The organism is Enterobacter sp. SST3, assembly GCF_000286655.1.
Taxonomy (GTDB): Bacteria; Pseudomonadota; Gammaproteobacteria; order Enterobacterales; family Enterobacteriaceae; genus Enterobacter; species Enterobacter roggenkampii.
Genome location: NZ_ALNS01000005.1, coordinates 1 through 225,583 on the forward strand (window position 1 = coordinate 1; position 225,583 = coordinate 225,583).

The 225,583-nt window shown below is 54.7% G+C and carries 210 protein-coding genes, 2 tRNA genes, 2 pseudogenes and 1 riboswitch; of the genes and pseudogenes, 95 read left to right on the top strand and 119 right to left on the bottom strand.

Annotated elements, in window-relative coordinates; genetic code table 11:
• Positions 1-13 precede the first annotated feature (13 nt).
• Both B498_RS18545 and putP read right to left on the bottom strand, forming a co-directional pair.
• Entirely contained in the window at positions 14-433 is a 420-nt protein-coding gene (locus tag B498_RS18545) for a DUF3574 domain-containing protein (protein WP_008499814.1), read from the bottom strand.
• A gap of 116 nt (positions 434-549) precedes the next feature.
• The gene (gene putP, locus B498_RS18540) at positions 550-2,058 is read right to left on the bottom strand and encodes a sodium/proline symporter PutP (protein ID WP_008499815.1); all 1,509 of its coding nucleotides are present in this window, start codon (positions 2,056-2,058) and stop codon (positions 550-552) included.
• 423 nt (positions 2,059-2,481) lie between these two features.
• Between putP and putA the strand changes: the two genes are divergently transcribed.
• Positions 2,482-6,444, top strand: coding sequence for a trifunctional transcriptional regulator/proline dehydrogenase/L-glutamate gamma-semialdehyde dehydrogenase (gene putA / locus B498_RS18535; protein WP_008499816.1), 3,963 nt, complete (start codon positions 2,482-2,484; stop codon positions 6,442-6,444).
• 101 nt (positions 6,445-6,545) lie between these two features.
• Positions 6,546-6,941 carry a lysozyme inhibitor LprI family protein gene (locus tag B498_RS18530; protein ID WP_008499817.1) on the top strand — a complete coding sequence of 132 codons (396 nt, stop codon included), beginning with the start codon at positions 6,546-6,548 and terminating at the stop codon, positions 6,939-6,941.
• Here the strand turns inward: B498_RS18530 and rutR are convergent.
• Positions 6,938-7,576 (bottom strand): HTH-type transcriptional regulator RutR, encoded by a 639-nt coding sequence (gene rutR / locus B498_RS18525; RefSeq protein WP_008499819.1) that lies wholly within the window; start codon positions 7,574-7,576, stop codon positions 6,938-6,940. The two genes, B498_RS18530 and rutR, sit on opposite strands and share 4 nt — an antisense overlap.
• A gap of 245 nt (positions 7,577-7,821) precedes the next feature.
• Between rutR and rutA the strand changes: the two genes are divergently transcribed.
• From rutA to rutG, 7 genes are read left to right on the top strand one after another with little or no spacing between them, the layout of a single operon-like run.
• A complete protein-coding gene (rutA, locus tag B498_RS18520) occupies positions 7,822-8,913 on the top strand; it encodes a pyrimidine utilization protein A (RefSeq protein WP_008499820.1) in 1,092 nt (363 codons plus the stop codon).
• Entirely contained in the window at positions 8,913-9,602 is a 690-nt protein-coding gene (gene rutB / locus B498_RS18515) for a pyrimidine utilization protein B (RefSeq protein WP_008499821.1), read from the top strand. Before rutA ends, rutB begins: the two co-directional genes overlap by 1 nt.
• A gap of 11 nt (positions 9,603-9,613) precedes the next feature.
• The gene (gene rutC, locus B498_RS18510) at positions 9,614-10,000 is read left to right on the top strand and encodes a pyrimidine utilization protein C (RefSeq protein WP_008499822.1); all 387 of its coding nucleotides are present in this window, start codon (positions 9,614-9,616) and stop codon (positions 9,998-10,000) included.
• A gap of 7 nt (positions 10,001-10,007) precedes the next feature.
• Complete coding sequence (rutD, locus tag B498_RS18505; RefSeq protein WP_008499823.1) at positions 10,008-10,808, top strand: pyrimidine utilization protein D; 801 nt, start codon at positions 10,008-10,010, stop codon at positions 10,806-10,808.
• A 9-nt stretch (positions 10,809-10,817) separates the two neighbouring features.
• Positions 10,818-11,408: a malonic semialdehyde reductase gene (locus B498_RS18500; RefSeq protein WP_008499824.1), complete on the top strand. Its 591-nt coding sequence runs from the start codon at positions 10,818-10,820 to the stop codon at positions 11,406-11,408.
• Positions 11,409-11,417: 9 nt separating this feature from the next.
• A complete protein-coding gene (gene rutF / locus B498_RS18495; RefSeq protein ID WP_008499825.1) occupies positions 11,418-11,912 on the top strand; it encodes an NADH-dependent FMN reductase RutF in 495 nt (164 codons plus the stop codon).
• 21 nt (positions 11,913-11,933) lie between these two features.
• Positions 11,934-13,256: a pyrimidine utilization transport protein G gene (gene rutG, locus B498_RS18490; protein ID WP_008499826.1), complete on the top strand. Its 1,323-nt coding sequence runs from the start codon at positions 11,934-11,936 to the stop codon at positions 13,254-13,256.
• A 73-nt stretch (positions 13,257-13,329) separates the two neighbouring features.
• Here the strand turns inward: rutG and B498_RS18485 are convergent, their stop codons facing one another.
• The 4 genes from B498_RS18485 to B498_RS0121180 all read right to left on the bottom strand — a co-directional run bounded on the left by B498_RS18485 (position 13,330) and on the right by B498_RS0121180 (position 15,395).
• The gene (locus B498_RS18485; protein WP_008499828.1) at positions 13,330-13,851 is read right to left on the bottom strand and encodes a GNAT family N-acetyltransferase; all 522 of its coding nucleotides are present in this window, start codon (positions 13,849-13,851) and stop codon (positions 13,330-13,332) included.
• 6 nt (positions 13,852-13,857) lie between these two features.
• Positions 13,858-14,127: a DUF1778 domain-containing protein gene (locus B498_RS18480; protein WP_008499829.1), complete on the bottom strand. Its 270-nt coding sequence runs from the start codon at positions 14,125-14,127 to the stop codon at positions 13,858-13,860.
• Between the two features lie 61 nt (positions 14,128-14,188).
• Positions 14,189-15,106 (bottom strand): DMT family transporter, encoded by a 918-nt coding sequence (locus tag B498_RS18475; protein WP_008499830.1) that lies wholly within the window; start codon positions 15,104-15,106, stop codon positions 14,189-14,191.
• Positions 15,107-15,224: 118 nt separating this feature from the next.
• Complete coding sequence (locus B498_RS0121180; RefSeq protein WP_013097201.1) at positions 15,225-15,395, bottom strand: general stress protein; 171 nt, start codon at positions 15,393-15,395, stop codon at positions 15,225-15,227.
• 391 nt (positions 15,396-15,786) lie between these two features.
• Here B498_RS0121180 and wrbA point away from each other — a divergent pair, with 391 nt between their 5' ends.
• Together wrbA and B498_RS18465 are read left to right on the top strand one after the other, a co-directional pair.
• Positions 15,787-16,383 carry an NAD(P)H:quinone oxidoreductase gene (wrbA, locus tag B498_RS18470; protein ID WP_008499831.1) on the top strand — a complete coding sequence of 199 codons (597 nt, stop codon included), beginning with the start codon at positions 15,787-15,789 and terminating at the stop codon, positions 16,381-16,383.
• Between the two features lie 20 nt (positions 16,384-16,403).
• Positions 16,404-16,631, top strand: coding sequence for a YccJ family protein (locus B498_RS18465; protein WP_008499832.1), 228 nt, complete (start codon positions 16,404-16,406; stop codon positions 16,629-16,631).
• A gap of 35 nt (positions 16,632-16,666) precedes the next feature.
• Here B498_RS18465 and agp read toward each other — a convergent pair whose 3' ends face one another.
• The gene (gene agp, locus B498_RS18460; protein WP_008499833.1) at positions 16,667-17,908 is read right to left on the bottom strand and encodes a bifunctional glucose-1-phosphatase/inositol phosphatase; all 1,242 of its coding nucleotides are present in this window, start codon (positions 17,906-17,908) and stop codon (positions 16,667-16,669) included.
• A gap of 152 nt (positions 17,909-18,060) precedes the next feature.
• Here agp and B498_RS18455 point away from each other — a divergent pair, with 152 nt between their 5' ends.
• On the top strand, positions 18,061-18,504 hold the full coding sequence (locus B498_RS18455) for a winged helix-turn-helix transcriptional regulator (RefSeq protein ID WP_008499834.1): 444 nt from the start codon (positions 18,061-18,063) through the stop codon (positions 18,502-18,504).
• 125 nt (positions 18,505-18,629) lie between these two features.
• A complete protein-coding gene (locus B498_RS18450; protein WP_008499835.1) occupies positions 18,630-19,424 on the top strand; it encodes an SDR family NAD(P)-dependent oxidoreductase in 795 nt (264 codons plus the stop codon).
• A 1-nt stretch (position 19,425) separates the two neighbouring features.
• Here B498_RS18450 and B498_RS18445 read toward each other — a convergent pair whose 3' ends face one another.
• Complete coding sequence (locus B498_RS18445; protein WP_008499836.1) at positions 19,426-19,785, bottom strand: winged helix-turn-helix transcriptional regulator; 360 nt, start codon at positions 19,783-19,785, stop codon at positions 19,426-19,428.
• 100 nt (positions 19,786-19,885) lie between these two features.
• Here B498_RS18445 and B498_RS18440 point away from each other — a divergent pair, with 100 nt between their 5' ends.
• Entirely contained in the window at positions 19,886-20,635 is a 750-nt protein-coding gene (locus B498_RS18440) for an SDR family oxidoreductase (RefSeq protein ID WP_008499837.1), read from the top strand.
• Position 20,636: 1 nt separating this feature from the next.
• On the opposite strand, the gene B498_RS18435 is transcribed toward B498_RS18440, so the two are convergent.
• Complete coding sequence (locus B498_RS18435) at positions 20,637-21,140, bottom strand: DedA family protein (protein ID WP_008499838.1); 504 nt, start codon at positions 21,138-21,140, stop codon at positions 20,637-20,639.
• Between the two features lie 159 nt (positions 21,141-21,299).
• Positions 21,300-21,469: riboswitch (M-box (ykoK) riboswitch) on the top strand.
• 60 nt (positions 21,470-21,529) lie between these two features.
• Between B498_RS18435 and B498_RS18430 the strand changes: the two genes are divergently transcribed.
• On the top strand, positions 21,530-22,531 hold the full coding sequence (locus tag B498_RS18430) for a magnesium transporter (RefSeq protein ID WP_008499839.1): 1,002 nt from the start codon (positions 21,530-21,532) through the stop codon (positions 22,529-22,531).
• A gap of 85 nt (positions 22,532-22,616) precedes the next feature.
• Here B498_RS18430 and hpxK read toward each other — a convergent pair whose 3' ends face one another.
• From hpxK to hpxU, 7 genes are all read right to left on the bottom strand, one after another.
• Complete coding sequence (gene hpxK, locus B498_RS18425) at positions 22,617-23,846, bottom strand: allantoate amidohydrolase (protein WP_008499841.1); 1,230 nt, start codon at positions 23,844-23,846, stop codon at positions 22,617-22,619.
• Positions 23,843-25,084, bottom strand: coding sequence for a pyridoxal-phosphate-dependent aminotransferase family protein (locus B498_RS18420; RefSeq protein ID WP_008499842.1), 1,242 nt, complete (start codon positions 25,082-25,084; stop codon positions 23,843-23,845). Before B498_RS18420 ends, hpxK begins: the two co-directional genes overlap by 4 nt.
• Before the next feature lie 13 nt (positions 25,085-25,097).
• The gene (locus B498_RS18415) at positions 25,098-25,835 is read right to left on the bottom strand and encodes an amino acid ABC transporter ATP-binding protein (RefSeq protein WP_008499843.1); all 738 of its coding nucleotides are present in this window, start codon (positions 25,833-25,835) and stop codon (positions 25,098-25,100) included.
• A complete protein-coding gene (locus B498_RS18410; protein WP_071530936.1) occupies positions 25,816-26,472 on the bottom strand; it encodes an amino acid ABC transporter permease in 657 nt (218 codons plus the stop codon). The genes B498_RS18415 and B498_RS18410 overlap by 20 nt, the downstream gene beginning before the upstream one ends.
• Entirely contained in the window at positions 26,472-27,137 is a 666-nt protein-coding gene (locus tag B498_RS18405; protein ID WP_008499845.1) for an amino acid ABC transporter permease, read from the bottom strand. The genes B498_RS18410 and B498_RS18405 overlap by 1 nt, the downstream gene beginning before the upstream one ends.
• Positions 27,138-27,141: 4 nt before the next feature.
• Complete coding sequence (locus tag B498_RS18400; protein ID WP_008499846.1) at positions 27,142-27,924, bottom strand: transporter substrate-binding domain-containing protein; 783 nt, start codon at positions 27,922-27,924, stop codon at positions 27,142-27,144.
• A 191-nt stretch (positions 27,925-28,115) separates the two neighbouring features.
• Entirely contained in the window at positions 28,116-28,955 is an 840-nt protein-coding gene (gene hpxU, locus B498_RS18395) for a MurR/RpiR family transcriptional regulator HpxU (protein WP_008499847.1), read from the bottom strand.
• A 142-nt stretch (positions 28,956-29,097) separates the two neighbouring features.
• Here hpxU and hpxW point away from each other — a divergent pair, with 142 nt between their 5' ends.
• The 4 genes from hpxW to hpxZ are packed head-to-tail and all read left to right on the top strand — an operon-like array spanning position 29,098 to position 32,657.
• Positions 29,098-30,681 (top strand): oxamate amidohydrolase, encoded by a 1,584-nt coding sequence (hpxW, locus tag B498_RS18390; protein ID WP_008499848.1) that lies wholly within the window; start codon positions 29,098-29,100, stop codon positions 30,679-30,681.
• Between the two features lie 10 nt (positions 30,682-30,691).
• The gene (hpxX, locus tag B498_RS18385) at positions 30,692-30,880 is read left to right on the top strand and encodes an oxalurate catabolism protein HpxX (protein ID WP_008499849.1); all 189 of its coding nucleotides are present in this window, start codon (positions 30,692-30,694) and stop codon (positions 30,878-30,880) included.
• Positions 30,877-32,274, top strand: a complete 1,398-nt coding sequence (locus B498_RS18380; protein ID WP_008499850.1) for an AtzE family amidohydrolase — start codon at positions 30,877-30,879, stop codon at positions 32,272-32,274. Before hpxX ends, B498_RS18380 begins: the two co-directional genes overlap by 4 nt.
• Positions 32,271-32,657, top strand: a complete 387-nt coding sequence (gene hpxZ, locus B498_RS18375; RefSeq protein WP_008499851.1) for an oxalurate catabolism protein HpxZ — start codon at positions 32,271-32,273, stop codon at positions 32,655-32,657. The genes B498_RS18380 and hpxZ overlap by 4 nt, the downstream gene beginning before the upstream one ends.
• A gap of 115 nt (positions 32,658-32,772) precedes the next feature.
• Here hpxZ and puuE read toward each other — a convergent pair whose 3' ends face one another.
• The 3 genes and pseudogenes from puuE to B498_RS18360 form a co-directional block, all read right to left on the bottom strand.
• On the bottom strand, positions 32,773-33,705 hold the full coding sequence (gene puuE / locus B498_RS18370) for an allantoinase PuuE (RefSeq protein ID WP_008499852.1): 933 nt from the start codon (positions 33,703-33,705) through the stop codon (positions 32,773-32,775).
• A pseudogene (hpxA, locus tag B498_RS18365) lies at positions 33,590-34,461 on the bottom strand (allantoin racemase). Before hpxA ends, puuE begins: the two are co-directional and overlap by 116 nt.
• Positions 34,461-35,177, bottom strand: coding sequence for a GntR family transcriptional regulator (locus B498_RS18360; RefSeq protein ID WP_008499854.1), 717 nt, complete (start codon positions 35,175-35,177; stop codon positions 34,461-34,463). Before B498_RS18360 ends, hpxA begins: the two are co-directional and overlap by 1 nt.
• Before the next feature lie 144 nt (positions 35,178-35,321).
• Between B498_RS18360 and B498_RS18355 the strand changes: the two genes are divergently transcribed.
• Together B498_RS18355 and guaD are read left to right on the top strand one after the other, a co-directional pair.
• Positions 35,322-36,818, top strand: a complete 1,497-nt coding sequence (locus B498_RS18355; protein ID WP_008499855.1) for an NCS1 family nucleobase:cation symporter-1 — start codon at positions 35,322-35,324, stop codon at positions 36,816-36,818.
• Between the two features lie 102 nt (positions 36,819-36,920).
• Positions 36,921-38,237 carry a guanine deaminase gene (guaD, locus tag B498_RS18350; protein ID WP_008499856.1) on the top strand — a complete coding sequence of 439 codons (1,317 nt, stop codon included), beginning with the start codon at positions 36,921-36,923 and terminating at the stop codon, positions 38,235-38,237.
• On the opposite strand, the gene uraH is transcribed toward guaD, so the two are convergent.
• Both uraH and uraD read right to left on the bottom strand, forming a co-directional pair.
• Positions 38,217-38,540 (bottom strand): hydroxyisourate hydrolase, encoded by a 324-nt coding sequence (gene uraH, locus B498_RS18345; protein ID WP_008499857.1) that lies wholly within the window; start codon positions 38,538-38,540, stop codon positions 38,217-38,219. The two genes, guaD and uraH, sit on opposite strands and share 21 nt — an antisense overlap.
• Positions 38,537-39,037: a 2-oxo-4-hydroxy-4-carboxy-5-ureidoimidazoline decarboxylase gene (uraD, locus tag B498_RS18340; RefSeq protein ID WP_008499859.1), complete on the bottom strand. Its 501-nt coding sequence runs from the start codon at positions 39,035-39,037 to the stop codon at positions 38,537-38,539. Before uraD ends, uraH begins: the two co-directional genes overlap by 4 nt.
• Before the next feature lie 239 nt (positions 39,038-39,276).
• Between uraD and hpxO the strand changes: the two genes are divergently transcribed.
• Genes hpxO through B498_RS18325 form a run of 3 tightly spaced genes read left to right on the top strand, consistent with a single transcriptional unit; the run spans position 39,277 to position 42,430 of the window.
• Positions 39,277-40,431, top strand: a complete 1,155-nt coding sequence (hpxO, locus tag B498_RS18335) for an FAD-dependent urate hydroxylase HpxO (protein ID WP_008499860.1) — start codon at positions 39,277-39,279, stop codon at positions 40,429-40,431.
• A 17-nt stretch (positions 40,432-40,448) separates the two neighbouring features.
• Entirely contained in the window at positions 40,449-41,483 is a 1,035-nt protein-coding gene (gene hpxD / locus B498_RS18330; protein ID WP_008499861.1) for a molybdenum cofactor-independent xanthine hydroxylase subunit HpxD, read from the top strand.
• A gap of 11 nt (positions 41,484-41,494) precedes the next feature.
• Positions 41,495-42,430: a PDR/VanB family oxidoreductase gene (locus B498_RS18325; RefSeq protein ID WP_008499862.1), complete on the top strand. Its 936-nt coding sequence runs from the start codon at positions 41,495-41,497 to the stop codon at positions 42,428-42,430.
• A 44-nt stretch (positions 42,431-42,474) separates the two neighbouring features.
• On the opposite strand, the gene B498_RS18320 is transcribed toward B498_RS18325, so the two are convergent.
• A tRNA-Ser gene (locus B498_RS18320) sits at positions 42,475-42,562 on the bottom strand.
• A 279-nt stretch (positions 42,563-42,841) separates the two neighbouring features.
• Here B498_RS18320 and B498_RS18315 point away from each other — a divergent pair.
• From B498_RS18315 to B498_RS18295, 5 genes are all read left to right on the top strand, one after another.
• Positions 42,842-43,978: a D-alanyl-lipoteichoic acid biosynthesis protein DltD gene (locus tag B498_RS18315; RefSeq protein ID WP_031274971.1), complete on the top strand. Its 1,137-nt coding sequence runs from the start codon at positions 42,842-42,844 to the stop codon at positions 43,976-43,978.
• Between the two features lie 128 nt (positions 43,979-44,106).
• Positions 44,107-45,225: an MBOAT family O-acyltransferase gene (locus B498_RS18310; protein ID WP_008499865.1), complete on the top strand. Its 1,119-nt coding sequence runs from the start codon at positions 44,107-44,109 to the stop codon at positions 45,223-45,225.
• Positions 45,222-46,655 (top strand): AMP-binding protein, encoded by a 1,434-nt coding sequence (locus B498_RS18305; protein WP_008499866.1) that lies wholly within the window; start codon positions 45,222-45,224, stop codon positions 46,653-46,655. The genes B498_RS18310 and B498_RS18305 overlap by 4 nt, the downstream gene beginning before the upstream one ends.
• A 17-nt stretch (positions 46,656-46,672) precedes the next feature.
• Positions 46,673-46,891, top strand: a complete 219-nt coding sequence (locus tag B498_RS18300) for an acyl carrier protein (protein WP_008499867.1) — start codon at positions 46,673-46,675, stop codon at positions 46,889-46,891.
• 155 nt (positions 46,892-47,046) lie between these two features.
• Entirely contained in the window at positions 47,047-47,883 is an 837-nt protein-coding gene (locus B498_RS18295; protein ID WP_008499868.1) for an alpha/beta fold hydrolase, read from the top strand.
• A 101-nt stretch (positions 47,884-47,984) separates the two neighbouring features.
• On the opposite strand, the gene B498_RS18290 is transcribed toward B498_RS18295, so the two are convergent.
• On the bottom strand, positions 47,985-48,242 hold the full coding sequence (locus B498_RS18290) for a YjhX family toxin (RefSeq protein ID WP_008499869.1): 258 nt from the start codon (positions 48,240-48,242) through the stop codon (positions 47,985-47,987).
• 469 nt (positions 48,243-48,711) lie between these two features.
• Between B498_RS18290 and B498_RS18285 the strand changes: the two genes are divergently transcribed.
• The 3 genes from B498_RS18285 to B498_RS18275 all read left to right on the top strand — a co-directional run bounded on the left by B498_RS18285 (position 48,712) and on the right by B498_RS18275 (position 55,067).
• Complete coding sequence (locus B498_RS18285) at positions 48,712-49,944, top strand: tyrosine-type recombinase/integrase (protein WP_008499870.1); 1,233 nt, start codon at positions 48,712-48,714, stop codon at positions 49,942-49,944.
• Positions 49,945-50,090: 146 nt separating this feature from the next.
• Complete coding sequence (locus B498_RS18280; protein ID WP_008499871.1) at positions 50,091-52,097, top strand: site-specific DNA-methyltransferase; 2,007 nt, start codon at positions 50,091-50,093, stop codon at positions 52,095-52,097.
• 9 nt (positions 52,098-52,106) lie between these two features.
• Positions 52,107-55,067, top strand: a complete 2,961-nt coding sequence (locus B498_RS18275; protein ID WP_008499872.1) for a type III restriction-modification system endonuclease — start codon at positions 52,107-52,109, stop codon at positions 55,065-55,067.
• Between the two features lie 225 nt (positions 55,068-55,292).
• Here the strand turns inward: B498_RS18275 and pilV are convergent, their stop codons facing one another.
• Complete coding sequence (gene pilV, locus B498_RS22020; RefSeq protein WP_008499873.1) at positions 55,293-56,663, bottom strand: shufflon system plasmid conjugative transfer pilus tip adhesin PilV; 1,371 nt, start codon at positions 56,661-56,663, stop codon at positions 55,293-55,295.
• Positions 56,664-56,846: 183 nt separating this feature from the next.
• On the opposite strand from pilV, the gene B498_RS18265 reads away from it, so the two are divergent.
• Entirely contained in the window at positions 56,847-57,245 is a 399-nt protein-coding gene (locus B498_RS18265; protein ID WP_008499874.1) for an H-NS family nucleoid-associated regulatory protein, read from the top strand.
• Between the two features lie 127 nt (positions 57,246-57,372).
• Here the strand turns inward: B498_RS18265 and B498_RS18260 are convergent, their stop codons facing one another.
• Both B498_RS18260 and B498_RS18255 read right to left on the bottom strand, forming a co-directional pair.
• Positions 57,373-57,726: a conjugal transfer protein TraD gene (locus tag B498_RS18260; protein ID WP_008499875.1), complete on the bottom strand. Its 354-nt coding sequence runs from the start codon at positions 57,724-57,726 to the stop codon at positions 57,373-57,375.
• Entirely contained in the window at positions 57,726-57,974 is a 249-nt protein-coding gene (locus tag B498_RS18255; protein ID WP_008499876.1) for a hypothetical protein, read from the bottom strand. Before B498_RS18255 ends, B498_RS18260 begins: the two co-directional genes overlap by 1 nt.
• A 348-nt stretch (positions 57,975-58,322) precedes the next feature.
• Here B498_RS18255 and B498_RS22025 point away from each other — a divergent pair, with 348 nt between their 5' ends.
• The gene (locus tag B498_RS22025; RefSeq protein ID WP_008499879.1) at positions 58,323-59,444 is read left to right on the top strand and encodes a protein NO VEIN domain-containing protein; all 1,122 of its coding nucleotides are present in this window, start codon (positions 58,323-58,325) and stop codon (positions 59,442-59,444) included.
• Positions 59,445-60,075: 631 nt separating this feature from the next.
• Entirely contained in the window at positions 60,076-61,476 is a 1,401-nt protein-coding gene (mobQ, locus tag B498_RS18250; protein ID WP_008499881.1) for a MobQ family relaxase, read from the top strand.
• A 77-nt stretch (positions 61,477-61,553) separates the two neighbouring features.
• Here the strand turns inward: mobQ and B498_RS18245 are convergent, their stop codons facing one another.
• The 8 genes from B498_RS18245 to B498_RS18220 all read right to left on the bottom strand — a co-directional run bounded on the left by B498_RS18245 (position 61,554) and on the right by B498_RS18220 (position 66,821).
• Complete coding sequence (locus B498_RS18245) at positions 61,554-62,204, bottom strand: hypothetical protein (protein WP_008499882.1); 651 nt, start codon at positions 62,202-62,204, stop codon at positions 61,554-61,556.
• Positions 62,205-62,422: 218 nt separating this feature from the next.
• Complete coding sequence (locus B498_RS18240) at positions 62,423-63,523, bottom strand: reverse transcriptase family protein (protein WP_008499883.1); 1,101 nt, start codon at positions 63,521-63,523, stop codon at positions 62,423-62,425.
• Complete coding sequence (locus tag B498_RS22030; protein ID WP_008499884.1) at positions 63,516-63,797, bottom strand: helix-turn-helix domain-containing protein; 282 nt, start codon at positions 63,795-63,797, stop codon at positions 63,516-63,518. The genes B498_RS18240 and B498_RS22030 overlap by 8 nt, the downstream gene beginning before the upstream one ends.
• A 90-nt stretch (positions 63,798-63,887) precedes the next feature.
• On the bottom strand, positions 63,888-64,103 hold the full coding sequence (locus B498_RS18235; protein WP_008499885.1) for a hypothetical protein: 216 nt from the start codon (positions 64,101-64,103) through the stop codon (positions 63,888-63,890).
• Positions 64,104-64,563: 460 nt separating this feature from the next.
• On the bottom strand, positions 64,564-64,839 hold the full coding sequence (locus B498_RS0121185) for a membrane protein (protein ID WP_032622721.1): 276 nt from the start codon (positions 64,837-64,839) through the stop codon (positions 64,564-64,566).
• Between the two features lie 10 nt (positions 64,840-64,849).
• On the bottom strand, positions 64,850-65,401 hold the full coding sequence (locus B498_RS18230; protein ID WP_008499886.1) for a lipoprotein: 552 nt from the start codon (positions 65,399-65,401) through the stop codon (positions 64,850-64,852).
• A gap of 15 nt (positions 65,402-65,416) precedes the next feature.
• On the bottom strand, positions 65,417-65,983 hold the full coding sequence (locus tag B498_RS18225; RefSeq protein WP_008499887.1) for a hypothetical protein: 567 nt from the start codon (positions 65,981-65,983) through the stop codon (positions 65,417-65,419).
• A 505-nt stretch (positions 65,984-66,488) separates the two neighbouring features.
• Positions 66,489-66,821, bottom strand: a complete 333-nt coding sequence (locus B498_RS18220; protein WP_008499888.1) for a hypothetical protein — start codon at positions 66,819-66,821, stop codon at positions 66,489-66,491.
• A gap of 881 nt (positions 66,822-67,702) precedes the next feature.
• On the opposite strand from B498_RS18220, the gene B498_RS18215 reads away from it, so the two are divergent.
• The 5 genes from B498_RS18215 (at position 67,703) to B498_RS22040 (ending at position 71,382) form a co-directional block, all read left to right on the top strand.
• Positions 67,703-68,452: a hypothetical protein gene (locus B498_RS18215; RefSeq protein WP_008499890.1), complete on the top strand. Its 750-nt coding sequence runs from the start codon at positions 67,703-67,705 to the stop codon at positions 68,450-68,452.
• Positions 68,453-68,785: 333 nt separating this feature from the next.
• Positions 68,786-69,259 (top strand): nickel transporter, encoded by a 474-nt coding sequence (locus tag B498_RS18210; protein ID WP_229293871.1) that lies wholly within the window; start codon positions 68,786-68,788, stop codon positions 69,257-69,259.
• Position 69,260: 1 nt separating this feature from the next.
• Complete coding sequence (locus B498_RS18205; RefSeq protein WP_008499892.1) at positions 69,261-69,875, top strand: hypothetical protein; 615 nt, start codon at positions 69,261-69,263, stop codon at positions 69,873-69,875.
• 2 nt (positions 69,876-69,877) lie between these two features.
• Positions 69,878-70,687 (top strand): hypothetical protein, encoded by an 810-nt coding sequence (locus B498_RS18200; RefSeq protein WP_008499893.1) that lies wholly within the window; start codon positions 69,878-69,880, stop codon positions 70,685-70,687.
• 215 nt (positions 70,688-70,902) lie between these two features.
• Positions 70,903-71,382 carry a DUF4756 family protein gene (locus B498_RS22040; RefSeq protein WP_008499894.1) on the top strand — a complete coding sequence of 160 codons (480 nt, stop codon included), beginning with the start codon at positions 70,903-70,905 and terminating at the stop codon, positions 71,380-71,382.
• 78 nt (positions 71,383-71,460) lie between these two features.
• Here the strand turns inward: B498_RS22040 and B498_RS23060 are convergent, their stop codons facing one another.
• The 11 genes from B498_RS23060 to B498_RS18150 form a co-directional block, all read right to left on the bottom strand.
• The gene (locus B498_RS23060) at positions 71,461-71,781 is read right to left on the bottom strand and encodes a hypothetical protein (RefSeq protein ID WP_133063761.1); all 321 of its coding nucleotides are present in this window, start codon (positions 71,779-71,781) and stop codon (positions 71,461-71,463) included.
• 57 nt (positions 71,782-71,838) lie between these two features.
• A complete protein-coding gene (locus B498_RS18190; RefSeq protein WP_008499896.1) occupies positions 71,839-72,588 on the bottom strand; it encodes an EcsC family protein in 750 nt (249 codons plus the stop codon).
• 95 nt (positions 72,589-72,683) lie between these two features.
• Entirely contained in the window at positions 72,684-72,929 is a 246-nt protein-coding gene (locus tag B498_RS18185) for a DNA-binding protein (protein WP_008499897.1), read from the bottom strand.
• 62 nt (positions 72,930-72,991) lie between these two features.
• Positions 72,992-73,357, bottom strand: a complete 366-nt coding sequence (locus B498_RS18180; RefSeq protein WP_008499898.1) for a hypothetical protein — start codon at positions 73,355-73,357, stop codon at positions 72,992-72,994.
• Between the two features lie 54 nt (positions 73,358-73,411).
• A complete protein-coding gene (locus B498_RS18175) occupies positions 73,412-73,648 on the bottom strand; it encodes a hypothetical protein (protein ID WP_008499899.1) in 237 nt (78 codons plus the stop codon).
• 51 nt (positions 73,649-73,699) lie between these two features.
• On the bottom strand, positions 73,700-73,996 hold the full coding sequence (locus B498_RS18170) for a hypothetical protein (RefSeq protein ID WP_008499900.1): 297 nt from the start codon (positions 73,994-73,996) through the stop codon (positions 73,700-73,702).
• 85 nt (positions 73,997-74,081) lie between these two features.
• Positions 74,082-74,399, bottom strand: a complete 318-nt coding sequence (locus B498_RS18165) for a hypothetical protein (RefSeq protein WP_008499901.1) — start codon at positions 74,397-74,399, stop codon at positions 74,082-74,084.
• Positions 74,400-74,418: 19 nt separating this feature from the next.
• The gene (locus B498_RS22045; RefSeq protein ID WP_008499902.1) at positions 74,419-74,631 is read right to left on the bottom strand and encodes a helix-turn-helix transcriptional regulator; all 213 of its coding nucleotides are present in this window, start codon (positions 74,629-74,631) and stop codon (positions 74,419-74,421) included.
• 168 nt (positions 74,632-74,799) lie between these two features.
• Positions 74,800-75,642, bottom strand: a complete 843-nt coding sequence (locus tag B498_RS18160) for a DUF6387 family protein (protein WP_008499903.1) — start codon at positions 75,640-75,642, stop codon at positions 74,800-74,802.
• 329 nt (positions 75,643-75,971) lie between these two features.
• A tRNA-Ser gene (locus tag B498_RS18155) sits at positions 75,972-76,059 on the bottom strand.
• A gap of 130 nt (positions 76,060-76,189) precedes the next feature.
• Positions 76,190-77,818 (bottom strand): ABC transporter substrate-binding protein, encoded by a 1,629-nt coding sequence (locus B498_RS18150; protein ID WP_008499904.1) that lies wholly within the window; start codon positions 77,816-77,818, stop codon positions 76,190-76,192.
• A gap of 270 nt (positions 77,819-78,088) precedes the next feature.
• Here B498_RS18150 and yccA point away from each other — a divergent pair, with 270 nt between their 5' ends.
• Positions 78,089-78,748, top strand: a complete 660-nt coding sequence (gene yccA / locus B498_RS18145; protein WP_008499905.1) for an FtsH protease modulator YccA — start codon at positions 78,089-78,091, stop codon at positions 78,746-78,748.
• A 56-nt stretch (positions 78,749-78,804) separates the two neighbouring features.
• Here yccA and B498_RS18140 read toward each other — a convergent pair whose 3' ends face one another.
• A complete protein-coding gene (locus tag B498_RS18140; protein ID WP_008499906.1) occupies positions 78,805-79,281 on the bottom strand; it encodes a hypothetical protein in 477 nt (158 codons plus the stop codon).
• Complete coding sequence (locus tag B498_RS18135; protein WP_008499907.1) at positions 79,278-80,030, bottom strand: winged helix-turn-helix domain-containing protein; 753 nt, start codon at positions 80,028-80,030, stop codon at positions 79,278-79,280. Before B498_RS18135 ends, B498_RS18140 begins: the two co-directional genes overlap by 4 nt.
• Positions 80,031-80,338: 308 nt before the next feature.
• Between B498_RS18135 and B498_RS18130 the strand changes: the two genes are divergently transcribed.
• The 6 genes from B498_RS18130 (at position 80,339) to tusE (ending at position 86,573) form a co-directional block, all read left to right on the top strand.
• Positions 80,339-81,082 (top strand): fimbrial protein, encoded by a 744-nt coding sequence (locus B498_RS18130; protein ID WP_008499908.1) that lies wholly within the window; start codon positions 80,339-80,341, stop codon positions 81,080-81,082.
• 75 nt (positions 81,083-81,157) lie between these two features.
• A complete protein-coding gene (locus tag B498_RS18125) occupies positions 81,158-81,664 on the top strand; it encodes a CS1 type fimbrial major subunit (RefSeq protein ID WP_008499909.1) in 507 nt (168 codons plus the stop codon).
• A gap of 72 nt (positions 81,665-81,736) precedes the next feature.
• Positions 81,737-84,454: a TcfC E-set like domain-containing protein gene (locus tag B498_RS18120; protein ID WP_008499910.1), complete on the top strand. Its 2,718-nt coding sequence runs from the start codon at positions 81,737-81,739 to the stop codon at positions 84,452-84,454.
• Position 84,455: 1 nt separating this feature from the next.
• Positions 84,456-85,613, top strand: a complete 1,158-nt coding sequence (locus tag B498_RS18115) for a CfaE/CblD family pilus tip adhesin (RefSeq protein WP_008499911.1) — start codon at positions 84,456-84,458, stop codon at positions 85,611-85,613.
• Positions 85,614-85,623: 10 nt separating this feature from the next.
• Positions 85,624-86,175 carry a LuxR C-terminal-related transcriptional regulator gene (locus B498_RS18110; protein ID WP_008499912.1) on the top strand — a complete coding sequence of 184 codons (552 nt, stop codon included), beginning with the start codon at positions 85,624-85,626 and terminating at the stop codon, positions 86,173-86,175.
• Positions 86,176-86,243: 68 nt separating this feature from the next.
• Positions 86,244-86,573, top strand: a complete 330-nt coding sequence (tusE, locus tag B498_RS18105; protein WP_008499913.1) for a sulfurtransferase TusE — start codon at positions 86,244-86,246, stop codon at positions 86,571-86,573.
• On the opposite strand, the gene yccX is transcribed toward tusE, so the two are convergent.
• Genes yccX through B498_RS18090 form a run of 3 tightly spaced genes read right to left on the bottom strand, consistent with a single transcriptional unit; the run spans position 86,570 to position 88,219 of the window.
• A complete protein-coding gene (gene yccX / locus B498_RS18100; RefSeq protein WP_008499914.1) occupies positions 86,570-86,851 on the bottom strand; it encodes an acylphosphatase in 282 nt (93 codons plus the stop codon). The genes tusE and yccX overlap by 4 nt on opposite strands.
• 11 nt (positions 86,852-86,862) lie before the next feature.
• Positions 86,863-87,651 carry an AraC family transcriptional regulator gene (locus B498_RS18095; protein ID WP_008499915.1) on the bottom strand — a complete coding sequence of 263 codons (789 nt, stop codon included), beginning with the start codon at positions 87,649-87,651 and terminating at the stop codon, positions 86,863-86,865.
• 10 nt (positions 87,652-87,661) lie between these two features.
• The gene (locus B498_RS18090) at positions 87,662-88,219 is read right to left on the bottom strand and encodes a kinase inhibitor (RefSeq protein WP_008499916.1); all 558 of its coding nucleotides are present in this window, start codon (positions 88,217-88,219) and stop codon (positions 87,662-87,664) included.
• Positions 88,220-88,392: 173 nt separating this feature from the next.
• Between B498_RS18090 and rlmI the strand changes: the two genes are divergently transcribed.
• Positions 88,393-89,583, top strand: a complete 1,191-nt coding sequence (gene rlmI / locus B498_RS18085; protein WP_008499917.1) for a 23S rRNA (cytosine(1962)-C(5))-methyltransferase RlmI — start codon at positions 88,393-88,395, stop codon at positions 89,581-89,583.
• A 60-nt stretch (positions 89,584-89,643) separates the two neighbouring features.
• Positions 89,644-89,961 carry a heat shock protein HspQ gene (gene hspQ / locus B498_RS18080; protein ID WP_008499919.1) on the top strand — a complete coding sequence of 106 codons (318 nt, stop codon included), beginning with the start codon at positions 89,644-89,646 and terminating at the stop codon, positions 89,959-89,961.
• 37 nt (positions 89,962-89,998) lie between these two features.
• Here hspQ and B498_RS18075 read toward each other — a convergent pair whose 3' ends face one another.
• Positions 89,999-90,412, bottom strand: a complete 414-nt coding sequence (locus B498_RS18075; protein ID WP_008499920.1) for a CoA-binding protein — start codon at positions 90,410-90,412, stop codon at positions 89,999-90,001.
• A gap of 173 nt (positions 90,413-90,585) precedes the next feature.
• Here B498_RS18075 and csgI point away from each other — a divergent pair, with 173 nt between their 5' ends.
• Together csgI and mgsA are read left to right on the top strand one after the other, a co-directional pair.
• A complete protein-coding gene (gene csgI / locus B498_RS18070; protein ID WP_008499921.1) occupies positions 90,586-91,248 on the top strand; it encodes a curli synthesis inhibitor in 663 nt (220 codons plus the stop codon).
• An 80-nt stretch (positions 91,249-91,328) separates the two neighbouring features.
• Entirely contained in the window at positions 91,329-91,787 is a 459-nt protein-coding gene (gene mgsA / locus B498_RS18065; RefSeq protein ID WP_008499922.1) for a methylglyoxal synthase, read from the top strand.
• A gap of 59 nt (positions 91,788-91,846) precedes the next feature.
• Here the strand turns inward: mgsA and helD are convergent, their stop codons facing one another.
• Positions 91,847-93,901: a DNA helicase IV gene (gene helD, locus B498_RS18060; RefSeq protein ID WP_008499923.1), complete on the bottom strand. Its 2,055-nt coding sequence runs from the start codon at positions 93,899-93,901 to the stop codon at positions 91,847-91,849.
• Between the two features lie 123 nt (positions 93,902-94,024).
• Here helD and B498_RS18055 point away from each other — a divergent pair, with 123 nt between their 5' ends.
• Both B498_RS18055 and yccS read left to right on the top strand, forming a co-directional pair.
• Positions 94,025-94,471, top strand: coding sequence for a YccF domain-containing protein (locus tag B498_RS18055; RefSeq protein WP_008499924.1), 447 nt, complete (start codon positions 94,025-94,027; stop codon positions 94,469-94,471).
• A gap of 19 nt (positions 94,472-94,490) precedes the next feature.
• Positions 94,491-96,653, top strand: a complete 2,163-nt coding sequence (yccS, locus tag B498_RS18050) for a YccS family putative transporter (protein ID WP_008499925.1) — start codon at positions 94,491-94,493, stop codon at positions 96,651-96,653.
• Here the strand turns inward: yccS and B498_RS18045 are convergent.
• Positions 96,610-97,236, bottom strand: a complete 627-nt coding sequence (locus B498_RS18045) for a TfoX/Sxy family DNA transformation protein (RefSeq protein WP_008499926.1) — start codon at positions 97,234-97,236, stop codon at positions 96,610-96,612. The genes yccS and B498_RS18045 overlap by 44 nt on opposite strands.
• Positions 97,237-97,453: 217 nt before the next feature.
• Between B498_RS18045 and sulA the strand changes: the two genes are divergently transcribed.
• Complete coding sequence (gene sulA, locus B498_RS18040) at positions 97,454-97,963, top strand: SOS-induced cell division inhibitor SulA (RefSeq protein WP_023618859.1); 510 nt, start codon at positions 97,454-97,456, stop codon at positions 97,961-97,963.
• Between the two features lie 354 nt (positions 97,964-98,317).
• Positions 98,318-99,373, top strand: a complete 1,056-nt coding sequence (gene ompA / locus B498_RS18035) for a porin OmpA (protein ID WP_008499928.1) — start codon at positions 98,318-98,320, stop codon at positions 99,371-99,373.
• Positions 99,374-99,439: 66 nt separating this feature from the next.
• On the opposite strand, the gene matP is transcribed toward ompA, so the two are convergent.
• On the bottom strand, positions 99,440-99,892 hold the full coding sequence (matP, locus tag B498_RS18030; RefSeq protein ID WP_008499929.1) for a macrodomain Ter protein MatP: 453 nt from the start codon (positions 99,890-99,892) through the stop codon (positions 99,440-99,442).
• A gap of 186 nt (positions 99,893-100,078) precedes the next feature.
• Here matP and B498_RS18025 point away from each other — a divergent pair, with 186 nt between their 5' ends.
• Entirely contained in the window at positions 100,079-101,839 is a 1,761-nt protein-coding gene (locus B498_RS18025; RefSeq protein ID WP_008499930.1) for an AAA family ATPase, read from the top strand.
• 68 nt (positions 101,840-101,907) lie between these two features.
• Positions 101,908-102,426, top strand: a complete 519-nt coding sequence (gene fabA / locus B498_RS18020) for a 3-hydroxyacyl-[acyl-carrier-protein] dehydratase FabA (protein WP_008499931.1) — start codon at positions 101,908-101,910, stop codon at positions 102,424-102,426.
• 70 nt (positions 102,427-102,496) lie between these two features.
• Here the strand turns inward: fabA and rmf are convergent, their stop codons facing one another.
• From rmf to rlmKL, 6 genes are all read right to left on the bottom strand, one after another.
• Positions 102,497-102,664 (bottom strand): ribosome modulation factor, encoded by a 168-nt coding sequence (rmf, locus tag B498_RS0121195; RefSeq protein WP_013097261.1) that lies wholly within the window; start codon positions 102,662-102,664, stop codon positions 102,497-102,499.
• Positions 102,665-102,919: 255 nt separating this feature from the next.
• The gene (gene pqiC, locus B498_RS18015) at positions 102,920-103,486 is read right to left on the bottom strand and encodes a membrane integrity-associated transporter subunit PqiC (RefSeq protein WP_008499932.1); all 567 of its coding nucleotides are present in this window, start codon (positions 103,484-103,486) and stop codon (positions 102,920-102,922) included.
• Positions 103,483-105,123 (bottom strand): intermembrane transport protein PqiB, encoded by a 1,641-nt coding sequence (gene pqiB, locus B498_RS18010; protein ID WP_008499933.1) that lies wholly within the window; start codon positions 105,121-105,123, stop codon positions 103,483-103,485. Before pqiB ends, pqiC begins: the two co-directional genes overlap by 4 nt.
• Positions 105,124-105,127: 4 nt before the next feature.
• Positions 105,128-106,381 carry a membrane integrity-associated transporter subunit PqiA gene (pqiA, locus tag B498_RS18005; RefSeq protein ID WP_008499934.1) on the bottom strand — a complete coding sequence of 418 codons (1,254 nt, stop codon included), beginning with the start codon at positions 106,379-106,381 and terminating at the stop codon, positions 105,128-105,130.
• A 13-nt stretch (positions 106,382-106,394) separates the two neighbouring features.
• Entirely contained in the window at positions 106,395-108,302 is a 1,908-nt protein-coding gene (locus B498_RS18000; protein ID WP_008499935.1) for an ABC transporter ATP-binding protein, read from the bottom strand.
• 12 nt (positions 108,303-108,314) lie between these two features.
• A complete protein-coding gene (rlmKL, locus tag B498_RS17995; RefSeq protein ID WP_008499936.1) occupies positions 108,315-110,423 on the bottom strand; it encodes a bifunctional 23S rRNA (guanine(2069)-N(7))-methyltransferase RlmK/23S rRNA (guanine(2445)-N(2))-methyltransferase RlmL in 2,109 nt (702 codons plus the stop codon).
• A gap of 98 nt (positions 110,424-110,521) precedes the next feature.
• Between rlmKL and B498_RS17990 the strand changes: the two genes are divergently transcribed.
• Positions 110,522-111,631 (top strand): YcbX family protein, encoded by a 1,110-nt coding sequence (locus tag B498_RS17990; RefSeq protein ID WP_008499937.1) that lies wholly within the window; start codon positions 110,522-110,524, stop codon positions 111,629-111,631.
• Here B498_RS17990 and zapC read toward each other — a convergent pair.
• Both zapC and pyrD read right to left on the bottom strand, forming a co-directional pair.
• On the bottom strand, positions 111,628-112,170 hold the full coding sequence (gene zapC, locus B498_RS17985; RefSeq protein WP_008499938.1) for a cell division protein ZapC: 543 nt from the start codon (positions 112,168-112,170) through the stop codon (positions 111,628-111,630). The two genes, B498_RS17990 and zapC, sit on opposite strands and share 4 nt — an antisense overlap.
• 166 nt (positions 112,171-112,336) lie before the next feature.
• Positions 112,337-113,347: a quinone-dependent dihydroorotate dehydrogenase gene (gene pyrD / locus B498_RS17980; protein ID WP_008499939.1), complete on the bottom strand. Its 1,011-nt coding sequence runs from the start codon at positions 113,345-113,347 to the stop codon at positions 112,337-112,339.
• A gap of 248 nt (positions 113,348-113,595) precedes the next feature.
• Between pyrD and ssuE the strand changes: the two genes are divergently transcribed.
• The 5 genes from ssuE to ssuB are packed head-to-tail and all read left to right on the top strand — an operon-like array spanning position 113,596 to position 117,836.
• The gene (gene ssuE / locus B498_RS17975) at positions 113,596-114,171 is read left to right on the top strand and encodes an NADPH-dependent FMN reductase (protein WP_008499940.1); all 576 of its coding nucleotides are present in this window, start codon (positions 113,596-113,598) and stop codon (positions 114,169-114,171) included.
• On the top strand, positions 114,164-115,126 hold the full coding sequence (locus B498_RS17970; RefSeq protein ID WP_008499941.1) for a sulfonate ABC transporter substrate-binding protein: 963 nt from the start codon (positions 114,164-114,166) through the stop codon (positions 115,124-115,126). Before ssuE ends, B498_RS17970 begins: the two co-directional genes overlap by 8 nt.
• Positions 115,123-116,268 (top strand): FMNH2-dependent alkanesulfonate monooxygenase, encoded by a 1,146-nt coding sequence (gene ssuD / locus B498_RS17965; protein WP_008499942.1) that lies wholly within the window; start codon positions 115,123-115,125, stop codon positions 116,266-116,268. The genes B498_RS17970 and ssuD overlap by 4 nt, the downstream gene beginning before the upstream one ends.
• Before the next feature lie 9 nt (positions 116,269-116,277).
• Entirely contained in the window at positions 116,278-117,069 is a 792-nt protein-coding gene (gene ssuC, locus B498_RS17960) for an aliphatic sulfonate ABC transporter permease SsuC (protein WP_008499943.1), read from the top strand.
• Positions 117,066-117,836, top strand: coding sequence for an aliphatic sulfonates ABC transporter ATP-binding protein (gene ssuB / locus B498_RS17955; RefSeq protein WP_008499944.1), 771 nt, complete (start codon positions 117,066-117,068; stop codon positions 117,834-117,836). The genes ssuC and ssuB overlap by 4 nt, the downstream gene beginning before the upstream one ends.
• A gap of 50 nt (positions 117,837-117,886) precedes the next feature.
• Here the strand turns inward: ssuB and pepN are convergent, their stop codons facing one another.
• A complete protein-coding gene (pepN, locus tag B498_RS17950; RefSeq protein WP_008499945.1) occupies positions 117,887-120,499 on the bottom strand; it encodes an aminopeptidase N in 2,613 nt (870 codons plus the stop codon).
• Positions 120,500-120,753: 254 nt separating this feature from the next.
• Between pepN and pncB the strand changes: the two genes are divergently transcribed.
• The 4 genes from pncB to aspC all read left to right on the top strand — a co-directional run bounded on the left by pncB (position 120,754) and on the right by aspC (position 126,563).
• Positions 120,754-121,956, top strand: a complete 1,203-nt coding sequence (gene pncB / locus B498_RS17945; RefSeq protein ID WP_008499946.1) for a nicotinate phosphoribosyltransferase — start codon at positions 120,754-120,756, stop codon at positions 121,954-121,956.
• 166 nt (positions 121,957-122,122) lie between these two features.
• Complete coding sequence (asnS, locus tag B498_RS17940) at positions 122,123-123,523, top strand: asparagine--tRNA ligase (RefSeq protein ID WP_008499947.1); 1,401 nt, start codon at positions 122,123-122,125, stop codon at positions 123,521-123,523.
• Positions 123,524-124,129: 606 nt separating this feature from the next.
• Positions 124,130-125,188: a porin OmpF gene (gene ompF / locus B498_RS17935; protein WP_008499948.1), complete on the top strand. Its 1,059-nt coding sequence runs from the start codon at positions 124,130-124,132 to the stop codon at positions 125,186-125,188.
• 184 nt (positions 125,189-125,372) lie between these two features.
• On the top strand, positions 125,373-126,563 hold the full coding sequence (aspC, locus tag B498_RS17930; RefSeq protein ID WP_008499949.1) for an aspartate transaminase: 1,191 nt from the start codon (positions 125,373-125,375) through the stop codon (positions 126,561-126,563).
• 48 nt (positions 126,564-126,611) lie between these two features.
• Here aspC and B498_RS17925 read toward each other — a convergent pair whose 3' ends face one another.
• The 7 genes from B498_RS17925 to cmoM form a co-directional block, all read right to left on the bottom strand.
• On the bottom strand, positions 126,612-127,259 hold the full coding sequence (locus B498_RS17925; RefSeq protein ID WP_008499950.1) for an MBL fold metallo-hydrolase: 648 nt from the start codon (positions 127,257-127,259) through the stop codon (positions 126,612-126,614).
• A gap of 20 nt (positions 127,260-127,279) precedes the next feature.
• Positions 127,280-127,831, bottom strand: a complete 552-nt coding sequence (locus B498_RS17920; protein ID WP_008499951.1) for a YcbK family protein — start codon at positions 127,829-127,831, stop codon at positions 127,280-127,282.
• Between the two features lie 174 nt (positions 127,832-128,005).
• A complete protein-coding gene (gene ldtD / locus B498_RS17915) occupies positions 128,006-129,829 on the bottom strand; it encodes a L,D-transpeptidase (RefSeq protein WP_008499952.1) in 1,824 nt (607 codons plus the stop codon).
• Between the two features lie 177 nt (positions 129,830-130,006).
• Positions 130,007-134,458, bottom strand: coding sequence for a chromosome partition protein MukB (mukB, locus tag B498_RS17910; RefSeq protein ID WP_008499953.1), 4,452 nt, complete (start codon positions 134,456-134,458; stop codon positions 130,007-130,009).
• Positions 134,458-135,162 carry a chromosome partition protein MukE gene (mukE, locus tag B498_RS17905; protein WP_008499954.1) on the bottom strand — a complete coding sequence of 235 codons (705 nt, stop codon included), beginning with the start codon at positions 135,160-135,162 and terminating at the stop codon, positions 134,458-134,460. Before mukE ends, mukB begins: the two co-directional genes overlap by 1 nt.
• A complete protein-coding gene (gene mukF, locus B498_RS17900; RefSeq protein ID WP_008499955.1) occupies positions 135,143-136,465 on the bottom strand; it encodes a chromosome partition protein MukF in 1,323 nt (440 codons plus the stop codon). Before mukF ends, mukE begins: the two co-directional genes overlap by 20 nt.
• A 3-nt stretch (positions 136,466-136,468) precedes the next feature.
• Positions 136,469-137,248, bottom strand: coding sequence for a tRNA uridine 5-oxyacetic acid(34) methyltransferase CmoM (gene cmoM, locus B498_RS17895; protein ID WP_008499956.1), 780 nt, complete (start codon positions 137,246-137,248; stop codon positions 136,469-136,471).
• 124 nt (positions 137,249-137,372) lie between these two features.
• Between cmoM and elyC the strand changes: the two genes are divergently transcribed.
• Positions 137,373-138,152, top strand: a complete 780-nt coding sequence (elyC, locus tag B498_RS17890) for an envelope biogenesis factor ElyC (protein WP_008499957.1) — start codon at positions 137,373-137,375, stop codon at positions 138,150-138,152.
• Here elyC and B498_RS17885 read toward each other — a convergent pair.
• The 13 genes and pseudogenes from B498_RS17885 to B498_RS0121200 all read right to left on the bottom strand — a co-directional run bounded on the left by B498_RS17885 (position 138,129) and on the right by B498_RS0121200 (position 153,052).
• The gene (locus tag B498_RS17885; protein WP_008499958.1) at positions 138,129-139,022 is read right to left on the bottom strand and encodes a YcbJ family phosphotransferase; all 894 of its coding nucleotides are present in this window, start codon (positions 139,020-139,022) and stop codon (positions 138,129-138,131) included. The genes elyC and B498_RS17885 overlap by 24 nt on opposite strands.
• A 142-nt stretch (positions 139,023-139,164) precedes the next feature.
• A complete protein-coding gene (gene kdsB / locus B498_RS17880) occupies positions 139,165-139,911 on the bottom strand; it encodes a 3-deoxy-manno-octulosonate cytidylyltransferase (RefSeq protein ID WP_008499959.1) in 747 nt (248 codons plus the stop codon).
• Complete coding sequence (gene ycaR / locus B498_RS17875; protein WP_008499960.1) at positions 139,908-140,090, bottom strand: protein YcaR; 183 nt, start codon at positions 140,088-140,090, stop codon at positions 139,908-139,910. The genes kdsB and ycaR overlap by 4 nt, the downstream gene beginning before the upstream one ends.
• Before the next feature lie 45 nt (positions 140,091-140,135).
• Positions 140,136-141,365: a winged helix-turn-helix domain-containing protein gene (locus B498_RS17870; RefSeq protein ID WP_008499961.1), complete on the bottom strand. Its 1,230-nt coding sequence runs from the start codon at positions 141,363-141,365 to the stop codon at positions 140,136-140,138.
• A gap of 44 nt (positions 141,366-141,409) precedes the next feature.
• Complete coding sequence (lpxK, locus tag B498_RS17865; protein ID WP_008499962.1) at positions 141,410-142,387, bottom strand: tetraacyldisaccharide 4'-kinase; 978 nt, start codon at positions 142,385-142,387, stop codon at positions 141,410-141,412.
• Positions 142,384-144,132 carry a lipid A ABC transporter ATP-binding protein/permease MsbA gene (msbA, locus tag B498_RS17860; protein ID WP_008499963.1) on the bottom strand — a complete coding sequence of 583 codons (1,749 nt, stop codon included), beginning with the start codon at positions 144,130-144,132 and terminating at the stop codon, positions 142,384-142,386. The genes lpxK and msbA overlap by 4 nt, the downstream gene beginning before the upstream one ends.
• 35 nt (positions 144,133-144,167) lie before the next feature.
• Complete coding sequence (locus B498_RS17855) at positions 144,168-146,432, bottom strand: ComEC family protein (RefSeq protein ID WP_008499964.1); 2,265 nt, start codon at positions 146,430-146,432, stop codon at positions 144,168-144,170.
• Positions 146,433-146,645: 213 nt separating this feature from the next.
• Positions 146,646-146,933 carry an integration host factor subunit beta gene (ihfB, locus tag B498_RS17850; RefSeq protein WP_008499965.1) on the bottom strand — a complete coding sequence of 96 codons (288 nt, stop codon included), beginning with the start codon at positions 146,931-146,933 and terminating at the stop codon, positions 146,646-146,648.
• Between the two features lie 170 nt (positions 146,934-147,103).
• The gene (rpsA, locus tag B498_RS17845) at positions 147,104-148,777 is read right to left on the bottom strand and encodes a 30S ribosomal protein S1 (protein ID WP_008499966.1); all 1,674 of its coding nucleotides are present in this window, start codon (positions 148,775-148,777) and stop codon (positions 147,104-147,106) included.
• 111 nt (positions 148,778-148,888) lie between these two features.
• Positions 148,889-149,572 (bottom strand): (d)CMP kinase, encoded by a 684-nt coding sequence (gene cmk / locus B498_RS17840; RefSeq protein WP_008499967.1) that lies wholly within the window; start codon positions 149,570-149,572, stop codon positions 148,889-148,891.
• Between the two features lie 184 nt (positions 149,573-149,756).
• Positions 149,757-151,040 (bottom strand): 3-phosphoshikimate 1-carboxyvinyltransferase, encoded by a 1,284-nt coding sequence (gene aroA / locus B498_RS17835; protein ID WP_008499969.1) that lies wholly within the window; start codon positions 151,038-151,040, stop codon positions 149,757-149,759.
• 69 nt (positions 151,041-151,109) lie between these two features.
• Positions 151,110-152,198: a 3-phosphoserine/phosphohydroxythreonine transaminase gene (gene serC, locus B498_RS17830; RefSeq protein WP_021240877.1), complete on the bottom strand. Its 1,089-nt coding sequence runs from the start codon at positions 152,196-152,198 to the stop codon at positions 151,110-151,112.
• A 162-nt stretch (positions 152,199-152,360) separates the two neighbouring features.
• Positions 152,361-153,052: pseudogene (locus B498_RS0121200) on the bottom strand (DUF421 domain-containing protein).
• Between the two features lie 127 nt (positions 153,053-153,179).
• Between B498_RS0121200 and ycaO the strand changes: the two are divergent.
• The 4 genes from ycaO (at position 153,180) to pflA (ending at position 159,482) form a co-directional block, all read left to right on the top strand.
• Positions 153,180-154,940, top strand: coding sequence for a 30S ribosomal protein S12 methylthiotransferase accessory factor YcaO (ycaO, locus tag B498_RS17825; protein ID WP_008499973.1), 1,761 nt, complete (start codon positions 153,180-153,182; stop codon positions 154,938-154,940).
• 406 nt (positions 154,941-155,346) lie between these two features.
• The gene (gene focA / locus B498_RS17820; protein ID WP_008499974.1) at positions 155,347-156,204 is read left to right on the top strand and encodes a formate transporter FocA; all 858 of its coding nucleotides are present in this window, start codon (positions 155,347-155,349) and stop codon (positions 156,202-156,204) included.
• Between the two features lie 51 nt (positions 156,205-156,255).
• Entirely contained in the window at positions 156,256-158,538 is a 2,283-nt protein-coding gene (gene pflB / locus B498_RS17815; protein ID WP_008499975.1) for a formate C-acetyltransferase, read from the top strand.
• 203 nt (positions 158,539-158,741) lie between these two features.
• Positions 158,742-159,482, top strand: coding sequence for a pyruvate formate lyase 1-activating protein (pflA, locus tag B498_RS17810; RefSeq protein WP_008499976.1), 741 nt, complete (start codon positions 158,742-158,744; stop codon positions 159,480-159,482).
• Positions 159,483-159,517: 35 nt separating this feature from the next.
• Here the strand turns inward: pflA and B498_RS17805 are convergent, their stop codons facing one another.
• The 10 genes from B498_RS17805 to lrp all read right to left on the bottom strand — a co-directional run bounded on the left by B498_RS17805 (position 159,518) and on the right by lrp (position 173,536).
• Positions 159,518-160,048, bottom strand: coding sequence for an anti-virulence regulator CigR family protein (locus B498_RS17805; RefSeq protein WP_008499977.1), 531 nt, complete (start codon positions 160,046-160,048; stop codon positions 159,518-159,520).
• Positions 160,049-160,171: 123 nt separating this feature from the next.
• Positions 160,172-161,320 carry an MFS transporter gene (locus B498_RS17800; RefSeq protein ID WP_008499979.1) on the bottom strand — a complete coding sequence of 383 codons (1,149 nt, stop codon included), beginning with the start codon at positions 161,318-161,320 and terminating at the stop codon, positions 160,172-160,174.
• Between the two features lie 275 nt (positions 161,321-161,595).
• The gene (locus B498_RS17795; protein WP_008499980.1) at positions 161,596-162,459 is read right to left on the bottom strand and encodes a dimethyl sulfoxide reductase anchor subunit family protein; all 864 of its coding nucleotides are present in this window, start codon (positions 162,457-162,459) and stop codon (positions 161,596-161,598) included.
• Between the two features lies 1 nt (position 162,460).
• A complete protein-coding gene (locus B498_RS17790) occupies positions 162,461-163,078 on the bottom strand; it encodes a DMSO/selenate family reductase complex B subunit (RefSeq protein ID WP_008499981.1) in 618 nt (205 codons plus the stop codon).
• Between the two features lie 10 nt (positions 163,079-163,088).
• Positions 163,089-165,533 (bottom strand): dimethylsulfoxide reductase subunit A, encoded by a 2,445-nt coding sequence (gene dmsA / locus B498_RS17785; protein ID WP_008499982.1) that lies wholly within the window; start codon positions 165,531-165,533, stop codon positions 163,089-163,091.
• A 211-nt stretch (positions 165,534-165,744) separates the two neighbouring features.
• Complete coding sequence (serS, locus tag B498_RS17780; protein ID WP_008499983.1) at positions 165,745-167,037, bottom strand: serine--tRNA ligase; 1,293 nt, start codon at positions 167,035-167,037, stop codon at positions 165,745-165,747.
• Between the two features lie 92 nt (positions 167,038-167,129).
• Complete coding sequence (gene rarA, locus B498_RS17775; protein ID WP_008499984.1) at positions 167,130-168,473, bottom strand: replication-associated recombination protein RarA; 1,344 nt, start codon at positions 168,471-168,473, stop codon at positions 167,130-167,132.
• 9 nt (positions 168,474-168,482) lie between these two features.
• Entirely contained in the window at positions 168,483-169,097 is a 615-nt protein-coding gene (lolA, locus tag B498_RS17770) for an outer membrane lipoprotein chaperone LolA (protein WP_008499985.1), read from the bottom strand.
• A gap of 128 nt (positions 169,098-169,225) precedes the next feature.
• Entirely contained in the window at positions 169,226-172,906 is a 3,681-nt protein-coding gene (locus tag B498_RS17765; RefSeq protein WP_008499986.1) for a DNA translocase FtsK 4TM domain-containing protein, read from the bottom strand.
• A gap of 135 nt (positions 172,907-173,041) precedes the next feature.
• Positions 173,042-173,536 carry a leucine-responsive transcriptional regulator Lrp gene (gene lrp, locus B498_RS17760; RefSeq protein ID WP_000228469.1) on the bottom strand — a complete coding sequence of 165 codons (495 nt, stop codon included), beginning with the start codon at positions 173,534-173,536 and terminating at the stop codon, positions 173,042-173,044.
• Positions 173,537-174,080: 544 nt separating this feature from the next.
• On the opposite strand from lrp, the gene trxB reads away from it, so the two are divergent.
• The 5 genes from trxB to infA all read left to right on the top strand — a co-directional run bounded on the left by trxB (position 174,081) and on the right by infA (position 179,904).
• Entirely contained in the window at positions 174,081-175,049 is a 969-nt protein-coding gene (gene trxB / locus B498_RS17755) for a thioredoxin-disulfide reductase (RefSeq protein WP_021240886.1), read from the top strand.
• A 114-nt stretch (positions 175,050-175,163) separates the two neighbouring features.
• Positions 175,164-176,930, top strand: a complete 1,767-nt coding sequence (gene cydD / locus B498_RS17750; RefSeq protein WP_008499989.1) for a heme ABC transporter permease/ATP-binding protein CydD — start codon at positions 175,164-175,166, stop codon at positions 176,928-176,930.
• The gene (gene cydC / locus B498_RS17745; protein WP_008499990.1) at positions 176,930-178,651 is read left to right on the top strand and encodes a heme ABC transporter ATP-binding protein/permease CydC; all 1,722 of its coding nucleotides are present in this window, start codon (positions 176,930-176,932) and stop codon (positions 178,649-178,651) included. The genes cydD and cydC overlap by 1 nt, the downstream gene beginning before the upstream one ends.
• 45 nt (positions 178,652-178,696) lie before the next feature.
• Positions 178,697-179,401 (top strand): leucyl/phenylalanyl-tRNA--protein transferase, encoded by a 705-nt coding sequence (aat, locus tag B498_RS17740; RefSeq protein ID WP_008499991.1) that lies wholly within the window; start codon positions 178,697-178,699, stop codon positions 179,399-179,401.
• Between the two features lie 284 nt (positions 179,402-179,685).
• Positions 179,686-179,904: a translation initiation factor IF-1 gene (gene infA / locus B498_RS17735; RefSeq protein ID WP_002211347.1), complete on the top strand. Its 219-nt coding sequence runs from the start codon at positions 179,686-179,688 to the stop codon at positions 179,902-179,904.
• Between the two features lie 206 nt (positions 179,905-180,110).
• Here infA and clpA read toward each other — a convergent pair whose 3' ends face one another.
• Positions 180,111-182,390 carry an ATP-dependent Clp protease ATP-binding subunit ClpA gene (gene clpA, locus B498_RS17730; protein WP_008499992.1) on the bottom strand — a complete coding sequence of 760 codons (2,280 nt, stop codon included), beginning with the start codon at positions 182,388-182,390 and terminating at the stop codon, positions 180,111-180,113.
• Between the two features lie 27 nt (positions 182,391-182,417).
• Entirely contained in the window at positions 182,418-182,738 is a 321-nt protein-coding gene (clpS, locus tag B498_RS17725) for an ATP-dependent Clp protease adapter ClpS (RefSeq protein WP_006174393.1), read from the bottom strand.
• Between the two features lie 267 nt (positions 182,739-183,005).
• Here clpS and cspD point away from each other — a divergent pair, with 267 nt between their 5' ends.
• Positions 183,006-183,227: a cold shock-like protein CspD gene (cspD, locus tag B498_RS17720; RefSeq protein ID WP_008499993.1), complete on the top strand. Its 222-nt coding sequence runs from the start codon at positions 183,006-183,008 to the stop codon at positions 183,225-183,227.
• Positions 183,228-183,297: 70 nt separating this feature from the next.
• Here cspD and macB read toward each other — a convergent pair whose 3' ends face one another.
• Both macB and macA read right to left on the bottom strand, forming a co-directional pair.
• Positions 183,298-185,238: a macrolide ABC transporter ATP-binding protein/permease MacB gene (gene macB / locus B498_RS17715; protein WP_008499994.1), complete on the bottom strand. Its 1,941-nt coding sequence runs from the start codon at positions 185,236-185,238 to the stop codon at positions 183,298-183,300.
• The gene (gene macA, locus B498_RS17710; RefSeq protein WP_008499995.1) at positions 185,235-186,350 is read right to left on the bottom strand and encodes a macrolide transporter subunit MacA; all 1,116 of its coding nucleotides are present in this window, start codon (positions 186,348-186,350) and stop codon (positions 185,235-185,237) included. The genes macB and macA overlap by 4 nt, the downstream gene beginning before the upstream one ends.
• A 159-nt stretch (positions 186,351-186,509) precedes the next feature.
• On the opposite strand from macA, the gene B498_RS17705 reads away from it, so the two are divergent.
• Positions 186,510-187,466, top strand: a complete 957-nt coding sequence (locus B498_RS17705) for a VirK/YbjX family protein (protein WP_008499996.1) — start codon at positions 186,510-186,512, stop codon at positions 187,464-187,466.
• Here the strand turns inward: B498_RS17705 and B498_RS17700 are convergent.
• A complete protein-coding gene (locus tag B498_RS17700; protein WP_008499997.1) occupies positions 187,463-189,121 on the bottom strand; it encodes an ATP-dependent endonuclease in 1,659 nt (552 codons plus the stop codon). The genes B498_RS17705 and B498_RS17700 overlap by 4 nt on opposite strands.
• A gap of 290 nt (positions 189,122-189,411) precedes the next feature.
• On the opposite strand from B498_RS17700, the gene aqpZ reads away from it, so the two are divergent.
• The 4 genes from aqpZ to hcr all read left to right on the top strand — a co-directional run bounded on the left by aqpZ (position 189,412) and on the right by hcr (position 193,953).
• A complete protein-coding gene (gene aqpZ / locus B498_RS17695) occupies positions 189,412-190,107 on the top strand; it encodes an aquaporin Z (RefSeq protein ID WP_008499998.1) in 696 nt (231 codons plus the stop codon).
• 170 nt (positions 190,108-190,277) lie between these two features.
• Positions 190,278-191,177, top strand: a complete 900-nt coding sequence (locus B498_RS17690) for a lysine exporter LysO family protein (protein ID WP_008499999.1) — start codon at positions 190,278-190,280, stop codon at positions 191,175-191,177.
• A gap of 144 nt (positions 191,178-191,321) precedes the next feature.
• Positions 191,322-192,974, top strand: coding sequence for a hydroxylamine reductase (gene hcp / locus B498_RS17685; protein ID WP_008500000.1), 1,653 nt, complete (start codon positions 191,322-191,324; stop codon positions 192,972-192,974).
• Positions 192,975-192,984: 10 nt separating this feature from the next.
• The gene (gene hcr, locus B498_RS17680) at positions 192,985-193,953 is read left to right on the top strand and encodes an NADH oxidoreductase (protein WP_008500001.1); all 969 of its coding nucleotides are present in this window, start codon (positions 192,985-192,987) and stop codon (positions 193,951-193,953) included.
• A gap of 90 nt (positions 193,954-194,043) precedes the next feature.
• Here hcr and B498_RS17675 read toward each other — a convergent pair whose 3' ends face one another.
• Complete coding sequence (locus B498_RS17675; RefSeq protein WP_008500002.1) at positions 194,044-194,478, bottom strand: DoxX family protein; 435 nt, start codon at positions 194,476-194,478, stop codon at positions 194,044-194,046.
• Positions 194,479-194,629: 151 nt separating this feature from the next.
• On the opposite strand from B498_RS17675, the gene poxB reads away from it, so the two are divergent.
• From poxB to B498_RS17655, 4 genes are all read left to right on the top strand, one after another.
• On the top strand, positions 194,630-196,348 hold the full coding sequence (gene poxB, locus B498_RS17670) for a ubiquinone-dependent pyruvate dehydrogenase (RefSeq protein ID WP_008500003.1): 1,719 nt from the start codon (positions 194,630-194,632) through the stop codon (positions 196,346-196,348).
• 38 nt (positions 196,349-196,386) lie between these two features.
• Positions 196,387-197,388, top strand: coding sequence for a low-specificity L-threonine aldolase (ltaE, locus tag B498_RS17665; protein ID WP_008500004.1), 1,002 nt, complete (start codon positions 196,387-196,389; stop codon positions 197,386-197,388).
• A gap of 10 nt (positions 197,389-197,398) precedes the next feature.
• On the top strand, positions 197,399-198,835 hold the full coding sequence (locus B498_RS17660; RefSeq protein ID WP_008500005.1) for an SDR family oxidoreductase: 1,437 nt from the start codon (positions 197,399-197,401) through the stop codon (positions 198,833-198,835).
• A 92-nt stretch (positions 198,836-198,927) separates the two neighbouring features.
• Positions 198,928-199,941, top strand: coding sequence for an NAD-dependent epimerase/dehydratase family protein (locus B498_RS17655; RefSeq protein ID WP_008500006.1), 1,014 nt, complete (start codon positions 198,928-198,930; stop codon positions 199,939-199,941).
• 160 nt (positions 199,942-200,101) lie between these two features.
• Here B498_RS17655 and B498_RS17650 read toward each other — a convergent pair whose 3' ends face one another.
• From B498_RS17650 to B498_RS23245, 16 genes are all read right to left on the bottom strand, one after another.
• Entirely contained in the window at positions 200,102-201,913 is a 1,812-nt protein-coding gene (locus B498_RS17650; protein WP_008500007.1) for a chitinase, read from the bottom strand.
• 150 nt (positions 201,914-202,063) lie between these two features.
• Positions 202,064-202,498, bottom strand: coding sequence for a type III secretion system invasion protein IagB (gene iagB / locus B498_RS17645; RefSeq protein WP_008500008.1), 435 nt, complete (start codon positions 202,496-202,498; stop codon positions 202,064-202,066).
• A gap of 136 nt (positions 202,499-202,634) precedes the next feature.
• On the bottom strand, positions 202,635-205,367 hold the full coding sequence (locus B498_RS17640) for a glycosyl hydrolase family 18 protein (protein WP_008500009.1): 2,733 nt from the start codon (positions 205,365-205,367) through the stop codon (positions 202,635-202,637).
• Positions 205,368-205,624: 257 nt separating this feature from the next.
• Positions 205,625-206,422: a prepilin peptidase gene (locus B498_RS17635; RefSeq protein WP_008500010.1), complete on the bottom strand. Its 798-nt coding sequence runs from the start codon at positions 206,420-206,422 to the stop codon at positions 205,625-205,627.
• Positions 206,419-206,904: a type II secretion system protein GspM gene (gene gspM / locus B498_RS17630; protein WP_008500012.1), complete on the bottom strand. Its 486-nt coding sequence runs from the start codon at positions 206,902-206,904 to the stop codon at positions 206,419-206,421. The genes B498_RS17635 and gspM overlap by 4 nt, the downstream gene beginning before the upstream one ends.
• The gene (gene gspL / locus B498_RS17625) at positions 206,901-208,043 is read right to left on the bottom strand and encodes a type II secretion system protein GspL (RefSeq protein ID WP_008500013.1); all 1,143 of its coding nucleotides are present in this window, start codon (positions 208,041-208,043) and stop codon (positions 206,901-206,903) included. The genes gspM and gspL overlap by 4 nt, the downstream gene beginning before the upstream one ends.
• Positions 208,044-208,058: 15 nt before the next feature.
• A complete protein-coding gene (gene gspK / locus B498_RS17620) occupies positions 208,059-209,069 on the bottom strand; it encodes a type II secretion system minor pseudopilin GspK (protein WP_008500014.1) in 1,011 nt (336 codons plus the stop codon).
• The gene (gspJ, locus tag B498_RS17615; protein WP_008500015.1) at positions 209,066-209,695 is read right to left on the bottom strand and encodes a type II secretion system minor pseudopilin GspJ; all 630 of its coding nucleotides are present in this window, start codon (positions 209,693-209,695) and stop codon (positions 209,066-209,068) included. The genes gspK and gspJ overlap by 4 nt, the downstream gene beginning before the upstream one ends.
• A complete protein-coding gene (gene gspI, locus B498_RS17610; RefSeq protein ID WP_008500016.1) occupies positions 209,647-210,075 on the bottom strand; it encodes a type II secretion system minor pseudopilin GspI in 429 nt (142 codons plus the stop codon). Before gspI ends, gspJ begins: the two co-directional genes overlap by 49 nt.
• Positions 210,068-210,553, bottom strand: coding sequence for a type II secretion system minor pseudopilin GspH (gene gspH, locus B498_RS17605; protein ID WP_008500017.1), 486 nt, complete (start codon positions 210,551-210,553; stop codon positions 210,068-210,070). Before gspH ends, gspI begins: the two co-directional genes overlap by 8 nt.
• Positions 210,553-211,002, bottom strand: a complete 450-nt coding sequence (gene gspG, locus B498_RS17600) for a type II secretion system major pseudopilin GspG (protein ID WP_008500018.1) — start codon at positions 211,000-211,002, stop codon at positions 210,553-210,555. Before gspG ends, gspH begins: the two co-directional genes overlap by 1 nt.
• Positions 211,003-211,005: 3 nt before the next feature.
• Complete coding sequence (gene gspF / locus B498_RS17595) at positions 211,006-212,214, bottom strand: type II secretion system inner membrane protein GspF (RefSeq protein ID WP_008500019.1); 1,209 nt, start codon at positions 212,212-212,214, stop codon at positions 211,006-211,008.
• A complete protein-coding gene (gene gspE / locus B498_RS17590; protein WP_008500020.1) occupies positions 212,214-213,692 on the bottom strand; it encodes a type II secretion system ATPase GspE in 1,479 nt (492 codons plus the stop codon). The genes gspF and gspE overlap by 1 nt, the downstream gene beginning before the upstream one ends.
• Positions 213,693-213,706: 14 nt before the next feature.
• Positions 213,707-215,629 (bottom strand): type II secretion system secretin GspD, encoded by a 1,923-nt coding sequence (gene gspD / locus B498_RS17585; RefSeq protein WP_008500021.1) that lies wholly within the window; start codon positions 215,627-215,629, stop codon positions 213,707-213,709.
• Positions 215,630-215,642: 13 nt separating this feature from the next.
• Entirely contained in the window at positions 215,643-216,374 is a 732-nt protein-coding gene (gspC, locus tag B498_RS17580) for a type II secretion system protein GspC (RefSeq protein ID WP_008500023.1), read from the bottom strand.
• Positions 216,325-216,690 (bottom strand): hypothetical protein, encoded by a 366-nt coding sequence (locus B498_RS23245; RefSeq protein ID WP_192812201.1) that lies wholly within the window; start codon positions 216,688-216,690, stop codon positions 216,325-216,327. Before B498_RS23245 ends, gspC begins: the two co-directional genes overlap by 50 nt.
• Between B498_RS23245 and B498_RS17575 the strand changes: the two genes are divergently transcribed.
• Entirely contained in the window at positions 216,676-218,241 is a 1,566-nt protein-coding gene (locus B498_RS17575; RefSeq protein WP_008500024.1) for an ExeA family protein, read from the top strand. The genes B498_RS23245 and B498_RS17575 overlap by 15 nt on opposite strands.
• A complete protein-coding gene (locus B498_RS17570) occupies positions 218,241-218,873 on the top strand; it encodes a hypothetical protein (RefSeq protein ID WP_008500025.1) in 633 nt (210 codons plus the stop codon). Before B498_RS17575 ends, B498_RS17570 begins: the two co-directional genes overlap by 1 nt.
• On the opposite strand, the gene B498_RS17565 is transcribed toward B498_RS17570, so the two are convergent.
• From B498_RS17565 to B498_RS17555, 3 genes are all read right to left on the bottom strand, one after another.
• Positions 218,874-219,497, bottom strand: a complete 624-nt coding sequence (locus B498_RS17565; RefSeq protein WP_008500026.1) for a helix-turn-helix domain-containing protein — start codon at positions 219,495-219,497, stop codon at positions 218,874-218,876.
• A gap of 275 nt (positions 219,498-219,772) precedes the next feature.
• Complete coding sequence (locus B498_RS17560) at positions 219,773-220,603, bottom strand: N-acetylmuramoyl-L-alanine amidase (RefSeq protein ID WP_008500027.1); 831 nt, start codon at positions 220,601-220,603, stop codon at positions 219,773-219,775.
• Positions 220,600-220,923: a heavy metal-binding domain-containing protein gene (locus B498_RS17555; RefSeq protein ID WP_008500028.1), complete on the bottom strand. Its 324-nt coding sequence runs from the start codon at positions 220,921-220,923 to the stop codon at positions 220,600-220,602. The genes B498_RS17560 and B498_RS17555 overlap by 4 nt, the downstream gene beginning before the upstream one ends.
• A gap of 97 nt (positions 220,924-221,020) precedes the next feature.
• Here B498_RS17555 and B498_RS17550 point away from each other — a divergent pair, with 97 nt between their 5' ends.
• The 6 genes from B498_RS17550 to artJ all read left to right on the top strand — a co-directional run bounded on the left by B498_RS17550 (position 221,021) and on the right by artJ (position 225,542).
• A complete protein-coding gene (locus B498_RS17550) occupies positions 221,021-221,539 on the top strand; it encodes a lipoprotein (protein WP_008500029.1) in 519 nt (172 codons plus the stop codon).
• 226 nt (positions 221,540-221,765) lie between these two features.
• Positions 221,766-222,494: an arginine ABC transporter ATP-binding protein ArtP gene (gene artP, locus B498_RS17545; RefSeq protein ID WP_008500030.1), complete on the top strand. Its 729-nt coding sequence runs from the start codon at positions 221,766-221,768 to the stop codon at positions 222,492-222,494.
• Positions 222,495-222,513: 19 nt separating this feature from the next.
• Positions 222,514-223,245 (top strand): arginine ABC transporter substrate-binding protein ArtI, encoded by a 732-nt coding sequence (gene artI / locus B498_RS17540; RefSeq protein ID WP_008500032.1) that lies wholly within the window; start codon positions 222,514-222,516, stop codon positions 223,243-223,245.
• 6 nt (positions 223,246-223,251) lie between these two features.
• Entirely contained in the window at positions 223,252-223,968 is a 717-nt protein-coding gene (gene artQ, locus B498_RS17535; RefSeq protein ID WP_008500033.1) for an arginine ABC transporter permease ArtQ, read from the top strand.
• On the top strand, positions 223,968-224,636 hold the full coding sequence (gene artM / locus B498_RS17530) for an arginine ABC transporter permease ArtM (protein ID WP_008500034.1): 669 nt from the start codon (positions 223,968-223,970) through the stop codon (positions 224,634-224,636). The genes artQ and artM overlap by 1 nt, the downstream gene beginning before the upstream one ends.
• Before the next feature lie 174 nt (positions 224,637-224,810).
• Positions 224,811-225,542: an arginine ABC transporter substrate-binding protein ArtJ gene (artJ, locus tag B498_RS17525; protein ID WP_008500035.1), complete on the top strand. Its 732-nt coding sequence runs from the start codon at positions 224,811-224,813 to the stop codon at positions 225,540-225,542.
• Positions 225,543-225,583: the final 41 nt, after the last annotated feature.

The window sequence follows — 225,583 nt, forward strand, 5'->3', positions numbered from 1 at the left end:
CCCGCCGTTTTCATTAAAACTGCACGCACACCGGCTGATCGACACGCATCACCGACTCCTGCGCGAAGCGAGACTTATAAATCCCGCGTAACGCTTCGATGTTCTTCTCGCTCTGCGCATCTTTACCGTGGATCAGCATCAGCGCCTTGCTCGGCTCGCGCGCCACTTTTCCGTCGTTCCCCAGCCACTGCCCGCGGGCATCAAACACCGTTAAGCCATCGCGAAAGCGCGGCGTCACGTCCTGGTCAACAAACTGCTGCCACTCGTTGGGGGTAATCTGCGCCCCGGCAGGACGGTTCAAGCCGAAATAGAGCGTGGTTTGCTGCATCTGGCTATCCGCTTTGCAGGTCTCCACCGCCGCGTGTTGCGATGGCGCGCTGCAGCCCGCCAGCATCAATAATGCCGCCGCCATTAACCCTGTTTTGATTGTCATGCTTCGCTATCCTCATTGTTATAAGCACAGGGATATCACAGGAAAAGACGGATTTTGGCAAGAAAAAAGCCGGGTGCGCTTGCGCTTACCCGGCCTACGGTTTTCCGTGGGAAAAATTATTCCGGCTGCAGCTTAGACGGCGGCGCGGAGTGGTAATGCGCGTCGGCTTCCGCAAAGCGTTTCTGCATGGAGGCAGACGGTGCTTTACCCAGCAGGCTGAAGACCACGATACCGATGCTGCCGAAGATGAAGCCAGGAATGATTTCGTACAGGCCCAGCCAGGCGAACTGTTTCCAGACGATAACGGTCACCGCACCGATAATCATCCCCGCCAGCGCGCCGTTACGGGTCATACGGGACCACATGACGGAGAACAGGACGACCGGACCAAACGCCGCACCGAAGCCCGCCCACGCGTAGCTCACGAGACCCAGCACGCGGTTTTCCGGGTTGGCCGCCAGCGCAATCGCCACCAGCGCCACCAGCAGCACCATAAAGCGCCCTACCCACACCAGCTCTTTCTGGCTCGCGTTTTTACGCAGGAAGGCCTTATAGAGATCTTCAGTGATTGCACTGGAGCAGACCAGCAGCTGACAGCTCAGGGTGGACATCACCGCCGCCAGGATCGCAGAGAGCAGAATACCGGCAATCCACGGGTTAAACAGAATCTGCGCCAGTTCGATGAACACGCGCTCGGCGTTCTGGTTCACCGCGCCCGCCTGCGCCGGGTTGTTATTAAAGTAGGCGATACCGAAGAAACCGACCGCACACGCGCCCGCCAGACACAAAATCATCCACGTCATGCTGATGCGACGCGCATGAACGATGGTGTGATGAGAATCCGCCGCCATAAAGCGCGCCAGAATGTGCGGCTGACCGAAGTAGCCCAGACCCCAGCCCATCAGGGAGACGATGGCGACAAAGTTCAGCCCTTTCAGCATGTCGACGTTTTCAATGCTCTTCTGCTTGATCACTTCCAGCGATTCGCCAAAGCCGCCAACGGTGAAAATCACAATCACCGGGGTCAGGATCAGGGCAAAGATCATCAGGCTCGCCTGCACGGTGTCGGTCCAGCTTACCGCCAGGAACCCGCCCACGAAGGTATAGAGGATGGTCGCCGCCGCACCGGCCCACAGGGCGGTTTCGTAGCTCATGCCGAAGGTGCTTTCGAACAGGCGCGCGCCCGCCACGATGCCGGAGGCACAGTAGATGGTAAAGAACAGGAGGATAACCACGGCAGAGATAATGCGCAGAATGCGGCTGTTATCTTCAAAGCGTCCGGTGAAGTAGTCCGGCAGCGTCAGGGCATTGTTGTTAGCCTCGGTATGCACGCGCAGACGGCCCGCCACCAGCTTCCAGTTGATCCACGCGCCCACGGTCAGACCGATGGCGATCCAGCTTTCCGAGATGCCGGAGATAAAAATCGCACCCGGCAGACCCATCAGCAGCCATCCGCTCATGTCCGATGCGCCCGCGGAGAGTGCGGTCACCATCGGGCCTAAACTGCGTCCGCCCAGAATGTAGTCGTCAAAGTTTTTCGTGGAACGCCACGCCAAAAACCCTATCAGGATCATGCCAAAAATATAAACGAGAAATGTCACCAGCATCGGTGTGCTAATTGCCATTCAAATTCTCCAAAAGTGTCGAGCGACAACCATCCGGGTTGCCTTGTTATATGATCACCGGAACGAGGTGACGGTATCTTGTGTTTCGGTTGGGCGCGCTATCCTGCCGTATGCGCCCTCCGCTGACAAACGATTTAACACTGCATTTACATCAATTTCATCCCCGGTTTGATACGAGTTTCCTATAGGTTGCACTCGCTCACGCTTTTACGGGTTGCACCTTTGAAAAGTGTTAACTCCCGCATAAAACCAGGCTTTCCGCGACAAAGCCAGCACGTTTTTCCAGCTAACCATTCGTTAACAATCCATTCATTTTCTGGGTTGCAAACCAAGTCACATTTAACATGGTTGCACAAAGTTGCAACATGGTGGATATTTCACGCTAACGACCAAACACGATGAAAGCACAACAGGAGCTTTGGCATGGGTATGACCACCATGGGGGTTAAGCTGGATGACGCGACCCGCGAACGGATTAAGACCGCAGCAACCCGCATTGATCGCACGCCGCACTGGTTAATTAAGCAGGCGATTTTTAACTATCTCGAAAGACTCGAGAGCGACGAGGGCCTGCCGGAGCTGCCTGCCCTGCTCGCCGGTGCCGCCAATGAAAGCGAGGACGCGCCAGCCGCTGGCGATGAAAGCCATCAGCCGTTCCTCGAATTCGCCGAGCAGATCCTGCCGCAGTCCGTCAGCCGTGCCGCCATCACCGGTGCGTACCGTCGCGCCGAAACCGACGCCGTACCGATGCTGCTGGAGCAGGCCCGTCTGCCGGAAGCTATTGCCGCACAGGCGCACAGCCTGGCGTACCAGCTGGCTGACAAACTGCGTAACCAGAAAACCGCCACCGGCCGCGCCGGGATGGTTCAGGGTCTGCTGCAGGAGTTTTCCCTCTCCTCACAGGAAGGCGTGGCGCTGATGTGCCTGGCGGAAGCGCTGCTGCGTATTCCGGATAAAGCCACCCGCGATGCGCTGATCCGCGACAAGATCAGCAACGGCAACTGGCATTCGCACATTGGCCGCAGCCCGTCGCTGTTCGTCAACGCCGCGACCTGGGGCCTGCTGTTCACCGGCAAACTGGTCTCGACCCATAACGAAGCCAACCTGTCCCGCTCCCTGAACCGCATCATCGGCAAGAGCGGCGAGCCGCTGATCCGCAAGGGCGTGGACATGGCGATGCGCCTGATGGGCGAGCAGTTCGTCACCGGGGAAACCATTGCCGAAGCGCTGGCGAACGCCCGCAAGCTGGAAGATAAAGGTTTCCGCTACTCCTACGACATGCTGGGCGAAGCGGCGCTGACCGCCGCCGACGCGCAGGCCTACATGGTTTCTTACCAGCAGGCGATCCACGCCATCGGTAAAGCGTCCAACGGTCGCGGTATTTATGAAGGCCCGGGCATCTCCATTAAGCTCTCCGCCCTGCACCCGCGCTACAGCCGCGCGCAGTACGATCGGGTAATGGAAGAGCTCTACCCGCGCCTGAAGTCCCTGACCCTGCTGGCGCGCCAGTATGATATCGGCATCAACATCGACGCCGAAGAGGCCGACCGTCTGGAGATCTCCCTCGATCTGCTGGAAAAACTGTGCTTCGAACCGGAGCTGGCGGGCTGGAACGGCATTGGCTTCGTGATCCAGGCCTACCAGAAGCGCTGCCCGTTCGTCATTGATTACCTGATTGACCTGGCCAGCCGCAGCCGCCGTCGCCTGATGATCCGCCTGGTGAAAGGGGCCTACTGGGACAGCGAAATCAAACGCGCCCAGATGGAAGGGCTGGAAGGCTATCCGGTCTACACCCGCAAGGTCTATACCGACGTCTCTTACCTCGCCTGCGCGAAAAAGCTGCTCGGCGTGCCGAACCTGATTTATCCGCAGTTCGCCACCCACAACGCCCACACCCTGGCGGCCATTTACAGCCTGGCCGGGCAGAACTACTACCCGGGCCAGTACGAATTCCAGTGCCTGCACGGCATGGGTGAACCGCTGTACGAGCAGGTGACCGGTAAAGTGGCGGACGGCAAGCTTAACCGCCCGTGCCGCATTTACGCCCCGGTGGGCACCCACGAAACCCTGCTGGCATATCTGGTGCGTCGCCTGCTGGAAAACGGCGCGAACACCTCCTTCGTTAACCGCATCGCCGACACCACGCTGCCGCTCGACGAGCTGGTCGCCGATCCGGTGCAGGCCGTTGAGAAGATGGCGGCGCAGGAAGGCCAGATTGGCCTGCCGCATCCGAAGATTGCCCTGCCGCGCGAGCTGTACGGCCAGGGTCGCGTCAACTCGGCGGGGCTGGATCTCGCCAACGAACACCGTCTGGCGTCCCTCTCCTCTGCCCTGCTCAACAGCGCGCTGCAGAAGTGGCAGGCGAAACCGATGCTGGAGCAGCCCGTTGCTGACGGCGACATGCAGCCGGTCATCAACCCGGCGGAGCCAAAAGATATCGTCGGCTACGTGCGTGAAGCCACTGAAGCGGAGGTGGATCAGGCGCTGGACAGCGCGGTGAATAACGCCCCTATCTGGTTCGCCACCCCGCCGCAGGAGCGTGCCGCCATTCTGGAACGCGCGGCGGTGCTGATGGAAGACCAGATGCAGTCGCTCATCGGCATTCTGGTGCGCGAAGCGGGTAAAACCTTCAGCAACGCCATCGCCGAAGTGCGCGAGGCGGTCGACTTCCTGCACTACTACGCCGGTCAGGTGCGCGATGATTTCGACAACGAAACCCACCGTCCGCTCGGCCCGGTCGTCTGTATCAGCCCGTGGAACTTCCCGCTGGCGATCTTCACCGGCCAGATTGCCGCTGCCCTGGCCGCAGGCAACAGCGTGCTGGCAAAACCGGCGGAGCAGACCCCGCTGATTGCCGCACAGGGCATCAACATTCTTCTGGAGGCAGGCGTACCGGCGGGCGTGGTCCAGCTGCTGCCGGGCCGCGGTGAAACCGTGGGCGCCAAACTGACCTCCGATAACCGCGTGCGCGGCGTGATGTTTACCGGTTCGACCGAAGTGGCCTCGCTGCTGCAGCGCAATATTGCCACCCGTCTGGATGCGCAGGGTCGTCCTACGCCGCTCATCGCGGAAACCGGCGGCATGAACGCCATGATCGTCGACTCCTCTGCCCTCACCGAGCAGGTGGTGGTTGACGTTCTGGCCTCTGCCTTCGACAGCGCCGGTCAGCGCTGCTCCGCCCTGCGCGTGCTGTGCCTGCAGGATGACGTGGCGGACCACACGCTGAAGATGCTGCGCGGCGCGATGGCCGAATGCCGCATGGGCAACCCGGGCCGTCTCACCACCGACATCGGGCCGGTGATCGACGCGGAAGCCAAAGCCAATATTGAAAACCACATTCAGGCCATGCGCGCGAAAGGCCGTCCGGTGTTCCAGGCGGTGCGAGACAACAGCGAAGACGCCCGCGAGTGGCGTTCCGGCACCTTTGTGCCGCCTACGCTTATCGAGCTGGCAAGCTTCGACGAGCTGAAAAAAGAGGTCTTCGGTCCGGTGCTGCACGTGGTGCGCTACAACCGCAACAACCTCAACGAGCTGATTGAGCAGATCAACGCCTCCGGCTATGGCCTGACGCTCGGCGTGCATACCCGTATCGACGAGACCATCGCGCAGGTGACCGGCAGCGCCAAAGTGGGCAACCTGTACGTTAACCGCAACATGGTTGGCGCGGTCGTGGGCGTGCAGCCGTTCGGCGGTGAAGGCCTCTCCGGCACCGGTCCGAAAGCGGGCGGTCCGCTCTACCTGTACCGTCTGCTGGCGAACCGTCCTGAGAACGCGCTGGGCGTTACCCTGGCGCGTCAGGATGCGGAGTATCCGGTGGATGCGCAGCTGAAAACCGTGCTGACCCAGCCGCTGGACGCGCTGATTAAGTGGGCTGATAATCGTCCAGAGCTGCGTGCGATTGCGCAGCAGTACGGCGAGCTGGCACAGGCCGGTACGCAGCGTCTGCTGCCGGGGCCGACCGGCGAGCGCAATACCTGGACGCTGATGCCGCGCGAGCGCGTTCTGTGCGTGGCGGATAACGAGCAGGACGCGCTGGTACAGCTGGCCGCTGCGATGGCCACCGGGTGTGAAGTGCTGTGGCCGGACGATGCGCTGCATCGCGACCTGGCCAAACAGCTGCCGAAAGCGGTCTCGGCCCGTATTCACTTCGCGAAAGCCGATGCGCTCCTGACGCAGCCGTTCGATGCCGTCATTTACCACGGTGATTCTGACCAGCTGCGCGAGCTGTGCGAGCAGGTTGCGGCCCGCAGCGGGGCAATTGTTTCGGTGCAGGGCTTCGCGCGCGGGGAAACCAACCTGCTGCTGGAGCGTCTGTACGTGGAGCGCTCGCTCAGCGTCAACACCGCGGCAGCGGGCGGTAACGCCAGCCTGATGACCATCGGTTAATCGTGTAAACTTTCCCCGGTGGCGCTACGCTTACCGGGGCTACAAAACAACCGTAGGCCGGATAAGCGCAGCGCATCCGGCTTTTTTACACGGAGGAGATGATGAAAAGAGTATTTCTCGCAGGCGCAGCGCTGCTGCTGAGCGCCAGCGCGCTGGCCGACGAGTGCGACAAAGCGACCACCCAGGTTGAACTGAATACCTGTAGCGCGCAGCAGTACCAGGCTGCCGACAAAAAGCTCAACCAGACCTATCAGGCCGCCGTCAAACGTGCGGAAGCCCCTCAGCGCGAGCTGCTGAAAAAGGCGCAGCAGGCCTGGATTGCCCTGCGCGACGCGGACTGTGCGTTTATCGGTTCGGGGACGGAAGGCGGCAGCGTTCAGCCGATGATCGTGAATCAGTGCCTGGCGGAGAAAACCGTGGAGCGCGAGGCGTTTCTGGCCTCGCTGATGCAGTGTGAAGAGGGCGACTTAAGCTGCCCTCTCCCACCGGGGAACTAGCGCAAGCGGATCCCTTCGATAATCATCCGCTGCACGTTCTCCAGGGTGCTGTGGAAAAACGCTTCGTCCTGGAGCGTTTTTCCGGTCACCGCCTCGACCTGGGCCGCAAAGTCAGCGTAATGCTGGGTGGAGGCCCAAATCATAAAGATCAGATGATGCGGATCGACCGGGGCCAGTTTTCCGCTGGCCACCCATCCGGCGATAATGGCCGACTTATCGTCCACCAGCTGCTTTAAATCTCCGGTCAGCTCCGCCTGCAATAGCGGCGCGCCCTGCAGCATCTCGAGGCAGAACAGCCTTGATGCCTGCGGGTAATCGCGCGACACCTCCAGCTTCAGGCGTATGTACTCTTTGATCGCCACCAGCGGGGCCAGCTCCTCGCGGAACGCTTTCAGCGGCGCCAGCCAGATATCGAGGATCTGCTGCATCACCGCGACATAGAGCGCCTCTTTCGACGGGTAATAGTAGAGCAGATTGGTTTTGGATACCCCGGACTGCTCCGCCACCTGCTCCAGGCGCGTGCCGTGAATGCCAAACTGCGAAAAGGTCTCCAGCGCCGCGCTGAGGATCGCCTGCTTCTTGGCGCTCACCGCCTGCGAACGTTTACCTGGTGTTTTCACTGCGCCTTGTGTCATTCCCGCTCTCCTTATTCTGCGTTGCCCTCAGCATAGCAAAACCCCCGTCTCGCCACGACATCCTGCACCCCGATCGCGCATGAATGCCTGTTTTCTGTGCAATGTTTTTGACCAGTTAGTCCACATTTAATCGCATCAAACCCCCAACCTATGATTAACACATTAATAACACTGCCATTTTTAAAACTGGCACTGCCTTTGCAAAAACACCGTTACACCTGCGACGTAATGAAGAGAGGTTCGTGATGAAAATTGGCGTATTTGTACCCATCGGCAACAACGGCTGGCTTATCTCGACCACTGCACCGCAATACATGCCGACCTTTGAGCTGAATAAAGCCATCGTGCAGAAAGCGGAGCACTACCATTTCGACTTTGCGCTTTCGATGATCAAACTGCGCGGCTTCGGCGGCAAAACCGAATTCTGGGATCACAACCTGGAGTCCTTCACCCTGATGGCCGGGCTGGCCGCGGTCACCTCGCGGATCCAGATCTACGCCACCGCTGCCACCCTCACCCTGCCCCCGGCGATCGTGGCGCGCATGGCCTCCACCATCGACTCCATCTCCGGCGGACGCTTTGGCGTCAACCTGGTCACCGGCTGGCAAAAACCGGAGTACGAGCAGATGGGTCTCTGGCCGGGCGACGATTACTTCTCTCGCCGCTACGACTACCTGACCGAGTACGTGCAGGTCCTCCGCGACCTGTGGGGTACCGGTAAAAGCGATTTCAAGGGCGACTTCTTCACCATGAACGACTGTCGCGTCAGCCCGCAGCCCTCGGTGCCGATGAAGGTGATTTGCGCCGGGCAGAGCGACGCCGGGATGGAATTCTCTGCGAAATACGCCGACTTCAACTTCTGCTTCGGTAAAGGGGTTAACACGCCTGCCGCCTTCGCCCCGACCGCCGCGCGCATGAAAGAAGCCGCCGACAAAACCGGGCGCGACGTGGGCTCCTACGTGCTGTTTATGGTGATTGCCGACGAAACCGACGACGCCGCGCGCGCGAAATGGGAGCGCTATAAGGAGGGCGCCGACGAGGAGGCCCTGAGCTGGCTCACCGAGCAGAGCCAGAAGGACACCCGCTCCGGGGCGGATACCAACGTTCGCCAGATGGCCGACCCGACCTCCGCGGTCAATATCAACATGGGCACGCTGGTCGGCTCGTACGCCAGCGTCGCCAGGATGCTGGACGAAGTGGCAGCCGTGCCCGGTGCGGAAGGCGTTCTGCTGACCTTCGACGATTTCCTCACCGGCGTGGAGACCTTCGGCGAACGCATCCAGCCGCTGATGCAGTGCCGCGCCCACATCCCTGCCGTCACGAAGGAGGTAGCGTAATGACAACCCTTAACGCACGCCCGGAAGCCATCACCTTTGCGCCGCAGCAGAGCGCGCTGATCGTGGTGGACATGCAAAACGCCTACGCCAGCCAGGGCGGTTATCTGGATCTGGCGGGGTTCGACGTCTCCACCACCCAGCCGGTGATCGCGAATATCAAAACCGCCGTCGCCGCCGCGCGCGCCGCGGGCATGCTTATCATCTGGTTCCAGAACGGCTGGGATGACCAGTACGTTGAGGCCGGCGGTCCCGGTTCACCGAACTTCCACAAGTCGAACGCCCTGAAAACCATGCGTAAACGGCCCGAACTGCAGGGCAAGCTGCTGGCGAAGGGTGGCTGGGATTATCAGCTGGTGGATGAGCTGGTCCCGCAGGCGGACGATATCGTCCTGCCGAAACCGCGCTACAGCGGCTTTTTCAACACGCCGCTCGACAGCCTGCTGCGCAGCCGGGGCATTCGCCATCTGGTGTTCACCGGGATCGCCACCAACGTCTGCGTGGAGTCGACCCTGCGCGACGGCTTTTTCCTCGAATATTTCGGCGTGGTGCTGGAAGACGCGACCCATCAGGCCGGGCCGGAATTCGCCCAGAAGGCGGCCCTGTTCAATATCGAAACCTTTTTTGGCTGGGTCAGTAACGTTGCGGAGTTCTGCGACGCCCTGACTCCTCCGCTCGCCCGTATCGCCTGAGGAGACACACGATGCCGAAATCCGTAATCATCCCGCCGGGCACCAGCACGCCCATCGCCCCGTTTGTCCCCGGCACCCTTGCCGACGGCGTGGTGTATGTCTCCGGCACGCTGCCGTTTGATAAAGACAACAACGTGGTGTTTATCAACGACCCAAAGGCGCAAACCCGCCACGTGCTGGAGACGATCAAAACCGTGATCGAAACGGCGGGTGGCACGATGGAAGACGTGACCTTCAACAGCATCTTTATTACCGACTGGAAAAACTACGCCGCGATTAACGAAATCTACGCCGAGTTCTTCCCCGGCGATAAGCCGGCCCGGTTCTGCATTCAGTGCGGGCTGGTGAAGCCGGACGCGCTGGTTGAGATCGCCACCGTTGCGCACATCGCGAAGTGAGGCAGGCATGAAACTCTCCGTCTCACCGCCCCCGTATGAGGGTGCGCCCGTGGTGGTCCTTATTGCCGGTCTCGGCGGCAGCGGCAGCTACTGGCTGCCCCAGCTGGCCGCGCTGGAGCCGGAGTATCAGGTGGTATGCTATGACCAGCGCGGAACGGGCAATAACCCCGACGCCCTGCCGGAAGGATACAGCCTGGCACAAATGGCGGACGAACTGGCCCAGGCGCTGGCTGAGGCCGGGATTGCCCGCTACAGCGTCGTCGGCCATGCGCTGGGGGCACTGGTCGGCCTGCAGCTGGCCCTCGACCGCCCCGACGCCCTCACCGCGCTGGTGTGCGTCAACGGCTGGTTGACCCTCAGCGCGCATACCCGCCGCTGCTTTCAGATCCGCGAGCGCCTGCTGCATTACGGCGGCCCGCAGGCGTGGGTTGAGGCGCAGCCGCTGTTTCTCTACCCGGCAGACTGGATGGCCGCTCGCGCCCCCCGTCTGGAGGCCGAAGAAGCGCTGGCGCTGGCCCACTTTCAGGGAAAAGCCAACCTGCTGCACCGGCTCAGCGCCCTGAAAAAGGCCGACTTCAGCCGCCACGCCGCGCGCATCCGCTGCCCGGTCCAGATCATCTGTTCCGCCGACGACATGCTGGTGCCCTCTGTCTGCTCGTCTGAGCTGCAGGCGGCCATCCCGCACAGCCACAGCGCGTTGATGCGCCAGGGTGGCCATGCCTGCAACGTCACCGAGCCGGACACCTTCAACACCCTGCTGCTGAACGGGCTTGCCAGCCTGCTGCACAGTCATGAACACGCTTTATAAGGAGCCTTAATGAGCGAAGCCATTACCCCCGCCGCGCTGGAAACCCTGTTCACCGGCGCCCGCACCCATAACGGCTGGCAGGATATTGCCGTCAGCGACGAGACGCTGCGCGAAATCTACGACCTGATGAAATGGGGGCCAACCTCGGCCAACTGCTCCCCGGCACGGATTGTGTTTGTGCGAAGCGCGGAAGGAAAAGAGAAGCTCCGCCCGGCGCTCTCCAGCGGCAATCTGGAGAAAACGCTCACCGCCCCGGTCACGGCGATTGTGGCCTGGGACAGTGAATTCTACGAGCGCCTGCCTGAACTGTTCCCGCACGGCGATGCCAGAAGCTGGTTTACCGCAAGCCCCGCGCTGGCGGAAGAAACCGCCTTTCGTAACAGCTCGCTGCAGGCCGCGTACATGATTTTCGCCTGTCGCGCGCTGGGGCTGGACACCGGCCCGATGTCGGGCTTTGACCGACAAAAGGTCGACGAGGCCTTTTTCACCGGCACGACGCTTAAAAGCAATCTTCTGATCAACATTGGCTACGGCGACCCGGGCAAACTTTACGGGCGCCTGCCGCGCCTGACCTTCGACGATGCCTGCGGGCTGGCGTAAGGAGCGATCATGACGACACCGGATAAGCAAACCTTTCGCGACGCCATGGCCTGCGTTGGCGCGGCGGTGAACATCATCACCACCGACGGCCCGGCGGGGCTGGCAGGCTTCACCGCCAGCGCGGTGTGCAGCGTTACGGATTCACCCCCCACCTTGCTGGTGTGCCTGAACCGCGGCGCGTCCGTCTGGCCGACGTTCAGCGAAAACCGCACCCTTTGCGTGAATACCCTCAGCGCCGGACAGGAGCCGCTCTCAAACCTGTTTGGCGGCAAAACGCCAATGGAAGAACGCTTCGCCGCCGCCCGCTGGCAGGCGGGCGACACCGGATGTCCGCGTCTGGAGGATGCGCTGGCCTCGTTTGACTGCCGCATCAGCCAGGTGGTGAGCGTTGGCACCCATGACATTTTGTTCTGCGACATCGTTTCGATTATTCGCCACCCGGCGCCGCAAGGGCTGGTGTGGTTTGACCGCGGCTACCACGCGCTAATGCGACCCGCCTGTTAAGGCGCTCTAAGGAGACAGACCATGTTCGGATTTCCCCACTGGCAGTTGAAATCGACCTCCACAGAAGCTGGCGTGGTCGCGCCGGATGAACGCCTCCCGCTCGGGCAGACGATGGTGATGGGCGTCCAGCACGCGGTCGCCATGTTTGGCGCCACGGTGCTAATGCCGATGCTGATGGGACTCGATCCCAACCTCTCGATTCTGATGTCGGGTATCGGCACCCTGCTGTTCTTTTTTGTCACCGGCGGGCGCGTGCCCAGCTATCTCGGCTCCAGCGCCGCCTTTGTCGGGGTGGTCATCGCCACCACCGGGTTTAACGGCCAGGGAATCAACCCCAACCTGAGCGTGGCCCTCGGCGGCATCATCGCCTGCGGTCTGGTGTATACCCTGATTGGTCTGGTGGTGATGAAGATCGGCACGCGCTGGATCGAACGCATGATGCCCCCCGTCGTCACCGGCGCGGTAGTAATGGCGATCGGTCTGAACCTTGCGCCGATTGCGGTGAAAAGCGTCTCCGGCTCGCCCTTTGAAAGCTGGATGGCCGTCGTGACCGTGCTGTGCATCGGTCTGGTGGCGGTATTTACGCGGGGCATGATCCAGCGGCTGCTGATCCTGGTCGGGTTGATTGTCGCCTGTCTGGTATATGCCCTGCTGGCGAACGTTTTTGGTCTCGGCAAGCCGGTTGATTTTACGCTGCTGCATCAGGCCGCCTGGTTCGGCCTGCCGCAGATCACCTCCCCCACCTTTAACACCCAGGCGATGATGCTTATCGCCCCCGTCGCCGTTATCCTGGTGGCGGAAAACCTGGGCCACCTGAAGGCGGTCGCGGGAATGACCGGACGCAGCATGGACCCGTACATGGGCCGCGCCTTCGTCGGCGACGGGCTGGCGACCATGCTCTCCGGTTCCGTGGGCGGCAGCGGCGTTACCACCTATGCCGAGAATATCGGCGTGATGGCGGTGACCAAAGTCTATTCGACGCTGGTCTTCGTGGCGGCGGCGGTGATGGCGATGCTGCTCGGCTTCTCGCCGAAATTCGGCGCGCTGATCCATACCATTCCGTCACCGGTCATCGGCGGGGCATCAATCGTGGTGTTTGGGCTGATCGCCGTGGCCGGGGCGCGCATCTGGGTGCAGCATCGGGTCGATCTCAGCCAGAACGGCAACCTGATTATGGTGGCCGTTACGCTGGTGCTGGGCGCGGGCGATTTTGCCCTGACGCTGGGCGGGTTTACGATCGGCGGGATTGGCACGGCGACCTTCGGCGCGATCCTGCTTAACGCCCTGCTGAGCCGCCGGATGGCCGCTGCGCCGCAGGGCGAGGTGGTGCGTCAGGAGTCGTGAAATCTGAATGTCGGGTGACGGCGATGCCTTACCCGACCTTTATGTTCGCTAAGAACACCTTTATGTCAGGCAATCACGCCTGCTCAAACAGTCGTTCGATAGATTTTGTAGGAAAGAAAAGAGAATGGCTGTTTTCAACCGTCAGCGGAATAAAGCCCTGCTTCAGATAAAAGTGTTTTGCCTGGTCGTTGAGTGCATCAACAAATATTCCGTGTACGCCCACCGCCTGCGATGCCAGATAGACAACCCGCATGGCATGCGTGACGAGCGTCGTTCCCCACTCCAGCCCCTGTAAGTCTTTATGTATCGCCAGGCGCCCCAGCGTTACGCTCGGTACGTTGCTATAAGGGATTCGACGCTGCTGAGTCTTAGAAGGCAGCATCGCTTTTTCAAAGCAACTACCAGACAACGTGTAATAGCCCAGGACCCGCGGACCATCGCGATCTTTAAGCAAATAGCCTCGCAAAATACGCCCATTGTGCTGACGCACCAGATGTTCTGTGAGGAAGACATTTAGCGAGGGTTCACCACAATCGAAGTCCCTGAAATTATAGTCTTTTCCCTCTGAAAACATTTCGATCGTGAGATTGTCCACGACGCTTCACTCCATGTTTCGAAGACGTTTTGCCGCTCGCTTCAGGCGTTCATTTGGCTCTGGTGGATTGTCGATGGCATCCATCACCGCATTCCAGGATGCTTCGTTTAATACGAGACGGCGGTGCTGCTCGATGACTTCCGCTGCCCGCTCTGACGCACTGTTCACCATAAACTGGGTGATCGTTTGATTCGTCATCGCTGCCGCTTCTTCAATCATTGTTTTGTCTTCGTCCGTTAAGCGAAGATCGATACGCTGTTTTTTCAGTGCTGGCATGGTTTACTTCACCGTGTACGGTATTTATCCGTACACATCGTAGATAAACCCGTCTGTTTTTTCAATCTAAACCTTCTTCAGCAGTCATGTCGCTCACCGGGTTCCGACGCTTTCTGAGCTTCAACTCGCTCACCAGCACCCCGGCGACAATAAACGCCGCGCCCACAAGGGCCAGCAGCGGCAGACGTTCCCCGGCGAGTCGCCCGAAAATGCCCGCCCAGACCGGCTCGCCGGTGTAGATGACCGTTGCCCGCGTTGGCGATACGCTGCGCTGCGCCCAGTTCATGGTGACCTGGATAATGGCGCTGAAGATACCGAGCCCCAGCGCCACCACGACCAGGCCGGTAGACATCGGCGGCACAGACTCCCCTGCCGGCACCATCGTCGCAAAGGCCACCAGCGAGGCCGTGGCGAGCTGCACCACCGTCACCCGCTTAACGTCGACCTTGCCCGCCCAGGCGCTGATCAGAATAATCTCCGCCGCAATGGCAATCGCCCCAATCAGGGTGATGATTTCACCCTGTCCCAGCGCCAGAAGATTGTTTTCCGGCCCGGCCAGTAAGATCAGGCCGATAAACGCCAGCACGATGCCAATACAGGACATCAGACCCGGCAGCCGCCCCAGGCACAGCCATTGCAGTAGCGGCACCAGCGGCACATACATGGCAGTGATAAACGCGGATTTGCTGCTGGAGATGGTCTGCAATCCCCACGTCTGCAGGCTGTAGCCCATGGCTATCGCTATCCCAATCGCCACGCCCGCCTTAAGCTCTTTCAGCGTCAGACCCCGCAGCGTTTTAAGGGATATTAGCCCCACGGCTAACGCCGCCGTCGCAAAGCGAAGGCCGACAAAGAAGAACGGATCGCTGAGGGTCACCGCGTACTGAATGGCCAGAAACGTCCCGCCCCAAAACATGGTGATGAGAATGAGGATGGCTTCCTGTGGTTTTACGGAGAATTTAAAGCGTGAGACAGACATGCGGCACCAGCAAATGAGAACAATTCTGTAGTGTGCGTTGCCTTTGGTTACAGTTCAATGTTGCAGAAATAAAAAAACCGCCGGGGGAAACCCGGCGGCAGGGAGTCAACCCGGCGAATTACTTATTACCGCCATGGCTGTTTTTCCCCCCTTTCTTGCCAGCCTCAGATGCGCGCTGAGGGTCATTTTTAAAATTACCCCCGCTATGCTGGCCACCTTTACGGCCTGCTTCTGATGCTCTTTCACGGTCTTCTGCGAAATTACCTGAACCACCACGATGGTTTGCCATCTCTAACCTCCAGAGTGTGAAACATTAGACATCATATTGCATTCAGTAAAAGAGGATTCTTTCACCTCGCGGCTCAAGGACAACGCCTTTATCTGTGCCGCGTGAAACTAAGCTTAGTGGAATGAGGTTATCCGGCAAGCCGAAGGTAATATCCTGCAACATGATCTCAGTCTTTCGGGTGAGATGACGCGGCGGTAATTCATAAGCCTTTCTTATCATTTTAAAAATCCGCACCGGGAAAGTTGTATCATTTTGCTACAAAGCCATTTTTCTCCTCATGTTGTTATAAATCAAATAAATGGCGTTCATTTTTGCAGTCTGGCTGTGATGACATATCTTTAAAAGAGCGCAGCGATCCGCTGTCAGAGAAACCAACGAGGAGTGAAGCAAAATGGCAAAAGTTCTGGTGCTCTATTATTCCATGTATGGACACATTGAAACCATGGCTCACGCGGTAGCAGAAGGTGCAAACAGGGTTGACGGCGTTGAGGTTGTGGTGAAACGCGTACCGGAAACCATGCAGGCGGAAGCCTTCGCGAAAGCCGGGGGAAAAACACAAAACGCCCCGGTCGCCACCCCGCAGGAGCTGGCGGATTATGATGCCATTATCTTCGGCACCCCAACCCGCTTCGGCAATATGTCAGGCCAGATGCGCACCTTCCTCGATCAAACCGGCGGACTTTGGGCATCCGGGGCGCTCTACGGCAAACTCGCCAGCGTATTTAGCTCTACCGGCACCGGCGGCGGTCAGGAGCAGACGATTACCTCAACCTGGACTACCCTTGCTCATCACGGGATGGTGATTGTGCCAATTGGCTACGGCGCGCAGGAGCTGTTTGATATTTCCCAGGTGCGCGGCGGTACGCCGTACGGTGCAACCACCATTGCCGGTGGGGATGGTTCACGCCAGCCAAGCAATGAAGAACTGTCTATCGCCCGCTATCAGGGTGAATACGTCGCGGGTCTGGCCAAAAAACTCAACGGCTAACACCCAACAGGAGGACAAGCATGCCAACTCAAGAATCCAAAGCTCACCACGTGGGCGAATGGGCAAGTTTACGCAACACCTCTCCGGAGATTGCCGAAGCTATCTTTGAAGTCGCGAAATACGATGAAAAGCTGGCCGAGCAGATTTGGGAAGAAGGCAACGATGAAGTGCTGGTGCGCGCCTTCGAAAAAACGGACAAAGACTCGCTCTTCTGGGGTGAGCAAACCATCGAACGTAAAAACGTTTAAGTGTTTCCCCCCGCCATTACGCGGGGGGTTCTCCTTTACTTCGCCGCGTTATTCATCACCGCATTGAATTTATCAACAGGACAGAAGCCGTTCGCATCCACCGGGCAGCCCTTCAGCTCCAGCGTCACGCGCTGCGCCGGAGACTGCAGCGACAGCACGCTGGCGTTGCGCAGCTGCTCTGAGCTCTGATAGACATACTCAATTTTCATCAGCTCCTGGTTGGCATTTTTGTCATGCCAGCGCTGGAAGACAATCTTGCCGCCAATCGGGGTGCGCTCCTGCTGGTCGTGCAGCTGGTACGGTTTGAAATCGAGGGCGGTGAGCAGGGAAGCAATGTTCGAATCATGCCCCACCAGCAGGGTGATCTTAGGCGCTTTCGCCTGCTCGGTGACCAGCGTTTTATCGATATACTTCACCAGCGGTTTCGCCACGTTTTGCGCCACCTCGGTAGAGGTAAACAGCGAGTCCTGATAGCCGTTTTTCAGCTTCGACAGCACGCGCCACTGCTGGTCGGTTTTGATTTCGCCCCAGGCCACCTGGTCGGCCGGGAAGCCTTCGTAATACTGCAGCGTGAACGCGTCCACCAGCGAGTTGCCCACCTTCAGCGGCCCGGATACGCCAGGCTCTTTTTCATAGTCGGCGCTGAAGGTATCTTTCGCGTCCGCCAGCGAGCAGACCTTTTTCTCTTTGCAGGACGGCGAGTCGGCGTAGTTGGTCATCTGCTCCAGCAGCTTGTAGCTTTCACCAAGCTGCATTTTCTGCCGCTCGGACTCCATCGCCTTGAGCGCTTTTTCGCGGAATTCCGGCGAGTTATCGGTAATCACCGGATTGAATGTCGGGTCCATGGTGCCCATTTTTTCCTGATGGTGCACGGGCACATCGCAGCCCGGGAACGCGCCGGTAATGAAGAACTGCGCGGTGGCGACGGTGCGCTGCAGGCTGTTGGCGTAAGCATAAACGCTATCCGCCGGTGGACATTCTCCCGTCTTCACCATCCCCTGCTGCGCCAGCCACTCGCGCATGTAGTGCCCCATATACACCTCCAGCACGCCACCTTTGGTGGTGAGCTGGCCGCCCGGCACTTCCCACTCCGGCCACTGCTTCGGCGTGGACTGCTCCAGCACGCTGCCGTTATTGGCTAGCGGCGCGCGCAGGTTGTGACGGCTCATGATTAAAACTTGCTCCAGCTGATACCCTTCCGGCGTCTCTTGCGCCTGTACGCCAAACGTTGCTGAAATGGAACCGGCGACTGCCAGCGCGAGTAGTGCTTTTCTCATCCCTAATTCCTCACTCGTTTTAAAATGTCGCGTTCAGTGTGACAGGTTCGTCACAATTTTCCGGGAAGCATTTCTCAAACTGATGATTAACGCGCTTACGGAGTGTGCCAATTAGTTTTATAATAAAACCACACCCCACCGGAGAATTCGCTGTGAAACGTACCCGCCTTGAAGAGAGCACCTGCCCCGTCGCCCGTTCGCTGGATATCATCGGCGACTGGTGGTCGCTGCTGATCGTTCGCGACGCGCTTCGCGGAATTAAACGCTTCGGCGAGTTTCAGAAAAGCCTCGGTATCGCGAAAAACATGCTGACCACGCGGCTCAAGCTGCTGGTGGACGAAGGCATCCTCCGGCTTCAGCCCGCCTCCGACGGCAGCGCCTGGCAGGAATACGTCCTGACCGACAAGGGACGCGCCCTGCAAACCGTGCTGGTTGCCTTGTCCCAGTGGGGCAATGAATTTTTGTTCGCGGAAAACGAATGCGGCACCGTTCTCGTCGATAGCGAACAGCGCAAACCGCTGCGAAAACTGATGCTTATCGCCGACGACGGGCGCGAACTGACGCCTGAAGAGATCGTGGCCAAACTCCCCTCCTGAGCCCACCCGCCAGGCAAAAGCAAAAAAATCTCGCCAATGTGGTTGCATTATAAAACCAAATGGCAGAGAGTTAATTCAGTTTCATATTGAAACCAAATAACCCACTTTGCCTGAGGTAATGCATTATGACTACGCAAATCACCACCGCCCTGATCACGGGTGCCTCTTCCGGGATCGGTGCCGTCTATGCCGATCGCCTTGCCGCGCGCGGTGCCAACCTGGTCCTGGTCGCCCGCCGCGAGGATCGCCTGAAAACCCTCGCCGCCGACCTGCGCGCGCGCTACGGCGTGGCCGTCGATATTCTGGTGGCCGATCTCACCGATGAATCCGGGATCCGCGCGGTGGAAGACGAACTGCGCAGCAATACCGCCATTGATACGCTGGTTAACAACGCGGGCACCGCGCAGATGGCGCCGTTCCTCGCGGGCGAGGTGGCGCAGCATCAGGCCATCAATACCCTCAACACCACGGCGCTGATGCGGCTGACCTACGCCATTCTCCCGCGACTGGCGCGGAACAATCGCGGCACGCTGATCAATATCGCCTCGGTGTTATCGCTCCATGTCCGTGCGGGCAGCGCGCTCTACAGCGCCACCAAGGCCTGGGTACTGAGCTTTACCCGCGGACTGCAGGAAGAATTTGCCGACAGCAACGTGCGCATTCAGGCCGTGCTGCCCGCCGCGACCGCGACGGAGATCTGGAGCCATTCTGGCATCACGGTGGACGATCTGCCGGAAGGATCGGTGATGACCACCGACGATATGGTGGATGCGTCGCTGGCGGGTCTGGATCAGGGCGAACCGATCACCATCCCGCCGATGCATGACGTCAGCCTGTGGGACCGCTACGAAGCGGCGCGCCTCGAGCTGTTTAACAGCGCGCGCACCGGCATCCCGGCTCCGCGCTACGTAAAGCAGTAGCCTAACGCTCCAGCTGGTCGCCGTACTCGCTCATCCAGGCGGCCAGCGGCGAGAGCGCATCCTGCAGGGTTAACCCCAGCCCGGTAATCTGATACTCCACGCGCGGCGGGATCTCCGGGTAGACCGTCCGCGTCACCAGCCCGCGCTGTTCAAACAGGCGCAGCTGCTTCGTCAGCTCTTTCTGGGTGATGGGTGCAGCCGCCCGCAGCAAATCGCCAAAGCGGACAGGCGTGTTAATCACAATAAGACGATAAAGGATCGGGATTGCCCATTTGCCGGATATCAGGTTGACAAACTGCGTCATCGGGCAGGTATAGGCCTCAGATTTTTTTTCACAGCACTCACCCAGCATTTCTGCCATAGCACACCTCTTGCCTCATTAGTATCCATTTGGTACCTGGTTTCCTTTCGATACTAACGTTTCTATAGTGCTTTCTCCAGTGACATTTCAGGAGAAGAACATGGGTCGTTTAACCGATAAGTATACGTTGATTACCGGCGGCACCAGCGGCATCGGTCTTGCCACCGCGCAGGCGTTTATCGCCGAAGGCGCCCGCGTCGCCGTGACCGGACGCAACCCGGACACCCTCGCCGAAGCTGAGCGCATTCTGGGCGATAAGGCCTGGGTGATCCCGACCGATGCAGGCGATATCACCTCGCAAAAAGCGCTGGCGGAAACCCTCGCCGCCCGCTGGCCGCGCCTGGACGCGGTGTTTCTCAACGCCGGCGACGTGACGCACGCGCCGCTGGAAGCCTGGCAGGAAGAGGCCTGGGACCGTCTGATGAACATCAACCTGAAGGGGCCGTTCTTTTTAATCCAGGCGCTGCTGCCGATGCTGAATAACCCGTCCTCGATAATCCTCTGCGGCTCCGTGAGCGCGCGCATCGGCCTGCCCACCAGCAGCGTGTATGCCGCGAGCAAGGCCGCCCTGCTGTCGCTGGCGCGCACGCTGTCGGCGGAGCTGCTGCCGCGCGGGATCCGCGTCAACGGCCTGAGCCCCGGTCCGGTGGAGACCCCGGCGTTTACGAAAACGGGCTTAAGCGACGAGGCGCTTAACGCGATGATGGCGGAAATCATCAAGCTGGTGCCGCTCGGCAGAATGGGCTCGACGACGGAGCTGGCAAAAGCCGCGCTCTATCTGGCCTCCGACGAGTCGAGCTACACGGTGGGAACGGAGCTGCTGGTGGACGGCGGCATGGGAAGTCTGTAATTCAAAAGGCGCTGATGCCGGTGACCGCGCCGACATACAGCGCCGCCCACGCGCAGGCGGAAAGCAGGCTGACGGCGTAGACTTTGACGGCGTTCAGCCTGAGCATACCCGCCGCCAGCGGCACGACATAGCGCAACACCGCCAGAAAGCGCGACGTAAACAAGGCGATGACGCCGTTCTTTTGTAGCTGATGCTGGACCCGTAAAAATGTAGCGGCATGCTTTGACGTGAAGCGCGTGACCAGCCGGGTGTGCCCCATCAGCTGGCCGATATGGTAATTCAGCATCGAACCTGCCGTCGCCCCCATCACCACGGCCAGCCACGCAAGGGCAGGATGCATGCTCCCCTGGCTGACGCCGATGCCCGCCAGCAGCATCACCGACGCGGACGGCAGCACGGAGGAGATCAGCACCGTGGACTTGCTCAGCGCCATCACGAATAACAGCGCGAACAGATGTGCCGGATACAGCGCAAAATGATTCAGCAGATTATCAAGCCACGCCATTTTCCTCTCCCCCGTTAATTATTTAATTCTCCATTTAAAATGAATAACCTTAAATAAACCCTCAACATTTTATTAATAAGATTTATCTAAACCGTTCTTAAACATTATTTAATTTTCTGAGCGCTAAATTTAAACAGGCGTATTATCCCTCTCGTTTTACAACGATCTCGTTATGGCGAGGCTCCTGTACAAATACACGTTATCGCTCTGGTAGGTTCGAGAGAACCGGCACAGGGTAAAACAGGCACTGTCGAATCAAGGCTTTGTCAGTATAACTTCCCTTGCGGGATACGGTGTACAGTGCTGAACCCAGGACGTGGGGATCTCCTCTTCGACATGCCCTGTCTTGCTCGCCCCTGAGAGATGTTATTATTCAAAGGGAATTCACTATGTCTTACGCTATTCACAACCAAAACCTGGCATTCAATGACAGCGCGGTCGCGCAATATATGAATACCGATTTTATCGTCCTCAATATTGCATTATGCGTGGCGCTGGCGCGCGAGCAATTCTTCAAAAAATTAAAAGACGATGATATTCCGTCGCATATTTTTATTGAAGACAATGGCCGCCTTGCGGGGATGGTTGCCGTGCGCAAGCTGCTACAGACCACAGATACCGTACAGCCAATTAAAAGCCTGATGATTTCGCAGTTTTTGCAGGTCAAACCGGAAGATGAACGAGCCGATGTTGCAGGACTGCTGGCGCACGGCGACGCAGATGTCGTGCCCGTGGTGACCCACGGCAAACTCGTCGGCTGCCTGACCGAGCGCGAAATTGCCCATCTGCTGGAAGATGACGTCACCGAAGATGCCCAGCTTCAGGGGGCGACGCTGCCGCTGGAGAAGCCCTATCTGGAAACCAGCGCCTTCAGCCTGTGGAAGAAACGCTCCGTCTGGCTGCTGCTGCTGTTTGTCGCCGAAGCCTACACCAGCTCGGTCATTCAGCATTTTGAAGAGGCGCTGGAGTCCGCCATCGCGCTGGCGTTCTTTATTCCGCTGCTGATCGGCACGGGCGGCAACAGCGGGACGCAGATCACCTCCACGCTGGTGCGCGCCATGGCGCTGGGTGAAGTTCATCTGCGCGACGTGGGCCGCGTGCTGCGCAAAGAGATGACCACCTCGCTGATGATTGCCGTGACGCTCGGCATTGCCGGGTGCATTCGCGCCTGGATGATGGGGATCGGGCTGGAGATTACGCTCATCGTCAGCCTGACGCTGGTGTGCATTACGCTCTGGAGCGCGATTGTCTCGTCCGTCATTCCAATGGTGCTCAAGCGCTGCGGCATTGACCCGGCGGTCGTCTCCGCGCCGTTTATCGCGACGCTGATCGACGGTACCGGGCTGATTATCTACTTTAAGATCGCGCAATATACGCTGGGGCTGGAGTGATGTGATTCCTTGCCGGGTGGCGCTGCCGCTTACCCGGCCTACCCATCCCGTAGGCCCGTGCAAGCGCAGCGCCGCCGGGCAACAATCAGATCGCGCCAAGCGCTCTCACCGCCTGCCCAAATGCCTCAATCGCCAGGGCAACATCCTCAGCCATCACCGATTCCGCCGGGTGATGGCTTATCCCGCCCTTACAGCGCACAAACAGCATCCCCACCGGCCAGCGTTCCGCCAGGGCGATGGTGTCATGCCCGGCGCCGCTGGGCAGAGATAACGAGCGCCCCTGCACCGATTCAACCGCGTCGCCCAGCAGGCGCTGCAAACGCGCATCGCACGGCGTGGCGGCGATCCGGTAAAACTCCTCGGCGCTGAAGCTCAGCCCGCGACGGGCGGCGATCGCCTGCGCCTGCGCCAGCAGTTCAGCGAGCAGCGCGTCCAGCGGGGCATCCTGCGGGCCGCGAATATCCAGCGAGAGCGCAACCTCGCCGGGGATGACGTTCACCGCGCCGGGCAGGCAGCGCAGTTCCCCGACCGTTGCCACCCGGTTGCCGCCCTGCTGCCGGGTGGTGTTTTCAATCAGCACCATCCACTCGGCGGCGGCGGCCAGAGCATCCTTACGATGGTTCATCGGCACGGTACCGGCGTGCCCGGCCTCGCCGATGAAGCGGCAGTTGAGGCGGCGCGCGCCGTTGATGGCTTCCACCACGCCCAGCGCCAGCCCTTCCTGCTCCAGACACGGTCCCTGTTCGATATGAAGTTCCAGACAGGCGCTGAAATCCTCCTGATGGCGTGCCGCGAGCGCCACGCGGGCGGGATCGAGCCCCGCCTGCACCATCGCCTGCGCCACGCTGATGCCCTGGGCATCGCACGTCTCCAGCCAGCCCTGCGGCCAGGTTCCCGTCAGACCACGGCTGCCCAGCAGGGTGATACCAAAACGGGTCCCCTCTTCGTCGCCAAAGCCGACAATCTCGATGGCCTGCGCCAGATGCCGCCCCTGCTGGTGCAGGCTGTCCACCACTTCGATGGCGGTGAGCACCCCGAGCATGCCGTCGTAGCGCCCGGCGTTGCGTACGGTGTCCAGATGCGAGCCGAGCAGCACCGCCTGCGCCCCCTCCTGCGCGCCCTCGTAGCGCCCACAGATATTGCCCACGCTGTCCTGCCAGACGGTCATGCCCGCCTGGCGCATCCACTCCCCAACCAGCTGGTTGGCCTGCAGATGCTGCGTGGAGAGATAGACCCGCGTCAGGCCGTCCGGGGTTTCGCTGATGGCGGCCAGCGCGTCGGCGCGCGCCATCACCCGCTCTGCCGCCGGGCTCATTGCGGCGTCTCGCGACGATAGTGGTCCCACGCGGCCTGCATGGCGGCCCCCTGGGTGGTGGTGAATTTGAGGAAGTTGAGCACCGACTCCAGCGCGCTCAGGGTGGTCATCACGCAGTCCTTGCGCGCGTTGTAGCCCATGGTGCCAATGCGCCACACCCTGCCGTGCAGCGGGCCAAACGAGGTGCCGATTTCAATCCCGAAATCCTCCAGCATCAGCTTACGCACCTGGTCGCCGTTGATCCCCTGCGGGATGACCACGCCCAGCACGTTGTTCATCTTGTGCTTCAGGTCGCCGAAGGTCTCCAGCCCCATCGCCTGAATGCCCTTCAGCAGCGCATCGCCGTGCAGCCTGTGGCGGGCGATGCCGTTATCCAGCCCCTCCTGCAGGATCAGCCGCGCGCATTCGCGAGCGCCAAACAGCGCGGTGGTCGCTTCGGTGTGGTGGTTCAGCCGCTCCGGCCCCCAGTAGTCCATCACCATGCCGAGATCGAAGTAGTTGGAGTAGATCATCTCCTCGTCGCCGTCGCGGTGGGCGTCGGTGCGAATGCCCTCCTCCACGCACTTGCGGCGACGGATTGCCTCTTCCATCCGCGCGCTCAGGGTGATCGGCGACGTGCCCGACGGGCCGCCGAGGCACTTCTGCATCCCGGCCGAGACGGCGTCCAGCCCCCAGGCGTCGGTCTCCAGCGCGTTACCGCCGAGCGACGCGGTGGCATCGGTGTAAAACAGCACGCCGTAGCGGCGGCAGATCGCGCCAAGCTCGGCGAGCGGCTGCAGCATGGTGGTGGAGGTGTCGCCCTGCACGGTCAGCAGCAGGCGCGGACGAATACGCTTAATCGCATCCTCCACCTGGTCCGGGGTAAACACCTCGCCCCACGGCACCTCGATGGTGTGCACCTCCGCGCGGCAGCGGCGGGCAATTTCGCACAGCAGGTGTCCAAAGCGGCCAAAGACCGGCACCAGCACCTTATCTCCCGGGCGAATGGCGGAGACCAGAATGGCTTCAATCCCCGCGCGGGAGGTGCCGTCCACCAGCATCGTCCAGCGGTTTTCGGTGCGGAACACGCCGCGATAGAGCGCCATCACCTCGTTCATGTAGTGGGTCATGGCCGGATCGTACTGGCCGATCAGCTGGCTCGACATGGCGCGCAGCACGCGCGGGTCGGCGTTGATCGGCCCCGGCCCCATCAGCAGGCGCTGGGGCGGGTTGATTTGCGGAAAGCGTGCGATATCCATTATTCAGTCCTTATCAGTTGAGGCCGCGCACGGAGGAGATGAACTGCTTCAGTTCCGTGGTCTGCGGGTTGGCGAACAGCGTTTTGCTGTCGCCCTGCTCCCAGACTTTCCCCTGGTGCATAAACACCACGCGGTCGCCCACTTCGCGGGCAAAATTCATTTCATGGGTAACCAGTATGAGCGTCATCCCCTCGGCTGCCAGCTGCTCCAGCACCTTGAGCACTTCGCCCACCAGCTCCGGGTCGAGGGCGGAGGTGATCTCGTCGCAGAGTAACACTTTCGGCGACATCGCCAGCGCGCGGGCAATCGCCACGCGCTGCTGCTGGCCGCCGGAGAGGCTCGACGGGTAGTAATCCAGACGATCGCCAAGCCCCACTTTCTCCAGCATGCGCTGGGCCAATTCGCGGCATTCGGCGGCGCTTTTCTTCAGCACCCGACGCGGGGCGAGCATCACGTTCTCCAGCGCCGTCATGTGCGGGAACAGGTTAAAGCTCTGGAACACCATCCCCACCGAGCGGCTGATTTCGCGCGCCTGGGAATCCCGGTCGGTAATGGTCATGCCGCCCAGCTTGATGCTGCCGTCCTGATAGCCTTCCAGGCCGTTGATGCAGCGCAGGAGCGTGCTTTTGCCCGATCCGCTGCGCCCGATGATGGAGATCACCTGGCCCATGTCGATATCCAGATCGACGCCCTTGAGCACGTGGTTATCGCCGTAGTACTTCTGCACCTGATTAATGGTGATGAGAGGCATTGAATTTCGTCTCCAGATAGCGGCTGTAGCGCGACAGCGGATAACACAGAATAAAGTAGCCCAGCGCCACCAGCGCAAAGACCTTAAACGGCTGATAGGTCACGTTGGTCAGCATGGTCCCGGCCTTGGTCAGCTCGACAAAGCCGATAATCGATGCCAGCGCGGTCCCCTTGATCACCTGCACGGCAAAGCCGACCGTCGGCGCAATGCCGATGCGCAGCGCCTGCGGAGCGACCACGCGAAACAGGGTCTGGCCAAAGGTCAGCCCCAGACAGCGCGACGCTTCCCACTGCCCCTTCGGCAGCGCGCGAATGCTGCCGTACCAGATATCGAGCAGAAACGCGCTGGTGTAAAACGTCAGCGCCAGCGACGCGGCGGTCCACGGCGAAACGTCGATGCCGAACAGCGCCACGCCGAAGAAGGCCAGGAACAGCTGCATCAGCAGCGGCGTGCCCTGAAACAGCTCAATATAGCCGCGGATGATGCGCTTCACCGTGCGCCCGCCGGTGAGGCGCAGCAGCAGGAGCGGCAGCGTCACCGCCGCCCCGCCGACAAACGCCACCAGCGACAGCAGCACCGTCCAGCGTCCGGCCAGCAGCAGGTTGCGAATAATGTCCCAGTCGGTAAAGGTGGTCATCATGCCTGCACCCCCAGCCATTTGCGTCCCGCCGCCATCATCAGCTGGCGCAGGGTAATCGACAGCGCCAGGTAAATCCCGGTGGTCACCAGATAAACCTCGAAGCTTAAAAACGTTCTGGACTGGATCAGGTTGGCGGCGAAGGTCAGCTCTTCATAGGAGACCTGCGACACCACCGACGAGCCGAGCATCACGATGATGCACTGGCTCACCAGCGCCGGGTAAATGCGCTGCAGCGCGGGCGGCAGCACCACGCGGATAAAGGTCTGCAGGCGGGTCAGCCCCAGCACGCGCCCGGCCTCCCACTGCCCTTTCGGCGTGACCTGAATGCCCGCGCGGATAATTTCGGTGCTGTACGCACCCAGGTTCACCACCATTGCCAATAGCGCCGCTTCCCCCGCCGTCATCTTCAGGCCCAGATTCGGCAGGCCGAAGACGATGAAAAACAGCTGCACCACAAACGGCGTGTTGCGGATGATTTCCACGTACGCACCCCAGATCCGGCTGTACCAGGTGGTGCGTCCGCTGCGGATCGCCGCCCCGACAATCCCGATTGCCAGCCCGCCGACGGTCGCCATCACCGTCAGCTGAACGGTGACCCACAGCCCCGCCAGCAGCGCCGGCCAGTGCGGCCAGAGCGCGGAGAAATCAAGTTGCTCCGTCATCGGCTCAGGCGCCAAGGTTTGCCGGCAGCGGGGCCTTCAGCCACTGCTCGGACAGGCCATTCAGCGTGCCGTCCTTGATGCCCTGCTCAATCAGCGCATCCACTTTTGCCTTCAGGGCCGGTTCGTTTTTCTTCAGGCCGATAAAGCACGGCGAATCTTTCAGCATAAAGCTCGGCACCGGTGCTTTCGCCGCATTCTGACGCGAAATGGCCGCCACCACGAGATTGCCGGTCGCCACGTACTGGACCTGGCCGGACAGATATGCCGACAGCGTGGTGTTGTTGTCTTCGTAGCGCTTCACGTCCGCGTCTTTCGGCGCCAGGCCGGTCAGCACCATGTCCTCCACCGCCCCGCGCGTCACGCCGATGGTTTTTCCGCTCAGCGCGGCGGCGTCCTTCAGTTCAGCCCCTTTCGGGCCAAACACGCCGAGGAAGAACGGCGCGTAGGCGCGGCTGAAGTCGATTACCTTCTCGCGCTCCGGGTTTTTACCGAGGCTTGAAATGACCAGATCCACCTTATCGGTTTGCAGGTACGGCACGCGGTTGGCGCTGGTCACCGGCACCAGCTGCAGCTTGAGCTTCATCTGTTTGGCCAGATAGCGCGCCATGTCGATGTCATAGCCCTGCGGCTGCAGATCGGTCCCCACCGAGCCAAACGGCGGGAAGTCCTGCGGAACGGCAATGCGGATAGTGCCGCGCTTCTCGATATCCTGAAGCTGGTCAGCCTTTGCCGGCAGCTGTGTGAAGAGGCATGCGGCCCCGGCCAGTGCAATTAACAGTTTTTTCATGGTGCTTCCCCGTAACGTTAACATGAAACAAAAGATTCTTTGAAGGTGATTTTGCAACTAATGTGCCAGATAAGGCGAAGCGAGGAATATTCTTTCAAAGCCTGATAAAACGCGGACGGGTCGAAAAAACCTGCGTTTTCCCGACCCGCCATATGCACCATTTTAATGCAAAGCACCAGCCTGATGCCCCATTATCGCTGTTCGAGTTCGTCCAGCTGCTGGTAGAGGGAGGCGATCTCGTGAATGCGCGGACGGCCTTTATCGAGGATCTCATGCAGGAAGGCGTTCGCCAGCAGGTTGATCAGGCTGTTAACCGACGAATAGCTGTCATAGGCGGAGACGCTGTCCAGCGGGGTGCAGAGCTGCCAGCTCGCCAGCGGAAACAGGCTGTGGGCCTGCGGCTCGCACATCAGCAGCACCGGAATACCGATGCTCTGAAGCTGCTGCAGCAGCGGGCGGATGATGCGCGGGCGACGGCGAAAGGCCATCATCACCACCAGATCGTCCGGCGTTAAGTCCACCAGCTCCTCGCTCAGGCTCTGCCCCGGCTGCGGCAGGACCAGCACCTGACCGCGCGCCTGCAGCAGCTGCTGGCGCAGGTGCAGCGCCGCCGGATAGGCGTTACGCATGCCGATAATGACGATGCGCCGCGCCTTGACCATGCAGGCCATGGCGTCGGCAAACTGCTGCGCGTCGAGGGCATTGACCCACTGGGTCAGGTTCGCCATCTCCTGCTTATAGTGGCGCGCCAGCAGCGTGTTGCCCTGCACCGCGTCGCGATTGTCGGTGAGCGGCATTCCGCTCTGACGCAGGGTGCGCAGCTCGTCGCGCATGTCCTTATATTTCTCATAGCCCAGCCGCTTAAACAGACGGCTCACCGTGGCTTTCGACACCCCGCTCAGCTGCGCCAGCTCGGCGCTGTTGTAGCTAATGAGGTCGTCAAAATGATCGAAAATAAAATCCGCCACCCGCTGCTCCTGCGGCGACAGCGACGGGTATTGTGCTTTCAGACGTTCATCTAACTGTTCCATAGCGCCTCTGTAACTTTTGTTTCATTACATTGTACCTTTTTTGTATGTATTCATTATACGTGCCAGTTTACTGAAACTTTTCTTTCAGAACTGGAACAGCTTTTGCAGCACCTTGTGACTTTCAGGGTTACGAGGACGCTTCATGCAAAGTAATGTCTCCACGCACGGCATGGCCGTTGCGCCCCACCATCTTGCCAGCCAGAGCGCGCTGGCGGTGCTGCGCGAAGGCGGCAGCGCGATAGAGGCGATGGTCGCGGCAGCGGCCACCATCGCCGTGGTTTACCCGCATATGAACGGGCTGGGCGGCGATGGCTTCTGGCTTATCGTGCCGCCGGAAGGCGACCCCATCGCCATTGACGCCAGCGGCGCGGCGGGCTCGCGCGCCACGCTGGCCGCCTACGATGGGCTCACGCAGATCCCCCATCGCGGACCGCAGGCGGCGCTGACCGTCGCCGGCACGGTAAGCGGCTGGGACGAGGCGCTGAAGGTCTCGCGCGAAATGACCGGCAAAACGCTGCCGCTGGCCCGCCTGCTGGCCGACGCCATTGACTATGCGCAGAACGGCACCCCGGTCACGGCCTCTCAGGCCCACGCCACGGCCAGCAAGTTCGACGAGCTGAAGGCCATCCCCGGCTTCGCGGAAACCTGGCTGGTCGACGGTAAGCCGCCGCAGGTCGGGAGCCGGTTTTACCAGCCCGCCATGGCCACGACCCTGACGCGCATGGCGGAAGAGGGTCTCGACAGCTTTTATCGCGGCCCGCTGGCGGAAGTCCTGGCGCACGGCATGGAGACGCTGGGTCTCCCCGTAACGCTGGCCGATCTCAACGCCCACGCGGCCCGGCGCACCACGCCGCTGAAGCTGGAGCATCAGCAGGGAGAGATCTTTAACCACGCCCCGCCAACGCAGGGGCTGGTCTCGCTGGCGATACTCGGCATCACCGACCGCCTGAACATGGCGGAAGCCGACGATGCCGATACCCTGCACCGCATCGTGGAAGCCACCAAGCTGGCCTTTGGCCTGCGCGATGCCCACATCACCGACCCGCGCGCGCTGAAAACCGATGTTCAGAAACTGCTGGATCCCGCCGCCCTGCAGGCGCTTGCCGACAGGGTTGACGACGGCCGCGCCGCGCCGTGGGGCACCGGAAAAGGCCCCGGCGATACGGTGTGGATGGGGGTGATGGACAGCAGCGGGCTTGCCGTCTCGTTTATCCAAAGCCTTTATCACGAGTTCGGCAGCGGCGTTGTCCTGCCCGATACCGGCATCGTCTGGCAGAACCGGGGCGCATCGTTCAGCCTCGATCCCGCCCATCTTCTGGCCCTCGCGCCGGGCAAACAGCCGTTCCACACCCTGAACCCGGCGGCGGCGCGTCTGAAGGACGGGCGCGTGATGGTTTACGGATCGATGGGCGGCGACGGCCAGCCGCAAACCCAGGCCGCGCTCTTTACCCGCTACGTTGTCCAGGGCGTCCCTCTGCAGGAGAGCATCACCCGCCCACGCTGGCTGCTGGGGCGCACCTGGGGGCAAACCTCAGACACCTTAAAGCTTGAAGGGCGTTTTTCATCCGAGACGGTCGCGCGCCTGCGGGCACTCGGTCACGAGGTGGAGCTATTCCCTGACTTTAGTGAAGCCATGGGCCACGCGGGCGCCATTGTTCGCCACCCCAACGGGCTGTTTGAAGGGGCATTTGACCCGCGCAGCAACGGCGCGGCCGCCGGATTCTGAGGAGAAAATAATGACGACACACCAACCCGACTGGCAGGCGTACCTGGCGCAGATGGAAACCGTACTCGGCGTGACGCTGGATGACGCCCGCCGGGCCGAACTGCAGCTGCAGTTTAGCCGCATAGCCAGCATGGCCGCCCCGCTGATGGCGCTGCCGCTCGACGACCGTCTGGAGATCGCAGGAGTGTATAAAGCATGACGCTACACGAGATGAGTATCAGCGCGATCCAGCAGGCGCTGAGCGCAGGCGAGCTGAGCGCTCGCGAGATTGCCCGCCAGACGCTGGAGGCGATTGCGCGCGTGAATCCGCAGATCGGCGCCTGGACCGCCGTGACGGAAGCACGCATGCTCGCCGAGGCCGACAATATCGATACCCTGCGACGGGAAAAGCGCCCCCTGCCGCCGCTGGCGGGCGTGCCCTACGCGGTAAAAAACCTGTTCGACGTTGCCGGTCACACCACCCTCGCCGGGGCCGAGCTGTTCAGCCAGCGCCCCGCTGCCGCCGCCGACAGCTTCGCCGTGCGCCAGCTGCGCAGCGCGGGCGGGCTGCTGACCGGGATGGTCAATATGGACGCCTACGCCTACGGCTTTACCACCGAGAACAGCCACTACGGCGCGACGCGTAACCCGCACGATCTGACGCGCATTGCGGGCGGGTCGTCCGGCGGTTCAGCCGCCGCGGTGGCCGCCGGGCTGGTGCACTTTTCGCTCGGCACCGACACCAACGGCTCGATTCGCGTTCCGGCCTCACTGTGCGGCATCTACGGCCTGAAGCCCACCTTTGGCCGCCTGTCGCGATCCGGCAGCCATCCGTTTGTCGCGAGCCTGGATCATATCGGGCCCTTTGCGCGCCGCGTATGCGACCTGGCGTCCGTGTACGACGCGCTGCAGGGCCGGGACACCAGCGACGGTTTTCAGGCAGAGAGCTCGCGGGAACAGACGCGCCCCCTGCTTGACCGCGGGCTTGACGGCCTGCGCTGCGCGGTGCTCGGCGGCTACTTCACCACCTGGTGCGACGCGGACGCCAGAGACGCCGTGGCGCGGGTGGCGAAGGCGCTCGACGTGCAGGATGAGCTTCAGTTTCCTGACGCCGAGCTGGCGCGTTCCGCGGCGTTTATCATCAGCGCCTCCGAAGGGGGAAATCAGTACCTGCCTGCGCTTCGCCGGGAGCCCGAGCGTTTTGAGCCGCACTCCTGCGAACGCCTGCTGGCCGGGGCGATGATCCCTTCCGCCTGGTACATTCAGGCCCAGCGGTTTCGCGCGCAGGCACGGCAGGCGTTTCACGCGCTGTTTGCACGGGCCGACGTGCTGATTGCCCCGGCAACGCCGCGCAGCGCCACGCGGATCGGCGAGCAAACCATGGAGATTAACGGTCAGCCGCTTCCCATCCGCGCCAGCATGGGGATGCTGACCCAGCCGATTTCGTTTTTAGGCCTGCCCGTGACCACCGTTCCGCTGCGCACCGCGCAGGGCGCGCCCATTGGCCTGCAGCTGATTGCCGCGCCGTTTAACGAGCAGGCCTGCCTGCGCGTCGCGCGGGTTCTGGAAGAGAGCGGCATCACCGATGCCCGCCCGGCGGAGATAGCAGCATGATGAATCACGATGACATTAACCTCCCGTGGGTGGTTGCCGAGGTGACGGCCGCGTTTTACCGCTATGAGGACGCGCTGGTGAGCAACAACGTTGCGGTGCTGGACGAGCTGTTCTGGCACGACAAAAACACGGTGCGGCTGGGGGCAGGTGAAAATCTCTACGGGATCGATGAAATCCGCGCCTTTCGTGCGGCGCGCCCCGCCGCCGGGCTGCAGCGGACGCTGCGGCACACCGTCATCACCACCTTCGGGGAGGATTATGCCGTATGCAGCACCGAATTTACCCGCGAGAGCACGGAACGCATTGGCCGCCAGCAGCAGACGTGGGTGCGGTTTGCCTACGGGTGGCGCATTGTGGCGGCGCAGGTGAGTTTGATGGTGTAACGCTGAAAAACCTGCCCGGTGGCGCTGCGCTTACCGGGCCTACGATGTTCCGTATGCCCTGTGGGCCCTGTAGGCCGGGTAAGGCGCAGCCGCCACCCGGCAAAACATCGCACACTTACTTCTGAAACGGATGCACCTCCCGCCAGTGGTCGGCAATCTGCTGGCGGGTACAGACCCACACCCGCTCGTGCTGCTCAACGTAATCCAGGAACCGCTGCAGCGCGCGAAAACGCCCCGGTCGCCCGAGCAGGCGGCAGTGCATGCCGATGGACATCATCTTCGGCGCGCTTTCCCCCTCTTCGTACAGCACGTCAAAACTGTCCTTCAGATACGTATAAAACTGCTCGGCGGTATTAAACCCCTGAGCGGTGGCGAAGCGCATGTCGTTTGCATCCAGCGTGTAGGGCACAATCAGGTGCGGTTTGCGGGTGCCGTCGCTGCAGGCCACTTCCGTCCAGAAGGGCAAATCGTCGCCGTAGTAGTCGCTGTCGTAGTCAAAACCGCCATGCTCCACCACCAGCTGGCGCGTGTTGGGGCTGTCGCGCCCGGTGTACCAGCCCGCTGGCGGCTTGCCGAACAGGTCGGTCAGAACGTGCACCGCCTTGTGCAGGTGTTCGCGCTCCTGGCTGATGTCCATATTCTGATAGTGGATCCAGCGCCAGCCGTGGCTGACCACGTCGTAATCCGCGGCTTTGATCGCCTCAACAATCTCCGGGTGACGCGCCAGCGCCATCGCCACGCCGAAGACCGTCAGCGGCAGGCCGCGTTTCTGAAATTCATTGTGGATCCGCCAGAACCCGGCGCGGCTGCCGTATTCGTAGAGGGAGTCCATCGACATGTGTTTGTCCGGGTAGCTGGCCGCGCCGATGATGTCCGACAGGAACTGCTCGGACCCGGCATCGCCGTGCAGAACGTGGTTTTCCGCCCCCTCTTCATAATTGAGCACAAACTGCACGGCGATGCGCGCCTGATTCGGCCACCGCGCGTGCGGCGGGTTGCCCGCGTAGCCGCGCAGATCCCGCGGATAATCCTGTTTGAAAAGCCCCATTGCCACCCCCAAAAATTAAAATGGATTCAATGCCTGAAATTGTCCGCTTAACGCTTTGTTCTCCGGGAACGCCAGATCGCCGTGCTTGCTGGTCGACAGCCCCAGCGCCACCAGCGATTCCACCATCTTTACCGCCGCGCTGACGCCGTCGATCACCGGCACGCGCAGTTCGCGGGTCAGCTCCTGCGCCAGGGTCGCCATGCCGCCGCAGCCCAGCACGATGGCACCGCAGCCATCCTCTTGCAGCGCCTGTATACAGCGCGCGCGCACCTTCTCCTGCGCCAGACCGCTGCCGTCTTCCAGCGCCAGCACCGGGAGATCGATAGCATGCAGCGCCGCGCAATGGTCCTGAAAGCCATACTGGTGCAGCAGATGACGGGCAATGATCAGCGTGCGCGGCAGCGTGGTAACCACCGAAAAGCGCGTCGCCACCAGCGTCGCCATATGCATGGCGGCTTCCGCAATGCCGACTACCGGCCCCTGCGCCAGCTCGCGCGCCGCCAGCAGGCCCGGATCGCCAAAGCAGGCGATGACGTGACAGTGCACGCCCTGCTCTCTTCCGAGCTTGACCTGTTCAAGAACGCCCACGGCGGCGATGGCCTCATCGAAGTGGCCTTCTATAGACGGCACGCCCGCGCTCGGACAGACCGCGAGGATCTCCGTCCCCGGCGCCGCCACCGCGCGGGCCGCCGCGCCGATGGTTTCCGTCATGGCGAGGCTGGTGTTGGGGTTGATCACTTGTATACAGACAGACATTACGACTCCTTGTGGCCGGCAAACAGCCGGGCAAAATCAGGCAGGCACTCGCCCGCCCGCTCGAAGCAGAGGCTGGCGACGATATGTTCAAAATGGTGCATGAGGGCATCGCTTAGTGGCTCAAGCGCCTTCTGGCGCAGCAGATCCACCAGCTGTTCGTGATCGTTGCAGCGGCAGCCCTGACGCCACGGCGCGCCCCAGGTGGCAATCACCAGCGAAGAACGCTGGCTCAGGCCGGTCACCAACTCCGTGAGCACCTGGTTGCCGGAGATAGCCTGCAGCTGAATGTGGAAATTGGCGGAGTGGCGAATTGCCGCCGGACCGTCATAGGCCTCGTGCGCGTGCTGCTCCTGGCGAATAATGGCCTCCAGCGCGGCAAGGTGCGGCGGCTGACAGTGCGCCAGCACGTCCGGCAGGTTGGCGACCTCCAGCAGCGCGCGGGTGCGGAAGATGTGCCGCGCCTCTTCCACCGTCGGGCTGGCGACGTGTGCACCACGCTTGGGCGTCAGGGTGACCATTTGCACAGCGGCGAGTCGTTGAAGCACCTTGCGGATGCCCGTGCGGCTCACGCCAAAGACCTCTGCCAGCGCCTCTTCCGGCAATTTGCTCCCCGGCAGCAGCTGGTGTTCGACAATCGCGGTCATCAGCGCCTGGAAGATGGTTTCGTCTTTGTCATGCAGGTCTGGCGCGGTCTGCAGGGCGTTAATGTTGTTCATTCACCACTCCGAATTTTACTTTCCGTTATCGAATCGTATACATAAAAATAAAATATTGCATACAAGATTTATTATTTTGGCCTGGATCCTGCAACACCGTTTGCACTCCCACTCAACGGGTTTTCATTCACAGGAGCAGGTTTCATGCCAAACAGTCAAAACGCACAGCAGGGTACGGCCGCTGATTCCGGTGCGGTTTACAGCCCACGTCTTTGCAATGAGGATCTGGCACCGACGCGTGACCAGAACTGGAGCTGGTACAACATCTTTTCGTTCTGGATGTCGGACGTTCACAGCATGGGGGGTTATGTGGTCGCCGCGAGCTTCTTTACGCTCGGGCTGGCAAGCTGGCAGGTGCTGCTCTGCCTGCTGGTGGGGATTTGCATCGTGCAGCTGTGCGCCAACCTGGTGGCCAAACCGAGCCAGATGGCGGGCGTGCCCTATGCGGTGATCAGTCGACAGGCGTTCGGCGTGTTCGGGGCCAATATCCCGGCGGTGATCCGCGGGCTGATTGCCTTCGCGTGGTACGGGATTCAGACCTATCTCGCCGCCAACGCCCTGATGCTGGTGGCGCTGAAGTTCTGGCCATCGCTCTCTTCACTCACTACCGGCGCATTCCTGGGCCTGTCGCATCTGGGTTGGATCTGCTTTGCCATTATGTGGGTCCTGCAGGCGATGGTCTTCTGGCACGGCATGAGCGCCATCAAGCGCTTTATTGATATCGCCGGTCCGGCGGTCTATGTGGTAATGCTGGCCCTTGCCGGCTGGATTGTATACAAGACCGGTTTTGACGGGATCTCCTTTACCCTCGCCAGCAAATCCCTGAGCGCGGGCGAGCAGACCTGGCAGATGATCACCGCGACCGCGCTGGTGGTCTCCTACTTCTCCGGCCCGCTGCTCAACTTTGGCGATTTCTCCCGCTACGGCAAAAGCATGGGTGAGATCCGCCGCGGCAACCGCTGGGGGCTGCCGTTTAACTTCCTGCTGTTCTCCATCGTCACCGTGGTGATTGTCTCCGGCACCCAGTCGCTGTTTGGCCGCATGATCACCGATCCGATCGAAACCGTCAGCCGCGTGGGTAACGATCTGGCCGTGGCGATAGGCCTGCTGACGATGATCACTGCCACCATCGGGATCAACATCGTCGCGAACTTCGTCTCCCCGGCGTTTGATTTCTCTAACTGCTCGCCGCAGAAAATCAGCTTCCGCACCGGGGGCATGATCGCCGCCGTCGGTTCGATCCTGCTCACCCCGTGGAACCTGTTCAACTCGCCGGAGCTTATCCACTACACCCTGGACGTGCTCGGGGCGTTTATCGGCCCGCTGTTCGGCATTCTGATTGCCGATTTCTACCTGATTAAGCGCGGCAAGGTGTCGGTTGACGATCTGTTCGACGACACGCCAAAGGGCAAATACTGGTACCGCAACGGCTTTAACCCGAAAGCCATTGGCGCGCTGATCCCGTCCGTTGCCGTGGGCCTGGTCATCAGCTTTATCCCGGCCCTGCATGAGGTGGCAAACTTCAGCTGGTTTATCGGCGTCTTCCTCGGCGGCGTCACCTACCGCTGGCTGGCGCGGGAAGAGCGCGAGACGGCTGGCGCGACGTCGTTTGGCTCCCGCGTGGCGACGCAAAAAGAGTAATCCCTTCCCTCTGGCCGCAGCGTATCTGCGGCCCGTTCATTCTGGCACCGTTCTTGCTGAGCTTTCCCACCCCGCTACGCACACACGAAGGCAGGAACCATGATGGAATACCAGACTGCGATACGCGGTGCATTTTTTGATATTGCCCGGGTCTGCGACAGCGCAGACGCCATTGCCCGGCACGCGCGCTACCTTGAGGACGGCCTGCTGTTTATCCGGAACGGAAAAATTCTGGCACAGATGCCGTGGCAGGAGGGCGAGCAGTATCTTGACCCCCACAAGGGCTACACCGACCTGCGCGGCAGGCTGCTGCTGCCCGGTTTTGTCGACACCCACGTCCATTACCCGCAAACGGAGATGATCGGCGCCTTTGGCGAACAGCTGCTGGAGTGGCTGACCACCTACACCTTCCCGGTGGAGAGCCAGTTTGCCGATGAGGCCTACGCGAAAGAGATCGCCGAATTTTTCATACAGCAGCTGGTGAGCAACGGCACCACCACCGCGCTGGTGTTTTGCACGCTGCATCCGCAATCGGTCGAAGCGCTGTTTACCGAGGCCCTGCGCCTGAACATGCGCCTTATCGCCGGAAAGGTGATGATGGACAGGCACGCGCCGGACTACCTGAGCGAAGACGCAAAGCAGAGCTACCGGCAGACGCGGGCGCTGATCCAGCGCTGGCATCACCGTGGGCGGTTGGGATACGCCATTACGCCGCGCTTTGCGCCGACCTCATCACCCGAGCTGCTTGCGGCGGTCAGCCTGCTCAGAGAGGAGTTCCCGGACACCTGGCTGCAGACCCACCTGAGCGAAAACCCCAACGAAGTGGCCTGGGTAAGCGACCTCTGGCCGGAGCATGAGCGCTATCTGGACGTGTATCACCACTACGGCCTGACCGGCGAGCGCAGCGTGTTTGCCCACGCGATCCATTTGCACCACAGCGAGTGGCAGTGCCTGCATGACACCGGATCGGCGGTGGCGTTTTGTCCCACTTCGAACCTGTTTCTCGGTAGCGGGCTGTTTCGCCTGCCCGCCTGCTGGCAGCACAGGGTGCGGATGGGCATCGGCACCGACGTCGGCGCGGGCACCACCTTCAGCATGCTGCGCACGCTGGGCGAAGCCTACAAGGTCGGCCAGCTTCAAAGCTACCGCCTGCGTGCCAGCGAGGCCTTTTACCACGCCACGCTGGGCGGCGCGCACGCCCTCCGGCTGGATGACAAGATTGGCAACTTCGCGGCAGGCAAAGAGGCGGATTTTGTGGTTATCGACCCCAACGTCACGCCGCTGCAGCGCCTGCGCAATCGGCGCTGTCAGGATATCTACGAGCAGCTTTTCGTGCTGATGACCCTGGGCGACGAGCGCAACATCAGCGAGACCTGGGTCAACGGCGAGCGGGTATGGTCAGCTGCCCCGGTAGGTTGACCACCCGCCGGGGGCAATCACAAACGGCAGATGGAAGTGTTCGTCTGCCGTTTCTCCCGTGACAAACTCAATGTGCGCGCAGGGATAGATCGTCTTCCGGCCGGTATCGCTAAACCACGCCCCGATCTCCGCCACCAGCCGATAGCGGCCCGCGGGCAGAGAGGGAACGAACGCGGCGATGCGCCCCTGGGCGTTGGTCACGCCCGTGGCCAGCGTCTTCCCGTCCTGTTGCAGATGAACCGTCACGCCCTCAGCGGGCTTGCCCGTCGAAATATCGAGAATATGGGTGCTGAGTGTGCTCATTCGTGGATGACTCCTTCCAGGCGCAGCAGCGTAATTTCCCGCAGCTGTTCCAGCGCGGCACGGATTTCCTGCGCGTCGCTGTTCTCCAGCCGCGCGTGCAGGGCCTGTAATATCTCCTCGCCGCTGCGGCCCTTCGCGCGGATCAGAAAGACGCGTCCAAAGCGGGCTTCGTAGCGGGCGTTGCCTTCACGCAGCGCCCGGGCAAGAGCAGCATCGCGGTCATTCACCGCCCCCTGCTCCTGGCGCGACAGCGCCGCCTCCGCCGCTGAACCCGCTGGTTTTTCCCCGATGCGCGGATGGGCGCTCAGGGCTTGCGCCAGCGCCGCTTCGTTCCAGTTTTGCATCAGCGATTTCGCCGTACTGAACAATTCGTCCCGGCTGGCGTAAGGCCGCCCGTGAACCAGCGCATCGGCCCAGCGGGGAAGCGCCACGCAGGGGTGAATCAGCGCTAACGCCTGTTCATGGGGAAGATGATTGAAGTCGTGCAGTGCGATCATAGTGTCTCCTTTATTGTCCTTCTCCAGGCTATTGCACAAACCACGCCACCCTGAGCACAGGCGTGAAACAGTCGATTCCACAAGGTCGACCAGGAAATTTTTGATTCATAAAAAGGCACGCTCACCGCGTTTACGCACCTTAGCAGTGCAAACGTCTCCCTTACAACGCCGTTTTCGCCATGCTGCAGCCTGGTACGCAAATTGCTGACTGTCTTTACACCCTGCAAAAGGAGAGAAGCATGAAAGCAATCGTTATTGGCGCGGGTATTGGCGGCCTGAGCGCCGCCGTCGCGCTGAAGAAAGCGGGCATCGACTGTACCGTGTTTGAAGCCGTAAAGGAGATCAGGCCCGTCGGGGCGGCCATCTCCATCTGGCCTAACGGCGTGAAATGCATGCAGCACCTCGGCATGGGCGACATCATCGAGACCTGGGGCGGGCCGATGCGTTTTATGGCCTACAAGGATTACCGGCGCGGCGATACCCTGACCCGCTTTAGCCTTGCCCCGCTGGTTGAGCGTACCGGCGGGCGCCCCTGCCCCGTCTCGCGCGCTGAGCTTCAGCGCGAAATGCTGGACTTCTGGGGTCGCGACAAGGTGCAGTTCGGCAAGCGCGTCGAAGGCGTCCATGAAGACGACGCGGGCGTGAGCGTGACCTTCACCGATGGCACCACCGCCGCCGGGGATTTCCTGATTGCCGCCGACGGCAGCCACTCGGCGGTTCGCCCGTACGTGCTGGGATACACGCCGGAGCGCCGCTACGCGGGCTATGTGAACTGGAACGGGCTGGTGAAGATTGACGAAGAGATCGCCCCGGCGCACCAGTGGACCACCTTCGTTGGCGAAGGCAAACGCGTGTCGCTGATGCCCGTCTCCGGCGGACGCTTCTATTTCTTTTTTGACGTGCCGCTGCCCGCAGGCCTGGCGGAGGATCGCACCACCCTGCGCGCCGATCTCACGGGCTACTTCCGCGGCTGGGCGCCGCCGGTGCAGAAGCTAATCGCCGCGCTGGATCCTGAAACGACCAACCGGATTGAAATCCACGACATTGAGCCGTTCGACAGCCTGGTGCGCGGCAACGTCGCGCTGCTGGGCGATGCCGGGCACAGCACCACGCCGGATATCGGCCAGGGCGGCTGCGCGGCGATGGAAGACGCCGTGGTGCTGGGGGAATGCCTGCGTGAAAACCGCAACATCACGCTGGCGCTGCGGCAGTACGAGGCGCTGCGCTGCGACCGCGTACGCGACCTGGTGCTGAAGGCGCGCAAGCGCTGCGACGTCACCCACGGCAAAGATATGGCGTTGACGCAGGCCTGGTATCAGGAGCTCAAAGAGGAGACCGGAGAGCGCATCATCAACGGTCTGTGCGAGACTATTCAGGGCGGCCCGTTAGGCTGAACGCAAGAGGGACAACGATGAAAAGAGAACCGACCCCACCCGCCCACTGTACGTTTGAGCCAGAGGACTGGCTGCGTCTGGCGAAATGCTGGCATCCGGTCGCGCGCGCCTGCGACGTCGGTCCGGCGCCGGTCAAAGCGACGCTGCTGGATGAACAGCTGGTGATTTACCGCATTAACGATCAGGTCGTGGTCGCCCGTGACGTGTGCCCGCACCGCGGCGTGCCGCTGACGCTCGGCTTTCACGACGAGCACGGGATTATCTGCCCCTATCATGGCTTACGCTTTGGCGAGGACGGGCGCTGCAACCGTATTCCCTCCAGCCCCGACCAGCCCGTTCCGGCGAAGCTGAACCTGATTAACTACGCGGTCAAAGAGCGGTTCGGGCTGATCTGGGCCTGCCTGGCCTATGATCCGGAAAACCCCGCGCCGCTGCCCACCATGCCGCACTGGGATGACGACGGATTTCAGCAGATTAACTGCCCGGCGTTTGAGGTGAACGGCTTTGCCGGACGTCAGGTGGAAGGTTTTCTGGACGTGGCGCACTTTGCCTGGATCCACACCGATACCTTTGCGGACCCGAATAATCCGCTGGTGCCCCACTATCAGCCACAGGAGACGCCGTTCGGCTTCGTGGCGGATTACTGGAGCGCCGTGAGCAACTATCCCGCCAGTTCGGACGTGCAGGCTCCGGAAGGGTTCCAGTGGCTGCGCCATTTTGAAATGCACCTGCCGTTCACCGCCACCCTGACGATTCATTTTCCGGGTGAATCGAGACTGGTGATCATGAACGCCGCGTCGCCGGTGTCATCGCGCGTGACCCGCATGTTCGCCCCTATTGCCCGCAACTTTGACCTGCATATTCCGGTGGAAGATGTGCATGCCTTTAACCTGCGGATTTTTGAAGAGGATCGCCTGATGGTGGAAACCCAGCGCCCGGAAAGCCTGCCGCTGGACCTGACGCTGGAAGCGCATATCCCCGCCGATAAAAGCTCGATTGCCTACCGTCGGGGGCTGAAGAAAATGGGCTTTGGCGAGTTTTTCCTGGTATGACGGAGGCCAATATGCTGAGCGTAATTGTTGACGGGCTGTGGCGCGAGGGCGACAAAAGCCTCGCCGTCAGGCTGGTGGCTGATAACGGCGAAGCGCTGCCGCCGTGGCAGCCCGGGGCGCACGTTGATGTCCACCTGCCCTGCGGCGTGGTGCGCCCGTATTCCCTGACCGGAGCATGTGGGGACGAGAGCTACCTGATCTGCGTGGGACGGGAAACCGCCTCGCGCGGCGGGTCGCGCTACGTTCACGAGACGCTGCGTCCCGGGCAGAAGCTGATGATATCGGCCCCGCGCAACCTGTTTCCGCTGCAGCAGGCAGAGCGGGTTTTGCTGCTGGCGGCGGGAATTGGCATTACGCCGCTGTATGCGATGGCCCTGCAGCTGAAGGCGACCGGAACGCCGTTCACGCTGCACTACTACGTCAGGAACCGGGAAAGCGCGGCGTTTACGCGCGAACTCTCCCGGCTCGGTGAGTGCCTCATTCATACCACCAGCCCGCGCACAGCGCTGGCGGCACATCTCCCCGCGGCCGAATCGGGCCTTCACGCCTGGGTCTGTGGTCCAGCGGGTTTTATGGAAAAAGTGCGTGAGGTGGCGGCGGCAAAGGGATGGGATGACGCCCATCTTCACAGCGAGGCGTTTCAGCCCGTTGCGCCCGCCGCAGGCGGTGAAACCGGGGAGATCTTCACGGTCAAACTGGCCTCAACCGGGGAGCGCTGGCCGGTGCCTGCGGATAAAACCATCGCCCAGGTGCTGCAGGAAAATGGCGTGGCGGTCCCGCTTTCCTGTGAGATGGGGATCTGCGGCGCCTGCCTGACGCCGGTGATTGACGGCGTGGTGGATCACCGGGATAGCGTGCAGTCGGAGGCGGAAAAAGGCGCGATGGACCAGCAGGTGGCGCTGTGCTGTTCGCGAAGCTATTCCGGGGAGCTGGTGATTGGGCTGTAAAACGAAAAAACCCTGCGATATTGCTATCGCAGGGTTTTCAAATTTGGCGGAAGCGTAGAGATTCGAACTCTAGAACCCTTTCGGGTCGCCGGTTTTCAAGACCGGTGCCTTCAACCGCTCGGCCACGCTTCCAAAGTGAGGCGCACTATAAACATCTATTAGCGCCTTGTAAAGCAGGAATTTTTCGATTTTTCCCCACGGGCGTTTGACTGCGCAGAAAGTCACCCAAACGCTGACATCCCCCTCACTCTCCGCGACCTTGTACATACCGTAACACAGCAACGCTCATCTTTTTAAATCGCTCTGGTATAGAATGCCACAAAAATAGACGGCCATTTGTTGTGTAATTGTTATTAATCTGAATTTCCGCAGATTTAAGACATTACTGCCATGCAGTGTTACTGGTTGATGATGAAAATCAAAAATACGCTTTGCTTACATTTTCTGATGGCGTTTCTGGCCATTTTGTTTCTTTGTCTTCACCCGCTGGTGGCGAGCTTCGATCCGCCGCTTACCTTCCAGCCGCTGATTAAATCAATGGCGGGCACGCCTAAAGAACAGGCGGAAAAAATTGCCACTATTTCTCATGCCTTAGAAGGGAATGCGATATTCTTCATTGGTGCGTCTGAGGTGGCGACGTCAGAAGATGAACATTACGCTGTCTATAATTACTTTAATAAGCAATTGCACAAACCCGTCGTGGCGTATGGCGATGCGTTTGTCGATGACGAAACGCAGTTTTTACTGTTCTCACGTTTTAAAAATAGCCTTAACGCAAACAGTAAAGTTGTTTTGCTGCTGGCACCTGACAGCTTTTACTCAAAAGGCCTGCCTCCCGCTATCTATGCCGATAATTTCCCGGGTTCTGTTTTTAATCCTTTGATGAAGGATCCGCAGGCACGCCCAATATTGGTTAATTATTTAAAACATATTGAGAGTAAAGAAATAAGCCATTTAACCTTTGGCCAAATGCGTGTCTTTGGCTGGCACCCCGATCTGATATGGGACGAGGTGAGTTTCCAGTTTGCCAACGTCTGCACCCTGATAAAAAACGACTGGCTGGCGCTGCTTCACGTCACGCCCCGGACGGAACAGCCGTGGCCGCCACAGCCGACCACCCACATTGCCCCTGACTGGGATAAAGAGCTGGCGAATGCCCGCGAGTTAAATAAAAAACGCCAGCAGAGCGCGGCCACCCTGTGGATGGACAAAACGATTTACGAGGAGGACGGTACGCGGCAGCAGTGGGATGACACGCCTGTCGTGCCTGCGCAAATCGCCGCCTTCAGTAAAACCGTCCAGCTGCTTAAAGAACACCACGTGCAGGTGATTGCTATCGTCGACCCGGTTAACCCCTGGGCGCTTTACAACACCGATACCTTCCGCCCGGTGGATAAGCAAATTAAAACCATTCTGGAAAAGAACCAGATCCCGTATTTAGATATGTACGCCATGCCTTATCAGAATGGCTGGAACTGGGATCGTTTGCACCCTTCCGAACTGGCCTGGGTTCCTATGATTCGCTTTATTGCACAGAGCTTTAAATAATGAAAATCGCAATCCGTCTTTTTTTCCTTTATCTCCTGCTGGCGATCACCATCGTCGCGTGGACCTCTGTCGATGACAGTATGAGTATGCAGCTGCATTTTGAATATCAAAAGTTCTGAGGCCGAATAATGTATAGCTCAGGAATGTTTTTTGTCTGTTTGTTTTCATCCGCCCTAGCGTTTGCGCTGGTCAATCGCCTATTACGCCATCGCCTGACGTATTTATCGGCATTATCCGTCATGGCCGCATTAGGCTGGGGCTATATTTTTCAGGGTGATTACCGTGTTCCCGCGGTCGTTTTTATCAGTTTTTATCTAGTCGCCGCGTTAAAAGAAAAAGGATGGTTAAAAACCTGGCAGGCGATTGTGTTAACGCTGCTTCCTTTATTTTTGGTGAAATTGCACCTTAATCATCATCTCGGCATGATCGGCCTCTCTTTTATGACATTCCGCGCGGTGGACGTGCTGCTCTATCGCAGTAAAAAAGAAGGGCAGAATTTCGTGCACTATTTCTGCTATCTGTTTATGCCCTTTATTATTCTGGCAGGCCCAATGTACCGCTGGCGGACATGGATGAACGACGTCAGCAAGCCCGTCTTTGCCCTTAACCGCGAACAGTTTTTAGTGGCGCTGGAGCAAATCATTACCGGCATTATCCAGAAGTTCCTGTTTGCCATGCTGGTTGATTCACTTGTCGTGCAGCCCTGGAGCCATAAGCCGTTTACGCTGACCGTGGGCGTGGTGATGTCGATAGCCTACAGCGCCTACCTCTATTTTGATTTTGCGGGCTACAGCAATATGGCCATCGGTGCGGGCCGCCTGTTTGGGTTGAACATTCCGGCAAACTTCAATATGCCGCTTCTGGCAAAGAACCCGCAGGACTTCTGGCGCCGCTTCCACATTAGCCTGTCTGAATGGCTGCGCGATGTGGTCTTTATGCCCGTTTATATGAACCTGATGAAGTTTAACTTTTTCCGTCAGAACAAAACGCTGGCGCAAAATATCGGTATTTTCTGCACCCTGTTTTGCATGGGGGCATGGAATGGCCTGGAACGCCATTACGTCATCAGCGGCGCGCTGTTTGGCGCCATTTCTGTCGCTCACAACATGCTGCTGTGGTCAGCCAAACGCAGCCCGGCGTTGCACCGCGGGTTGCAGTATCCGGCTGTTGCGTTTTTAGGGCGCATTCTGACGCTGGGAAGCGCCGCGGGCGCCCTTTACATCTTTAGTGGAATGTCACCTCTATGAAAAATCTCTCCGATCTTCAGGAACTGCAGGATTTCTTGCGTGCAGCATTATGCGATCCCGCCTCCCCGCAGCAGATGGCCATCAGCGGCAGCGACGAAGCCTTAAGCTGGCTGCAGCTTTCCGCTGCCGTGACGGACTGGGCGCAGCGCTATCAGCGTAGCCAGCCTGTTGCCGGTACGCCGGTCGTCTTGTACGGACACCAGCAGGCCGAGTTCGCCGTGGCGATTTATAGCTGCCTGCTGCACAACATTCCGTACATTCCGGTGGACTGCATTTACCCGCAGGAGCGCCTGCGGGAGATCTGCCACCTGGCCAGCGCCCCTTACTATTACGACGTCGCGACCCGGCAGTTCATCGCCACGGGTGAACCGGGCAAGGTGCTGGAGGAGCAGGATCTGGCCTACATCATGTTTACCTCCGGCAGCACCGGCAAGCCTAAAGGGGTGCAGATTGGGCGTGAAAGCGTGTGGCACTTCATGAAATGGGTCAGCCAGGACTTTTCGCTGCCGGAAAAACCGGTCCTGATGAACCACGCGGTGTTCAGCTTTGACCTCTCCCTGATCCCTTTACTGGCGAATCTGGCGATGGGTGGACACATCGTGCTGAACGCCAAAGACGATATTCAGAAAGCGAACTGGCTGGAGCGACTGAAAAGCAACGCCGTCTCCGCCTGGGTTTCCACCCCCTCTTTTGCTTACCAGCAGCTGCTTTCCCCGCAGTTCAACAGCGAGTATTTACCTGAACTCAACGTCTTTATCTTCATTGGTGAAGTGTTGAATAAAGCGCTGGTTAAACAGCTTCGCCGCCGCTTCCCGCAGGCCAAAATCATCAACTCCTATGGCCCAACGGAAGCGACCATCGCGACCACCGTGGTCGAGATCACGGATGCGATCATGAACAGCGACAGCGCCGTGCTGCCGGTGGGGGTCATGATGCCTGAGAGCAAAATGGAAATTTCCGCCGAGGGCGAGCTGATTATCTGGGGTAAAAACGTCATGCGCGGCTACCTCGGCCTGCCGCAGGAGAACGCAGAAAAATTACTTCATCGGGAAAACGAGGCGTTTCGCGGCTACCGGACCGGCGATCTGGGCTATGAAGCGGGGCTTATCTACTGCCAGGGACGCAACGACAGCCAGGTCAAACTGAATGGCTACCGTATTGAAATCAACGAAATTGAAAACCGCCTGCTGGCGATGTCCGGGATTAACGAAGCGGTGGTAATGCCACTGATGAAACCCTGCGGCAGCGTGCTGCGCATTGCCGCGTTCTGCGTGACGGAGCTGGCGCCGGATACCATCAAAACCTCGCTCTCGAAGGTAGTCCCCCACTACATGGTGCCGTCACAAATTATCGTAAAAGACGCTTTGCCGCTGAATCCTAACGGCAAAATTGACCGCAAGCTGCTGGACGCTTACGCCCGCACAAATTAATGACTCCAGGAAAAATTATGGAACAAGAAATTCTCGCCCTGTTCGAAAAAGTGTTATCCCGTAAGGTGGGCTTTCACGATGAGCTGATTGAATCCGACATTCTCGACTCCATCCTGGCGGTCGATATGGTGCTGGAAGTGCAGGACGTTTACGGCTGCATGATCCCGCCGACAGACGTGGCGACGGTGCTGAAAACCCCGGCGGACCTGGCCCGCTATATTGAAGAAAACCGCTAAACGCCCCTGCTGTTAATCCTGCCCTGAAGGCTCTGGCGCATCGCGCCAGAGCCCAGACGCAAAATGAATATCCTTCACCGGAATTAAACCAACCGCTTTTGTGATTTCTCCTACACTTTAGGGGTCGTGTTGTTCTTAACAGAGGAGTCTGCGGTATGGCATTCGTAACCACGAAAGACGGCGTCAACATTTACTACAAAGACTGGGGTCCGAAAGAGGCTCAGCCCATTGTCTTCCACCACGGCTGGCCGTTGAGTGCCGATGACTGGGATAACCAGATGCTCTTCTTCCTGGCAGAAGGCTATCGCGTTATCGCTATCGATCGCCGCGGACATGGACGATCGGACCAGGTGAGTGAAGGCCACGATATGGATCATTATGCGGCCGATGCGTCAGCCGTGGTTGAAAGCCTTGATCTGCACAATGCCGTGCACGTCGGTCACTCCACCGGCGGCGGACAGGTCGCCCGCTATGTTGCGCGGTATGGACAACCACAGGGGCGCGTCGCCAAAGCGGTGCTCGTCAGCGCCGTCCCGCCTCTGATGGTCAAAACGGAGACGAATCCCGGCGGAACGCCGATCGAGGTTTTCGACGGCTTCCGCAAAGCGCTGGCGACTAACCGCGCCCAGTTTTATCTCGACGTTGCCAGCGGTCCTTTCTACGGTTTTAATCGCGATGGTGCCGACGTTTCGCAGGGTACGATCCAGAACTGGTGGCGTCAGGGTATGATCGGAAGCGCCAAAGCCCACTATGAGGGGATTAAGGCGTTTTCAGAGACCGACCAGACGGAAGATTTGAAAACCATCACCGTTCCCGTTCTGGTGCTGCAGGGCGATGACGATCAGGTTGTGCCGTATAAAAATGCCGCCCTTCTCCAGGACAAGCTGCTGGCGAACAGCGTGCTGAAAATTTATCCGGGCTTCCCGCACGGGATGCATACCACCCATGCGGATACTATCAACGCGGACATACTGGCCTTTATTCGCTCATAACGCCGCTTTTATTGCCGGGTGGCGCTGCGCTTACCCGGCCTACGCCACGATATCCCGCTCAATGCATGAACGCCACCCGAGGGTGGCGTTGTTTATTCCGCTTAGCGATTATCCAGCTGGGCGCGAACGTTGTTCAGCCCGGTGGTGTTGATGCGGTAAGGCTGCCCGTTCACGGATCGGATCAGCTTTTTGGCGCGGAGTTTTTTGAAGACGTTCAGCGTGCAGTCGCTCAGCACCAGCCCTTCACGGGTGTAGCACTCAACGGACGTGACGCGGCCAGAACTGTCGCGGACGTGCACAATACGTCCACCTTTGGCGAGAACGTGTAAGGTACGTTGTTCCTGACGGGATAAATTCATACTGGAAAACCTGTGTAATCATCATGCGTAAAAACGAGCCCACACCCGCAGGTGCGTGCGTAAGGTTTAAGCGCAGCGATAACCAGTCCGTCCTGAAAAGGGCGGGAAGCTGATTATCTGATGACAACATTCTCCAGCATCAAAGCCTCGGTAAGCGATGAAAAGGTATTTACGGGGTGAATGATAACGCCGGGGTTTTACAGGGAAATAACCGGGTCTTAAAAATGTGAGCCGGATCGGCTAATCCAAAAGAAAAACCCCAGGTTCACAAGTAACCTGGGGTTTATATCTGGCGGAAGCGCAGTCCGCCAAATTAATGTCCGAAAATGTCAGAAATCGTCCGTTTTTACCATTAATAAACAATATGTTGTCAAAATCGATTGTTCGAGGACGTCTTGCACCATCCGAAAAAATCTGACATTTTATGCAGTACCTTATGCATGGCGGGTTGTATGACAGGATTTAACATATGCCAAAGAAAGCCAAAGAACTCACCGGACTGGCTGTTGCCAAGCTAAAAACTGAAGGCTCTTATGCGGTTGGAGGGGTTGACGGTTTATATCTCCGGGTCCGGGGTCAGTCCCGTTCGTGGATACTTTGTATTGCAATGGGAGTCAGAGTAAACGGATTGGGCAGAACAGTCCCCAGACGTTTAAATATGGGACTTGGTGCCTACCCTGAAGTCTCCTTAGCCGACGCCCGTGATAAGGCTCGTGAGCTGCGTAAACAAGTCCGTAATGGTGTTAATCCACTTGAAGAAAAACACGCCGCCAGAGCAGAACAAGAAAAACTGGCTCATAAGAAAAAATCTTTTGCCGAATGCGCTGAAGACGTTATCGAAATTAAGGCCAAGGAACTTAAAAACCAGAAACACATTGCACAATGGCGTTCAACACTTGAAGCCTATGCTTACCCTGTTGTAGGTGAAAAGCCCATCAGCGCAATTACGAAAGTTGATGTACTGGCAATACTTGAACCAATCTGGCTAACAAAAAACGAAACCGCCAGTCGTCTCCGTGGTCGTATTGAGGCCATTATTGATTACGCCAAGGCGAAAGAATATTTTGAAGGCGATAACCCTGCTTCATGGAAAGGTATGCTTAAGCCCCTGCTGCCAATGCCAAGTAAGGTTCAGCAACAAAAACATCATGCAGCACTTCCCTATAGTGAGATCAAACCTTTTATCACCGAACTGCAGAAGCGAGCAGGCATTTCAGCACGAGCACTTGAGTTTTCAATCCTGACCGTTGCCCGTTCTGGTGAAGTCCGGGGTGCTGAATGGTCAGAAATTGATCTTAAGAACAAAACGTGGACCATTCCCGCCAGCAGAATGAAAGCCAGTAAAGAACATCGTGTGCCGCTGTCTGATGCTGCAGTAGCGTTGTTAAAGGCTTTACCCCGCTTTAAGGACAATAACCTTGTATTCCCTGCCCCACGCGGTGGACAGTTATCAGATATGTCATTGCTGGCAGTCTTAAAGCGTATGAACCATACAGGCTTAACCCAACACGGCTTCCGCTCCACTTTTCGTGACTGGGCTGGTGAAACAACCGATCATCAACGTGAAGTTATTGAACATGCGTTAGCTCACCAGTTGGCAGATAAAGCAGAGGCTGCTTATCAGCGGGGAACTTTGTGGCCTAAGCGGGTGGCGTTGATGGATGAGTGGGCGGGGTATTGTTCAAGCACAAATGCTAACTAATTGATTAACCTCACATTGAAAGTATGCAACTTATTGTTTTTTATATGAATAAAAACCATCTATGGTTGATGACCACTCATTCATCCCGTAGAATATTGGTCAAATTTGAATGAAAGCTCACTGCGAGCAGATGCCGGAAAACTTTTATGATCAAAATAACTTCTGATATGGCAGAACTACAATCAATGAATATCACTGAAGATAATATCAGCAAGCTTAAATCATTGTTTCCTGAAGCATTTAATGAAGGAAACATTGATTTTGATGTTTTAAAGCAGCTTTTGGGTGAAAATGTAGACGAAAAAGAAGAGCGCTATGGCCTGAACTGGCATGGTAAACGTCAGGCTCGCCAGCTTGCTCTCACCCCTTCTCGCGGCACCTTACGCCCATGTAAAGATGAAAGTGTTGATTGGGATAATACCAAAAATCTTATGATTGAGGGCGATAACCTTGAAGTGTTAAAACTCCTTCAAAAAAGCTATGCTGGAAAAGTAAAGCTTATTTATATCGACCCACCGTATAACACCGGAAAAGACTTTGTTTATCCTGATAACTTCCAAGATAATATGAGAAATTATCTCGAACTTACTGGACAAACAGAAGACGGGGCACGTCTAAGCACAAATACAGAAACCAGTGGGCGTTATCATACTGACTGGTTAAATATGATTTACCCCAGATTAAAACTTGCTAAAAATTTACTTAGGAATGATGGGGTAATTATAATAAGCATTGATGACTCAGAACTAAGCAATATCAAAATCACTCTTGATGAAATATTTGGAGGAGAGAATTACCTAGCTACATTAGTTTGGGATAGAAATAGAAAAAACGACGCAAAATATTTTTCCGTCGGACATGAATACATGTTGGTTTATGCCCGGAATGAGTCTTATTTAACGGACAGCGAAATTATCTTTAGGGGCGCAAAAGAAGGTGTTGACTATCTCCAAGATTTATTTAATAAATCAAAATTAAAACATGGTGACAATTGGGATCTAATTAAGGAAGATGTTTTTGATTACTATAAATCAATTTCTAAAGATGACCCGAGAGCACCACTTAAAAGGTTTACTAAAATAGATGAAAAAGGTCCATATAGAGATGATGGTAATATTAACTGGCCCGGTGGAAATGGTCCAACGTATGAGATAGTTCATCCTACAACCGGAAAACCATGTAAATTACCAACCAGTGGTTGGAGATACCCAACAGAAGCTCGCTTTTGGGAAGAGTACGAAAAAGGTAAGATTGTATTTGGAGATGATGAAAAAACAGTCCCGAGAATTCGGACCAATCTGTTTGAAAATAGTAATCAAGTAATGACTTCTGTTCATTATAGTTATGCTCAAACTGCTGCCAATGAATTTTCGACATTATTTGATGGTGAAAGAGTTTTCTCTCACCCTAAACCTGTAAATGACATTAAATCTTTAATTGCTTATTTAAGTAATACAGATGATTTAATTGTTGATTTTTTTGCTGGCTCAGGCACATCTGGGCATTCAGTTTTTTTGCAAAATGCAAAAGATCATGTTAATCGCCGATTTATTTTAGTTCAACTACCGGAACCTTTTAATCATAAAAATAAAGAACAAGAAATAGCTTATAATTTTTGTGAGCGTATGGGCACACCCAAAAATATTGCTGAAATCACAAAAGAGCGCCTACGCCGTGCAGGTAAAAAGGTTAGTGAAGATAATCCAGACTGGAATGGTGACATTGGGTTCCGTGTATTTAAACTTGACACATCCAATATTCGGCCTTGGGAAGCAACAGCGGAAAGCCTTTCACTACAACTTGATGCCTATATAAGCCCAATTATTGAAGGCCGTAGTGAAGAAGACCTACTTGCTGAATTAATACTTAAGCGTGGCATTGATCTGAGTGTTAACGTTGAAACCCAGCAGTTTGATGGATTAACCGTTTCTTGTGTTGACGGTGGCAAATTGTTTACCTGCTTTGCTAAGCAAATCCCTGCATCTTCAGTCGAAGAACTGACCAAGGGGATCATCGACTGGCATAAGAGTTTAAAGGCTGGCAAGGATACTGTCTGCTATTTCCTTGATGATGCATTTGAAAATAACGTTGCTAAAACAAATCTTTGCGCCATTCTGGAACAGCAGGGCCTGACTAACCTGCATAGCCTTTAAGGGATTGAGATGAAACTACATTTTGAATCTGACCTTAAATATCAACACAATGCTATAACATCAGTCTGCGATCTGTTTGAAGGTCAGGAAAAATGGGAAAGCGAAATGACTGTGCTGGCCCCGGCACAGGGTGCACTCTCATTTGAAGGTGCAACAGGTTCAATGCCTGTGAACCCCAAAATTCCTGAAAATGATGTTCTGCTGAAAAACCTGAACAATGTTCAGTTAAGAAACCAGCTACCCCCCTCACCAACTCTCGACAGTCATGATTTTACTGTCGAGATGGAAACAGGGACAGGTAAAACGTATGTTTACCTCCGCACTATGCTGGAGCTGAACAAGCGCTATGGCATGAGTAAATTCATTATTGTGGTTCCTTCCGTTGCTATTAAGGAAGGCGTCTATAAAACGCTACAGATCACTGAAGAACATTTCAAAAGCCTGTATGCGGGTATTCCATACGAATACTACCTGTATGATTCTGCGAAACCTGCCGATGTCCGTAATTTTGCGACCAGTTCTGTTATGCAGATCATGGTGATGACTGTTGGTGCAATTAACAAAAAAGAAGTTAACAAACTTTATCAGTCCAGTGAAAAAACGACCGTTGACGATCTGGATAAACCTATCGATCTTATCCGGGCTACACGTCCGATAATCATCGTCGATGAGCCTCAAAGTGTTGATGGTGGATTAAACGGTGCGGGTAAAACCGCCCTTGACTCCATGCATCCAATGTTTACCTTGCGCTATTCAGCAACACATGTGCATAAACATCATATGGTTTATCGCCTCGACGCTATTGATGCCTACAATCAAAAGCTGGTCAAACAGATCGAAGTTGCCGGGCTTGAAGTCCAGAATGCGAGTAACAGCCCTTATGTTAAGCTGCTAAGCATCAACAGTAAGAAAAACGCCATCAATGCTACTGTTCTTGTTGATGTCGCTGATAAAAAAGGCGTGGTGAACCGGACAGAAATTACAGTTTATGATGGCACAACGCTCGACGATGAAACGGGACGGGATATTTACCAAGGTTACCGAATCAGTGAGATCCGTACGGGTAAAGAGGGTTATCTTACACTCGAAACACCATCAAACACCTACTATATGAACGTTGGTGATGTTGTTGGTGATATTGACCCTATGCTCATCCAGCGTCATATGATTAGACGTACAATCCGTGAACATCTGGATAAAGAACTGCGTCTCAACAATCAGCAAATCAAGGTCCTTACTCTGTTTTTCATTGATAAGGTTGATTTCTACCGCCAGTTCAATGAAGAAGGACAGCGTGAACCGGGTGAATATGCTCGTATTTTTGAAGAAGAATACCTCAAAGCTATTAAAAGCCCTGCATATAAAGATTTGATCCCTTCTCACCCAGAACATGCGAAAGACGTTCATGATGGTTATTTCTCCATCGATAAAAAAGGTGCATGGGCTGAAACAAGCGAAAGCAATAATGCAGGTCGTGAAAATGCTGAGCGTGGTTATAATCTCATCATGAAAAATAAAGAGAAGCTCTTGAGTTTCTCCAATCCGGTTAGATTTATTTTTTCACACTCCGCATTAAAAGAAGGCTGGGATAATCCCAATGTATTCCAGATCTGTAGCCTGCGTGAAATGGGTAGTGAACGTGAACGCCGTCAGACATTAGGCCGTGGTCTTCGCCTGTGCGTTAACCAAGAAGGTGAGCGTGTTCGTGATGATAATATTAACATTCTGACTGTTATTGCCAGCGAAAAATATGAATCCTACGCTGAACGATTACAGACTGAAATTGAGAATGAAACAGGTATCCGTTTCGGTATCATCGAAAAAGAAGCGTTTGCACATTTGATTTTTTCAGTTACGGCAAAGCCAGTAGGTATCACTGGTTCACATGAAATCTGGTCAAGTCTGCAGACAGAAGGACATCTGGAAACATCAGGAAAAATAACCAAGTTCCTGAAAGAAGCCCTTTTCGAAGGTTCTTTTGCTATAACCGACAAGTTCGCATCACTGCAGGAACAAATTGAAGCGATCCTTCGTAAATCAGCAGGACGCCTGAATATTAATAATGCTGATGATCGTGAAATAATAAAATACCGTAAGGAAGTCATAAACAGCCCTGAGTTTGAGGCCTTATGGCAACGAATCTGTCAAAAAACACTTTACCGTCTGGCCTTTGATGAAGATGTACTGCTTACATCCTGTACGAAATCACTTTCTGAGATGCCGCCTGTAGCAAAAGCGATGGTTAGTTTTAGCAAGGCTACAATCAAACAAAGTCAATCTGGCCTTGATGTCAAAGCTCAGTCGAATGGGACAACAAGCGCTGTTATTGATGTTGCTGAACAACCGCTGCCTGATATTCTTGGTGTGCTGCAGGAAAAAACAGGACTGACAAGACGCAGTTTAAGTGCCATCCTGAAAGAAAGTGGAAGACTCGCTGATTTTGCTAAAAATCCGCAGCAATTTATCAGTGAAGCCATAGGCCGCATCAACTACTGCAAACGCCTGTCGATTGTTGATGGTATTAAATACTATCCACTGAAAGGTGAAGTATATGCACAAAGCCTGTTTATAGATAAAGAACTTACAGGATATGCTCGAAATCTATTTGAAACCTCATCTAAATCAGTTTACGAATATGTTCCTAAAGATTCTGATGTTGAAAATCGTTTCGCTCAGGAACTCGAAGAACAGGATGAAGTTAAGCTTTATGTGAAGCTTCCCGGCTGGTTTAAAATCCCAACACCGTTAGGAACTTATAATCCCGACTGGGCCTTAGTTATTGAGGACAATGGCGAAGAACATATTTACTTTGTCGTCGAAACAAAAAGTAAGCATATCGGACTTAGCAATGAAGAGGATGCAAAAATAGCTTGTGGCACTGCTCATTTTGATGCACTTGAAGAGCTAAAAGTTAATCCAGCAAGATATATGCGAGCCACAAATTTAAATGAAGTTATGAGCAATAGCTAGAATATAACAAAGGGTCGAAAGGCCCTTTGCGTTCCCTCTAAGGGAACACTCCACTGGAGTGAATACAGAACCTCATACTTAGGAAAAATGGCTCCCATTCAAAATATGTTTTATTTATTTTTTACAAGATGTAATTTATTCCCCCTGCCTTATAGTAAACAATAAATCAATATAGCATTGGTTTTTGAATGATAAATAAAACAAACAGATATGAATATATAAAAATTACCAATCTAAGCACAGCGCCATTTCACTACCATTTTTGACTGTTATTCTCCACAAATCAGTCGCGTATTGCTCAACCCCTCTCCAAGTATCGTCTTGATCATTTTCATTTCCATAAATAGATACACAGACATCATGCTGACCAATATAGGAATAATTGTATGAGTTATTATAGTTTGAATAATAATAAAACGATTTTCTCGGTTTACCGCCAGATGAGGCCCACACACCATTAACACATGATAAGATTTGTCCTGCTGCCGTTCTACCTTGTAAGCCATTAGGGGAACAACTAGCCCCGGCATTAGCTACTCCATTTAGTTGGGCAAATTCACCAACTGTGAGTCTTCCATCTGCTTGAACAGAACCACCTCTGATTTGTCCACCTGTATACACATTTTTGTTACTGTATGCTCTGATCCATGAGCTGTCACTCATATACCAGCCACCACCCCATTTTTGGCTGTACCAGCCTGTATCACCCAATGTTCTGAACCAGTTCTGAGTGTAAGTTTCCCCACGGGAAGTGATTGTTGCACCTGATACCGTATTGTTTGAGTTTATTGTGCCATTTACCTGAGTATTTCCTGAAACATTCAGATTTGCACCAACATTAGTATCACCTGTTGAATGTAATATGCCAGAAGTCGTAGTTCCTGTTGCGGTGATATCTTTCGCATTATTAATGTCATTCCCACCCATATTCAGATCACCTGTCATAGGGAGTGTCCCATCACGACGCAAGTAAACAGAATACATCGCTGAATCATATCCAACACGATAGGCCATAAGACCTGCACTGTTGATATTACTGTAATCTGTTGATGTTTCTTTCCACGCCCCCTGCAGCCCTGATGCCACAGTTGCTGATTGTGTCATTCCGCTATCAATACCGGCTTCCTGCATAGCCTTCCCTAATAAGTCGTAGCGATATTTACCACCCTCACTCCAAGGTAAAGTCGTTGTAATAAGTCCATTGATAACATAGTTAGGTGTGGTTCCTGTACGTTTTAGCAGTATCTTATAAGATGATTTTTGGGCATTTACCCCGGTATATGATACTGGCAATAATCCTTCATTAATAAGTGTCTGGTAAGTGATTTCACAACCAGAACTATCACACGTTCTTGGACCCGGATCACTTGACTGGCTGCTGCTCGCCGTCAGCGTAGAAAGCTTGTCATAGCGGATATTGATATAACCATTGACCGCCTCCCCCATCTGTTTCATTTGTTGTCCAACAGCCTTAGCAATCACCGTGTCTTGCTCATTCTTCATATCCTGAAAGCGCATAAACGCCATCATACTACCCACACCCAGCACCAAAACAAGTTCCAGCAAAGAGAACCCTTTTTTATTTTGTTTTTTCATTTTCATCGTCCTTTTTTATTTCACGTACGTATCAATTAACAAAAATAAAAAAGAGGTCAAGGTTGGTTAAGATGTAATCCATAAAAAACCGTTAACAATAAAAATTAGGAGGCGTAATTTTATCCATTATCGTCCTTTGTATGTTATCCTGCTTATGATCTTAAACATTCAGGATAAAAGATAATGACTGACGCTATTAAAACACTTAATAACATTCGTACCCTTCGCGCACAGGCACGAGAAACAGGTCTGGCTACTCTGGAAGAGATGCTGGAAAAATTAACTGCTATTGTTGAAGACCGACGCCAAGAAGAATCAATTGCACTGCAACAAAATGCTGAACGTCAGGCCAAAATTGAAGCGCTGCGTGCACAACTGCTTGGAGATGGTATTGACCCATCAGAACTGCTGGCTAGTCCTAAATCTTCCCGTCCGGCTGCTGTTCGTGCTCCTCGTCCTGCTAAATACAAATACATTGATGAAAATGGCGATGAAAAGACGTGGACAGGTCAGGGTCGTACACCAAAAGCGATTGCTGCTGCACTGGAAGGTGGTAAAGCTCTTGAAGACTTTGCCATCTGAGTGTGGTTGTGATTTATTGCCACGGATGGCAGTAAAAATTGGCTACCGCGCCCTCTGGGGCTTGCTCAACAGCTCCCCAGCCTAAAACAAGTTTTAAGCTGAAGAGCTGTTCGGACGTGAAATGATTTTATGGCCTGAATTTTTTGAGGACTCTTTCAATATAGATTTGTCCATTTACTTTATACCGTTCGATATCGTGTGTATGTAAGGATGGAACTTCTAACAGTATACCAAAGAGTAATTGTTTATCTACCTCACTTATATCACAGTCTAAAACCTTGGCAACCTCTGCACCGAGAATTATTTTTTGTCGGGTATTTTCTTTTTTGTTATCTCTCTTTTCTTTTGCTTTAAGATAATTGAGCTTATTTTGTGCTCCCGCAATTTTTTGCTCAAGTGTTTTCTTTATTTCTACTCTGCTTTTATCACCCTGAAAAGCTTTACCTGTTAGATAGGTATTTTGTATTTCATCATCACTCATTATTTACTCCATTGATTTCTATGATTATAAGGAACATTATTTCTGAACTCATCATCTGAAAGTGCTCGTTTGATTGATTTAATACGGGAACGGAATTCTTTCTTTTCCTGTTTCTTTTTAAATTCAACTCTTATTTCTGTGATAATCTTTTCTGCTTCACTATACGCTTTTTCCAAATCGGTATAGATTCCATTATCAAGTAATCGTTTTGCTTCAAGATCGATGGCTTCATCGTTATTTTTATACATAAAACCTCCCTCTATTGATTTCCTGATTATGTACTAACATAATTTACAGATAAATCAATAAGTAAGGTGTTATATTTTATCTGACAACCCAAATACTTATAAAACCAATGTTAATAGTCCATAATGCAGCATTGACACAGATCAGTATTATTTCTGACTCACACAACTCACCGATATTCATATTCACCTCTTTTATTTCACGTCCTTATCTTCTTATATATTAAATTATTTATTTTGGCAAATCATGCTTGAGTTAATGTAACATTGGGAGTTACAATGACCAATACCTTATTGAATCTGTTAATACTGATAAATTTTCAAAACAATGTATAATATGTGAGGTTATCAATGACAAAATTCGTTGCCATTAAGATTCATTATGATCATAGAAAATCACTTGCACCATACTTAAAATACTCGAAAGCACCAACACCTGAAGAATATATGGAGTATCTGGATTTATTCCATGAAGAAGGTATCGGAGGAGCCGGTTTTCACGAGTGTTTAAACTTTTCAGTCCGTAGTAATGCACCGACAAAAATATATTTACCACCAACTTGCATACCCAGTGATAAATATTTAGATGAAGAGATTGTATTTTTTTCTTTTACTTATAAATATGATAAAGAAATGCCATCAAGCATAATTGGTGTTCATGCCGCAGCACGACTCGTCTCTAATGGAAAAGACTCAATTGCTCGTAATGATATAGAAAAAATTGAAGGTGCTGAACAGTTCCATTATCATGCTGAAGCTCCAAGTGAGTTTACCACATTAATTACCCCTACCATAAAATACGATTTCAAGGATGGCATTTATACTCCTGAATACTCATCTTGGGGTTATGGATTACGCTACATAACTGAAGAGCATGCAGCCAATATCATAGAAGCAGCTCTTTTAGGTGCGAAAAATCGATTATCAGTGTCAACTGTTTCAGAATCAATTATCTTAGAGCGCGAAATATCTGTTCTGGACGCTATACAAAGAAGATATTCCCTTCCTTCATCAAAAATTAACTCTCAACAAAAAAAACATGCTAATTCAAACTCTGGATGGAATAATATCCCTCCAGATAAAGAAGTTGGCTTTTTAGGAGAGAAATTCATATATGAACAGGAAGTTTCTTATGCCATTAAAAATGGCATTCCGGTAAGTGAAGTTGAATGGGTATCACAATCCGATCCGCAATCACCATATGATATAAAATCAGTTCGTATAACACCGAATGGTAAACAAGAATATTTCATTGAGGTAAAATCAAGTCGGAGTATGAATGAAAGCAACATTTACATTTCTTCACGACAAGTTAAATTCTTTCAAGAAAATGAATCCAATTCATTGCTAAAGTTTGTTACTTTTATTTCCAATACTCAAGTAGATACAGTACAGGAGTACAGTTTGAAACAACTCATGAATGAGTTTGAATTAAGCCCTATAAAATTCAAGTTAAAAAAATTGAAACAATAATAAACCCAGACTGATAAGTAAGCATATTAATGCGCTGGAGAGAAAATAAAATATACAAACAGCGCATACATAACAACCCTCCACTTAATACCCCATCCTCTCCGCGTTACTTATTTTTGTTTGTTAGTGGTTTTCATTTCACCTTCCGATTTTTTACTCTAATTTCATATCGTAACCTGTGAATTGTGCAACAGGGAGAACTATCAATAAACCAATCTATTCCATGTGGTTTAGTCTTTTCCCGCCTTACGGCGGGATAAATTAACACTCTTTTTGTCCTTCGGACACAATCTAAACCCCATCTCGGTAATATTGCGGAATACTTCGCCCTTTCATCCAGATAGCGCCGCTTAATTCGGCGGTTAGTTTTACAATCATTCATATATTTAGTATTAATTGATAAAGGAAAGCCTTATACATTGCCGTTATTTTTGAGCCATTTATGGCGATAAAAAATAAAGCAATGCCCACTTACGCATTATCGCTTCGCTCTAATGCCGTGGGGTCTACCGACGGTTGCCTGCCGCAGGCTAAAACCGTTTCCTTCGGAAACAAAATCAAGGTCAACGTCAACCCCAGCGTTTTCCTTACGTAAAACGAAAAGCAGCATTTGGCATTGAGGAATATTTGGATGGCGATATACAGTTTTAAAATGGAGAACATCAGCAGAGGCGAAGGTCAGTCTTCGGTTAACTCTGCTGCATATCGTCACCGTAAAGTTTTCTTCGATAACAGAACGGGTGAAGTGTGTGGCCGCAAAACAGCACATAAAAAGGACCTTGCCTTTGCGCAGATTTTTGCTCCTGACAACACGCCACCTGACCTGATTGTTGACAGTGAAACACTCTGGAATGCTGTTGAAGCCTCAGAGAAGAGAAAAGATGCCCGTCTTGCCAAAGAGTTTAAAATCGCCCTCCCTGCCGAGCTAACACCAGAACAGAACATTGAACTCACAGCAGCTTTTGTTCTTGAGCACTTTACCAAGCAAGGCATCATCGCAGATGTTGTTATCCACGATATTAATGGTCATAACCCGCATATCCATATCATGGGAACAACCCGTGAGATTCTTTCTACCGGCTTTGGTAAAAAGGTCCGTGAGTGGGATAAGCCTGAAACCCTTGATAGCTGGCGTAAAGGCTGGCAGAACATCTGTAATGGGTTCCTTGAGCTGTATGGTCATGATGAACGCGTTGATCACCGTTCTATCAGGGTTCAGTATGAAGAAGCTCTTGAACAGGCTACGGCTGCTGCTACAAACGAAGAAAAAGCTATCTGGCTTGCTAAAGCTATTGAAACGAATCGTGATCCAATACTTCATATCCCTCGTGATCGCTGGGGTACTGTAGCCGCTCAGGAACAACGTGCTGCAGAGAAAGCCATACGTGATGAGCAGAAAAAAGAAGCTGATGAAGCCTACTTTGCCTTTAAGGATTTACCATTAGACATTGTGGTTGATGTTGCCAGCTTTACAGTGCATGCACTGGCTGAACCTGAAGAAATTGTTATCCCGGATAATACCGGGAGAGCTTCATCTTCAGACTCGAAAAAACCTGTTCTGGTTGCCCCAGCACTTCATACACGCACTACACTGAAAAACCCATCCTCTTCAACAACAAGAGCGATTAAACGCGCTCCTTTTAAAGCTAAGAGGAAGAATGTTGAACCTCGTCAGGACGGGATTTTCAAACGTTTCACACTGTTGGTAGTTGGATATATAAAAGAGAAATACATCTGGGCCAGAAAGAAACCGACCCCTGTTTCAGTGGATGCCGAACATGATAAACGTATCGCTGAAAACTATGTCTTCGATGAGGTTCAGGGCATCTATGTGCCACGCGCTGAGTATGAAAGGCGTGCCAGATTTAACAAGGATGACTATAAACCAACACCTGATGAGGTCAGGCGTTTTCCAAGTCGTCCTAAACTCGATCAGACAGAACATAATATTAGTCTAGATCTAATTACTCCCATACAGTCTGAAAGCAAAAGAAAATATATACCGCGTTTAAAACCGCCAAATCATAGATAACAAGAAAAAAGAGATAATAATTACATCCAATATCTCCTTTTTTCATGGCATGTGTTATTAAAATAATAAATTGCTAATCAACCATTTTTAAATTGTGAAACAGCCATAATAAAATCATCTTCCCATCGCTGCGTTCTGATTGTTCTAGGATGCGGCGCTCTAAGCGTATACTTCGGAAGATCTGGATGATGTAATCTTGAAAAATGTTTCTTTGGCATTCTATCAATATTATTGAAAACCAGATCTTGGTATAAATCTTTCAGTCTTTTATCATACTTGTGATTTGTAAAAAATATACATACATCGGGCTTAAGAATACTAATCTCTTCCTTAACGAGATAGTCTAGCGAAGCAATATCCTGTGCAAGTTCTGTCCGATCTGGTGAGCCGCAATCAACATCAAATCTATTAAGATTTGACCACGCAATAGCATATGGCTCAATACTTAGTGCTCTTTCCACTTTCCTAATTACATTCCAAAAAGCACTGCTGTAGTATGATTCTCCAAAATTGAATTTTTGATAAGTAGCTTGCTGATCTACTATAGAGGGAGATTTATTCCAGCCGAACGTCTCTTGCCCAATAACCATCAACTTTATTTTCTGAGATGAATACTTACTGATCTTTAAAAGAAGTGGTCCATGTAGATTTTTATCTGAATGTTTTTTACTATATTCATTAAGAACATCATTATTTTTGATATATAGTTGATTAAGTCTGTTATTCATTTTTATTCACCATAAAAACCTCGGTTAATGAAACATTATACCACTGGCATTGAACATGATAAACATGTAGATAAAAACCACATCTTTTATTAAGCGAACTGGATCTATAGTTCGCCCGTAAATGACGAAAAATGAGCAATATTTGTAATTCATCACGATTGAGACCATACTGTTATCGTGTTAATAAATAATCTAATTTACCATAACTTATCGATCAGTTAGCTATTTAGCTTACATTTGCAGGTTTTATATTCAACATCCAAAATGGCAGATACACTTTTAGATGAATTACCTAATGGTTTTAACTTTGAATATAATGTTCTTAATTTCCTGATATCCTTAACTTTTCTCATCTCCCTGATTGATTTTATTGCATCCTTTTTATCAACAGCAGCAACTAGCAGATTAGCTTGTTTTATATACTCTGCATGATTTTTATCGCCTTGCTGCTTTAATGTATTTATTAATCCTCTAATTTTAAAATACAATGCAAGAATATCCATAATGTTTTCTTTTTCAATTACTTTTTTCTTCAAATTGAAAAGATACATTCTTATACTATCTTTTCTTTTTTGTGTTGGCCTAAGCTCTTTGATTACTTTTACACCATGTACGATTTTGGAATGACTATCCCTTAAAATTTTTGATTTCTGTCTATTTAATCTAACCCCACTTTTGAGCGCCATTGACAAAATCATTGTCTTTATTTTTGAAATATCTTCATTATTAACTTCTGATTCGAAGCTAATAGTTATATCATCGACATATCTCGTGTAGTTTCCACCTAATTTTCCGACTTCAGCACTTATAAGAGTCTCTTCTTCTAAAAATATCAAGTTGGCGATGTCAGTACTTAACTTAGTTCCTTGAACAAGTGAACCTTCAAGTGTTGATAGCTTGGCTATTAATGATGAAATTTCAGGAGAGAAGTTCATGTAATATTGAAATGCTTTAGCTATTAGTTCTTCTTTTATAGAAGGAAAGAAATCCTTCATATCTTCTTGAATGATAATTGACTTATTACAATGGGATATACAATCATCTAAATAGCTGACTCCTTTCCTGCCTCCGGTAATATACTCCGGGAGTGATATCTTCGAAAAAACACGCTGTTTAATAATCTCATGTATTCTTAATAACTCACCAACTACTTTATACGTCGTTCTTTTTTTTCCTTTCCTTATTACTGGTACCGTTTTGAAATAACTCTTTTTGTTTTTTAAAACATAAGCGAGCCTCTCTTCGTTTGTTTCTAGCATTTTGAATAGAGACTCTATATTAGCAAGTGGCCTATTTGAATAACTCCAATTTTTATGCATTAACTAATGTATCCATTATAGTTTTTTTGAGCATATTATTGATATCAGAAAACTCATCATTTGCCTCTTCACTTTCAGAAAGAAGGATAATGATATTTAGTGGAATGTGTAGCGCTAATGATATTTTTTCTAACGCTGTAATAGTAGGATCTCTTTGATTGTTTTCTATACGAGATAAATAAGATTTAGTTAAATCCGTTCTATCGGATAGTTCTTGTAGTGTGAGTTTACGTGCTTCACGGCATAGTTTAATGGTTGAACCAATATCTAACATAATGTACCTCAGATAATGGGATTGACATGGCTGGCTGCTCGTTCAAAAAATGAAGATGGATACATAACAAATCTCCTTAGTAGGTAGAAATCAATGAATATCAGAATCACCGTGTAGAAACTTAACTACAGCCAAGATCCTAGCAACATAGGGAAGATAATCTAAGGCAGACCAGCCTTTTGAATTTTCCCTGATTCTCTCTTCAAGGGCTTGTATTGCATCATCCAGTTCTTTCAAAGAGCTATTGTCTACAGTGTGTTTGCTCTTCTCACGCACTCGGCGCAAAGTGTCTAAAACATCTTTCATAAAAACCTCTCATTTTAACAACACGATGCAACTTGCATCCCCGCCAAAATGTCCTGTGGATCGTGTTGCACACCGTAGACAAAGCCAGCCAACACCCATCCAACACAACTGATTGGATACCCCGCCATTTCAGCATTAAACAATGCCGTATCGTAGATATACGATTGCTACATACATTTCGCATAAAGTTACGATCACAATGAAGAGGGACATGGGCCACGTCTCGTATTGGAGAAATGGTTGACTGAAAATTTCACTCAGTCCTTTACCGATCCTAGAGGTTTTTTAAAGAGCAAAGACAAACGAGTTCGTTCGTCCATGATTTGATAATAGCCAAGTGTTGCCTGACAGGCAACATATCACATATATCATTTTGGAATATAAAATTATTTATTATGCAATAAAAAACCACATCTACATCCGCAGACATGGTTTTTTTGCACTTACAGTAAGGGGGGTTTTACATCCTCCTCCTGAACACAACATTATCAGAGAAGATCGCCTTGCCAGCGACAAACCCAACAGCTGCAATTATCGGTAGGCTGATAGCAGCCCCTGCCATGCCTGTAGACATACCAATCAGTACAGACAAGCCGAAGGACAATAAGATAGCAATAGCAGCATACCAGCTGGGGTAAGCTCCATATAAAACAGTCGCCATGCAGCCAGTACAAACATGCACACCGCGCTGGCTCTCTTTCAGGCAAAACGGACACTGGATTGTATTGTTTTCCATAATAGCCCCCTTAAATCGCTTTCCAGCCATTGCTGGTTTTAACAAGATTAATCATGCCATCTTCAAGTTCATTCATGCCCTTGACGCTGGAGAACGCTTTTTTGTCCACCCATGAAGGAACATCCGCCAACTTCCATATATAAGACACGCGAACAACTTTCTGATTTCCGTTTCCCGGTTCGGTCCATTCCTTTATCTCAGCAACAGCCCGATGACCTACACAAGCACCTTTCTCACGGTCCCAAAACTCAACTTCTTGGCCCTTGTCTGTTACTTCCAGAACATCAACACTGCTAAAGCCATTTGCCTGTTGTGAAACAGTGAGCAGCCCTTGTTCAACAAGTCCCTTAAGGATTTCATCACTAGCACTGTATCCGGCAGAACGGTAGCCACGGTTAACCTTAATCGGAAAACCTTTATTGAATACAATGTCGTTGTCCTGCAGGGAGTAGCACAGCTTTGATTGTGATAGTTTCGCGTTGATCGCTTTCTTAAAATCGCCTTTTTCACCGCATCCCGATACAAGAACAGCAAGACCCGCCACGAGTAAAATTTTACGCATAGTGTTATCCCAGAATTAATGATTGATTGTGCCGTATCTCAGAACAACAAGACGAACTGGCATATCGGCGTTGTTGACGGTAGCGAACCCACGGACTTCGAAATTATTTATCGTTCCGGTAACGCTGACTTTCTGGCCTTTCTTGTAAGTAAGAACGGCATCATCAATACCAGAGTAGTAATCCAGCCAGACCATCCCGCCGCAGTAGCTGGTATCAGAGGTTTTAAATAAGAGGTAATAGTTAGGGGCTGACTTAGGCATTCCCGTCATCATGTCGCTGGCACTTCTCCCCTTCGTAACTTCCAGAACAGTGGCATTGGTGATAGCGATCCTTTTGCCAGTCCATTTCTTTTCTGCTGCCATTGCATTTTCTTCATAGTCTTTGCAAACAGCACCAAGGCCAGATACAGAGGATACCGGGCCAAGGCTTTGAGTGGTGGCGGTTGCCCCCAGTGCTTTGTTTACTGATGACAACGAAGAATTGATTGCTCCATTAACTGTATTCACGCCATCGTTGAGTTGCTGGCATCCTGTTAGTGCGGCAGCAGACAGCACCAGTGGCATCACTATCCGTAATTTCATATCTATCCCCAATGTGTGGAAACTTTATGTCAAAGACAGCCCTACCCATAGGTTGGTCTCTCTGGGCTGAAAAAAAGCATTAATCAATTGATAGGATTCAATTTATTTTTCTGTTCGTCATATCGTTTGTATCGATCGAATTCAAATCATATGATAGATTAAAACTATCATAAATACACAATTGATCGATATAAGCAATTAAAATACCGATCAATTGATGCCCATTCGATAGCTGGAACCTATCAAATGTAATATATTGATCTTTAATATCGATCAATAAGTGGTGTAATGTGCACGAAGAGCCATGTCAGTAGCTGTTTGCACATGGATGGAGATAGAAAGGTATAGGTCGGAACAGGTAATACCCTGTCGACCATTACGCAGACAGGGATTGTTAGATCTCAGGTAACGTAGCCATCTTCAGATATGGTGTTGCAAAAATCTGTATGCAACGCATGTTTTAATATGCTGTTTCATATGGAATGGTTGCTACCATTCAGATTTTTCAATCATCTTCCAAAGCACTCACACCGCTTGCCGGGAAATTGGTTTTCATATTATTCGATATCTTCGGAACTAAGGACTCTATTGTTTCTTCGCTAACTTGGCTCAGTTCAGAAATCAATCTTCTGTATGTATCAATCATTCGTTCCTGATCACACTCATGTGCTGATTCTGATAAGAAGAAATAGTCATAATCTTTGACATGGATATTATCACCATTTTGCAAAGTGAGTTTTATTCCTTGTTCATTTTCTTCAACATCTTTAACAATACAAGTCATAAATGGTATTTTTTTATTTGTATGAAAGAGCGTAATAATCTTAATGTTGTTCATTCTTTATTTTCCTTCTTTTTTATTATTTAATACCATATCGAATCGGTAAAAATCAAACTTAACTCATTTAATAAACGTTTTACCTGTTTTTTCTTATTCTTTTGAAAAGATATTTCTCTTATGAGCTAAAGCTCATGTGCTGACGCACGGCTACGCCCTAACGCTGTAAAATATATTTAACGATTTAACAATGGTCTTTTCTATGTTTTAGGGGAAAGCCAAAAGGATCAACATCTATTCTTTTATTCATGATTAAATATTTTTGATCCTATATTTCATAACAGTATTAGCACTAAAACATATAGCATTTGCTCTTAAACGCATAGGAAATCTATATTCATAGAAGCAGCACTTAGTGATTGTTCAAGACAATCACATTGCTGAAACAGGGTTCATCCCTGTTAATGATGGATTTATCCATAAAGAATTGCGGCGTAGCCGCCATTAAATTAAAAGTAAAACAATTATAGTATTCATAAAACATCAGCAGCGCTGCGTGATTGTTTCATACAATCACTTCGCTGAAAATACACCCCAAGAAAACCATATGTTTTTACGTAAAACGCTCTGCACATAAGATAAAAGGAAAACTAGACTCTCTTAACTTCTTACTAATTATTTAATTATAAGCACTATCCCAGCCCAATAAAATCGGGGCTTCACACCTTTTTTTCCTATGTTTAAACATAGCAGATACCTATGTTTAAACATAGAAATCTCCTATGTTTAAACATAGCGGAATCTATGTTTAAACATAGTTTTTTTAACATATAGCAACATCATAATAATAAAAGTTCTATTTTATTTATAGTTTAACTATTGACTTTCATTTTTCTGCATAGTATTAAATAGGCATAATAAAAACTATAAGAGAGAATAATATGAATACTAATGACACTGAACTACTTCGCTTATTTGAAACATTAACCACAGAGCAAAAGATTGATATCGCAAGACACTTGCTACAAAACAAAGATATAAAATCAACCACCGTTATTGCAACAGAAGAAGATAAAGCGATCTCATTTGCACAGCCTTATGTTTTTGCTTTTACTTCAAACTTTCGTGTTTTTTCTGATCTGGATATATCTAAGAATGAATTCCGCGTGTTGACTTATATCTTAGAATATATGGAGTTTGGAAACCTAATCAACCTCTCACAGTCATCACTCTGTAAAGCGTTGAGTATCGCATCCGGTAATATGTCAAACATATTCAAAAAGCTAAAACAAAAAGGTATTCTCGTTGAACATCATGGACACCTGTATATCAACTCTAATATTTTTGCCAAGGGTATGAGTCATCAACTTGATGAAAAACGTAAAGAGCATTTGAGTAATGCAAAAAGCCTCAATGCTGATATTGAACAATATCCAGAGTATTATGCAGATCTTTCACAGAAAGAAAGACGAAACTTATCTTTGGAAACTGAAAATAAAGAGATCTATACAGATGCCTTTGTTTTTAGCAAGAAGAAGAAAAATAATGCTGTTCCTAATGCTAAAAACAGTGTCCAGATCGATAAGCCACGAAAGGTATATAAAAGAACAAAAGAAAATGAAGCGGCAAGAGTAGCTTTAGCTAACGTTGATATGTGCTTATACCGTGCTGAAAAACTATCCGTTGATTAACAGAATGTTAAATGTGTGATGCCTGTTCTAAGACTGACTAGTACATAGGACAGCTCACTTACTAATTTGAGTTAAGTAAACACAATGTTTTTAGTACAACTAAATTAACAACATACAAGTTGTAAAAAAATCGAGACGAACAAGTTGTGTCAAGGTAACAATACCCCGCTTTCGAACGTATAATCCAACCAAATCCTGATAACCTAACATCCGAGAAGAGAGAAAGCCAATATTTTCTTTGATTTTTTTTCACATATGCCTGTATAAATAGTACAACACTTCTATAATATGATAATGTGAGAAATCATGATAGTAATACAAACAGGAACAACTATGAGAGAAATGAACGGCGTTGCTCAGTTGATATCATCTGCTGTACAAGCATCAGGTGTGGATGACACCATTTCCAAACAACTGACAGAAACATTACAAAAAGAGCTTAATGACTACATTAGTCTCGAGAGTCTTAAAAATAAGCTCGAAGTATTATATAGCTTTGAGAAAAATTATCTTGAACTTATTAAGTCTTACAAAGAAGAAATAAAGTTTGCAAGCACGTTGCAAGAAGATTTGCGTAAAGAACGTTCAAAATTCTTTTCTGAGACTTTAAAAGAGGTTTCACAGACTCTCAGCGAGTCTCAAGTTGACGGTTCAGTTGCATCAAAATGGTTAAAAGAACTTGTCGAAAGCTACACTAAAAGTTTAGACCTTAGCAGTAGTTTAATTGAAGAAAACACCCTTGATACTATAGGGAAAATTCGTTCAGAAGCTAAACTACATAAACCAGCCTTATCTTCTGGAGATTAAAATGTCAAAAAGTGTTCAAATAAGGCTGTTAATTAATACCTTATGCTTAATTAAGCAGCATAAAATTTTAACAGATCAGTTATATGATAGCGCTTTTAAATCCTTATTGAGCACTTTTTATTTAGTTATAAATCAAAAATTGGCCGTAAGTACGATTAATCAACAATCAATGAAAAAACCGCTGACAGAGTTTTTAGTGGCCTTACGGGAAGCAAGGAAAGACCTTGTTTTGCGCAGTATCAACGAAAGCCCACAACTATATTCGTGTTTCTTCCAATATGAGCAAAATGAAAACCTATTAACTCTATCTTTTGAAAGGGAATATTCAATTTTCATAAATGACAACTTAGAAAAAATATCTAAGCATGTTATTGATATTGACAATGCGAATATACAGAAAATGTTGAAATATATAGTTGAAGAACTTGTAAGTTTCAGACAATCTAAAAAAACATCTAGCCTAGATGTTTTCTATCTTAATGATAAAATAGATCAAATTGGAAAATTATTCTCAGTCTTTGAGAAAGATAAAGATAGAGTTGAAGAAATAAATTACATACGAAGAAAAGAGCAAGTTCTTTTTGAAAGAAAATTCAAAGAATTATCGGGAGAATAATAATGGGTTGGTTAGGTAATCTTGGCAATGCTCTGATTAGTTGTGTCAGTAAACCAATTGAAGTTTTGTGTGACTGGGCTTCTGAACCACTTAAAGAAAGAGCATATGAGAGACATGAATCAAGTCAAAACTCCGATCACCAACGTAATATGGATACATTAACAGCTCAATCTAGAGCTGAGCATGAATTCAAAACTCAAGAACTTGAGCTTGAACACAAACTAAGAACTGAAGAAAAGGTGCTTGAAATTGATCTTGAAGTCCGCCGGGTTCGTGAAATTGAAATGGCTGTCGCAGAAATTCAAGAATGGAAAAAAGAGAAAGAATTTGAGCGTATGGAGCGAACCACTGCAGCAATCGCTCTTTATCTTGAACAACTCACTAAATTGAATGTCGAGACTATTAATGCTATCGGTCATATGCAACTCGAACTCAAAGAACGCGCTCAACAGCTAGTTTACGAAAAAACCATTCAGTATAAAGAGCTTCAGGATAAAGCAATCGAAGAAGCAATGACCGACTTACTTAGAATTGAAGATAAATTCGGTAATAATGAACGAGCTAAAGATATTCTTATTAAAGCAGTAGATACCAAGATGGGAAATATTATTACAACATCGACTCGTTTTTTAGAGGAACTGAACAGAGATATTGTTAATCTTAATGAAAGCATTGACAGACTTACAAATCAAGGTCAGAAATTTATCGAAAATCACTTAGAACGTTTTCATATTTCCAATGTAAGTTCACCATTGATACTCAAAGGTGAACACGAAGAAAAAATAGTATTACAACATAAAGACATTAATTAATAACTTCATAGCCTCTTTTATTATGGGGCTATGAGTTTTAGCAGTATCTTCTTAACCGTGTTATTTTGTCGTTAGAGTATACTTACATATCCTTATGTGATGTCGTTTTCTTTTTTACATTAAATAAAAAAACAAACATCACTTCATGATAGTTTTACACCTTCTCTATATACCTTAACATATAAATATATCCACTATGTATTAACGAAGTACATATGAGAAAAGTAAAATTAGACAACAGTGATTTATTAGCATATTTTAATACGATTGAAGAACTCAAAAATCATCCATCAATGGAGGAATATAGAACTGGATACCGTAAGCTACGTGATGATGATGCATTTTCATATGAAATAAACAAATATAGGTCTGCACATACCACACTGCGCAGACTGGATAAGAAAAGACAATCTCTTTTGAATAGCTTTATTGGTGAGCTTAATCCTATAAGTTACTCAGCAGCTAACACCGCTGCTAAATCATCAGGAAATTTTGATTTAATTAATGAACGAATACTTTATAGAAAAGCCATTGAAGAAAAAAGTGATGCCGAAATCATTGCTCTGGTGATAAAACAACGTACAGAGGCCGCACTTGCGTTCCAGCGCTCTGTTGAGCTGAGTCTTGAACAGCTTTCTTCTATCTCATTAGATTTTGAGTCCTCAAATAAAAGTAGAAGAAAAATGTCTTTTTAAATGCATTAGTTCAGGATTAATCTGGCATTTACCAAGTATGAACTTAATATATGCCAGATGAATAACAGTGTAATTTATCTACGCTTGCCTTTTGGATTTTATTTGAGAGAACGTTATCAACGTTTGGCAAAATGCAACTACATCACCCATTGTTCTCAGTGAATGTAATGCAGGTCCCCAATCCGCAGGCTCTCCCTCATAGTGGTGCACTTGTAGCCATCCGCCATCTTGTGCCGACGGATGTGTTGAATGTCTAATTTGAAATGCGATACCGTGCTTTTCTCTAGCAAAGTAAACATCAAAAACTGCATCTTGAGGATTACCAGATACCTGATACTCATATTCCGCACCTACAGCTCTTATTAATTTTTTTGCTAAATCTCGGTCTAAAGATTTCATTTCACGACCTATTTAAAATAGTTAAAAACCAGAACTAAAATTATCATCATACAAACATCATTCAGGTATTTTTTCTTCAATGAAAATATTACGGGATATATTCCCAATAGTATTGGTGGATACACTATCAAATGTAGCACCAACGACACCACCAACTAGTGGTATTGCTTTACCAAGATTAATAGCACCTTTTTGCCCAAACTTAGTTATAAGCCTAAATCCTACCGCTTTATTTATAGCTTTTATTGTTTCACCAGAAATATTTTTTATTAAGGTATTTGTCATTTTTGTACTAATTGTTATACCTATATTTTTCACTATATCCTTCGCAGCATTTCCGGTTAAACAGGTATATACAAGTGTCTTAACACGGTCATCTTTTAAATCATATCCTCCCATATGTGCAATTGCTGCGATCATACGAACTTGTATAAATATGACGCTTGAAATGTTAGCTGGAATGGCAACCGGGAGCGTTATTATCCCACCAAGGCCGGTGATAAAGCCTGATGTTCCCGCTTTTGTATTCTGCCATCGTATTAACGCATTAACCTTATCAACAAGTTCTCCCTCATCATTCAAATATGGTGCAGCAAGCTCTTGCGCCGAATCCAAACCTACAACACCATTACAGGCTTTATCATAGGCCCAGTCCAGTACCTGCATAACTTTTGATTCAGTGATTTCACCATCCTCACTTTTGGCGGTGTCTTTCTTTGCAAGAACTTTCTTACCGATGCTGCCTAATGCCCCAAAAGCGGCCGTTGCACCTGAAAATTTACCTGATTTTTTATCGTCAGAATCCATAATGACCTCAGAAAAGATAATAATCAGGATAAATATCGGCAATCACAGATAAAACTTTAGCATTAAAAATAAAACACACACGATCTTGTAAAGTGTCATTGACCTATAAGATCCTCCGGTGATACACGATCACGCCCCATTTTCTCAAGCAACTGTTGTAATCTCTTGGCTCTCAATTTCTGAGCCTTTTTCTCACCAATCTCCTGATAGTATTCTTCCCGGCGCTCCGCGACAACTTGGCGGAACTTCTTCAAAAGCTGTTCCAGCGTTTTCATATCTGTCATCGCAGCTTCAGCTTGGATTTTTTTATACATATACATAACATGGAATTCATCAATCATATTGGTTATCTCCGTTTCATTACAGGATTATTTCCCTCTGCACGAGGGAATATTGCCATTTTTCAAAACTGATTAACAGTCATTTTTAACTTCCAGTAAATACGCTGATCAGCATCATCCGGTTTTATGTTTTTCAGTACAAGTTCAATGATATGCTCTTTATGCCAGTATAAAATCGTTTCCTTTAACTCATCCATATTGATCTCAGATACATCTTTGCCTCTTCCACTTTTAACATAGTCTTCAACTTCACAGGCAATCAAAACATCATAAAGTATCTCTGATAACATTTCCCCTGTTAAAATATTCATTGCTGTTTCAAGCTGTTTTTCAGAGATGCTATAAATCGTTTCGCAATATCCCTGTAATACATTTGTGATAAGATTTACCGCTATTTTATTACTTTCATTTAAAATAATCTCTTTCATACTGATTCCTTTTATTAAGTTAAATATTTGATAAATATCTAGAAGGTATTAATACTATTTATTAGATACTATTTTGATGATTACAGAACCATATTCCAGATCCATCTCATCATACAGTGTCTCATTTACATAACGATTTAAATCATCTAACAAGGTCTTATCATTCATGATTTCTTCGACCGAGCTACCTCTTAATGCGATAAAAATATCCAAGCTTTCTCGGATAAGACTCATCACTTCAGGTGTTTTTTCACATAACATACTTACGATTACTGTCATATCATTCTTCATCTGTTTATCCTTATTGTTTATAGTTGGCCCCTTCCGGGGCAAGATTAGTTCTTACTTTCTAAAGTTTTCTGAATACCCTACCAGCAGGGCTGCCACTTGTTCAAAGTTGACCTGATTAATATCACCGCAGTTTCCTTCTTGCGTGGTAAATCTCTCAAAGTTATTCTGAATATGGTCAATCACATAAATAATAAATGGACTCATAAAATCAGGATCATCCAAATAATCATTGACATCTCCATCGCCATTAACTTCCATAAACATATTCCAGCTTGCGGAAAACGATCTACAAGCTAGATCATAAAACAGCTCTGTTGATTTATTTTCAATAACAGTTTCTTTAGACATACTTATATCCTCATAATTAAATGCTTATTTTATTCATTTCGTTTTATATTAGCCCCTTGCGGGGCCCAATAGATGACGCCAGCGATTATGTATGTAAAATATAGTGACTCATCACATGATGTATCTGCCTCAGGTTGACAAGCACTTCATCAAAATATACGTTTTTAATCGATGCTTTATATTTATGTTTTTTCAAGAACTCATTAAAATCTTTCTTACCATTCTCTATTATTGATTTTAAAACACCTTCCATATAACCATCGTCTTCAAGGTTATGATAGAACCTTTCCCCCATATACTCATGCATACATCGCAAATAGTAGTCATAGTCTTCGCCACTTTTCAGAACAAAGTATTTTGTATCATCATTACTAACATTTATTTCTATTTTTTTCACTTTCATTTTCGCTTCCTCTTTAATGTTATTTATTATTTCTGCGTGAATCGAAAATAGTATTTTCAATCCATGCATCAATCTCACTTTCCACAAAGGCTACAGATCTTGCCCCTATGATTACCTTATCCGGGAATCGTCCTTCCTTGATAAGCTCATACATTGTGGTTCGACTAAATCCGACTCTTCTCAGAACTTCAGGAACACGGATTAATCTTTTACCTGCGATTTCATTTCTCATTTGTTTTTCCTCTGTTGTTTCAACGAGGACAATAATAGCGAATTCGCTTATGGCGTTTTAGGGATGTTGGCAAAAGAGTTTTTCGAAAAAAATGGGGGGATGTGAACAGGAAAAAACTGGTTGAGGATGGATGTGATCACGTTCGCTCAGGGCGAACGTAACCCTTTTTTACTTGTCTTCTTTCTTCTTCTCGTCTTTGACGTGATCTACAATCTTCGTGTCTTTTAAGACATTGTTTTCCATCATGTAATCTTCAAACGATTTCAGATAATTCTCATCTGTCAGCAACGCCATAGCCAGCGGATAGTCAGTCACCTTAAGCATTCCCTCATCCCTATCCTTCTCGCTGTTCTCATGCAGCAGCGATGACATCAGTGAAAGTGAGATTTTGGTATCATCATTATCTGCCCCCCAAAAAATGAGATCCATCATCGGGATGAGTCGGTAGTCGATGATTTTTCGCAACGTGCTTTTGCCAAAGCGATACTTCCTAACAGACGGATCGTTCATTTTTAGCTGTTTCTTCCATTGCGGAATGAGCACTTTCAGGTGTTCGATGATGTCTTCGGTTGAAGCCTCTTGCAGGAAGATATCGACGGTAATTGAAGCCAGACTTTTGATACCGGATTCCTTCAGATACTCCGACATGTATTCAGACTGGCTTATTTTGGATGTTTCAGGATGGGTTCCAATCAGCGTTAAACTTTTCGCATATAATTGTGCGTTGCTCCGGGTAACGGGGACCACTGCATAGGTTCTGGAAAGCCCATGTCCCTGCGTGGATGTGTCGCCGCTAAACAAAATTTCGCCTCTGAGGATCTTATTTCGGTAATCATCCAATAAAAGTCTGCTCAGAGGTGGTAACGTGTCCCGACGCATCAGCATATTGTAGGCCAAGATACGCCGCTCAACCTCAACATAGAATTGCTGTAGGGTGAGTTCCTTTATCGCTTCATATCGTTCAACATCAAACCATTCTTCCAATACTTTCCTGAGTTCGCTTCGTTTCATTACTGTGCTATCCGTTTTTACCATTTTTAGTTGTTTTAACTGACAGAACAATAGGTTGTCCAGTATTCACGTAATGCAGCTAAGCATCTCATGCAGGTAGGTTCTTAAGATTGGTGAGTATTACAAAATGGACTGCAGGTTTTCTGTTATCAGATTACTGCTTTTAAAGGATTTAGTTAGACTGGAAGGGCTTAAGACTGGATAAATTCTTGATGAAAAACACGGATTTTAGATACAAAAAAAGCCCGTTCTACACGGGCTTTTAATGCATTACTTTATGCATGACAGAATCAAAAACATTCTGTAATTTATTGATTTTGCCATAAAAATGGCGGAAGCGCAGAGATTCGAACTCTGGAACCCTTTCGGGTCGCCGGTTTTCAAGACCGGTGCCTTCAACCGCTCGGCCACACTTCCTGAGTGAGGCGAACTATAAACACCTCACCGCGTGCTGTAAAGAGTGCCAGCAATCGTTCGCTGTAAAAATAGTCAAAACGTGTTTAATCGGTTGAACTGACAACACATCGACGATTTTATCAGCACAGGCCTAGTGTTTTTTGATGTACATGTCTTTCGTGTAATAGTACCCCAGCTTATCCGGCGTAAATCCGCCCACCCACGGTTTCACCAGGTGCGTACGGACGTAGTGATACACCGGAATGGCCGGCACATCGCGTCCCAGCAGATCTTCCGCCTGCTGGTAGAACTTACCTCGCTCTTCCGTTGTTTTGGCTTTTGCGGCATTCACCAGCGCCTGGTCGTATTCCGGATTGCTGTACTGGCTGGTGTTTTCGCTGTCGCCGGTGCGGAAGTTGTTCAGGAACGTCGCCGCGTCGTCGTAGTCGGCAATCCAGGCGTAACGCACCGCGTCAAAGTTGTGGGTGTGCATGGTATCCAGCATGGTTTTCCACTCCTGATTTTGCAGCTTCGCGTCCACGCCGAGGTTTTTCTTCCACATAGAGCTGGCGGCAATCGCGATGCGCTGGTGCGATTCAGAAGTGTTATAGAGCAGGTTGAAGCTCAGGGGATGGCTTTCGTTATATCCGGCCTCGTTCAGCAGTTTTTTCGCCTCGGCGATGCGCTTGTCCAGCGGCCAGCTGGCGTAATCCGGGTTCTGGAGCTTTACGCCGCCGATGTCCGGCTGGCTGATGAGCCACGCCGGGCGCTGCCCCTGCCCTAATACTTTTCCGGCAATGATGTCTTTATCGAGCGCCATGTTCAGCGCCTTGCGCACGCGGGCGTCGTTGAACGGCGGCCGGGTGGTATTGAATTCGTAGTAATAGGTCGCCAGCTGCGGAGAAACATCCAGCTGGCTGCCCAGGGTTTTCTTGAGCTGGGCAAACTGGTTGATCGGCACCGTGTAGACAATATCAATTTCGCCCGCTTTATAGCGGTTCACATCCGAGGCCTCGGACGTGATGGGCAGGTAGGTCACCTTGTTAATCACGGTGTGCGCGTTATCCCAGTAGCGCGGGTTGCGCTCCGCCACAATGCGTTCGTTGACCACCCACTGCGACAGCTTATACGCCCCGCTGCTGACGAAGTGCTCAGGCTTGGTCCACTTTTCGCCGAAACGGCCAATCAGCACTTTATCCACCGGCACAAGCGACGGGTGCGCCAGCATGGCGAGGAACGCCGCGTTTGGCTGGGTGAGCGTCACTTCCAGCGTGGTGTCGTTAATGGCTTTCACGCCCAGCGTGTCGGGGGATTTTTTCCCCTGAGCGATATCGGCCGCGTTGGCGATATGCATGTTGCCCGGATAGCTCGCGTATGGTGACGCCGTTTTCGGGTCAATCAGGCGCTGCCAGCTCCAGACCACATCCTCTGCGGTAATCGCCGTGCCGTCGCTCCAGGTGATGCCCGGACGCAGATGGAACGTCCAGACGGTGTTGTCCTTGTTCTCCCATTTTTCCGCCAGCCGGGGCTGGACGTCACCCGACGGGGAAACGCTCACCAGACCTTCGAATAAATCACTGATAATATTGAATTCGACGTCGCTTTCGACTTTATGCGGGTCGAGCGAAGCCGGTTCACTGCCATTATTCCTGACCAGTTCCTGTTTATCGGCCAGCGCGGTTCCTGCCGGCACGTTAGCCGCCCAGGTCGCCGTGCTGGCGCACAGGATCCCGGCGGTAAGTAAAGAGAGCGTAAAGCGCGTGCGTGTTTGTGGTTTCATGTCCTTCGCCTTATTGTCTGTTTTTGTGACGATCCGGAAATAACTCTTAGCGGCCTTATGGTAATAACGCAATAATTTTCAGTAACCTATAAGAGGTTGATCTGATTAATCGCGTCAAACCGCTGTTCATACTGGTGAAACGTATTTATGCAGAAGAAAAAACCAGGTCCCGCGCTAACCTGCTGAGTAAAGATGGGTAAAGCCACTTTGAGAGTGACGCGCCGTTTCCTATTCTTTCCGTTAATTACATCTGTCATAAGAGAGTGACTCATGGATCGTATAATTACTTCCTCACGCGACCGCACATCGCTACTCAGCACCCACAAGGTGCTGCGCAATACCTATTTCATGCTCAGCCTGACGCTGGCGTTTTCGGCGATCACCGCCACCGCCAGCACCATGCTGATGCTGCCGTCTCCGGGGCTGATCCTGACCCTGGTGGGTATGTATGGTTTGATGTTCCTGACCTACAAAACCGCTGACAAACCGGTCGGTATTCTGTCCGCGTTTGCCTTCACCGGCTTCCTGGGCTACATCCTGGGGCCAATCCTGAACGCGTATCTGTCCGCCGGAATGGGTGACGTGATTGGTATGGCGCTGGGCGGCACCGCGCTGGTGTTCTTCTGCTGCTCGGCCTACGTGCTGACCACGCGTAAGGACATGTCCTTCCTCGGCGGCATGCTGATGGCGGGTGTTGTGGTGGTGCTGGTGGGTATGGTGGCCAACATCTTCCTGCAGCTGCCTGCCCTGCACCTGGCGATCAGCGCCGTATTTATTCTGATCTCTTCCGGCGCGATCCTGTTTGAAACCAGCAACATCATTCGCGGCGGTGAAACGAACTATATTCGCGCCACCGTGAGCCTGTATGTGTCGCTGTACAACATCTTCGTCAGCCTGCTGAGCATCCTGGGCTTCGCCAGCCGCGATTAAGCTGACCTGCTGAAACAAAAAGGAGAATGCCCCCGGCATTCTCCTTTTTTTATGCCTTAATCACCCCGGCAAATATAGGTGGGGTAACGCCGGTCCTGAATCAGCCATACGGAAGGCGAGAGTTCAGAGATCGTGAGATAGTAGCGTGCGGTCGGGCTGGCAAAGCTTCCCCACTGGGCATCAGGGGTGTTGTCATTGTGTCGACGCCAGGTCTTGGTGTAGCTCAGGACAATTACCTTATCATCGTCCCGTCGCTCCCACGTAAAATCCACGTCCCTGTCAACGATCAGGCTCTTACCTTCAGCCTTTGCAGCGCCTTTGTAGGTGGTCAGGCCGGTGCCGTTACGATGAAAATAGAACTGGGCAACGGCATTGACCTTCACTTCATTTGCCTTTCCTTGATTGCGCGTAAAATTAAACTCGGTGCTGCAGGCCAGCGCATCGCGCTTATAGGCTCCGCCGGTGTAGATAAAGAGCGCAAACGCCCCGCCAACGACTGCGCCACCCAGTCCGAACAGAAGTCTGTTTTTCATTCTTCCGCCCCGCTTTTATAGCGAATAGTTTTACACAGGCTGGCTTCACTCACCGGGCAGGCGCCGATGAAAACCTCATCGGCGGCGGCAAGCGAAAAGCGGGCGCTGAAATAATAAATGTTGTACTCCTCGCGCTCGCACGCGACGTTATTTTTCTTCAGCAGCTCGGCCAATTTTGATAACACCAGCGGTCGGCCATGATCGTTGATCACCCAGAGCCGACAGCCAGCTATTTTTTCCTTAACGGGTTTGAGTGTTGCGGGTACGGTTATCTCAAGCTGTCGGCTAAAAAACAGGCTAAACCCCACGACTGACGTCGTTAATACCGCTAAAACCAGCCACCACTTTTTGGATAAACGCTTATATCCTGACGGCTGCTCAACGGACGGCTGAGATACTTCGGGCGTAACGCTCTCTGCGGGCTTAAAAATAACGTCGGCGTCAAAGCGGAATCCAAACCGGGGCACGGTCACGATATAGTCGTGGCTGTCGCCCAGGGCGTGGAAGCTTTTGCGTAATTCACTTACCGCCTTATTGAGGTTATTTCCCGACGGCGTAAAGCCGAACTCCTCCCACACGCGAGTGATCAACTCTTCCCGGCTCAGGTCGCGCCCTTTATGACGAATAAACTCCTGTAAAAGACGAACGGCCGGAGCCGAAAGCGTTAATACAGACTCGGGTTGCCCAACAATACTTATTGCATGTGCTTCAGGATCGAATAACAACGAATTATTGCATATAAAAAACATCTTTTATTCTCGGCTGTTACCGCATGCTTTTTAATCCCTGATACAACGACAAGAAAATCGCCTCCTGAACTGATTGTTTTTTCATCAGAAGGAGTTTTCTCCCCATCCTGGGTCGCGGTATTTTCGCTTAACTATACAACCTTAAAGCCAGGAAAGCAGGATAAAAAACTGTATATAACGAGTTAATTAATACAAATTTTCACAAACCGCTGTTCTGGTTAAAGTTTCCCTGCCCTGAAGCAATACGTTAGCAGAGGGTGTCCCGTTGTGAATGCGCCGGGAATGAACTCAACGCAGGCGGACAGAAAGTGAAACAGAAAAATAGTGTGAATAAGACAACTGCCTTTTATATCGCCGCGCTGTCATTGCCATTTTTCTCAGAAATGGCACTGGCCAATATGAGCGTGTATCCCATGGAACTTAACGTGGATAAGTCCGGTGCGGCGCAAATTAAGGTGGCGTCAAAAACGGATGATATTCAGTTCATTCGGGTGAGGCAAAAGAAAATTCTTAATCCCGGCACGCCCCTGGAAAAAGAGATTGATGTGGCCTCGTGGAAAGAAGGTGGCGTGGTTGTCACACCGGAAAAATTCGCCCTTGCGGCAGGCGCAATGCGCGTGGTTCGCCTGGTATCGCTTGCACCACCGGAAAAAGAGACGACCTGGCGCGTCTATTTTGAAGGCGTAAAGCAGCCTGACAGCATTATTCCGGCCAAGGCAGAAAGCCCTGCGGCGACGGCAAGACTGGGCGTCAATGTGATCTGGGGCGCCCTGATCCATCTCGCACCGGAAAAAAGCGTGGTTTCACTGACGATTGACCCTCTCAGAGGAACGTTAAAAAACAACGGCACGTTGCGCGTGCCGCTCAGGGAGATCGGTGTTTGTGATGCGGATTCATCGTGTAGATGGATTAAAGAAGACGCGACGATTTATCCGGACACCGAACGTAAATTAAAAACGCTCACGAAGGTACAAGGCCAGAAATATAAATTCCGCTACTTCAACTGGCTGAATAAAAGCGCTGAAGAAGCTGATTTACCCGTCGTGCAATAACACGACGTCACCGTAAAAACCCCACAGGGTTTGATTAAAGAGCCAGGGTGCTCATTTGTAAATATGGAGATATCAATGCGTAAGTACTTTAAACCTCTGATGATTGTTGCCGCGATGACCACGTCCGTTAGCGCGCTGGCGATTCAAAAAGATATTACCGTCAACGCCAGCGTTGATTCACAGCTGGATATGACTCAGGCCGATAACACGCCGCTGCCGGCAAGCATCGATATGCAGTACCTGCCTGGCCGCGGTCTGGAAAGCTACCGTCTGAATACCAAGGTGTGGTCTAACTCCGCCACCAGCAACGTGAAAGTCCGTCTGGTGAGCGCCGCGAAGCTGGCGAATGCCGACGGTGCTGAAACCATCCCTATGACGGTGAAGCTGGGCGATAAAACCCTCTCTAGCGCAGATGTTGAATACACCGGTACCGAACTGTTCCCGGGGAGCATTGAAAACGGTTCTGCGGTACTGCCGCTGACCATTTCCCAGACCACCAAAGGCATTCTGAAAACCGGTCAGTACAGCGGCGTTGTTAGCCTGATGCTGACGCAGGCGACGACCACGGAAGGCGGTGCGTAACACCACAGCACCTAAGGAATAACGTCAGAGGGTGCCCACCCTCTGACGTCAGGATGATGTCGAGGCTCGTTCATGGCGTTTCACAGAAATACTCTCCTCTTTGTTGCTTTGTTACCCGCTTCCATCCAACTCGCCTGCGCCGGGCTGGCCGTCCCACCAGGTTTTGAAGATCTGGCAAAGACGCAGCGCGTGTGGACAGAGGTGAACCTCTACGGCGAATCGCTGGGCCTTTTTGAAACGGATATCACGCTTGAAACGGTGAGCTTTGTCGCATCTGAGAACGTGGTAGCGGCCATCAAACGCCGGTTTAATGACGCCCCATCCCTCGTTGCCACCGTCTCTGCCGCACTGGCCGTTCCGCTTGCCCGTAACGGCAACCTGGCCTGCAGCAGCAACGGCTCCGCAGCGGGCTGCGATTACATCGATACCGATCGCGCGGCCATTATTTATGACGAGAATAACGCCCGCATTAACCTGTTCCTGGACAAGAAATTTCTGCCTAAGCAGACGGCAGAGAATGCATGGTATCAGCCCACGCACGGCACCGAAAATGCGCTGATCCATCAGCAGAACATTAACTTCGTTGCCGACAGGGATTATCAGTCGGCCACCGTGCAGGGCAACGGCGCGCTGGCGCTCACCCAGGACGGCTATGTGAATCTCGACTGGACCTGGCTGGGGCAGCGTTCACGGCACCAGCAGCAGCAGGAGGTCACCGTCAACAACGCCTGGTTCCGCCAGGATATCCTGCGTCAGTACTACGTCCAGGCAGGCGAGATGGATACCCGCGATCTGTTCAGTAACGCTGGCGGAAATATCACCCTCAGCCAGCTGCCGCTGGGCAAAATTCGCGGCCTGCGCACGGGTTCAACACGGGCGTGGATAAACCCGGTTCAGCAGTCGAAGGGAACCCCTGTTACCGTACTGCTTTCCCATGACGCGCGTATCGACGCCCGCCGGGGCAATCAGCTGCTGGCGAGCTTCTATCTGAATGCCGGGGCGCAAACCCTGGACACGCGTTCGTTCCCGGACGGGAGCTACACCGTGACGCTCTCCATCTATGAAAATAACCGGCTGACGCGCACCGAGCAGGTGCCGTTTACCCGAACCGGCATTACGCCATTCGACCGCGTCGAGTGGTTCCTGCAGGCGGGCGAAACCGATAATAGCGATCAGAACGAAGAACGCCGCGCGGTTGCGCAGGCGGGCGTACGCCTGCCCGTCACCCCGACGCTGGCGCTGACCAGCGGCGCAACGTTCAAGAAAAACCAGCGTTTCCTGGAAAATGCGATCGACTGGAGCCGGGGCTTCAACGCGGGCCCGATCGATGGCGTGCTGAGTACCCGGTTTAGCTACCTCTACGGCAGCGAAGGCCAGCGCGGCAATATTCAGCAAATCAGCTACAACGACGGTTTTTCTTTGAGCGTCTATCGCAACGCGTTATCCGCTGAAAACTGCAACACCCAAAGCGCGGGATTTGACGCCGTGAACGGCTGTTATCGCACCCTCTCGGTGATGTTCTCCGTCCCGGTCGGCGCCTGGTATGCGAGCCTGGGGTATTCGGATAACCGCAACGAAGGCCGGTACGTTTCACGCCGGGAGCTGCCGGACAGTGACGATCGCCACGATGCGGGTTTGCCGTGGGAATCGGTCTATATGACCCGCTCGCGCACGCGGGCCTGGCAGGCTGGCCTGAGCAATGCCTTCAGCACCCATGGCCTGAATATTAACAGCAGCATTAACCTGTTCATGCGTAACGATGACGCCCGGGAAGGCAGGGATAAAGGCGGCTACCTGAGCGTGAGCCTGTCCATGGCGCATAACCGCCAGGGCGATGCGTCAAGCTACACCTCTCTGGGCGCGACATGGCAGCACCAGCAACGTGAAAAAAACCAGATGAGCTACAACGTGGCGCATAACTGGTATGCCGATGCCCGCGGCGAAAATGAGTACGGCCTCAGCGCGTCGGGCATTAACAGCGACTCGCTGAATACCTCAGCCTATACGCGCCAGGGCGGACGATATGGCAACGGGAGTCTGACCGTCAGCGACGCCTGGGATCGTCAGGATCGTCGCCATACGCTGAGCAGCAGCGGCAACTACAGCTCGACGTTTGCGCTGTCCCGCTCTGGCCTGTGGCTGGGCCGCTGGAGCGACGGTCGCCCTGCTTCCGCCGTCGCGGTGAACGTGACCACGCCGGAAGATGCTCAGGATCCGCGCGTCGCCGTGTCGCTGGATAACGGCGGCAGTGCCGATATTCCAGGCAATAGCCGCGCCCTCTTCGCGGTGCCGGGCTATCAGCAGACAACGTTGACGGTTAACGAATCGCTGGATGTCTCACGAGGAGCCAGCAGTGAAATCACGCAAGGATCGGGCAGCAGAACGCTGTTTATGGTGCCTGGCAAACTGCTGCGCCGGGACGTGCAAACCACCGCAAGCTACACCTGGCTCGGCCAGTTAACCGACGAGCGTCATTCGCCGTTTATCGGCGGCGTGCCGCTGAACGTGAACGGCTGGAGCGACCTTGGCAACGGCGGGTTTAGCGCCCAAAGCGACGCCCTGCTGCATAACCTCTACCTGGTGCGTCAGCAGCAGTTTTATCAGTGCGCGCTGAACGTGAAGAGTATGCGCGACGTGGTGCGTTATGTCGGGTCGATCCCCTGTAAGGAGTTAACCTTCTCCGCCCTGCCGGATGCCGTCCAGCAGCAGGCACAGCTGATGCTGGCAGGACGGTCGGTCCCTGCTGGACCGACTGCCATGAACACCGATAGCCTCACTAAAGGGAAATGATGTGATTAAGTGCCTCTTTATTTTTCTGTTCTTAAGCCTGTGGGCCAGCCAGACGCTGGCAGGCTCTCCCGCGGGACGAAATACCAGCGTAGGGATCAGCTTCGATCGCACCGCGCCGCCCGCCCGTTTTGACATCTGGTTTCATGAATCGGGCGGCTTTGACGCCGCCGATCCGCAAAAGTGGGGGCGCAATACCCTGACCTGTCAGTCCCGTACCGATACCACGAACGGCGCCTGCATGAACTCACCGGTCTGGTTCTCGGCGAACCCGGCCGCGCCTTATGCCATCAATTTAGCGTTTACCCATTCCCTTACCGGCAAGACGGTGAATATCAAGGTGTATGGCGATCACTACATGTTTATCAACAATAAAGTGTTCACCTTTGCCAGCTTTGTCACGGGAGGGACGACGGAAATTGCTAGCTGGAACAGAGAGCCCTACTTCGATTTCTATATCGTGAAAAGCGAACTGGATAAGCTCGCCCTGCCGGGGATCTGGACCGCCACGCTGAAGCAGAACCTGCGCCAGTGGGGAAGCGCCGACTGCGGCGGCAACTTCAATGACGTGAATGTCGGCTGTCCTGGCTATCTCACCATCGCCAAATGGCAGGCAAATATTCGCATTGAGGTGGTCGACCCGGGAAACCAGCAGATTTACCTGCCAGCCTTTCCGCACTCCACGCCCATCGTTAACCTCAACCTGACCAACTTCCCGGGGCGCCCCGGGGGCAGCGAGATCAAGGGGGAAAACACGCTGGATATGTGCCTGTACGACGGCAAAAACAGCACCAGCACCCGCGCCTATCTTCGTTTTGAAGATGACGGGCTTCCCTCTGCGGGACGTGCCGAAGGCGCGTTTTCTATCCGGCGGCGCGGTGGAAGCCAGACGGATGCGCGGGACCGTCTCGACTATCAGGTCTCCGTTACCCATCCCGTCACAGGCGCAACCGAAACCGTCGCGAACGGTAAAACCGTAGTCTGGCAAGGCACTAACGATCCGCAGTATCTGCGTCAGGTCGTGCTGCCCGGCGGACGCGAGAGCGTACTGTGCATTCCTGCGCCAATTATCCTGAAAACCCCCGCGTTCGCCGCCAGCAGCAAAAACGCGGGCGACTATACCGGCACGCTGCGCGTCATCTATACGCCCAGCACGTTATAACGAGGTCACCGTGAGTTACGCCATTCTCGACAATAATCGATTTTACGCCGAAGGACTGCGCTATGCGCTGCTGCGTCGGGGCGTTCAGTTAGAGGTCCAGAGCGATACCGTACAATGGCAGCCAACGCTGCTTACCCGCCGCGTGATTGTCGTCCGCTGCCGTTTTTCCGTGGCGGCGACGCATCAGGCGCTGATCAATATTTTGCTCAGGCTGGAAGCCGCCCGCTGGAAAGGCAGTCTTTATCTGGTCTGCAACGAAAAGGGGTGGGCGCTGGCGACGCATTTACGCAAGCGTTTCAGTACGCTAACGCTTTATATCATCGACGACCGGATCGCCGTTGCCGATGCGGCGTATTTGCTGGCAAAAGAGCCGCGTCGCGTTCGAAGCCTGGACTGCTGCCTGACCGTACCTGAATTCAACGTGCTCGATCTGATGCTGACCGGGTTGCCGGTCCGCCACATTGCCATCGTGACGCACATGTCGGAGAAACAGGTTTCAACCCATAAATGCAACGCGCTGAAGAAGCTCAATGCCAACAATCTGCTTCAGCTGCTCCTGTAGGTCACGGTTTATCCTGAGCCCGCTTTTTTGCTACACTGTTGCCGATTTTTCACCTACGACAGAAGATTATGTTCATTTTTGCAGGCCAGGAAATTGAGACCGATAGCGAAGGCTATCTGAAAGATACAACGCTCTGGAGCGAACCGCTGGCGGAGAAAATTGCGGAAAACGAAGGCATTACCCTCTCCCCCGAACACTGGGAGGTGGTGCGTTTTGTCCGCGAGTTTTACCTTGAATTCAACACCTCTCCGGCCATCCGCATGCTGGTCAAGGCGATGGCCAATAAGTTCGGTGAAGAGAAAGGCAACAGCCGCTATCTCTATCGTCTGTTCCCGAAAGGTCCGGCAAAACAGGCCACCAAAATTGCCGGCCTGCCTAAGCCGGTGAAGTGTATTTAATACCGAATACCGAAGTTGACGTATTCGCGCCCCGGTTGATGGGGTTCCGTTAAGACCTTATCAACCCGCGCGCTGCGCGGCCCACCCGCTTTCAGCCACGCCACCAGCTTGTCAACCTGCTCTGCTTCGCCACAGGCGACCACCTCAACGCTGCCGTCATCCATGTTGCGCGCGTATCCCGTTAGCCCAAGCTCAATCGCTTCGCGCTGGGTACTGTAGCGGAAACCCACGCCCTGAACGACGCCGTGAACCCAGGCAATAGTGCAGACTTTAGACATTCTTCTTCTCCTTAACGTAGCGTTTTCGGCAAACAACCGTAGTGCTGCCGGAAACGGGCGGTGAAACGAGAGCTGGACAGATACCCACATTGTAATGCGATTTCGCCGATCGGTAATCGGGTTGACTGTAACTGTGACAAAGCCACGGCCATCCTCACCTCCTCGACAATCTGGCGAAAACTCTGTGACTCCTCGCGTAACCGTCTGCGCAGCGTCGGCACGCTCAGGGCCAGACGGCTGGCGACGTCCTGCGCGGTCCAGGCTCTGGCGGGCGACAGCATAATGAACTGTCGCACCTGCTCGGTCAGGTTATTGCTTCGCTCGATAAGCAGCGGACCTGCCACGCCGTCATGCAGCAATGCCAGCAACAGACCGAAGGCCTGATGTTTTTGCAGCGCCTCCGGTAAATCCTGACGCACGGCGTGCAGCAGGTTATCCCACATAAACGCCAGCCCCTCGCTCAGCGGAGCGCAGAGCGAATGCAGCGTCGTGCGCGGCCAGGATTTCAGGTAATGCGCTTTAAACTCGGCAACGATTTCCGGCGATAACATCAGCAAGTCCGAGTGAAACAGGCCGTTTGCAGGCTGATTGATGATCTCCATTGCCGTATTGGCAGGGATAATGATGAGTTCATCCCGGGTGGCCACCAGGCGGTTATCGTCCTGCACAATCACCTTACTGCCGTGAGTGATATGGCAAATCGCCGGGAAAAAGAGCTTAACCTGGTGCAGGCGATGCATTTTGCTGGCACTCACTTCACCCGCCGTGAGATGTTTATGTCGAAAATGGAACTCCTGCACCGGTTCATCCTTATCTGCTGTAGGTTGCGGTTAACTGAGCCTTTGCCAGAACGTGACTATTGAGCATAAAGCCGACCAGCGCGCCGCTCGCATTGTTGTCGATGGGCAGGGTATTCACGTCCAGCGCCCAGACGGTCATCTGATAGCGGTGAGGCTTATCGCCTGCGGGCGGACATGCGCCGCCGAATCCAGAATAACCGAAATCATTACGCCCCTGCACAGCGCCAGCAGGTAATTTTTCGCCATTTGGGTTACCGGCATCAGCGGGCAGCGTCATTGTCTTCGCGGGAATGTTGGCTACTGTCCAGTGCCACCAGCCGCTGCCGGTAGGCGCATCCGGGTCATAGACCGTAATGGCAAAACTTTGCGTACCGGCGGGCGGGCTTTTCCACGCCAGCTGTGGGGACTGGTTACCGCCGTGGCAGCCGAATCCCTCGAATACCTGCTGTGGCGCTAACCGCCGGTCGCCGGAAATATCCCGGCTGGTCATGCTGAAAGGCGTTGCGGCTAAAACCTGAAAACTCATTGCCGTCAGAGCGGCTATTGTGATGACACTGCTCTTTTTCATGGGTATTTCCTTTGCTGAACTGGAATCCCACTGTATATCCCGCCGCAGTGCCGTAATGTGCTTAAGCGATTTGATTTTGTGCCGAAACGCTCAACGGCATCCGCAGATGATTGCGCCTTGCTGAATGTGCTACTCTACGCGCCATTTCCCTGAAATCGACAGAACAGCAAACTATGAGTGTACGTTTAGTGTTAGCCAAAGGGCGCGAGAAATCCTTACTGCGCCGTCATCCCTGGGTCTTTTCCGGCGCGGTTGCCCGTATGGAAGGCAAAGCCAGCCTCGGTGAAACCATTGATATCGTGGACCACCAGGGGAAATGGTTAGCGCGAGGCGCCTACTCGCCAGCCTCCCAGATCCGCGCGCGCGTCTGGACATTCGATAAAGACGAAACCATCGACATCGACTTCTTCGTCCGCCGTCTGCAGCAGGCGCAGCAGTGGCGCGACTGGCTGGCTAAACGCGACGGGCTGGACAGCTACCGCCTGATTGCCGGTGAGTCTGACGGCCTGCCGGGCGTGACCATCGATCGCTTCGGTAACTTCCTGGTGCTGCAGCTCCTGAGCGCCGGGGCGGAATACCAGCGCGCTGCGCTGATTAGCGCCCTGCAAACGCTGTTCCCGCAGTGCGCCATTTACGACCGCAGCGATGTGGCGGTGCGCAAAAAAGAAGGCATGGAGCTGACTCAGGGGCCGGTCACGGGTGAACTGCCGCCTGCCCTGCTGCCAATTGAAGAGCACGGCATGAAGCTGCTGGTGGATATTCAGGGCGGGCACAAAACGGGTTACTACCTTGACCAGCGCGACAGCCGTCTCGCGACGCGTCAGTACGTTGCCGACAAACGCGTGCTCAACTGCTTCTCCTACACCGGTGGGTTTGCCGTTTCGGCGCTGATGGGCGGCTGTGCCCAGGTGGTCAGCGTGGATACCTCGCAGGAAGCGCTGGACGTGGCAAAACAGAACGTCGAGCTGAACAAACTGGACTTGAGCAAAGCCGAATTTATACGCGACGACGTCTTCAAGCTGCTGCGTAAATACCGCGACCAGGGCGAGAAGTTCGACGTCATCGTGATGGATCCACCAAAGTTTGTGGAGAACAAAAGCCAGCTGATGGGCGCCTGCCGCGGATATAAAGATATCAACATGCTGGCTATCCAGTTGCTGAACCCGGGCGGGATTCTGCTCACCTTCTCCTGCTCCGGCCTGATGACCACAGATTTATTTCAGAAAATCATCGCTGATGCCGCAATAGATGCTGGCCGTGATGTACAATTTATAGAGCAGTTCCGTCAGGCAGCCGATCACCCCGTGATTGCTACCTACCCGGAAGGACTGTATCTGAAAGGGTTTGCCTGTCGCGTCATGTAACTTGAAAAGAGAAATATTGCCCGCACATAACGTGTAAGTCGTATTTCCCGGGAGGTGACTATGATTGCCAGCAAATTCGGTATCGGCCAGCAGGTCCGCCACACTTTGCTCGGGTATTTGGGTGTGGTCGTGGATATCGACCCGGAGTATTCCCTTGATGAGCCGTCAGCAGACGAGCTGGCGGTGAACGCAGAGCTTCGCGCTGCACCCTGGTACCATGTGGTGATGGAAGGTGACGACGGGCAACCCGTCCACACCTACCTTGCCGAAGCGCAGCTAAGCAGCGAGCTGCAGGAAGAGCATCCGGAGCAACCCACTATGGATGAACTTGCTCAGACTATCCGCAAACAGTTACAGGCTCCGCGCCTGCGGAACTAAGCGTGTAAAAAAAGCCCGATGAACGGGCTTTTTTTTATTACTTCGCCAGCCCCAGACGGGGGATGTCGATCGCCGGACAGCGATCCATGACGACGTTCAGCCCCGCATCCCGCGCCAGCACGGCAGCCTGCTCGTTAATCACGCCCAGCTGCATCCACAGCGTTTTCGCCCCGACGGCGATAGCGTCCTGCGCCACTTCCCACGCCGCCTCGGAATTACGGAAGACATCGACCATATCAATTTTTTCCGGCACGTCAGCGAGCGTGGCATAACCCTGCTGGCCCAGTAAGGTTTTCCCCGCCACTTTTGGCGAGACCGGGATGACGTGATAGCCCTGATCGAGAAGGTATTTCATGACCCGATAGCTGGGACGATCGGGTTTATCGCTCGCGCCCACCAGCGCAATGGTACGCGTGGATGTCAGAATCTCGGCAATATCGTTCTCTTTCATGGTTTTTCTCCTGGCTTTTTTAAAAGTGTACGCCAAACCGCACATCTCAACCATCCATCCCATACCGATGCATGAGGGCAAAACGGCCAAATATGTCTATATGTTAGTAAACGTGATTATCGAAAAATTTAGATACATTAATGCGGCGACAGGATTTCTGACGGGAGCCTTCTATGAAAACCGGTATTGCCACTGCTCTGATTGCGTTAGTGATGCCGGTCTGCGTTTTTGCTACCACGCTCCGGCTCTCTACCGATATTGATCTTCTGGTACTGGACGGAAAAAAGGTCTCCAGTTCGTTATTGCGCGGTGCGGACAGTATCGAGCTGGATAACGGACCGCATCAGCTGGTATTCCGCGTAGAAAAATCGATCGGTCTGGCCAATCACGAGCAACGGATGTACATCTCCCCGCCGCTGATCGTCAGCTTTAATACCCGACAAATCAGTCAGGTGAATATTACCCTGCCACGCCTTGAAACGGAGAAGGAATCAGCGGCCTTCGACGCGTCTCCCCGCATTGAACTGCTGGACGGGGATGCGATGCCGATTCCGGCGAAGCTGGATATTCTGGCGCTGACGACTTCACCGAAAGGTCCGGACTACGAGGCCGCGACGCAGACCTATAACAAAGCCGGTAAACGCGCGTCGCTTCCTCAGTTTGCCACCATGATGGCCGACGACAGTACGCTGCTTTCCGGCGTCTCTGAACTGGACGTCATTCCACCCCAGTCCCAGGCCCTGACGGAACAGCGCCTTAAATTTTGGTTCCAGCAGGCCGATGCCGACACGCGGGCCCGGTTTTTACAATGGGCAAAACAACAGCCTTCATCATAAGCCACATTTTTTACGCCTTTCTCTTGCAGCGTCAGACGGTTCCCGTCATCGTGTAGGCAGTTAACCTGATGGATATGATTATGGAACTGACAACACGCACGCTCCCGGAACGCAAACATATTGCTCTGGTAGCGCACGATCACTGTAAACAAATGCTGCTTAACTGGGTTCGCCGCCATCAGTCTTTGCTGGAAAAGCACGCCCTGTCGGCGACCGGCACCACCGGTAACCTGATCCAGCGCGAAACGGGTCTGGAGGTAAACGCCATGCTGAGCGGCCCGATGGGCGGCGATCAGCAGGTCGGCGCACAGATTTCCGAAGGGAAGATTGATGTGCTGATCTTCTTCTGGGACCCGCTAAACGCGGTTCCGCACGACCCGGACGTCAAGGCCCTGCTGCGCCTGGCGACGGTGTGGAATATTCCGGTGGCGACAAACCTCTCGACGGCGGATTTCATCATCGAATCGCCGCAGTTTAACTCGCCGGTAGATATCCTTATTCCGGACTATCAGCGTTATCTTTCAGAGAGACTGAAGTAGCTTTTTTTGCCGGGTGGCGGCTACGCCCTACCCGGCCTACCCATCCATGCCCGGCGGCGTTACGGCTTCCGCGCCACCGGCACATCAATACTCTTCAAAATATCGACAAACACGGATGGCTCTTCTTTATTGAACAGCAGCCACACGCGATGGCGCGCGCGGGTCATCGCCACATACAGCAAACGCCGCTCTTCGGCATCCGGAAAGTCTTCCGGCACCGGCAGCAGGGCCTGCTCCATGACCGACTCGCGGGCCGGGGCCGGGAAACCGTCGCTCCCCTCTTTCAGCCCCATGACAATCACATAGTCGGCCTGCTGCCCTTTGCTGGCGTGAATCGTCATAAATTCAAGCTGCAGCTTCGGCCAGCGGGTGGCCGCCTTTTCCAGCGCCTCGGGTTTGAGGTGATGGTATCGCGCCAGCACCAGGATACGTTCATCAGGCTTCGCGTAGCCGCTGAGCTTGTCCAGCAGCGGTTCCAGCTGGTCTTCCGCCAGCAGGGTCACGGCTTTTTTATCCCCTGCCCGCAGGCTATTGAGCGGCTTTGCCAGCTGATGCGGGTTCTGCTGGATAAAGCGGTTGGCGATTTCACCAATCCGTGAATTGAAGCGGTAGGTGGTGTCCAGATCGCTGCGATCGCCTTCGCCAAAATAGTCGTGGAATGCGGTCGTCAGCGAAAGCTGCGCCCCGCTGAAGCGATAGATGGCCTGCCAGTCGTCACCCACCGCAAACAGCGAAGTATGCTTATTTTGCGCCCGTAGCGCCGAAAGCAGGGCTGCGCGCTGCGGAGAGATGTCCTGAAACTCATCCACCAGAATATGTTTCCACGGGCTGACAAAGCGCCCCTTCTCAAGAATGATGATGGCCTGGTGGATTAGGCCGGAAAAATCGACGGCATTTTCCGCTTTCAGCGCGGTTTTCCAGGCCTTCAGCAGCGGCGCCATCAGCTTGACCCGCTTCGAAAACAGATCGCGGATCGCCTCCGGCGCGCTTTCAATCATCTCTGCCTGCGTTCCGCCGTGCATTCGCATCAGGCTGACCCAGCGGTCAAGCCGTGAACCCAGCCGACGCGCCAGTTTGTCATCCTGCCAGAAGCTGCCCTCCGGCACGTCCCAGTTGAGCTCCTCCTCGAGCCACTGGCGCCACCCTTTCGCCTGCGCCTTTTTCTCACTGCACTGCTGGCGCCACGTTTTGATAAACAGCGCCTGGCGCGCCTGCGCGTCGTTTTCCAGCTTACTGATAGCAGGCACTTTTTTACTGCCCTGCTGAATAATATGCAGGGCAAGGGCATGGAAGGTTCTGGCCGTGATATCCCGGGTATGCAGACGTTCCTGGATCCGTTCGTCCATCTCCTGGGCCGCCTTGCGGCCAAAGGCCAGAAGCAGAATTTGATCGGCGACCGCTTCCCCGGTCGTCAACAGCCAGCCGGCACGCGCAACCAGCACCGACGTTTTACCGCTACCGGCCCCCGCCAGCACCAGCAGCGACTGCTCGCCGTTGACCACCGCGCGCGCCTGAGCCGGATTAAGCGGAGAAGACTCCACCGTACTGAAAAAGTCGGCGTATTGGGTGAGCATGGCGTCCGTCCAGGCCTGATTATGGGCGAGTCGGCTTTTATCCTTATCATTCAGCCAGGCCTGGCACTGGCGCCAGGCGTCGCGACAATTGTCAAACTCCTCAAGACGCGCCACGGATAACGGCAGCGCCGAGAGTGCCTGCCGGATCTTTTGCTGCAACCCGGCGGTCTGCTGACGGGTGAGCCACGAATGCTGCGCGTTGCTTTGCGCGATATCGTCCAACACCTTTTGAAGCACTCCGGCGGCAATCACGCTCATATCCTGACTCCACTGCTGCCAGAGCGCGTTCAGGTGATGATGGAAACGCTGGGTTTCTGCCCACTCGGTGCCGTGAAGACGCACGACTTTATCGTCAGGCAGTACGAACTCGAGTTCGCCCCACACCAGCCCGCGTTTGCAGTGGATAGCCAGAAGCTGATTAAACGGAATAAGGTATTCGTGGCGTTCTCCAGAGACTTTTACCCCGGCATTGAGGAGAACCACCCGGTCGTAAGGGTGTTGCGCCAGACGTTTGCCTAACGACGTTGCTTTCAGTTCCATGTTCCGCCAAATCCACGAAGAGATAATTTACCTGACAGTGTAACTGCCAGTTTTAAGGTGCTCCAGCCTAAAAAAACGTTACAATCATTGGGCGTTAATTTTATCGAAAGGAAGTGAGGGTTTATGCGTACCGTTCTGAATGTGTTGAATTTTGTGCTGGGCGGTTTTGCCACCACCCTTTCCTGGCTTTTTGCCACGCTGGTGAGCATCGTCCTGATTTTTACGCTCCCCCTGACCCGCTCCTGCTGGGAAATCACAAAACTCTCCTTCGTCCCCTACGGGAATGAAGCCATCCACGTTGACGAGCTGAATCCGGAGAGCAAAAACGCCCTGATGAATACGGGGGGTACCCTGCTTAACATTCTGTGGCTGATTTTCTTCGGCTGGTGGCTCTGCATCATGCATATTTTTGCGGGTATTGCGCAGTGCATCACGATTATTGGTATTCCGGTGGGGATCGCGAACTTTAAGATCGCCGCTATCGCTCTTTGGCCCGTCGGGCGCAGGGTTGTTCCGGTCGAAGTGGCCCAGGCGGCGCGTGAAGCCAATGCGCGTCGTCGTTTTCAGTAACTAAGGACTGGCCGCGTTTATGCTAAGCCCACTGCTTCGCCGTTATACCTGGAACAGCACCTGGCTTTATAACGTCAGGATATTTATCGCACTCTGCGGCACGGTTGCCCTGCCCTGGGGGCTGAATGACGTCAAGCTCACCATCCCGCTCACGCTGGGCGTCGTGGCCGGGGCGCTGGCGGACCTGGACGATCGTCTGGCCGGGCGTTTACGCAACCTGGTCATCACGCTCGTCTGCTTTTTTATTGCGTCAGCGTCCGTTGAGTTACTTTTCCCCTGGCCCTGGCTATTTGCCCTGGGTCTGACGCTCTCAACCAGCGGGTTTATTTTGCTGGGCGGCCTTGGGCAGCGCTACGCCACTATCGCGTTTGGCGCCCTGCTGATTGCCATCTATACCATGCTGGGCGCATCCCTCTACGACCAGTGGTACCAGCAGCCGGTTCTGCTGCTGCTCGGCGCCATCTGGTATAACCTGCTGACCTTAACCGGTCATCTGATTTTCCCTGTTCGCCCTCTGCAGGACAACCTTGCCCGCAGCTTTGAGCAGCTAGCCCACTATCTGGAACTGAAATCCCGGCTGTTCGACCCGGATATCGAGGAAGAAAGCCAGGCGCTGCTCTACGATCTGGCGCTGGCAAATGGTCAACTGGTCGCCACCCTTAACCAGACAAAAGCCTCTCTGCTGACCCGTCTGCGCGGCGATCGCGGTCAGCGCGGAACGCGAAGAACCTTACACTACTATTTTGCCGCCCAGGACATTCATGAACGCGCCAGCTCCTCGCACGTCCAGTATGCCGCCCTGCGAGAGAAGTTCCGCTACAGCGACGTGATGTTCCGCTTCCAGCGCCTGCTCTCCATGCAGTCCCAGGCGTGCCAGCAGCTCTCGCGCTCCATTCTGCTGCGCACGCCCTATCAGCATGATCCACGTTTTGAACGCGTATTTAGCCATCTTGATGCGGCACTCGACCGCGTTCAGGCCAGCGGAACGTCGCCGGAACACATCAAAGCGCTGGGCTTTCTGCTCAACAACCTGCGGGCAATTGATGCTCAGCTGGCGACCATCGAGTCGGAGCAGGCGATGGCGCTTCCGGGCAGTGAGGTCGACAATCAGCTTGCTGATGACAGCGTGCACAGTTTTAGCGATATGTGGCTACGCCTGAGCCGCAACTTTACCCCGGAGTCGGCTCTCTTCCGCCACGCGGTGAGAATGTCGCTGGTGCTGTGCGTGGGTTATGCCTTTATCCAGATAACCGGGCTGCATCATGGCTACTGGATCCTGCTGACCAGCCTGTTCGTCTGCCAGCCGAACTATAACGCCACCCGACACCGTCTTGCGCTGCGCATTATCGGCACGCTGGTCGGCGTCGCAATCGGCCTGCCGGTGCTTTATTTCGTGCCTTCCGTCGAAGGGCAGCTGATTCTGATCGTGATCACCGGCGTGCTGTTTTTCGCGTTTCGCAACGTGCAGTACGCCCATGCCACCATGTTCATCACGCTGCTGGTGCTGCTCTGCTTTAATCTGCTGGGTGAAGGGTTTGAAGTCGCCCTGCCCCGCGTGATTGATACGCTGATTGGCTGCGCGATTGCCTGGGCCGCGGTCAGCTTTATCTGGCCGGACTGGCGTTTTCGCAATTTGCCGCGCGTGGTAGACAGGGCGATGAATGCCAACTGTCGTTACCTTGACGCAATTCTGGAGCAGTACCACCAGGGCCGCGATAACCGTCTGGCTTACCGGATAGCACGTCGCGACGCGCACAACAGTGATGCTGAACTGGCCTCCGTTGTCTCTAACATGTCAACGGAGCCGCGCGCCACGGCTGAGATTCGTGAGACAGCGTTCCGCCTGCTCTGCCTTAACCATACCTTCACCAGCTATATTTCGACGCTGGGGGCCCACCGCGAGAAGCTCACTAACCCGGCGGTTCTCAACCTCCTCGATGACGCCGTCTGCTATGTCGATGATGCGCTTCATCACCGCCCGGCCGATGAACCGCGCGTTCGACAGGCTCTGGATGAACTGGCTCAACGCATTGCGCATCTTGACCCGGGAAATGACAGCAAAGCGCCGCTGGTTCTTCAGCAGATAGGCCTGCTGATCGCTCTGCTGCCTGAAATTTGCCGGCTGCAACAGCACATCGCTACCTGGAGGAACGACTCTCCTGCGGCTCAGGCAGCGCATTAAACCACTCCGTCAGCTCCCGGCGGATACCTGCCGGGAGTGCCGCCTCATGCAGCCCTTCGATAGCTCCTTCCAACGCAAAGAGCACTTTTATACTGAGTGCTTTATTCTTTGCCCGCATCTTCAGCCAGCTCGCTCTGGCACCCAGCGCCCGCAGCGTTTCTTCATTGGTGATACCGGCTTCAAAGAGCAAAACTTCAAGCTGAAAGGTCAGGTTCGGCAGATCCTTAAGACGGGTTCGTTGATGACGCTGGTAGCGCTCTTTCCTTGCCGCACTGAGTGCAAACGAGGAGAGCTGAAGCAACCGCTCCCTGTCCTGCCATAATCCGTCATCCACACGATAATAGTTGAGCAGCACCGGGCGGCCTCGCTTCATCAACGTCAAGAAGGAGGAAGCATTTTTTACACAGTATTTTGCACTCTCTTCACACGCGCGAAGGTAAAGTTCGCCATCGGACACCATGGCAAAGACCGCATCATCGACCGCCAGGGTGTAACCGCCAAACAGCGCGCGATGATGAATCTCGCCCAACGGAGAGAGGTATTCCTGGGATTTATAAATCCGTTCATAAGATATCTTTTTCATGATATTTCCCTTCAAAATCATAGGCTAACAACGAAATTTCTTACTAGCGGATCCGTTAGCAGGAAAATAGGCAACTTATCGTCGTTGAGCAAGATGATTTTTCGAGGGGCATCAAGATTGAATGAATTTTGCGAGTCGCTTTCCGAAAATGAGGTTGATCTTTGGGCATACAGGAGTTACTGTATATCCATACAGTAACCACAGGGCTGGAATGAATATGCACACTTCAGGCTATGCAAATCGCGCAACCTCTCTCTCTTCTGCCGCAGGCAATGTCGCGCAGAATTCCGTCGAGCGTGTTTCCACAGGGCTTATCAGTGAAGTGGTTTATCGTGAAGACCAGCCCTTGTTAACGCAACTTCTTTTACTGCCATTATTACAACAGCTCGGTCAGCAATCACGCTGGCAGCTTTGGCTCACGCCTCAGCAAAAGCTGAGTCGCGAGTGGGTTCAATCCGCAGGCCTTCCGCTGACCAAGGTCATGCAGATTAATCAACTTTCGCCTTGCGATACCGTTGAGTCGATGATCCGCGCGTTACGCACAGGAAATTACAGCGTGGTGATTGGCTGGTTACCGGAAGAATTGACGGAAGAGGAACATTTCCGACTGACTGAAGCCGCTGAAGAAGGGAATGCGATCGGGTTCATTATGCGTCCGGTTCGATCGGATTCTTACCGCAGAGGACAACTTTCAGGGCTAAAAATTCACTCAAATTTGTATCATTGAGTGAAATTAAGATTTTTCCTGGAATTTTTTTTGACCGCAAGATGGGATTTTAGTTCCCGGCCTTAAAATTGCGGCAAGGCTTGTCTGGTGCGGTTCTCCTTAATTTTATTGCACAAAATTCGTTCAAAAAATGTTAAATAATCGGTATACGGAACTTTTTTTTTCATATGCCTGACGGACTTCACACTTGTAAGTTTTCAGCTACGTTGTAGACTTTACATCGCCAGGGGTGCTCGGCCTAAGCCGAAGATATCGGTAGTTTTATATTTGACCACGCCCCCCGGTGAAGGATTTAACCGTGATTCTCTCTTGAGACTTTCATGGCGAATTTTGGATGATAACGAGGCGCAAAAAATGAAAAAGACAGCTATCGCGATTGCAGTGGCACTGGCTGGCTTCGCTACCGTAGCGCAGGCCGCTCCGAAAGATAATACCTGGTATGCAGGTGGTAAACTGGGCTGGTCTCAGTTCCACGACACCGGCTGGTACAACAGCAGCCTGAACAATGATGGCCCAACTCACGAGAGCCAGCTTGGTGCAGGTGCGTTCGGTGGCTATCAGGTTAACCCGTATGTTGGTTTTGAAATGGGTTACGACTGGTTAGGTCGTATGCCATACAAAGGCGACACCGTAAACGGCGCTTTCAAAGCACAGGGCGTTCAGCTGACCGCTAAACTGGGTTACCCAGTAACTGACGATCTGGACGTGTACACCCGTCTGGGCGGCATGGTATGGCGCGCTGACTCCAGCAACAGCATCGCTGGCGACGACCATGACACCGGTGTTTCCCCAGTATTCGCTGGTGGCGTTGAGTGGGCTATGACCCGTGACATCGCTACCCGTCTGGAATACCAGTGGGTTAACAACATCGGCGACGGCAACACCGTTGGTGTTCGTCCAGACAACGGCATGCTGAGCGTAGGTGTTTCCTACCGTTTCGGCCAGCAGGAAGAAGCAGCTCCAGTTGTTGCTCCAGCGCCGGCTCCAGCTCCAGAAGTACAGACCAAGCACTTCACTCTGAAGTCTGACGTTCTGTTCAACTTCAACAAAGCGACTCTGAAACCAGAAGGCCAGCAGGCACTGGATCAGCTGTACACCCAGCTGAGCAACCTGGATCCTAAAGACGGTTCTGTAGTGGTTCTGGGCTTCACCGACCGCATCGGTTCTGACGCTTACAACCAGAAACTGTCTGAGAAACGTGCTCAGTCTGTTGTTGATTACCTGATCTCTAAAGGTATCCCAGCTAACAAGATCTCCCCACGTGGTATGGGCGAATCTAACCCAGTTACTGGCAACACCTGTGACAACGTGAAAGCTCGCGCTGCACTGATCGACTGCCTGGCTCCAGATCGTCGCGTAGAGATCGAAGTTAAAGGCATCAAAGACGTTGTAACTCAGCCAGCGGCATAAGTTATCGTCTTATAAAAAAACCCCGCAATGCGGGGTTTTTTATTGTCTGAAGAAAAGTAAAAAAAACTACTTTTTACCCAACAGCGCCTGAAGGTCATTCTTCAGTGTCGACATCTGGTTGGCGTACTTCTCTTTATGTTCTGCATCCTCAATCAACTGCACGATGGTTTCCGACAGCGTTTTACCCCGTCGTTGTGCCAGCCCGGCCAGGCGCTGCCAGACAACAAATTCCAGATCGATTGATTTTTTGCGAGTGTGCTGGTGCTCAGCATTAAAATGCCGTTTGCGTCGCGCGCGGATAGTTTGCTTCATCCGGTTTAACAACGCAGGATTAATGTGTTTCTCAATCCAGCCGTTGACCTGTACCGGTTCGTTTTCGAGGGTCAGCAAAATATCCACGGCTTCTTGCGCAGCGCTGGCTTCGATGTAGCAGGTGATCAGCTCCCCTTCACGGTGCTTTTTGACCAGGTACTTCCATTTCCAGCCGCTTTCGAGATTTTCCAGTTGTTGATATTTCATTGCGATCTCAGTGTTACCACGTAACTCTGTTCAGAATATCAGTTTTTTAGCAATCTGCTGAAAAGAAATCATATCCTGTGAGTGAATGCAGCTAATCACCCTGTCGAAATCCCCAATCCTGCTTGGGTACAGCCCCCCGCTTACGGTATACTCCACGCTTTTACATCTGACTAAAAAACATCAACTTTGACCATTACGAAACTTGCATGGCGTGACCTTGTTCCGGATACCGAAAGTTATCAGGAACTGTTTGCACAGCCAGATCTCGCAAAAGAACACGAATTCATCCTTAGCGATACGCAGCCCCGTTTGCATTATGCGCTGGAGCAGGTATTAAGCCCCTGGGCAACTGCGCCTTTCATGCTGCTCAAAGCCCCGGAAGAAGCGGAATACCTGACGTTGTTCGGGGATGCCGTGCGTCAGCTAAAGCCGGAAGCGAACGCCGTTTTTGGCGGCCAGTATCGTATCGCTGGACATGATGTTACTTTCGAACCGGCGGCGCAGGCCGACGGCCTTTTTGCCGCTAAGGGCGAGGTGATTACCGCGAACTGGGTCGAGGCTGAACAACTCTTTGGTTGTCTGCGCCAGTTTAACGGCGAGCTTTCGCTGCAGCCTGGGCTGGTACATCGCGCAAATGGCGGTGTCCTGATCATCTCGCTGCGTACCCTGCTCTCGCAGCCGCTGCTGTGGATGCGTCTGAAAACCATCGTGCATCAGCAGCGTTTCGACTGGGTCGGCTACGATGAGTCTCGTCCTCTGCCTGTCTCGGTTCCGTCTATGCCGCTGTCATTAACCGTCGTGCTGACGGGCGACCGTGAATCGCTGGCAGACTTCCAGGAAATGGAGCCTGAACTGGCTGAGCAGGCGGTATATAGCGAATACGAAGACAATATCCAGATTGCCGATGCCGACGATATGGCGCAGTGGTGTCAGTGGGTGATGGCCGTTGCCGAACGTTTTGCGCTGCCAACGCCTGCGGCTGACGCGTGGCCAGGCCTGATCCGCGAAGCGGTGCGCTATACCGGTGACCAGGAAACGCTGCCACTCTGCCCGCTCTGGATCGGCAAGCAGCTGCGTGAAGTGGGTGTGATTAGCGGTAACGGTGCGTTCACCGGAGAACAACTCACCCAGATGCTGGCTCAACGAGAGTGGCGGGAAGGCTATCTTGCTGACCGCATGCAGGATGAAATTCTGCTGGAACAAATTCTGGTGGAAACCGAAGGCGAACGCGTCGGGCAGATTAACGCCCTGTCGGTGATTGAATTTCCTGGCCATCCGCGCGCGTTCGGGGAGCCGTCCCGTATCAGCTGCGTTGTGCATATTGGCGATGGCGAGTTTACCGACATCGAACGCAAAGCCGAGCTGGGCGGAAACATTCACGCCAAAGGCATGATGATCATGCAGGCATTTTTGATGTCTGAACTGCAGCTTGAGCAACAGATCCCCTTCTCCGCCTCGCTGACGTTTGAGCAGTCCTACAGCGAAGTGGATGGCGATAGCGCCTCTATGGCTGAACTGTGCGCCTTAATCAGCGCCCTGGCGGAAGTGCCCATCAATCAGAACATCGCGATCACCGGTTCGGTGGATCAATTCGGTCGTGCGCAGCCTGTGGGTGGCCTCAACGAAAAAATTGAAGGCTTCTTCTCTATCTGTCAGCAGCGCGGTTTAAACGGCAAGCAGGGTGTGATTATTCCGGCTCCCAACGCACGCCATTTAAGCCTCAGCCAGGAAATTCTGGATGCGGTTGAACAAGAGCAGTTCGCTATCTGGGCCATCGAAGGGATTGAGGATGCACTACCCTTACTGACAAACCTGGTATGGTATGGCGAAGGGCAAACCACCCTGATGCAGACTATCCAGGAGCGCATTGCTCAGGCAACACAGCAGGATGCTCGTCACCGTTATCCATGGCCGTTACGCTGGCTGGGCTGGTTTAGTTCGAACTGATCGGACTTGTTCAGCGTACACGTGTTAGCTATCCTGCGTCCTTCACTAAAATAAGGCTTACTGAGAACATGGTAGATAAACGCGAATCCTATACAAAAGAAGATCTTCTTGCCTCTGGTCGCGGTGAACTGTTTGGCGCGAAAGGCCCACAGTTACCGGCCCCGAACATGCTGATGATGGACCGTGTCGTGAAAATGACCGAAACCGGCGGCAACTTCGATAAGGGTTACGTAGAAGCAGAACTCGATATCAACCCGGACCTGTGGTTCTTCGGCTGCCACTTTATTGGCGATCCGGTAATGCCTGGCTGTCTGGGTCTGGATGCCATGTGGCAGCTGGTTGGCTTCTATCTGGGCTGGCTGGGTGGTGAAGGTAAAGGCCGCGCGCTGGGCGTGGGCGAAGTAAAATTCACCGGCCAGGTTCTGCCTACGGCGAAGAAAGTGACCTATCGTATTCACTTCAAGCGCATCGTTAACCGCCGCCTGATTATGGGTCTGGCAGATGGCGAAGTGCTGGTAGACGGTCGTCTGATCTATAGCGCAAGCGACCTGAAGGTTGGCCTGTTCCAGGACACGTCCGCGTTCTGATCGTGCTTTCGCACCTCCAGAAAGGCGAAACCTCCGCATTGCGGAGGTTTCTTTTTTGAAAGAGACGTTATCAGGCTATGAGTGCCCTGTCGCCGATGGCTTCTCGCCAGCCTCCAAGCCATTGTGACCTTTGATTTATCGTCTGATAAGGACACATTTCTTTAGAACGTCCAGCGATGCCGGCCTGATAACCACGTTGATGAGCCCGTTCCAGGCGATCTCGTTTCTGTCTCTTCATGCCTCGTTTCCCTCATTCTTTTGTCTGGTGGAAAGAAAACAGTGTCTGCACTATCTGCACAGGCACAGATAACGAATACCCCGAATTAGTCGCATCGTCAATGTTCAAAATTCATACGGGTGTCATATTTGTGAGCTAGCTGGAAGTTCATTTGTACAAAAATTGTGACGTGGCACAAGTAACAACCTGAGTTGAAAACGAAAAAAAACCGCAATCAGCGACAGACCGATTGCGGTTTCTGATGATGAATTTTACTTATGGCAGCCGGGAAATCTCTCTCGCGATACTGGCCGACTCCTGCGCCCATCCCTGAGCTAGGACTTTCACCATTTCGTCATAGCCATCTTTCTGCTGCTTCAGCTCCAGATGGAAAGGACGCTTAATCAGCTGCCCCTGATGGTTCAGCAACCACTCCCCGCTGATGACCACCGCACCGTCATAACGGCCGTGGAAGCCCGTTACGGTGACGTTCAGCGTATCCTGATCGTTACCCAGCGGCTGCGATGCGACTACCCACCCCGGAAGCTGGCTGCCCAGATTGGCCACCAGCGTGTTGCGCAGCTGCTGATCCAGCGGGCTGGCCCACAGGTTGTTGGTTGCAATCACGTATTTCACGTCGCTGGTCTGATAGACCACGCCGTTTCCTGCCAGATAATCCGGCACGGCGACCTGCTCAACCCACAGCTGGCGGTTTCCCTGACTGGCCGTGCTTTGCCCACCGCTGTGGGTTGCCACAGGCAGCTGATAATAGCTTTTATTATCTCCCCCTGAACTGCACGCCGTTAACAGCAGAGCGCCAACCATCAATAGCCATTTTTTCATTCTTTTGCCCTCTTCGGCTCAGGATCCTTTTTATCTTTCGCTTCGAACACCAGCGCATTGCTCTTCTCGTTGAGCGTTTTCAGCACCGGCTGCAGTTCACGCAGGACCTGATCAAGACGCTGCATATCTGCCACCATCTTGTTATAGGCCGCTGATCCCGGCTGGAAGCCCTGCATACTGCGGTTCAGCTCACGCAGCGTTTTCTGCATGTCCTGCGGCAGCTGCTGCATGCTCTGGCTCGCCGTGATCTTGTTGATGTTATCCAGCGTGGTTTGCAGACGGCGCATCGTTGCCTGGCTTTCGCTCAGCGAGTTTGTTGCCGCTTCAATCATCGGATTCAGTGGCAGATTGTTGATCTTATCCAGCGTCTCCATCAGACGCTGCTGGATCTGCGCCAGACCGCTGCTCACCGTTGGGATGATCTTGTAGCCACCGAATTCACGGATACCGGTAATCGGCGGTGCTTTCGGGTAGAAGTCCATATCCACATACAGCGCACCGGTTACCAGGTTGCCGGTTTTCAGCGACCCGCGCAGACCGCGTTCCATCAGCTGGGTGATATGAGTCGCGATATCCTGATTTTCACCAATCTGATTAAGCAGACGCTCCGGTTCAATGCGGATCAGTACCGGAATGCGGTAATCATCATCCAGCACCTGCTGAAGGCCCGGAACGAAGAACGGCACTTGCCCAACCGTACCGAGACGAATGCCGCGGAACTCAACAGGCGCCCCCGGCTGCAGGCCGCGAACGGAGTCTTTAAAGAACATCAGGAAGTCAACGTGATCGGTATAGAGCGCATCCTGAATGCTTTTTTGATCGTCAAAGAGACGGAAAGCGGTGTTCTCTGCGACCGGCTGCCCTAAATCCAGGCCCTCCGGCACGTCAAAGCTCACGCCGCCACCAAACAGCGTGGTCAGCGAACCCATTTCAACGCGCATGCCTGCCGAAGTCAGATCTACCGCGATCCCGCTGTCTTTCCAGAAGCGGACGTTGCTGGTGACCAGGCGATCGTTTGGCGCATTAATGAAGAGCTGATAGCTGATCGCGCGTTTCTGTGGATCAAACGTGCTTTTCTCAACCGACCCGACGCGGTAGCCGCGGAACAGAACCGGGTCGCCCGCCGTGAGCTGACCCGCTTTTTTGCTGTCGAGGATCACGCGGATGCCCTTGGCATCAGGCGGTGCAAGCGGCGGTGAATCCAGAAGCTGGTACTGGGCCGGCTGGTTACCCTTAGCGCCCGGCTGCAGCTCAATGTAGGCACCCGAGAGCAGCGTCCCCAGGCCGCTGATCCCTTCACGCCCCACCTGCGGCTTAACGACCCAGAAAACGGAATCGCCGTGCAGCAGTTTTTCCATGCCGGCATTCAGGCGCGCCTTAATCTCCACATGGGTTAAATCGTCGGTCAGGGTTGCGCTTTCCACCACGCCCACATCCACGCTACGGCTTTTGATGGTCGTTTTACCGCCCTCAATCCCCTCGGCATTGGTGGTTATCAGCGTCACTTCCGGCCCCTGATGGCTGTAATGATAAAACAGGATCCAGGCACCGATCAGCGCAGTCACGATGGGAAAAATCCACACCGGAGACCAGTTTTTGACCTTCTGCACTTTCGCCTCTCCACTCTTATTTTCCATGCTCTTACTCTTCCTCATGGCTTGATTCAGGCTCACGATCCCACGATAAACGAGGGTCGAAGGTCATGGCCGCAAACATGGTCATGATCACGACCAGTGCAAACATTAAAGCCCCCATCGCAGGATAAATACTCATCAAACCGCCCATCCGCACCAGCGCAGAGAGAACGGCGATGACAAACACGTCAATCATTGACCAGCGTCCGACAAACTCGACCACTTCATAAATCAGGTGCATGCGTTCGCTGTCGCGTTTCCCATGACCTTTCGCATCCCAACAGAGCCAGGCGATGGCGATCATTTTTAAGGTGGGCACCATAATACTGGCGATAAAGATGACGCCAGCGACCGGATAGGAACCTTCGCCCCAGAGCAGTATCACCCCGGCCAGGATCGTCGAGGGCATTTTGTCGCCGAGCAAATCGGTGATCATGATTGGCAGAATATTGGCTGGCAGATACAGCATGACGGACGTGACCAGCAGCGCCATCGTCCACTGCAGGCTATTTTTACGGCGCACGTGCCCTTTCGTTTCGCAGCGCGGACAAACGTCGAGATCGGCGGGCAGCACGGCGGTACAGCACGGGCACGAGCGAAGCCCCTGGCGAATGCCGGGCACGCCGACCTTCACCGTCTGCGCAAGCGTCGGTGCCGGGGCGATATCATCCCACGCCCAGCGTCTGTCCACGCACTGGAAAGCGCGCAGCTGCAGGACGCAGTACAGACACCAGGGAATAAAGCTGCTGCCAATCCCCACGTCGCCGTACGCCATCAGCTTCACGAAACTGACCAGGATCCCCGCCAGAAAGATCTCCGCCATCCCCCAGCTTTTGAGCTGAAACAGAATACGCGCAAGTCGGATTTTCAGCGGTGCCGGCATCCTGACGCGGTTCACCAGCAAAAGGATGACGACCAGGCAAAAAGCCGGGACTATCTGGACAAACAGGAGAAAGAAGGTCCCCAGGCTGGCGTAATCTTCCGAGAACATCACGCCCGGGATTTCAAGCAGATCCACCTGACTGGTGATCCCCCCCACCTTCATATAGATGAAGGGGAAGAGATTAGAGAGCAGCAGCATGAATAGTGCTGCCAGCGCGTAAGCAGTGGGACGCTGCCGCGGCGCGTCCCACTCGGTTGTCAACGTCGCGCCACAGCGTGGACACAGGGCTTTATGTCCGTGACCAAGCTCTGGCAACGCCACGAGCATATCGCATTGCGAGCATAAAATATGCCTGTCGGCATGGTGCTGGTCACACATATGTTATCCCTGTTTATGCGCCGTTTTTCAGAGACTCAAGGTACTCCCAGCGCTCAAAGGCGTCTTCCAGGGCTTTTTCAGCCGCGGACATTTCAGCCAATACTTTCTGAGTATAGTCATGCGATTGGGTAAAGAATGACGCATCAGCAACCTGTTTTTGCAGATCCTCAAGCGCAGCCTCCAGCTCTTCAAGACGCTGCGGTAGCCCCTCCAGTTCGCGCTGCAGGTTATAGCTTAGTTTAGCCGAGGTTTTCTTGACAGTTTCTGCTTTTGTTACAGCAGGTTCAGAACTTATTTTGGACTTTGACTGCTTCGTCGCCAGCGACTGTGCCTGCTGCCCTTTTGCATCGTGATAACCGCCGACATATTGACCAATTCGCCCTTCACCTTCGAAGATCCAGCACTCGGTCACGGTGTTGTCAACGAACTGACGATCGTGGCTGACCAGCATCACGGTACCCTGATAACCGTCAATCAGCTCTTCCAGCAGTTCCAGCGTTTCGACATCCAGATCGTTGGTCGGTTCATCGAGGATCAGCAGGTTGCTTGGCTTCAGGAACAGGCGCGCCAGCAGAAGACGGTTGCGCTCACCGCCTGACAGCGCGCGCACCGGCGTCATGGCACGCTTCGGATGGAACAGAAAGTCCTGCAGGTAGCCCAGCACGTGGCGCGGCTTGCCGTTCACCATCACTTCCTGCTTGCCTTCGGCGAGGTTGTCCATCACCGTACGGTCCGGATCCAGCTCCGCGCGGTGCTGGTCGAAGTAGGCGACCTCCAGCTTGGTCCCGCAGTGAATGCGGCCGCTATCGGCCTGCAGCTGGCCGAGCATCAGTTTCAGCAGCGTGGTTTTACCGCAGCCGTTCGGGCCGATGAGCGCAATTTTGTCGCCGCGCTGAACCTGTGCCGAGAAGTCTTTCACCAGCACTTTACCGTCAACCTGATAGTTAACGTTTTCCATTTCAAAGACAATCTTGCCGGAACGGGACGCCTCTTCCACCTGCATTTTGGCGCTGCCCATCACTTCACGGCGTTCGCTGCGCTCGCGACGCATCGCCTTCAGGGCGCGCACGCGGCCTTCGTTACGGGTACGGCGGGCTTTGATGCCCTGGCGGATCCAGACTTCTTCCTGCGCCAGCTTGCGGTCAAACTCCGCATTCTGCAGCTCTTCCACGCGCAGGTTTTCTTCTTTTTCCAGCAGATACGTATCGTAATCGCCGGGATAGGTCACCAGCTTGCCGCGGTCGAGATCGACAATGCGCGTCGCCATATTGCGAATAAACGAACGGTCGTGCGAGATAAAGATGATGGTGCCGCTGAAGGTTTTCAGGAAGCCTTCCAGCCAGTCGATCGCCTCAATATCCAGGTGGTTCGTCGGTTCGTCCAGCAGCAGCACCTTCGGCCCGCTGACCAGCGCACGACCCAGGGCCGCTTTACGCAGCCAGCCGCCGGAGAGCGCCGACAGCTCCATGTCGGGTTCCAGCCCGAGCTGCGCCAGCACTTCATTAATGCGGTTTTCAAGCTGCCACAGACCGTGGTGATCGAGCATCTCCTGCACTTTTGCCAGCTCGTTGAGGTTTTTGTCGCTCGGATCGGTCATCACCAGATGCGAAATCTCGTGATAGCGCTTCAGGTATTCAGCCTGCTCGGAGATCCCTTCCGCCACGAAATCGTACACGCTGCCGGTCACGTGACGCGGTGGATCCTGCTGCAGGCGGGAGACAATCAGATCCTGCTCGTAAACAATGCGCCCGTCATCCAGGCCCTGTTCGCGGTTAAGGATTTTCATCAGCGTGGATTTACCCGCGCCGTTACGGCCCACCAGACAGACGCGCTCGTTATCTTCGATGTGCAGCTCTGCATTGTCGAGAAGCGGTGAGTCGCTGAAAGAGAGCCACGCGCCGTGCATACTAATTAAAGACATTTATTTTTCCTTTCAGACCGCGGTAATCAACCAGCAGTTATGGATTTGACGGTTACGGGCAAAGTCCTGAGACAGCGTTTTTTGGCTGATTTCTTGTGCTTTCAGTCCCAGGGCTGCTAAGCCGTCATGATCCATACGGAAGCCGCGTTTGTTGTTCGAGAACATAATGGTGCCGCCTTTACGCAGCAGGCGCTTCAGGTCGGTCATCAGGCGCAGGTGATCGCGTTGAACGTCAAAGCTATCTTCCATGCGCTTGGAGTTGGAGAAGGTCGGCGGATCGATAAAGATCAGGTCAAACTGCTCGTCGGTGTCGCGCAGCCAGCCCAGCACGTCAGCCTGCATCAGACGATGCTGACGCCCGGTTAAGCCGTTAAGACGCAGGTTTCGCTCCGCCCACTCCAGATAGGTGCGGGACATATCCACCGTGGTGGTGCTGCGCGCGCCGCCCAGACCCGCATGCACGCTGGCGCTGCCGGTATAGGAGAAGAGATTCAGGAAGTCCTTGCCCTTGCTCATCTGACCCAGCATGCGGCGGGCGATACGGTGGTCGAGGAACAGGCCGGTATCCAGATAGTCGGTCAGGTTGACCCACAGACGGGCGTTATATTCGCCCACTTCGATAAAGTCGCCCTTCTCGCCCATCTTCTGGTACTGATTTTTCCCTTTCTGACGCTCGCGGGTTTTCAGCACCAGCTTGTTTGGCGCAATACCCAGCACGGCGATGGTGGCGGCAATAACGTCCAGCATGCGCTGACGCGCTTTTTGCGCATCAATGGTTTTCGGCGGCGCATATTCCTGAATCACCACCCAATCCGCGTAGCGGTCAACCGCCACGTTGTACTCCGGCAGGTCGGCATCATACAGGCGGTAGCATTCAATGCCCTCCTGCTTCGCCCACTTCTCAAATTTCTTCAGGTTCTTGCGCAGACGGTTAGCGTAATCTTCCGCCACGCCGGACGGCTTGCTGTCGGCCGCCTTCTCCGCCAGATGGTAGTTTTTCTGCACGCAGTCCAGCGGGCCGTTTTTCGCCTTAAACTGGCGGTCGGCACGCAGCTGCAGGCAGCTCAGCAGTTCCGGCGAGGCGCTGAACAGAGACAGGTTCCAGCCGCCGAAGTGGTCCTTCATGTTGCGGCCCAGCAGGCTGTGCAGGGCAATCAGCGCCGGTTCGCTGTCGAGACGTTCGCCGTATGGCGGGTTGCTGATCACCGTACCGTACGGGCCTTTTGGCAGCGGGTTGGTCAGGTTTGCCACGTCTTTCACTTCGAAGGTGACCAGCTCGCCAATACCGGCACGGCGGGCGTTGCTGCGCGCGCGCTCAATGACGCGAGGGTCGCTATCGGAGCCGTAGAAGTGGGAGGTGTACTCCGCCAGGCCTTTACGCGCGCGGGTCTGCGCATCGTCTTTGACCTCTTTCCAGAGTGCTTCATCGTGCTGCGCCCAGCCTTTGAAGCCCCAGTGACCGCGATGCAGCCCCGGGGCGCGGTCGGTGGCCAGCATGGCCGCTTCAATCAGCAGGGTACCGGAACCGCACATCGGGTCGAGCAGCGGCGTGCCCGGCTGCCAGCCGGAGCGCATTACGATGGCGGCAGCCAGCGTTTCTTTGATCGGCGCCATACCGGTGCGATCGCGGTAGCCGCGCAGGTGCAGGCCCGCACCGCTCAGATCGAGAGAGATACTCGCCGTGTCGCCGTTCAGCCAGACGTTAATACGCAGATCCGGATTTTCACGATCGACGTTCGGACGTTCCTTATTTTTACGCGTAAAGCAGTCCACAATGGCGTCTTTTACGCGCAGGGCACCGTACTGGCTGTTGCGGATCTCGTCGTTCACGCCGTTGAAATGCACCGCAAAGGTGGCATTCGGGGTGAAGATCTCTGTCCAGTCGATCATCTGTACGCCGGTGTAGAGGTCAAGGTCGCTATAAACCTTGCACTCCTTCATCGGCAGCATGATGCGCGACGCCAGGCGGCTCCACATCAGGCTCTGGTAAATAAGCCGCGTGTCGCCCTCAAAATGGACACCACCCTGAACCACCTGACACTCTTGTGCGCCCAGGCTTTCCAGTTCAGTTTTTAACAGCTCTTCCAGCCCACGGGCCGTACTGGCAAACAGAGAATTCATATCGTCACTTTTACTCTTAGAAAATTGTCGCGCATTATAGCTAATATGGCGTGTATGTCATAAAGTTGAAGGCTTATTTTCATTCGAGGGAGTGTGCAGTGGCGACGTTATCCAGGCTTTTTATTCATCCGGTGAAATCCATGCGCGGCATCGGCGTCTCTCACGCGCTGGCCGACATGAGCGGATTCGCCTTCGATCGAATTTTTATGGTCACCGAGCCTGACGGTACGTTTATTACCGCACGCCAGTTCCCTCAGATGGTTCGCTTTACCCCTTCCCCGCTTCACGACGGTTTGCATCTTACCGCGCCGGACGGTTCCAGCGCGGTGATTCGCTTTGCTGATTTTGCGCCCGTCGATGCGCCAACGGAAGTGTGGGGAAACCATTTTACCGCGCGCATCGCCCCGGATGAGATTAACCGCTGGCTGAGCGGCTTCTTCTCCCGCGACGTGCAGCTGCGCTGGGTTGGGCCTGAACTGACGCGTCGCGTAAAGCGCCACGACGCCGTTCCCCTCTCCTTCGCCGATGGCTTCCCGTTCCTGCTGACGAACGAAGCCTCGCTGCGTGATTTACAAGGCCGCTGCAAAGCCAGCGTGCAGATGGAACAGTTTCGACCGAATTTGGTCGTCACCGGCGCGGATGCCTGGGATGAAGATACCTGGAAAGTGATCCGCATCGGCAGCGTCATTTTTGACGTTGTGAAGCCGTGCAGCCGCTGCATTTTCACGACGGTGAGCCCGGAGAAAGGCCAGAAGCATCCTTCCGGCGAACCGTTGAAAACCCTGCAATCATTCCGCACCGCGCAGGATAATGGCGATGTCGATTTCGGCCAGAACCTGATCCCACGCTCCAGCGGCGCGATCCGCGTCGGCGATGAGGTCGAAATTCTTGCTCGTGGGCCAGCGAGAGTGTACGGCTCGGGTCAGGAGGAGGAGTTTGTCGACGTTGAGACGAACGTCGCCTCTGCGGTAGATATTCACTGGCAGGGCAACGTCATCCGGGGTAACAACCAGCAGGTACTGCTTGAGCAGCTGGAACAAGCGGGGATCCGCATACCCTATTCCTGCCGCGCGGGCATTTGCGGATGCTGTCGTATCAGACTGGTGGATGGCGAAGTGAGTGCGTTGAAAAAGTCGGCAATTGGAAATGACGGCACAATTCTGTGCTGTAGCTGCGTCCCGAAAACGTCCGTACAGCTGGAAGCTTAAACCGCCTGCTCGAGGCTGAAGGCATCCACGCGAAGCTGGGGCTTCAGCCTGTCGTTCATGACCTTAATGGCATCCCCGAGCTGCATCGTCCGCCCGGCAATCGTCACGCCAGGCTGGGCCAGCAGGCAGAGCGCGGCATTTTCGCCTGGCTCTACCACCAGCAGGCTCACCTCTTCTGCGGTATCGCTCAGGTTGACGCTGGCCGCATCTCCCGTTGCCGGGGTCCAGTTCATGCCGTGCGGCAGGAAATGCCAGCTCTTTGGCATTTGCGGCTTCAGGAAACGGATAGCCACCAGCGCATTTAATACCAGCTCGGCGCGCTGCTCTTTCGAGAGCATCAGATCGCGACATTTTTCCTCTAAGGAGAAATAAAGCGCAGCGTCATCAACGCAAAAGCCTGACGGGGAAAAAGCGTCCGGGGTTAACATTCGGCGGGCAAAACGAGAGCGAAACAACATGCCATTGGCTAAGTCGAGCATCATTCGGTCATGCTCGTCGCAAAAATACCAGCGCCAGTTATCGTCAGGTTTAATTCGCATGTTTCTCTCCCGTCCCCGAAACGTCCTGTACTAAAAATGTCCTGTTTTCCGCTTCGTTTATAACACCATTAATAAAAGACTATAATGTCTAAATAAGCAACAGTGACGGAATATAAAACAACCAGGGCTGGAAATAAAGCCCCGGTTGTCTGATTACGAGAAAAGATTAGATATGCGTAACGATTTCTTTAATCAGCGGCGGTCCTTTAAAAATAAAGCCGGAATAGATTTGCACCAGTGACGCACCCGCCGCCATCTTCTCACGCGCAGCAATCACGGAGTCAATGCCGCCGACGCCAATAATCGGCAGGCGGCCATTTAATTCCGCAGACAGGGCACGAATAATTTCGGTGCTTTTTAATTGCACCGGACGGCCACTTAACCCACCCGCTTCGTCACAGTTTTTCATTCCCTGCACGAGGGAACGATCGAGCGTGGTATTGGTCGCAATTACACCATCAATATTATGGCGAACCAAACTGTCGGCAACCTGGATCAATTCTTCGGCAGAAAGATCCGGGGCGATCTTAACCGCGACCGGAACATATTTGTGGTGGATCGCCTGGAGTTCATTTTGCTTATTTTTAATGGCACTCAGAAGATCGTCCAGCGCTTCACCATATTGTAAGGATCGCAGGCCCGGGGTATTGGGTGAGGAAATATTCACCGCAATATAACCGGCATAGGCGTAGACTTTTTCCATACAAATCAGATAGTCATCTTTACCCTGCTCGACCGGCGTGTCTTTATTTTTGCCGATATTGATGCCCAGTATTCCGTCAAAGTGGGCTTTTTTTACGTTCTCGACCAGGTGATCAACACCGTGGTTGTTGAAGCCCATGCGGTTGATCAGCCCTTCGGCTTCCACCAGTCGGAACAGGCGCGGTTTGTCATTTCCCGGCTGCGGGCGCGGGGTGACGGTACCGATTTCAATGGAGCCAAAGCCCATCGCGCCCAGGGCATCAATGCACTCGCCATTTTTGTCCAGACCGGCCGCCAGACCCAGCGGATTTTTAAAAGTCAGCCCCATGCACTGCACAGGTTTTACCGGCACATGCTGGCGCACCAGCGCGGCCAGAGGCGTGCCGGTAATACGACGTAATTGCTGGAATGTAAATTCATGAGCGCGCTCAGGGTCGAGCTGGAAAAGGGCTTTACGAACGAAGGGGTAGTACATGAACTCTCCTGGATTCCCGGTGTGCAAACCGGGAGGGGATTATGGGCGATCCCGGCGAGAAAGGGAATTGACCTGCGGCAAAAAACCCGCGTAAAACGCAATCGTTTACCTCCCCGTCTATTTCTTATGCACTTTTTCGCATTTTAATTGCAGATAAATCATTTAGTGGAATAAACGCGCGGTGTCACACTCCTTAAAATTGTTATGAATGTTAGATAAAAGCAAACAATTAGTTATAAGGAGGAAGTATGCGCGTCATTACCCTGGCCGGAAGTCCACGATTCCCGTCGCGCTCCAGCGCCCTGCTGGAATATGCCCGTGAAAAACTGAATGCTCTGGATGTGGAAGTGTGCCACTGGAACCTGCATAACTTCGAACCTGAAGATTTGCTCTACGCCCGTTTCGACAGCCCCGCGCTGAAAACCCTCATTGAGCAACTTAACGGCGCGGACGGCCTGATCGTAGCAACGCCCATCTATAAGGCCTCCTTTTCCGGGGCCCTGAAAACCCTGCTCGATCTGCTTCCGGAACGCGCGCTGGACGGCAAGGTGGTGCTGCCGCTGGCAACGGGCGGTACGGTTGCCCATTTACTGGCCGTGGATTATGCCCTGAAGCCGGTGCTGAACGCGTTGAAAGCGCAGGAGATCCTCCACGGCGTTTTCGCCGATGACTCACAGGTCATCGACTATCAACACAAACCCCACTTTACGCCTAACCTGCAAACCCGCCTCGATAATGCTCTGGAAACGTTCTGGCATGCCCTGCATCGCCGGGATATCCAGGCCCCGGCGTTTGGTCAGCCTCAAGGAGTCGCACATGTTTAAAACGTTAACCCGCATCGGACTGGCCGGTTTGATGGCGCTTACCTCGCTGGCCCATGCCGCAGAAACGGCTCCGGAAAGTTTACGTATCGGGTATCAGAAAGGCAGCGTCAGCATGGTGCTGGCAAAAAGCCACCAGCTTCTGGAAAAACGCTTCCCGGACACCAAATTCTCCTGGGTGGAGTTCCCGGCCGGCCCGCAGATGCTGGAGGCCCTGAACGTGGGCAGTATCGATCTCGGCAGCACGGGCGATATCCCACCTATATTCGCCCAGGCCGCGGGAGCGGACCTCCTCTACGTTGGCGTTGAGCCGCCAAAGCCTAAGGCCGAAGTCATTCTGGTGCCTGAAAAAAGCGACATTAAAAGCGTCGCCGATCTTAAAGGCCATAAGGTCGCTTTCCAGAAAGGTTCCAGCTCACACAACCTTTTGCTACGCGCTCTGCAAGAGGCCGGGCTTAAGTTCACCGACATTCAGCCCGTCTACCTGACTCCCGCTGACGCGCGCGCCGCGTTCCAGCAGAAGAACGTTGATGCCTGGGCCATCTGGGACCCGTACTACTCCGCCGCATTGCTGCAGGGTGGCGTTCGCGTGCTGAAAGACGGTACCACGCTGAAGCAGACCGGCTCGTTCTATCTGGCCGCGCGCCCTTATGCGGAAAAGAACGGCGCATTTATTCAGGGCGTGCTGGATACCTTTACCCAGGCCGATGCCCTGACTCAGAGCCAGCGTCAGGAGAGCATTGCCCTGCTGGCGAAAACCATGGGCTTACCTGAGCCGGTGATCGCGAGCTATCTCAACCACCGTCCGCCGACCACCATTACGCCGGTGGACGCACACGTCGCCGCACTTCAGCAACAAACGGCTGACCTCTTCTATCAAAACCGCCTGGTTCCAAAACAGGTCACTATTCGCGAACGCATCTGGCAACCCGCAGGCAAAGAAGGAGCTAAATCATGAGTCTGAATCTTTTCTGGTTTTTACCCACCCACGGTGATGGACACTATCTTGGTACAGAAGAGGGTTCACGCCCGGTTGACCATGGCTACCTGCAGCAGATTGCACAGGCGGCGGACCGAATCGGTTTCACCGGGGTGCTGATCCCAACCGGAAGATCATGTGAAGATGCCTGGCTGGTCGCCGCGTCGATGATCCCGGTCACCCAGCGTCTGAAGTTCCTTGTCGCGTTACGCCCGAGCGTCGTCTCCCCTACCGTGGCGGCACGTCAGGCGGCCACGCTGGACAGGCTGTCCAACGGCCGCGCCCTGTTTAACCTGGTGACGGGCAGCGATCCACAGGAGCTGGCGGGCGACGGCGTGTTCCTCGACCATACCGAACGCTATGAGGCCTCCGCCGAGTTCACCCGCGTCTGGCGACGCCTGCTGGAAGGGGAAACCGTCACCTTTGAAGGCAAGCATATTCACGTTCGCGACGCGAAGCTCTACTTCCCGCCGGTGCAGCAGCCGCGCCCGCCGCTCTATTTTGGCGGGTCGTCGGATGTAGCCCAGGATCTGGCGGCGGAGCAGGTCGACCTCTATCTGACCTGGGGCGAACCGCCTGAGCTGGTGAAAGAAAAAATTGCTCAGGTCCGCGCCAAAGCAGCCGCCCATGGCCGCAAGGTGCGCTTCGGTATCCGCCTGCACGTGATTGTGCGCGAAACCAATGAAGAAGCCTGGCAGGCCGCTGACCGCCTGATTTCCCATCTGGACGACGAGACCATCGCAAAGGCGCAGGCCGCGTTTGCCAAAACCGACTCCGTCGGGCAGCACCGGATGGCGTCCCTGCACAACGGCAAGCGCGAGAATCTGGAGATCAGCCCGAACCTGTGGGCGGGCGTCGGCCTGGTGCGCGGCGGTGCGGGTACGGCGCTGGTCGGCGACGGCCCGACCGTGGCCGCGCGCATCAATGAATACGCCGAACTGGGCATCGACAGCTTTATTCTCTCCGGTTATCCGCACCTGGAAGAGGCGTACAAGGTCGGCGAGCTGTTGTTCCCGCATCTTGATGTCGCCATTCCGGAGGTTCCGCAGCCGCAGCAGCTCCAGCTGCAGGGCGAAGCCGTGGCAAACGAATTTATTCCACGCAAAGCCGCACAGAGCTAAGGAGTGACCATGTCTGCCACCTCACAAAAATGGCTGCTGCGCGCCGCGCCGTGGTTTTTACCCGTCGGCATTGTGGCGCTCTGGCAGCTCGCATCGTCCACCGGCTGGCTGTCGAGCCGCATTCTGCCCTCTCCGGAGGGCGTTGTAGAAGCGTTCTGGTCGCTGAGCGTCAGCGGAGAGCTGTGGCAGCATCTGGCGATCAGCTCCTGGCGCGCCGCGATCGGGTTTTCCATCGGCGGCAGTATCGGGCTGGTTCTGGGTCTGGTGAGCGGCCTTTCACGCTGGGGCGAGCGGCTGCTGGATACCTCCATCCAGATGCTGCGCAACGTGCCGCATCTGGCGCTGATCCCGCTGGTCATTCTGTGGTTTGGGATTGATGAGAGCGCCAAGATCTTCCTCGTGGCGCTGGGCACGCTGTTCCCGATTTACATCAACACCTGGCACGGCATCCGCAATATCGATCGCGGTCTGGTGGAGATGGCGCGCAGCTACGGCTTATCGGGTTTTTCCCTCTTTGTTCACGTGATTCTGCCGGGCGCCCTGCCCTCCATTATGGTCGGGGTGCGTTTCGCGCTCGGCCTGATGTGGCTGACGCTGATTGTGGCGGAAACCATCTCAGCCAACTCCGGGATTGGTTATCTGGCGATGAACGCCCGCGAATTCCTGCAAACGGACGTGGTGGTAGTAGCCATTATCCTTTATGCCCTGCTCGGCAAACTCGCTGACGTCAGCGCACAGTGGCTGGAGCGCAGCTGGCTGCGCTGGAATCCGGCCTATACCCTTCAGGAGGCGAAAGCATGAATACTGCACGACTGAATCAGGGGACCCCGTTACTGCTGAACGGTGTCACCAAACGTTACGGCGATAACACCATTCTTAACGGGCTGGATCTGCATATTCCCGCCGGACAGTTTGTGGCCGTAGTCGGGCGCAGCGGCGGCGGCAAGAGTACGCTGCTACGGCTGCTGGCCGGACTGGAAGCCCCCAACGGCGGCGACATTCTGGCAGGAACGACGCCGCTTTCGAATATTCAGGACGATACCCGCATGATGTTCCAGGATGCACGCCTGCTGCCGTGGAAATCGGTTATCGACAATGTCGGGCTCGGTCTTAAGGGTAACTGGCGGGATGAAGCCCGCCAGGCGCTGGCCGCCGTTGGGCTGGAAAATCGCGCCGATGAATGGCCTGCCGCACTCTCGGGTGGACAGAAGCAGCGCGTTGCGCTGGCGCGGGCGTTGATTCACCGTCCGGGCCTGCTCTTGCTCGATGAACCACTGGGCGCGCTCGACGCCCTGACGCGAATCGAAATGCAGGATTTGATTGGTTCCCTCTGGCAGACGCACGGCTTTACGGTACTGCTGGTGACGCATGACGTGAGCGAAGCCGTCGCAATGGCCGACCGGGTGCTGTTAATAGAGGAAGGAAAAATCGGTCTGGATCTGACGGTGGATCTTCCCCGGCCTCGTCGCGTGGGCTCGGCAAGACTGGCGGAGCTGGAGGCAGAAGTGCTGGATCGGGTGATGAAACGCGGAGGTACGGAGTTACAGCGAGCTAAGGCTAATGCCTGATGCCCTCACCCCCGGCCCTCTCCCACAGGGAGAGGGAGGGTAAACTTTTATTACGCTAACGCTTTAGCAATCTTCTCGTACAGATCGCCAGACAGGTTTTCCAGCCCTTTCAGCTGCTCGAGCGCGGCACGCATCTTCGCCTGACGCTTCTCATCGTAGCGTTTCAGACGGATTAGCGGCTCTATCAGACGCGACGCCACCTGCGGGTTACGGCTGTTCAGCTCGGTCAGCATTTCCACCATGAACTGATAACCGCTGCCGTCTTCGGCGTGGAATGCGGCCGGGTTACTGCTGGCAAACGCGCCAATCAGCGAGCGTACGCGGTTTGGGTTGCTCAGGGTAAAGGAACGATGCTTCAGCAGGCTGCGCACCTTGCTGAGCGCATCGGCCGCCGGGCTGGTCGCCTGCAGGATGAACCACTTATCCATTACCAGACCATCCTGATGCCACTTGTCGTCATACTCCTGCATCAGCGCATCGCGGCACGGCAGTTCGGCGGCAACGCTTGCGCCCAGCGCGGCCAGCGCGTCGGTCATGTTATCCGCCTCGTGATACTGCTTGCTCACCAGGGTGTTCGCCAGCTCGGTTTCACCAAACGCCAGATAGCGCAGGCAGGTGTTACGCAGAGAACGTTTACCAATGTCCGCGTGCTCAACGCGATAAGCGTCAAGCTTGTTGGCGTTATAAATGGCGAGGAACTCGTCCGCCAGCTCAGCAGCCAGCGTACGGGTCAGCGCTTCACGCACCGCCACGATCGCGATCGGATCGATAATCTCGAACAACTCCGCGATTTCCGTTGCTGACGGCAGGGTCAGAATTTCAGCGGCCAGCGCCGGGTCAATCTTCTCATCCAGCAGGATCGCGCGGAACGCGTCAGCCACGTGAACAGGCAGCGACAGCGGCTGACCCTGCTGGTGACGGTTTACGTTGATCTTGATGTAGGTCGCCAGCAGGCTTTGCGCCGCATCCCAGCGGGAGAAGTCGTTGCGGGCGTGACGCATCAGGAACGTCAGCTGCTGATCGCTCCACTTGTACTCCAGCTTCACCGGCGCGGAGAATTCACACAGCAGCGCAGGCACCGGCTGGAAATAGACGTTATCGAAGATAAAGGTCTGCTCGGCCTGGGTCACGTTCAGCACGTGGTGTACCGGGTGACCGCCCTTCTGCAATGGGATCACTTTGCCTTCGTTATCGTACAGCTCAATGCTGAACGGAATATGCAGCGGGTATTTCTCTTCCTGCTCTGCCGTCGGCGGCGTGCGCTGGCTGATGGTCAGGGTGTACTGCTCGGTTTCTGGATTGTAATCGTCTTTGACGGTAACAATCGGCGTACCGGCCTGGCTGTACCAGCGGCGGAAGTGGGAAAGATCGACATTAGAAGCATCTTCCATTGCCTGCACAAAATCGTCGCAGGTGGCCGCGCTGCCGTCATGACGCTCGAAGTAGAGCTGCATCCCTTTCTGGAAGTTCTCTTCACCCAGCAGAGTGTGGATCATGCGGATAATTTCAGCGCCTTTCTCATACACCGTCAGGGTGTAGAAGTTGTTCATTTCGATGACTTTATCCGGACGGATCGGGTGCGCCATTGGGCTGGCATCTTCCGCAAACTGCAGGCCGCGCATGGTACGCACGTTATTGATGCGGTTCACCGCGCGTGACCCCAGATCGGAGCTGAACTCCTGGTCACGGAAGACGGTCAGGCCCTCTTTCAGGCTCAGCTGGAACCAGTCGCGGCATGTGACGCGGTTACCGGTCCAGTTGTGGAAATATTCGTGGCCGATGACGCGTTCGATATCGAGATAATCTTTATCGGTGGCGGTATCGGTGCGCGCCAGCACGTATTTGGAGTTAAAGACGTTCAGGCCTTTGTTCTCCATTGCGCCCATGTTGAAGAAATCAACGGCAACGATCATATAGATGTCGAGGTCATATTCGAGGCCAAAGCGCTCTTCGTCCCACTTCATGGAGTTGATGAGCGAGGTCATCGCCCACGGCGCGCGGTCCAGGTTACCACGGTCAACAAACAGCTCCAGCGCCACTTCGCGGCCTGAGCGCGTTTTGAAGGTGTCGCGCAGCACGTCGAAGTCCCCCGCCACCAGCGCAAACAGGTAGCACGGTTTCGGGAACGGATCCTGCCACTGAACCCAGTGACGGCCATTCTCCAGCTCGCCTTCGCCTACGCGGTTGCCGTTGGAGAGCAGGAAGGGATACAGGGTTTTATCGGCGATGATTTTGGTGGTGAAGCGCGCGAGGACGTCCGGGCGGTCGAGATACCAGGTAATGTGGCGGAACCCTTCCGCTTCACACTGGGTACACAGCGCCACGCCTGACTGGTAAAGCCCTTCCAGCGCGGTGTTGGCGGCCGGGCTGATTTCATTCACGATGCGCAGCGTAAACTGTTCCGGCAGGTTGTCGATGACCAGCTGGTTGTTTTCTTCTTTATAGTCTGACCAGGCTTCATCATTAATATGCAGGGAGACCAGCGTCAGGTCTTCGCCATCCAGACGCAGCGGCACAGCAGTTGCGCTGTGGCGCGTCACCTGACTCACCGCCGTGACAACGGTTTTAGTGGCATCCAGGTCAAAAGTCAGATCGATTTCGCTAATCAGATAATCCGGCGCACGGTAGTCGTGGCGGTATTTGGCTTGTGGCTGTTGTGTCATAGAAAACCTTATGCATCGTTTGTCGAGTAACGTTTCAATATATTCCTGTTGCGCAAAACGCGCTATGCAGAATGTTCATCTTTTCAGGGTCAATATCTTTTTTTGCTACATTTGTATAACACGGGGCACAAAATGCCCTCGACCATAAAACGCGCTTATGTTGTGATCGGGGTTCAATAAATCACTAAACAAGGTATACTCCGGAGTTGTTTATTGTACTAAACGCTCCTGTGAGAGGATGCTACTGCGCACCTATGACTCAATTCGCTTCTCCAGTTCTGCATACGTTGCTGGATACCGACGCGTATAAACTGCACATGCAGCAAGCCGTTTTCCACCATTACTATGACGTTCATGTCGCGGCGGAATTCCGCTGCCGTGGCGACGACTTGCTCGGTATCTACGCAGACGCCATTCGTGAACAGGTCAATGCTATGCAGCATCTGACGCTGCAGGACGAGGAATATCAGTGGCTTTCTGGCCTGCCTTTCTTCAAAGCCGACTACCTGAACTGGCTGCGTGACTTCCGCTATAAGCCGGAGCAGGTCACCGTGGTTAACGATAACGGCAAGCTGGATATTCGCCTTGCAGGTCCGTGGCGGGAAGTGATCATGTGGGAAGTGCCGCTTCTGGCGGTCATCAGTGAACTGGCTCACCGCTACCGTTCCCCGGAAACGGGCGTAGCGCAGGCGGTGGCCTCGCTGGAAAAGAAACTCGCTGACTTCTCCACGCTGACCGCAGGGCTGGACATGTCCCGCTTCCGCCTGATGGACTTTGGCACCCGCCGCCGTTTTTCGCGTGACGTACAGGAGGCCATCGTTAAACGTCTGCAGCAGGAGCCGTGGTTCGTGGGCACCAGTAACTACGATCTGGCCCGTCGCCTCAATCTGACGCCAATGGGTACCCAGGCGCACGAGTGGTTCCAGGCGCATCAGCAAATTAGCCCTGACCTCGCCAACAGCCAGCGCGCAGCGCTGGCCGCATGGCTTGCGGAGTACCCGAGTCAACTCGGAATTGCCCTCACGGACTGTATTACGATGGATGCCTTCCTGCGCGACTTTGGACCTGAATTTGCGGAGCGTTATCAGGGGTTGCGCCACGATTCCGGAGATCCGGTTGAGTGGGGTGAGAAGGCGATTGCCCATTACGAGAAACTGGGCATTGACCCGATGAGCAAGGTGCTGGTCTTCTCCGATAATCTCGATCTGGCGAAAGCCGTCGAACTCTATCGCCATTTCAACGCCAGAGTGAACCTGAGCTTCGGGATCGGTACCCGGTTAACCTGCGACATTCCTCAGGTAAAACCTCTGAATATCGTGATAAAGCTGGTGGAATGTAACGGCAAACCGGTGGCGAAACTCTCCGACAGCCCGGGCAAAACCATCTGCCATGACAAGGCGTTTGTCCGCGCGTTGCGCAAAGCCTTCGATCTTCCCCAGATCAAAAAAGCCAGTTAAGCGCTTAAGGGAGCCTTCATGGCTCCCCTCTTCTTATTTATTTCTCAATTCTTCCCTTTTGACCGCGAAATTTACTTGTCTGATAGCGGATGGCAGGTAACATAGATATCCCCCCATAAGGGTGGACAAGTGTTTATTTTTTCCGACTATTAACAGAGAGAATATTATGAGCGTTGTGCCTGTAGCCGACGTACTCCAGGGCCGTGTCGCCGTTGACCAGGAAGTCACCGTGCGCGGATGGGTGCGTACCCGCCGAGATTCTAAAGCTGGCATCTCCTTCCTTGCCGTCTATGACGGTTCCTGCTTTGATCCTGTACAGGCCGTCATTAATAATTCTCTGCCCAATTACAATGATGACGTTCTGCACCTGACGACGGGCTGTTCCGTTATTGTCACCGGCGTGGTCGTGGCATCCCCGGGCCAGGGTCAGAGTTTCGAAATTCAGGCTTCTGCCATTGAAGTCACCGGCTGGGTTGAAGATCCGGATACCTATCCGATGGCGGCTAAACGTCACAGCATTGAGTATCTGCGTGAAGTGGCGCACCTTCGTCCACGTACCAACCTGATTGGTGCGGTTGCTCGCGTACGTCATACGCTGGCGCAGGCGCTGCATCGTTTCTTCGATGAGCAGGGTTATTTCTGGGTGTCTACCCCGCTGATCACCGCGTCCGATACGGAAGGCGCCGGTGAGATGTTCCGCGTCTCAACGCTGGATCTCGAAAACCTGCCGCGCACCCCGGAAGGTAAAGTGGACTATGACAAAGACTTCTTTGGTAAAGAGGCCTTCCTGACCGTATCCGGTCAGCTCAACGGCGAAACGTACGCCTGCGCGCTGTCTAAAATCTACACCTTTGGCCCTACCTTCCGTGCCGAAAACTCCAACACCAGCCGTCACCTGGCGGAATTCTGGATGCTGGAGCCTGAAGTGGCGTTCGCCAACCTGGACGATGTCGCGGGTCTGGCGGAAGCGATGCTGAAGTATGTCTTCAAAGCGGTGCTGGAAGAGCGTCCGGACGACATGAAATTCTTCGCCGAGCGCGTAGACAGCGACGCGGTAGCCCGTCTGGAGCGCTTCGTCTCTGCCGATTTTGCGCAGGTGGACTACACCGACGCGGTGGCGATCCTCGAGAAATGCGGTGAGAAGTTCGAGAACCCGGTTTACTGGGGCGTAGACCTGGCGTCTGAGCACGAGCGCTATCTGGCCGAGAAGCATTTCAAAGCGCCGGTTGTCGTTAAAAACTACCCGAAAGACATTAAGGCCTTCTATATGCGCCTTAACGAAGACGGTAAAACCGTGGCAGCGATGGACGTCCTGGCGCCGGGCATCGGTGAAATCATCGGTGGCTCTCAGCGTGAAGAGCGTCTGGACGTGCTGGACGCGCGTATGGAAGAGATGGGTCTTAACCCTGCGGACTACAGCTGGTACCGCGATCTGCGTCGTTACGGTACCGTACCGCACGCTGGTTTTGGTCTGGGCTTCGAGCGTCTGATCGCCTACGTGACCTGTGTGCAGAACGTTCGTGACGTGATTCCGTTCCCACGTACGCCACGTAACGCCAGCTTCTAATCGCCAAAAGACTAAAATGGCCAGCCTGTGCTGGCCATTATTTTATTCTGCATTGTCAGTTTTCGTCGGCGTAAAGTCAGCATCTTCAAACCTTCACCCCGTCACAACCACTACCTGTTACGTTTTGTTTCCGCAAAATATCCAGCCACAAAAAATAAACCACATTCTTATTGCGCTTATTACATCCTCAAGCAATAGCACAAATTTCAACCAGTTTTACAGCCATCCAGAAGGCTTTTCGGCGTCATAAGAAAAAACGAGTCGTTTATCGTCTGTTTATATGAATTGCCTTTATCCAAATTAATCATAAGGAATTCATATATATAGGATAGATACTGTCGCTTAATTCACCAGGGCGTTCTGAAGTTTGAGGTGGTTCACAAAGTTCCCAAAAATACACATTTAGTTACATATATTTTCTTTTGGTAACTCAATCTTGAGAATTGTAGCACTTTCAGGCTAGCGAAACGCTTCGGCGAATGGAAAGATGCCTGTCAGATACATAAAGACACCAAACTCTCATCAATAGTTCCGGAAATATTTATTGACAGAATTTATTGACGGCAGTGGCGAGTGTCATAAAAAAACCAATGAGGGTAATAAATAATGATGAAGCGCAATATTCTGGCAGTGGTAATCCCTGCCCTGCTGGTAGCCGGTGCAGCCAACGCTGCAGAAATCTATAACAAAGACTCTAATAAACTGGATCTTTACGGGAAAGCGGTTGGTCTGCATTACTTCTCTGACTATGCTGGCAACGATGGCGACCAGACTTACGCTCGTCTGGGCTTCAAAGGCGAAACGAAAATCAACGACCAGCTGACCGGTTATGGCCAGTGGGAATACAACTTCCAGGGTAACAACTCCGAAGGCGCCGATGCTCAGAGCGGTAATAAAACCCGTCTGGCGTTCGCAGGTCTGAAATTCGGTGATGCAGGCTCCTTCGACTACGGTCGTAACTATGGCCTGGTGTACGATGCAATCGGCATCACCGATATGCTGCCAGAATGGGGTGGCGACACCGGCAAGAGCGATAACTTCTTCTCCAGCCGTAATGGTGGTCTGGCGACTTACCGTAACAGCGGCTTCTTCGGCCTGGTTGACGGTCTGAACTTTGGCGTTCAGTACCTGGGCAAAAATGACCGTGATGATGCAGTACGTTCTAACGGTGACGGTTGGGCAACCTCAGTTAGCTATGATTTCGAAGGCTTTGGCGTTGTGGGTGCATACGGCGCAGCTGACCGTACCAACAGCCAGCAAAAACTGGACTGGGGTAAAGGCGATAAAGCTGAGCAGTGGGCAACTGGCCTGAAGTATGACGCAAACAACATCTACCTGGCAGCACTGTACGGCGAAATGCACAACGCCGCGCGTTTGAGCAGCAAAGGTTTCGCTAACAAATCTCAGGACTTCTCTGTTGTCGCTCAGTATCAGTTCGACTTCGGTCTGCGTCCATCCATCGCTTACTACAAATCTAAAGCGAAAGACGTAGAAGGCATTGGTGATGAAGATTTCATCAACTACATCGAAGTTGGCGCGACTTACTACTTCAACAAAAACATGTCCACCTATGTTGACTACCAGATCAACCAGCTGAAAGATGACAACAAACTGGGCATCAACAACGATGACACTGTAGCACTGGGTCTCGTCTACCAGTTCTAATCAGTACACCTCTTTGTTATATGCTTAATGAACAGGGCTTCGGCCCTGTTTTTTTATGCCTGACAGAAAATAATGGCGACTTTTGAAAAGCCGCACGCTTTTCGTCGCAAACGGTTGGCATTTTGTAAATCTACCGTTAACCTGATAGCGGATTTCACTTCTGTAATCACAATGGAACTTCGTCATGTTTGAGAACATTACCGCCGCTCCTGCCGACCCGATTCTGGGCCTGGCCGATCTGTTTCGTGCCGACGACCGCCCTGGCAAAATCAACCTGGGTATTGGTGTATATAAAGATGAAACCGGCAAAACTCCGGTACTGACCAGCGTTAAGAAAGCTGAGCAGTATCTGCTGGAAAACGAAACCACCAAAAACTACCTCGGTATTGATGGTATCCCTGAATTTGGTCGCTGCACCCAGGAGCTGCTGTTCGGTAAAGGCAGTGCAATTGTGAGTGACAAACGTGCCCGTACGGCACAGACCCCGGGCGGTACCGGCGCGCTGCGCGTGGCGGCGGATTTCCTTGCGAAAAACACCTCTGTGAAGCGTGTCTGGGTAAGCAATCCAAGCTGGCCGAACCACAAGAGCGTGTTTAATTCTGCGGGTCTGGAAGTGCGTGAATACGCCTACTACGACGCAGCAAACCACTCTCTGGACTTTGACGGCCTGCTGGCAAGCCTGAGCGAAGCGCAGGCGGGTGACGTGGTGCTGTTCCACGGCTGCTGTCACAACCCAACCGGTATCGATCCAACGCTTGAGCAGTGGGAACATCTGGCGAAGCTGTCCGTAGAAAAAGGCTGGCTGCCGCTGTTTGACTTTGCCTACCAGGGCTTCGCCCGTGGTCTGGAAGAAGATGCCGAAGGCCTGCGCGCGTTCGCCGCGGTGCATCAGGAGCTGATCGTTGCAAGCTCCTACTCCAAGAACTTTGGTCTGTACAATGAGCGTGTAGGTGCCTGTACGCTGGTTGCGGCTAACGATGAGACCGTCGATCGCGCGTTCAGCCAGATGAAATCCGTTATCCGCGCTAACTACTCTAACCCGCCGGCACACGGTGCATCTGTCGTTGCGACTATCCTGAGCAACGATGCGCTGCGCGCCATCTGGGAACAAGAGCTGAACGATATGCGTCAGCGTATTCAGCGCATGCGCCTGCTGTTTGTGAACACCCTGGCGGAGAAAGGCGCGGATCGCGACTTCAGCTTTATCATCAAACAGAACGGCATGTTCTCGTTCAGCGGCCTGACCAAAGAGCAGGTTCTGCGTCTGCGTGAAGAGTTCGGCGTGTACGCCGTGGCGTCTGGCCGCGTGAACGTTGCAGGCATGACGCCTGACAACATGGCGCCGCTGTGCGAAGCGATTGTCGCCGTACTGTAATTTGCGCCCACAAAAAAGCCTGCGTTATGCAGGCTTTTTTTATGCGGGTTACCAGACAGGCATTTCATCCTGAAGGAACGGATTATGGAGCCGTTCATAGCCCAGCGTCGACATCGGACCGTGCCCAGGGATAAACGTCACATCATCACCCAGCGGCAATAACTTCTGTTTAATCGACTGAATCAGCTGCCCGTGATCGCCGCGCGGAAAATCGCTGCGTCCTACGCCACCTTTGAAAATCACATCGCCGGAGATCAGCAGACGGGACTGGTCATCAAAGAAGACGATATGGCCTGGCGTATGCCCAGGACAATGCAACACCTGTAAAGTCACATTCCCTATGCTAACGCGCTCTCCTTCGTTCAGCCAGCGATCGGGCGTCAGGGGCTGACACTCATCCAGGCCAAACATGCGGCTTTGGGCGGGTAACCCCTGTAGCCAGAACTCATCTTCTTTTTCCGGACCGACAATCGGCACGCCGTAGTGTTCAGCCAGTTCAGCCGCTGCGCCCACATGGTCGAGGTGACCATGCGTCAGTAAAATCTGCATAAGCGTCACGCCGCTGTCGGCGACTTCCTGCTTGATCTTCTCAGCGTCACCACCGGGATCGACAAGCGCGGCCAGTTTAGTCTGTTCGCACCAGATGAGTGAACAATTCTGGGAGAACGCGGTAACCGGAATAATACGATAGTTCATACTGCTCCTGTGTTTCGTTATTACCAGTGCCGAACCGGACCGGTATCAATATGCACAAAGTTGCTGCTGGGGTAATATCCTACACCACCTGCGCGCATAGATAACGCAGCTTTGCGAATATTGGCTAACGAAACGCCCTCAATATGGAAATCCATTGCCTGTCCCTTCGTGTGATAGCTTTTTTTCGCTACCCCGCGACTGTGGGCGCGCAGTTCATTATTGGTATCAACAGAGCGATAACCAGAAATAAGCTGCACCGGCTTGCTGGTGCCCAGCAGGCCCTGAAGGCGGTAAAGCTGATCAAACAGTCCTGGGTCGATGGCTTTAATTTTATTCGCGCGGAAATCACGGAAAAAATGGTTAAGTCTTGCTAATTCATCCTGAATATAGCCTCTGCCATCGAAGAATTCCGCTTTTAACGACTCACCGGTATGAAGATTGTTGAGCGTTAAAACTCGCGGACGAGGTGTCGAGAGGGTGGCAAATGCTGGCGTCGGCAAGATGGCCGCTGCGCCAAGCGCAACACCACCTAACGCCAGCAGTTTGCGGCGATTAGCGTCAAATTTGTCCATGATAATCAGGTCTACAGGTAAAAGAAATCGTAATATGCTTAGCGCACGAAGGGCACCTTAACTGGCAAAACCGGGTACGTCAAGGCGCCCAACCCCAGTGAATACGCGGCTTGCAGCGATATTGCCCCTTATTCACCCTAACTTACGACAATCATTTTTCCCGAACTGCTTCATTTACCTGATTAATTGTTCCGCTTTTGGCAAAATTTGTGCGCCGGATCGCGCGGTGAGATCATAATTGTAAATATCTGTACGGTACTGAGTCCGCCCGTCTTCGCCCACAAACGCCGTCAGATAGTAGAGATTGACCGGAATATTGTGGCGAATATTAACGTAACGCGTATCCCCTTGTTTCAGGGCATCCGAAATGCGCGTATCGTTCCACCCTGCATCCTGCAGCAGCATATTGGCCAGCTCCGAGGCTTTGTTCACACGCACGCAGCCAGAACTCAGCGCGCGCGTATCTTTCTGGAACAGGTTGTGGTTCGGCGTATCGTGCAGATAGATAGCGTCAGAACTCGGCATATTGAATTTGTAACGCCCTAAAGAGTTATGCGCCCCCGGTGCCTGCTGGAAACGGAACGGCAGGTTTGACGCCGTGATTGTCGACCAGTCGACCATATAAGGATCGATAGCCTCTTTACTGTTCCATCCACGCATCACCGTATAGCCATGACGTTCCAGATAACCCGGATCGTTCCAGACCTTCGGCAGAATGTCTTTACGCGCCAGCGTCGGTGGCACGTTCCACGGCGGGTTAACGACTACGTTATTGAGCGCGCTGCTCATCATCGGTGTTTTGCGGTCCGGACGCCCGACAATCACGCGCGACGCCAGTTTTTCGCTACCGTCCTGGTAATAGACCAGGGAATACGCCGGAATGTTAACCATAATGCCGGTAGAGAGGGTTCCCGGCAGCAGGCGCAAACGCTGGATATTGAGCGCCAGCACCCCTGCCCGCTGCGCAGGCGATACGTTCAGCCAGTCTCGCGTCGTCTGGCCAATGACGCCATCGGCTCCCAGCCCCTGAGCGGCCTGGAATTGCTTCACTGCCGCAACCAGCTCGCGATCGTATGCTGCGGGTTTATTGCTGACGGCAATCGCTTTTTTCTCTTTCACGGGCGCTGACGGGCTGACCGCCGCATTTTGCGGATCGTCGCCTGGCAGGGCGATATGTGGCCCGCCTTCAAGAAGACCCGAGCGCGTCAGGATCTCGCGCAGAGCAGGCACATCGCTGCTCCACTGCCCCGGACGCAGCGTCGCGGTGCCGCGCATCTGCGGCCATGGGCGCGAGTCGCCCACCAGCGCGAGGAGAGACTGGTGAAGCGTGGCGTATTGTGGATGCGCCGGTGCGAGGCTGGCAATAAAGCGCGGCAGTTCGCCATTATCGAGGGCTAACTGCCACTGGTTAATCACCGACAGCGCTGGCGTCACGAGCTTGTACGGCTTATCGCTGTACAGCCAGCGGTTGCCATTGACCGGAATACCCGCCACGAACTGCAGGTAACCCATCATGGCATCGGAAAGCACCACATCTCGCGCCTGCCCTGTTACGGCAGGATCGGTTAACAGCTCAACCCACTTTGTAAACTGCGGCTGAAACCCTGCAATTGCGACCTCCGCCAGCTGTTGCTGAAAGGCACGCACGGCATCGCGGTTTTCCCACATCGGTTTCATATCGCGGGCGGCATAAAGCAGCGTGAGCTGATTGAGATAGACAGGCGTGTAGCCTGACGGCAGCCCCGACTGCAGCTGCTGGCTGAGCGATTCGGCGTCGATGCCTTCCGGCAGCGGCTTAATACCGGCCATGATCGCTGTCGCCGGAGATTGCTCCAGCGGCTGGGACAACGACGTAGGCTGCGTGCCTGTCGTTGCCGAGCTGTCAGTCGGCACAATTTCAGGCTCGTCGGCCTGGGCGGTTAACAGTGGAGCAAATATCACTGCCAGACATAAACTTAGCGCCGACAGCTGACGACCACATTCTTTCTTAAGCAACATCCCTTGCCCCCTGTTTTCACGACATGCCCATCACGTTGGGGCTTTCTTTCATTATAGGTAGACGGCTAAGCTGTTGCCTTACCTTATGTAAAGAAGTTTAAAGATAACGCAGCCCTAAGCACAAGTTAAGTTTAAAAAAAAAGCGGCGCCAGAGCGCCGCTTCGGGTCAGAAGACACTTAGGAAGCGTCCGCCGTAGTTTCCGGCAGTGACTCCGGCGGCTGCGGCGCAAAGCCGCGCAGCCCGACAACGTGAACGTGCTCGCTGTTCTGGAACACTTTACGCACCAGCTTGTAGGTTGTCCCTTTTTCAGGGCTAATGTTCTCCGGTGCGGCAATGATGAGCTGCATATCGAGACGTTCGCAAAGCTCAAACAGCGTGGCAATGGAGCGCGCATCAAGACGCGCCGCCTCATCCAGGAACAGCAGTCGGCATGGGGAGATGTCTTTGCCGCGCAGACGACGTGCCTCATCTTCCCAGCTCTGCACCACCATCACCAGAATCGACATCCCGGTACCGATGGCTTCACCGGTAGAGAGCGCCCCGGACTCCGCACGCAGCCAGCCGTCTGAACCACGGTTAACCTCAACTTCCATTTCCAGGTAGTTACGGTAATCCAGCAGCTCTTCACCGATGGTTTGCGGCGTACGCTGGCCCATATCAATCTGCGGATTCAGGCGCTGATACAGCTTCGCCAGCGCTTCGGAGAAGGTCAGACGGTTGCTGTTGAACAGATCCTGGTGCTGCTCGTGCTGCTCAGACAGCACTTCCAGCAGCGTCGCGTGGGCTTCACGCACGTTGACGTTGAGGCGCACGCTGTTCACCTGGCCAAACGACACGCTCTGCAGACCCTGGTTCAGCTGGCGAATGCGGTTCTGCTCGCGCTGAATAGTTTTGCGGATGATATTCGCCACGCTGCGGGAGCTGATCGCCAGCTTCTGCTCGCGAGAGGTCAGCTCTTCCGTCAGACGCCCCAGCTCGATTTCCATCTGCTCGATAGCCTCGACCGGATCGTCAGTACGAATGATGTCCTGACGAATACGCTCGCGCAGGTGCTGGTAAACCGCCACGAAGAACTGGATTTTACGTTCAGGGCGTTTCGGATCTTCTGACATACGCAGGACATCGCGCAGGTGTTCGTTATCCGCCACCGCCAGACGCAGCGCACCCAGCGCCTTATCCGACATGGAACGCAGCTCATCGGCAGAGAGATACGCCAGCTCGCGACGGTGCAGACGACGCTCAACGTTATTGTCTTTCACCATGCGCATTACCGCGCACCAGCCTGCCTTGGCGGTCACGACCTGCTCGCGCATTTCATGGTAGTCGCGCTCCAGCTTGCGCAGGCGACGGGTCAGGTTATCCATCTCCGCTTCACAGAAGGTCAGCGCTTTTTCCAGCTGATTGCGACGCGCGCGGTTATTGCTGAGCTGAGCATGCAGCTCGTCACGACGAATGCGCGCGCGCTCTTCCGCCCCGCTGTCGGCACGGACGCCGATATCCTGAAGCTCTTTCTGCAGGTCGTTTAACAGCTCTTTCTTGGTGTCGAAGGAGCTTTTCAGCGAGGCCAGCACCTGGTTGTACTGGTTCAGCTGAGCGGAGTGGCTGCGCATTGCTTCGCGGGCGCGGGTACGCTCCGCTTCCGCCTGCTCAAGGCGCTGACGCAGCTTTTCATTCAGATCGCTGTTACCGCTCAGCATTTCCGCCGAATCGGAGTAGCCGAAATGGGCGCGACGCTGCACCACTTCCGTCAGGGCAAACGCCTGCTGACGCGCTTCGCGCTGCACCTGCTGTGACCAGGCATAATCTTCTTTTAACTGCTCGAACTGTTCCGGGTCGCTCTGCAGGACAGAGACAACCGGCTCCAGCTTCGCCAGTTGATTGCCGTGCTGCTGCACGAAGCGCGCGGCTTCCTGCGCTTCATCCAGACGCTCCTGGATCTCATCCACGCGGTCGGCCAGCGTGTCGTCTGCCAGCAGATTCAGGCGCGGCAGAATACGGTTAAGGGCCGCAACGCCCTCTTTCGCCTGCTCGAACTGGACGCGACTCTGCTGGTTGTCGCTTTCATGACTGGCAATCGCCCGTTCCAGTTCGCCACGGCGGGTATTGAGTTTGCGAATTTCCGCTTCCGGGTCGGCTTCGAAGGCCACGGCCAGATGGCTGCCGATAAAGCGGCTAAACGCCTGATGCAGACGCTGGGTTTTCTGCACGTCAAACGACAGCGTCGCAAAGCGTTCAGACAGCGTTTCACGCTCGGCGTGCAGGCTTTCGATGCGGCTTTCGCGCGCGGCGCGGCCAAACAGCGGCAGTTCCGGGAAGCGGGAGTAGCGCCACTGACGGTCGGCGATTTTGACCACCACCGCTTTTTCCAGCTCGTCGACGCTGAATACGCTGTCATCGAACGACTGCGGATCCCCTTCGATCAGGTAGAGATCTTCCGGGCAATCTTCCAGACCGGCAAGCTGCTCCGAAATCAGCGACAGATCCGGCACCACGATCGCGTTACGCGACGGGCCATACAGTGCCGAGAAGTAAGGCGCATCGTCCAGGCCGACATCGTCGTAAATCTCAGACAGCAGCACGCCGCCAAAACGCTCTGCCAGGGCATTGAGGCGCGGGTCTTCCGCACCGCCCGGCTGGCTTAAGCGCTCAATTTCTTCGTCGACGTCACGCTTGCGCGCGCCCACTTCATCACGCTCAACAATCGCCTCGCGCTCGCGCTCCAGCAGCTGCTGCAGGTATTCAGTGACTTCCTGGCTGGATTCGAACTGCTCGCCGCACTGCTCACTGAGCTGGTTAAGGCTGCTCTGGGCCGCCAGCCAGACCGGGGCACGCTGCAGAAGCGCTTGCGAACGGGACTGAAGCTGTTCCAGCTCCTGACGCAGGGTCATACGCTGTTCGCTGGCGCTGGAGACCGTGTCTGAAAGCGCAGCGATACGCGCCTCGAGTTCCTGATGCAGGGCCTCAAGCTCGTCAAAATCGTAATGTTTGCCCTGACGCTTGCAGAATTCGGCCAGCAGACGCTCGGCCTCCTGCTGCTCGCGCAGGCGCTGTTCCAGCTCGTTCAGACGCATACGCAGCGGCTGAACCTGCTCGGCCAGATGGCGCTGGTTCACGCCGTCACGCAGCAGCTCGCGGGCAACGTCCCAGGCTTCGTTACGCGCCAGCGGGCCGTTAATCGCCACAACCAGCTGATAGGCCTGCTCAAACTGGCTGTGCGCCGTTTGGGCGACGCTCATTTTCTGTTCGAGGGACAGCAGTTTCTCAGTGGCTTCCTGCTCTTTAGCCTGGAAGGTATCCAGCCACTCGTCGGCGCTTTCCGGCGTCAGGTCAGGCAGATGGCACAGCTCTTTCGCGCGCTGTAAGGCCTGCAGTGCCTGGGTGTACTGGATCGCACGCGTCTGCTGCACGTCCAGCGCCTGCTGGTAATCGGCAAGCTGGCTTTTCAGCTCATCCACTTCCAGCTCGGCCGCTTCGGCGCGGGCTTCGTTCTCTTCCTGCATCTCGGCGGCTTCGGCCACCACTTCATTTTGCTCTTCAAGACGAATTTGCAGCTCGTCGAGGTCCGCTTCATAGCGCTCGATTTTTTCCTGCTGACGCAGCGCAGTTTGCACCAGGTTCAGGTGATCGCTGGCGGCCTGGTAATCGGCTTCCAGGTCACCTTCAGCACCGTTGTGCTCACCGAGCTCGCGCGCCATTTCGACGTGCTTGTACTGCTCGGCCACCAGCTGTTTGCGGGAGGTAAACAGCTCGCGGCGGTATTCTAATGCCTGATCGAGGTGGACGCGGCGCTCGTTGGCGTGGCGCATGTAGTCCGCCGCCACGTAGTTAGTGGCTTCGCTGATCAGGTGTTTAAACAGATCGCGGTCAGACTGGGTCACGCGAATCGCTTCCAGCGTCATGCGGTTTTCACGCAGCGCCGCCTCCATGTCCTGGAAGGCCTTACGCACCCCACTGTTTTCCGGCAGCAGATAGTCGCGCAGGGAGCGGGTAATGGCGCTGGAGATACCGCCGTACAGGGACGCTTCGATCAGGCGGTAGTATTTGCTACGGTCTGATGCGGTACGCAGACGACGCGCCACCACGCCGAGATCGAACATCAGCGAGTGGTAGTCTGTAATCGAGTTGAACTGTTTGAACTGCACGCCTTCGATCGCTTCGAGCTTATCTTTCAGCTCCTGCAGCGTCAGCACGCGCGCCTGGCGCTCGTTCAGGATTTCCGTCAGCAGCGCCGTCGGCTGTACAGACGTTGGCAGCCCCTGGATGGCGAACGGTTTAATGTCGACTTTACGGTCGCGACCGGCAACCTGCTGCAGGCGCACGCCCACCACCACGCGCTGATGGCGGGAGTTAATGACGTCCAGAACCGAATAACAGACGCCGGCCTTCAGCTTCCCGTGCAGACCTTTATCACGGGAACCGCTTGTGGCCCCCGCTTCGGTGGTGTTACGGAAGTGAAGCAGCGTCAGGTCAGGGATCAGCGCCGTGACAAAGGCCGCCATGGTGGTGGATTTACCCGCCCCGTTACCGCCGGAGAGCGTCGTGACCAGCTCATCCAGATCGAACGTTCGGGCAAAGAAGCCGTTCCAGTTAATCAGCGTCAGTGAGCGAAATTTACCGCGTTCAATCATTACTCTTCCTCCCCGCTATCCGGCAGATTCTCTTCATGCTCATCATTGAGCTGCAAATGGTTTTCCACCGGCATCGCTTCACCGTCGCGGATCATGCGAAGCTGCGCTTCACGCGCGTCATCGCCTGCACGCACGTCGGCGCCGAAGCGGAAGACAGATTCCGTAATGCGGAATTTGCTGCTGTCGTGCCCCATAAACCAGACCATCCCCAGACGACGCAGACGGTTCAGGGAAGAGCGGACTTTTTCCTGTAGTTTCTGACGGTCGAGATCCGACCCCGTGGAGCGGTTGTTCACCAGCTTGAGCAGCTTGCTCTCATCTGCCAGCGTCAACAGCTCGTCGTAAAGTTCCTGCTGGGTGAAGATCCCTTCATTCGCCAGACGTTCCGGGCTGAGGTAGAGGTAGCAGAGAATTTTGCCGACCATCATATCCAGCTCGGAGAGCACGGAACGCGGAATCAGCGTCGTGGAGCGCGGGCGCAGGTAGAAAAACCCTTCCGGCGCGCGGATAAGCTCCACGTTGTAGCGGGCGTAAAACTCTTCCAGGTACTCCTGGAAGTCCATCAAAAAGGCGTGATTATCCAGCTCGTCTAAGCCAATGTGACGACCGGCACGCAGCTGGCTGTCCAGCGCCGGAAATAACGGATTCGCCAGCGCCTGTGCCAGCTTAACCGGCATCACTTGTTCAATATTTGTCAATGACATGCGCCTGTACCTTGGCTCCGTAATCGTTAATTGGCTGCCACTTCGGCGGCAGTCCGGTGAAATCGGCTTGCGCGATACCCAGGCGAACCGCCTGGTCTACCACAATGCGGGCAACGTCGAAGTGGCGCGCGCGAGGATATTGCGCCAGATAGTCGCGCACCACGAGCCCCAGATCCAGCGGAGCTTGTCTGGTTTTGTAGACCGCGAGCTGTTCTTCGATCATCGCCGCAAGCTGCTCGCGAATTTCGTTAAATTCTTCGTATTCCAGATCCGGCGGCAGCTCACCGGTTACCTCTTCATCACGCAATGCCATCTCTTCGTCGCGCATATCCAGCAGACGATCGGCATTGGCGTAGGTCAGCGCCCATGGCGCATCGAAATAGGTCTGCACCGACTGGCGCAGACGCTGGGCAAAGACGCGGTTTTTATCCATATCGATCGCGGTACGAATAAATTTATGCACGTGTCGGTCGTAGCCAATCCACAGGTCGATCGACTGCTGGCCCCAGCTGATGATGCGGTCCAGTTTGCTCTGCAGGTCGAACACTAAACGATCGATAAAGTGCAGATCGTCGTGTGCCAGCGTCGCGTCCTGGATGCGCAGCAGGTTCGCCTGCAGCTTATCCCCTGCGGCTTCCAGCGTATCCTGCAGCTCACGCAGCGTACCGGAGGTTTCTGACAGCAGAAGTTCACAGCTGGAGATGGCTGCACGCCAGTCTTTATTCAGCAGCTGTGCGATATCGTCTTTCACCTGCTGCTGCTGTTCGTCCATCAGGCGCTGGGTCAGATCGATACTGTCGAAGATTTCCGCCACCGAATATTTCAGCGGTGCATAGACGTTTCGGTGCCAGTGGAATTCGTCACCGTCTTCATCTGCCGCATCGGCGGCGCGCTTAAGCTCACCGGCCACGATCGACAGCTGCATGGACAGACGCAGCGTGGAAAATTCGCGCTGGCGAATGTAGTAATCGGTGATGCCGATGCCCAGTGGCGTCAGGCGATAGATGGCGTTTCCTTCCGCCTGCTCGCTGGTAAAGCGGTTCAGCAGACGTTGACGCACCATATCGTTAATTGCGTTGTTGGCACGCACGCTAATGGTTTCGCTGGTTTGCTCAAACGCATCACTGACGTGGCGGAACGCATCCACCAGTTCACCCTCGCTCATTTCCCCATCCAGCCGCTCGCCGTTCAGCGTGGCGACCGCCAGCAGGAAAGAGAGTCTGTCTACCGGCAGCGAGATGGAGAAATCGTTTTTCCTGGCCCAGGCAACCAGTTCGGGGACTGTCTGGGAAAATTCACTCATAGGTTATCCTTGCATCTGCGGCTTGTGCGCGGTGACGTGAATATAGCGGCCAAGGCTGACAAAAGGCTCCTGGCGGCAATACCGCGTTTCCAATTCTGTTAAGGTGTCAAAACAGTCACGCTGTTTGTGTTTTTCACGCAGATAATCATGAAACACCCTGACGCCCGTCTTCCCGACAATCTGCCAGCCAATCGCTTCCAGCCAGCCATAGACCTGCTGTGGATCGCGCGGATAGTCCGGGGAAAGCGTGCGTTTTTTCTTTTTGGGCATCCCGACCTGAACATAGTCGAAGTTTCCCGCAACCATGTTGTGCATCAGGAAGCCGTTAGCATTGTAGAACATCAACGACAGCGTGCCGCCCGGGCGCAACATCGACCACAGGGTTTGTAACACGCTTAGCGGATCGGCAACCCACTCCAGCACCGCATGAAACAATATCAGATCAACCTGGGTTTCCAAATGCTGTGCGATGTCCTGAGCGGCGCATTGTATAAAATGCATGTTGTCGCTCACACCTTTCTCTTCTGCCGCACGCGTCGCGCGGGCGACCATTTCAGCAGAAAGATCGCAAAGCGTGACGTGATGACCGCGTTCCGCCATTTTTATGGCCGTCTGCCCTTCACCGCCTCCGGCATCCAGCACGCGCAACGTTTGACCACCAAAGGTAGCCAGAATGGTGTCCAGATCCTGCCAGAGGATCGTCTGACGGAGCTGCCCTTTCGTGGTGCCATAAATGTTGCGCGAAAACTTTTCCGCGATGTCATCAAAATTGCGATCCCGCATTGGGAGAGTTCCACTCGCTAACTGCAAAACCGCTATTTTGTCACACCCACGCGGAGAATGAACCTCTCTGGTGTAATATCACCGTCAATCACCTGCTATATGGTCAAAAAAGGAACCAAAAAGGATGCTTTTTACCCTTAAGAAATACATTGGAGGGATGATGCTTCCCCTTCCGCTGCTGCTCATCATCATCGCGCTGGGGCTGGCGCTGGTGTGGTTCAGTCGCTTTCAGAAGAGTGGCAAAACGCTGATCACGTTCGGCTGGTTGGTCCTGCTGCTGCTGAGCCTGCAGCCGGTGGCTGATGGTCTGTTACGCCCCATCGAAAACAGGTACCCGACATGGCAGGGAAATCAGAAAGTGGCGTACATCGTGGTGCTGGGCGGCGGATATACCTGGGATCCTGACTGGGCCCCCAGCTCAAACCTGATCAACAACAGCCTGCCGCGGCTAAACGAAGGCATTCGCCTCTGGCTGGCGAATCCGGGATCAAAAATGATCTTCACCGGCGCGGCGGCCAAAACGAACCCGGTGAGTACGGCGGAAGCGGGCGCCCGGGTCGCGGAATCACTCGGCGTACCGCGCTCCTCCATTATCACTCTGGACAGCCCGAAAGATACCGAGGAAGAGGCCGCCGCAGTCAAGCAGGCGATTGGTGAAGCCCCGTTCTTACTGGTGACCTCCGCCTCGCACCTGCCACGCGCGATGATTTTCTTTGAAAAACAGGGCCTGCACCCGCTTCCCGCACCGGCGAACCAGATGGCCATCGACGCGCCGCTTAATCCGTGGGAGCGGGTAATCCCCTCCCCGATGTGGCTGATGCATAGCGATCGCGTTGGTTATGAGACGCTCGGACGCCTCTGGCAGTGGCTGAAAGGTTCCTCAGGCGAGCCAGGGCAAGAGTGATTTGGTCGCCAGATCGAAGTTTGCGCGATTAAAGCGTCCGGTGTTAACCAGCTGCGCAACTTCGTCCCAGAGCAGGTAGAGCCAGCGCCGCCAGAGAAACGCTTCCGCAACGGGGGCGCGTTGAAGGTAATGCCACAGTAAACCTTCCGCCGCCCCGCTGTCGCTGAGCCTGAACAGCTCATATTCGCGCGGAGCCCAGAGCATGATCCCCGGCCCCACCATCGCCAGAAGCTGATCGCTGCGGGGGTCTTTCAGCATACTGCGCAGGGTGAAGTTACCGTGGATCAGCACGCAGTTATCGTTAAAACCTTCGAACAGTGCCGGTAAACACTCCCGGGTGCGAAAGAGAATACGTTTGTCCTGCATGGTTAAACCGGTATTGTTGAACTGGTTAAGCGTTCCCCACAGCACTTCAACCCGCTGGCGATACCACAGCGGCCAGAGATTTTCCTGAGTGCTGTCGACCGGCCCGACAAGTCCGCGGCTATCCTGACGGTGCCACGCCAGCAGCGCCTCGACAATCTGGTCTTTTAGCTGTTCCCAGCGTTCCGGCGTTCGCGCGGGCGCTTCAACGGGTACACCACGTAAACGTTCAATCAGCAGTACGTCCGGGCCGGGGTGTTCCTCATGGGTCATCACGCCGTACACCGTCGGCATACGCACGGTTCCCTCCCGCGCCAGCATCGACATTTTCCATGCAAGCTGCCTGGCAACGCCGGGTGACGTGAAACTCCGTGCCATCAGCGGCATTGGATTACCCTCACTGTCGTACAACGACCAGAGCGCGGTATCGGCTTTTTCACTCACGCATTCGACCCGGCTTAACTTTTCACCCAGCAGATGGCTAAGTTCGGCACGCAGCTGTTCCATATGAGATTACCCCCATTAAGACTACTGCTTTTATAATGAGCGTCCTTAATGAAGATGTCACCCGGAAGAGATCAATCAGGAAAAAGAAAGTGAAAAATAAACCGGAGAGTGCATCTCTCCCAACGGAGAGATGCCGGTAAGATTAACGCAATTCAGCGCGAACGCGCTCAAGATCTTCAGGGGTGTCTACGCCCGTGCCGGGGACTTCCTCAGCAACGGCAACGTGAATTTTCTCGCCGTACCAGAGCACGCGGAGCTGCTCCAGCATTTCGATATGCTCCAGCGGACTCGGGGCCCAGGCCACATAACGGCGAATAAAGCCGGCGCGATAGCCGTAGATCCCAATATGACGCAGGAAGGTATCACCGATGGTCTCTTTAGAAAGCGCAAAGCGATCGCGATCCCACGGGATCGTGGCACGGGAGAAATAGAGCGCATAGCCTTCCGCATCCATGACGACCTTCACCGCATTCGGGTTGAAAGCTTCTTCTGCATGATGAATGGGTACCGCCAGCGTGGCCATTCCGACCTGACGCTGCGCCAGGTTTTCGGCCACCTGACGGATAATGACAGCGGGGATCATCGGCTCGTCACCCTGCACGTTTACGATAACCGTATCATCACTGAAACCGCATTTCTCAACCACTTCCGCCAGACGCTCGGTGCCGGACTGGTGATCTGCGCGGGTCATGCATACCTCACCGCCTGCCGCCTCAACCGCACGAGCGACATCCGGATGATCGGTGGCAACAATCACGCGGTCAGCACCGGATTCACGCGCACGTTCAAGGACATGCACGATCATCGGCTTGCCATTGATATCCACCAGCGGTTTACCCGGCAGACGGGTTGAAGCGTAACGCGCAGGAATAATGACAACAAAACTCATGGTTTGCTCTCTTCTGCCACCAGGGAACGGGCTTCGTTTTCCAGCAATACCGGAATATCGTCACGCAGCGGGAAAGCCAGGCTGTCCAGCTTGCAAATGAGCTCTTGTTTGTCCTGGCTGTAGTAGAGTTTGCCGTTGCATACCGGGCAGGCAATAATTTCAAGTAAACGGTGATCCATAGTTCCTCCGTATGGGTAATCGCTAAAGCTTAACACATTCCTTTTTCAGGGCGTGCCTGTTTCCCAGCCACTTCGACAGGATGTAAACAATCCGTCAGGTACCTGGCCCAGCGTCACGTCGTCGGCCCCCTGCCAGCGCGCGAATTCGCTAATGGCGGACGTTAACCCTTTTTCCAGGCTCGCCGTCACCCTCACGCCCTCTTGCAAATAAAGCGCAATGATTTCAAGCGTGCCGGTCTTGCGGTGCATTTTGGCATCCATGCGCCCGACCAGCTGCCCCTTATGCAGGAGCGGTAAAACAAAGTAGCCATACTGGCGCTTTGGGGCCGGGGTATAACATTCCAGCCGGTAGCTGAAATCAAAGAGTTGCTCGGCGCATTTTCTGTCCCAGACGACCGGGTCGAAAGGCGACAATACTGCGCTGTGGGTCGCCTGCAGTTTCCCCTCCAGGGCCTGAGGCAATAGCGGGAGGAGATCCGCATGTAGCCACATTTCGCCCAGCGTTTCCACGGTAACGGGAATGACGCGCTGTTCGCGTTGCCACATGTCCAGCAGCGGTTTCAGCGCGGGCTGGCGCAGGCGATAATAATCTGCCAGCCATTGCGAGCGAAAAATCCCCAGGCTGCGGGCGCTGTTTTCTAACATAATGGCCTCGGCCGCCTCCTGAGTAAGCAGGTCGCGCTCGTCGTCCCAGTGGGGCATCACGCGATGCGTGAGGTCGTAGACGCGTTGAAAATTACGCCGCTCAATCACCATGACTTTGCCTGAGGTAAACAGGCCTTCGAGATGACGCTTGTGCGGCTTCCACTCCCACCAGCCGCTTGTACCTTTGCGCGGGTGTTCAAAATCGGCGGAGCGTACAGGACCGTTTTCCTGAATATGCGCGATGAGCTGCTCTATTTCAGCCGCATGTTCCTGCATCCACGCCTGCCGGTATTTCCAGCCCATCTTTTCCGGCGCAAGCATACGGTGACGCACAAGGGCAAAATCGCTGCGGGGAAGGAAGCAGGCTTCGTGCGCCCAGTACTCCATCAACTCCCCCTTGCTGAGCGCCTCATCCAGCCACTGAGAAGGATAGCTCCCCAGGCGGCTGAACAGCACCAGGTAAGGGCTACGTGCCACAATATTAATGGTGTCGATCTGGAGTAGCGACATGCGCTGTACGGTAGAGAGAATATCGGCAGGCTGCGCGCGGCGGCGGGGCTTTTTGAGCAGCCCCTGCGCGGCAAGGTGGAGATTACGTGCGGCTGAGAGCGAGAGTTGCGGTAAAGACATGCGTTTTCCTGTCAGTCAAAGCGCCACCAGAACCGCGTAAGCCTTTAGTGCACCAACGCAATCAGTTCCTTGAGCAAATGTTCCGGCTGCTCACCGCTGAGTTCGGCGTCAACCGGCAGATACCACCAGTTATCTTTCGCAAAGGCGCGGCATTTCACCGCATCTTTTTCGGTCATGATCAGCGACTGCCCGGGTACGGTCAGGGCAGCGACCTGCCCTTCCACCAGCGCCTGGTGGTCGGCCAGCGGAACGCGTTTTTCCAGCCGGGCACCACACTGTTCCAGCGTCGCGAAGAAGCGCGGCGGATGACCAATGCCCGCCATCGCTACCAGTGAAGGCAACTCTGAAACCGACCGGCGTTCACCCGTCACCAGGTTGATTGCCAGACCCGGCTGCAGGTGCATCGGGATTTCACCCGTTTTCGCCTCACCACCGTTCACGATCACCGCATCCACGGACGTCAGACGCGAAGCGCGTTCGCGCATGGGTCCGGCAGGTAACCACCAGCCGTTCCCAAAACGGCGAACCCCGTCGATGACCACAATCTCTTTATCTCGCGCCAGGGCATAATGCTGCAGACCATCGTCAGTGATAATGATCTGTACCGCATGTTCGGCAAGCAGGGCCCGGACGGCATCGCTGCGCACCGGGGAGACCGCAACAGGGGCGCCAGTACGCTGGAAAATCAATACCGGTTCATCACCCGCTTCAGCCGTCGTGGTTTCCGCTGTCAGCAACAGCGGGTAATGCGCCGCTTTACCACCATATCCCCGCGATACCACGCCCGGGCGTATACCGCGCTTTTGCAACTGCTCCACCAGCCAGATCACCACCGGCGTTTTGCCGTTGCCGCCCGCCGTAAGATTACCGACAACCACAACGGGCACCGGCGCGCGCCAGGCCCGCTTCACCCCAAGACGATAAAGCAGACGGATAATGCCGCTCACCAGGCCGTAGAGCCAGGAGAGCGGCAAAAGCAGCAGCCACAGCGGGGATTCACCGGACCAGATGCGTGCAATCATTCGCCGAACTGCATCTTATGAAGCTGAGCGTAAACGCCGCGGTGTTCCAGCAGATCAGCATGGCTTCCGCGTTCAACAATGACCCCATCCTCAACCACGACGATTTCATCAGCCTGCTCGATAGTCGACAGACGGTGTGCAATCACCAGCGAGGTGCGGTTCTTTTGCAGCTCATCCAGCGCCGACTGAATCGCGCGTTCAGATTCCGTATCCAGCGCAGAGGTCGCTTCGTCCAGGATTAGGATCGGGCTGTCGCGCAGCAGCGCTCGGGCAATGGCGATACGCTGACGCTGCCCACCGGAGAGCAGTACACCGTTCTCGCCGATGATGGTATCCAGACCGTTATCCATCTTGTTGATAAAGTCCATGGCGTAGGCCATACGTGCGGCGTTCTCAATCTGCTCGCGGCTGTACTCTTCAGTGCGTGCATAAGCAATATTGTTTGCCACGGTATCGTTGAACAGGTGCACGTTCTGGGAGACCAGCGCCACCTGGTTACGGAGCGACTGCAGGGTATACTCCCGCAGATCGTGACCGTCTAACAGAATTTCACCTTCGTCAATGTCGTAGAAACGGGTGATCAGGCTGGCAATGGTCGATTTACCCGAGCCGGAACGGCCTACCAGCGCAACGGTTTTCCCCGCCGGAATGGTCAGGTTGATATTGCGCAGAGCCGGTGTTTCGCGGCCAGGATAGGTAAAGGTCACATTGCGGAACTCAACGTCGCCGTTCGCGCGCTCAATGACGCGTTTGCCTTCATCTTTTTCCTGTTCGGAATCCAGAATGCTGAAAAGGGTCTGACAGGCCGCCATCCCACGCTGGAACTGGGCGTTGACGTTTGTCAGTGATTTCAGCGGACGCATCAGGGCGATCATTGAGGAGAAGACCACGGTGATGGTACCCGCCGTCAGCGTCTCCATGACGCTCGGGAAGCTTGCCGCATACAGAACGAACGCCAGCGCCAGTGAGGCAATCAGCTGAATAATCGGGTCGGAGATAGAAGAGGCCGAGACCATTTTCATCCCCTGCAGACGCATTTTGTTGCTCACTTTATCAAAGCGTTTGGTTTCAACGTCCTGACCACCAAAAATCAGCACTTCTTTATGCCCTTTCAGCATCTGCTCTGCGCTGGTAGTCACCTGCCCCATCGTATTCTGCATATTCTTGCTGATATTACGGAAGCGTTTTGAGACGACGCGGATAGCAATAGAAACCACAGGTGCCAGAACGATAAGGATGAGCGACAGCTGCCAGCTGTAGTAGAACATCATCACGAACAGGCCGATAATCGACGCGCCCTCGCGCACAACCGTAATCAGCGCGCTGGAAGAGGAAGAGGCAACCTGCTCGGAGTCGTAGGTGATCCGCGACAGCAGCGTCCCGGTTGACTGCTTGTCAAAGAACGCAACCGGCATGCCCATCATGTGACTGAACAGCCGACGGCGCATGGTCATCACCACTTTCCCGGATACCCAGGAAATGCAGTAGCTGGAGATATAGCTGGTGATACCGCGTAAGATCATCAGTCCGATAACCACCAGAGGCATCCATAGCAGCACTGAGCGATCCGTTTTACCAAAACCGTCGTCCAGTAACGGTTTGAGAAGCGATAGCATAAAGGTATCGCTGGCTGCGTTGAGGATTAACGCTACACCCGCCACGATCAAGCCTGCTTTAAAAGGGGCAATCATCGGCCAGAGTCGGCGGAACGTTTGCCACGTGGAGAGATCTTTGTCGTTATGCATTCAAAAAACCAGCATTGTTGAAATAGCCGCATATTCTACCCGTTATCGACGGGCGCGCCAAACCACTGATGATACCAACGTGGTAAAATTTGCTCTCGCAAGCGCCGGATTTGCCAGTGATGTTGCGAGAATGTCACCGATATTTGTCCTGAATGAGGGGTATCGTGCCAGATATACCCCTCTTTTCGATAACGTCGAACGACTTTTGCCGACGGGAAATGCCATGCGTTATAGCGGGCCGCAGAATCCAGGGCGATTTGTCCTTCCACCCGCTGTACCAGCGGCAATGAAGACGAGGTATTGCTGCCATGATGGGGGACCTGTATGAGCGTGGCGCTCAGATGACGCCAGTAATGGCTAAGCATAGCCTGTTCCGCCTGCACTTCAATGTCCCCTGTTAGCAGAACGCTTTGCTCCCCATCGTCCACCTTTACCACACAGGAATGGTTATTCCCCTGGGCCGGGTAATTTTCAGGAGGCCAATGGACGGTGAAGGTTAATCCCTGCCATTCCCATTTTTGCCCACGAAAACAAGGGCGGTGCCCCGTCCTGCGTAACGGACTTCTTACCCATATATCCGGCCATGCTTTTTGCAACGACGCGAGGCCTCCTGCATGGTCGAGGTGTTCATGACTGAGAATCACTCCTTCTGGCCGTAGGTGATGCCAGCGAAGCCAGGGAATAATTAACCGCTGCGCGCTGTCTCCGCCCGGCCAGGCGAGCCCGGTATCAAAGAGAATGGCTTTTCCCTGCCTTTCAATCACCATGGACAGCCCCTGCCCCACGTCCAGCATATGCAGCGTCCAGCTCTCGCTTTTTTCCGCTCGCCAGAGGGGAAATGTCAGTAAGACGCTGCCTGCAAAACAAATGGCAGGAACGGTTTTCCAGGCACGAAAACGCCAGGCAATAATACTCAACCACAGCAGTAATGCCATGATTTGCCAGCGTTGATCAACATTCTGCCAGCCATCTGGCAGGCGCATCAGTAGCCAGAAGAGTCCCGCAAGCGACTTATCGGCGGCAAACCAGATGGCACTTTCTACCGCAGCCAGCGGTAGCAAATGGAGCAGCATACCGAGCAGGATCAGCGGGACGGAGACAAACGTTACCAGGGGAACGGCAAAGAGATTCGCGACCAGGGAGGAGAAGCTGAAGCCATGGAAAATCAGAACCTGTAACGGCATGAGCAGCAGCAACATCCCGACCTGCAGATAAATCAGGTTCAGTAGCGGTCGCATCCGTCGTGTCCAATTCCAGTCGGTAAGAGGCAGCCACTGAAACCAGAAAATCAGCGCGGCGACGGCAAAGGCTGACAGAACCAAACTCTGCGAAAGTACGGCCAGGGGATCGTTAATCAGTATCGCCGCGATGCAGCAACTCCAAACCTGCCAGGGAGACCATTGACGGCCAGTAATCCGCAACAGAGCAAGCACCGCAAGGGCGATGATCGTCCTCAGCGCAGGCGGTTGCAGACCGGTAAGCCAGGCGTAGAAAGCAGCAAAGAACAACCCGGCAAGGAGAGGCATTTTCCAGTGGACGCGGTGGCTGGGTAATAAAAACTGGAGTCCACGTGCAAGTAACCAGACGAGAGAGGCTGCCAGCGCGATATGCAGACCCGAAATCGCCATCAGATGCAACGTGCCGGTTTCCCGCATCAGGTCTTTTATTTCACGGGGTACTTCCAGGCGTTCTCCCATCCCAAGCCCCAGGATAACCGCTCCCCATCGGTAAGCTGAAAGTCGGTTTTGCAGCGACATCAGATATTGCGCTCGCAGGCTGCAGCGCCCGTCGACGATCTCCGCACGGGTGAAGCGCCCGCTCAGCGTTTGATGTCGGGCAAAAGCGCTGCGCTGAGAATCATAACCGCCGTCGTTGAGTTCGCCGTGTGCAGGCCTGAGCCTGAGCGTCACGCTCCAGCGCTGCCCTGCACACGCCTTTTGCGGCAGATAATTGCCATACAGCGTTACGCCGGTAGAGGCCCACCAGCGCTTGCCATTGACGCTTAGAATGCTTCCCTGATGTTGAGTGGCGCCGTCGGTCGCGGTGAGCTCTATCTCAGCCTGCACGGCCCCCGTTGTTAAATGCTGCATCGGCCAGACGCTCTCCTGCGCGGCCAAAATGCCCCAGGCACAAAATAACAGCGTCATACCCGCATACCTCAGTCGACTGTTTTGCCATACCGCTAGCACTATCCCGCCAGCCAACATTGCCCACACGGTGTAGGGGGAAGGCAGTTCAGGTAACCAGAGTAACGGAACTATCGCCAGAATGGCGCAGATGCTAAGCGCGGGAATTCCCATTGCTACCTCCCTGTTTCAGGGTGGCAGTATGCAAGCAAGCTGAGCGGTCGTCAGGTGTGAAGAATACGATTTACGGCAAGCGCAGCAAGGTATTTAACGGGTTGCAGAAAACGAAACGGAAAATGCGGGGCACCTTCAGAAAGAAAGCGACGGGTACAAAAAAAGCACCCGCAGGTGCTTTCTTTCGAACCCAGTTTAACCGGCTGGCTAAACTCAGTTGCCGTAAATATTGGCGCGATCGCGCAGTTCTTTACCCGGCTTAAAGTGTGGAACGTACTTACCTTCCAGCTCGACTTTATCGCCAGTTTTCGGGTTACGCCCGGTACGTGGAGCACGATAGTGCAGAGAAAAACTACCGAAACCGCGGATTTCAATGCGCTCGCCCTGGGCAAGAGTGGAGGCCATATGCTCCAGCATCTCTTTTACGGCATCTTCCACTGCCTTGGCAGGGATATGCGGTTGCTGACTGGCAAGTCTTTCAATCAATTCTGACTTGGTCATGATTCCTCCGGTTCCTTTCAAACCAATTAGCTGAACAGCTCATTAAACAAGGGCGGCCGTAGCCGCCCTTTGTTATTGATTACAGGACGAATCCTGTAATCTGTCAAGTTTGCTCCTCATCCTTCGCGCTGTAAATGCGTTACAGCGCAAATGATGCTGAGAACCTGATATTACTCGCCTTTAGCTGCTTTGAAAGCTTCAGCCATTGCGTTGTTAGAGAAGTTTGCATCTTCCTGTTTGTTAACAGTTGCGATTGCATCTTTCTCATCAGCTTCGTCTTTAGCACGAACAGACAGGCTGATTGCACGGTTCTTACGGTCAACACCGGTGAACTTAGCTTCAACGTCGTCGCCTACGTTCAGAACCAGAGTGGCATCTTCAACGCGGTCACGGGAAGCTTCAGAAGCGCGCAGGTAACCTTCAACGCCGTCAGCCAGTTCTACGGTTGCGCCTTTCGCGTCAACTGCAGTGACTTTACCGTTTACGATTGCGCCTTTCTTGTTCAGTGCAACCCAGTTGTTGAACGGATCTTCTGCGAGCTGTTTAACGCCCAGGGAGATACGCTCACGCTCTGCGTCAACCTGCAGAACAACTGCAGCGATTTCGTCGCCTTTTTTGTATTCACGAACTGCTTCTTCGCCTGCAACGTTCCAGGAGATGTCAGACAGGTGAACCAGGCCATCGATGCCGCCGTCCAGGCCGATGAAGATACCGAAGTCAGTGATAGACTTGATTTTACCTTCAACACGGTCGCCCTTGTTGTGGGTTTCCGCGAACTGCTGCCATGGGTTGTTTTTGCACTGCTTCAGGCCCAAGGAGATACGACGACGTTCTTCGTCGATATCCAGAACCATCACTTCCACTACATCACCAACGTTAACAACTTTGGATGGGTGGATGTTTTTGTTGGTCCAGTCCATTTCGGAAACGTGCACCAGACCTTCAACGCCTTCTTCGATTTCAACGAAGCAGCCGTAGTCAGTCAGGTTGGTTACGCGACCAGTCAGTTTAGTCCCTTCTGGGTAACGCTTAGCGATAGCTACCCATGGATCTTCGCCCAGCTGTTTCAGGCCGAGGGATACACGAGTACGCTCGCGGTCGAACTTCAGCACTTTAACAGTGATTTCGTCGCCCACGTTCACGATTTCGCTTGGGTGCTTAACGCGTTTCCACGCCATGTCGGTGATGTGCAGCAGGCCATCAACGCCGCCCAGGTCAACGAATGCGCCGTAGTCAGTGAGGTTCTTAACGATACCTTTGACTTCCATGCCTTCCTGCAGGTTTTCCAGCAGCTGATCGCGTTCTGCGCTGTTTTCGGATTCGATAACGGCACGACGGGAAACAACAACGTTGTTACGCTTCTGGTCCAGCTTGATTACTTTGAACTCAAGCTCTTTGCCTTCCAGGTGCAGGGTGTCACGAACTGGACGAACGTCTACCAGAGAACCTGGCAGGAACGCACGAATACCATTCAGCTCAACAGTGAAGCCACCTTTAACTTTGCCGTTGATAACACCGACCACAGTTTCAGCTTCTTCGTAAGCTTTTTCCAGCGTGATCCATGCTTCGTGACGTTTCGCTTTCTCACGAGAAAGCAGGGTTTCACCGAAGCCGTCTTCTACTGCGTCCAGAGCAACGTCAACTTCGTCGCCAACCTGGATTTCCAGCTCGCCCTGGGCGTTTTTGAACTGCTCTGCCGGAATGGCGGACTCAGATTTCAGACCGGCGTCAACCAGTACTACGTCTTTGTCGATAGCAACAACAACACCGCGAACGATGGAACCCGGGCGGGTTTCGATTTCTTTTAAGGATTCTTCAAACAGTTGAGCAAAAGATTCAGTCATGTTTAATCTTCAGGTTAATATTAACGTCCACCTGGCTCCATGCCGGATGGGGTTGTTTCACATACCCGCCGTCAATCCATTGCAGCGGGGGTACTGCTAAATCGGTCGCGATTACGCGAGTGCCAGTTTTTGGCGCGCATATTGTAGCGCTTTTTCAATCACTTGCTCAATAGTTAAACTGGTTGAATCCAGAACTAATGCATCTTCTGCTGGAACAAGTGGGGCGACGGCGCGGTTACGATCGCGGTCATCGCGCTCTTTTATCTCGGATAAAAGGCGATCAAAGTTAACACTAAACCCCTTTTCCTGCAACTGAAGCATGCGGCGTTGAGCGCGTTCTTCCGAAGAGGCGTCAAGGAAAATTTTCACAGGTGCATCAGGGAATACCACGGTTCCCATATCGCGTCCGTCCGCGATCAAACCCGGTGCTTCACGGAACGCGCGCTGACGACGTAACAGCGCCTCACGAACGCGCGGGAAGGCCGCTACCTGAGAGGCCGCATTCGCCACTTCCTGAGTACGGATTTCCCCGCTCACGTCTTCCCCTTCAAGGATGACTTCCAGGTTGCCATTGGTCGACACGAAACGCACATCAAGATGCGCAGCCAGCGGAACCAGCGCTTCTTCTGACGCCACGTCCACATGATGATGCAGCGCAGCCAGGGCCAGCACGCGATAGATTGCTCCCGAATCTAAAAGATGCCATTGCAATGCTTCCGCCATCGCTTTGCACAGAGTCCCTTTCCCTGCGCCACTCGGCCCGTCAATGGTGATTACCGGGGCAATTGCCGTCATCTTTTTCTCCTTAAATAAGGCATACCGTTTACATGAACGCCGCGCATTATACGCGTCAACGTGCGCAACTGTTACCTTTGCGTGCAAATTACGGATTGATTGAAGCAGAGTGTAGAAGAAATGAACGGAAGTGTTCGTCAGGAAGCGTAAGGAAATGCCGCATCAGGTGATGCGGCAAGCGTCATCAGGCCAGCGTGCTAATGCGTGCCAGCTGTTCAAAGTAGTCCGGGAACGTTTTCGCCGTACATTTCGGATCGAGAATGGTCACAGGCGTGTCGGACAGTGCCACCAGCGAGAAGCACATCGCCATACGGTGATCGTTGTAGGTGCCGATCTCGGCAACCTGCAGTTTTGCAGGAGGCGTGACGCGAATGTAGTCTTCGCCCTCTTCCACCTCTGCGCCGACCTTACGCAGCTCAGTCGCCATCGCAAACAGACGGTCAGTCTCTTTTACGCGCCAGTTGTAGATGTTACGCAGCGTGGTGGTGCCTTTTGCAAACAGCGCCGCCGTGGCAATGGTCATCGCCGCATCCGGAATATGGTTCATGTCCATGTCGATGGCCTTCAGCTCGCCGTGAGTACAGGAAATGAAGTCATCACCCCAGGTCACAACCGCGCCCATTTTTTCCAGCACGTCCGCAAAACGAATGTCACCCTGCACGCTGTTGCGACCAATACCGGTCACCTTCACGGTACCGCCTTTGATCGCGCCTGCAGCCAGGAAGTAAGATGCCGACGAGGCGTCGCCTTCAACAAGATAGCTGCCCGGAGACTGGTACTGCTGCGCCCCACGCACGACAAAACGCTGATAAGACTGGTTTTCCACCTCAACGCCGAAGGTTTTCATCAGGTGCAGCGTGATATCAATATACGGTTTGGAGACCAGCTCACCTTTAATCGTGATAACCGTATCCTGCGGCGCCAGCGGCGCGGTCATCAGCAGTGCGGTGAGGAACTGGCTGGAGACGCTGCCGTCAACCTCGACGTGACCGCCGGTAAAGCCCCCGCGCAGACGCAGTGGCGGATAATTTTCCTGCTCCAGATACTCGATCTGCGCGCCGCCCTGACGCAGGGCATCCACCAGATGGCCAATCGGACGCTCTTTCATGCGCGGCTCGCCGGTCAGCACAATGTTGTTGCGCCCAAGACACAGGGCCGCCGCCAGCGGACGCATCGCGGTACCCGCGTTGCCCAGAAACAGCTCAAGCTCTTCACCCGTCTGCAGCGCGCCGCCGTTGCCGGTCACTTCGCAGCGGGTACGATCGTCAGAGAGTGTGTAATGAACGCCCAACGCTTTCAGCGCATTGAGCATATGGCGCACGTCATCGCTGTCCAGCAGGTTTGTAAGGACGGTGGTGCCGTTTGCCAGTGCTGCCAGCAGCAGAGCGCGGTTCGAGACACTTTTTGAACCAGGCAGATTAATGGTGCCATCTACCCGCGCGATAGGTTGTAACGTCAGGGATTCCATGAAAACTTAACTCTCAACTCAACATAATAAAAACCCCGCAGCAGGGCTACGGGGGTGAAAACAGCGCGATTAACCGTGGCGACGTTCGAAGTCGATCATGAAATCGGTCAGCGCTTTAACGCCTTCCAGCGGCATCGCGTTATAGATGGAGGCACGCATGCCGCCCACGACACGGTGACCTTTCAGCGCGTGCAGGCCGGCCGCGAAGGATTCTTCCAGGAACACTTTATCCAGGTTGCTATCCGCCAGCTGGAACGGCACGTTCATGCGGGAACGGTTAGCTTTCGCCACGTCGTTGCGGTAGAAATCGCTCTTGTCGATGACGCCATACAGCAGTTCGGCTTTCTGCTGATTCACTTTGTCCATCTGCGCCACGCCGCCGTTTTGCTTCAGCCATTTGAAGACCAGGCCGGAGAGGTACCAGGCAAACGTCGGTGGGGTGTTGAACATAGAATCGTTGTCGTTCAGCACGGTGTAATCAAGAATGGACGGGCACGATGTATGCGCTTTACCCAGCAGGTCTTCACGCACGATAACAATCGTCAGGCCCGCAGGGCCGATATTTTTCTGCGCGCCCGCGTAGATCACGCCATAACGGCTGACGTCAATTGGTGCAGAAAGAATGGTGGAGGAGAAGTCAGCGGCAACCACGACGTCTTTACCGAAGTTCGGCGTCTCGTCGATGGCAATCCCGTCAATGGTTTCGTTCGGGCAATAGTGCAAATACGCTGCGTTATCAGAAAGCTGCCATTCGCTCATTGGCTTCACGGCGCGCAGGCCGTCAACGGTCACTTTGGCGTCAATCACATTCGGCGTGCAGTATTTGTGCGCTTCTTTCACCGCACTGGCCGCCCAGTAGCCTGCGTCAACGTAGTCTGCCGTCGTTTTATCGCCCAGGATGTTTAGCGGTACGCCTGCAAACTGGCCGCGCCCGCCGCCGTGACAGAACAATACTTTGTAGTTCGAGGGAATATTCAGCAGATCGCGAAAATCCTTTTCTGCCTCTTCCGCCACCTGAATAAACTCTTTACCCCGGTGGCTGATTTCCATCACCGACGTTCCCAGACCGTTCCAGTCACAAAGTTCCTGTTGAGCCTGTTTAAGCACGTCTGCCGGTAACATTGCCGGACCTGAACTGAAATTAAAGACTTGAGCCATTTCCCCTCACCACGCTAAAAGCCATAAGTTATAACTGTGGATATCGGTTTTATCATTCAGTGACACGCGCCGCAATGTCTAAAACTTATGACCCGTGAAATGTGCCCCACGTCACACAAAACAATCTGCCGCCTCGCCAGGACAAAACCGACAAAATGGCTGTCAGGTGATGCGTTTAGCCCGGCTAACCTTCGTCCATTCCGGATTTGCACAGCGGGGGCATAATTGACGATCCCCTGGCTGCATCGCGACGACATGGCTACATCTCACGCAGGCATACTCGCCTGACTCAGGTACGGTTCTGAAACGCTCGACCAGCATATCCGGCAGGATGCACAGTCCCGGCCTCACCTCATCGTCAGAATAGTAATAGACGCTGATCTGCCCGTTGGTCTCCATGATCGCCAGACGCACCTGCCCGAGCTGTTCCACGCTGTTGAGGCGTAGCTCCATAAAAAACTCAAACTCGGTCATATTGGCGCTTTGCACATTTTCCCAGGCCAGCTGACCGTCCTCGACGATAACGACCGGCTTCCCTTCAAGCAGATCTTCCAGCTTTTCACTTTTGACATCAGCCACATGACAAGGCGGTAAAGCAGCGCCAGTGTGACAAAAACGATAAATACCGGCACCATCGGCACATCATCATAGAAGGCGACATCCCCCGCCGCGGAACCCAGCGTCAGGATGATCAATACTTCAAAAAGCGACATCTGCCGCACGCCGCGACGACCGGTGATTTTAAGAAACAGGAAGACCAGAACGAAGGTATACAGACTACGCAGCGCCACTTCGCCTAAAAATTCAGGGGGGACTTTATCAAACGCCATCCGCTGGAGATCGAATGCTTTCATTTTTCTATGCCTTAACAGTGAGTTACTGACAATAAGCATAGCCCAGTCTTTTATTTTCGCCGGAGATAGCACCCGTCACGCAAAACCCGTATCATTGCGCGCTTTACGTACGATAAAAGTGAACGCCATGACTCAAACGTTTATCCCCGGCAAAGACGCCGCTCTGGAAGATTCCATCGCTCGCTTCCAGCAGAAACTGACCGACCTGGGTTTTAACATCGAAGAAGCCTCCTGGCTCAATCCGGTGCCGCATGTCTGGTCTGTGCATATTCGCGATAAAGACTGTGCCCTGTGCTTTACCAACGGTAAAGGCGCGACAAAAAAAGCGGCACTGGCCTCCGCGCTGGGTGAGTATTTTGAGCGTCTGTCCACCAACTATTTCTTTGCTGACTTCTGGCTGGGCGAAACCATCGCCAACGGCCCGTTCGTTCACTATCCGAACGAAAAATGGTTCCCGCTGACCGAAGACGATGAACTGCCGGAAGGAATTCTCGACGCGCGCCTGCGTGCCTTCTACGATCCGGAAAACGAACTGACCGCCAGCATGCTGATCGATCTGCAGTCCGGTAACGACGATCGCGGTATTTGCGCCCTGCCGTTTACCCGTCAGTCTGACGAGCAGACCGTCTATATCCCGATGAACATCGTCGGCAACCTGTATGTGTCTAACGGCATGTCCGCCGGTAACACCCGCAATGAAGCGCGCGTGCAGGGGCTGTCTGAAGTCTTCGAGCGTCATATCAAAAACCGCATTATTGCCGAATCCATCAGCCTGCCTGAAATTCCGGCAGAGGTGCTGGCGCGCTACCCGGGCGTGGTGGAATCCATCGCCAAGCTGGAAGCAGAAGGTTTCCCAATCTTTGCGTATGACGGCTCGCTGGGCGGCAAGTATCCAGTGATCTGCGTCGTGCTGTTTAACCCGACCAACGGCACCTGCTTCGCCTCCTTCGGCGCGCACCCGGACTTCGGCGTGGCGCTGGAGCGTACCGTTACCGAGCTGCTCCAGGGCCGTAGCCTGAAAGATCTCGACGTGTTTACGCCGCCAACGTTTGACGATGAAGAAGTGGCCGAGCATACCAACCTCGAAACTCACTTCATTGATTCCAGCGGCTTAATTTCCTGGGATATGTTCAAGAAGGACGCGGACTATCCGTTCGTGGACTGGAGCTTTGCCGGTACCACGGAAGAAGAGTTCGCGACGCTGATGGCGATCTTTAACGCGGAAGACCAGGAAGTGTACATTGCCGACTACGAGCATCTTGGCGTTTACGCGTGCCGCATCATCGTGCCTGGCATGTCTGATATCTATCCGGCGGAAGATCTGTGGCTGGCGAACAACAGCATGGGCGCGCATCTGCGTGAAACGCTGCTGGCTCTGCCGGGCAGCGAATGGGAGAAAGAGGATTATCTGAACCTGATCGCCCAGCTGGACGAAGAAGGCCATGATGATTTCACCCGCGTACGCGAACTCCTGGGCCTGGCGACCGGTAAAGACAACGGCTGGTACACCCTGCGCATCGGTGAGTTGAAAGCGATGCTGGCCCTGGCGGGCGGCGATCTGGATCAGGCCCTGGCCTGGACCGAGTGGACCATGGAGTTCAACCAGTCGGTCTTCTCTGCCGAGCGCACCAACTATTACCGCTGCCTGCAAACCCTGCTGCTGCTTGCACAGGAAGAGGATCGCGAACCGCTGCAATATCTGAATGCTTTCGTGCGTATGTACGGCGCTGAGGCCGTTGAAGCAGCCAGCGCAGCACTGAGCGGCGAAGCGCCGTTCTATGGCCTGCAGGCCGTTGATAGCGATCTGAAAGCCTTCCCGGCGCATCAGTCGCTGCTGAAGGCCTATGAAAAGCTGCAGAAAGCAAAAGCCGCTTACTGGTCAAAATAAGCGCATATAACATTACCAGCAGTAGGCGTATTCAATCGTCTGGGCTATATTACGGGGCAATTTCATTGCCCCTTTTTTTATTTCCTTCGGCAATGATTGTTGATTGTAATAATAAAGTTAAACACGGGTAAATATAATAATATTGATCTGGGCTTTACTGTTACTTTTTATGGTTAATACTCCATATTAATTAACTGATAAAGAGGTGGCCGAACGAAAAAATTCAACTCTTTTCATAACTTTTAAAATTTATTTTTATACGGATAATCAAATACTTACTCCGCATTTACTGTAAATCCATACACATTGCGGGCCTATAAGCCAGGCGAGATATGATCTATATCAATTTCTCTTCTATAATGCTTTGTTAGTATCTCGTCGCCGACTTAATAAAGAGAGAGTTAGTGTGAAAGCTGACAACCCTTTTGATCTTTTACTCCCTGCTGCGATGGCCAAAGTTGCCGAAGAAGCAGGTGTCTATAAAGCAACGAAACACCCGATGAAGACGTTCTATCTGGCGATCACGGCTGGTGTGTTCATCTCTATCGCTTTCGTCTTCTACATCACCGCCACTACCGGTACTGCCGGAATGCCTTTCGGCATGGCCAAACTGATTGGCGGCATTTGTTTCTCACTGGGTCTGATTCTTTGCGTTATTTGCGGCGCCGACCTCTTCACCTCAACGGTGCTGATTGTCGTGGCAAAGGCGAGCGGAAGAATTACCTGGGGTCAGCTGGCACGTAACTGGCTTAATGTTTACGTGGGTAACCTGGTTGGCTGTCTGCTCTTTGTTTTGTTGATGTGGCTTTCTGGCGAGTACATGACCGCCAACGGTGGCTGGGGCCTTAACGTCCTGCAAACTGCCGACCACAAAATGCACCACACATTTATCGAAGCCGTTGCTCTCGGCATCCTCGCGAACCTGATGGTCTGCCTGGCTGTATGGATGAGCTACTCAGGTCGTAGCCTGATGGACAAAGCCTTAATTATGGTTCTGCCGGTTGCGATGTTCGTTGCCAGCGGCTTTGAGCACAGTATCGCGAATATGTTCATGATCCCAATGGGCATTGTTATCCGCGACTTTGCGAGCCCGGAGTTCTGGACCGCAGTTGGTTCATCCCCGGAAAGTTTCTCTCACCTGACTATTATGAATTTCATTACTGATAACCTGATCCCTGTCACTATCGGGAACATTATCGGTGGGGGTCTGTTAGTTGGGTTGACATACTGGGTCATTTACCTGCGTGGCGACGATCATCATTGATGGTTTTCTCAGGCAGTAAATAAAAAATCCACTTAAGAAGGTAGGTGTTACATGTCCGAGCTTAATGAAAAGTTAGCCACAGCCTGGGAAGGTTTTGCGAAAGGTGACTGGCAGAATGAAGTAAACGTACGTGACTTCATTCAGAAAAACTATACCCCGTATGAAGGTGACGAATCCTTCCTGGCTGGCGCAACTGACGCGACCACCAAGCTGTGGGACAGCGTAATGGAAGGCGTTAAACTGGAAAACCGCACTCACGCGCCAGTTGATTTTGACACCTCCGTTGCTTCCACCATCACTTCTCACGATGCTGGCTATATCAACAAAGCCCTTGAGAAAATCGTTGGTCTGCAGACTGAAGCACCACTGAAACGCGCAATCATCCCGTTCGGTGGTATTAAAATGGTTGAAGGTTCCTGCAAAGCGTATAACCGCGAGCTGGACCCAATGCTGAAAAAAATCTTCACCGAATACCGCAAAACCCACAACCAGGGCGTATTCGATGTTTACACCAAAGACATTCTGAACTGCCGTAAATCTGGCGTTCTGACTGGTCTGCCAGATGCGTATGGCCGTGGCCGTATCATCGGTGACTACCGTCGCGTTGCGCTGTACGGTATCGACTTCCTGATGAAAGACAAGTACGCGCAGTTTGTTTCCCTGCAGTCCGATCTGGAAAACGGCGTAAACCTGGAAGCGACTATCCGTCTGCGTGAAGAGATCGCTGAACAGCACCGCGCGCTGGGTCAGATCAAAGAGATGGCTGCTAAATACGGCTGCGATATCTCTGGTCCTGCTACCAACGCTCAGGAAGCTATCCAGTGGACCTACTTCGGCTACCTGGCCGCAGTTAAATCTCAGAACGGCGCAGCAATGTCCTTCGGTCGTGTATCCACCTTCCTGGATGCCTATATCGAACGTGACCTGAAAGCAGGCAAAATAACCGAGCAAGACGCTCAGGAAATGATTGACCACCTGGTCATGAAACTGCGTATGGTTCGCTTCCTGCGTACCCCTGAATACGATGAGCTGTTCTCCGGTGACCCAATCTGGGCAACTGAATCCATCGGCGGTATGGGCGTTGACGGCCGTACTCTGGTGACCAAAAACAGCTTCCGCTTCCTGAACACCCTGTACACCATGGGTCCTTCTCCGGAGCCGAACATCACCGTTCTGTGGTCTGAAAAACTGCCTCTGAACTTCAAGAAATTCGCCGCTAAAGTGTCCATCGACACCTCTTCTCTGCAGTACGAGAACGATGACCTGATGCGTCCGGACTTCAACAACGACGATTACGCTATCGCTTGCTGCGTAAGCCCAATGGTTGTTGGTAAGCAAATGCAGTTCTTCGGTGCGCGTGCAAACCTGGCGAAAACCATGCTGTACGCAATCAACGGCGGCGTTGATGAAAAACTGAAAATGCAGGTTGGTCCTAAGTCTGAGCCGATCAAAGGCGATGTGCTGAACTATGACGAAGTCATGGAGCGCATGGATCACTTCATGGACTGGCTGGCGAAACAGTACGTCACTGCGCTGAACGTTATCCACTACATGCACGACAAGTACAGCTACGAAGCTTCTCTGATGGCGCTGCACGACCGTGACGTTATCCGCACCATGGCGTGTGGTATCGCAGGTCTGTCCGTTGCTGCTGACTCCCTGTCTGCAATCAAATATGCGAAAGTTAAACCAATTCGTGACGAAGACGGTCTGGCTATCGACTTCGAAATCGAAGGCGAATATCCGCAGTTTGGTAACAACGATTCTCGCGTTGATGACATGGCGGTTGACCTGGTAGAACGTTTCATGAAGAAAATTCAGAAACTGACTACCTACCGTAACGCTATCCCGACTCAGTCTGTTCTGACCATCACCTCTAACGTTGTGTATGGTAAGAAAACCGGTAACACCCCAGACGGTCGTCGTGCTGGCGCGCCATTCGGCCCAGGTGCAAACCCAATGCACGGTCGTGACCAGAAAGGTGCGGTTGCCTCTCTGACTTCTGTCGCTAAACTGCCGTTTGCTTACGCGAAAGATGGTATCTCTTACACCTTCTCTATCGTGCCAAATGCGCTGGGTAAAGACGACGAAGTGCGTAAAACTAACCTCGCGGGTCTGATGGATGGTTACTTCCACCACGAAGCGTCCATCGAAGGTGGTCAGCACCTGAACGTGAACGTCATGAACCGTGAAATGCTGCTCGACGCGATGGAACATCCTGAGAAATATCCTCAGCTGACCATCCGCGTATCTGGCTACGCAGTACGTTTTAACTCCCTGACGAAAGAACAGCAGCAGGACGTTATCACCCGTACTTTCACTCAGTCCATGTAAGTGGAATTGACTGAAATCACGCGTTAACAAGCGTACAATAAAGGCTCCACGTCAGTGGGGCCTTTTTAGCACCCTCTCCACCTCAGTCTCTTTTGTCCGCTATCTATACTGAATGGATAACAGCCAAAACAGACTTAACACAGCCGGCTTTGAGCTGTGCATACACAGGCCCCGGACGGGCCGATGATGGAGATATCACCGCAATGTCAACTATTGGTCGTATTCACTCCTTTGAATCCTGTGGCACCGTCGATGGCCCGGGTATCCGCTTTATCACCTTTTTCCAGGGCTGCCTGATGCGCTGCCTGTACTGCCATAACCGCGACACCTGGGACACGCACGGCGGTAAAGAAGTCACCGTCGACGATCTGATGAAAGAGGTGGTGACCTATCGCCACTTTATGAACGCCTCCGGCGGCGGTGTGACCGCGTCCGGCGGTGAAGCCATTCTTCAGGCTGAGTTTGTCCGCGACTGGTTCCGCGCCTGCCATAAAGAAGGCATTCATACCTGCCTCGACACCAACGGCTTTGTACGTCGCTACGATCCGGTGATTGATGAACTGCTCGAAGTGACCGATCTGGTGATGCTCGATCTCAAACAGATGAATGATGAGATCCACCAGAATCTGGTGGGCGTCTCCAACCACCGCACGCTGGAGTTTGCCAAATACATTGCCGACAAGGGCATCAAAACCTGGATCCGCTACGTGGTTGTTCCTGGCTGGTCAGATGACGACGACTCCGCGCACCGCCTGGGAGAATTTACCCGCGACATGGGCAACGTCGAGAAAATCGAGCTTCTGCCCTATCACGAGCTGGGTAAACATAAATGGGTGGCCATGGGTGAAGAGTACAAGCTTGATGGCGTGAAGCCGCCGAAAAAAGAGACGATGGAACGCGTCAAAGGTATTCTTGAACAGTACGGTCACAAAGTGATGTATTAAAGAAAAGGCCCGGTGAGAACCGGGCCTTTTTTATTCTATTTAAAGACGCCGTTAATAACGGAAGTCACAATCGCAGTACTCAACGCAATTAAGACCAGGTCGTCACCCACTACGCGCCATTCGTAGCCGGGATAGGAAGGAAGCTGGTCCAGCATTGAGGCCGGAACGGCCTTCTTCGCAATACCCGGAGGCAGTGGTTTACCGCGCGCCAGGTTTTTTGCGATCCCCGGGGGCAGAGACTTATAGCCCGTTAAGCCGTAATTCACGGCCAGATGACGGACATGATCGAAGCTCACGCGAGCATCAACGTCATTACCGACATCTTTGCTGTTTTTGAAGTTCTTATCCGATCTTCCAGGGTTATCCTGTCCGCTATTTTGCTTATTACCATGGTTACCGGAGTTACCAGAATTCCCGTTACCATGATTGCCGCCATTACCTTGTCCGCCACCGTTTCCGTGACCACCGCCGTTCCCGTTGCCAGGATTAGCCATGACCGGAGCCGTTGCAAACGTTAAAGACAACACTACGGCAAGTGCGGTAGTGGAAAAACGACGTATAGACATGATTGTTGCCTTTTAGTGGTAGAACTCATTTGAATTATCGCCAGGCGGGAAAAACAAACAATACGTAAAAGTCTTATATGTGACAGGGACAAAAAAGCCTGTCGATGACAGGCTTTTATTTAATCAGGCGTGTGCCACAGGCGTTGGATGTTCGCCCGCTTTACGCAGAAGCATTAAGAGATAAATAAACGACACGCTGGCGATCATGATAAACAGTAAATTGTCGGAATAATTTTGCATCAGCATCGCGGTAAACGTCGGCCCTAATAAGCTGCCGATGGTATAGCTCAGTAACAGCGCCTGGTTCATTGCCACGAGCTGGTGATGCTCAACTTTCTCACAGGCCCACGCCATCGCGACCGGATAAAGCGTGAAACCTGCCGCTCCAAGAATAAACAGCGCGGGTGCCATCGCGGCATTGCTGAGCATGGCGAGGCATCCCATGATCACCACGAAGACCTGAACGCGCAGCACCAGCAGACGGCCAAAGCGATCAGCCAGACGGCCAATTGGCCATTGTCCAACAATACCCGCACTCACCATCACCGCCATCCAGAAGCCAATTCCGGAGTCGCTGACGCCCTGATGGTTCAGATAAAGCGGCATCAGGCCATAGAGCGAGCCCAGTACAATCCCCGAGATAATGCAGCCGTTAACGCCCAGACGCGCCTGACGCAGTCTCAGCATGGGCCAGACGTGGGTTGCTTCCTGGTGTTCACTATTCTGGTTCACAATGCGGGTAAAGAGCAGCGGCAGGATTGCGGCCAGCACCATGCCCGTTACCCACGGCAGAACGCTCATCAGGTCGGTTGGCAGCTTGCTCACCATCAGTTGTCCCAGCACAGTGCCGACATAGTAAACCATCATGTAGGCAGCCAGCAGGCGTCCGCGGTTGCGGGAGGTACCGCTGCACATCAGCGCACTTTCAACGACCACCCAAATCATCGCGCAGCCTACACCGGCGATAAAGCGCCATGCCATCCAGCTCCAGAAGCCGACCATCAGGCCCAGCCCCGCACATCCGGCGGCGAAAATCAGCGAGGCCAGATAATAGCTGCGGTTAAAGCCAAAGCGCTTAATCAGGCTCCCGGTCACCAGCGTTCCAAGAAGGTTGCCGGTAAAAAAGGACGAGCTGACCATACCCACCTGCCAGGTCGGTAAGTTTTCATGGGCGAGCCACAGCGGGACGAGCGTATTTAACACTGCGATCGCCAGGGTCAACAAAAGCAGGCCACAGAGCAACAGCAGCACTGGCCGGGTATAGGTGGTCATGGATTAAAAACCGTGAGGAAGTTCAGATTTCGTGCGCATCATGCCACTGGCAAAAACAAAGTCAATCCACTGATTTAGCCGCCTCGCACAATATGTTCCCTGTCGATTTAAAAAACTTATCCTGCTAATGCCACGCCTGCTATAGATATTAATTATGTCTCTGTTTTCATTTATTAATGGGCAAAATTAAAACAAAACGACAGACGAAAAATTTCATGATCGAAAAAAGAAAAAGCCGGGCACTCTGGCCCGGCTTGATATAACCCAATACACCGTTAACTGGCGACAGCCATACCAACGGTCATATGCAACCCGTAGAACACGCCGCGACCAATCAGTTCACCCGCCAGTACCAGCACAAAAGCCAGTGACAGCAGCGGCAGCGCCGGCTGATATCCTTTGAGCTGAGGGGCAATCCAGAATACCAGCGCGGCGACCAGCAGAACGATACGCCAGGCCATCAGCGCACCGTAGTCCGGCACCAGGGCAGAGGCCTGCTGAATAGAGCTGTGAATGGTTGCCAGTTCAGAACCCTGCATCAGGGCGACTATCGCACTCACTACCAGCGCCAGCAGCGAAACAGCGGGCAGCAGACGCATTGCCCATCCGTCGACACCCGCCACGCGCAGCAGCAGGTAGCCCAGCAGCGGCCCGCCGATAAACATCGTCAGGAAGAAGCTCATTGGCGTCCAGACGCTGTACCAGGTGGGGACGGTATCGATGGTGTTATAGACACGTATCATCATCCACACGAACACCACGCCCAGCACCATGGTCACAATCAGCCACAGGCTGCGCAGACCCGCAGGCAACTTCTTCATAGCGGCCAGCAGCCAGCCCAGCCCACCGACGGCAAAGAAAATTGCGCCACTGGCGATCTCGTTACTGAGGGATGAGGCACCCACGCGGTTCAGGGAGTTAAACGCGCGCATCGGCGAACCCAGGTGCAGCGTAGAGGCGATAAAGCCGATCCCCATCAGCACCCACAGGCCAAACATACTCAACACCAGGCGCTGCTGCTGTTCAGCATTGAGACGAACTTTCAACAACGCCAGCGCGAGCACAATGAAGCCGCCCGCTACGCACTGACCAAAGACCGTGAAGATCATCAGCGGCCATTCATGCCATCCACTTCCCATCTCACACCTCCTTCGGATTTGCCAGGTAGCCGGTGGTGTCACCTGTAGGACGGCTGTTGGCGTTAGGTTTAATCACAATACTCGGCTTCGTGAAGTGCGCAGACGGCAGCGGTGCCACGGCGGCGAGCTGACCGTGTTTCTGACGCAGCTCTTCAATCGGGCCGAAGTCCAGCGCGCGCAGCGGACAGGACTCGACGCAAATCGGCTTTTTGCCATCCGCTACGCGGGTGTGGCAGCCGTCGCATTTGGTCATGTGGCCTTTAGCGGCGTTGTACTGCGGCGCGCCGTACGGACAGGCCATATGACAGTAGCGACAGCCAATGCAGACATCTTCATCCACCACCACAAAACCGTCTTCGCGCTTGTGCATCGCCCCGCTCGGGCAGACTTTTGAACAGGCGGGATCTTCACAGTGGTTACAGGCAATTGACAGGTAATACGCAAAGACGTTCTGATGCCAGACGCCGTTATCTTCCTGCCAGTCGCCCCCGGCGTATTCGTAGATGCGACGGAAGCTCACGTCCGGCGTCAGGTCTTTGTAATCTTTGCAGGCCAGCTCGCAGGTTTTGCACCCGGTACAACGGCTGGAATCAATAAAAAATCCATACTGAGTTGTCATCGGTTACTCCTTAAACCTTTTCAACCTGGACAAGGTTAGTGTGGGATGGGTTACCCTTCGCCAGCGGCGACGGACGCTGTGTGGTCAGTACGTTAATACTGCCTGCCTGGTCGATGCGGTTGGCATCCGGGCTGTACCAGGCCCCTTCCCCTAACGCCACCACGCCGGGCATCATGCGTGGGGTGACTTTGGCTTCAATATGCACCTCGCCGCGACCGTTGAAGATGCGCACGCGATCGCCATTGCTGATGCCGCGCGCTTTCGCGTCCATCGGGTTGATCCACATCTCCTGGCGGCAGGCGGCTTTCAGCACGTCGACGTTACCGTAGGTGGAGTGAACACGCGCTTTATAGTGGAAGCCGGTCAGCTGCAGCGGGAATTTCGCCGTCAGCGGATCGTTATAGTTTTCAAAGCCCGGCGTGTAGATCGGCAGCGGATCGATAACATCCCCTTCCGGCAGCTCCCAGGTGGAGGCGATGTTTGCCAGCGCTTCGGAATAGATTTCGATTTTGCCCGACGGCGTGGTCAGCGGGTTCGCCTGCGGATCTTCACGGAACGCTTTGTACGCCACGTGGTGTCCTTCCGGATCGCGCTGTTTGTACATCCCCTGCTTGCGGAAGGTATCAAAGTCAGGGAGGTCAGGAATCGCCTTACGGGAGAGTTCATGCAGATGGCGCATCCACCCTTCCTGAGTACGCCCCTCGGTGAACTGCTGCTCAACGCCTAGACGTTTCGCCAGCTCAGAGGTCATCTCATAAATGGTTTTGCACTCGAAGCGCGGTTTAATCGCCTGGTCGGTAAAGATCACGTAGGACATGTTGCCGCAGGAGGCGTCCAGCGCGAAATCCATCTGCTCAGAGGCGGTGCAGTCCGGCAGCAGGATATCGGCATATTTTGCCGAGGAGGTCATGTGGCAGTCGATCACCACAATCATCTCGCACTTCTTGTCGTCCTGCAGGATTTCATGGGTGCGGTTGATTTCAGAGTGCTGGTTGATGAGACAGTTACCGGCATAGTTCCAGATCATCTTGATCGGCACGTCCAGCTTGTCCTTACCGCGCACGCCGTCGCGCAGGGCGGTCATTTCCGGGCCACGTTCAATCGCATCGGTCCACATAAACATGGAGATGCTGGTCTGAACCGGGTTATCCAGCGTTGGCATACGTTCAAACGGCACTTCATATGAGCCTTCACGCGCGCCGGTGTTACCGCCGTGAATACCGACGTTGCCGGTCAGAATGGAGAGCATGGAAATGGCACGGGTCGCAATTTCACCGTTCGCATGACGCTGCGGGCCCCAGCCCTGGCTAATGTAGGCTGGTTTGGCAGAGCCAATCTCACGCGCCAGCTGAACGATACGCTCTGCCGGGATGCCGGTGATGGTGGACGCCCACTCCGGCGTTTTTGCCACGCCGTCGCTACCCTGACCGAGAATGTAAGCTTTGTAATGTCCGTTTGCCGGTGCGCTGGCTGGCAGGGTTTTCTCGTCATAGCCGACGCAGTATTTATCCAGGAAAGGCTGATCGACGAGGTTCTCGGTGATCATCACCCACGCCAGCGCTGAGACCAGGGCCGCATCGGTACCCGGACGTATTGGAATCCACTCGTCTTCACGTCCGGCACCGGTGTCGGTATAGCGCGGATCGATGATGATCATGCGGGCATTGGATTTGGCGCGAGCCTGTTCGAGGTAGTAGGTTACTCCACCACCGCTCATGCGGGTTTCACCCGGGTTGTTACCGAACAGCACGACCAGCTTACTGTTTTCGATATCTGACGGGCTGTTGCCGTCCGCCCAGCCGCCGTAGGTGTAGTTCAGGCCAGCCGCGATCTGCGCAGAAGAGTAGTCACCATAGTGATTGAGATAACCGCCGCAGCAGTTCATCAGGCGCGCCACCAGCGTTTTTCCCGGTGGCCAGGAGCGGGTCAGCGTGCCGCCGAGCGTCCCTGTACCGTAGTTCAGGTAGATGGATTCGTTGCCGTACTCTTTAATAAGGCGCTGCATATTGGTGGCGATGATGTCGTAGGCCTCATCCCAGCTAATCCGCTCGAACTTCCCTTCCCCACGCTTACCGACACGCTTCATCGGATATTTCAGGCGGTCCGGATTATAGACGCGGCGACGCATGGAGCGACCACGCAAACACGCACGCACCTGATGTAACCCTTCGTAGTTATCGTCCCCGGTATTGTCGGTTTCGACATATTTAATTTCGCCATCCACCACATGCATACGCAGCGGACAACGGCTACCGCAGTTAACGGTACAGGCACTCCACACCTCTTTTTCCGGCGAAGTGGCCGGAGACAGAGCATCTGCCGCCGACGCCAGTCGGGTAAAAGGGAGCGTGAAGGCACTACTGGCTACCGCCAGGCCGCCTATTGCCGTGGTTTTCATCAACCCACGGCGAGTGACCTCGGCAGCCATTAATGCTTCAGGCGCGTTGATTTTCATAGAGACTCACTTTGGTTGCTCACAAAAAAAAGAGAGGCGGCGCAAACCGCTATGTAGTTTTATATATAACGAATATTATCGTTATCAGCTTTTTATGCTGGCTTTCATTCGAAGGAGTATTACTACTTTAGAGGGAGAGGTTATTGCGTCGTATCAAACCAAAGGCATAAAAAAAGCGCCCTGAGGCGCTTTTTTGTTTTAAGACAAATTATTAGCCGATGTACTGCTGGCCTTTCATGTATGGACGCAGCACTTCAGGGATCTCGATACGACCGTCTGCCTGCTGATAGTTTTCCAGCACGGCAACCAGGGTACGGCCCACAGCCAGGCCAGAACCGTTCAGGGTATGCACCAGACGGGTTTTCTTATCAGATTTGCTGCGGCAACGTGCCTGCATGCGGCGCGCCTGGAAATCCCAGACGTTAGAGCAGGAGGAGATCTCACGGTAGGTGTTCTGCGCAGGTACCCACACTTCCAGATCGAAGGTTTTGCAGGCACCAAAGCCCATATCACCGGTGCACAGCGCCATACGACGGTATGGCAGACCCAGCAGCTCCAGCACTTTTTCAGCGTGGCCGGTCATCTCTTCCAGCGCGTCCATGGATTCTTCAGGACGGACGATCTGCACCATCTCAACTTTGTCGAACTGGTGCATACGGATCAGACCGCGCGTGTCGCGACCGTAAGATCCTGCTTCAGAACGGAAGCACGGAGAGTGCGCCGTCAGTTTGATTGGCAGGTCGTCTTCGTCAATGATCTCATCACGCACGAGGTTAGTCAGCGGCACTTCCGCGGTTGGGATCAGCGCGTAGTTGCTGCTGTCTGCTTCCTCGTCCAGCGGACGGGTATGGAACAGGTCGCCGGCAAATTTCGGCAGCTGGCCCGTACCGTACAGCGTATCGTGGTTGACCAGATACGGCACATAGGTTTCGCTGTAGCCATGCTGCTCGGTGTGCAGATCCAGCATGAACTGCGCCAGCGCACGGTGCAGATGGGCAATCTGGCCTTTCATTACCACGAAGCGAGAGCCGGTCAGCTTAACAGCAGCCGCAAAATCCAGGCCCGCGTGCATTTCGCCCAGCGTCACGTGATCGCGCACCTCGAAGTCAAACTCACGAGGCGTACCCCAGCGTTTCACTTCAACGTTGTCGTTTTCATCTTTGCCGACAGGCACGCTGTCGTCAGGAATATTCGGGATAGCCAGGGCAATATCACGAATTTCGGCCTGAAGAACATCCAGTTCAGCTTTCGCCTGATCCAGTTCTTCACCCAGCTTGTTCACTTCCAGGCGTAATGGCTCAATATCTTCCCCGCGCGCTTTCGCCTGGCCGATGGATTTCGATCGAGAATTACGCTCTGCCTGCAGATTTTCAGTTTGTACCTGCAGTACTTTACGACGCTCTTCAAGAGCGCGCAGCTTATCTACATCCAGCTTAAAGCCCCGGCGTGCCAGTTTTTCAGCGACTGCGTCTGGCTCATTACGCAGCAGATTGGGATCGAGCATGCTTATCCTGTGCTTATCGAATTAAAATAGGAAATGTGACCACAGCCTGCGGTCACAAGGATAGAATTGCCAACATTACCGCAACGATTGAACTAACGGTAGCGTTTTATAGGGCTATTTTGATCCTGTCCGGCGAGCCAGGTGAGCTTTTCACCAATCTTGCCTTCAAGACCTCTGTTTGTGGGGTGATAATAGCGCGTTTGTGCCATCTCCTGCGGGAAATATTCCTCCCCGGCAGCGTAGGCATTGGGTTCATCATGAGCGTAGCGGTATTCCTGCCCATACCCCATCTCTTTCATCAGTTTGGTCGGCGCGTTACGCAGGTGAACCGGCACATCGTAGTCCGGACGCTCACGCGCATCAGACATCGCTGCCTTGAAGGCGGTATAAACCGCATTGCTTTTCGGCGCACAGGCCAGATAGACAATCGCCTGCGCAATAGCGCGCTCACCTTCTGCGGGTCCAACCCGGGTGAAACAGTCCCAGGCCGACAGTGCGACCTGCATGGCGCGCGGGTCGGCATTGCCGACATCTTCTGAGGCAATCGCCAGACAGCGGCGCGCGACGTATAGCGGATCGCCACCCGCAGTAATAATACGCGCATACCAGTACAGCGCCGCATCCGGCGCGCTGCCGCGCACGGACTTATGCAGCGCCGAAATCAAATCGTAAAAACGGTCACCTTTATTATCGAAACGCGCGCTGCGTTCCCCGGCAATTTCGGTGAGCAGTTCCGGTTTTAGCACCCGCTTGCCGGCATCGTCGACCTCGGCCATGTCGGCCATCATTTCCAGCGTGTTCAGCGCCCGACGCGCATCGCCGTTAACCAGCTCGGCAATCGCACGACGCGTCTCGTCAGGCAGAACGATATCCTGTCCGCCGTAGCCGCGCGATTTGTCGTCCATCGCCTGAGTGAGAACCTTTTCGATATCCTCGGTCGTCAGCGATTTGAGCAGATAAACGCGCGCACGGGAAAGCAGCGCCGAGTTCAGCTCAAACGACGGGTTTTCGGTGGTCGCCCCAATGAAGAAGATCGTGCCGTCTTCAATATGCGGCAGGAAGGCATCCTGCTGGCTCTTGTTGAAGCGATGGACTTCGTCGACAAAAAGAATGGTGCGGCGTCCGGCGTTGCGGTTCTGACGCGCACGCTCGATAGCCTCACGGATCTCCTTCACGCCGGACGTCACCGCTGAGATACGCTCAACATCCGCGTTGGCATAACGGGCAATCACTTCTGCAAGCGTAGTCTTGCCGGTACCTGGGGGGCCCCAGAGGATCATGGAGTGCAAATGCCCTGCCTCAATGGCGCGCGGCAAGGGCTTACCGGCAGCCAGCAGGTGCTGCTGACCGATGTACTGCGCTAAATTTTCTGGCCGCATACGGGCGGCCAGAGGTTGAAACGCGTTATCTGAAAAATCGAGCGACAGATTGCCCACTCACGCCTCTTACTTATTGCGTTGGTCGTCCACCGTTACGCCCTTCGGCGGGGTAAAGGTGAACTTCGATGCATCAACGGCGCCGTTCTGCTGAGATTTGAGCTGATAGCTGCTACGCTGATCGTCCTGCTCAACCGCGCCGAACTGATTAATGGTACCGTTGGTGCTGACATTGATGGTGAACTGCTTCAGGTTGCCGTTGCTGCCTTTCAGCGTCAGGACAAACTCGTCACCCGTCTGTTTAATATTGTACTGCTGCCAGTCGCTGGCCTGGTTACGGGCAATCAGCATAAATGGCGTATTGCTGGTGGCATCTTTCAGCCAGGTCGCAGTAGCCTGCTCAACGAACGGGTTGTAGAACCATAAGGTTTTACCGTCAGACACCAGGATGCTTTCATCCGGCTGGGTCATGTGCCAGTTAAACAGATTTGGCCGTTTTACCCACAAGTCCCCCTGACCTTCCTGCACCGCGTTGCCGCTGCCGTCCGTCACTTTCTGCGTAAAGCTGGCGTGGAAGCTGCTTACTTTATCCAGTCGGCTTTTAAGGTCGCTGGCTGCATCAGCCCAGACGCTGCTGGCGACAAAACTGGTGAGTAATGCACAGGCGATGGCGATTTTTTTCATTGTTATTCCTTAAAATACGTCTTCCCGAAATGGGGTTTCCGACTTCTATTCTGGACCTGCCCGGAGGCAGGCGACAGAAGAAAATGCTTAATTTTGGCTGATTTACCCTTCTTTGCAATCGCGGAAGGTTAATCAAACGGTGGCGGAGCCAGCACCTCGCGGTTACCGTTATGCCCCTGCTCGCTCACAATGCCCTGCGCTTCCATCTGCTCGATGATGCGCGCAGCGCGGTTATAGCCGATGCGGAACTGACGCTGTACGCCAGAGATAGACGCTTTACGTTTTTCGGTAACGAAATTCACCGCCTGATCGAATAACGGATCCAGCTCTTCACCGCCGTCAAAGCCACCGCCGCCGCCTTCGCTTTCCGTGTCGCTGGTAATACCATCGACGTATTGCGGACGACCGCGCGCTTTCCAGTCCTGCACGACCGCGTGCACTTCCTGGTCGCGCACGAACGCGCCGTGAACACGCACCGGAGAGGTGGAGTTCGGCCCGGAATAGAGCATGTCACCCATCCCCAGCAGCGACTCTGCGCCGCCCTGGTCAAGAATGGTACGGGAGTCAATTTTACTGGATACGGTAAAGGCGATACGCGTCGGAATGTTCGCTTTAATCAGACCGGTGATAACGTCCACGGAAGGACGCTGGGTCGCCAGCACAAGGTGAATACCGGCCGCACGCGCTTTCTGCGCCAGACGGGCAATCAGCTCTTCCACTTTCTTACCGACGGTCATCATCAGGTCAGCGAATTCGTCGACCAGCACCACGATATAAGGCAGTTTTTCCAGCACCGGATGCTGGGCATCCATGCTGTCACCCGGCTTCCAGTACGGATCCGGAATCGGACGGCCCATGCGCGCCGCTTCGGCGATTTTCTCGTTATAGCCAGCCAGGTTACGCACGCCCAGCGCAGACATCAGCTTGTAGCGGCGTTCCATCTCATTCACGCTCCAGCGCAGGGCGTTGGCGGCGTCTTTCATGTCGGTGACCACTTCAGTCAGCAGATGTGGAATACCTTCATAGACCGACAGTTCGAGCATTTTCGGGTCGATCATGATGAAACGCACATCTTCCGGCTGCGCTTTATAGAGCATGCTGAGGATCATGGCGTTCACACCGACGGACTTACCGGAACCGGTGGTACCCGCGACCAGCAGGTGAGGCATTTTTGCGAGGTCTGCCACCACCGGATCGCCAGCGATATCTTTACCCAGCACCACGGTCAGTGGAGATGGGTTATCACGGAACTTGGTGTTATCCAGCACTTCACGCAGGTAGACGGTCTGACGTTTCTTGTTCGGCAGCTCAAGACCAACGTACGGTTTGCCCGGTATCACTTCCACCACGCGCACCGCCACGGTCGACAGCGAACGCGCCAGGTCGCGGGACAGGTTGGAAATACGCGCGGCTTTTACGCCCGGCGCCAGGTTCAGTTCAAAACGGGTGATCACCGGACCCGGCGAGTAGTTCACCACGTCCGCCTTGATACGGAAGTCAGCCAGACGGGCTTCAACCAGACGGGCCATCTGCTCCAGCGCAAACGTATCAACCGGCTCGACTTCAGCTGGCGGCGGCGTCAGCAGGTCCAGCGACGGCAGCGGCGTGCTTGGACGCTGCAGCGGACGGCTGTCACCGTTACGCATCAGCAGCGGGTGAATCAGGCTCTCCTGCGGCTGTGGCGCAGGCTGCTGGAACTGCGGCTGCTGTTGCTGCGGCTGCTGTGGTTGCACATACGGCTGTTGAACAGGTTGCTGTGCGTAGGTCGATGGTGTCTGCTGGCGCACAGGCTCCGCTTCCGGCATCACGCTCGGGGTAAATAAAGGCTCGCTTGGGCCATCATCCACCAGATCTTTCATCGGCGAGAATTCAAAGTCCGACAGTGAGAACGGATTTGCCCCTGCCGGCTGTTCACCGGAGTAACGCTGCTGCTGCGTTGCCGCAAACTGGCGCGCTAATTCGGCTTCTGCCGCATCATCTTCGTCTTCCAGCGCAGGTTCGTCGTGCTGATAGTCTTGACCGTAGCGCTGATTTTGCTGCGCAGCGAACTGGCGGGCCAGCTCGTCCTGCTGCATTTCATCAGCATCATCGTCGTACTCAGACTCGCGCGCTTTTTCTTCAGCCATGCGCTGGGAAGGCAGCTTGATGCCATAAGACGCAAGCTCACGGCGGGTTGGCACGCGGACGCGGTTAGGACGAGGCAGTTGCGGACCAATCCCCTCTTTCACCTGAGGACGCGGTGCGCCCCCTGTTGCCAGGCTAAAGACCGGTGCCGCCGCTGCTGCGGCCGCAGTAGCCTGCTTAACGCCTTCCGCTACGGGTGCTACAGCAGGCGTCGGGTCGACCGGCGGAACAGAAACAGAAGGCGCCTTCGTAACCGGCTCCTGCACCGGTTCAGGCACAGGCTGATACCAGGCGGCCAGCTGTTCGCGTTCACGCGCACGACGCTCTTCGACTTCTTCGAAATAGTACAGCGGTGGACGCGCAGGCTTCACCTCTTCCACGATTTCAGGCTCAGGTTCAGGCTGCGGTGCCACGTAAGGCTGCACAGGTTCAACGGGTTCAGGCACGTACTCCTGATAAGGCTGGGACACTGGCTGCTGATATTGCTGCGGTGCATACTCAGGCTGCGGCGGCTGATAAGGCTGCTGCCACTGTTCCTGCTGCACGGGGATGTAGCTTTCAGGTTCAGGCGCAATAACGGGCTCCGGCGTGTGAACACCCGGCGCAGTCTGCCAGTCAACCTGAGGTTGCTGAATAACGGATTCCGGCGGCGGGACCGGCGCGGATGGCATCACGGCGTCGACAGGCGCGGCATACGCCTGCGCAGCGGTCGTCGCGGCGGCGGCAGCCGCAACCGGCTCGGTAACCGAGTGGCCGTTCAACAGTGGATCGTATTCGTCGAAGTCACCCGGCGTGGCACGGCTACCGGAAAAAAGCACATCATCAGGATCGACGGCGGTACCTGCTGCACGATACTCAACCTGCTCGTCTTCATCCATGCGTTTACCGGAGAAGAGCGCCGCATCGGTTTTACGGCCCAGCGGGTTGGCAAATTTCTCAGCAACACGCTGGCGACGCGCCAGCGCACCGCGCAGAATTCGGGCACGACGAGACTCGCGACGCTGCACAGGCGCATCGTCTTCCTCTTCATCTTCGTATTCGTCTTCATCCACCCACGTATCGTCACGACGGGTACGGTTACTGGCGAAGGTCAGAATGGTGAGGATAAAGCTGCCAATTTTCTCGGCAATGCTCACCCAGGACCAGCCGGTAAACAGCGTCAGCCCGGCGGCCCAGATGCACAGCAGCGCCAGCGTGCCGCCGCTGCTGTGCAGCATCGGCTGAAGCGCGGAACTTAATAAGCTGCCGATAACCCCGCCAGAGGCGAAGTACCAGATATCATCCGCATTGATCGCTGCCAGCCCGCAGGAAGTGAGAATCAGCGCCAGCGCGCCAATCAGGCGCAGCGAGACGGCGAAATAGTCGATGTAATCATCGTTCTGACGATGACGCCACGCAAACCAGCACCCGCCAATGATAATGACGGGAAGGGTGTAGGCCATCACACCGAAAATGAAAAACAGCGTGTCCGCAAGCCAGGCACCGGGGACACCGCCTAAATTATGGATAGGCTCATGCCATGCAGTTTGTGACCAGCTGGGATCAGAGGGGTTGAAACTGAGTAAGGCTGCCATCAGCCAGACGGCAAAAAGGGCAATAACAATCAGCAAAGCCTCGAGGAGACGACGTCCGCTGCTTAGCTTCGATAGTGTGACTTCTTTGTCTTCAGTGTATTCCTGGCTCAAGAAAGGCTCTCCAGGTATCAGGCATATCCTGCCTGTTTGCTAAAACGGACAACAGTGCCGGGACTCCCCGGCACTGTTGCTGTATGGATTAACAGGAGTGTAATCAAACTACGCTGATTTTGCACCTGTTCCGTGTTAGCGCGTCTTAATAACCAGACGATTGCTCTGTTTGACCTCTTCCATTACCACATAAGTACGGGTGTCGTTCACGCCCGGCAGACGCAACAGGGTTTCCCCCAGCAGCTTACGGTAGGCGGACATATCAGGCACACGGGTTTTCAACAGGTAGTCGAAATCACCGGACACCAGATGGCACTCTTGAATTTCTTCAAGTTTTTGTACAGCGGCGTTAAATTGCTCAAACACATCCGGCGCACCACGATTCAGAGTAATCTCAACAAATACCAGAAGTGAGGCATCCAGATAATGCGGGTTCAGCAGAGCCGTATAGCCCTGAATAAAACCCTGTCTTTCCAGTCGGCGCACACGCTCAAGGCACGGCGTCGGGGAAAGTCCCACACGTTTTGAAAGCTCGACGTTGGAAATACGCCCATCCTTTTGCAATTCATTCAGAATGTTACGATCGATACGGTCGAGATCTTTGCCAGGGCGCTTCTTGCTATCTACCATTATTATTGTCTCTCTGTATTCCTTCCCTACTCCTGCCTGGACCCTGTGCACATCACTGTTCAGAGCCTGTACCCGTTAGTCATCACATCGCCTGGTTTTGTATTAGACGCGATGCGGATTCGGGTTCTGTTGGTAAGAAGACCGTTGCCCGAAGGCTGTCACCGACATCACGTATGGCGTCTGTCCACGCCATGCGTAGATTTCACTGACCCGGTAAAAATGGCATTTACGTGCATGCCTATGCGGCATACGGTTAACGCGGTTTTTTTTCTTCCTTGAATGTTTTCGCAAAAGCGCAGGGGATTGTCAAAGCAAAACATCGTTTTTTAGTACAACATGCCGGATATTCATTACGACAGGGTATTAATCCTCATTTTATTGCCTTATAAACGACCGGTTTTCTTAAGAAAGCGTGATGTTATCGCGCGCGATTCATCGTCCACGGCTATTACACAGATTGATATCAAAATTGCTGCGCTCTTTTTTTACGGCAACAAATTCCCTACAATCCAGCCAAATGTCTGCCAACAACAATGGGGATCTCATGGGCACGGCCAAACACAGTAAGCTGCTAATCCTTGGTTCTGGACCTGCGGGATATACCGCGGCGGTCTATGCTGCACGCGCTAACCTGCACCCGGTACTCATCACCGGTATGGAAAAAGGCGGTCAGCTGACCACCACCACCGAAGTGGAAAACTGGCCAGGGGACCCGAACGACCTGACCGGGCCGCTGCTGATGGAGCGCATGCACGAGCATGCCGCTAAATTCGAAACCGAAATTCTGTTCGATCACATCAACAAGGTCGACCTGCAGAACCGTCCGTTCCGCCTGACGGGCGACAGCGGTGAATACACTTGTGACGCGCTGATCATCGCTACCGGCGCCTCTGCCCGTTATCTCGGTCTGCCATCCGAAGAAGCGTTCAAAGGCCGCGGGGTTTCTGCCTGCGCCACCTGCGACGGTTTCTTCTATCGCAACCAGAAAGTCGCGGTTATCGGCGGCGGCAACACCGCGGTGGAAGAAGCGCTTTATCTGGCCAACATTGCCTCTGAAGTGCACCTGATCCACCGTCGCGAGACCTTCCGCGCGGAGAAGATCCTGATCAAACGTCTGATGGATAAAGTGGCAAGCGGCAACATCGTGCTGCACACCAACCGCACCCTGGAAGAGGTGACGGGCGACCAGATGGGCGTTGCCGGTCTGCGTATCCGTGATACCCAGAACACCGATAACGTCGAAACGCTGGAAGTGGCGGGTCTGTTCGTGGCTATCGGCCACAGCCCGAACACCGCGATCTTCGAAGGCCAGCTGGAGCTGGAAAACGGCTACATCAAAGTGCAGTCCGGCATTCACGGTAATGCGACTCAAACCAGCATCCCGGGCGTATTCGCGGCCGGCGACGTAATGGACCACATTTACCGTCAGGCGATCACCTCTGCGGGCACCGGCTGTATGGCCGCGCTGGACGCTGAACGCTACCTCGATGGACTGGCTGAACAAGGTAAATAATCTCTACAAGTCAGTAACAAACGTAAATAAAGGCGGCGATAAGTCGCCTTTATTGTCTCCCCGTTGTAACATTGCGCTGCCCAACTTCTAATAACGTCACCTGCAAAGTACGCAATGGAAAAAACCCGTCAACAAGAGTTAACACGCTGGCTGAAACAGCAAAGCGTTCTTTCCCGCCGCTGGCTTACGATTTCCCGTATTTTGGGTTTCATCAGCGGTCTGTTGATTGTTGCCCAGGCATGGCTGCTGGCCCGCATTCTTAATCACATGATCATGGAGAACATTCCCCGCGAAGCGCTCCTGTTGCCCTTTATTGTCCTGATCCTGATTTTTATCCTGCGCGCCTGGGTGGTGTGGCTGCGTGAGCGCGTCGGTTTTCACGCCGGACAGCACATCCGCTACGAGATCCGCCGTCAGGTGCTCGACAGGCTTCAGGAAGCCGGGCCCGCGTGGATCCAGGGTAAACCGGCCGGTAGCTGGGCGACGCTGATCCTTGAGCAGATTGACGATATGCATGACTACTACGCGCGCTATCTGCCGCAGATGGCCCTTGCCGTTTTCGTTCCGCTGCTGATCGTGATCGCCATCTTCCCGGTGAACTGGATGGCAGCGCTGATTCTGATGGGCACCGCCCCGCTGATCCCGCTGTTTATGGCGCTGGTCGGGATGGGGGCAGCGGATGCCAACCGCAGAAACTTCCTGGCATTGGGTCGCTTGAGCGGTCATTTCCTCGATCGCCTTCGCGGCATGGAGACGTTGCGCATTTTTGGCCGCGGTGAAGCGGAAACCGAAAATATTCGCCTGGCGTCGCTGGACTTTCGTCAGCGCACCATGGAAGTGTTACGCCTCGCCTTCCTGTCCTCCGGCGTACTGGAATTCTTCACCTCGCTGTCGATTGCCCTCGTGGCGGTCTACTTCGGCTTCTCCTACCTCGGCGCGCTGGATTTCGGCCATTACGGCACGGCGGTGACCCTTTCCGCCGGGTTCCTGGCGCTGATCCTGGCGCCGGAGTTTTTCCAGCCGCTTCGCGATCTGGGGACCTTCTATCACGCCAAAGCCCAGGCGGTTGGCGCCGCCGATAGCCTGAAAACGTTCCTGGAAACGCCGCTGGCCCACCCGGAGCGCGGTGATGTAACGCTGAATGCTAAAGACCCCGTGACCATTGAAGCGCAGGACTTTTCCATTCTGTCGCCCGAAGGCAAAGTGCTCGCCGGTCCGCTGAACTTTACCTTACCTGCCGGACAACGCGTGGTGCTTGTCGGCATCAGCGGTTCCGGGAAAAGTTCTCTGCTGAACGCGTTGTCCGGTTTTATGGCCTACACGGGTTCACTACGGATCAACAAAACTGAACTGCGCAACCTCGATCCTGACGCCTGGCGTAAACAGCTCAGCTGGGTAGGCCAAAACCCGCTGCTCCCGGCATCTACGCTCCGTGAAAACGTGCTTCTGGCGCGCCCGGACGCGCGTGAAGATGAGCTGCAATCGGTTCTCGACCGCGCCTGGGTCAGCGAATTTCTGCCGCTGCTGCCGCAAGGGGTGGATACCATAGTCGGCGACCAGTCCGCCGGGCTGTCGGTCGGGCAGGCGCAGCGTGTGGCCGTTGCCCGCGCGCTGCTTAACCCATGCCAGCTTATGCTGCTGGACGAGCCCGCAGCCAGCCTTGACGCACACAGCGAGCAGCGCGTAATGGAAGCGCTTAACGCCGCCTCCCTGCAGCAAACCACCCTGATGGTCACCCACCAGCTGGAAGGGATTGCCGACTGGGACCAGATCTGGGTCATGGAAAACGGCCGTATTGTTGAGCAAGGCGACTACGCCTCTCTCGTTGCCGCCCAGGGGCCATTTGCGACCCTGCTGGCAAACCGTCAGGAGGATATCTGATGCGCGCTCTGCTGCCTTATCTTGCGCTCTATAAACGCCACAAATGGATGCTGACGCTGGGGATTGTGCTGGCGATTGTCACGCTGCTCGCCAGCATCGGCCTGCTCACGCTTTCCGGCTGGTTCCTGTCGGCCTCGGCCGTCGCGGGGTTCGCCGGATTATACAGCTTCAACTATATGCTTCCGGCCGCCGGGGTTCGCGGTACCGCTATCACCCGTACTGCCGGGCGCTATTTCGAACGCCTGGTCAGCCACGACGCCACTTTCCGCGTACTGCAGCACCTGCGTATCTATACCTTCAGCAAACTGCTGCCCCTCTCCCCTGCCGGGCTGGCGCGTTTTCGTCAGGGCGAGTTGCTTAACCGCGTGGTGGCGGACGTTGACACGCTGGATCACCTTTACCTGCGCGTGATTTCCCCTATCGTGGGCGCGTTTGTGGTGATTGTGGTGGTCACGCTGGGGCTGTCTGTTCTGGATGTTCCCGTTGCGCTGACGCTGGGCGGGATTATGCTGCTGACGCTTATCGTTCTGCCGCCGCTGTTTTACCGCGCCGGGAAATCCACCGGGGAAAACCTGACGCGCCTGCGCGGGGACTACCGCCAGCAGCTGACCGCCTGGCTTCAGGGGCAGGCAGAGCTGACCATTTTTGGTGCCAGCAAGCGCTACCGCGCGCGGATGGAAAGTACGGAGCTGAACTGGCATGAGGCCCAGCGCCGTCAGTCGGAGCTGACGGCCTTCTCTCAGGCGCTAATGATGCTGATCGGCGGCGTGGCGGTGATTGCCATGCTGTGGCTGGCTTCCGGCGATATTGGGGGAAACACACAGCCGGGTCCGCTTATTGCCCTTTTCGTTTTCTGTGCGCTGGCCGCGTTTGAAGCGCTGGCTCCGGTGACGGGCGCCTTCCAGCATCTGGGACAGGTCATCGCCTCTGCCCTGCGCATCACCCAGATTGCCGAGCAGGAGCCTGAAGTCACGTTCAGTGCCGGGCAGACCGTTGTCCCTGAGCAGGTTGCGCTGACGCTTGAAGATGTCACCTTCAGCTATGACAAACAGGCGCAGAACGCGCTGGACGGTATCACCCTTTCTGTGAATGCCGGCCAGCGGATTGCGATCCTCGGCCGTACCGGCTGCGGTAAATCGACGCTGCTGCAGCTGTTAACCCGCGCCTGGGACCCGCAGCGCGGTCAGATTCGTTTTAATAATACGTTGCTGACCGATTTCAGCGAGCAGGCCCTGCGCAAAACCGTCAGCGTCGTTCCGCAGCGCGTGCATCTGTTTAGCGCCACCCTGCGCGATAACCTGCTGCTGGCTGCGCCAGAGGCCTCTGATGATGCGCTTCGCGCCGTGCTGGAACAAGTCGGTCTGCATAAGCTGCTTGAGGGCGATGGACTGAACAGCTGGCTCGGTGAAGGCGGTCGTCAGCTTTCCGGCGGAGAGCTGCGCCGTCTGGCGATTGCGCGCGCGCTGCTGCACGATGCGCCGCTGATGCTGCTTGACGAACCCACCGAAGGACTGGATGCCACGACCGAGAGCCAAATCCTTGATTTGCTGGCCAATGTCATGACCGGTAAAACCGTCCTGATGGTTACGCACCGCCTGCGCGGACTGGCGAGTTTTGATCGGATAATTGTGATGGACAACGGACACATTATTGAGCAAGGTAGTCACGCAGAGCTGTTGGCGAAACAGGGTCGCTACTTCCAGTTTAAACAGCGTCTGTAGACTATATTTGTAGCGTCCTCACTCGCGTACTGGAGTTTTGCTGTCATGCGCCTGGTCCAGCTTTCTCGTCATAACATCGCGTTCCCTTCTCCAGAAGGGGCGCTGCGTGAACCCAATGGGCTGCTGGCCCTTGGTGGTGACCTCAGCCCTGCGCGGCTGTTGATGGCGTACCAGCGCGGCATCTTCCCCTGGTTTTCTCCCGGAGACCCGATTTTATGGTGGTCTCCCGATCCGCGTGCCGTGCTGTGGCCAGAGCAGTTTCACCTGAGCCGCAGCATGAAGCGTTTCCATGCAAAATCACCGTACCGCGTCACCCTGAACCACGCCTTTGGTCAGGTCATTGAAGGCTGTGCCGAAGACCGGTTTGAGGGAACATGGATAACCCGCGATATCATTACCGCCTACCACCAGCTTCACGAGCTTGGCTACGCGCACTCTATTGAGGTGTGGGACGGCGGAGCACTCGTCGGCGGCATGTATGGCGTGGCGCAGGGGACGCTGTTTTGTGGTGAGTCGATGTTCTCCCGCGCGGTTAACGCCTCGAAAACAGCGCTGCTGGTCTTCTGCCAGGCGTTTGCCCAGCGCGGCGGACGCCTGATCGATTGTCAGGTGCTCAATGAGCACACGGCTTCCCTCGGCGCCGTTGAGATACCGCGACGCCAGTACATCGAGCATCTGGATGCCAGCCGTCAGGAAAAGCTCCCGCGCGACTTCTGGATACCGAGAACGCTCTTTATGCCCAATGCCTAAATGTTTTCCGCATATTTTTTGTGAGGGTGTTATAATTACGCCGCAGAGTAGCTTCTGCCTGTTGCCCCGCCGCCGTTTGGGACCTTCGCTTCAGATAACGTCCTGACGTTTATCCTGTTGTCTCCCCTTTACGAATGCGCTTTCCGTTCGGTTGTACCGTGACGCTTGGGCAATGCGCCGAAACTGTTTTGCTGCGTTTCAAACGCGCAATTCTTTACTTAATTGATGAATTTCGGCATTATCTTGCCGGTTCAAAACTTGGTAGTGATACCCCAGAGGATTAGATGGCCAAAGAAGACAATATTGAAATGCAGGGTACCGTACTTGATACGTTACCTAATACCATGTTTCGCGTAGAGCTGGAAAACGGTCACGTGGTAACTGCGCACATCTCCGGTAAAATGCGCAAAAACTACATCCGCATTTTGACGGGCGACAAAGTGACTGTTGAACTGACCCCGTACGACCTGAGCAAAGGCCGCATTGTCTTCCGTAGTCGCTAATTTTTTCGCCTGTAATGGCAGATGAATATTTAAAAGGTCGGGTTAATCCCGGCCTTTTTTATTTGTGGCTTTAATTTGGCTATGCCGGGGGATGTATTTTTTGGCAACCTGGTGGCCTCATCCCAGCCCTCTTCCACAGGGAGAGGGCGAAAGGCAGGCATAAAAAAACCGGGCTATTGCCCGGTTTTTAAGCCCTACGTAAGAAATCAGTGAGCCGCTTCCGGCTTGTGCTTCGCTGCACTCTGGAAATCGTACGTCAGTTCGTTCTTCGCCTGGTCCAGCGCCACGGTCACCTGGCCGCCGTCCACCAGCGAGCCAAACAGCAGCTCGTTCGCCAGCGGTTTCTTCAGGTTGTCCTGAATCACACGCGCCATCGGACGGGCCCCCATCGCACGGTCGTAGCCTTTCTCGGCCAGCCAGTTGCGGGCCTCCTGGCTTACTTCCAGCGACACGCCTTTCTGATCCAGCTGAACCTGCAGCTCGACGATGAACTTGTCCACGACCTGATGGATCACCTCGGTAGAGAGGTGATCGAACCAGATAATGTTGTCCAGACGGTTACGGAACTCCGGCGTGAAGATCTTCTTGATCTCCTCCATCGCATCGGTGCTGTTGTCCTGGTGGATCAGGCCGATGGATTTACGCTCGGTTTCACGCACCCCGGCGTTGGTGGTCATCACCAGCACCACGTTACGGAAGTCCGCTTTGCGCCCGTTGTTGTCGGTCAGCGTCCCGTTGTCCATCACCTGCAGCAGGATGTTGAACACGTCCGGGTGCGCTTTCTCGATTTCATCGAGCAGCAGTACCGCGTGCGGATGCTTGATCACCGCGTCGGTGAGCAGGCCGCCCTGGTCAAAGCCCACGTAGCCCGGAGGCGCACCAATCAAACGGCTGACGGTGTGACGCTCCATATACTCGGACATATCAAAGCGCAGCAGCTCAATGCCCAGCGCTTTGGAGAGCTGAACCGTCACCTCGGTTTTCCCCACGCCGGTCGGACCGGCGAACAGGAAGGAACCGACAGGCTTGTGGTCATGCCCCAGTCCGGCACGGGCCATCTTGATCGCTTCGGTTAAGGCCTCAATGGCTTTATCCTGACCAAAGACCAGCATTTTCAGGCGATTGCCGAGGGTGCGCAGCGTGTCGCGGTCGCTCTGAGAGACGCTCTTCTCAGGGATACGCGCGATGCGGGCCACCACGGACTCAATATCCGCCACGTTAACGGTTTTCTTACGCTTGCTGGCCGGCATCAGGCGCGCACGCGCCCCAGCCTCATCAATCACGTCAATCGCCTTATCCGGCAGATGACGGTCGTTGATGTATTTCACCGCCAGCTCCACCGCCGCACGCACCGCTTTCGCGGTGTAACGCACGTCGTGGTGCGCTTCATACTTCGGCTTCAGGCCGTTGATGATCTGCACCGTTTCCTCGACGGACGGTTCGGTCACGTCGATTTTCTGGAAGCGGCGCGCCAGCGCGCGGTCTTTCTCAAAGATGTTGCTGAACTCCTGGTAGGTGGTGGAGCCAATCACGCGGATCTTGCCGCTGGAGAGCAGCGGTTTGATCAGGTTAGCCGCATCCACCTGGCCACCGGAGGCCGCCCCTGCGCCGATGATGGTGTGGATTTCATCGATAAACAGGATGCTGTTGGTGTCCTGCTCCAGCTGTTTTAACAGCGCCTTGAAGCGTTTTTCAAAATCACCACGGTATTTGGTGCCCGCCAGCAGCGAGCCGATGTCCAGCGAGTAGATGGTGCAGTCGGCAATCACTTCCGGTACGTCGCCCTGCACAATGCGCCAGGCAAGGCCTTCGGCAATCGCGGTTTTACCCACGCCAGATTCCCCCACCAGCAGCGGGTTGTTCTTGCGGCGACGGCACAGCACCTGGATCGCGCGCTCCAGCTCTTTATCGCGACCAATCAGCGGGTCGATACCGCCAACGCGAGCAAGCTGGTTAAGGTTGGTGGTGAAGTTTTCCATACGATCCTCCCCGCCTGCTTGCTCTTCATTGTTATTGACCTGATTGCTGGAATCCGATGCCTGGTTAGGCTCGTCTTTGCGCGTTCCGTGAGAGATAAAGTTAACCACATCGAGGCGGCTGACTTCGTGTTTGCGCAGCAGATAGGCAGCCTGTGACTCCTGCTCGCTGAAGATGGCGACTAAGACGTTTGCGCCAGTCACTTCACTACGTCCGGAAGACTGGACGTGGAATACCGCGCGCTGCAGCACGCGCTGGAAGCTGAGCGTCGGCTGCGTGTCGCGCTCCTCTTCACTGGCAGGCAGCACCGGTGTGGTTTGTTCGATGAAGGCTTCGAGTTCCTGACGTAGCGCCACCAGATCCACGGAGCAGGCTTCCAGCGCTTCGCGGGCAGATGGGTTGCTAAGCAGTGCGAGCAGTAAATGCTCGACGGTCATAAACTCATGTCGGTGCTCACGCGCTCTGGCGAAAGCCATGTTTAAACTGAGTTCCAGTTCTTGATTGAGCATAGGCACCTCCCCCAATTTTATGCCTTATCAGGCCTTTTCCAGCGTACACAGCAACGGATGCTCGTTCTCCCTCGCATAGTCGTTCACCATCGCCACTTTGGTTTCCGCCACTTCGGCTGTGAAGATGCCGCAGATAGCTTTGCCACGATAATGAACGGTAAGCATCAGTTGCGTTGCACGTTCTACATCATAAGAAAAGAACTTTTGTAGCACGTCAATAACAAATTCCATCGGCGTGTAATCATCGTTCATTAACATAACTTTATACATAGATGGCGGTTTTAGCGCGTCACGCACTTTGTCTTCCGCCAGCTGGTCAAAATCCAGCCAGTCGTTGGTCTTACCCATTTTGCATAACCACTTTGAATCTACCTCAGATGTTAGATAACAATCATCTATTACTGTCATCCGCGATGTCTGTCACAAACTGTTGCAATAGCGTTAACTGCTTCAAACTTTGGTTGATTATTGTTCCATCTCCAGCGCCAAACGCTTGACGACGTCTTTCGTTTCTCTAAATTGTACAAGCGTGAGATGGCGAGGTTTTGAACAGCCCCCACTCCACCACCGGTTCATTCCATCTTAACTTATAAGATTTACGAAGGATGTCGAAGCATGGAAATGGGTACTGTTAAGTGGTTCAACAACGCCAAAGGGTTTGGCTTCATCTGCCCCGAAGGCGGCGGCGAGGATATCTTCGCTCACTATTCCACCATTCAGATGGATGGTTACAGAACGCTCAAAGCCGGGCAGTCCGTCCGGTTCGATGTCCACCAGGGACCAAAAGGCAATCATGCAAGCCTTATCGTCCCCATTGAAGCAGAGACGGTTGCATAGCTCTCTGTTTTATTGTGTACATCCCGCAGTCAAAATGCCAGCCCGATCGGCTGGCATTTTTATTTTCGGGTTATTCCCGAGCCAGCGCATCCACCGGATCCAGCCGCGCCGCGTTGCGGGCGGGCAACCAGCCAAACAAAATGCCGGTAAAGGTTGAACACAAGAATGCGGTAATAATGGCCACCGGCGAGAAGCCAATCTCCCAGCCGGGTAAAAAGAGCTGGAGCGCGAAGGCGATCATCATCGAGAGCGCAATCCCCATCGCACCGCCGACCAGACACACCAGCACGGCTTCAATCAAAAACTGCTGCAGCACGTCGCTGGCTCTGGCCCCGACCGCCATGCGGATGCCAATCTCCCGGGTACGCTCGGTTACCGACACCAGCATGATGTTCATCACCCCGATACCGCCGACGACCAGCGAAATCACCGCCACCAGCGTGAGGAACAGCTGAAGAGTACGTGTGGTCTTTTCTGCCGTTTTCAAGAGGCCGTCCATATTCCAGGTGAAGAAATCTTTCTTCCCGTGGCGCAGGGTGAGCAGCCGCTCAAGCTGCTGCTCGGCCATGGCGCTGTCGTAGCCCTCCTTCACGCGCACGGTGATGGAGTTGAGCCAGGACTGGCCCATAATCCGCCCGGAGATGGTGGTGTACGGCAGCCAGACGCGCAGGATCTTGCTGCTGCCAAACATCGACTGCTTCTCTTCCGCCACGCCGATGACCGTGGCAGGCATGTTGCCGACCAGGATCACTTCGCCCACCACGTTGGCTTTATTGGGGAAGAGCTGCCTGCGCGAGTTTGCATCCAGCACCACTACCTGCGCCCTGCCCGCCAGCTGTTCGGCGTTAAAGGTGGCGCCTTCGCTGAAGGTCATACCGTAGACGTTGAAATAATCCCCGCTGACGCCGTTCGCGCTGGCCGCCACGTCAACATTGCCCACGCGCAGGCGCAGGTTCTGCGAAACCGCAGGCGTGGCGGAGTTGACCCACGGCTGCTTCTGAATGGCCGCCAGATCGTCGTATTTCAGCGCCTGCTGATACTGCGGCTCGTCGTCACCAAAGTCTTTGCCGGGATAGACGTCAATGGTGTTGGTCCCGATTGCGCGGATATCGGCCAGCACCAGCTGCTTGGCCGCGTCGCCCACCACCACAATCGACACCACCGAGGCGATACCGATGATAATGCCGAGCATGGTCAGCAGGGTACGCATTTTATTGGCCGCCATCGCCAGCCAGGCCATGGTCAATGCTTCACGAAAGCCGCTGGAAAATTGCCCCCATCCGGTTGATGCCGGAAGCACTTCTTTCGGCGCCGCAGCCCTGGACTCACGCGGCGGCGGGTTGCTGACCAGCTCGCCGTCGTGGATCTCAATGATTCGCTCCGCCTGCGCCGCCACCTGCGGATCGTGGGTCACGATAATGACCGTATGCCCCTGATCGCGAAGCTGGTGGAGGATCGCCATCACCTCTTCGCCGGAATGGCTGTCGAGCGCCCCGGTTGGCTCATCCGCGAGGATCACCTGCCCACCGTTCATCAGGGCACGGGCAATACTCACGCGCTGCTGCTGGCCGCCGGACAGCTGCGAGGGCTGATACTCCACCCGCTCCGCCAGCCCCAGGCGCGTCAGCAGCATCTGCGCGCGCTCGAGGCGTTTTTTCCGCTCGACGCCCGCATAGACCGCCGGAACTTCTACGTTCTGAGCGGCATTGAGGTGAGAAAGCAGATGGTAACGCTGGAAGATAAAGCCGAAGTGCTCCCGACGCAGCTTCGCCAGCGCGTCGCCGTCCAGCGTTGAGACGTCCGTCCCGGCCACGCGGTACGTGCCGCTGGTTGGTTTATCCAGGCAGCCGAGAATGTTCATCAGCGTCGATTTACCGGAGCCCGATGCCCCGACAATCGCCACCATCTCGCCCGCCTCCACCCGAAGGGAGATGCCTTTTAGCACCTCCACCGGGCCATCGCCCGACGGATAGCTGCGGCGAATGTCTTTCAGCTCAAGCAATGCCGTCATTTCGCGGCTCCGGGCAGGCTTTCGCTGATGACAACCTCCTCACCCTCTTCCAGTCCTTTCACCACCACCACGTCGGTGTCGTTGCGCGCGCCAATCACCACTTCGCGCTCGCGCGTTTCGCCGTTGCGCAGCACTTTCACTTTATAGCGGCTATCACCGGCGGACTCACCCAGCGCGGAGAGGGGAATGGTCAGCACGTTCTTCACGCCAGTCAGCTGGATATGCACCTGCGCGGTCATGTCGAGACGCAGCACGCCCTGCGGGTTCGGCACTTCAAAACGGGCATAGTAGAAGATGGCGTCGTTAACCTTTTCCGGCGTCGGGAGAATGTCTTTCAGCACGCCTTCGTAGCGCGTCTGCGGATCGCCCAGCACCGTAAACCAGGCATTCTGCCCCGGCCTGAGATGGATAACGTCCGCCTCCGAGACCTGGGCTTTGACCAGCATGGTGCTCATGTCCGCCAGCGTCAGAATGTTGGGCGCCTGCTGCGCGGCAATCACCGTCTGCCCCTGCAGCGTGGTAATTTGCGTCACTTCCCCGGCCATCGGCGCAACGATTTTGGTGTAGTCGAGGTTGGTTTTCGCCGTATCCAGCGAGGCCTGGTTGCGTTTGATTTGCGCGTCAATCGTGCCAATCTGCGCCTGCTTCACCGCCAGTTCCGTGGTGGCCGTATCTAAATCCTGCTGCGAGATCGCCTGGGTTTTGGCCAGCGCCTGCTGACGGGTCAGCGTCACCTGGGCCAGGTTACGCTCTGCCTGCGCCTGCGCGCGCTGCGCGCGCAGCTCCATCAGCGTGGCTTCCACCTCGCGGATCTGGTTCTCGGCCTGTTCAGGATCGATCACGCCGAGCAGCTGGCCTTTTTTTACCTTATCGCCAATCTCAACCGACAGCGTTTTCAGCTGACCGCTGACCTGTGCGCCAACGTCAACCTTGCGCAGGGCATCAAGTTTGCCCGTCGCGAGGACGTTTTGTTGCAGTTCGCCCGGACGAACAATCAGCGTCTGATACTGCGGCACCGGCGCATTCAGCACCTGCCATAGCCAGTACCCACCGGCTAACACCACGACCGCCAGCAGCAGAAACAGCGTTCTGCGTTTTCCCTTGAGGTTCATAAATATTCCAAATAAATGTTCTGGCAATGATAAATGCTGATTCTATCTAAACGACTCCTCAACGAAACCCCTGTTCTCCGAAATCGTCACAATTTGTTTACGAGACGTTGAACGTTCGCCTGCTGAAATAGAAATCTTCATCAAGAAGCAGGATCTAACATGTCTTCCATCGTCGATACACCTTTTTCAAACCTGCCACAGCCTGCATCGGGTTGGCAGCTCTTCAGTCATCTGGCTTCCGGTAAGCTCACGCCAGGGCTGGCGTGGCAAAACCCAGCCTATCGACGTAAATTCATGCTACGTTCGCTGGCGACGCCTGTAAGTACCGCTCGCCTGTTGACGAGCCTTGCAAAACAGCCGAGCCTGATGCAAATGCTGCAGGTGCAGCCAGGACTGCCGTGCCGTCTGCATCGCCCCTGGCTGACGGTGAATATGGATCGCCAGCAGGCCCTTGAGTCCCTTAACTGGCACTATCAAACGATGAGCCGCCATATGCCGGCATCGCTGCTCTCGGGCTATCTGTCGAAAAAGGGCTTCACGCTGCTCACCTTAACCGGTAAAGATGAAGAGCCATTTACCGTCCGCCTGTGCGCCGATGCGTTTCTGGATAAAGAAGGGGAAGCCACCCTCGCCTTCTGCGACCATCAGAATACGGTGCTGGCCGAGATGACCTTCACCCTGTGCCAGTTTGAGGGAAAATCGACGCTGTTTATCGGCGGCCTGCAGGGCGCAAAAGCCCACGTTCCCCATGAGCTGATCCAGGGTGCGACGAAGGCCTGCCATGGTCTGTTCCCAAAACGTCTGCTGGTCGAAGCTGCCATGACTCTCGGCACCGCCTTCCCGGTAGAACAGATTGTCGCCGTCAGTAACGACACCCATATTTATCGCAGCTGGCGCTACCGCAAGAAAAAAGAGGGGAAACTGTTGGCCGATTACGACAGTTTCTGGATCTCCATCGGCGGCGAAAAGCAGGATAGCGGCAACTTCATGCTGCCCCTCGTCATGCCGCGTAAACCGATGGAAGAGATTGCGAGCAAAAAACGCTCCGAATATCGCCGCCGCTACGCGCTGCTGGACAGCCTGATTCAGCAGGTGAACCAGGCGACTCAACGTTAATCCGCTCTCCCGCGTGCCAGCCACAGCACGCGGGAAAACATCTTCCGCAGCAGGGTCGGCACCGCCTCCACGCCCCGTCTCCCCGCTTCCGTCGCCACTTCAATGGCTAAATCCGGTTTTGAAGAACGATGAATAGCTTTGGCGATCACGCGCCGCATGTTCATCGGGACATCGACCGGCACCATGGCAATTCGGTGGAATACGTCGTCGAACCCCTGACGATACATAAAGTGTTCCATGTCCATGGCGGGCAGCATGGTTAAATGGTCGCGCTCTTCCTCGCGCTCGTTATTCAGCAGGCTACGCACGGTCGAGGCATATTTTTTGCCCGCCTCATCACCGTCGACCAGAACGTGCCACTCGATCCCCATCCGGCGGGCAAATTTTATCAGCGGCTTGAGTCCCGACTGGGCAAATTCAATCACCTTGATGCCTTCCGCATCAAAATGGTGGCCGCACTGGCGCGCCAGTTCGTTGATGACCCAGGTTTCCGTCTCTCCTTCCACCAGCAGCCAGCAGCGGGCAAAGAGCGACGACGCGCGGTTAAAGCGAATATGAAACGCGATGCGCCGCCCGTCTTCCGCGTTCAATCCACCCGGACCTAACCGGTAGGCGGAGACGCGGGAAGATTCACGCACCAGACGACAGACGTGCTCGACCGGCGTCAGCGATAATAATTCACCGGAATTGGTGGTCGTAACGCGCTGGAGCGGCAGCAGGTTCAGCAGATGCCATGCCACGGAGAGCATGATGGGATGAAGGCGCGTTTCCGGGTCTTCCACCAGCAGCAGCGGCCTGGCGTCCCGGTCAAGACGAACGGTGCCTTTGGCCTGCAGAAGCGTTGAAAACAGACCCAGCAAAATCACCCGATGGGTACGACCGCCGGGCCGGTCGATCATCCGGTTAATGATATCGAGGTAGCGCCAGCTGCGCTGTTCGTCATGAGAGCGGCGGCGCATCAGGCGATGGCGCGACTCCGACGTTCCCTGCTCGGAAAAATAGTGCTCCAGCAGCTGTACCATTGCGGACAACCCCTGACGAATTTGACCGTCGGTCAGATTCTGCGGACGCGACACCAGCTCTCTCGCCAGAAAATCCAGCTCGCGGGCGGTGACTTCCACTTCCGGCATATTCGGTACAGTACCGTTACGAATGCGCCGCATAAAACGCGCGTCGCGCAGGCGCAGCACCGGCGTCAGGCGGATCAGATGGCGGGCCAGATCGTCGATATTGTCCAGCGGGATCGGGCTGGCCTTCTCATCAAGAAAATCACGCAGGGTCAGCACGCCCTCGTTTTCCGCCATCTCCCCTTCCAGCCGGTAGAATATCCGGTGGAAACCGTCATCGCACGGTACCCAGCAGGGTGACAGCGGGCGGAAGCGACGCACCCGATGGCGCCCGGGTTCGGATTCGCGGAACGTCAGGATGATATGCAGGTGCTTCTCGCGCCCCGTCACGTCGCCGGGGGGGAACCAGAAATCGTCGCGAACGAAGTGATAAAGATCGTCTTCGGGCGAAAGCAGTAACGTCAGCGCATCCAGCAGGCTGGACTTACCCCAGGCGTTCTCGCCGATCAGGACGTTGTTCTGTTCCAGCTGCAGCGACAGGCGGTTAATACCGCGAAACCCGACAATTTCCACACGTTCGAGAAGCATAAATCCCCCGCGCAATGTTCACTTTTTCCTTTAAGTTATCAGCAGTATAGCGGGAGGCGCCCTGTCACGACAGCACAACATTCACCCTGACGAGAATTGGTCTATGCTCTATTTACCGCTGATTTGAACAAGGATTGACATCACATTGCCTTAAATCAAATTAATCGAATTTATTTAAGTGGCGAAGGGGTGTTATTGGTTTCTAAAATACGGACTCTTTGAGTCGTCATCCCTTTATGGCGATATATCCCGCGCGCGGGAAAGCGTGCGGAAAATTATTTGAGGTGGTTATGTTTAGAAAATTGGCAGCAGAATGCTTTGGTACATTCTGGCTGGTATTTGGTGGCTGCGGTAGCGCCGTTCTGGCAGCAGCATTCCCGGAATTAGGTATCGGTTTTGTCGGCGTCGCGCTGGCATTTGGTTTAACCGTATTAACCATGGCCTTTGCCGTGGGGCATATTTCCGGCGGTCATTTTAACCCGGCAGTGACATTAGGTTTATGGGCCGGCGGTCGTTTTCCGGCGAAAGAGGTAATTGGTTATATTGTCGCTCAGGTGGTGGGCGGTATTATCGCAGCGGGCGTTCTGTACGTCATTGCCAGCGGTAAAGCTGGCTTCGACGCGGCGGCCAGCGGCTTCGCCTCTAACGGCTTCGGCGAGCATTCTCCGGGCGGTTATTCCATGCTGTCTGCCATCGTGATTGAAATTGTGCTGACCGCAGGTTTCCTGCTGGTGATCCACGGCGCAACCGATAAACACGCGCCAGCCGGTTTCGCGCCGATTGCCATTGGTCTGGCACTGACGCTTATCCACCTGATCTCCATTCCGGTCACCAACACCTCCGTTAACCCGGCACGCAGCACCGCCGTCGCCATCTTCCAGGGCGGCTGGGCGCTTGAGCAGCTCTGGCTGTTCTGGGTGATGCCGATTATCGGCGGTATCCTGGGTGGCGTGCTGTACCGCACCCTGCTGGAAAAACGCGATTAATTGCGCGCGGTGTCGGGTGGCGCTAACGCTTACCCGACCCACGTGAGTGTGCACTTGTAGGCCGGGTAAGGCGCAGCCGCCACCCGGCTTTTTTATTGCCGCTTTACTGAACAGTCTTTATTGGGTAGTGTCTCTGGCGCTCAACAGATACTCAAAAGGACCGGCTGTTCATGTTTTCAGGACTCCTCATTATTCTGCTGCCCCTGATTGCGGGCTATCTCATCCCGCTGCACAGAGAATCCGCATTACGGCTTATCAACCGTTTTCTCAGCTGGATTGTTTACGTCATTCTTTTCTTTATGGGGATCAGCCTGGCCTTCCTGGATAATCTGGCGACGAATCTGCTTTCCATCCTGCATTATTCTGTGGTCACCGTGGTGGTTATTTTGCTGTGTAATATCGCCGCATTATTCTGGCTTGAGCGCACCGTTCCGTGGAAAAACCATCATCATCAGGAAAAACTGCCTTCCCGAATTGCGATGGCGCTAGAATCATTAAAACTGTGCGGCGTCGTGGTGCTCGGTTTTCTTCTTGGGCTGACCGGCTGGGCATTTTTACAGCACGCGACAGAGGCCAGTGAATATACGCTAATTTTCCTGCTGTTCCTGATCGGTATCCAGCTGCGAAATAATGGCATGACGCTGAAGCAAATTGTTTTAAACCGTCGGGGAATGATGGTTGCGGTCATTGTGGTCGCCAGTTCCATGGTGGCGGGCGTGATTAACGCTTTTATTCTCGACCTGCCGCTGAAAACCGGCCTCGCGATGGCGTCAGGCTTTGGCTGGTATTCCCTCTCCGGTATCCTGCTGACCGAATCCTTTGGTCCGGTCATCGGCAGTGCTGCCTTCTTTAACGATCTGGCGCGTGAGCTGCTCGCCATTATGCTGATCCCGGGGCTGGTTCGCCGCAGCCGCTCTACCGCGCTGGGCCTGTGCGGCGCGACGTCGATGGACTTTACCCTGCCAGTGTTACAACGCTCTGGCGGGCTGGAGATGGTGCCCGCCGCCATCGTTCACGGCTTTATTTTAAGCCTGCTGGTTCCGGTTCTGATGGCCGTCTTCTCGGCCTGATACCTCTTTGGCGGTAGGGTGCCTGCCGCCAAAATTGCGCTAAATCAATCTCCCTCTATTTTGTAGCAGAAAGCCCTTTTCTCCGTTCTGGCACAGGCATAATCTTAAACATGTATATCAAATATAACTTTAACAGGTGTGATTATGTTTTGTGTGCAATGTGAACAAACCATCCGTACGCCGGCAGGCAATGGCTGCTCTTACGCACAGGGTATGTGCGGCAAAACCGCAGAAACATCTGACCTTCAGGACCTGCTGATTGCCGCCCTGCAAGGCCTTTCCGCATGGGCGTTTAAAGCCCGCGAATATGGCATCATCGACCACTACGTCGACAGCTTCGCCCCGCGCGCCTTCTTCTCCACGCTGACCAACGTTAACTTCGACTCTCCGCGCATTGTTGGCTATGCCCGCGAAGCCATTGCCCTGCGTGAAGCGCTGAAGGCGCAGTGCATGAAGGCGGATGCTAACGCCCGCGTGGAAAACCCGATGTCTGACCTTCAGCTGGTGAGCGACGATCTGGGCGAGCTACAGCGTCAGGCGGCAGAATTCACCCCAAACAAAGACAAAGCAGCGATTGGCGACAACATTCTCGGCCTGCGCCTGCTGTGCCTGTACGGCCTGAAAGGCGCTGCGGCCTATATGGAACACGCGCACGTGCTCGGTCAGTACGATAACGACATCTACGCCCAGTACCATAAAATCATGGCGTGGCTGGGCACCTGGCCTGCCGATATGAACGCGCTGCTGGAATGCTCAATGGAAATCGGCCAGATGAACTTCCGCGTGATGAGCATTCTGGACGCGGGTGAAACCGGCACCTACGGCCACCCGACGCCGACGCAGGTCAACGTCAAAGCGACCGAGGGCAAATGCATCCTGATCTCCGGTCATGACCTGAAAGATCTCTACAACCTGCTGAAGCAAACCGAAGGCACCGGCGTTAATGTCTATACCCACGGTGAAATGCTGCCAGCGCACGGCTATCCGGAGCTGCGTAAATTCAAGCACCTGATCGGTAACTACGGCAGCGGCTGGCAGAACCAGCAGGTGGAATTTGCCCGCTTCCCCGGTCCTATCGTGATGACCTCTAACTGCATCATCGACCCGACCGTGGGCGCGTATGACGACCGCATCTGGACCCGCAGCATCGTCGGCTGGCCGGGCGTGAGCCATCTTGAAGGTGACGATTTCGGACCGGTGATAGCGCAAGCGCAGCAGATGGCAGGCTTCCCGTACAGTGAGATCCCGCATCTGATCACCGTCGGCTTCGGTCGTGAAACCCTGCTCGGTGCCGCCGATTCGCTGATCGATCTCGTCAGCCGCGAAAAGCTGCGCCACATCTTCCTCGTCGGCGGCTGCGACGGCGCGCGCGGCGAGCGTAACTACTTCACCGATTTCGCCACCCGCGTGCCGGAAGACTGCCTGATCCTGACCCTGGCGTGCGGTAAATACCGTTTCAACAAGCTGGACTTCGGCAACATCGAAGGCCTGCCGCGCCTGATCGATGCGGGCCAGTGTAACGATGCTTACTCGGCCATTATTCTGGCGGTCACGCTGGCGGAAAAACTGGGCTGCGGCGTCAACGATCTGCCGCTCTCCCTGGTGCTCTCCTGGTTTGAGCAGAAAGCGATTGTCATCCTGCTGACCCTGCTCTCTCTGGGCGTGACCAACATCGTGACCGGCCCGACAGCGCCTGGCTTCCTGACGCCGGACCTGCTGGCCGTGCTGAACGAGAAATTCGGCCTGCGTTCCGTGACCAACGTTGAAGACGATATGAAGCAGCTGCTGAGCGCGTAAGGAGTAATTTATGACCATGCCAACCTCACAATGCCCGTGGCGGATGCAGGTGCATCACATCCATCAGGAGACGCCGGATGTGTGGACGCTGTCGCTGCTGTGCCACGACTACTATCCGTACCGAGCAGGTCAGTATGCGCTGGTTAGCGTTCGCCATTCGGCGGACACCCTGCGCGCCTACACCCTCTCCTCCACGCCGGGCGTCAGCGAATACATCACGCTCACCGTCCGCCGCATTGATGACGGTGCCGGCTCTCAGTGGCTGACCCGTGACGTGAAGCGCGGAGATTACATCTGGCTCTCCGACGCCCAGGGGGATTTCACCTGTGACGACAAAGCGGACGATAAATTCCTGCTGCTGGCGGCGGGCTGTGGCGTGACGCCGATTATGTCGATGCGCCGCTGGCTGGCAAAAAACCGCCCGCAGGCCGACGTGCAGGTGATCTTCAGCGTGCGCTCTCCGGACGATGTCATTTTTGCCGAGGAGTGGCGTGATTATTCGGTGACGCTGGTGGCTGAGCACAACGCGACGCACGGTTTTGTGCCCGGTCGCCTGAGCCGCGAGCTGCTGCAAAGCGTGCCGGATATCGCGAACCGCACCGTGATGACCTGCGGCCCGGCGCCGTACATGGATATCGTCGAGAAAGAGGTGAAAGCGCTCGGCGTGACCCGTTTCTTCAAAGAGCAGTTCTTCACGCCGGTGGCGGAAGCGGCAACCAGCGGGATTCAGTTCACCAAACTGCAGCCTGCGCAGACCTTCTTTGGCCGCGTGGGCACGACGCTGCTGGAGGCGCTGGAAAGCAACAACGTGCCGGTGGCGGCGGCCTGTCGTGCCGGGGTGTGCGGCTGCTGTAAAACAAAGGTGGTTTCCGGGGAGTACACCGTCACCAGCACCATGACGCTGTCCGACGCGGAAATTGCCGAGGGTTACGTGCTGGCATGCTCTTGCCATCCGCAGGGCGATCTGGTCCTCGCATAAACAATAAACGCTCGTTCGTAGGCCCGGTAAGCGTCAGCGCCACCGGGCTTTTTTGCCGGGTGGCACTGCGTTTACCCGGCCTACCCCCCCCTACCGCCACGCAGGTGCTTTCCCCAGCGCAAACCGCCCTGCCCCTAAAAACGCCACCGCCAGCGAGCCGATAAAGAAGTACACCAGGCTTTCAATCGCCCATGCGCCGACCTTGTCGAGCGCGAATGTCTCATCCAATCCCACCATCAGCCACGCCACGATCATCGTAAATGCCAGCACCAGCGCGGCCGGGCGCGTAAAGAGCCCGACAATAATCAGGATCGGCGCCACCACTTCGCCAATCAACACGCCGTAGGCAATAAACCCCGGCAGCCCTTTCTCCACCAGCATGCCGCTGATAAAGCCCACCCCACCAAACAGCTTATGCAAACCGTGAAAGAGCATCAGCCCGCCGACGGCAAGTCGTAACAAGAGTTTGCCGAGATCGTCGCACGATAGCTTTTCATTAACAGCAATTAACAATGATTTAACCATTTGAAATGATTCCTGTTTTCACTGAGGTATCACCAGATTATGCCGAAGCGTTGCGCGTGAAAAGCACCTTTTAATTGGGGGGATCTGACGGGCAATACGGAGACTTTCTTCTAAGCTTGTAAGCGTTATCACAAAAAGGAGACGGACAACCATGAAACAAACCGTGGCTGCATATATAGCGAAAACGCTCGAACAGGCTGGCGTAAAACGTATCTGGGGCGTCACCGGCGATTCCCTGAACGGACTCAGCGACAGCCTCAACAAGATGAAGACCATCGAATGGATGCCGACCCGCCATGAAGAGGTTGCCGCGTTCGCCGCAGGTGCTGAAGCACAGCTTACGGGTGAGCTGGCCGTCTGCGCCGGATCCTGCGGGCCGGGTAACCTGCACCTGATCAACGGCCTCTTCGACTGCCACCGCAATCACGTGCCGGTGCTGGCGATTGCCGCCCACATCCCCTCGTCCGAAATCGGCAGCGGTTATTTTCAGGAGACGCATCCGCAGGAGCTGTTCCGTGAATGCAGCCACTATTGCGAACTGGTTTCATCCCCGGAGCAGATCCCGCAGGTTCTGGCGATCGCCATTCGCAAGGCCGTGCTGAATCGCGGCGTGTCCGTGGTCGTTATCCCGGGCGACGTGGCGCTCAAGGCCGCGCCGGAAGGAGCCAGCACCCACTGGTATCACGCGCCGCAGCCGGTGGTGACGCCAGCCGAGGAGGAGCTGAAAAAGCTGGCGCAGCTGCTGCGTTACGCCAGCAATATCGCCCTGATGTGCGGCAGCGGCTGCGCGGGCGCGCATAAAGAGCTGCTGGAATTTGCCGGAAAGCTGAAAGCACCGATCGTCCACGCCCTGCGCGGCAAAGAGCACGTCGAATACGATAACCCCTACGATGTAGGCATGACCGGTCTGATCGGTTTTTCCAGTGGCTTCCACACCATGATGAACGCCGACACGCTGATTCTGCTCGGCACCCAGTTCCCGTACCGCGCGTTTTACCCGACGGATGCCAAAATCATTCAGATTGATATCAACCCGGCCAGCATCGGCGCGCACAGCAAGGTCGATATGGCGCTGGTGGGCGACATCAAATCCACCCTTGCCGCCCTGCTGCCGCTGCTGGAAGAGAAAACGGACCGCAAATTCCTTGATAAAGCATTGAGCGACTATCGCGATGCCCGCAAGGGTCTGGACGACCTGGCCAAACCGAGCGACAAAGCCATTCACCCGCAGTATCTGGCGCAGCAGATCAGCCATTTCGCAGACGAAGACGCCATTTTTACCTGCGACGTCGGCACGCCAACCGTCTGGGCGGCACGCTACCTGAAAATGAACGGCAAACGCCGACTGCTCGGCTCGTTCAACCACGGCTCGATGGCTAACGCCATGCCTCAGGCGCTGGGCGCAAAAGCGACAGCGCCGGAGCGTCAGGTGGTGGCGATGTGCGGCGACGGCGGGTTCAGCATGCTGATGGGTGATTTCCTGTCGGTGGTGCAGATGAAGCTTCCGCTGAAAATCGTGGTCTTCAACAACAGCGTGCTGGGCTTCGTGGCGATGGAGATGAAGGCCGGCGGCTATCTGACGGACGGCACCGAGCTGCACGACACCAACTTTGCCCGCATCGCCGAGGCCTGCGGCATCACCGGCATCCGCGTGGAGAAAGCGTCCGAGGTGGATGAAGCCCTGCAGCGCGCCTTCTCCATCGACGGTCCGGTGCTGGTGGACGTGGTCGTCGCCAAAGAGGAGCTGGCGATCCCGCCGCAGATCAAGCTGGAGCAGGCCAAGGGCTTTAGCCTGTACATGCTGCGCGCCATCATCAGCGGGCGCGGTGACGAGGTGATCGAACTGGCAAAAACCAACTGGCTCAGGTAAAACATCTGGCATCGCCTTTTTAAATATAAGGACATGCCATGATTGATTTACGCAGTGATACCGTTACCCGCCCGAGTCGCGCCATGCTCGAAGAGATGATGGCCGCCCCGGTCGGGGACGACGTCTACGGCGATGACCCGACGATCAACGAACTGCAGCGCTATGCCGCAGAGCTGAGCGGAAAAGAGGCCGCCCTGTTCCTGCCCACCGGCACGCAGGCCAACCTGGTGGCGCTGCTCAGCCACTGCGAGCGCGGTGAAGAGTATATCGTCGGCCAGGGCGCGCATAACTATCTCTACGAAGCGGGCGGTGCCGCGGTGCTCGGCAGCATTCAGCCGCAGCCGATTGACGCCGCGCCGGACGGCACCCTGCCCCTTGATAAAGTCGCAGCGAAAATCAAAGCCGATGATATTCATTTTGCCCGCACCCGGCTGCTCAGCCTCGAAAACACCCACAACGGCAAGGTCCTGCCGCGCGAATACCTGAAGGCGGCGTGGGAGTTTACCCGCGAGCGCGGGCTCGGTCTGCACGTGGATGGTGCGCGCATCTTCAACGCCGTGGTGGAATACGGCTGCGCGCTGAAAGAGATTACGCAATATTGCGACTCGTTCACCATCTGCCTCTCTAAAGGGCTGGGCACCCCAGTGGGTTCCCTGCTGGTGGGCAATGCGGACTACATCAAGCGCGCCAACCGCTGGCGTAAAATGACCGGCGGCGGCATGCGCCAGGCGGGTATTCTGGCGGCAGCCGGGCTGTATGCCCTGAAAAACAACGTGGCGCGCCTGAAGGACGATCACGACAACGCCGCGTGGATGGCGGCGCAGCTGCGTGAAATTGGCGCCGACGTGATGCGCCACGACACCAACATGCTGTTCGTCCGCGTGGGCGACGATCGCGCCGCTGCGCTTGGCGAGTTCATGAAAGCACGTGGCGTGCTGATCAACGCCTCACCTGTGGTGCGTCTGGTCATGCATCTCGACGTCAACCGCGAGCAGCTGGCCGACGTGGTAAAACACTGGCAGGCGTTTTTACAGCGATAAGGAGCATCACGTGCCGCAACGCATTCTGGTGCTCGGCGCCAGCGGGTATATCGGTCAGCATCTCACCGCGGCGTTAAGCCAGCAGGGGCACCAGGTGCTGGCTGCGGCACGCAATACCGAACGCCTGCAAAAACTCGGTTTGCCGGGCGTTACCTGTCACAACGTTGACCTCAACTGGCCAAAGGCGCTTCCCGCGCTGCTGGAAGGGGTCGACACGCTTTACTACCTGGTGCACAGCATGGGTGAAGGCGGAGATTTTATCGCCCACGAGCGTCAGGTAGCGATGAACGTCCGCGATGCCCTGCTGCAAAGCCCGGTGAAGCAGGTGATTTTTCTCAGTTCACTTCAGGCACCTGAACGCGAGCAGTCCGATCACCTGCGCGCCCGCCAGCTGACGGCGGACATCCTGCGGGGGGCCAATATCCCCGTCACCGAACTGCGCGCCGGGATCATCGTCGGCGCCGGTTCTGCCGCCTTCGAAGTGATGCGCGATATGGTCTACAACCTGCCGGTGCTCACGCCGCCGCGCTGGGTCCGTTCGCGCACCACGCCGATTGCGCTGGAGAACCTCCTGCATTATCTGGTGGCCCTGCTGGATCACCCGGCGGAGAAACATCGCGTGCTGGAAGCCGCTGGTCCTGAAGTATTGAGCTATCAGGCGCAGTTCGAACATTTCATGCGCGTCAGCGGCCGCCGCCGCTGGCTGATCCCCATTCCCTTCCCGACGCGCTGGATTTCGGTGTGGTTTTTGAATGTCATCACCTCGGTGCCGCCGACGACCGCCAAAGCGCTGATCCAGGGGCTGAAGCACGATCTGCTGGCCGACGATCGCGCGCTGCGCGCCTTAATTCCTCAGGATCTGATCCGCTTTGACGACGCCGTGCGCAATACGCTGAAGGAAGAAGAACAGCTGGTGAACTCCAGCGACTGGGGCTACGACGCCCAGGCCTTTGCCCGCTGGCGGCCTGAGTATGGTTATTACCCGAAACAGGCGGGCTGCACGGTGAAAACCTCCGCGAGCCTGGCCGCGCTCTGGGAGGTGGTGAACCAGATTGGCGGCAAAGAACGGTATTTCTTCGGTAATCTCCTCTGGCAAACGCGCGGGGCGATGGACCTGCTGGTGGGCCACCGGCTGGCGAAAGGCCGCCCGGCACGCCCGTATCTTGAGGTGGGCGACGCAGTCGACAGCTGGAAGGTGATCATCGTCGAGCCGGAAAAACAGCTGGCGCTGCTGTTCGGCATGAAAGCCCCGGGGCTGGGCCGACTCTGCTTTACCCTGAAAGACAAAGGCGATCATCGTGAACTGGACGTGCGCGCCTGGTGGCATCCGCACGGAATGCCGGGTCTGTTCTACTGGCTGTTGATGATCCCTGCCCACCTGTTTATCTTCCGGGGAATGGCGAAACGCATTGCGCAACGGGCAGAACAAAAGACGGAAAAGATCTAAATAAAACTCTCTTTCTTTCACCTTTCCCATTGCATAGCGCCGTAATTCACGAAAGAATGCGCACGAAATTCTTTTCAACACAGTGGATAGCTATGAAGGTACTGGTTACCGGGGCGACCAGCGGCTTAGGCCGAAATGCGGTCGAATTTCTGCGCAACAAGGGCATTAGCGTCAGGGCTACCGGTCGCAACGAAGCGATGGGTAAGCTGCTGCAAAAAATGGGCGCAGAGTTCGTCCATGCCGACCTGACGGAGCTGGTCTCCTCGCAGGCGAAGGTGATGCTCGCCGGTATCGACACGCTATGGCACTGCTCCAGTTTTACCTCCCCGTGGGGGACCCAGGAAGCCTTCGATCTCGCCAACGTGCGCGCCACCCGTCGTCTGGGGGAATGGGCCGTTGCCTGGGGCGTGCGTAACTTTATTCATATCTCCTCCCCGTCACTCTATTTCGACTATCACCATCACCGTGACGTGCAGGAAGATTTCCGCCCTGCTCGCTTTGCCTGTGAGTTTGCTCGCAGCAAGGCGGCCAGCGAAGAGGTCATCGACCTGCTGGCACAGTCAAACCCGCACACCCGCTTTACGGTCCTGCGTCCGCAGAGCCTGTTCGGGCCGCACGACAAAGTCTTTATCCCGCGACTGGCCCAGATGATGCATCACTACGGCAGCGTGCTGCTGCCGCGCGGCGGCGATGCGCTGGTGGATATGACCTATTACGAAAACGCCGTTCACGCCATGTGGCTGGCCAGCCAGCCGGACTGCGATAAGCTGATCTCCGGTCGCGCCTACAACATCACTAACGGCGAACCCTGCACGCTGCGCAGCATTGTGCAGCGGCTGATCGACGAGCTGCAGATCAACTGCCGTATCCGTTCCGTACCCTACCCAATGCTGGACATGATCGCCCGCAGCATGGAGCGCTTTGGCAGTAAAACAGCCAAAGAGCCTGCGCTGACGCATTACGGCGTCTCTAAACTCAACTTTGACTTCACGCTGGATATTTCGCGGGCGGAGAATGAGCTGGGGTATAAACCGGTTGTGACGCTGGATGAAGGGATTATGCGCACGGCGGCATGGCTGCGGGATCACGGGAAGCTGCATCGCTAGCCTTTTTGCCCGGTGGCGGCTTCGCCTTACCGGGCCTACAACGGCTCCGTACTGACCCCTCGCCCCTTAGCCTCATGTAGGCCGGGTAAGCGCAGCGCCACCCGGTAAAAGACAGAGGGTGCAAATACGAAAACGGCAACCCGAAGGTTGCCGTTTGCTTTTACAGAGCCGTCCAGGCATCAGCCCACGCCAGGCCAGCGCCGGGTTCGTAGTATGCCGGGGCATTGTTACACCAGCCGCTGTACGGGAACGGTTTGCACTGGAACAGTTTACCGTGGTTGTTCACGATATCACCTGCGTTGTACTTGCTGTTCGCGCTCCAGGCGGCGTAAGAGCCGGAAGTGCCTTCGTCCTTAGACTCGGCTTTCGCTTTCACATTCAGCAGGTAGGACGTGGTGCTGGTCAGTTCACCATCGCTGACGGTCAGGCCGATTTCGTACTGCTGAGCCGTTGCCGACTCTGGCGCCTTGAAGGTCACCACCGCTTTGTCCTGACCGGTCACGGTCTGGCCATCCTGGGAACGCCAGGTGTAGGTCAACTTGTTACCGTCGGCGTCAGTGGAGCCTTCCGCGCTCAGGGAAACCTGCGCACCCGCTTCAACCGCCCCGATTGGGCCCGCAATCTGCGCCACAGGGGCGTGATTCACGGTAGCCGGTTCAACAGGGGTGGTATCTTCCGCTGGCGTCGTATCCGCTGGCGGCGTGGTGTCTGCCGGGGTTTTGTCTTCTCCTGGGGTCACGGCTGAGCCGTCGTCGTTAATGATGTTCACGTTATAGAACTTCTTAACGCAGTTGGTGTAGTCACCCTCTTTGAACGCGCTGAACGGCGTCTGGTACCCCACCAGCTGGCAGGAGTAGGTCTTACCGTCCGGCGTATCCGGGCTCCACCCCCAGTCCTGCTCCCAGTAGATCTTCAGCGCGCCGGCGCCGCCTTCATCGAACTGCTTCATGTTGGCGCAGCCCAGCACTTCATTCGCCGGAACAGGCACTTTCAGGTAGTTCGCGAACTCTTTGTAGTACTTGATGCGGTTTTCAGACTGGGCAATCTCGGTTGGGCCGCCGCACTCTACGCCACCGTTGATGATCTGGGTGGTCACGCCGAAGCCCGGAACCAGGCCGTTGGCTTTATCGTGATCGTTTGGCTGCCAGGTGCCGTCGATAACCTGCAGCATGCTTGGTTTTGGCGGCTGCGGATAGGCGAAGAAGAAGATCGCACTTGCCAGGTTCAGCCAGGTATCCGCCACCAGCTCAGGTTTGTCGAGCAGGGTGCGGACGGTGCCAAACATCGCTTCAGAGAACGGACCGTAGTTATAGTTGTAAGACAGCTGCTTCGCGCCGCGGCCAAAGTAGCTTACGAAGTCGCCGTCTTTGTCCTTACCGCATGGCCAGGTCTGCCCCTGCCAGATGTCTGGGTTACATTCGCCGTTATAGCCGCCTTTCTGGCCTTCGGTCCACCCCATTTCACGAACGTGAACCAGGGCCTGACGCCACTCGGCTTCCGGACGCCAGCTCTCATGGCCGCCGGTTTCCTGCGCAAAGTGGGCGAACATGGTCGCCAGCTCTTTGCGGCAGATGGCGTCGCTGTCGCGACCATCGTTATAGGTCTTACACAGTGCCGGGAATTTACCAACAGCCTTCAGGAAGTTACTGTAGGTATAAGACTGAGCGCGCAGCGGGAAGAGATATTCCCAGTCGCTGGCCTTCACGATCCCTTCAACGCGCTTGACGTTGTCAGGGTTCGAGGCACGACCTGGCTCAATCTGCTCAACGAGGCTATTGTCCAGGGTCGCAATGGTATCCTTCACCGAAACCATCAGCGGGAAATTGGTCAGCTCTTTTTCCTTTTTCGCCAGATCGCTGGCTTTCATGGTGTACGGCTCACTGCTGGCCGCCTGCAGTGATGCAGCCTGGGCCATAAAGGGTGCAATACATGCCCCCGCCACGAGAACGCTCAGTAATGTCCTTTTCGTCATTTCAAATAATCCTGTATTTAAGCAACTAGGGTGAGTACATTCCCGGCTTATGTATTACTCCCTTAATAAATAAGCCAGAGAGTGTGGTTCTTTTTCATTTTCTGAAGAACACCGAAAGGAATTCTTCAAAAAATAAAAATAATGCTACGGTTATTTACCCGATTTTATTTGCTGATACTTCGCCCACACTTTATGGGCATAACGCATGCGCTGCGGATAATTTTCTTTTTTCAATCCGGCGTTATACGCGCCCACCGCTTCCCAGTTATAGCCATACACGTTTATCATCCCGGACAAGATGGAGGCGCCGACCATAATGGAGGTACAGGGCTCATTAATAAGCTGATTTTCATCAATACCCTGACGTTCTAACTCACTGAAGTGTGAGCTGTTAATCTGCATCAACCCGACGTCACGCGTGCCGTCGTGGTTCCAGCCTACCGCGTGGGGATTCATTCCGGATTCGACTTTGGCAATTGCATACAATAACCACGGATCGACATGATAATAATGTCCGGCGTTATCCCAACAGTTCGCGAATACGCTTTGACTAAACAGCAGTAAAAATATAATCACGCGTTTCATGAGCACCTGCTTTTTAAATACTGAACCTCTTTCCGCTCATCATTAGCGATAATTCTGAAGTGTTGGTCACACCCGAAGTGGGGTGTGACCAACTATTGCGGGTTGATATCATTCCCGCAATCCACGGTTCAGAAGGTTATTTGCAGTCTGTTGAAGGACCTTCTTTCACCCATACATCGCTGTTAGCCGGGTTGTCACCGCGGGTCCACCATTTGGCACGGTAAACGTTGCCCTGGTAGGTTGTGGTTTCGCCGCCGTTATAAACCAGGTCAGAACGCCAGTTCATCTTCACGTTGCTGACCAGCTCCCAGGCATCCACACCGAACCCAGGCTGGTTGCCTTGCGTCCAGTACTTCGCTTTCCACACCAGATGGTCGAAGCTCACGGTATCGCCACTGTTGTAGATTTTGCTGGCATCCCACGCGGCATATTTGCTGGCGTTAGCATCGACAGGCGCATCGCAGCTACCGGTTGCAGAACCTTCGTCAGATGGCGGGGTCACGTCATCAGACGGAGGTGTAACTTCATCAGAGGGTGGCGTTACGTCATCAGACGGAGGTGTAACCTCATCAGACGGTGGTGTAACGTCAGCCGGTTTCGGATTCACGGTAACCTGCACGTTAGACTGCACGCTGGTTTTGCCGTCGCCTACAACTACGCTCAGCGTATAGGTAGACGTGGTGGCAACGTCTGGTGCAGTAATCGTCACGTTCGCGGTATCGGTACCGGTTGCATGCATATCCGCTGGCACGCTCCAGGAGAAGGTCATCGCATCACCGTCTGGATCCACAGCCTGCGCGTGCAGAGCATAGGTTTCTCCTGCCTGCAGCGTCACTGCCTCCATTGCGTTCACGACTGGCGCCTGGTTAGCTTTTGGCGCTTTATTCACAACCTGCACATCAATGGCGTTGCTCAGGCCTTTAGCATCCGTAACCGTCAGGCGGAACACCATGGTCTGATCGCTGGTCGCTGCCGCAACGTTGAAGGTTGCTTTCGCTTTGGTGCTGTTGGAGAGAGTCACAGATGGGCCAGAAACCTGGGTCCATTTGTAGGTAATCGCATCGCCGTCTGGATCGCTGGAAGCAGAACCATCAAGCGTGACGGTTGCCGGGCCAGAGACGTTCTGATCCGCAGAAGACGCGATTGGCGCATGGTTGGTGACGACCGGATCGACCGGGGTAGAACCGCCCAGCAGACTTTCGTTCATCGCGTTCAGGATGTCGCCGGTATCAGAGTCAATAGACCAGGCAAAGAGTCCGCCCAGGTTTTTCGACAGCACATACTTGCCTTTAGCGGCGGTAGAGCGTGCATCTTCATAGGTGATCAGGTCGCCGGTAGACTTATTGAAGACATATGGCGCTTCAGCATTCGCGTCGTAACCATATTCCCAGCCAGGCTTGCCTTTGTACTCGTTAACGATCTGACGGTAGTCGACCACGCCAGGTTCCCAGGTACCTTTCACCATACCGGTTGCGGTACCCGTGAATGGATTGTCACCGGTGTAGCCATGCACGCCAGTCCAGCCGCGGCCATACATGCCCGCACCCACCACGATCTTGCCTGGCTGTACGCCCTGAGCAAGCAGCGCGTCCACGCCGTTCTCGGTGGTGTAGTTCGTGTCCGGACGCCATGACGGCGCGCGCAGTGCGGCCTGGTGGCCCAGCTCGGTGTTGCTCCAGCCGCCGTAGAAGTCATAGCTCATCAGGAAGATGTGGTCGAGGTACTGCTGAGCAGCGGTGTAATCCACGTCTTCAATCTTATCGCGGCCCGCACCGATGGCGCTGGTCAGTTCATAGGTACGGCCAGTCTGTGCAGACAGCTCGTTCAGCATGGTGCGCAGGTCATGCATCAGGGCGGTATACGTCGCTTTATCCTGCTGCGGGTTACCCAGGTGTTCGCTCACGCCGCCGCCGCCAGGGAATTCCCAGTCGATATCCACACCGTCAAAGAACTTCCAGGTCTGCAGGAAATCTTTCACAGAGGAGACGAAGCGGGCACGGATTGCCGGGTCGCCCATGTGGAAGAACGGATCGGACAGCGTCCAGCCACCGATGGATGGCAGCACTTTCAGGTCCGGATGCGCTTTTTTCAGCGCCATCAGCTGGCCAAAGTTACCTTTGTACGGGTCGTCCCAGTTGGAGACGCCAGACTGCGGTTTTTGCAGCGCAGCCCACGGATCGTGAATGGCGACGGTATAGTCCGGACGACCCGCGCAGTCGCGCTGCAGTACGGAGAAGCTGTTACCGCCTTCAACGGTTTTCAGGCCATCGTTGATGCCGTCGCCGCCACAGATTGGAATGAAGCCATAGAGGATGTGGTTAAGGTTCGCTGCCGGGATTTTATCAACCGGGAAGTTACGATCGTAAACGCCCCATTCAGGGAAATACGCCGCAACCACTTTATCAGTATGTTTGGCGAACGTTTTGTTGTTCTCCTGCAGCGGCGCGTTCAGCGGCAGCAGATGGCTGCCGTCGGTGTCCGCCACGATGATCAGCTTGCTGGCGCTTTTGGTACAGCCGCTGGCATTACAGACTTCCACCTGCTCCTGATAACGTCCGCCCTTTTTCACTTTAAAGGTGGCTGAGCCGCTTGCACCAGCTGCGCCGGTCCACACGGTTTTACCATCCAGCAGCACTTTGGCAGACGTTGGCGCGTCGCCGCTCCACACGTTCCACTCGACTTTCACATCCACGCCGTCGTTATGTACCTTGACGAGGCTGTTGTAATCCTGCGCGGCCTGATCCACCTCGACCAGCGCAAATTTGTCATTGCCGGAGCCGATGGTCGGCGCACCTGGCGCAGCAGCGAATGCAGAACCGGTTGCCGCTGCAATAAAGAGCGCCAGATATTTAGGCTTAATAAATTTCATTTTTCTTTCCTGATAAATTTATTCGTAAACGAAATTGATCCATGTCTTCCTTTAGAACATGGAATGATATTCACATAGTGCGTTTTTAAATACGCAGACAGCCGTTATCCAAACCTTAAAGACGCGTTGTATTCCTCCATTAAAAGATACAAGCTAAAAATCCGTGTAGCTTATGCCTTTTACGATACACTGAGGATAAAAGGTCGTCCTTCTCTTTCCTCGTCGAAAATATTGATAAAAAAACTTGACCCGGTTATTTAATAGGTATTCACAAATAGCTGGCAGGTATAGAGCGCTATTCCAGCAAAAGCCAGATAAGGTCCGAAAGCGATGGTTTGGTTATTTTTATTCGATTTATTTAATAGCAAATAACCCACTATGCCACTTAATGCGGCAATTAATTCAATCGCAGGGAGTGACTGCCAGCCGCACCAGGCGCCCAGCGCCGCCAGCAGCTTGAAATCGCCGTAGCCCAGCCCTTCCCGACGGGTAAGCAGACGAAACGCCCAGTACACCAGCCAGAGCGAAAGATAGCCTGCCACCGCGCCGAGCAGCGCATCACGCAGGGGCAGCCCGTGGCTGAAGGCGTGGAACAGCAGCCCGGCCCAGAGCAGCGGCTGCGTCAGGCAGTCGGGCAGCAGCTGGTGCTGTCCGTCAATCATCGCCAGCGGCAGCAGAAAGGCCGCCAGCACCCACAGCGAGAAAAGGGATGCTAAGTCCGGTATCCACCGGGCGGTGAGGCCAAAGAACACCGCCGTCAACAGCTCGAGTAAAAATAACCGCAGCGGAATCGGCGACTTGCAGCAACGACAGCGTCCCCGCAGCGCCAGCCAGCTCAGCAGCGGGATGTTCTCCCATGCGCGCAGAGCATGCTGGCAGACGGGACAGTGTGACGCCGGGAAAAGCAGGTTGCTGCGGCTCTCCTCCTCTAGCACCATCCCCGGCACGCGATCCACCACAACGCCGAGAAAGCTCCCTAGGATCGCGCCGAACACGCCGCTCATCGCGGCAAACCCGACGGGATAACTCTCCCGGACGAGTATCAGCCCGTTCATGCCACTTTTTTCCAGGTCAGCTGGATTTCGGCCTTCACGTCGCTCAGGTGATCCACGGGCGTGAGGTTCATTTTCTCCAGCCTGACGCCTGACGCGAGGTTCATCTCTCGCAGCCAGTTTTTTAATTCATACACGTTGACCCGGTTCACGACAAAGGCCAGAGTCTGACCGTCCTGACGAATATCGGTCAGCGTCAGGTTAATTTCATGCGCGCTATTCTCCACCACGCTGCGTGGATTATCGGTTTTCACCTGTAGCACCGGCAGATGATTTTTATCAATTTCTGTTTTCATCCAGTTTACCGTTTCAATTTGTCGCGCCAGCGTCGCCTGGCTATTTTTTATCATGTTATCCAGGGGAATTATCCCTGCGTAATAGATGATGGCGCTGCATAAAGCTCCCGCCGCTATTTTTAAAATGAATTTTTCTCTGGTGCTGTATTGTTGATAACGAGATGTAAACTGTGCAATTCGCGCTTTCATTTATATTTCCCTGTAATCATGGCCGTATACGGCGCGTCCTTTGAAATAGGCTGTAATGTAAAATCAAAATTCGTGCTGGCCTGATGAATGAATTCCTGTAATGCCTGCGCGTTTTGCGCACTCACGCTTAATGTCAGGGCTCCCTGCGTGTCGTCATATTCAAACAGCGTAATTTCCATCGACGGAACGGACTGACGGATCTTTTCCAGTTCGTCCATCTGCAAAAAAATGCCTTTAGGCTGCTTCTTGATGTTCTGTCCAAAATGGTACTTAAGGTTGGTCTGGTGACGCATACTCGGAAAATGGTGTTGATAAAGCTCGACCATCTCCTGCTGCACCTGATTTTCCCGATCTGCCAGCATCCACGCCAGGGTGATGCGGGGGCCGAGCAGCAGGCCCAGAGAGAGAAGTCCCATCACCGCGATGGCGGCCTTCACCCCTTTCGCCGCCCTCGCGCTGGTCGCTTTCGCGCTGAACGCACCGTGCAGCACGTTGACGCGGCACGCCCGCCACTGCGGCTGGATCAGCACCAGCGGATGTTCTGCCGCCAGCTGTTCGTCAACCTCAATGCCTTGCGGGATATCCCCGTAGCAGCGGACCTCGCCCTCTCCGGCTTTTTGCATCAGCAGCGGCAACAGGCCAACCTCAACGTTACAGGCGATATGCGGCGACAAGCGCAACCAGTAGTTCTCTTCCCGCGCAACCAGCGTGCTTCCACCCGCCGTGACCGGCAGCAGCCAGGCGTCAGGCAGGACCTGAATGACCTTCAGGCCCGCCTCGTGAAAGCGGGTCAGCCACTGCTGCAGGCGGGCGGAATCTATCGCCACGGCGTCCACCTCGGCACCTTTTTTGTTCAGCACCGTCCAGTGGAGATCGTCCACCTCACCAATCAGAGTCTCCTCCGCCATCCACGAGAAGGCGGTCGCCTGCGACGCCATTTTCTTCGGCAGCGTAAAGTGGCGGAAGATCATCTCACTGGCGGGCAGCAGCAGACACACGCGCGCAGCCAGAGGATGGTCGGCAAGGGTATGCAGCGCCTGCGGGGGGGCCAGGGTTGTAACCTGTTCGCTTCCCGACTCACACCACATGATTTTCCCGTCCTCACGGCTGTCGGGACGAACAAAAAGGACCTGTTTCATAGCGTTCTACTTTTCTTATTCAATCATTCGGTAACGACGTTGCCACGTCACAATTTCACCGGCTTCGTTATTCACCTGAAGCTGGCTCACCACGCGAAGCGTTAACTCATCGGTATTGCCGGTGTAGTTGACGCGAAAATACCGGCTGTTGATGGAGAGCAGCCCGGCCACCTGCGGCAACTCTTCCTTCAACTGCGGGAAGGCCTGTTCCAGCGCTTTGCTGAAGACGTCCATACTTTCCCAGCCGGTTTCCGGCCGCGACTCAATCAGGCGTACGGCATCGTCCGCGGTGAGTTTTCCCGGGAACAGGGCTGCCAGTAAGGGCGCCTGCTCCGGCGTCAGAGTATTGACATCCACCTTGCTGGCCGAGTCCGGCAGCGCGCATAACAGCTTGCTCACTTTCGGGTACGCTGCAGCAGGAAACGCCGGCAGCAGCTTGATCTCGGCAAGGGTGCGCATCATCTGATTCGCAGGCTGACGCGCCGGCACTACGCCAGACCAGGCGTCCATCTCCGCGCCCTCTTTCACCGTCGTGGCGTCGCCGTCGAGATAATCCACCAGCTGCTGATAAATTTCTTCCGCCGCCGTCTGGCTGATGCCGCCGTCCGTCAGGATCTGCTCGACAATCTTCTCTTTTCGCGGTTTTTCCGGCACGGTTGACGCATTTTGATCCTGAGCCACTTTGTCTGCGGCCAGCAGGTTATTGACGTTGAAGCAGTCCTGCGCGTCGTCGACCTGGCTGACCACCGTATAGTCTTCACCCTGCGTCTCCAGCGGCAGGTGCCAGTCGCCCGCCGGGTCGAGCGGTTTGCTCTCGCCGCTGGCGTCGTTCTGCAACCGGTCTTTCACCACTTTTTCCTGCGCCTGCATTGCCCAGCGCAGCTGCTGCTGGCTCACCTGATAGTGGGTTTTCTGCAAATTACGGCAGAACTGCTGGCTGATTTTGGCCGCCAGGGCCGACATCATGACCAGCAGGATCAGCACAACCAGCAGGGCAACACCGCGTTGCTGATGGACCCGGCTCATGGCTTCACGTCCGGCGCAGGCGCATTTTGCGGGGCAGGCGCGTTTTCTGCCGCCGGTGCCACCGCTTCTGGTATCTCTCCCGGCGTGGTAAACACCCAGCGCCAGGTGTCGCCATTTTCCATGGTCAGCGTAAGCTCCACGCCGTCTGGCAGATGGGCAGAGTCACCCCAGCTTTTTTGCCAGCCCTGGTGATAAAACCGCCATTGCATCGCTTTCACCTCGCTGACGATAGGCACTTCATCGGGTTTGACGTCCGCCGGGCTGTCAATCACCGGCCAGACGTCGCGATACAGACGCCCTTCTTCCAGCCGCCAGCGCACGCGCTCCAGCTGGACCGTGCCACTCACGCCGTTCAGCGTGGTGAATTCCACGGCATCGCCATCCTGTAAAAACAGATCCGGTGCGTTGCGCGGCGCCCGCGCCTGCAGCTGGAAAAAATCGCGCTCCATCAGGCTCCAGGCACGCTGAAGCTGATTAAGCTTCGCCGCGCGGGTATCGGTTGCCGAACTGGTGCGCATCGCGCCGTCGAGAATTTGCCAGGCCAGGGTGCTGATGACCGCAAAAATGGTCAGCGCAATCATGATCTCCAGCAGGGTAAAACCGCGCTGGCGTCGGCTCGTCTGCACTTGCTCTCTTCTCCCGGCCCAATGATCTGAAGCGAAATGACCGGCTGGCTTTTATCGCCTTCGGCGTAAACGCGGATGGCATTGGCCCAACCGCTATTGGCGGTTTTCACCCGCTGCTTATGCCAGTACCAGCTGCGCCCCCCCATGATTTCCGTCCCCTGCTCCTCGGCATCGGGAAAATCGGTTTTGCTGAGCTGGGCTTCAGCCAGCTGATTTTCTGCAACCCAGCTGGCCTGCAGCGTTTCGGCCAGCCCGTGGGTGAAGCGCACGTTCAGGGAGACGGAATTCATCAGCGCCAGCGCGGCGGTGGAGAAAATGACCAGCGCCACCATCACCTCCAGGAGCGTCATCCCGTTCTGCTTAACCTTGCCTTTAGTCATCGTTCTCTACCGAAACCGGGGCCGCGCCCTGCGACACCACGCGGAAGTGATGCTGTTTGTCGTAACTCTGCAGCGTCAGCGTAAAACGGCCAATCTCACCGTCCGGCAGAAAGAGGATCTGGGGGTCGGCCTCGACGTTAGCCGCCAGACGCTGAGGCGAGAGCGACACGTGCATCTCTTCCGGGAAATCGCCCTTCGTGGTAATACGGCCGGCGGATAACGGCACCCAGTGACGTTCGCCATTTTTATCGTCGAGCGTGACCAGCTGATATTTATCGGTAGCGATCACCAGCCCGACAATATTTCCGTCCATGACCGCGCGGTCTGAACCATAATCAACGAGGGCTTTTAATTGCTGACCAAATATATCCGCACCGCTGCGTGAGGGTATTGTTGAGACAACCATCATGGCGCAACTGGCAAATATCACCAGCGCCAGAATAATTTCCAGCAACGTAAAGCCGCGTTGATTCTTCATTATTTCTCTTTCTTATCCAGAGACCAGTTCGTAATATCGTCTGCGGTGTTGGCTTCGCCATCAGGACCGGCAGAGAAGACGTCTACGGCGCCGTGTTCACCCGGGCTGACGAGCAGATAATCGTTGCCCCACGGATCCTGCGGCAGGCGGCGAATATAGCCGTCGGCGCGGTAGCCGTTGGGAATAGGCGCGATCTCAGGCTTGGTCACCAGCGCCTGCAGACCCTGCTCGGTCGTTGGGTAGCGGTGGTTATCGAGCTTATACATATCCAGCGAGCCTTCGAGCGCAACAATATCGCTGGTCGCCTTTTGCGCGTCCGCTTTTTCTTTATTACCCATTAAATTGGGCACCACCATACTCGCTAAAACGCCGAGAATAACGATCACCACCATTAATTCGAGCAAGGTGAACCCCGCCTGGCGAGCCAGACGTTTTGTTTTTATAGCCATGATTTAACCTACCATATTATTAAGTTGCAGAAGCGGCTGTAATATTGACAGCACGATGAATAAAACAATCGTCGCCATGGAGACCACCAGCGCTGGTTCAAATACCGAGAGCGTTAACGTAATACGATGCTGTAGCGCCGACTCCTGGTTTTCCGCCGCGCGGTCCATTAAGTTGCCTAACTCGCCGCTCTCTTCGCCGGAGGCAATCATGTACAGCATGGTGGGCGGGAATAATTTCGCCTGCTCCAGCGCGGCATAGAGCGAGGCCCCCTGACGCACGGTATCCGCCGCCTGCTCCAGCACCTGCCGGGCGTAGAGGTTTTCGATACCGTCCATCGCGATATACATCCCTTCAAGCAGCGGCACGCTGCTCGCCTGCAGGATGCTGAGCGTGCGGATATAGCGGGCGCTGTTGATCGCGCACACCAGCTTTTTAATCGGCGAGCCATTCACCAGCCAGCTGTGCCAGCGAAAAAGGTTTTTGGCGTTTCTGAGCCAGGTCTTAAAGCCAACAAATCCGCCGCCGAGGATCCCCACGATGTAGATCCCGTACGCCTGCAGGAAATCGCTCACCGCAATCAGCGTGCGGGTGGTGATCGGCAGCTGCTGCTTCATGTGGGTGAACTGCTCGATCACCTGCGGCACCACCGCCACCAGCAGAATGCTGATGACCGCGATGGCGACCACGGTGAGGGTAATCGGGTAGACCATCGCCTGCGTCAGCTTGCTTTTCATCTTCTGGCGCTGCTCGTTGTACTCCGCCAGCTTCTCCAGCACGTCGCCCAGGTGGCCGGTCTTTTCACCGGCCATCACCAGCGTGCAGTAGAGCTTGTCGAAGGTGCGCGGGAACTGGCTGAAGGCGTCGAACAGGGTGTGACCTTCCACCACCTTCTCGCGGATCTCCACCACCATTGCCGCCAGCTTGTTGTCTTCCGTTTGCTTCGAGATCGCCTTCAGCGCGCTCTCGAGCGGCAGTGCGGCGTTGACCAGCGTGGATAACTGACGGGTAAACATCGACAGCACCGGCGTGGAGAGCCTGGCTCCGGTTTTTGCTTTTCCGGCAGACGCCGCTTCACGGGTTTCGCTGATGCTGACGGGCATCAGCTTTTGCTCGCGCAACATCTGGCGAACCTGCTTTTGCCCCTCGGCCTGCAGCGTGCCGCGCTGGGTTTTGCCTGCGACATCCGTCGCCGTCCAGGCGTAGAAGGCCATTACGCATCCCCCCCGCGCTCGGCGGTCACACGCATCACCTCTTCCAGCGAGGTGACGCCGCTAATCACCTTCAACAGCCCGTTTTCGCGCAGGCTGTAAGCCTGCTTAAAGAGCTGCGTCTCGATGGACATTTCGTCTTTATCTTCATGAATGGCGCGGCGCATGGCGCTGTCCACCACCAGGAACTCGTGAATACCGGCACGGCCCTGATAGCCGCTCTGGCGGCAGTGTTCACAGCCCACCGCGCGATAAATGGCTTTTGGCGGCGCGTCCATAAAGCTGAACAGCGCTTTTTCATTGGCATCCAGCGGACTGGTGGTCCGGCAGTGCGTACACAGCCGACGCACCAGACGCTGGGCAATGACACCGAGCAACGATGAACCGATTAAAAAGGACTCCAGCCCCATGTCCCGCAGACGCGTAATCGCCCCGGCGGCGCTGTTGGTGTGCAGCGTAGACATGACCAGGTGACCGGTGAGCGACGCCTGCACCGCAATTTGCGCGGTTTCACCGTCACGAATTTCCCCGATCATCACCACGTCCGGGTCCTGACGCAGAATAGCGCGCAGCCCGCGGGCAAAGGTCATGTCCACGCGCGGGTTAACCTGCGTCTGCCCCACCCCTTCCAGCTCATATTCGATCGGGTCTTCCACGGTCAGGATGTTGCGTTCGTGGCCGTTCAGCGCCGAAAGAATGGCGTACAGGGTGGTACTTTTACCGGAGCCTGTCGGCCCGGTGACCAGGATAATGCCGTGCGGGCGCTCAATCAGCCCTTTTAACTTCTCCAGCTCTTCATCGATCAGGCCCAGCTTGTTGATGTCGGGCTTGAGATTGCTTTTATCGAGCAGGCGCATTACCACGCGCTCGCCGTACTGGGACGGAATGGTCGAGACGCGCACGTCGATCGCCTTGCGGCCAATGCGCAGTGAGATACGGCCATCCTGCGGCAGACGTTTTTCGGCAATGTCGAGTTTCGACATCACCTTGATACGCGACACCAGCAGCGGGGCGAGCTTACGCGCCGGTTGCAGCACCGGGCGCAGCACGCCGTCAACGCGGAAGCGAATGCTCAGCGTGCGCTCGAAGGTTTCGATATGGATATCCGACGCACCGTCCTTAACCGCCTCGCCGAGAATGGCGTTGATCAGGCGGATCACCGGCGAGTTTTCGTCGTTATCAAGCAGATCTTCGTTATCCGGGATCTCCTCGGTTAACGCCATCAGGTCGATATCCGCATCCATGTCGTCCACCAGCTGCTGTGAAACGCCGCTGCTCTGCTGCCAGATTTTGGCCAGCATCTCGTCAAACGCTTCCGGCGTCACAGTAACCGGGACGAACGCGCGGCCCAACACCCGGCGCACTTCCAGCAGTGCTAACGCCGGGGTGTCCTCACGGATATAGACGTCATTGTTGTAAAGCAGAACGCCGTTATCTTTTGCGTAGCTGCTGCTACACAGTGTTTTACTCAGTTCGTCCACGTTGCCCCTCCGCCTTACTCTTTAAACGGATTGCGTGTCGCGCGGGTTTTCACCGGTGCGGCGTGAGGGCTTGCTGAAGGAAACGCGGGCAGGACGGCATTGTCGCTCGGCTCAACAATACCGAGCTTTTTCTCTTCCACACGCTGCATCTGGCGCACCCGGATCTGGTCATATTTCTCTTTCGAGGCCGCGCTGTAGTTGTCGTCGTCACGCAGCACGGTGGTATGAATGAACACCATCAGGTTGCGCTTGGAGGTATCCTGGGAGGTGTAGCGGAACAGCTGACCGACCAGCGGGATATCGCCGAGCAGCGGCACTTTGGACACGGACTGTTTGGTCACATTTTCCATCAGACCGCCAAGCACCACCGTCTGGCCACTGTGGACCATCACTTCGTTATTGATCGTGCGCGTATTGAAGGTCGGGCCGAGGCTGGAGTCTTCCGTCGCGCTGTTGTCGACGCTGGAGACTTCCTGCTCAATCTTCAGATGGATCATGTCGCCATCGTTAATCTGCGGCACAATTTTCAGCTTGGTACCGACCGTCTTACGCTCAACGGAGTTAAAGACGTTATCGCCGCTGGTGGTTTGCGAACCGGAAAGTACCGGCACATCCTGGCCCACGTTGAACGACGCTTCTTTGTTATCCAGCGTGACCACGCTTGGCGTGGAGAGGATGTCATTTTTGCCGTCGGTGGAAAGCGCAGTCACCAGCGCACCAAAATCACCGTTAAAGAAGCCGGTCGCCAGGCCAGTGAAGCTCGCCCCTTTCATGGTGCTATTTTTAATCTGGCTGATTGGCAGGCCGGTGGAGCCGAACTGCACGCCGCCGTGCTTGCTGGTCCACTGCACGCCGAGATCCAGGCCGTTCCCGTCCTGCACTTCCGCGATGATAGCTTCCACCAGCACCTGCGGACGACGGATGTCCAGCTTGTCGATCACCTTCTCAAGGGAGTTCATCACGTTAGGCTGGGCGGTAATCACCAGCGAGTTGGTTGCTTCGTCGGCGGTAATGTTCAGATCGCTGGACGCTGGCGCGGTTTTCGACTTCGGCGCGCCGGCCTTGTCCTTCAGCTGCTCGCCGATGCCGGTGAGTACCGGCACCACCTTGGTGGCGCTGGCATACTTGAGATAGAAGACGCGGGTATTCCCCTCGTTGTTCTGCTCGCGATCCAGCTGCTGGATCAGGGAGCGGGTCCGCGCGCGCGCATCTTCCGAACCGCTGATCACCAGGCTGTTGGTTTCGTCATCGGCCACCACTTTGGTCGCCAGCTGCGGCGCGTTCTGCCCTTTCTGCTCTTCGTTGTTGAGGTTATTCAACATCTCCGAGAGCTCTTTGGCGGACGCAAAGCGCAGCGGCACGATTTCACGACGCTGAATACCGTCTTTGTCCACGCGCTGAACCAGATCCACCAGGCGGTTCACCACCGAGGCTTTACCGGTTAGCAGCAGGACGTTGGACGGCTCAAAGTGGACCACGTTACCGATGCCGGTGGCATCGTTGAGCTGACGCAGCAGCGGCGCCAGCTCGCGAACAGGCACGTTTTCCATGCGCACAACGCGGGTGATGATCTCGTCGCCTTTGCCCGGATTTTTACCGTCGGCCAGCGGCGCACCGGCGGTGCGGGCAATGCTCGAGCGCACCACTTTAACCATGCCGTTATCCATCGGGATCACCGACAGGCCGTACAGGTCCAGCACGCTCAGGAAAAACTGGTAATATTCGTCTTCCGTCAACACGTTATAGGTTCTGACCGACACCGTGCCCTGAACGGACGGGTCGACCAGAATGGTTTTGTTCAGATTGCGGCCTACCGTATCAATAAATTCGCGGATATCGGTGTTTTTAAAGCTGGCGCTAAAGTTAGCTGCGAGCAGCGAACTGGAATATAACGACAATGCGGTCAGCGCCACGCACGCCCAAGGAAATTTCTTCATGTCTGTACACTTGTTAATTGTTTAGAACATTGACCCGAATATTTTCAAGGTGAGCGTGACGTCTGACGACGACCTCCGCTTCTTTCATTTTCGACCAGTTGGCAATAATATCTTTTGCCTTTTCTGCATCGGTCATATCGACAGAATTGACTTTTACCGCCACATCACCTTTTTCCAGACCGGCATGGCTGTAGAAGTCAGAGGCATTCCTTGGATTAATGTTGTAGCCTTCCAGCTGGCCCTTTTCGATAAGTGGCTTTAACACCAGATAATCATCCAGATGCACGCTTTCAGTACCAGCATCTTTCGTCGATTGGGTTACCGGGCCGCTGTCAACGCCGCCCTTAAAATAGTCAGGTTTATTTAACGCCAGTACCTGCGTAGCACCTTCGTAATTAACCACCACATTGTCTTTATTTATTTCCTGAATAAAGGCATCGTTAAAACCGGTCAGCGCTTCGCCTTCGCGATAGCTCTTTTGACCACCCGGCGTTTTGATCACGGCGAAGGACAACCAGGCATCGTCGCTGCGGACGATCCCCTCAATTTCGGCAGCGAGCGGGGCTTTCCCGGCCGCTGGCAGGTTGTCCTGACGCACGGCGGCGGTGAAAAGTGAAAATGTCTTTTCTTCCTGACGTTTTTTTTGCGGTTTCGCCGCTGCGTTCGCGAGTTTATTCGTCACTTTTTTATAATCTTTAAAAATGACGTAGCCTTGCTGACCGCAAAAAATCAGCAATACAAACATAATACAGGGCGTTATCCACCGTGAAAAAAGTGAGAGCCTCATTATTCATCTGGCCTTTAGCAAAGCGGAAATAAGCAGCGTCATGCTGCGACAATATGTGACATAAATAGTAATTAGCGGCCTGACAATCGACCACCTGCTTCGCCTTTAACTTTGATAAAGAAAAAGATTGACCGTCAAAAAAACCAGTGTTAGAGGAAGCCGACAGGTTATTTTTACCCTGCCCGTAAATTGACCATGACGCACCCTTGCCGTACTTTTCTGGACCATTGCTATTCATGCCCAGAGACGGTAAGTCGTTATGTATCAGAGTCATTTTAAATTTAATCACCCGCCTTTTCGAAAAATTACCCGCGCCTCGGGCGATTTCTTCGTGCCGTATCACCAGGATATTTTCAACCTGCTGAAAGAGAAAACCCAACAGGCGGGGATTATTGGGCTCTTTGCAGACGATGCCCCGCTGCTGGGCCAGTTCAGCGACGCCCTGAAATCCGCAACCCCTGACGTTATTGCCATCAACGCGTTTCCAAAACTGAGTGCCAGTAGCCTGCTGTATAAACTCAACCCGGGAACGAAAGAGAGCAAAAACCGGCTTCAGGCGGTGGATGCCATCCTGCACCAGTGGCAGGGGGGGAAAAGCAGGACGAAAGTGCTGGTGATTAGCCATACCGATGCCATGAAAGAGACCTGTCGGGAGGTGCTGGCTCTGCTGCTGACGCGCGCGCAGGAGCTGGAGTTTCGTCTGTCCGTCGTACTGATGGGTGCAGCGGATCGGGAAGCCGTTCTGATGCAGCAGTCTGAACTGCGTGAATATGCGCATACCTGCCACACCCTGCGACCCCTTACCTGCCGGGAGTTTCTCAGCTACGTTCAGGCGCAGTGTGAAGCGCACGGGTGTGAGCACTCGCCGTTGACCCCGGCGCGCGTGCGTAAAATGCATGCGCTGACCAAAGGGAATATCAGCAAGCTGAACGAGCTGGCGCACCTGTCGATGCTCGCCGCCTGGACCGAACGCGCAGAACAGGTTAGCCCGCGTCATCTGCGCCTGGCGGCCGGTGAGATCCTGCCTGCGAAAAAACACGGTATGCGCCTGGCTACCGTGGGGCTGTTCGCCTCCGTGCTGTTCGCTGCCTGCGGCTGGTATTTGACCTCCTCGATCGGAGCAAGACTTCCGATTCAACTGCCGGTACCCGCGAGCTGGAAACAGCAGACGCCCATCGAGCAGGCGCCGGTGGTGCCGGCTATCGACAACGAGGTGGTTAATCAGCCGGATGCGATGCATCAGCTCTATCTGATGTGGGGGTATGACGCCTCGGCGGACGATGCCCTGTGCCAGAACGCCGCGAAGGTGAACCTGATGTGTAAGCAGGGAAATACCTCACCGGACGCGCTGGCCCAGGAAGGGTATCCGTGGGTGAGTGAACTGAAAACCGGCAACCACCTTAACTATGCCGTGGTCGCCCGCGTCGGGGATAACTCACTCGACCTACTGATGAATAACCGCACCTGGCAGGTAAGCCGTCACTGGTTTAACCAGCATGCCACCGGCAATTATACCCAGCTCCACCGCCTGACGCCGGAAGGCAAAGACGCCATCAGCGCCACCAGCGATGCGAAGGACATGGGGTGGCTGGATCAGCAGCTGAGCCAGGCCCTTGCCGAGCCGGAAACCCACGCTCAAACCTGGACGACGGAGATGATGAAACGTACCCGCGAGTTCCAGCAAAAAATGCATCTGCGCGTCGACGGTATCCCGGGTGAGGAGACGCTGATGCAGTTGATGCGCGACACTAACACCACGCCGAGCGTGCTGCTTCAGACCCCCCATGCCGCACCGGACGCGAAAACGCAGGAGAAGCATTCCTAATGTCTACCATCTGTCTTGCGGCTCAGCGCAGCTACGTTTCCGGGGAGGCGGTCTGGTTTTCGTACCGCATTCCCCGCCTGAGAAAAATCGCTTCTAACGCCTTTTTAGGAATAGTAAGCCTCTGCGTCATGCTGATGGCGGGGCTGTACGCCCACGTATACTGGCAACTGCGCCACCCTGCGCCGGAGCCGGTAAAAAAAGTGAACGTGGCGAAGCCCGAGACGCAGCTTTCCGATATGCACTACGTGTACGTGAGCAAGCCGTTCCCGCATCAGCACCCGAAACCCGTCCCGGTGCAGGCCGACGTCCCTGCCATGCAGGATCTGCCAATTAACAGCGACGACGCCGACTGGCAGCAGATGCCTGACGGCACGGTGCCGCACGATACCTCGCGGGATACCCTCCCCGGAACGGAAGCGCACGACGATGCCGTCTCCCCCCGCACGGAGGGTGACGACGCATCATTAACCGAACTGTTTAAGCAGGCGTTAAAAGAACAAGAGCAGGATTATTCGCAAGGGAAAATACCCGCACCGCCGGTTGACGAAACGCAGGATAATACTCAGGCGGGCGCATTACATAAAGAAAGTTCCCGGTCTCCATTAAGTAAAAAGGGAGACCGGCTGGAATAGTTAATATTTTTCAGTCAGGTTGGTGATATTAAGGAGTCGACCCTTTTCCACCACAATGTATTGACCTTTTTTCAGATCGGAGAGGATTTTTATAATCGTACTGCGTGCCAGGCTGGTGTATTCCTGAATATAATCATAAACATTAATATCGCGTTGATGATGTACAATCAGTTCATTAATTTCCAGCAAAAATTCGCGCACGACAGAATAGGCGCTGCGGGCAACCAGCACGTCATCGCGCTTGCTCAGGAGACAGATATACCAGGCCAGCACCTTGGTGAGTTCAGGCCACAAGCCTTTCTCGGTCATCAGTTGAGAGAAAACGCTTTTCGGAATCGAGCGCACCACGGTATTCGAGCGGACCAGGCCATACATATGGGACGAATGATAAAAAATGGAAGAGAGTCCAAAAATGCACTGCCCCTGCAGGGTGAACAAGCAGAGCTCGTCGGATTCGCGGCGGAATTCCACTTCACCGCTGACGATAATATGAATAAATTCATTATCGACGGTGGAAATTTTTTGCCATTTCTTTAACGATTTTTCTTCAAATCCTTCCGTTGCGGAAATGATTTTTTCTATTTCATGATGAGGACGCAATTTTCTGCCGTAAATGCTTAACATTGTTATACCCGAATTAAGATGTAAATTTTAGATAAAAAATGGCCACGGTGGAACCACCGAAACTATTCGTATAATCCTGATAAAAAACTTCAAGGAGAAGTGATAATAAAAATCACTATGCAGGTGTTATTTTTTATAATTACTTAGCAAGCTATACATCTATCTTAAATGAGGGTACTTTTAAGTCAATTAACTAAAAATGAATTGAGAATGTACTTAAGATTAATCTCAAGAAAACTAAGGTAATACGGCCTGGTCAGGGGCAGCCCTGAGGACTACCCTTGCCCGTACTTCTCTAAAAGCGCCTCGGCGATGGCCAGGGTTTCTACGTCAGCCACGCCGTTCCACAGCGCGGGGCGGAAGTGCATCTGAAACGCGCTGATCACCCTCTTCTGCTGCTGTTCCGTGGCGTTGTCCGGCACCTCGTAGCCATAGCGTTTCAGCACGTCAAGCAGCGCACCGCGCTCGACCTCCTGATAGCGCGGCCGCCCGTTAAGATAGAACGCCACGCGCGCGGGATCGGGCCAGGCTCCTATCCCCTGCTGCGCCAGCTGCTGCCACGGAAACAGCGGGCCGGGATCGTCTTTACGCTGCGGGGCAATGTCGGCATGGGCAACCACGTTCTGCGGCTGAATGTCATAGCGGGCAATAATGTCCCTGGCAAGCGGGATCAGCGCTGCAATCTGCGCAGGCGCAAACGGGGTAAAGGTTTTCACGCCGCCACGCGTTTGCCAGCCGCGGTTCTCGAGCTCAATCCCCACGGACGTATCATTAATCCGGTTGGTGCCGCGCCAGAAGCTAATGCCCGCATGCCAGGCCAGCTCGCTCTCGGGAACCAGCTGCCAGATGCGCGGCTTGCCGTCCGGCGCCGGGGGGTTGGCGGGGATCAAATAGTGAGAGCTAACGTTTTTATCCGTCAGCGTGGCCAGCGAGCTGTCAAAATCATCCGCGGTGTAGTGGATCACCAGCACCTTGATGCGCGGGTAAGCCGCCTGCGCCTGATGACGCGTATCCAGCTCGTAGGCACCTTTATCGATAATCCCCTTTTCCGTAACGCATCCTGCCAGCAGCAGCGCCAGCAGGAGCGTGGCAAACGCACGCCTCATCGCAGGGTTTTCACCGCCGTACCGCTTACGCTCACCATCAGCATGCTGCCGTCTTTCCCGACCGTTTCGTAGTCAATATCGATTCCCACGACCGCATCCGCGCCGAGGGCTTCCGCCTGCTCGCCGAGCTCTTTAAAGGCGATTTCGCGTGCTTTGCGCAGCTCTTTTTCGTATGCGCCAGAGCGGCCACCCACGATATCGCGGATACCGGCAAAAAAGTCACGGAAGATATTGGCGCCGAGAATCGCTTCGCCGGTGACCACGCCGCAGTACTCGGTTATTGTCTGTCCTTCCAGGGTTGGCGTTGTTGAAAACTGCATGGTTTCTCTCCTTCTTTAGCGTTCAATGCCTTAGGCACAGCATTATCGGTTCGTTACGCTATGATTGAAAGGATAGTTAATAAATAAGGAAATCAACATGCGCTATTCAGCTTTAACACTTTTCGTGCCCTGCGCGCTGGTGCTCAGCGCCTGTACCACCACGGTCACGCCAGCCTTTAAGGATATCGGTACCCGCAGCGGCCCCTGCATTGAGGGCGGCCCGGACACCGTGGCGCAGCAGTTCTATGATTACCGCATTCAGCACCGCAGCAACGACCTCACCGGCATGCGCCCGTATCTGAGCGATGGTCTGGCAAAACTGCTTAACGATGCCACCCGCGATCCGCAGCACAACGCGCTGCTGAAATCCGACCCGTTCTCCAGCCGCACCACGCTGCCGGACAGCGCAGAAGTGGCCAGCGCGTCAACCATCCCGAACACGGATGCCCGTAATATTCCGCTGCGCGTGAAGCTGACGCAGGGCAGCCAAACCTGGCAGGACGAAGTGCTGATGATCCGTGAAGGCCAGTGCTGGGCGGTGGACGACGTACGCTACGTGGGCGGCAGCGTGCATGCCCCGGCCGGCACGCTGCGCCAGTCGATTGAGAACCGCTGATTCATCAGTGATAAAAATGTTACCCCCGTAAAATGTCCGGCATTTCTCGCGGAATGCCGACATTTATACTCGCCGCCCTTGCCCTTCGCTATTTTGTGCTATGTTTAAGAGGAAATACGGGTTATATTTAACTTTTAACGCAGAAATATTGCATAACTATTCTGTCAACGGTACTATCTGCGGCCTCAATTGCTATAGATTGCCTGGATGAGTAAAGACTGCCCCGATGAGTATTAAACTAAACGGCATTAACTGCTTCTACGGCGCACACCAGGCGCTGTTTGACATCACGCTGAACTGCCCGGAAGGTGAAACGCTGGTTTTGCTTGGCCCAAGCGGTGCAGGCAAAAGTTCCCTTCTGCGCGTCCTTAATCTGCTTGAAATGCCTCGTTCAGGTACGCTGGCAATTGCCGGTAACCATTTTGATTTCGCAAAGACGCCGTCTGATAAAGCGATTCGCGAGCTGCGTCAAAACGTCGGCATGGTCTTCCAGCAATACAATCTCTGGCCGCACCTGACGGTGCTGCAAAACCTGATTGAAGCCCCGTGCCGCGTGCTGGGGTTAAGCAAAGATCAGGCCATCGCGCGTGCCGAAAAGCTGCTGGAGCGTCTGCGCCTCAAGCCCTACAGCGACCGCTACCCGCTGCACCTGTCCGGTGGTCAGCAGCAGCGCGTGGCCATTGCCCGTGCGCTGATGATGGAGCCTGCGGTACTGCTGTTTGATGAACCAACGGCCGCGCTGGACCCGGAAATCACCGCTCAGATCGTCAGCATTATTCGCGAGCTGGCGGAAACCAACATTACGCAGGTTATCGTTACCCACGAAGTGGAAGTGGCGCGTAAAACCGCCAGCCGTGTGGTGTACATGGAAAACGGGTATATCGTTGAGCAAGGTGATGCGAGCTGCTTCGCTAACCCGCAAACCGATGCCTTCAAAAACTATTTATCTCATTGATTGTGTCAGGGGAAATATAATGAAAAAAGTATTACTTGCCGTGCTGCTTGCTGGCGTTACCCTTTCCGCTACCGCAGCTCAGACCATTCGTTTTGCCACGGAAGCCTCTTACCCTCCGTTTGAATCCATTGATGCGAACAACAAAATTGTTGGCTTTGACGTGGACCTGGCAAACGCCCTGTGTAAAGAGATCGATGCAACCTGCACCTTCAGCAACCAGGCGTTCGACAGCCTGATCCCAAGCCTGAAGTTCCGCCGTATCGACGCCGTAATGGCCGGTATGGACATCACCCCGGAGCGTGAAAAGCAGGTGCTGTTCACCACCCCTTACTACGATAACTCTGCCCTGTTCATTGGTCAGAAAGGCAAATTCACCTCTGTCGATCAGCTGAAAGGCAAAAAAGTGGGCGTGCAGAACGGTACCACGCACCAGAAATTCATCATGGATAAGCATCCGGAAATCACCACCGTGCCATATGACAGCTACCAGAACGCGAAGCTGGATCTGCAGAATGGCCGTATCGACGGCGTATTTGGTGATACCGCTGTCGTGACCGAGTGGCTGAAAGCCAACGACAAGCTGGCACCAGTGGGCGACAAAGTGACCGATAAGGACTACTTCGGTACCGGTCTGGGGATTGCCGTTCGTCAGGGCAACACTGAGCTGCAGCAGAAATTCAACGCTGCGCTGGAAAAAGTGAAGAAAGACGGCACCTACGAAACCATCTATAAAAAATGGTTCCAGAAGTAATTCCTGATGAATGAAATTTTTCCTTTAGCAAGCGCCGCCGGGATGACCGTCGGCCTTGCCGTTTGCGCACTGATTATCGGCCTGGTGCTGGCGATGTTCTTTGCGGTGTGGGAATCCGCGAAATGGTTCCCCGTCGCCTGGACAGGCTCCGCGCTGGTCACCGTGCTGCGTGGGCTACCGGAAATTCTGGTGGTCCTGTTCATCTATTTCGGTTCCTCGCAGCTGCTGCTCACGCTGTCGGACGGCTTCACGATTAATCTCGGCTTTGCGCAGATCCCGGTGCAGATGCAGATTGACAACTTCGACGTCAGCCCGTTCCTGTGCGGCGTCATTGCGCTCTCCCTGCTCTACTCCGCGTACGCGTCGCAAACCCTGCGCGGTGCGCTGAAAGCCGTGCCGCAGGGACAGTGGGAGTCGGGTCAGGCGTTAGGGTTGTCGAAATCCGCCATCTTCTTCCGTCTGGTGATGCCGCAGATGTGGCGTCATGCCCTGCCGGGCCTCGGCAACCAGTGGCTGGTGCTGCTGAAAGATACCGCGCTGGTGAGCCTGATCAGCGTTAACGATTTGATGCTGCAAACCAAAAGCATCGCCACCCGTACCCAGGAGCCGTTTACCTGGTACATTGTGGCGGCGGCAATCTACCTGGTGATCACGTTGCTCAGTCAGTACATCCTCAAGCGTATTGACCTGCGAGCGACGCGCTTTGAACGGAGACCAGGCTGATGCTTGAATACTTTCCCGAGTTGATGAAAGGGCTGCACACCAGCCTGACGCTGACCGTGGCGTCCATTATCGTGGCGCTGATCCTGGCGCTCATCTTCACCATCATCCTGACGCTGAAAACGCCGGTGCTGGTGTGGATTGTGCGCGGGTACATCACCCTGTTTACCGGTACGCCGCTGCTGGTGCAGATCTTCCTGATTTACTACGGCCCGGGCCAGTTCCCGTCGCTGCAGGAATATCCGGTTATCTGGCATCTACTCTCTGAGCCATGGCTGTGTGCCCTGATTGCCCTTTCGCTGAACAGCGCGGCCTATACCACCCAGCTGTTCTTTGGTGCGATCCGCGCCATTCCGGAAGGCCAGTGGCAGTCCTGCGGGGCGCTGGGCATGAGCAAGAAGGACACGCTGGCGATCCTGCTGCCGTACGCCTTTAAGCGCGCGCTCTCCTCCTACTCCAACGAAGTGGTGCTGGTGTTCAAGAGTACCTCGCTGGCCTATACCATCACCCTGATGGAAGTGATGGGACACGGACAGCTGCTGTACGGGCGCACCTATGACGTGATGGTGTTCGGTGCGGCGGGCGTGGTCTATCTGGTGGTGAACGGCCTGCTGACGCTGATGATGCGCCTTATTGAGCGTAAAGCGCTGGCGTTTGAGCGCAGGAATTAACCGCGCAAGTGCATAAAACGGTATTCATGGAGCGGGTAACCTGATGGGTTATCCGCTTTTTTTTCGCGTTAAAAATAATACTTAATCATTTTTATTGCATATAAATTCATTAACTGGCATTGTACATCCAGGCCGCAGACACGGCGCATCAATAAGACAGACGGGAGCATTACAATGAAAAAGTTAGTTCTGGCCGCATTACTCGCCACCTTCGCCGCTGGCGCATCCGCTGCGGATAAAATCAATTTCGGCGTGTCCGCCACCTATCCGCCGTTTGAGTCGCTGGATGCCAGCAACCAGATCGTCGGTTTTGATATCGATCTGGCGAAAGCGCTGTGCAAAAAGATGCAGGCCGACTGCACCTTTACTAACCATGCTTTTGACAGCCTGATCCCGTCGCTGAAATTCAAAAAATACGACGCAGTGATCTCCGGGATGGACATCACGCCTGAGCGCAGCAAGCAGGTTGCGTTCACCGACCCGTACTACGCCAACTCGGCGGTGGTGATTGCGAAGAAAGGCGCGTATACCTCTTTCGATCAGCTGAAAGGCAAACGCATCGGGATGGAAAACGGCACCACCCATCAGAAGTACCTGCAGGACAAACATCCGGAAGTGAAAACCGTGGCCTATGACAGCTACCAGAACGCGATTATCGACCTGAAAAATGGCCGTATCGACGGCGTCTTCGGCGATACCGCCGTGGTGAACGAATGGCTGAAAACCAACCCGCAGCTGGGCACCGCAACGGAAAAAGTGACCGACCCGCAGTACTTCGGCACGGGCCTCGGCATCGCGGTACGTCCGGATAACAAAGCCCTGCTGGAAAAACTGAACGGCGCGCTGAAAGCGATTAAAGCGGACGGAACGTATCAGAAAATTAGCGAGCAGTGGTTCCCGCAGTAAGATTTTTTTGCCGGGTGGCGGCTTCGCCTTACCCGGCCTAC

Bases quoted from the DNA above. Each gene is read 5' to 3' on its own strand.
- B498_RS18140 (WP_008499906.1), bottom strand. From the start codon at position 79,281: ATGAAAAACAGACTTCTGTTCGGACTGGGTGGCGCAGTCGTTGGCGGG.
- lolA (WP_008499985.1), bottom strand. From the start codon at position 169,097: ATGAAAAAAATCGCCATCGCCTGTGCATTACTCACCAGTTTTGTCGCC.
- ssuB (WP_008499944.1), top strand. From the start codon at position 117,066: ATGAATACTGCACGACTGAATCAGGGGACCCCGTTACTGCTGAACGGT.
- zapC (WP_008499938.1), bottom strand. From the start codon at position 112,170: ATGCGAATTAAACCTGACGATAACTGGCGCTGGTATTTTTGCGACGAG.
- infA (WP_002211347.1), top strand. From the start codon at position 179,686: ATGGCCAAAGAAGACAATATTGAAATGCAGGGTACCGTACTTGATACG.
- B498_RS18290 (WP_008499869.1), bottom strand. From the start codon at position 48,242: ATGAATTTATCCCGTCAGGAACAACGTACCTTACACGTTCTCGCCAAA.
- B498_RS17805 (WP_008499977.1), bottom strand. From the start codon at position 160,048: ATGTCTATACGTCGTTTTTCCACTACCGCACTTGCCGTAGTGTTGTCT.
- B498_RS18400 (WP_008499846.1), bottom strand. From the start codon at position 27,924: ATGAAAAAACTGTTAATTGCACTGGCCGGGGCCGCATGCCTCTTCACA.
- B498_RS17550 (WP_008500029.1), top strand. From the start codon at position 221,021: ATGCGCTATTCAGCTTTAACACTTTTCGTGCCCTGCGCGCTGGTGCTC.
- yccS (WP_008499925.1), top strand. From the start codon at position 94,491: ATGCTAAGCCCACTGCTTCGCCGTTATACCTGGAACAGCACCTGGCTT.
- B498_RS17970 (WP_008499941.1), top strand. From the start codon at position 114,164: ATGTTTAAAACGTTAACCCGCATCGGACTGGCCGGTTTGATGGCGCTT.
- B498_RS18260 (WP_008499875.1), bottom strand. From the start codon at position 57,726: ATGAGTGATGATGAAATACAAAATACCTATCTAACAGGTAAAGCTTTT.
- rutG (WP_008499826.1), top strand. From the start codon at position 11,934: ATGTTCGGATTTCCCCACTGGCAGTTGAAATCGACCTCCACAGAAGCT.
- B498_RS17885 (WP_008499958.1), bottom strand. From the start codon at position 139,022: ATGGAACAGCTGCGTGCCGAACTTAGCCATCTGCTGGGTGAAAAGTTA.
- ssuD (WP_008499942.1), top strand. From the start codon at position 115,123: ATGAGTCTGAATCTTTTCTGGTTTTTACCCACCCACGGTGATGGACAC.
- hpxX (WP_008499849.1), top strand. From the start codon at position 30,692: ATGACGACACACCAACCCGACTGGCAGGCGTACCTGGCGCAGATGGAA.
- artP (WP_008500030.1), top strand. From the start codon at position 221,766: ATGAGTATTAAACTAAACGGCATTAACTGCTTCTACGGCGCACACCAG.
- artI (WP_008500032.1), top strand. From the start codon at position 222,514: ATGAAAAAAGTATTACTTGCCGTGCTGCTTGCTGGCGTTACCCTTTCC.
- B498_RS18265 (WP_008499874.1), top strand. From the start codon at position 56,847: ATGACTGACGCTATTAAAACACTTAATAACATTCGTACCCTTCGCGCA.
- B498_RS18190 (WP_008499896.1), bottom strand. From the start codon at position 72,588: ATGGATTCTGACGATAAAAAATCAGGTAAATTTTCAGGTGCAACGGCC.
- pqiC (WP_008499932.1), bottom strand. From the start codon at position 103,486: ATGAAAAAATGGCTATTGATGGTTGGCGCTCTGCTGTTAACGGCGTGC.
- macB (WP_008499994.1), bottom strand. From the start codon at position 185,238: ATGACGGCATTGCTTGAGCTGAAAGACATTCGCCGCAGCTATCCGTCG.
- lrp (WP_000228469.1), bottom strand. From the start codon at position 173,536: ATGGTAGATAGCAAGAAGCGCCCTGGCAAAGATCTCGACCGTATCGAT.
- B498_RS17700 (WP_008499997.1), bottom strand. From the start codon at position 189,121: ATGCTTCTCGAACGTGTGGAAATTGTCGGGTTTCGCGGTATTAACCGC.
- B498_RS17640 (WP_008500009.1), bottom strand. From the start codon at position 205,367: ATGAAATTTATTAAGCCTAAATATCTGGCGCTCTTTATTGCAGCGGCA.
- macA (WP_008499995.1), bottom strand. From the start codon at position 186,350: ATGAACCTCAAGGGAAAACGCAGAACGCTGTTTCTGCTGCTGGCGGTC.
- gspI (WP_008500016.1), bottom strand. From the start codon at position 210,075: ATGACTAAAGGCAAGGTTAAGCAGAACGGGATGACGCTCCTGGAGGTG.
- B498_RS18440 (WP_008499837.1), top strand. From the start codon at position 19,886: ATGGGTCGTTTAACCGATAAGTATACGTTGATTACCGGCGGCACCAGC.
- pncB (WP_008499946.1), top strand. From the start codon at position 120,754: ATGACTCAATTCGCTTCTCCAGTTCTGCATACGTTGCTGGATACCGAC.
- B498_RS17790 (WP_008499981.1), bottom strand. From the start codon at position 163,078: ATGACAACTCAGTATGGATTTTTTATTGATTCCAGCCGTTGTACCGGG.
- clpS (WP_006174393.1), bottom strand. From the start codon at position 182,738: ATGGGTAAGACCAACGACTGGCTGGATTTTGACCAGCTGGCGGAAGAC.
- ycaR (WP_008499960.1), bottom strand. From the start codon at position 140,090: ATGGATCACCGTTTACTTGAAATTATTGCCTGCCCGGTATGCAACGGC.
- pqiB (WP_008499933.1), bottom strand. From the start codon at position 105,123: ATGGAAAATAAGAGTGGAGAGGCGAAAGTGCAGAAGGTCAAAAACTGG.
- agp (WP_008499833.1), bottom strand. From the start codon at position 17,908: ATGAGAAAAGCACTACTCGCGCTGGCAGTCGCCGGTTCCATTTCAGCA.
- B498_RS18075 (WP_008499920.1), bottom strand. From the start codon at position 90,412: ATGAAAGAGAACGATATTGCCGAGATTCTGACATCCACGCGTACCATT.
- hcr (WP_008500001.1), top strand. From the start codon at position 192,985: ATGACCATGCCAACCTCACAATGCCCGTGGCGGATGCAGGTGCATCAC.
- clpA (WP_008499992.1), bottom strand. From the start codon at position 182,390: ATGCTCAATCAAGAACTGGAACTCAGTTTAAACATGGCTTTCGCCAGA.
- aqpZ (WP_008499998.1), top strand. From the start codon at position 189,412: ATGTTTAGAAAATTGGCAGCAGAATGCTTTGGTACATTCTGGCTGGTA.
- rutR (WP_008499819.1), bottom strand. From the start codon at position 7,576: ATGACACAAGGCGCAGTGAAAACACCAGGTAAACGTTCGCAGGCGGTG.
- matP (WP_008499929.1), bottom strand. From the start codon at position 99,892: ATGAAATATCAACAACTGGAAAATCTCGAAAGCGGCTGGAAATGGAAG.
- tusE (WP_008499913.1), top strand. From the start codon at position 86,244: ATGTTCATTTTTGCAGGCCAGGAAATTGAGACCGATAGCGAAGGCTAT.
- B498_RS17705 (WP_008499996.1), top strand. From the start codon at position 186,510: ATGTCTTCCATCGTCGATACACCTTTTTCAAACCTGCCACAGCCTGCA.
- B498_RS18225 (WP_008499887.1), bottom strand. From the start codon at position 65,983: ATGAAATTACGGATAGTGATGCCACTGGTGCTGTCTGCTGCCGCACTA.
- B498_RS18200 (WP_008499893.1), top strand. From the start codon at position 69,878: ATGGGTTGGTTAGGTAATCTTGGCAATGCTCTGATTAGTTGTGTCAGT.
- B498_RS18405 (WP_008499845.1), bottom strand. From the start codon at position 27,137: ATGACGGAGCAACTTGATTTCTCCGCGCTCTGGCCGCACTGGCCGGCG.
- gspC (WP_008500023.1), bottom strand. From the start codon at position 216,374: ATGTTTGTATTGCTGATTTTTTGCGGTCAGCAAGGCTACGTCATTTTT.
- B498_RS18045 (WP_008499926.1), bottom strand. From the start codon at position 97,236: ATGAAAAAGATATCTTATGAACGGATTTATAAATCCCAGGAATACCTC.
- B498_RS18090 (WP_008499916.1), bottom strand. From the start codon at position 88,219: ATGAAAAAGAGCAGTGTCATCACAATAGCCGCTCTGACGGCAATGAGT.
- serS (WP_008499983.1), bottom strand. From the start codon at position 167,037: ATGCTCGATCCCAATCTGCTGCGTAATGAGCCAGACGCAGTCGCTGAA.
- gspG (WP_008500018.1), bottom strand. From the start codon at position 211,002: ATGGCTATAAAAACAAAACGTCTGGCTCGCCAGGCGGGGTTCACCTTG.
- hpxO (WP_008499860.1), top strand. From the start codon at position 39,277: ATGAAAGCAATCGTTATTGGCGCGGGTATTGGCGGCCTGAGCGCCGCC.
- ompF (WP_008499948.1), top strand. From the start codon at position 124,130: ATGATGAAGCGCAATATTCTGGCAGTGGTAATCCCTGCCCTGCTGGTA.
- hpxW (WP_008499848.1), top strand. From the start codon at position 29,098: ATGCAAAGTAATGTCTCCACGCACGGCATGGCCGTTGCGCCCCACCAT.
- helD (WP_008499923.1), bottom strand. From the start codon at position 93,901: ATGGAACTGAAAGCAACGTCGTTAGGCAAACGTCTGGCGCAACACCCT.
- rlmI (WP_008499917.1), top strand. From the start codon at position 88,393: ATGAGTGTACGTTTAGTGTTAGCCAAAGGGCGCGAGAAATCCTTACTG.
- B498_RS17575 (WP_008500024.1), top strand. From the start codon at position 216,676: ATGTATCAGAGTCATTTTAAATTTAATCACCCGCCTTTTCGAAAAATT.
- B498_RS17920 (WP_008499951.1), bottom strand. From the start codon at position 127,831: ATGGACAAATTTGACGCTAATCGCCGCAAACTGCTGGCGTTAGGTGGT.
- yccX (WP_008499914.1), bottom strand. From the start codon at position 86,851: ATGTCTAAAGTCTGCACTATTGCCTGGGTTCACGGCGTCGTTCAGGGC.
- lpxK (WP_008499962.1), bottom strand. From the start codon at position 142,387: ATGATTGCACGCATCTGGTCCGGTGAATCCCCGCTGTGGCTGCTGCTT.
- B498_RS18180 (WP_008499898.1), bottom strand. From the start codon at position 73,357: ATGAAAGAGATTATTTTAAATGAAAGTAATAAAATAGCGGTAAATCTT.
- B498_RS18275 (WP_008499872.1), top strand. From the start codon at position 52,107: ATGAAACTACATTTTGAATCTGACCTTAAATATCAACACAATGCTATA.
- B498_RS18230 (WP_008499886.1), bottom strand. From the start codon at position 65,401: ATGCGTAAAATTTTACTCGTGGCGGGTCTTGCTGTTCTTGTATCGGGA.
- trxB (WP_021240886.1), top strand. From the start codon at position 174,081: ATGGGCACGGCCAAACACAGTAAGCTGCTAATCCTTGGTTCTGGACCT.
- B498_RS18160 (WP_008499903.1), bottom strand. From the start codon at position 75,642: ATGAAACGAAGCGAACTCAGGAAAGTATTGGAAGAATGGTTTGATGTT.
- cmk (WP_008499967.1), bottom strand. From the start codon at position 149,572: ATGACGGCAATTGCCCCGGTAATCACCATTGACGGGCCGAGTGGCGCA.
- B498_RS18445 (WP_008499836.1), bottom strand. From the start codon at position 19,785: ATGGCAGAAATGCTGGGTGAGTGCTGTGAAAAAAAATCTGAGGCCTAT.
- B498_RS18430 (WP_008499839.1), top strand. From the start codon at position 21,530: ATGTCTTACGCTATTCACAACCAAAACCTGGCATTCAATGACAGCGCG.
- asnS (WP_008499947.1), top strand. From the start codon at position 122,123: ATGAGCGTTGTGCCTGTAGCCGACGTACTCCAGGGCCGTGTCGCCGTT.
- hpxZ (WP_008499851.1), top strand. From the start codon at position 32,271: ATGATGAATCACGATGACATTAACCTCCCGTGGGTGGTTGCCGAGGTG.
- B498_RS18410 (WP_071530936.1), bottom strand. From the start codon at position 26,472: ATGACCACCTTTACCGACTGGGACATTATTCGCAACCTGCTGCTGGCC.
- pilV (WP_008499873.1), bottom strand. From the start codon at position 56,663: ATGAAAAAACAAAATAAAAAAGGGTTCTCTTTGCTGGAACTTGTTTTG.
- rutF (WP_008499825.1), top strand. From the start codon at position 11,418: ATGACGACACCGGATAAGCAAACCTTTCGCGACGCCATGGCCTGCGTT.
- artQ (WP_008500033.1), top strand. From the start codon at position 223,252: ATGAATGAAATTTTTCCTTTAGCAAGCGCCGCCGGGATGACCGTCGGC.
- mukB (WP_008499953.1), bottom strand. From the start codon at position 134,458: ATGATTGAACGCGGTAAATTTCGCTCACTGACGCTGATTAACTGGAAC.
- B498_RS18285 (WP_008499870.1), top strand. From the start codon at position 48,712: ATGCCAAAGAAAGCCAAAGAACTCACCGGACTGGCTGTTGCCAAGCTA.
- B498_RS18380 (WP_008499850.1), top strand. From the start codon at position 30,877: ATGACGCTACACGAGATGAGTATCAGCGCGATCCAGCAGGCGCTGAGC.
- rutA (WP_008499820.1), top strand. From the start codon at position 7,822: ATGAAAATTGGCGTATTTGTACCCATCGGCAACAACGGCTGGCTTATC.
- B498_RS18360 (WP_008499854.1), bottom strand. From the start codon at position 35,177: ATGAACAACATTAACGCCCTGCAGACCGCGCCAGACCTGCATGACAAA.
- dmsA (WP_008499982.1), bottom strand. From the start codon at position 165,533: ATGAAAATCAACGCGCCTGAAGCATTAATGGCTGCCGAGGTCACTCGC.
- B498_RS18175 (WP_008499899.1), bottom strand. From the start codon at position 73,648: ATGAAGAATGATATGACAGTAATCGTAAGTATGTTATGTGAAAAAACA.
- B498_RS17800 (WP_008499979.1), bottom strand. From the start codon at position 161,320: ATGACCACCTATACCCGGCCAGTGCTGCTGTTGCTCTGTGGCCTGCTT.
- B498_RS17675 (WP_008500002.1), bottom strand. From the start codon at position 194,478: ATGGTTAAATCATTGTTAATTGCTGTTAATGAAAAGCTATCGTGCGAC.
- gspL (WP_008500013.1), bottom strand. From the start codon at position 208,043: ATGAAACAGGTCCTTTTTGTTCGTCCCGACAGCCGTGAGGACGGGAAA.
- hcp (WP_008500000.1), top strand. From the start codon at position 191,322: ATGTTTTGTGTGCAATGTGAACAAACCATCCGTACGCCGGCAGGCAAT.
- B498_RS18325 (WP_008499862.1), top strand. From the start codon at position 41,495: ATGCTGAGCGTAATTGTTGACGGGCTGTGGCGCGAGGGCGACAAAAGC.
- ldtD (WP_008499952.1), bottom strand. From the start codon at position 129,829: ATGTTGCTTAAGAAAGAATGTGGTCGTCAGCTGTCGGCGCTAAGTTTA.
- B498_RS22040 (WP_008499894.1), top strand. From the start codon at position 70,903: ATGAGAAAAGTAAAATTAGACAACAGTGATTTATTAGCATATTTTAAT.
- artJ (WP_008500035.1), top strand. From the start codon at position 224,811: ATGAAAAAGTTAGTTCTGGCCGCATTACTCGCCACCTTCGCCGCTGGC.
- mukE (WP_008499954.1), bottom strand. From the start codon at position 135,162: ATGTCATTGACAAATATTGAACAAGTGATGCCGGTTAAGCTGGCACAG.
- rutC (WP_008499822.1), top strand. From the start codon at position 9,614: ATGCCGAAATCCGTAATCATCCCGCCGGGCACCAGCACGCCCATCGCC.
- B498_RS17560 (WP_008500027.1), bottom strand. From the start codon at position 220,603: ATGAGGCGTGCGTTTGCCACGCTCCTGCTGGCGCTGCTGCTGGCAGGA.
- pflA (WP_008499976.1), top strand. From the start codon at position 158,742: ATGTCAACTATTGGTCGTATTCACTCCTTTGAATCCTGTGGCACCGTC.
- hpxK (WP_008499841.1), bottom strand. From the start codon at position 23,846: ATGAGCCCGGCGGCAGAGCGGGTGATGGCGCGCGCCGACGCGCTGGCC.
- B498_RS18215 (WP_008499890.1), top strand. From the start codon at position 67,703: ATGAATACTAATGACACTGAACTACTTCGCTTATTTGAAACATTAACC.
- B498_RS17925 (WP_008499950.1), bottom strand. From the start codon at position 127,259: ATGAACTATCGTATTATTCCGGTTACCGCGTTCTCCCAGAATTGTTCA.
- B498_RS17655 (WP_008500006.1), top strand. From the start codon at position 198,928: ATGAAGGTACTGGTTACCGGGGCGACCAGCGGCTTAGGCCGAAATGCG.
- B498_RS18305 (WP_008499866.1), top strand. From the start codon at position 45,222: ATGAAAAATCTCTCCGATCTTCAGGAACTGCAGGATTTCTTGCGTGCA.
- uraD (WP_008499859.1), bottom strand. From the start codon at position 39,037: ATGATCGCACTGCACGACTTCAATCATCTTCCCCATGAACAGGCGTTA.
- B498_RS22025 (WP_008499879.1), top strand. From the start codon at position 58,323: ATGACAAAATTCGTTGCCATTAAGATTCATTATGATCATAGAAAATCA.
- B498_RS18530 (WP_008499817.1), top strand. From the start codon at position 6,546: ATGAAAAGAGTATTTCTCGCAGGCGCAGCGCTGCTGCTGAGCGCCAGC.
- rlmKL (WP_008499936.1), bottom strand. From the start codon at position 110,423: ATGAATTCTCTGTTTGCCAGTACGGCCCGTGGGCTGGAAGAGCTGTTA.
- puuE (WP_008499852.1), bottom strand. From the start codon at position 33,705: ATGGGGCTTTTCAAACAGGATTATCCGCGGGATCTGCGCGGCTACGCG.
- gspK (WP_008500014.1), bottom strand. From the start codon at position 209,069: ATGAGCCGGGTCCATCAGCAACGCGGTGTTGCCCTGCTGGTTGTGCTG.
- gspM (WP_008500012.1), bottom strand. From the start codon at position 206,904: ATGAAAGCGCGAATTGCACAGTTTACATCTCGTTATCAACAATACAGC.
- B498_RS18465 (WP_008499832.1), top strand. From the start codon at position 16,404: ATGCCAACTCAAGAATCCAAAGCTCACCACGTGGGCGAATGGGCAAGT.
- hspQ (WP_008499919.1), top strand. From the start codon at position 89,644: ATGATTGCCAGCAAATTCGGTATCGGCCAGCAGGTCCGCCACACTTTG.
- pyrD (WP_008499939.1), bottom strand. From the start codon at position 113,347: ATGTACTACCCCTTCGTTCGTAAAGCCCTTTTCCAGCTCGACCCTGAG.
- B498_RS0121185 (WP_032622721.1), bottom strand. From the start codon at position 64,839: ATGGAAAACAATACAATCCAGTGTCCGTTTTGCCTGAAAGAGAGCCAG.
- ycaO (WP_008499973.1), top strand. From the start codon at position 153,180: ATGACTCAAACGTTTATCCCCGGCAAAGACGCCGCTCTGGAAGATTCC.
- msbA (WP_008499963.1), bottom strand. From the start codon at position 144,132: ATGCATAACGACAAAGATCTCTCCACGTGGCAAACGTTCCGCCGACTC.
- sulA (WP_023618859.1), top strand. From the start codon at position 97,454: ATGCACACTTCAGGCTATGCAAATCGCGCAACCTCTCTCTCTTCTGCC.
- ltaE (WP_008500004.1), top strand. From the start codon at position 196,387: ATGATTGATTTACGCAGTGATACCGTTACCCGCCCGAGTCGCGCCATG.
- B498_RS18500 (WP_008499824.1), top strand. From the start codon at position 10,818: ATGAGCGAAGCCATTACCCCCGCCGCGCTGGAAACCCTGTTCACCGGC.
- B498_RS17570 (WP_008500025.1), top strand. From the start codon at position 218,241: ATGTCTACCATCTGTCTTGCGGCTCAGCGCAGCTACGTTTCCGGGGAG.
- B498_RS22045 (WP_008499902.1), bottom strand. From the start codon at position 74,631: ATGAGAAATGAAATCGCAGGTAAAAGATTAATCCGTGTTCCTGAAGTT.
- B498_RS18450 (WP_008499835.1), top strand. From the start codon at position 18,630: ATGACTACGCAAATCACCACCGCCCTGATCACGGGTGCCTCTTCCGGG.
- rmf (WP_013097261.1), bottom strand. From the start codon at position 102,664: ATGAAGAGACAGAAACGAGATCGCCTGGAACGGGCTCATCAACGTGGT.
- B498_RS18205 (WP_008499892.1), top strand. From the start codon at position 69,261: ATGTCAAAAAGTGTTCAAATAAGGCTGTTAATTAATACCTTATGCTTA.
- rutD (WP_008499823.1), top strand. From the start codon at position 10,008: ATGAAACTCTCCGTCTCACCGCCCCCGTATGAGGGTGCGCCCGTGGTG.
- B498_RS18000 (WP_008499935.1), bottom strand. From the start codon at position 108,302: ATGTCTTTAATTAGTATGCACGGCGCGTGGCTCTCTTTCAGCGACTCA.
- rutB (WP_008499821.1), top strand. From the start codon at position 8,913: ATGACAACCCTTAACGCACGCCCGGAAGCCATCACCTTTGCGCCGCAG.
- pqiA (WP_008499934.1), bottom strand. From the start codon at position 106,381: ATGTGTGACCAGCACCATGCCGACAGGCATATTTTATGCTCGCAATGC.
- B498_RS17565 (WP_008500026.1), bottom strand. From the start codon at position 219,497: ATGTTAAGCATTTACGGCAGAAAATTGCGTCCTCATCATGAAATAGAA.
- ssuC (WP_008499943.1), top strand. From the start codon at position 116,278: ATGTCTGCCACCTCACAAAAATGGCTGCTGCGCGCCGCGCCGTGGTTT.
- B498_RS18415 (WP_008499843.1), bottom strand. From the start codon at position 25,835: ATGCCTCTCATCACCATTAATCAGGTGCAGAAGTACTACGGCGATAAC.
- B498_RS18125 (WP_008499909.1), top strand. From the start codon at position 81,158: ATGCGTAAGTACTTTAAACCTCTGATGATTGTTGCCGCGATGACCACG.
- gspD (WP_008500021.1), bottom strand. From the start codon at position 215,629: ATGAAGAAATTTCCTTGGGCGTGCGTGGCGCTGACCGCATTGTCGTTA.
- B498_RS18545 (WP_008499814.1), bottom strand. From the start codon at position 433: ATGACAATCAAAACAGGGTTAATGGCGGCGGCATTATTGATGCTGGCG.
- B498_RS18420 (WP_008499842.1), bottom strand. From the start codon at position 25,084: ATGGATATCGCACGCTTTCCGCAAATCAACCCGCCCCAGCGCCTGCTG.
- ssuE (WP_008499940.1), top strand. From the start codon at position 113,596: ATGCGCGTCATTACCCTGGCCGGAAGTCCACGATTCCCGTCGCGCTCC.
- B498_RS23245 (WP_192812201.1), bottom strand. From the start codon at position 216,690: ATGACTCTGATACATAACGACTTACCGTCTCTGGGCATGAATAGCAAT.
- B498_RS18295 (WP_008499868.1), top strand. From the start codon at position 47,047: ATGGCATTCGTAACCACGAAAGACGGCGTCAACATTTACTACAAAGAC.
- poxB (WP_008500003.1), top strand. From the start codon at position 194,630: ATGAAACAAACCGTGGCTGCATATATAGCGAAAACGCTCGAACAGGCT.
- yccA (WP_008499905.1), top strand. From the start codon at position 78,089: ATGGATCGTATAATTACTTCCTCACGCGACCGCACATCGCTACTCAGC.
- cydD (WP_008499989.1), top strand. From the start codon at position 175,164: ATGGAAAAAACCCGTCAACAAGAGTTAACACGCTGGCTGAAACAGCAA.
- B498_RS18170 (WP_008499900.1), bottom strand. From the start codon at position 73,996: ATGTCTAAAGAAACTGTTATTGAAAATAAATCAACAGAGCTGTTTTAT.
- B498_RS0121180 (WP_013097201.1), bottom strand. From the start codon at position 15,395: ATGGCAAACCATCGTGGTGGTTCAGGTAATTTCGCAGAAGACCGTGAA.
- B498_RS22030 (WP_008499884.1), bottom strand. From the start codon at position 63,797: ATGTTAGATATTGGTTCAACCATTAAACTATGCCGTGAAGCACGTAAA.
- aspC (WP_008499949.1), top strand. From the start codon at position 125,373: ATGTTTGAGAACATTACCGCCGCTCCTGCCGACCCGATTCTGGGCCTG.
- B498_RS18255 (WP_008499876.1), bottom strand. From the start codon at position 57,974: ATGTATAAAAATAACGATGAAGCCATCGATCTTGAAGCAAAACGATTA.
- pflB (WP_008499975.1), top strand. From the start codon at position 156,256: ATGTCCGAGCTTAATGAAAAGTTAGCCACAGCCTGGGAAGGTTTTGCG.
- B498_RS17555 (WP_008500028.1), bottom strand. From the start codon at position 220,923: ATGCAGTTTTCAACAACGCCAACCCTGGAAGGACAGACAATAACCGAG.
- B498_RS18185 (WP_008499897.1), bottom strand. From the start codon at position 72,929: ATGATTGATGAATTCCATGTTATGTATATGTATAAAAAAATCCAAGCT.
- mgsA (WP_008499922.1), top strand. From the start codon at position 91,329: ATGGAACTGACAACACGCACGCTCCCGGAACGCAAACATATTGCTCTG.
- guaD (WP_008499856.1), top strand. From the start codon at position 36,921: ATGGAATACCAGACTGCGATACGCGGTGCATTTTTTGATATTGCCCGG.
- pepN (WP_008499945.1), bottom strand. From the start codon at position 120,499: ATGACACAACAGCCACAAGCCAAATACCGCCACGACTACCGTGCGCCG.
- rpsA (WP_008499966.1), bottom strand. From the start codon at position 148,777: ATGACTGAATCTTTTGCTCAACTGTTTGAAGAATCCTTAAAAGAAATC.
- aat (WP_008499991.1), top strand. From the start codon at position 178,697: ATGCGCCTGGTCCAGCTTTCTCGTCATAACATCGCGTTCCCTTCTCCA.
- putP (WP_008499815.1), bottom strand. From the start codon at position 2,058: ATGGCAATTAGCACACCGATGCTGGTGACATTTCTCGTTTATATTTTT.
- hpxU (WP_008499847.1), bottom strand. From the start codon at position 28,955: ATGGAACAGTTAGATGAACGTCTGAAAGCACAATACCCGTCGCTGTCG.
- uraH (WP_008499857.1), bottom strand. From the start codon at position 38,540: ATGAGCACACTCAGCACCCATATTCTCGATATTTCGACGGGCAAGCCC.
- fabA (WP_008499931.1), top strand. From the start codon at position 101,908: ATGGTAGATAAACGCGAATCCTATACAAAAGAAGATCTTCTTGCCTCT.
- ompA (WP_008499928.1), top strand. From the start codon at position 98,318: ATGAAAAAGACAGCTATCGCGATTGCAGTGGCACTGGCTGGCTTCGCT.
- mobQ (WP_008499881.1), top strand. From the start codon at position 60,076: ATGGCGATATACAGTTTTAAAATGGAGAACATCAGCAGAGGCGAAGGT.
- B498_RS18435 (WP_008499838.1), bottom strand. From the start codon at position 21,140: ATGGCGTGGCTTGATAATCTGCTGAATCATTTTGCGCTGTATCCGGCA.
- B498_RS18235 (WP_008499885.1), bottom strand. From the start codon at position 64,103: ATGAAAGATGTTTTAGACACTTTGCGCCGAGTGCGTGAGAAGAGCAAA.
- hpxD (WP_008499861.1), top strand. From the start codon at position 40,449: ATGAAAAGAGAACCGACCCCACCCGCCCACTGTACGTTTGAGCCAGAG.
- B498_RS18355 (WP_008499855.1), top strand. From the start codon at position 35,322: ATGCCAAACAGTCAAAACGCACAGCAGGGTACGGCCGCTGATTCCGGT.
- B498_RS18315 (WP_031274971.1), top strand. From the start codon at position 42,842: ATGAAAATCAAAAATACGCTTTGCTTACATTTTCTGATGGCGTTTCTG.
- elyC (WP_008499957.1), top strand. From the start codon at position 137,373: ATGCTTTTTACCCTTAAGAAATACATTGGAGGGATGATGCTTCCCCTT.
- B498_RS18280 (WP_008499871.1), top strand. From the start codon at position 50,091: ATGATCAAAATAACTTCTGATATGGCAGAACTACAATCAATGAATATC.
- B498_RS17795 (WP_008499980.1), bottom strand. From the start codon at position 162,459: ATGGGAAGTGGATGGCATGAATGGCCGCTGATGATCTTCACGGTCTTT.
- ihfB (WP_008499965.1), bottom strand. From the start codon at position 146,933: ATGACCAAGTCAGAATTGATTGAAAGACTTGCCAGTCAGCAACCGCAT.
- B498_RS18300 (WP_008499867.1), top strand. From the start codon at position 46,673: ATGGAACAAGAAATTCTCGCCCTGTTCGAAAAAGTGTTATCCCGTAAG.
- gspF (WP_008500019.1), bottom strand. From the start codon at position 212,214: ATGGCCTTCTACGCCTGGACGGCGACGGATGTCGCAGGCAAAACCCAG.
- B498_RS23060 (WP_133063761.1), bottom strand. From the start codon at position 71,781: ATGAAATCTTTAGACCGAGATTTAGCAAAAAAATTAATAAGAGCTGTA.
- B498_RS18055 (WP_008499924.1), top strand. From the start codon at position 94,025: ATGCGTACCGTTCTGAATGTGTTGAATTTTGTGCTGGGCGGTTTTGCC.
- B498_RS18220 (WP_008499888.1), bottom strand. From the start codon at position 66,821: ATGAACAACATTAAGATTATTACGCTCTTTCATACAAATAAAAAAATA.
- cspD (WP_008499993.1), top strand. From the start codon at position 183,006: ATGGAAATGGGTACTGTTAAGTGGTTCAACAACGCCAAAGGGTTTGGC.
- B498_RS17690 (WP_008499999.1), top strand. From the start codon at position 190,278: ATGTTTTCAGGACTCCTCATTATTCTGCTGCCCCTGATTGCGGGCTAT.
- iagB (WP_008500008.1), bottom strand. From the start codon at position 202,498: ATGAAACGCGTGATTATATTTTTACTGCTGTTTAGTCAAAGCGTATTC.
- B498_RS18480 (WP_008499829.1), bottom strand. From the start codon at position 14,127: ATGCCAGCACTGAAAAAACAGCGTATCGATCTTCGCTTAACGGACGAA.
- B498_RS18310 (WP_008499865.1), top strand. From the start codon at position 44,107: ATGTATAGCTCAGGAATGTTTTTTGTCTGTTTGTTTTCATCCGCCCTA.
- B498_RS18135 (WP_008499907.1), bottom strand. From the start codon at position 80,030: ATGTTTTTTATATGCAATAATTCGTTGTTATTCGATCCTGAAGCACAT.
- B498_RS17870 (WP_008499961.1), bottom strand. From the start codon at position 141,365: ATGTCTTTACCGCAACTCTCGCTCTCAGCCGCACGTAATCTCCACCTT.
- serC (WP_021240877.1), bottom strand. From the start codon at position 152,198: ATGGCTCAAGTCTTTAATTTCAGTTCAGGTCCGGCAATGTTACCGGCA.
- kdsB (WP_008499959.1), bottom strand. From the start codon at position 139,911: ATGAGTTTTGTTGTCATTATTCCTGCGCGTTACGCTTCAACCCGTCTG.
- artM (WP_008500034.1), top strand. From the start codon at position 223,968: ATGCTTGAATACTTTCCCGAGTTGATGAAAGGGCTGCACACCAGCCTG.
- B498_RS17650 (WP_008500007.1), bottom strand. From the start codon at position 201,913: ATGACGAAAAGGACATTACTGAGCGTTCTCGTGGCGGGGGCATGTATT.
- B498_RS17855 (WP_008499964.1), bottom strand. From the start codon at position 146,432: ATGGGAATTCCCGCGCTTAGCATCTGCGCCATTCTGGCGATAGTTCCG.
- putA (WP_008499816.1), top strand. From the start codon at position 2,482: ATGGGTATGACCACCATGGGGGTTAAGCTGGATGACGCGACCCGCGAA.
- B498_RS18150 (WP_008499904.1), bottom strand. From the start codon at position 77,818: ATGAAACCACAAACACGCACGCGCTTTACGCTCTCTTTACTTACCGCC.
- cmoM (WP_008499956.1), bottom strand. From the start codon at position 137,248: ATGCGGGATCGCAATTTTGATGACATCGCGGAAAAGTTTTCGCGCAAC.
- B498_RS18245 (WP_008499882.1), bottom strand. From the start codon at position 62,204: ATGAATAACAGACTTAATCAACTATATATCAAAAATAATGATGTTCTT.
- gspH (WP_008500017.1), bottom strand. From the start codon at position 210,553: ATGAAGAATCAACGCGGCTTTACGTTGCTGGAAATTATTCTGGCGCTG.
- B498_RS18210 (WP_229293871.1), top strand. From the start codon at position 68,786: ATGAGAGAAATGAACGGCGTTGCTCAGTTGATATCATCTGCTGTACAA.
- mukF (WP_008499955.1), bottom strand. From the start codon at position 136,465: ATGAGTGAATTTTCCCAGACAGTCCCCGAACTGGTTGCCTGGGCCAGG.
- B498_RS18240 (WP_008499883.1), bottom strand. From the start codon at position 63,523: ATGCATAAAAATTGGAGTTATTCAAATAGGCCACTTGCTAATATAGAG.
- B498_RS17635 (WP_008500010.1), bottom strand. From the start codon at position 206,422: ATGAACGGGCTGATACTCGTCCGGGAGAGTTATCCCGTCGGGTTTGCC.
- B498_RS18475 (WP_008499830.1), bottom strand. From the start codon at position 15,106: ATGTCTGTCTCACGCTTTAAATTCTCCGTAAAACCACAGGAAGCCATC.
- B498_RS18165 (WP_008499901.1), bottom strand. From the start codon at position 74,399: ATGAAAGTGAAAAAAATAGAAATAAATGTTAGTAATGATGATACAAAA.
- csgI (WP_008499921.1), top strand. From the start codon at position 90,586: ATGAAAACCGGTATTGCCACTGCTCTGATTGCGTTAGTGATGCCGGTC.
- B498_RS18120 (WP_008499910.1), top strand. From the start codon at position 81,737: ATGGCGTTTCACAGAAATACTCTCCTCTTTGTTGCTTTGTTACCCGCT.
- cydC (WP_008499990.1), top strand. From the start codon at position 176,930: ATGCGCGCTCTGCTGCCTTATCTTGCGCTCTATAAACGCCACAAATGG.
- aroA (WP_008499969.1), bottom strand. From the start codon at position 151,040: ATGGAATCCCTGACGTTACAACCTATCGCGCGGGTAGATGGCACCATT.
- wrbA (WP_008499831.1), top strand. From the start codon at position 15,787: ATGGCAAAAGTTCTGGTGCTCTATTATTCCATGTATGGACACATTGAA.